Below are 163,060 nucleotides of genomic sequence, written 5' to 3'. Positions count from 1 at the left end.
TTTCCCTGTCACCTCCTCCCGGCGATTTAGCGCTTTTTTCCCTGTTTTGTGCGTTCTTTCTGGATTGCATTGTCTAAATCTTCCTGGTAAGAACGAGTGGATTCCTGCACTTCCTTCTTGATAAATTTTCGTTTATTCGCATTGGCTTTTAAATGAGTGGAGTCAGTAAATAAGACACGACCTCCGACCATGCGATGTTTCAGTGCCTGTTCTACAATTTCATCAAAGATTTCCTGAAAAATATCTGTGCCATTGAATCGATTACAACGATTCCAGCTAATTGTGGAGTGATGAGGGACGGGATCAGTCAGTTTCAGACCTAAGAACCAACGATAAGCAATGTTAGTCTGGATTTCTTTTTCTAGCTGTCTTTCGGAACGGATACCGAAAAGGTATCCGATAAAGATCATTTTAAAAAGAACAAGAGGGTCTAAGGAAGGACGTCCATTGTCTTCTGAATAGTAAGGACGAACTTTTTCACGAATAAAGGAGAAATCTATGTAGGTATCTATCTTACGCAATAAATGGTTCTCGGGCACAAGTTCTTCTATAGTTACGATTTCAAGAGCTGTCTGGTCGTTCTCTCTAGAATTTAACATCTCAGCACCGCCTTTTAGTCGTTTATTCTATTATAAAAAAGTTAGAAAAAGAAATGAACCCAAAATAAAAAGGCTGTCGAGACTATCTCGACAGCCTGAAGACCAGGAGATAATCACCTGGTCCTTTTTTTCAAGCAATTCTCTCTTAAATCAAAGCATACTCATAGCAACTAGAGAGATAATCCAAAAGATTACACTAGGTTCTACTGATACTACTACTCCATCTAATCCTTTTTTATAATACACATTTATACCCCCTTTATCTTTATACACCTAATTTACAATAAAAAATCCGAGCTAACGGTCACATTCTTATCAAGAAGAAAAAAACTTTTAATTTTTCTACATTATTAGTAAGATAAAGAAGTAAACTCTTTATTTTTCATTTCATTGCGACCATTCCATGGTTAGCTGTATCACAAAACAAACTCAAAGCGATCTTTGGATCGATGTTTAAGCTTTTTTGCTTATGCATCCTCCTAGATCGCTTTTTTTGTTTTGCAGAAAGGAGGGGGCTTAAATGATCAAATTAGTACTAATGGCAGGAATTATAGGAGGTGTAACGGTGTTATATCTCATCTATTGAGAAACGGTAGAGTCCTAATTTATCCAAAAAGAAAACAGAGACCGAAAGGATTATATCTCGGATTTATTGCTGATTTTCTGTTTGGATCCGCGGCAGCTATCTTTGCTGTAACATACCTGGTTTCTGACTCATTTGATGTAAAAACTATAGTAGGCATTTCTATCTTAGCTGGACTTAGTGCAGAGAATGTCCTTTTACAAAAGGAATTGAACACCGAGCGGACAAAGATAGAGAGTATGGACAGGATTAACGATCGATTAAGTAAATAAAGGGAGAGTTGAACATTGGTGAATAAAGATCTTAATCGAAGCGATAAGCAGAAGTTAAGAGAGTTAATGGACAAACTTCGGAACGCAAGTACTGTAAGGGAAATTGATCAGTATGAGAATCAAATAAACAGTCTGCTGGACCAATCAAATATGAGGAAATTCAGAGTTAGAAAGGCGTACTTTGAAACTCCTACATACAGTGAGGAAAATAACAATCTTGAAAGAGTATAAAAAGGCAGCCCACTCGTGGCTGCTTTTTTATAAAGAGAGAGATATTGTGAAAGACATATTTTAGTCTTTATTAAATAAAAGAAAAAGAAAGTTAAACTCTAACGCCAACTTAAAAAAGACATTTTACTTATAAGAATTCATTAAATTGTAATTATAAAAAACCGATATTAATTATATAAATGAAGTTGAGAGGTGTAAGTATGAATGATAATAGTAAAGAAAAGTATAAAACGCTTTTTAGTAGTCGGTTTGTAGAGAGTACATCAATTATAGCGGTAATAACAGTATTTTTTTACTTATTTTCCTACGCATTTAAATTGGGTTATTATTCTTATTTTAATATACCTAGTTATTACGTTAAATTTGATATGAATAACATCGCACCGTTTGGGTCGTTCTTTATAGCTTTAGCTTTGATGATATTATTTTTGTTGGTAACGACAATAGTATCGATAATTCTATCAGACAATGTGCTAAAACTTGATGCAACTATTGAAAAAAACTATCAAAAATAGGAGTTAATGAATTAATATATTATCTAATAAAGCATTTAGTTATGTTGTTAATAGTTCTGGCTTGCTTGGGGATAATTATTTGGGGATTTTATACAGAAGAGATACGATTAAGTCATATAGTTTGGACAGTAGTACTTTTATCAGTGGCAGGTTTATATCTTTTATTAATAAAGATGGACAAAAAATTAATTTGGTTAAAAATATCCACTATCCTCTCAGGGGGATTAGTACTAGTCTTTTTGACTTCTCTATACCTAGGTGATTATTATGCAAGAAGCACTGAAGATTTCCCTACAACTACCATAGACTCAATAGAGTATTCAATCATAGACTTATACGATAAAGGATACTATCTTGTTAAGAATTTAGAAGATAGTGAAAAAGATAATGAATTTGAGATTGTTGAATTGAAGGAAGTTAAAGAGATAACATATTAAATTCAAAAGCGATTATCTTAAACAGCACTTTTAGTGCTGTTTATTCTTTCTAAACCCATCTAATTAAATTCTCAGATTTAGTTTACCATTTGCAGTAAGGCGTGGTAGTTCGGTAACTAGAGTAAGCGCTCTCTAAGTACCATAGGAATTACGATTGCATTTATTTCTCATCCCTCCATAACATCAACATCCTTTGGAACTTTTATTGATTTACTTCGATAGTTATTTTTTTATATTAATTGCATACAATACCAAATCAAGATATAGTATAATCCTAGTAAATACATATGTTAGGGAAAAGCCCGATTATTGCATTTTAATTAATGCATTAATCGGGCTTTTTTCTATCTTTTAGGAGAGAAATAATGAAAAAGCTGAAAGTTATAGTTATGATTCTGATGGCAAGTGTTCTATGCGTAGCGTGTTCTTCTAAAGAGAAGGAGGAACAAACTGCAGAAGCGGCAGCCGGCCAAGCGGAGGTTGAATACGGAAAACACCTTGGACAAGTATTTACAAGCTCAGAGAAGCTGTTATCTTCTCTAAATAGTGCTTTGGATGGTCTTTATAAGGGAACGACTTCAGAAGCGCAGCTAAAGAAGATATTATCAGATAATGTAATTGATGAATCTAGGGAACTTGTAAAAACCGTTGAGTCTTTCGATGTCGATCCAAGTTTCTACGCGGTTGATCAGCTTGTAAGTGAATATATCAATATGCAGCATTATTTATTCCAGGATGCGATGGAAATGGTCAATCAAGAGAAACTGGATAAGGATAAAATACGTAAGAGTGTAGAGGAACTTAAAGCGATGCAATCAGAAATCAATAACCAGTGGCAACAATTATAATCCATAAATCACCCATAACTGGGTGATTTTTCATTGCTACAATCTTACAAATAAGAGTTAATATTTAGTAATATTAAGCTAGCGTTAGAGAGGGGAACATTAGTGAATAGGGACACAATAGAGATATGTATAATTGATCCGCAGCCATTATATAGAGAGGGAATAAAATTAATCTTATCCAATTGTAAGAACATAGTCATTAAAGCTGAGGGAGGGAGTATAAGGGACGTAGAAGAGATACTAGATTATAGGGGCTCTCCTATACTCTTATTCGCTAATAACCACCCACGTGATCTTCAGGATATTGAAGTTATCAAAAAATATAATCATCACTTTCGGATAGTATCTCTGTCGGAGTATATTGATGAGAGTATAGTTACAGAAGCAATTAAGAGGGGAGCGGATGCATTTATCGTTAAGGATAAAGCTGGTTCAGAGGACCTTATTAATGCTATATATTCCTTACATAATGAAGGATGTTATTTGCATCCTTGTATCACCAAATTTGTTATAGATGAGTATAGAAAGCTTGTATTTAAGACTGAGCAGCATCGCTATGTTAATAGTGGTTTGTAGTCCCATCCTAACTTGACTAAAAGAGAGGAAGAGACACTCGAACTTATAGCAGAAGGGCTATCTAACAAAGATATTGGCAAGAAACTGCATATTAGCGAAAAGACAGTAAAAAACCATGTAAGCAAATTGATGAGAAAATTGAATGTAAATGATCGTACTCAAGCAATTATTCTTGCATTCAAGAATGGCTGGTTATAATAGGTGGGGTTGGTAATTAATCCTACCAAGGTAATATTAATCGTGATAAAATTAACGATAATAAATAATGAACTTAAGAGGTGACATTATATGAGTGAGCCTATCATCATAGCTATTATAGGGGCAGTTGCTACCGTGACCGCAGCTTTAATAACAAAATCAGCTGTAACCAGAAAGAAAAACAAGATTAATAAAAACACAGGAACTTTTATTGATCAGTCCGGAAGTAATAATGTTGCTCACTCATGTACTACTATCAATTACCATGGTACTGAAGGCAAGAATCGTGAATAAGAATACTATCAAACAACCTGGTAATGGAAATGTTGCTTTTCAAAATACAACAGTAAATATTTATCAATCACCAACAAAAAGACAACAACTCGAGGCAGCAAAAAGGAAAGGGGATCAAAAGGAAGTTTACGAAATTGCTAAAGAAATGTACAAAGAAGTTGATGACGCTCATCCTTTTTATCCGCATTACAGATATAGATATGATGGGGAAAAACTTAGACATGAAGCGACTAGTAGGGAAGCGGCACTAAAACACCCATTAACTTATCGGGGTAACTTCAACATCTCAAGGGATCAAATGAGAGGATTTACAAATCTGGATGACTTGTTCAATGATGCATCATATAAGGAGTACGGTATTAAAATATCTGTATCTGAACTCAACGCCTTCATTGACGGTACAGAAGTAATAAACGACAGAGAAATTGATGAACAGTGGGAATTAAAAGTTATATCTAATTTGCCCAAAGTTAAAACTAAATTATATTTCCTCAATGAAGATATTGAAAAATCAATACTAGACTATCTTGAAATTACTGTTGAGCATTACAATCGTAAATCCAACGTTTTAACACTCAGTAACAGAAAACAGAAAACGATTCCAATCACTCTAACTATTACGATTTATTTAGATAATCAAATAGTACAAGGAGAACTTGTCGCAATACAAAAATGCAATCTAAAAGTAGACTTAAGAAAAGAAAATCAAGGGAATATAGCTGATACACTTCAATTTCTCAGGGTTCTTGAGAGTCTCAAAACTCAAAAGGAGATTATTTTCAAAAACTTAGAAACTAATAGCATATTTTATAAATGTGACGTACATTTTCATGGACCGTTAGAAGAGTTAAGAGAACGAATTACAGCGTTGAATAGGCTACTTGAGATCGAGAGATATTACAATGTGAGCTTTGATTTACCTGATAAGGTAAGCGAATCAGAGGAAGAAGCTATTGAAATCTTAGAAAAAAGCATGCGGAAGAAATCTATATACAAAACCATTAAAACTGTTCGATGGAAAGGTATCAATAGAGAGACAGTAAGCAATCTGATAAATGAGTGTACGAATAAGAAAGTTTATTCTGTAGCAGAAGTTTATACAGGCCCTGAAGGAAGAATAGAACTATTCGGTGCTACAATAAAGATAAAAGAACGTATTATTTTTTATGAAAGTCTGAAGATTAAAGATTATGATAGAGTATCAAAAAAGCTAGAGTTAATGGATGAAGAAGATACACTAACTGTGAACTTTTTGCCAGGTGATAGCAATGTCTGTAAAGACACATTCACTTTTGATGTATAATAAATTTTTGTTTGGTAGAGGAATAGACCAGAAAAATATCTGGTCTATTCCACCTTAAAAATAATCTAGTTTACATAAGATATATTATAGGGAGTTATAGATTTATTTCTAAAAGCATATGCCTTTTTTGATCCAACTTTTTATTGCCTCATTATTCTTATAGCGCATTTACACTATCATCAATATGATAGAATCTCAATTATAGCGACAAGTAATTATGCTAACCAATATAAAAAGCTGTTTGGAATGGAGAGTAGCTATGGAAACCAAGGAACTCACAAAAATCGGCTCATTTAAAGAAGAACTTGCTAGTTTATTTCAAATAATAGTCGCCGATGGTGCTTCCATGAATTATTTGCACCCAATGAGCAAGGAAACAGCATTATCGTATTGGGATTCTTTACTCTCAGAACATGTTCGGCTCTTTGTTGGTCTTATTGATGGCCAAATTGCAGGGACTGTACAGCTGCAGTTCAGTGACAAAGAAAACGGCCAGCATCGTGCTGAAGTAGCGAAGTTGATGACACATCCGGAGCATCGAAAGAAAGGGGTAGCCCGAAAGCTGTTACAGCACGTAGAACAAGTGGCTAAAGATGAAGGTAAGACCTTATTGCTGCTTGATACAGAAAGAAATGGACCAGCCAATTTGCTTTATCAGTCTGAAGGGTATGTGCTGTTTGGAGAAGTGCCGGATTTTGCGCAGGACGCATTTGGTACGCTTTTAGCTGGTAATTTTTATTACAAATTATTGAAATAAAATAAGGAAGTGCGCTGCTGCAGCGCACTTCCTTATTTTTTCGCCAAACGTTTTACAAACTGCTCATCTGGTGTGACATACAACGTCTTTTGCTGATCATATGTCACAAAACCAGGCTTCGCGCCATTCGGTTTCTTCACGTGACGAATCTTTGTATAGTCGACAGGTACAGAGGAAGAAAGTCTGGATTTACTGAACCACGCAGCCAGTTTAGCTGCTTCCTCCAATGTTTCCTCTGACGGTTCTGCAGAGCGGATCACCACGTGGGAACCTGGGATATCCTTCGTATGAAGCCAAGTATCCTGTTTGTTCGCAAGCTTCATCGTCAAGTATTCATTCTGCTTGTTATTATGTCCGACGAGAATCGTTGTACCGTCGGTTGCGGTGTATGTTTCCGGTTCGGGAAGATTCGTTTTTTTGTTCTTCTTTTGCTGCGTTTTAGCCTTCAGATAGCCCTGTTCCCGCAATTCTTCTCGGATTTCCTCTACATCCTGTTCGCGGGCGCCTTCGACTTGCTGGATGAGCTGATCCAGGTAGTCGATTTCCGCATTGGTTTTCTCCAGCTCCAACTCAACCATCGTTCGCGATTTCTTCAGCTTATTGTACTGTTTGAAGTAGCTTTGGGCATTTTCGCTCGGTGTTTTATGCGGATTGAGTGTAATGGTGAGCTGCTGTTGTTCTGGATCATAGTAATTAATGACGACAGCTTCGGTGTCCCCTTGCTTTATTTGATGCATATGAGCAGTCAGCAGCTCGCCGCGTCGCTGGTAGTTGTCAGCTTTCTCTGCTTTTTTCAGTGTGTTTTCATGGATAGACAGCTTCCGGATATTCTTTTCCCGTTCATTTTTCAAGAAACGAATCAAGTCGCCAGCCTGCTGTTTGACACGATCACGTTCGGCTTTTCCGGAGTAAAAAGCATCTATTAGTTCACTCATCGAATTGTACTGTTCCCGCACACCTTCGATAGAAGCAAGGTCCATGACGTAGAAGTCTTCTTTCTTTCCTTTAAAATAAGTGGGCTGATAGTCATCGCACTTCAGCTTGTCGATGAAATATGTGAAAACCTCAGCGTATTTCTCTTTATCACCCATATAAGCCTGCTCAGCCATTTCGTTGGCCAAGACAGGGGATACGCCTTGCAGTAGATTCAAAATTTGTTTGTTGATCTTTCCTGCGTTGAAGTCCAGCTTGCGTGCAAACTCGGCTGGATCCAGATTAAAAGGATTCAGCTTTTCCTGGCTCGGCGGCAGTTTATATGTTTGTCCCGGCAGGATGGTACGGTGCCGGTTCACACTGGATGAGATATGTTTGATGCTGTCGATGATCATGTCCGTTTCATTATCGACCAGCATGATGTTGCTGTGTTTGCCCATCACTTCCATGATGATGCGTTTTGATGTCGTATCACCGAGCTCATCTTTACTGATGAAACTGAGCTGAATGATCCTTTCGTTTTCGAATTGTTCCACTTTTTCCAGGAATCCGCCTGCCAGATGCTTGCGCAGAAGCATACAGAACATCGGAGGGTTTTGCGGATTTTGGTAGGTATCGTTTGTAATATGCACACGTGCATAGCTTGGGTGCGCCGATAAGACAAGTGCGTGATTCTTCCCTTGACTGCGGAAGGTGAGCACGATTTCTGTATCAGTCGGCTGGTATATTTTTGATAAGCGGCCGGTCGCCAATGTGTCATGGAGCTCCTTGGCCATTGCTCTGGTTACGATTCCGTCAAATGCCATATGTTTCACCTCATTCTCTGCTAGTATAGCATTTTATCGGACAAGCACGCATACATTTACTTTAGAAATAAGGGTGGAGGTATGCAATGTGCGATGGTATCAGATTTCAGCAGATGAAACAGCTAAACAAACAAATTCCGATCCTCACAAAGGACTTAGCACAAAAGAAGTGCAGCAGCGACTGAAGCGGGACGGAAGGAATGAATGGAAAGAGGAAAAAGGTGTTTCCCAGCTTGCACTGTTCTTTGGCCAATTCAAGGACTTCATGGTTCTGGTGCTCCTCGTTGCAACAGTCATCTCGGGATTGCTGGGCGAGTATATCGATAGTATCGCCATCCTGCTGATCGTCGTGCTGAATGCACTTATCGGCTTTTTCCAGGAAAGGAATGCCGAAAAATCACTCAGCAAGCTGAAGGAATTGAATGCTCCGATGGCCAAGGTGCTGCGGGATGGACAATGGTCAAAAATTTCGTCGGCCGAACTGGTCGTAGGCGATGTTGTGTCATTGTCAGCGGGTGATCGTGTACCTGCCGATTTGCGGTTGGTTTCTGTCACGAGTTTGGAAACAGAAGAATCGGCCCTTACCGGAGAATCGCTGCCGGTGGCCAAAGTGACAGAGAAACTTGAATCAGATCAGCTGGGACCACAGGATCAGCTTAATATCGCCTTCATGAGTTCACTTGTCACGAGGGGGAGCGGTACCGGCATTGTCATTGGCACAGGTTCCGATACGGCAGTCGGGCAAATCGCCGAGCTGCTTGTGGATACGAAAAGAAAAGAAACGCCGCTCGAGAGAAGGCTGGAGAAGCTCGGGAAGGTCTTGATCGTCATCGCCTTGCTTCTTACTGCTTTGACCGTTTTGGCAGGTGTGTATCGAGGCAATCCTGTATATGAGATGCTGATTGCCGGTGTATCGCTTGCTGTGGCAGTCATTCCGGAAGGCCTGCCGGCGATCGTGACCGTGGCTCTGTCGCTCGGCGTACAACGCATGATTAAACAAAAAGCGATTGTCAGACGTTTGTCAGCCGTGGAAACACTCGGCTCCGCAACGGTTATCTGTTCGGATAAAACAGGAACACTCACAGAAAACCAAATGACCGTGAAAGAAATTTATCTGGATGGAAACACCTACACGGTCACAGGAGATGGCTACGATCCATCCGGCGGATTTTACCGCGACGATAAAGAATCGAAGGAAGAAGCACTGCAGCAATTCCTACGCTATGGTGTGCTTTCAAGTCATGCGAAGGTATTCCGGAAAAAGAAGCGTTGGATGATTGATGGCGATCCAACAGAAGGCGCATTGGTTGTCGCAGCCAAAAAGGCAGGAATAGATGAAGAGAAGCTCTCTGACTATGATATTTTGCACGAGATTCCTTTTGACTCGAAGCGTAAACGGATGACAGTGCTGGTAAGGACGCCAGATGGCAAACAAATAGCCATCACCAAAGGTGCACCAGATGTTTTAATAGAAAAAGCTGCGTATCTCGGAGCAGATAAAAAGCTGCTTGCTGATAAGGATAAGCGGAAATTATATGAAGCCGTCGATCAAATGGCGGCCAAAGCGCTTCGTACGATTGCAGTCTGTATTCGTCAGTTCCCGGCAGGTTACGAACCGAAAGAAGAAGAACTGGAGAAAGAAATGAGCTTCATCGGGCTGAATGGATTAATCGACCCGCCGCGCAAGGAAGCAAGGGATGCTATCATCGACTGTCGCAAAGCCGGCATCAAAACGATCATGATAACAGGCGACCATGTCAAGACGGCCACGGCAATTGCCAATATGCTGCATATCCTGCCGCCAGCAGGAAAGGTAGTGGAAGGTAAAGATTTGGATCATATGTCAGACGAAGAACTGCAGGCAGATGTAGATAAAATGTATGTGTTTGCGCGGGTTACACCGGAGCATAAGCTCAGGATAGTCCAAGCTCTGCAGAAGGTCGGTCATATCGTTGCCATGACCGGTGATGGTGTCAACGATGCCCCGGCTATCAAAGCTAGTGATATCGGGATAAGCATGGGTGTGACTGGTACAGACGTTGCCAAAGAAGCATGTGCACTTGTCTTGATGGATGATAATTTTGCCACGATCAAAGCAGCCATCAAGGAAGGGCGCACCATCTATTCGAATATAAGAAAGTTTGTACGCTATTTGCTCGCCTCCAATGTAGGGGAAATCTTGGTGATGCTGTTTGCCATGATCCTGGCATTGCCGATGCCGCTTGTGCCTATTCAAATATTATGGGTGAATCTAGTGACAGACGGTCTGCCGGCCATTGCCCTCGGTATGGACAAGGCAGAGGATGAGGTGATGAAACAGAAACCGCGTCATCCCAATGAAGGAATCTTTGCCAGAGGTCTTGGCACAAAAATCGTCACCCGCGGTATCTTGATCGGATCCGTGACGATCATTGCGTTCATGCTGATGTACCAAGGAGATCCGGAAAGGCTGGTTTATGCCCAGACAGCAGCATTTACTACATTGGTAATGGCACAGCTGATCCACGTATTCGACTGCCGCAGTGAGAAATCGGTATTTGCTCGTAATCCTTTGGGGAATGTCTGGCTTATCGGAGCCGTTCTTTCGTCCATCATTCTATTACTCGCTGTCATCTATGTCGGCCCGTTGCAGCCAATCTTCCATACGACAGACTTGATCATGCGGGATTGGATGCTGATTTTGGCATTGAGCGCAATGCCGACCGTACTTTTCGGTTTTATTAAAAAATAAGTTGAGAAGCATGCTGTTCACTCGAATAGCATGCTTTTATGTTTTTCCTCCGTTGCTCAAGCAGGACAAACAGTTGCGATTTTGATACACTGTGACTACCAAAAAGCCGGAGGGATCAGCTTGACTAGGAGTATGACAGGGTATGGAAGAGGTACGGCATCCGGAAGCGGTTTGAATGTCACAGCGGAATTAAAAAGCGTCAATTACAGGTACTTGGATATAAAATGCAAGCTGCCAAAAGCTGCCGCCGTTTTAGAAGCGACTGTGAAGGATCAGCTGCAGCAAGCTGTCAGCAGGGGGAAGCTTGAGCTGACAGTGGATGTGGAAGGCGGGGCATTGCGAAAACGAGAAATATCCATTGACTGGGAATTAGCGGAAGCTTATATGGTTAAGCTGAAAGCTATAAAGTCAGCATTCGATCTGCGTGGCGATATTACGATCGACACATTGCTGACGCAATCGGCAGATATTCTTGTGGAAGAAGCACAGCCTGAGCTGACGGAACTGCCTGGATTGGTGGATAAGGCATTGCAAGAAGCACTTGGAGAATTCCTCTTGATGCGGATGACAGAAGGAACTGCTTTGGCAAGTGACATCCAGAACAGGATGACGGCCATTCAAGCGATGCTGAAACAGCTGACAGAGCTACGGCCCCAAGTGATGGAAGCATACAAACAACGCATCGAGGACAGGGTTGCAAGCTATGTTGACGACGGATTACCGGAAAGCAGCCGCTTGCATCAGGAAATAGCGCTGCTGGCTGAAAAAGGGGATATAACAGAGGAACTCATTCGGTTGGAAAGTCATTTGGACCAGCTTGCTGTGAACCTGGAGAAAAAAGGGCCAGTCGGCAGGACATGTGATTTCATCCTGCAGGAAATGCAGCGGGAAGTGAATACAATCGGATCCAAGTCGACAGCTTCCTCCATCAGTATAATCGTTGTCAGCCTCAAATCGGAGCTGGAGAAAATAAAAGAACAAGTGCAAAATATAGAATAGTATTGAGTTTATCAATCAGTATAATTATAATGTAAGATAGTCTCATTAAGTAAAATAAATATATTTAATGATAAAGGTAAAATAATTATCATCATCCCTTTACTTGAAAGAGAGATCAATATAATTATTTTGCAGCGCCAGTCAAGAAGAGCAGTACAGCAGGAAGGGAGAAGCAAGATGAGTCTGAAATTAATCAATATCGGTTTCGGAAATGTCGTTTCTGCAACCAGGATTATCTCGATAGTTTCTCCTGAATCGGCTCCCATCAAGCGTATCATCACGGTTGCCCGTGATGCGAATAAGCTGGTGGATGCTACATATGGTCGGCGAACAAGAGCTGTCATCATCACAGATAGTGATCACGTCATCCTCTCGGCTGTACAGCCAGAGACGGTGGGCCAGCGTGTCCTGCGTGACGATGAACTATCTGAGGAATAGCTAGGAGGAAGCACATGATTGAACAGAAAGGGATCCTTTTCATCCTGTCCGGACCTTCCGGTGTCGGAAAAGGGACAGTAAGGAAGGCATTATTCGAACAGGACACACATCTTCGCTACTCGATCAGCATGACAACAAGGAACATGCGGCCAGGTGAACAAGATGGCGTGGACTATTTCTATAAATCGAAGGAAGAATTCGAACATTTGATTGGCCAGAATAAGCTCCTTGAATATGCGAGCTATGTAGACAATTATTATGGCACTCCTCGTGATTATGTAGAAGAGACTTTGGAAGCAGGTCATGATGTCTTTCTCGAAATTGAAGTACAAGGTGCACTTCAGGTGAAAGAGAACTTCCCGCAAGGCGTTTTCATTTTCCTCATTCCGCCAAGTCTGGAGGAATTGAAGAATCGTATCGTCGGACGTGGAACCGAAACACCAGATCTTGTCAAGAACCGTTTGAACGCTGCCCGGGACGAAATCGAGATGATGGATGCTTATGACTATGTCGTGGTCAATGATCAGCTAGATCATGCTGTGTCGAAAATCCAATCCATCGTCCAGAGTGAACATTGCAAGCGCGAGCGTGTCGCAAAAGAATACAAGAAAGCATTGGAGGTAAATTGATATGATGCTAGAACCGTCTATTGATAAACTACAGGAAAAAATCAATTCGAAATACACTTTGGTCTCATTGTCATCCCAGCGTGCTCGTCAGCTGCAGGAGACAAAGACAACGAAGATTGCCAATCCGAAATCTCATAAATACGTTGGTATTGCGCTGGAAGAAATCCAAGCTGATCAATTGGAATATACAGAAGAATAAACGGTGAGGATGCCAGGTGCATCCGATGGAGATGCCCTCGCGATGGTGAACACCTAGCGGGGGTTTCTTTCTTATTGTCCATCAGGAGGGGGAAGTGAAATGAATTTAGCTGGAAAGACGATTTGTCTCGGAGTTTCCGGAGGAATTGCAGCGTATAAAGCATGTGCACTGACAAGCAAACTGACTCAAAAGGGTGCAGATGTGCACGTCATCATGACAAAGCATGCCGCAGAATTCGTGACACCGCTTACGTTCCAAGCTTTATCCCGTAACCCGGTATACATTGATACATTTGATGAGAAGCATCCGGAGAAAATCGCCCATATCGACCTGGCAGATAAAGCAGATATATTCCTGTTGGCACCAGCAACAGCCAACCTGATCGGAAAGCTTGCCAATGGTATCGCAGACGATATGCTTACGACGACATTGCTTGCGACCGAGGCACCTGTCTATATAGCGCCTGCGATGAATGTCCATATGTATGCGCATCCTGCCGTCATTCGCAATATGCAGCAGTTGGATGATTGGGGCTATCATTTTATCGAACCGGAAGCAGGTTATCTTGCTTGTGGATATGTCGGCAAAGGCAGACTGGAAGAACCGGAATCCATCATCCGAATCCTGGAAGAAAGAAATGAACCTATACGTGATTTGGCGGGTAAACGTGTGTTAGTCACGGCCGGCCCGACTCAGGAAACGATCGATCCGGTCCGTTTCTTTACGAATCATTCCTCGGGCAAGATGGGTTATGCTCTTGCCGAAGCGGCCGCTAGACGCGGAGCAGATGTTACCTTAGTGAGCGGACCGACCCAGCTGATTGCACCTCGGAGTGTAAAGCGAGTGGATATTACGAGTGCCCAGGATATGCTCGATCAAGTACTGGCTCGGTATGAGGAGCAGGACATCGTCATTAAGGCAGCAGCTGTAGCTGACTATCGGCCAGTGCAGACTTTTGATTCCAAAATGAAGAAAAAGGATGGCAATTTGTCAATCGAGTTGGAACGTACGACCGATATCCTCCAAACGCTCGGACAGCGGAAACAGCACCAGTTCCTAGTCGGCTTTGCGGCAGAGACAGACAATGCAATAGAATATGGCAAAGGGAAGCTTGAGCGTAAGCGTCTGGATGCCATTTGCGTGAATACAGTCGGAAAAGCAGACAGCGGTTTTCAATCCGACACCAATGAAGTGATTTATTTGAATAAAGAAGGCAAGGAACAGCATCTTCCTACTGAAACGAAGAAACAAATCGCTCACCGGATTTTGGATGAAATCCTGGAAGATATGGAGGCTGACAGAAAATGAACATCGCGAAGGTTGTTGTTGACGTCCCGGCTAGTCAGACCGACCGCGTGTATGATTATCTGATACCAGAGAATATGATTGGCGTCCTGCAGCCGGGGATGCGTGTCGTCGTGCCATTCGGAAATCGCCGCATCATGGGTTTTGTCCTGGAGATCGGCAGCTCAGCTGAAGTGGACAAGCTGAAGGAAATACAGGAAACGATGGATTTGCTTCCGGCACTGACACCTGAATTGCTTGATTTGGGAGTGTGGATGGGAGAGCAGACATTGAGTTTCCACATCACAGCTCTCCAGGCAATGCTGCCCCAAGCGATGAAGGCGAAATATCAGAAACTGCTTATCCGGACAGGAGATATACCGGAAGCTTTGCAGCCGCTGTTTCTGGAAGGAGACACTGCTGGTTATGAACAATTTGAGCATAGCGGCGTACCATTAGCAACGCTCCAGCAAGCGATCAAAGCCGGGCAGATTGAACTGCATTATCAAGTCAACTCCAAGGAAACGAAGAAAACAATCCGGATGGTGGATGCCAGCAAGAACGTGGAAGAACTTCAAAAGGCTCTTGAATCCGTGAATGCTCGTGCCATGAAACAAAGAGCGCTGCTTGAGCATTTTATCGAAGAGCCAGGACCGATCGTACAAAAGCACTTGCTCGACATGTATGAGACGACAGCATCCACTCTCAAGCCATTGCTGGAAACAGGCTTGCTCCACTCATATGACAAAGAAGTGCTCCGGGACCCATATGAAGATAGGCAAATTGAACGTACAAGGCCGCTGCAGCTTTCAGATTCACAGGCAAAAGCACTTGAACCGATCCTGGGGAGCATCCAGTCGGAATCACATGAAGTATTCCTATTGCATGGTGTCACGGGAAGCGGGAAAACGGAAGTATACTTGCAGGCAATCCAGCAAGTACTTGAAAAAGGACAGGAAGCCATTGTGCTCGTTCCCGAAATTGCACTTACCCCACAGACAGTCAACCGATTCAAAGGTAGATTCGGCTCTGACGTTGCCGTGCTCCACAGTGCTTTATCAGCAGGTGAAAAATATGATGAGTGGCGGAAAATTCAGCGAAATCAAGTCAAGGTAGCTGTCGGAGCAAGATCCGCCATTTTCGCACCTTTTGAGAATTTGGGGATCATCATCATTGATGAAGAGCATGAAACAAGCTACAAGCAGGAAGATCATCCGAAATACCATGCCAGGGACATAGCCGTTTTTCGAGGGGAGTATCATCAGGCTCCTGTTGTCCTTGGCAGTGCGACACCTTCGCTCGAATCATTTGCCAGAGCGGAAAAAGGTGTCTACCACATGTTGGAGCTGCCCGAACGCGTGAATCAAGCAGCGATGCCCGATTATCAAATCGTCGATATGAGGGATGAATTGCATGCGGGAAATCGTTCGATCTTCTCCCGGGATTTACTGGAACAAATGAAGGAGCGCTTGCGCAGAAAGGAACAGACCGTTTTGTTCTTGAATCGCCGGGGTTACAGTACCTTTGTCATGTGCCGTGACTGCGGTCATACGGTTGAGTGCCCGCATTGCGATATTACATTGACTTATCATAGGAGCAGTGAACAGCTAAAATGTCATTATTGCGGCTATGAAGAACCGATTCCTTCGATTTGTCCGGCTTGTGAAAGTGATACGATCCGCTACTTCGGAACTGGTACTCAAAAAGTCGAAGAAGCGCTCACGCAGCTCCTCCCGGAAGCACGTGTCATCCGGATGGATGTCGATACGACGAGAAGAAAAGGTGCACATGAAAAGCTGCTAGGTGCATTTGGCAGAGGCGAAGCCGATATCTTGCTCGGTACCCAGATGATCGCAAAAGGTCTGGATTTTGAAAAAGTGACGCTTGTTGGTGTCCTGGCAGCAGACTCGATGCTGCATCTGCCGGATTTCCGAGCTGCAGAGAAAACATTCCAGCTGCTGACACAGGTAAGCGGACGTGCGGGACGGCACAGCTTGCCTGGTGAAGTCATCATCCAGACTTATTCGCCGGAACATTATAGTGTCGAACTGGCTGCAGCAGGCGATTACCGCCCATTTTTCCAAACAGAAATGCAAACACGCCGGGCCTTTCAATATCCGCCGTACTATTATCTGGCGCTCATGACCATCAGCCACCAGAACCAAGTGAAGGCGATGCAGACGACACAGACAATCGTACAGCTGCTGCAGAAGCATTTGTCCGACCAAGTCCGGATTCTTGGACCGACTCCATCACCACTGGCGCGGATCAAAGATAGATATCGCTTCCAGTGCATGGTAAAATACAAAAACGAACCGAACCTTCGGGATGTGATCAGGAGAATCCTCCATCATTACGAAGACGCACGGAAAAAAGAAGATTTGCAAATACATGTTGATTTACAGCCGTATTCGCTCATGTAGGAAAGGAGCTTATTTGAATGAAACGTATCGTATTCATGGGTACACCCGATTTTGCGGTGCCCGTACTGAAACAGCTGACAGAGGAAGACTGCGAGGTGGTGCTCGTCGTCACCCAGCCCGATCGCCCGAAAGGACGCAAACGCATCCTCACCAGCTCACCTGTGAAGGAGGAAGCTCTGAAGCACGGGATTCCGGTTTATCAGCCGGAAAAAATCAAGGAAAGTTTTGAAGAGATCTTTTCCTATGAGCCTGATTTGATCGTAACGGCTGCGTTTGGCCAGATATTGCCCAAAGCACTGCTTGATTACCCGCAATATGGCTGTATCAATGTACATGCTTCCCTGCTGCCGGAACTCCGCGGCGGAGCACCGATTCATTATGCCATCCAGCAAGGAAAAGCCGAGACAGGCGTCACCATCATGTATATGGTAGAGAAACTGGACGCAGGCGATATGCTGCTGCAGCGTTCTGTTCCGATTACATTGGAAGATCATGTTGGAACGATGCATGATAAATTGGCAGTGCTTGGGGCGGAAATGATCCATGATATCCTTCCTGATATCTTTGCTCGAAACGTGACACCGATCAAGCAGGATGAAGACAAGGTGACCTTTGCCCCGACAATCAAACGGGAACAGGAAGTGATTGATTGGAGCCGTTCGAACTGGGAAGTATTCAATCATATCCGTGGGATGCACCCATGGCCGGTCGCCTTCACGACATACAAAGATAAGCCTTTCAAAATATGGGGCAGTGAACTGCTGGATCAAAAGTACGACGGAGAACCAGGGGTCATTGCTGCAATCGAGTCCGACGGTATCGTTGTTGTTTGCGGTAACAACAAAGCTGTCAAATTGACACAGGTTCAGCCGGCAGGCAAGAAACAAATGACTGCAGCAGATTATCTGCGCGGTGTCGGTAAAGATATGCAAGCTGGAGAAAGGTTGGGCCAGCATGAAGAAGTATGAACTGCGTGACACAGCGGTCACATTATTGACACGGATCGGGGATCAGGGCGGTTACAGTCACCTGCTCCTTGATCAGGCAATACGGAAAAAAGACTTTGACAGCCGGGATACGGCACTCCTGACAGAAATCGTCTATGGAACGTTGTCTTATAAACTGACATTGGAGCATTTTCTCGGTCGGTTTGTGTCCAAGAAATTGGAAACATGGGCCAAATGGCTCCTGCTGTCTGCTTTTTATCAGATGTACGCGCTCGATCGGGTGCCTGATCATGCTGTCATCCATGAATCTGTCGAAATCGCCAAGCAGCGGGGACATAAAGGTATTGCATCACTTGTGAATGCTGTACTGCGCAACGTGCAGCGAAAAGGCTTTCCGAATCTGGATGAAATCAAGGACCCGGCAGAGCGTATTGCATTGGAAACGAGCCATCCCCGCTGGTTGGTTGAGCGCTGGATTTCACAATATGGAGAGAAAACAGCCCGGGAAATGTGTGCTGTCAATCAGGTGGAAAAGCCCATAAGTGTCCGCGTACAGCCACTGCTTACAACACGTGAGAAAGCGATGGAGGAACTGGAGGCCCAAGGCTTCACTGTCCGTCCTTCTGTCATCGATACGCAAGGAATCATCATTGAAAAAGGCAATGTCCTGAAAAGCGATCTATTCCTCTCCAATCAAGTGACCGTCCAGGATCAGACGAGTATGCTTGCAGGTCGGATGGTGGATGCAAAAGCAGGGATGACAGTGCTCGATGCTTGCAGCGCGCCAGGTGGCAAGACGACGCATATTGCGGAAACGATGGACAATCAAGGCAAGCTCTATGCGTATGACCTGCATGCCAAAAAAGCGAAACAGGTCCAGCAGAAAGCCGAAAAGCTCAAACTGACCATCATCGATGCCAACCAGGCAGATGCCCGGAAGCTGCAGGAGAAACACGAACGAGAGAGCTTCGATCGGATTCTGCTTGATGCACCTTGTTCCGGACTAGGTGTGCTAAGAGGTAAACCTGATATCAAATACCATAAGTCGGCACAGGATGTCTTATCACTTGCTTCCATTCAAGCCGACCTGCTGGAAGAGGTGGCGCCGCTTCTGAAAATAGGCGGGAAGCTTGTCTACAGTACTTGTACTGTCGATCAAACAGAAAATGAACAAGTTGTCCGCGCTTTTCTAAAACAGCACCCTGAATTCGAAGTCGATCCGGATTTCCGCAGTGATTTGCCGCCAGCCATTCACGATGCACCTGGACTGACTGATGCGGGTTTGCAGATTTTCCCGCAGGATTTCAATACGGATGGCTTTTTCCTTGTTCGACTTGTTAGAAAAGGGTAAGAAATGTGGTAGGATAAACTTGGAGCAGCAAACAGACTGCATATAGATGAGGTGAAAAGCGTGAGAGGTTTTTTCATTACCGACCGTGGCCAGATCAGAAGTCATAATGAGGATGCAGGCGGGGTGTTCTCTAATTCCCATGAACAATATCTAGCAGTCATTGCAGATGGCATGGGCGGACACAAGGCGGGGGATGTCGCCAGTCAGCTTGCCATTTCCCATTTACGTAGCTGGTGGGAATCCGCAAGTGTCTTCGATTCTCCGCAACAGACGGAAGAAGCAGTCAAGCAAGCAATCAAAGAAGTCAATCTGCGTGTTTATGAAGCGTCACGTCAGAGCGAGGAATTGTCAGGTATGGGGACGACGATCGTTGCAGCTGTTTGTACAGATGATTTTGTGACAATTGCCCATATTGGCGACAGCCGCTGCTATCTGCTGAATGACGAGGGATTCAAGCAAGTGACGGAAGATCACTCCCTTGTAAATGAATTGGTCCGATCGGGTCAGATCACGGAACAGGATGCCGAGCACCATCCGCGAAAGAATGTTCTGCTGCGCGCACTCGGGACAGATCAGGAAGTGGAGATGGACTTGGTATCCATCACCTGGGAAGCCGGTGATCGTCTGCTGTTATGCTCGGATGGACTATCAAATAAAATTGACAAGCAAGAGCTTTTGCAATATCTCACATCGGGGGAAGAGATTGAACATATCGCTGCCCAGCTCGTGACGGTTGCCAACGAGCGAGGCGGGGAAGATAATATTTCTTTGATCATAGCCGATTTGGCTGATACACCTGTCCGGGAGGGTGCTTAGCATGCTCGAAGGACGTACGCTGAATGAACGGTACGAAATTCACCGTCCGATCGGCGGAGGCGGTATGGCAAATGTCTATCTGGCTCAGGATGTCATTCTCGATCGTGAAGTTGCCGTCAAAGTCCTGAAATTGGAATATGCCAATGATGAAGAATTCATCGCCAGATTCCACCGGGAAGCCCATGCGGCTACCAGTCTTTCACATCCGAATATCGTCACGATATATGACGTCGGCGATGAAGAGGGCATCTACTATATGGTCATGGAATACGTCAGCGGAATGACATTGAAGCAATACATACAGACGCATGGTTCCATCGTGGTACCTGATACGGTGGATATCATGAAACAGGTCACCTCAGCGATTTCTCACGCACATGCCAATGGAATCGTTCATCGCGACATCAAACCGCAGAATATCCTGATCGATGATTATGGCAAGGTGAAGGTGACGGATTTTGGTATTGCCACAGCCCTGAGTGCAACCTCTTTGACCCAGACAAATGCCATGCTGGGCTCTGTCCATTATTTGTCTCCCGAACAAGCAAGGGGAGGCATTGCAACCAAGAAGTCGGATGTTTATTCCCTTGGTATCGTCATGTTCGAATTGCTTACCGGCCGTCTGCCATTTTCCGGCGAATCAGCAGTGAGCATCGCTTTGAAGCATTTGCAGACGGAAACCCCATCGGTCAGACGCTGGACTGGCGATATCCCACAAAGTGTGGAGAATATCGTGCTGAAAGCCACAACAAAAGATCCTTTTTACCGTTATATGAGCACCTACGATATGGAAGCTGATCTGGAAACATGTCTGGATCCGTCCAGAGCGGATGAACCGCGCTTCACGCCGCCTAAGGACGATGGCGAAACGACCAAGGCGATTCCGATCATATCCGAGAAAGACCTTAATCAAGCGTCATTAGCCGATACGATCGTACATAACGGTCATACGAATCCGCCGAAACAAGAAGAAAAGCCAAAAAAGAAGAAAAAACGCTGGAAAGTCCTTTTATGGATTGCTGTCATCATTTTGGTGCTGGCGGGTACGGGAATAGGTCTGGTGCTTGCGACGACGCCGAAGGAAGTTACGATGATCGATGTGACTGGAGACTCTTATGCAGATGCAGTTGATAAGCTATCCGATCTGGATTTGCATGTAAAACGCGAAGCTACGGCATCTGATACAGTGGAGGAAGGGAATGTCGTCAAGACGGATCCTTCAGCCGGCAGTAAAATCAAGGAAGGCACCAGTGTCACGGTTTACACAAGCATTGGGAAGGAAAAAGAAGAGTTCGATGATTATGAGGGCAAATCATTCTCCCAAGTGGAAAAACTGTTGGATGATAAGGGATATAAAAATGTACGCTCTTATGAAGAGTTCTCGGATGAACCGGTTGGTACGATCATCTCCCAGATCCAGCCTCAAGCTGGATCCAAAGTGGTTCCGGAAGACACGACTGTCATCTTTGAAGTGAGCAAGGGACCGGAAGCGGTGACATTGACGGATCTTACGGGTATGACGGAAGAAGAGGCTCAATCTTACTTGGATAAGAATAATCTTGATGGCAGTTTCATCGAACAGCCATCTAATGAAGTCGAAGAAGGCGTCGTGATCCGTCATGAACCAAGAGCGGGACAGTCGATTGAAGAAAATGGCAGTGTCGATCTGTATGTCTCGACTGGTCCGGAGAATCTTCCGCCCGCAACACATACCGTGACTTTTACTGTTCCATATGAACCAGAGGATGCTCAAACGGGGGATGCGGAAGGAACAGGGGAGGGACAGGATGAACCTGTCCCGCAACTTGTTCAGATATACGTCGGTGATGCCGATCATGATGTGACGGAACTTTATGATGAACGTTTGATCACAGAGGATGAAGAAATTTCGCTCACACTCAGCATACCGGCAGGCGGGGAAGCTGAATATCGCGTACTTCGAAATGACGAAGTGTTCTTGGAAAAAACTGTTCCGTATGAAGACAGGGAAGGTGAATAAATGCCATCAGGTAAGATTATGAAAGCATTGAGCGGGTTTTATTATGTCCTGACAGATGACGGAGAAACCTATCAATGCCGTGGCAGAGGTGTGTTTCGCAAACAAAAGATAACGCCGCTTGTCGGTGATGAAGTGGAATTCGAGGCAAAGACAAAAAAGGAAGGTTATGTGCTGGATGTCCTGCCGCGAAAAAATGAGCTCATCAGGCCGCCGATTGCAAATATCGATCAGGCCATCATCGTAACGTCGGCAGCACAGCCGGATTTCAGTACGGCTTTACTCGACCGATTCCTAGTTTTAGTGGAATCAAAGCATATCGAGCCGGTTATTTTCATTACGAAAATGGACATGCTGTCGACAGATGAACTAGCTAGGATGGAAGCATTTAAAGAAGATTATCAGCGCTTCGGATATCCCGTGGAGATGTTTTCTTCCAAGGAAGAAACTAATTTGGATCGAGTCAAGCTCCATATGAAAGACAAAATCTCGGTTATAGCGGGGCAGTCAGGTGTCGGCAAATCATCGATGCTGAACGCCATCGATCCGCGGCTGGAGCTGGAAACAAAGGAAATATCCGAAAGTCTTGGACGTGGCCGCCATACGACCAGACATGTAGAGCTGATTCCGATTGGCGGCGGTCTTGTCGCCGATACCCCGGGATTCAGTTCGCTGGAATTTACTGAATTAGAAGCCGAAGAGCTGCCATCATGCTTCCCGGAATTCAGGGAGCGGGAAGACAGCTGTAAATTCAGGGGCTGTATGCATCACAAGGAACCTAAATGTGCAGTGAAGCAAGCGGTGGACGCAGGGGAGATTCCGGAATACCGCTACACGCATTATTTGCAGTTCCTTGAGGAAATCAAATCGAGAAAGCCGAGGTATTAATGATGACAAAAATCGCACCATCTATTCTTTCAGCTGACTTTGCCAACCTGGCTGCGGAAATCCGTGATGTGGAAAAAGGCGGAGCCGATTACATCCACGTGGATGTAATGGATGGACATTTTGTTCCGAATATTACGATCGGACCGCTGATCGTCGAGGCGATTCGTCCTGTGACGGAGCTTCCGCTCGATGTTCATCTCATGATTGAAAAACCCGAACAATATATCAAAGCATTCGTAAAGGCTGGTGCCGATATCATCACTGTACATCAGGAGACGTGCATCCACCTGCACCGCACCATCACGATGATCAAGGAACTGGGAGTCAAGGCAGGGGTCGTGTTGAATCCGGCCACACCTGTCAGTTTGATCGAAGAAATTTTGCCGGAGGTTGATATGGTACTTTTGATGACGGTCAACCCTGGTTTTGGCGGTCAGCGCTTCATTCCATCTGTATTGAAGAAGGTGGAAGAATTAGCAAGCCTTCGCACAGCGCTGGGAATCGACTTCGAAATCGAAATCGATGGCGGTGTGAATGCCGATACAGCTAAATTATGTACGGATGCCGGTGCGGATGTACTGGTCGCCGGCAGTGCGGTCTATGGCCAGGAAGACCGGGCAGCGGCAATTGCAGCAATTCGGGAAGCGGCTGAATGACAAATGGCAGCAAAATTTAGTATCGGGGTGGTCGGAGGTGCTGGCAGACTGCCGGATTTACACGCTGAAAACCATCAGATATGGATCGGAGCCGATGCTGGTGCAAAAGCACTGGCGTCTGCCGGTATCCGGATGAAGCTGGCGATAGGAGACTTTGATTCGGTGTCAGATGCGGATTTGGTGTTGATCCATCAATATGCTGATCAAGTACTCATGTACCCGCCGGAAAAAGATGAAACGGATTTTGAACTGGCAATTCGTCATGCGGAAGAAATCGGTGCAAGTGATGTGGCCCTGTATGGAGTGACTGGCGGAAGGCTTGACCATGAACTGATCAATATCCAGATGCTTTTCAGGCTGCTTGATGCATTTGATCAGGCCGTCATCATCGACAAGCAGAACATGATCCGCATGCACAGACCAGGTACATACCGAACAATACAAGATGATACATACCGTTATGTATCATTTCTTTCCTTCTCTGAGCAAGTTACTGGTCTAACCTTGACCGGCTTTAAATATCCTTTAACAGATGCTTCAATCCATTGGGGCGAGACGCTGTCCATCTCCAATGAGCTTGTTGCACAAACTGGTACTTATTCATTCACCTCAGGCATAGTAATAATGATAAAGAGCAAGGATGTTTAAAAGCTACAGCGTTAGGCTGCTCAGGAAAAAGGAGGAAGGGGAACTTATGAAATTCTATACCTTTAAACTCCCGAGGTTCATCGGTGGCTTCGTCCGTGTCATTATCGGAACGTTTAAAAAAGATTAGCACAAAAAAAGCACTCCTTTTGAAAAAGGGTGCTTTTTTTGTCGCATGCGAATGCTACCATAAAAGTATTTTAGAAATGCTATTTATACGCGTTCGATGTTACCTTTTTTAAGCGCACGAGCTGAAACGTAAACTTTTTTAGGTTTACCATCAACAAGGATGCGAACTTTTTGAACGTTTGCTTTCCAAGTACGTTTATTAGCGTTCATGGCATGAGAACGAGCATTACCAGAACGAGTTGTGCGTCCTGTGATTACACATTTGCGTCCCATGTTATCCCTCCTAATATGACGAGTAGTTTGTAACACTAAACAAATTTATCACAACTTGGCGCGTAATGCAATAATCTAACAAAAATATATCAAGAAAAATTACTTGACAGTATTCTGTTTAGCTGGCATTGTAGAAAGGGCTATTTTTAATCCGCTTTCAAATAAAGCTTCCATATAGTATAGTAGGAATAGATTTGATAAGCGTTAGGAGGAGCCGCATGAGCCTTCATCTGACTACAGAAGATGGAAGAATCACGATTGCAACGGATGTAATCGCAACATTGGCTGGGAGTGCCGCCGTAAAATGCTATGGCATCGTCGGTATGGCTTCCAGACATCAATTACGTGACGGCATTGCAGAAATTCTCCGCAGGGAGAACTATTCAAAAGGAATAGTCGTAACCCAGGCGGACAACAAAGTCCAGATCGACTTGCATATTATCGTAAGTTATGGAACGAAAATATCCGAGGTTGCACATAATGTGCAATCACAAGTGAAATATACATTGGATCGGGCATTGGGCGTGCTGACGAGCTCTGTGAACATTTATATTCAAGGCGTCAGCGTTTCTGCAGACTAGAATAGCCGGCAGATTTAAGGAGGAAACAGTTTGAGTGTTGGAAATGTGGATGGGAAGACATTTGCGGGGATGCTGCTGACCGGTGCACATCATCTGGCGGATAACGCCAAGACGATTGATGCATTGAATGTATTTCCTGTGCCGGACGGCGATACAGGTACGAACATGAACTTAACGATTACGTCTGGGGCAAAGGCTGTCCAAGAATCGGACAGCGAAGAAGTCGGCGTGCTTGCTGCAGCCTTTGCCAAAGGTTTGCTGATGGGGGCAAGAGGAAACTCAGGAGTCATACTTTCTCAGCTTTTCCGCGGTTTTGCCAAAGCGCTGGAAGGAAACAAGGAACTGACTGCAGGCAAGCTTGCCAATGCATTGGATGCTGGTGTTAAAACTGCATATAAAGCAGTCATGAAACCTGTCGAAGGGACAATTCTGACTGTAGCGAAGGATGCTGCGGCTGCGGCTGTCGAAAAATCAAAGACTGAAGCCGACCCGGTGGCGTTATTCAGATTTGTGGTGGAAGCTGCAAGAAACAGTCTGAGCCGAACTCCTGATTTACTTCCTGTTCTCAAGGAAGTCGGCGTTGTGGATAGCGGTGGCCAGGGACTGGTCACAGTTTATGAAGGTTTCCTTGCCGCTTTGACAGGGGAAGAGCTTCCTGCTGAGGTTCAGCATGGCAAGATGGAGAATCTTGTGAGTGCAGAGCACCACAAGCAGGCGCAGGATTTTTTGGATACAGCTGATATCACGTATGGCTATTGCACGGAATTCATGGTCAAATTCGAAGCGGACAAACTGAAGGAAAATCCATTCGATGAACAAGCTTATCGTGAGAATTTGAACGGTAGAGGGGATTCCTTGCTGGTGGTCGCCGATGAGGATGTCGTGAAGGTGCATATCCATACGGAATATCCAGGGGAAGTCATGACATACAGCCAACGCTATGGCAGTTTAATCAATATGAAAATCGAAAATATGCGGGAACAGCATGCAGCTATCGTCGGTAAAAAAGAAAAGCAGGAACGAAACCAACACGCTATTGTCACAGTGGCGATGGGTGATGGTGTGAAAGCTTTGTTTGAAAGCCTTGGTGCAAATACTGTCATTTCAGGCGGACAGACGATGAATCCGAGCACGCAGGACATTGCTGATGCCATCAAAGCAGCGAATGCGGAATCTGTTTATATACTGCCTAATAATAAGAATATCATAATGGCCGCTGAGCAAGCTGCTTCCATGGCTGAGGTACAAGCTTTTGTGGTTCCGACCAAAACGATTCCGCAGGGTATGCGATCCTTGCTTGCTTTTGAGGCATCTCAGTCGGCAGATGCTAATAGAGAGGCCATGACGGAAGCATTGACACAAGTGAAATCCGGTCAGGTGACGCATGCTGTTCGCGATACGACAATCGAAGGCGTCACAATCAAGGAAGGCCAGCACATTGCTATTTTGGAAGGCAAGATCATCTCAGCTGCTTCCGATGCAGAAGCAGCGCTGGAGCTATTGCTTGAGAAAATGGTAAGTGATGAAGATGAATTGATTACAGTCATCCGCGGAGAAGATGCGACCGGAGCGGACGACCGCTTGGAGGATTTCGTCGAAGCGAAATTCCCTGAAGCGGAGATTGAGGTCCATGAAGGCAATCAGCCGGTTTACACGTACTTGGTTGCAGTTGAATAAGAGTGGGGAAAGCTCCTTGACGGGAGCTTTTTTCATTGGTTGCAGTAGGAACATATGTGTGATGCATGATAAAATAGAAGCAAGAGGAGTGAGCCTATGAAATATCAATCCGTATTCGATATTATCGGGCCGGTCATGGTCGGCCCATCCAGTTCTCATACTGCCGGTGCAGCCCGAATCGGTCGTGCCGCCAGGCTGATTTTCGGGAAAGAGCCGACTTGGGCGACGATCCATTTATATGGTTCATTTGCAAAAACGTATCGCGGGCATGGTACCGATTTGGCAATTGTCGGCGGTTTGCTTGGTTATGACACTGATGATGATCGAATCAGGTTCGCACTGGAAACAGCAGATAAACAAAATATGAAAATAGAATTCATAGAAGATACTGCTGCGACAGATCATCCGAACACGGCCAGAGTAAAGCTTGGTACCGAAGACAGCAGCATGGAGCTGGTCGGTATCTCAATCGGCGGTGGGAAAGTGGAAATTACCGAACTGAACGGTTTTGAACTGCGAATGTCAGGTAATAAACCAGCTATTTTGATCATGCATAACGATCGATTTGGTGCAATTGCATCCGTAACGCAAATATTGGCACAGCACGAGATAAATATAGCGCATATGGAAGTTTCCCGGAAGGATGTCGGGAAGGATGCGCTGATGGTGATCGAGACGGATCAGAATGTGGAGGATGATGTGATGCGTATTCTGGAGAAAGCTTCACACATCAACCGGGTATCCCGATTGATCAATTAACAGGAGGAATGAAATATGTTTCGCAATGTAGCGGAATTGCTTGAACAAGCGAATGCGGACAGCATTTCTATCTCAGAAGTGATGATCCGCCAGGAAATGGATGTCCATCAGCGTTCCCGCGAGGAAGTCATGGGGCAGATGGAACGCAACCTGGAAATCATGGAAGAAGCAGTGGAACGCGGTTTGAAGGGGGTTACCTCCCATTCTGGATTGACTGGAAATGATGCCGTCTTGCTTCAGCAATACATGGAAAAAGGCAATACACTGTCAGGGCATCTGTTATTGGATGCAGTCAGTAAAGCTGTTGCAACGAATGAAGTGAATGCAGCAATGGGAATGATTTGTGCAACTCCGACTGCAGGAAGCGCAGGATGTGTACCTGGTGCTTTATTTGCTGTTAAAGAAAGGTTGAATCCGACTCGTGAGCAAATGGTTCGTTTCTTGTTCACAGCAGGAGCTTTCGGATTCGTTGTGGCCAACAATGCATCCATCAGCGGTGCTGAAGGTGGTTGCCAGGCTGAAGTAGGCTCTGCTGCTGCGATGGCCAGTGCAGCTGTGGTGGAAATGGCTGGCGGTACACCAGAACAAAGTGCCGAAGCATTTGCGATAACATTAAAAAACATGCTTGGCCTTGTATGTGATCCTGTAGCTGGTCTAGTAGAAGTGCCGTGTATCAAGCGAAACGCTGCTGGTGCTTCTAACGCCATCGTATCTGCTGATATGGCGCTGGCGGGTATCACAAGCAGAATACCTTGTGATGAAGTGATTGGAGCCATGTACCGGATCGGCCGTTCCATGCCGTCAGCACTTCGGGAAACAGCGGAAGGCGGATTGGCTGCCACGCCGACTGGGCGCAGACTGGCAGATATGATTTATGGGATAACAAAAGGGAAAGAGTGAGGAATGTGTTGAAGCAACCGGTTGATCAAGTCAAGGGAATCGGTGCAAAGCTTGCGGAAGGATTAGCGAATATGGGGATCTTCACAGTCGAAGATCTCCTTTTTCATCTGCCATATCGCTATGATATTTTCGATGTGCAGCCGCTCGCAGAACTGATTCATGATGATAAAGTGACGATTGAAGGTGAAATCGCTTCCCCTGCCCATGTGCAATACTATGGACGGAAGAAAAATAAATTGACTGTGACACTTTTGGTGGAAAATGTTGCAGTGAAGGCGATCATGTTCAATCGTGCATTTGCGCAGAAACAGCTGCTGCCGGGCCGGAAAGTGACGATGACGGGAAAATGGGATCAGCATCGCCTGCAGCTTACGGCTAGTAATTTCAAGGTTGGCGGAGCAGATGAACTGACTCCTGTACAGCCTGTTTACGGTGTGAAAGGATCGGTGACGGTTAGACAGCTGCAAAAAAGTGTGAAACAAGCACTGGAACAATATGACGACGAAATCGAAGAGATTCTACCTTCTTCTTATTTGGCATCCTATAAAATGCCTGACCGGAAAACAGCACTGCAGCATATGCATTTTCCGCCTGATAGAAAAGCTTTGGCTCATGCGAGGAGGCGATTCACTTACGAAGAATTCCTCCTTTTCCAGCTGAAGATGCAATTTATCCGAAAACAAAAACGGGAAGCTTCCAGCGGGGGGAGCTTAAGCTTCGATAACGAGAGGGTACAAGCATTCGTTGCTACCTTGCCATTTACGTTGACGAACGCCCAGCAGCGTGTATTGACAGAGATCATGCGCGATCTTAAATCGTCATATCGGATGAATCGTCTGCTGCAGGGGGACGTGGGTTCAGGTAAAACAGCAGTTGCCGCAGTTGCACTTTATGCAGCTGTGACAGCTGGCAAGCAGGGTGCCATCATGGTTCCGACAGAGATATTGGCAGAACAGCATGCCCAATCTCTTAGCGGGATGCTGGATGGCTTTGCCACTGTAGCGCTTCTGACTGGAAGCGTTAAAGGCAAGCGCCGGAAAGCCGTTCTTGAACAAGTTGCAAATGGTGAAGTGGATATCCTGGTCGGGACGCATGCGCTGATCCAGGATGAAGTCCATTTCCGTGATCTTGCATTGGCCATCGTTGATGAACAGCATCGTTTCGGTGTTGCGCAGAGGCGGACACTTCGTGATAAAGGCTTGCACCCGGATGTCCTGTTCATGACAGCCACCCCGATTCCGCGTACCCTGGCGATCACTGCTTTTGGGGACATGGATGTATCAGCAATCGATGAGATGCCGGCCGGCCGCAAAGAAATAGAAACCTACTGGGTGAAGGAAAATACGATTGACAGGGTGCTGGATTTCATCCGCAAGGAAGTTTCAGCAGGTCATCAGGCATATGTGATCAGCCCGCTGATCGAGGAATCGGACAAGCTGGACATCCAGAATGCCGTCGATTTGCATGAAATGCTGTCTGCTGTTTTCGAACCGGATATCCATGTCGGGCTCATGCATGGGCGGCTTCCCGCCGATGAGAAGGAAGAAGTGATGAAGGAGTTCGCGGCCAATGATACACAAGTGCTTGTATCCACTACGGTAGTTGAAGTAGGGGTGAACGTACCCAATGCCACTTTGATGATCATCTACGATGCGGAACGTTTTGGCTTGTCACAGCTGCATCAGCTTCGTGGGCGAGTGGGCCGGGGAGATGCGCAAAGCTATTGTATCCTGATTGCGGAACCGAAAGGGGAAATCGGCAAGGAGCGAATGCGTATCATGACCGAAACAAATAATGGTTTCGAGCTTTCCGAACAAGATTTGCAGCTTCGCGGACCAGGTGATTTCTTCGGGAAAAAGCAGAGCGGTATACCGGAATTCAAGGTGGGGGATATGGTGCATGATTATCGTGCTCTGGAAACGGCGCGTAAGGATGCAGAGCAAATCATAGCAGAGGAAAGGCTTGAAAACGACCCGGCTTATCGTAATTTATTGCAAGCACTGGACGCTGAGTTTGCCTTGAATGGAAACGTATTGGACTAAAAACGGCGGTTGCAAATTCTGGGCTGCTATTATATATTACTTTTAGTACCTAGTCTTAATTTTGGCGGTGGAGAAATGAGAAGAAGCAAAAAAGACAGACAGGACTTACTGCGGGAAACGATTGAAAAAACACCGTTTATCACAGACGAGGAATTGGCAAAAAAATTCGGCGTCAGCATCCAGACAATCCGACTGGACAGAATGGAGCTAACGATACCGGAATTACGGGAACGAATCAAGCACGTCGCCAATTCGCAATGGAATGAAACCGTGAAATCCATCAATATTGATGAAGTCATCGGGGAAATCATTGATTTGGAACTGGATGAACGGGCAATCAGCATATTGGATATCAAGCCAGAGCATGTTTTCTCACGAAACCAGATCGCCAGGGGGCATCACCTGTTTGCGCAGGCCAACTCGCTCGCTGTGGCGCTGATCGATGATCCGTTTGCCCTTACTTTCCACTCCGAAATCACCTTCACAAGACAAGTGAAACTCCACGAGCGGGTAGTAGCGAAAGCGAAGGTCATTCGGCAGGACAGGAAGCGGACGGTCATCCAAGTGGATAGTGCTGTGGATCAGGAACAAGTATTCAAAGGTACGTTTGAGATGTTCCGCTCGAGCGTCAAAGAAGGGAAATAAGTTATGCGAATCGCAATCGATGCAATGGGCGGCGACCACGCACCAGAGGAAATAGTCAAAGGTGCCGTGCTTGCAGCAACAAAGGATGCTTCTTTGGAACTGACACTTGTTGGGGATCAAAGCAAGATCGAACCGCATCTCGGCGAGGTCCGTCCGGCTAATATCCGGATTATACATACCGAGGAGTTTATTACAGCAGATGACGAGCCTGTAAGGGCAATCCGTCGCAAAAAGCAGTCATCACTCGTATTGACCGCACAGGAAGTAAAAGAAGGGCGTGCCGATGCTTGTATTTCAGCAGGGAATACTGGTGCACTTATGACAGCAGGGCTGATGATTGTCGGACGCATCAAAGGCATTGAACGGCCGGCGCTGGCTCCTACGCTTCCGACGGTGGATGGAAAGGGCTTTGTTTTGCTGGATGTCGGTGCCAATATTGACGCCAAAGCGAACCATTTATTACAATACGGCGTCATGGGCTCCATCTATGCGGAGAAGGTCCGGGGAATAGAAAGACCGCGTGTTGGATTGCTGAATGTCGGAACGGAAGACGGTAAAGGAAATGACCTGACAAAAAAAGCATTCGAGCTTCTCGGCAAAGCACCGATCAATTTCGTCGGCAATGTCGAAGGACGGGACTTCCTTTCCGGGGATTATGATGTGGTAGTGACAGACGGCTTCAGTGGTAATATCGCATTGAAGACGACGGAAGGTACAGCGATGATGTTCTTCTCGATGATCAAGAAGGCCTTTTTGAAGAATATGAAGACAAAGCTTGCTGCCGGAATGATGAAACCGGAGCTGAAGGAACTCAAAGCAAGCACGGAATATGCCGAATACGGCGGTGCTGCTTTGTTTGGCCTTGCTGCGCCAGTAGTAAAAGCGCATGGATCCTCCAATGCACGCGCCATCCAGGTCGCTATCCAGCAGACCAAGCAAATGGCCGAAAATAATGTTACAAAAGTCATCGAAGAAACAATTCAGGGTATGAAAAAAGATGAGGAGGAAGCTTAAGTGAAACGAGTAGCTTTTGTATTTCCTGGACAAGGCTCACAGGCAGTGGGCATGGGTCAGGAAATGTACAATGAATACGAAGAAGTGAAAAGTCTATTCCAGGCTGCAGATGAACTGTTGCCTCAGCCGATTACACCTTTGATGTTCGAAGGGCCGGCAGAAGAGCTGACAAAGACGGAGAATGCACAGCCAGCATTGCTTCTGACAAGCGCTGCCATCCATCAAGTGCTGTTAAATGAGGGTGTACGACCTGTCGTTACAGCCGGGCATAGCCTGGGTGAATACAGTGCGCTTGTCGCAGCTGGTGTACTTCAGGCTGAAGACGCAGCTGTACTTGTCAACAAGCGCGGGCAGTTGATGGAGAAAGCTTATCCAGCAGGTCAAGGCTCCATGGCTGCAGTATTGGGACTCAGTTTGGAAGATATCGAGACTGCTCTTGAGACGGTTGACAAGGAGCATGGCGAAATCGTCGATGCCGCCAATATCAATTGTCCTGGCCAAGTTGTCATTTCCGGTACGAAAAAAGGGATCGAGCTTGCAGAGCCGCTCTTGAAAGAAGCAGGAGCGAAACGCGTGCTTCCGCTTAACGTAAGCGGTCCTTTCCATTCCAGGTTGATGAAACAAGCTGCGGAAGAATTCGCATCTGTACTTAGGGAAGTTGAAAAAGCGGATGCATCGATCCCGGTATATGCTAACGTAACGGCAGAAAAAGTACTGGACCAGAAAGAAATCGAGCAGCTGCTCGTACAGCAGTTATACTCTCCAGTCCGTTTTGAAGAGACTGTTGTCAACATGCTTCAAAATGATGAATTGGATGCCATCGTGGAAGTCGGAAATGGCAAAGTGCTCAGTGGATTGGTGAAAAAAATCAACCGCCGCACGACTACTTTCAACGTACAAGACCCTGAAACATTGCAAGCATTCTTGGCGTGGTACAAGGAGGAAGAATGATGCTTACAGGTAAGGCAGCACTTGTTACAGGTGCATCCCGTGGAATCGGCAGGGAAATTGCATTGGAACTTGCGCGTAACGGCGTGAACGTAGCGGTGAACTATTCCGGAAGCAAAGAAAAGGCAGAGGCCGTTGCGGAGGAAATCCGTGCCCTTGGGCAGGAATCGATCGTAATACAGGCGAATGTAGCAGAAGAAGAAAGCGTAAAAGATATGGTCAAGCAGACAATTGATGCGTTCGGAAGTTTGGACATACTAGTGAATAATGCTGGTATCACGAGGGATAACCTGCTGATGCGTATGAAAGAAGCAGATTTCGATGCAGTCATCCAGACGAATTTGAAAGGTGTATTCCTTTGCACGAAAGCAGTGACACGTCAAATGATGAAACAAAAAGCTGGCCGCATTATCAATGTGGCAAGCATTGTCGGTGTCAGCGGAAACCCTGGGCAGGCTAACTATGTCGCAGCAAAAGCAGGAGTCATCGGTTTAACGAAAACGGCTGCCAAAGAGCTGGCTGCGCGAAACGTTCTGGTAAATGCCGTTGCTCCGGGATTCATCACGACTGATATGACGGATGAAATGACAGACGAGCAGAAACAGGCAATGCAAAGCATGATTCCGCTCGGTAAACCGGGCAAACCGGAAGACGTTGCCCGTGTCGTTCGCTTCCTTGCATCCGAGGACAGCAATTACATGACTGGCCAGACACTGCACATCGATGGCGGCATGGTTATGTGACTCAAGTGAAAAAATTGTAGTTTTCCGGGACGAAATGTCCTATAATACTGAAGGGAGGTGAATTTCCTATGGCAGATGTATTCGAGCAAGTAAAACAAATCGTTATTGATCGTCTTGATGTAGACGAATCCAAAGTAACACTAGAGGCTTCTTTCAAAGAAGATCTAGAAGCAGATTCCCTTGATGTGGTGGAATTGGTTATGGAATTGGAAGATCAATTCGACATGGAAATTTCTGATGAAGATGCGGAAAAAATCGCTACTGTTGGCGACGCTGTAAACTACATAAACAGCAAACAGTAAGATTTAAATATGATGCATAGGAGAGAGTCCCGCTTGATTTCAAGCGGGACTCTCTCCGCATCATCACAACAAATGGAAAGTGGGGACAGCAGAATGAACTTATCTACACTGCAGGAGAAGCTCGGGATACATTTCCATGATGAAGCTTTGTTGCAGAATGCCTTGACCCATTCATCTTATGTGAATGAACATCGTCACCTGAAAAAGACGGATAATGAGCGCTTGGAATTCCTGGGCGATGCGGTACTGGAGCTTGGCGTGTCCCAATTCTTGTACAAGCATTATCCCGATATGCCGGAGGGGAATATGACGAAGCTCCGTGCTGCCATCGTCAGAGAGGAATCCCTTGTACTGTTCGCCAAAGAAATGGATCTTGGTGCTTATGTGCTGCTCGGAAAAGGGGAAGAGCGCACGGGCGGCAGAACGCGCCCTGCATTGCTGGCCGACGTTTTTGAAGCGTTTGTCGGTGCGTTGTACCTTGATCAGGATTTCGAAGTGGTACTCAGATTCTTTGAAAAGATCGTCTTCCCTAAAATCAGCCAAGGTGCTTTTTCACATGCGATGGATTACAAGAGCAAGCTGCAGGAGGTCATCCAGCAGGACAAGGATAAAGTGATCACATATACGATCATCGATGAGAGAGGTCCTGCTCATAATCGGGAATTCGTGGCAGAGCTGAAGATTATGGGAGAACTTGTCGGCACAGGTATTGGCCGGACGAAGAAAGAAGCGGAACAGCAGGCTGCCCGGATTGCACTGGAAGCCCTTAAAGAATAGATAAACGGCAGAGAACAAAGCTGTTCTCCGCCGTTTTTTTATTTTCGGTAATTCGCCAGCTCCTGGATGAATGCCTCTGTCTCTGAGACACTGAGCTGTCCTTTTGATTCGATATGATCATATAAAAACTTAATATCATGGTATTTCTCCAGCTGGTAGTCCTCCGGCTGCATGATGGAACGGTTGACGACAACGAGCCGGTCGGCTATGCCATTGATGAGGATGGCCAGGTTCTCCTCCGATGCCTGTTCAAGCTTCATGGACGAGCCTCCTTTGACGTAATTGATACCTATTATGTACCTTTAGTTTATGATAAAATAAATAAGTTAAAAACGAAAGAAAAAATCAATCACAATGCAGAAATAAGCGAAAAGCTTTCATATAGGAGAATGAGTATGTTCCTGAAACGATTAGAAACCGTCGGATTCAAATCATTTGCCGAAAAAGTGACATTGGACTTCGTGCCAGGTGTGACGGCAGTGGTAGGTCCGAACGGAAGCGGGAAAAGCAATATTACCGATGCCATCCGCTGGGTATTGGGCGAGCAGTCGGCAAAAAGTCTGCGCGGATCCAAGATGGAAGATATCATCTTCCAGGGAAGTGATACGAGAAAAGCACTGAATGTCGCGGAAGTGACACTCGTATTGGACAATGCTGATCAGACGTTACCGCTGGAGTATCAGGAAGTGAGTGTGACCAGACGGGTATTCCGTTCTGGGGAAAGCCAGTTTTTGATCAATAACCAAAGCTGCCGTCTGAAGGATATCATTGATTTGTTCATGGGTTCCGGATTAGGCAGGGAAGCCTTTTCCATCATAAGTCAGGGGAAGGTAGAGGAAATCCTGAACTCTAAGCCAGAGGAGCGGCGGTCGATTTTCGAGGAAGCAGCCGGTGTATTGAAATACAAGCAGCGCAAGAAGAAAGCTGAATATAAATTAGCCGAAACACAGGAAAACTTGAACCGAGTGGAAGATATCACGTATGAAATCGAGGGGCAGCTTGAACCATTGCGTGAACAGGCTGCCATCGCCAAAGACTTTCTGGAGAAAAAAGCACAGCTGAAAGATATCGAAATCGGATTGCTTGTTGCCGAAATCGAGCAATTACATAAGGAATGGCAAGCCGTTCTTCAGGAGCTTGAGGTAAATAAGCACAAGATGGAAAGTCAGAAACAATCAATCAATGAGAAAGAGCAGCTGCTTGAGTCTGATAAAACGGAATTGCAAGCATTGGACGCCTCCATTGATGAGTTGCAGGCATCCTTACTCATCGTCACGCAGGAATTGGAGAATCTTGAAGGCAAGAAACAACTGCTGAACGAACGATCCAAGCATCTGGCGGAAAACAAGGAGAAGCTAAAGAAGGATACAGGGCAGCTCGAAATTACCCTCCAGCAGCAAAAGAAACAGCTGGAGCAGGAACAAGCTGCACTGACGGCATTGGATACAGAAAATAAAGCGATCAAGTCGGATTTGCGTACCTTGGACAAGCAGCTGTCTCGTACACAGGAAGATTTGAGTGAGCAAATCGAGGAGAAGAAAAGTGACTATATCGATTTGCTGAATGAACAAGCTGCCAAACGGAATGAAACGAATTCACTGAAACAACAGCTCACTGGAATTGATGCGAAAAAAGAACGTCAGCGTACGAAATATAAGGATGTCGTTCAGAATCGTGACGAAATCAGTGAAAAGCGAGACCAGCTGGCTGCAAGTTTAGCAGAAGCAACTGCCAGCAGGGAGCAAGCTGAGGAAAAAGCGGATTCACTTCGTATGGAAGCAGCGAAAAAACGAGAGCAGTATCAGGAAGCACAGAGCAGATTGTACACTGGGTACCAGCATATCGAGAAGTTGCGTTCCAAGCAGGAGATGCTGCAGGAAATGAAAGAAGAGTACCAAGGCTTCTTCCAAGGAGTGAAAGCAGTCCTCAAAGCGCGACAGGAAGAAAAGCTTGGGGGCATCGAAGGAGCTGTCATCGAATTGATCGATGTCCCATCAGCATATGTGACTGCGATGGAAACAGCCCTTGGCGGTCAAGCGCAACACATCGTGGTCGATACAGAAGCGAGTGCACGTCAGGCAATCAACTGGCTGAAGCAGACGTCTAACGGCCGGGCAACATTCTTGCCATTAACATCGATTCAGCCGAAGCAGATTCCGGGGAATGTATTGGCGAATGCTTCCAATCGGGAAGGGTTTGTTGGTATTGCAGCAGATCTAATCCGGGTGGATGCCCCTTACAAGGCGGCAGTGGATTTCCTTTTAGGCAATGTGGTCATTGCAGAAGATCTTCAGCATGCCAACACGATTGCCGCCAGCTTGGGCAGAAGGTATCGGGTCGTTACGCTGTCTGGTGATGTGGTAAACCCGGGGGGATCGATGACCGGAGGTGCGCAAAAGCGCAGCAGTCAGTCTCTGTTCACCAGGGAAAAGGAAATGCAGGAAGTAACGGATAAATTGTCCGATTTTCAAGCAAGAACCGAAGTTTTCGAACGAAAAGTTTCTCAGCTGAAAGAAGAACTCCAGCAATTGGAGGCTTCGGCAGAAGAAACGCGCCACAATTTAAAACAGCTTCAGGAAGCCGAGCAGGAACTTCAGGCTGCACATACCGAAACGAGCATTCGCTTTATGCATGCCAATGACAATCTTACCATGTATGACCAGGATAATGCCCAGTATGATGCAGAACGGGAAGAAGTCGAGAAACGTATGGAGCAGCTTCAGGCTGAACTTTCCGATTTGGATGGGCAGCTTCAGGAAATACAGCAGGAAATCAGCGAGCTGACCAAAGCCCACCAGGCTTGGCAGCAGACGAAGGAGACCAAACGAAAAGAGCAGCAAGCCCTTCAGATACGTTCCGCAGAAAGTCTTGCCAAGCTTGAGAATCAGCAGCAGCGACTGGCTGAACTTACAAATCAGCTGGAACAGACCGAGCTGAAATACGAAGAGCAGCATCAATTATTGCAGCAGATGACCGAAGTGTCCGAAAAAGGCCAGACGGAAGAAGAGATAATTGAGTCGATCAAGGTGAAACAACTGCATAAGCAGCAGACAACGACTTTGATCGAGGAGCGCAAAACCGAGCGGCAGGAGCGTTATGACCGGGTGCAGCAAGAGGAGCTTTCTGTCAAGGAAGCAAATCGTCTCCATCAGAACCTTGTGCAGCAAGTTCAGGATCAGGAGGTCCGTTCAAATCGTTTGGATGTTGAGCTAGAGAATCGTTTGATGAATTTGCAGCAAAGCTATTCCTTGACCTTTGAGAAAGCACTGGCTACATTTGGAAGGGCGGAAGATATCGAAACTGCCCAAACCGAAGTGAAGCTCATCAAACGTGCCATTTCGGAACTCGGTACAGTCAATGTGGGAGCGATTGAAGAGTTTGACCGTATCAACGAGAGGTACAGCTTCCTTACGGAACAAAAGGACGACCTTTATCAAGCGAAAGCGACATTGCTTGCTGTCATCGATGAAATGGATGGAGAGATGAAGCGACTTTTCGAGGATGTCTTCACGAAAATCAAAACAGAATTCACAGAAGTATTCCGTTCCCTCTTCGGCGGTGGGCATGCAGAGCTCAAGCTGACCGATTCTGGTAATCTGCTGGAGACAGGGGTCGATATCATCGCCCAGCCACCCGGCAAAAAGCTGCAGAATCTAGGTCTGCTTTCAGGCGGAGAGCGTGCTTTGACAGCAATTGCTTTACTGTTCTCCATCTTGAGAGTAAGACCTGTACCTTTCTGTATCCTGGATGAGGTGGAAGCAGCACTGGATGATGCAAACGTCAGTCGCTTTGCTCAATATATGAAGCAATTCAGTGAAAAGACCCAGTTCATTGCCATAACCCACAGAAAGGGTACAATGGAGGAAGCAGACGTCCTTTATGGCGTGACGATGCAGGAATCCGGAGTATCAAGACTCGTATCTGTCCGCTTGGAAGATGCACCTGAACTAGTGAAGGTATAAGAAAGGAAGAACAAAATGAGTTTTTTTCAGAAACTGAAAAACAGATTCTCCAGCACCAATAATGAAACAGAAGAAAAAAAACCCGAAAAATACAAGGAAGGTCTCAAGAAGACACGTTCATCCTTCTCCGAGCGGATGAATAATCTGATGGCGCGTTATCGGAAAGTGGATGAGGATTTCTTCGAGGAATTGGAAGAAGTATTGATCGCTTCTGATGTCGGTGTCAACACCGTGATGGATTTGGTGGATGAGCTTCGGATGGAAGCAAAGCGCCGGAATATCAAGGACAGCAGTCAACTGAAGGATGTCATTTCTGAAAAACTGGTTGAAATCTACCAAGGGGATGCAGATGAACAGCCGCAGAGACTGAAAGTCAACGAAGATGGGCTTACGATTTACTTGTTTGTCGGGGTAAATGGTGTCGGAAAAACGACTAGCATCGGTAAGCTGGCATATAAGCTGAAGCAAGAAGGTAAAAAGGTCGTCATGGCAGCTGGAGATACATTCCGGGCCGGTGCGATCGAGCAACTGCAAGTATGGGGAGAACGTACTGGTGTCGAAGTGATCCGACATAATGCCGGCAGTGATCCGGCAGCCGTCATCTATGATGGAATCAAGGCAGCACAGGCACGCGGTGCAGATGTCCTTCTTTGTGACACTGCGGGTCGATTGCAGAATAAAGTGAACCTGATGAATGAGCTGAACAAAGTACACCGTGTCATCGAACGCGAGGTACCAGGTGCGCCGCATGAAGTATTGCTGGTCCTTGATGCGACGACGGGCCAGAATGCACTTGCACAGGCGAAGACATTCCAGGAGACAGCAAAAGTATCTGGAATCGTCCTGTCCAAGCTGGATGGAACGGCCAAGGGCGGTATTGTCCTGGCAATCCGGAACGAGATGCAAATACCTGTCAAGTTCGTCGGACTTGGGGAACAGATGGAAGACCTGCAAGAGTTCGATCCGGACGCTTTCGTATACGGTTTGTTCGCAGATTTGATGCAAGATGAGGAGCAGGCGGAATAGCAGTTTCTTGACAGCTGCGCACTAGGTTGGCTACAATTTTGTAAAGGCATTTCACTTAACAAGGAGTGCAGCGCATGTTAGAGAAAACGACTCGAATGAACTATTTATTTGATTTTTATCAGGCACTGCTTACGCCGAAGCAGCGAAGTTATATGGAAATGTATTATTTAGAGGATTTGTCACTGGGGGAAATTGCCGAATCATTCGAAGTATCCCGCCAGGCAGTCTATGATAATATCAGGCGCACCGAAGCGATGATCGAGAGCTATGAAAAAAAGCTTCATCTATATGATCGTTTCAAGGAGAGGAGTGCACTGCTGGATGCATTGGAAGGAGCATTCGATTCCGATGACCAGACTGGTGCAAAGAATCTGATCCAAAAGATAAAAGAATTAGATTAGGAGGTCGATTCCATGGCATTTGAAGGATTAGCCGACCGACTGCAGAGTACGATACAGAAAATACGCGGGCGCGGTAAAGTTACAGAACAAGATGTAAAAGAAATGACAAGGGAAGTAAGGCTTGCGCTCTTGGAAGCGGACGTCAACTTCAAAGTTGTCAAGCAGCTGATCAATAAAATCAAAGAACGGGCTGTCGGTCAGGAAGTGATGGAGAGCCTTACACCCGGACAGCAGGTCATCAAGGTCGTCCAGGAAGAGCTGACGCAGCTCATGGGCGGCGAGCAAAGCAAGATTGCTGTCGCAGACAGGCCGCCGACTGTCATTATGATGGTCGGATTGCAAGGTGCAGGTAAAACAACGACAACCGGGAAACTGGCTAATCTTTTGCGTAAAAAGCATAACCGGAATCCATTGCTCGTTGCAGCGGACGTCTATCGTCCAGCTGCCATCGATCAGCTTGAGACACTTGGCAAACAGTTGAATCTGCCGGTATTCTCCATGGGGACGGATGCGAATCCGGTTGATATTGCCAACGAGGCAATCAAGAAAGCCAAAGAAGAACACCATGATTACGTCATCATCGATACAGCCGGTCGTCTCCACGTGGATGAGAAACTGATGGATGAACTGACGCAGATCAAGACGGATGTGAAACCAGCGGAAATTTTCCTTGTCGTCGATGCGATGACTGGTCAGGACGCGGTGAACGTTGCCGAAAGCTTTGATAATCAACTCGATATTTCCGGAGTGGTCCTGACAAAGCTAGATGGTGATACACGAGGCGGAGCAGCACTATCCATCCGCGCCGTAACCGGGAAACCGATCAAATTCGTCGGTATGGGAGAGCGCACAGATCAGCTGGAGGCTTTCCATCCAGAGCGGATGGCATCCCGTATCCTCGGTATGGGCGATGTGCTCTCCCTGATCGAAAAAGCGCAAGAAAATGTGGACGAGAAGCAAGCGCGCGATTTGGAAGAAAAAATGCGCAGCATGAGCTTCACCTTTGACGACTTCCTGGAGCAGATGAGCCAGGTTAAGAAAATGGGACCGCTTGATGACTTATTGAGCATGCTTCCGGGTGCAGGCAAGATGAAAAATATGAAGAACGTCCAGCTGGATGAGAAGCAGCTCGTGCATGTGGAGGCCATCATTCAATCAATGACACGCAAGGAGCGCCAGGAGCCGTCCTTGATTAATGCCAGCCGCAAGAAACGGATTGCAAAAGGCTCTGGCCGCAGCGTATCCGAAGTCAATCGTCTGCTGAAACAATTCGAAGATATGAAGAAGATGATGAAGCAAATGACGAACATGCAAAAGGGCAAAAAAGGCCGAGGAATGAAATTTCCTTTTATGTAATGTAAAAACCCTTTACAGTGTTTATTTAATCTGATACAATCATATCTTGTGAGAAACATTATTTTGGAGGTGCAACAACATGGCAGTTAAAATTCGTCTAAAACGTATGGGTTCTAAAAGAAACCCTTTCTATCGTGTGGTAGTTGCTGATTCTCGTTCTCCTCGTGATGGACGTATTATCGAGCAAATCGGAACATATAATCCTACAGTTAACCCAGCTGAGGTTAAAATGGATGAAGTGAAAGCACTCGACTGGATGGCTAAAGGTGCGAAGCCAAGCGACACTGTTCGTAACCTTTTCTCTAACGAAGGAATCATGCAAAAGTTCCACGATTCAAAAAACCAGAAGTAAAGGGCTGATTGATTCTGAAAGCACTCATTGAAGCGATGGTTGCTCCGCTTGTTGATTTTCCCGAGCAGATCGTCGTGCGTCAAAGGGAAGAACAGCATAAGGTCATCTATCAGCTTCAGGTGCACGAATCTGATATTGGCAAAGTGATCGGCAAAGATGGCCGCAATGCTCGTGCCTTTCGCACAGTGCTGCGGGCTGCTTCCGCTGATCATGAAAAACGCATTTATCTGGACATAATGTAAAAGGGAGAGGGAAACCTTTCCCTTTTTTACCATGTCAAAAAAAGCTTTGTCAGCAGAAAGCCAGGTGTCCGATGAAGATAATCAGAAGCTTGCGCGTCGATGAAGTAATCACCGAATCCAGCAAAACAGCCATCAGAGAACGTCTTCAAAGATCGGCGCATCAACTTGACCAAGAGTGTCAACAGCTGTTATTCGAGAAACGGAAACTCGAAAAGAAACAAGGTGTATCCAAACAAGATGTACACAGACGTTTCCAAGCAGAAATCCGGAAGCGGGAGGAAAAGGCGGCTTCGATCGCTTTCCAGCTCACGCAGCTGGACGTGCTGCCAATCGGCAGCGAAATCATGATTCAAGAGGTTGAAGCTCTTGTTGAGGTTGAAGTAGGCATGAAGTGGGACGAGCTTACAACGCAGAAAATCGTCATCCAAGATGGCATTGTCATCCGGATAGAATAATGAAGGTGATATACAATGGAAATGAAAATGTTTAACGTAGGAAAAGTTGTCAATACCCATGGCGTTGCGGGAGAGGTCAGGGTCGTTCGAATCACGGATTTCGATGAACGCTTTGAACCGGGTGAGGAATTGTATTGGTTCCAGGATGAGAACAGTAAGCCGCAAAAGCTGATTGTGAAAACACACAGAAAACATAAAACGTTTGATTTGCTCACTTTCCAAGGGTATGCCTCCATCAATCAAGTGGAAGAATTGAAAGGCGGTATCCTGAAAGTACGCGAAGATCAGCTGGAAGACTTGGAAGAAAATGAGTTCTATTACCATGAAATCATCGGCTGTACGGTGGAGACAGTTGATGGGGAAATGCTAGGGAAAGTAAAGGAAATCCTTTCCCCTGGTGCAAATGACGTATGGGTTGTACAACGTGAGAAACAAAAAGATTTGCTGGTGCCGTATATCGAGCCGGTCGTCAAACAGATTGATGTCGATAGCAAGCGTATCGTGATCGAACCGATGGAAGGATTGCTGGATCTATGAAAATTGATATTCTGACACTATTTCCCGAGATGTTTTCAGGGGTGCTGCAGCATTCCATCCTGAAACGTGCACAAGATCTTGGGGCTTTTCAGCCGAATCTCGTGAACTTCCGGGAATTCACGACCAACAAACATAAAAAAGTCGACGACTATCCATATGGTGGCGGAGCTGGTATGGTTTTGGCGCCTCAGCCGATATTCGATGCAATCGAGCACGTGACCGAAGGATCCGCCAAGCCGCGTGTCATTCTCATGTGCCCGCAAGGCGAGACATTTAACCAGAAGAAGGCAGAGGAACTGGCGAAAGAAGAGCATCTTATCTTCATTTGCGGTCATTATGAAGGTTATGATGAACGTATTCGCGAGAAGCTTGTGACGGATGAAATTTCCATCGGGGACTATGTCCTGACTGGCGGGGAAATCGGCGCCATGGCAGTGATCGACAGTGTTGTCCGACTTTTGCCGGATGTATTGGGCAATGCATCATCTGCTCCGGAAGACTCTTTTTCAACCGGCCTGCTGGAACATCCGCATTATACACGTCCTGCCGACTTCCGCGGCATGCAAGTGCCTGAAGTCCTCACTTCAGGTGATCATGGCAAAATCGAAGCATGGCGCCGGGAACAATCACTTTACCGGACAGCTACGAGAAGGCCCGATCTCCTTGTCGATGCAGAACTTACCGATAAAGAGCAGGAACTAGTGAAAAAGTGGCAAAAAGATTAAATAATACTTTGAATTCATGATGTAAATATGATATATTTAATGCTGTGCTTACAAAGGTAAGTGCCATATTACGATGTTCCGCTGTCGCGTTTGCGAGGATGAGCATTGGTGAGAAGGAGTTGAACAGAATGCAGGAATTAATTCATGACATTACAAAAGAACAGCTTCGCGCTGATCATCCTGAATTCCGTGCTGGAGATACGGTTAAGGTTCACGTTAAAGTAGTAGAGGGTACACGTGAGCGTATCCAGGTATTCGAAGGTGTCGTTATCAAACGTCAAAACGGTGGAATCTCAGAAACTTTCACAGTACGTAAGATTTCTTCAGGCGTTGGTGTGGAACGTACTTTCCCAGTACACAGCCCACGTTTGGATAAAATCGAAGTAAGCCGTCGTGGTAAAGTACGTCGTGCGAAACTTTATTACCTACGTAAACTTCGCGGAAAAGCTGCTCGTATCAAAGAAATCCGCTAAGTACCAGAAAAGAGAGCTTGCTTCGTCAAGCTCTTTTTTTGCTATATAAACTAAATGGATCTACTAAACAATTGGAGGCTTATAGATGGCCAAAAAGAAAAATGAGTGGCTGGACTGGCTGAAGGCTTTGATCATCGCAGTCATCATTGCGGTGGTCGTTCGGATGTTCCTGTTTGCTCCGATTGTAGTCGACGGACCTTCCATGCAGCCGACCTTGCATGACAATGATTTCATGATTGTGAATAAGATCAATTATCGCTTCGGTGAACCAAAACGTAAGGACATCATTGTCTTTCATGCAACTGAATCCAAGGATTATATCAAACGCGTAATCGGTGTGCCGGGAGATCATGTCGAGATGATCGATGATACATTGTATATTAATGGTGAAATCGTGGATGAGCCTTATTTGGATAGTGAGAAAGCCTCACTTACGGATGGAGGCAATTTGACGAATGATTTCACGCTTGAAGATCTGCCAGGCAATTACGAGGAGATCCCAGAAGGTTACGTACTCGTACTCGGGGATAATCGCAGAAATTCAACCGACAGCAGATACATCGGCTTAATACCGGAAGAGCAGATTGTCGGAAAAGTACAGCTGACTTTCTGGCCGCTGGATCGCATCGGTCTGACAAAATAGGAGGAACAAATTCTCGTGACGATTCAATGGTTTCCCGGTCATATGGCCAAAGCTAGAAGAGAAGTGGAAGAAAAACTAAAGCTCGTGGACTTTGTCATCGAGCTGGTGGATGCAAGGGCACCAGAAGCATCACAAAATCCGATGCTCAGGAAAGTGCTTGGCAATAAACCGAAAATGGTTGTACTAATGAAAAAAGACTTGGCGGATATATCGGTTACCGACGCTTGGATCCGCCATTATGAGGAGCAAGGCACACCGGCTCTGGCAGTCAATGCGGATGAAAAAGGGGATATCCAGAGTGTCATCCAGCGCGCACACGATATGCACGCTGCCAAACGGGAAAAATGGAAGCGTAAAGGCGTGCAGAATCCACCGCCAGGCAGGGCGATGATCATCGGAATTCCAAATGTCGGAAAATCGACGCTCATCAACCGTCTTGCAAGTAAAAAAATAGCCAAGACTGGCGATCGCCCTGGTGTAACGACACAGCAGCAATGGATCAAAGTGAAAAAAGATTTCGAACTGCTCGACACACCGGGTATCCTTTGGCCGAAATTCGAAGACCCGCAGGTTGGTCTTGTCCTTGCTGCCATTGGTACAATCAAGGACCAGATCCTGCCGATGGAAGAAGTGGCGACTTTCATCCTTGCTTATTTGAAAGAGCATTATCCGACGCAATTGGCAGAAAGATATGCGATTGAAGATATTTCCATGGATACGGTCGAAATGTTCACGCATATCGGCCGATTAAGAGGTGCACTCGAAGCTGGCGGTGCCATCAATTATGAAAAGACTTACGAAATCATCATTCGTGACCTCCGCAGCAAACGGATAGCGAATGTAACATTCGAAAAGCCAGAAGCAGAATGACGGACATACATATTTCTTTATGTATGTCTTTATTTTTTGCATGTATAACCGATAAATAGAGAAAAGGGAGATTGTTCATGAAAGATGCAATGACGATCCAGCAAATACGCGTCCACCTACAGGACGGTACATATTCGGACGAAATGCTCTCCTCCTGGCAGGAGGATCATCGTGCAGGTGTCCAAAAGCTCATGGAAGCCCATAGACGAAAAGTGGAGAAGGAAAAAGGACTTCGCGAACGTTACAATCAGATGTGCACTTTCGAAAACATCTATTATGACAAAGGAAAGCAGTATATCGCTGGTATAGACGAAGCAGGCAGGGGACCCCTTGCAGGACCAGTCGTTGCAGCTGCGGTGATTTTGCCAAAAGATGCCTACATAGCAGGTTTGAATGATTCCAAACAGCTTAGCGAGTTGAAAAGGGAAGCATTGTATGATCAAATCATTGATACATGTATCGCCTTTGGTGTCGGAATCGTGGACAGCCAAAGAATTGACGAAGTGAATATTTATCAAGCTGCCAAACAAGCAATGCTGGAAGCTGTAGCAGAGATGGAATGCCAGCCGGACCATGTGCTGGTGGATGCCATGCCGCTTGCAGAATTGACTTGTACCCATGAATCGTTGATCAAAGGAGATCAGCGGAGCGTTTCGATTGCAGCAGCAAGTATAATTGCGAAAGTGACACGTGACCGTATGATGAAAGAGGCTGATATACAATATCCAGGCTATGGGTTCAAAGATAATATGGGTTATGGAACAAAGCAGCATCTGGAAGCATTGCGTAAACAAGGTATTACACCTCTGCATCGAATGAGTTTTGCGCCTGTCAAAGAACTTTCCCGCGTTTAAGAAGGAAGGGATATCATGCATCGTTTATCCATTCAAAAGTCAATTGGAATACCGTCTGCAACACACCCGCAGCAGGAGAAAAGATTTCAGCCGGGTGAGATTGTCACCGGCAGGATAAATAAGTTTTTTCCAGATAATAAAGCCCTGCTCCAAATCGGTGCCAAGCAAGTCATAGCAGAATTGCAGACATCATTATCCGCAGGCGGCACTTACTGGTTTGAAGTGAAGGAAGGCGGCGAACACCCCCTTTTACAGGTTCTGCCCCAAACTTCTGGAAAGCATGCAGGCGTCTCTCAGTTGATAGAGCTTACTGGCAATAAGCCGAATAAAACGACTGCCAGCTTTGTGGAAGGCTTGTTGAAACAGCAGACCCCGTTTACAATGCAGCAGCTGAAAGAAGCCCTGAATCTTCTGCAGCAGACAGATTTGCAGCCCTTGGAGGCTAGAAAAGACGCGCTCCAGCTCATCATGAATCGGCAGCTGCCTGTGACAGAGAATGTTTTGCAGGCAATCACGGCTCGTCAGACTCAGGATATGACAGCTGCCCTGCGTCAGCTGACCAATGGCTTGTCTGTCGAACAGGATGAAGCAATGCCACTCAAACAAATACTGGGTAAACTTTCAGCTGATGGACCGGCAGTCAATGAGCATCATCTTCTGCAGCGGATCATCCATGAAGCAAAGATAGGCAAACAGGATTTGTACCAGGCTATCCGTCCGTCTTTTTCATCCAGTGCGCCATCATTTGATTCGTGGCAGAAAGCTTGGCTTGCTTTCGAGAATCAATTGACTGATAGCGAAAATATTCCACGGTCATCCGGGCTGGAGTCAGGAAGGTTGCCGATGCGAACGACAGTGGCGCTCCCGTACGCTCCTGTTCTTGATACTTTCATGTCCGAACTGCAGGGTGTCGGCAACCATACTGCGGCAGCTCGAGACAGCCTGCAGACTACGCTGGCGACTGTTCGACAGCAGCTCAGCATGTTCCCGGACCGCGCGCTTTCGGATGATGTAGCTGTCAATCTCCGTAATTCTTTGGAAGCTTTTCCGTCAGTTTCATTGGTTCAAGACATACACAGTCAGCTGCATAAAGGGAACATGGACAATGAGCAGTTATTGGCGAAGACTACAGAATTGCTGCAATTGCTGCAAGCTTCGAATAGAAATGAGCAGAGTAAAGATGGAGCCTTTTTCAAACAAATGATGCAGGATATCTTCCGGCAAGTAGGGTATTCATTCGAACATGATATAAAAGAAGCAAATACTGCGGATCTGCCACTGAAAGGCTTGCTGCTGCAGCACGCAGCGCATGGTGCTGAAAAGGCGGAGCTGTCTTTTCAACTTCTCCAGCAGATCACCGGAAGCCAGCTGCTTCAAGTGCATGATGAGAAGCAGATGGCCTACATCCAGCTCCAGCTTCCTGGAGCGCCTTTTGGATTCGATAAAGATCTGCTGATGGAACTTGAAGGAAGAAAAGAAGATGATGGAAAAATATCCTCAGATCACTGCAGAATTTTGTTTTACTTGCATTTACCGATTTTGAACGACATGGTAGTCGATATGTATATACAGAAGAAAGCTGTCAATTTGCATATTTATACAGCGGCTGAAAAAACAGAGCAAGTAATGCGCCCGCTTCAGCATAAGCTGAAATCTGCCCTGGAGGCGAGCGGCTATCATCTGTCTTCTGTCAAGTACACTGTCAGCGCTGATGGCAAGGAATCAAATCGCATCAGCACTGGTTTGGTGGCTGATTTGCCTGAACAGAAAGGTGTCGATTATCGTATATGACCGATAAGAAGAATATACGGCAAGCAGCTGCCTTGAAATATGATGCTGCCAAACGCCAGGCACCTGTCCTCACAGCGAGCGGCCATGGCTTGACAGCAGAGGCAATCATAAAACGGGCGACAGATAATGGGGTGCCGATCCAGCAAGATCCGGCCTTGGTCGGCCTATTGTCTGAGCTGCAAGTAAATGAAATGATTCCGGCCGATCTTTATGATGCGGTAGCCGAAGTTTTCGCTTTCATTTATCAGGCAGACAAGCAGGCAGGAAAATAAGCGTCCGCGAAAGGCGGTCGCTTATTCCATAAATTCTCTTATGAAAGCATTTTCATACATTTTCACAGGAAACGGCACCTTCTTCTTGATCCCTTGTTATAAGTTTTATGTAGATTCTGTCTTTTCTATAGTTTTTGGTAGACTTTTGCAGAAGTAATCGTTTACAATGGTCTTGCACGGAATCTGACGGGGAGGGTACAGAATGAATATTCATGAGTATCAAGGCAAAGAGGTTTTGCGTGAATTTGGTGTGTCTGTTCCTGCTGGTAAAGTGGCATTCAGTGTCGAGGAAGCTGTGGAAGCAGCAGAGAGCCTGGGCACAAATGTATGCGTTGTCAAAGCGCAGATCCACGCCGGCGGACGCGGAAAAGCAGGCGGTGTAAAAGTCGCCAAGGGCTTGGATGAAGTTCGTACATATGCGGAGGAAATCTTAGGCAAGACGCTTGTAACGCATCAGACAGGCCCGGAAGGAAAAGAAGTGAAGCGGCTTCTCATCGAAGAGGGCTGTGATATCCAGAAAGAATATTATATCGGTCTTGTTCTCGACCGCAGCACGTCCCGGGTCGTCATGATGGCGTCTGAAGAAGGCGGTACGGAGATCGAGGAAGTTGCAGCAGAGACACCGGAGAAGATTTTCCGGGAAACGATCGACCCTGTTGTCGGTTTGACTGGCTACCAAGCTAGAAGATTGGCATTTGCCATTAATATTCCGCCAGAATCACTGAACAAAGCTGTCGGGTTCATGATGAGCCTGTATCAGGCTTTCGTGGAGAAGGATTGCTCCATCGCTGAGATCAATCCGCTTGTAACAACTGGCGATGGTCAAGTACTGGCGTTGGATGCAAAACTGAACTTCGATGAAAATGCATTATACAGACATAAAGATATCGTCGCGCTTCGCGACTTGGATGAAGAAGATGAAAAAGAAATCGAAGCCTCCAAGCATGACTTGAGCTATATTTCCCTTGATGGGAATATCGGCTGCATGGTAAACGGTGCCGGCCTAGCAATGGCAACGATGGATATCATCAAGCATTACGGCGGAGATCCCGCTAACTTCCTCGATGTTGGGGGCGGTGCTACGACAGAGAAAGTAACCGAAGCCTTCAAGATCATTCTGGCTGATCAGAATGTAAAAGGTATTTTGGTCAATATTTTCGGAGGCATCATGAAATGTGACGTCATTGCTGAAGGTGTCATCGAAGCGTCCCGACAAGTCGGATTGGACATTCCGCTTGTGGTGCGTTTGGAAGGGACGAATGTGGAGCAGGGCAAGAAGCTTCTTGATGAGTCTGGACTGAACATCACTTCAGCAGCGTCCATGGCAGATGCAGCAGAGAAAATCGTCGCACTTGTAAACTAACGGGGAGGTATGAATCATGAGTGTATTTATTAATAAGGATACAAGAGTACTCGTACAAGGTATTACTGGATCTACTGCACTATTCCATACAAAGCAGATGATTGAATACGGCACCCGTATCGTTGCTGGTGTCACGCCGAAAAAAGGCGGTACCGAAGTGGAAGGTGTACCTGTTTATAATACAGTCAAGGAGGCCGTACACGAAACCGGTGCCACTGCATCTGTCATCTATGTGCCGGCAGCTTTTGCGGCTGATGCCATTTTGGAGGCAGTAGATGCCGAGCTTGACTTGGTTATCTGTATCACAGAGCACATTCCGGTCATGGATATGGTCCGCGTGAAACGGGCGATGGAAGGCAAGAACACAAGATTGATTGGACCGAACTGCCCGGGTGTCATCACGCCCGAGGAATGCAAGATTGGTATCATGCCTGGATATATCCATAAGAAAGGGCATATCGGGGTCGTATCACGCTCCGGTACCTTGACGTATGAGGCGGTGCATCAGCTCACACAGGCTGGTATCGGCCAGTCCACGGCTGTCGGAATCGGCGGAGACCCGGTCAACGGTACGGATTTCATCGATGTATTGAAGGCGTTCAATGAAGACCGGGAAACGAAGGCGGTCATCATGATCGGGGAGATTGGCGGAACAGCGGAAGAAGAGGCAGCAGAATGGATCCGTCAAAATATGAATAAACCAGTCGTCGGCTTCATCGGCGGGGCGACAGCACCTCCAGGAAAGCGCATGGGTCATGCAGGTGCGATCATCTCTGGAGGGAAAGGCACAGCGGACGAAAAAATCAAGGTCCTGGAAGAATGCGGTGTAAAAGTAGCGGACACACCGGCAGTAATGGGAGAGACTTTGATCGAGGTATTGAAAGAAAAAGGACTATACGAAATCTGTCAAACGCACTAAGATGAAAGTGGGTCGAAACTCGACCCGCTTTCTTATTCTTTTCAAAAGACAGGAGTGTAAATTTGGAAAAACGCAAAAGATTATTGCTGCTGCACAGAGTGCTGCGTGGGCGCCGTAAAACAATGCAGCGGATCCTCAGACTCGACCCTCAATTGGACAACCTTCTACATTCATCCTTCCATGAACTGATGATTCATTATCAGCTTCCTGAAACCTTTGCAGTCACTTTGTTCCACGAACTGCAGAAGGAAAGCCACATGAATGCGTTGGAACGCGACATGCAGAGCTTCCATACGTTGACTTGCTTTGATGAAGCTTATCCTGTTATCCTAAAGCACATTCCGGACCCTCCACTTGTCCTTTACGCAGCTGGCAGACTTGAACTCCTTGTAAAGCAGCCGGCAATCAGTGTAGTCGGAACTCGTCAGCCAACAAAAGCGGCAGCAGCTAAAATCGCTTATCTGCTCGCCCCCTTGGCAGCTGCCGGATGGACAATTGTGAGCGGAATGGCGAAAGGGATCGACAGTATGGCACATCATGCAGCGATTCGCAACGAAGGCAATACGATAGCAGTATTGGGAAGCGGTTTGCGCCAAATCTACCCGCGTTCTAATCAGCGGTTATTTGACTGCCTGGCGGCTGGGCAGCTTGTCCTCAGTGAGTATTATCCGGATCAGTACCCCAAACAACATCATTTCCCGGAAAGAAACCGTATCATCAGCGGGCTTGGCTTCTGTACGCTTGTAATCGAAGCAAAAAAACAGAGTGGTTCGATGCATACGGTCATGCATGCATTGGAGCAAGGAAAGGATGTATTCGCCATACCTGGAAATCCTTATGAAGACCAGACGGCGGGCTGTCATCAGATGGTCTCAGATGGAGCCGGGATTATTTTCGAGCCGGGCCAGCTGCTTGACGAATGGGAACATAATAAGTCGAAATGGATGCAATTTATATAGTAGAAACTAGCTTTTTTATGTATGTTACATTACAAGAAATAACAAATTATGTTTGACAAACGGAATATAAGTATTCAATAATAGGGAAGATTTATCGAACAGCATCATATAAAAGACAAACAGAAAAAGAAACCTCTTGGGAGGAAACAATATGGCAGATTATCTTGTAATCGTGGAATCTCCAGCAAAAGCGAAAACAATCGAACGCTATCTAGGAAAAAAATATAAAGTGAAAGCAAGTATGGGACATATCCGTGACTTACCGAAAAGTCAGATGGGTATCAATGTCGAGGAATCTTTTGAACCTCGTTACATTACGATCCGCGGCAAGGGACCTGTGCTCAAAGAATTGAAAAGCGCAGCAAAGAAAGTGAAGAAAGTATATCTTGCAGCCGACCCCGACCGTGAGGGAGAAGCAATAGCTTGGCACTTGGCGCATAGCTTGAATATCGATGAAACATCTGAGTGCCGGGTGGTTTTCAATGAAATCACGAAAGATGCAATCAAAGAATCATTCAAGCATCCTCGCAGTATCGACATGGATTTGGTTGATGCACAGCAGGCGCGCCGGATATTGGACCGGCTGGTAGGTTATAACATCAGTCCGCTCCTTTGGAAGAAAGTTAAGAAGGGCTTGAGTGCAGGGCGTGTCCAGTCTGTAGCCGTCAAAATGATCATGGACCGGGAAAATGAAATCAAAGAATTCATCCCAGAAGAATACTGGTCGATCGATGCTGCTTTCCAATCAGGCAAAAATAATTTTGAAGGTGCATTTTACGGAGTGGACGGGGAAAAGGTCAATCTTGCTTCAGAAGAAGAAGTCAATGAAATCCTTGGAAAACTAAAAGGAAAAGACTTCCAAGTCGACAAAGTGAATAAACGGGAACGTAAACGTAACCCAGCAGCACCATTCACGACATCTTCCCTCCAGCAGGAAGCAGCCCGGAAACTGAACTTCCGGGCCCGCAAAACGATGATGGTTGCCCAGCAGCTCTATGAGGGAATTGACTTGGGCCGCAAAGAAGGCGGTATCACAGGTCTGATCACATATATGCGTACCGACTCCACTCGTATCTCCAATACGGCAAAAGAAGAATCGACTAAATATATCAAAGAGACGTATGGGGAAGAGTTCCTCGGAGCTGGCGGTACGAAAACGAAACAAGCGGAAGGCGCGCAGGACGCCCACGAAGGTATCCGTCCGACATCCGCTTACCGTCACCCTGATAGTGTCAAGGCGATCTTGTCACGTGATCAGTTCAGACTGTATAAGCTTATCTGGGAACGTTTCATTGCTAGTCAGATGGCGCAGGCGGTGCTTGATACGATGACTGTGCATCTTGTCAATGAAGGCGTGGAGTTCCGTGCCACAGGATCCAAGGTCAAATTCAAAGGTTTCATGAAGGTATACGTGGAAGGTAATGATGATAACAAGAGTGAAAAGGATCGTATACTTCCGAATCTGGAAGAAGGAATGACAGTGAAAGCGGATGAGATTACACCTAATCAGCATTTCACACAGCCGCCTCCACGCTATACAGAAGCCCGGCTTGTCCGTACGATGGAAGAGCAAGGGATCGGCCGACCATCCACATATGCTCCGACATTGGACACCATCCAGCGTCGCGGCTATGTAACATTGGACAACAAACGCTTCGTTCCGACAGAATTAGGAGAAATCGTCATTAATATCTTGGAAGAATTCTTCCCTGAAATAATTGATCTTGAATTCACGGTGAAAATGGAAGAAGACCTTGACCACGTGGAGGAAGGCAAAACAGAGTGGGTTACGATCATCGATGATTTCTATAAAGGATTCGATATACGCTTGGAAAAAGCCGAGCAGGAAATGGAAAAAATCGAGATACGCGATGAACCGGCCGGGATCGATTGCGAGGAATGCGGTCATGAGATGGTATACAAAATGGGACGCTACGGAAAGTTCCTTGCATGTTCCAATTTCCCGGATTGCCGCAATACAAAACCGATTTTGAAAAAAATCGGCGTAACTTGCCCGAAATGTAAGGAAGGTGAAGTCGTCGAACGCAAGTCGAAGAAAAATCGTGTGTTCTACGGCTGCGACCGTTACCCGGATTGTGATTTCCTCAGCTGGGATAAACCGATTTCCAGACCATGCCCTAAATGTGCTTCCATGCTGGTCGAGAAAAAAGCGAAAAAAGGAACCCAGATTACATGTTCCAGCTGTGATTATAAAGAAGAAGTGCAGCAGTGATACAAAGGACCCCAGCTTGTAATAAGCTGGGGTTTTTTGTTTAAATTGTTAAGAGTCTGTGAAAATAGGAGTATAAAGCGAAAATGATTTGACACAGTTTTGTACGAGGTCTATAATAACGGATTGGAAAGGGATTTTGCTTGACACACTTGAGGGGGAGAATGCTGGAAGACTCAGGTAATATTTCAAAGGTTTCCTGTTGCAAAGAAGCACCGATCATCCTGTTGCAGGAGAGCCCCTTCGAAGTCTTGCATTTACGTATACAACAGTTAGGACTTCCATCCACTTAGCGACCTAATCAAGCAACGGACAAGCCAATGAAGTATAAGCACGGCATACTAAAGCCAATGCTGACCCCGATTCAGAATTTTTCCACAATTTGATTTCTAATGTTTGCTTCTCTGCTTGAAGTTATGTTAAGCTTTATACGCTTGAAGTGAGGCGATCAATTTGAAAAGAGCAGAACAGTACGTCCAAGAGTTCAAATCTTATTTGCAAGTAGAGAAGCATGCTTCTCCGCACACCGTATATTATTATCTGAATGATGTGAATTTTTTCCTGGAATTCCTTCTTTCAGAATCTATATCATTTGAACAAGCAGATCCTGCCGTGGTTCGCGTATTCCTCACTAAGCTATATGAGAAAAAGCTGTCAAGAAGGACTGTTTCGCGCAAGATATCCAGTCTGCGTTCTTTTTATAAGTTTCTGGAGCGGGAAGATGTTGTGGCGGCAAATCCGTTCTTGCGGCTCGTCCAGCCGAAGGCACCTGCTTATGTTCCGAGTTTCCTTTACGAACAGGAGTTAGAGAAACTGTTCGAGGCTTCGGATTTGGAAGCTCCTTTAGGACAGAGGGATCAAGCCATCCTCGAGTGCCTTTACGGAACAGGTATGCGTGTCAGTGAGTGTGCAGGTATTACGATTGATGACGTGGACTTATCTATCGGTACCGTCCTTGTACGAGGGAAGGGACGCAAGGAGAGGTATGTTCCGTTTGGCAGTTTCATGGAGAAAGCGTTTCGTAGATACTTACAGGACGGACGCGAGCGCCTTTTGGAGAAATCAAAGGAAGAAACCGGCAAACTGTTCCTGAACAGCCGGGGAAAACCGATTACGGAACGGGGGATACGTCTCATCCTGAATAAACTGGTTGAGCAGTCCGCTGTACATATGCACCTGCATCCGCACAAGCTGCGCCACACATTTGCCACGCACATGCTGAATGAAGGTGCTGATTTGCGTGCTGTGCAGGAACTGCTTGGTCACGAACATCTGTCATCCACGCAAATTTATACGCATGTGACGAAAGACCGACTGCGTACGATATATATGAATACCCATCCGAGAGCGAATCGGGAATAAAGGAGATGGATAGCCATGAGTTCCGAATTTCATGCAACCACTATTTTCGCTGTACGCCATAAAGGCGAGTGCGCGATGTCTGGAGATGGACAGGTGACACTTGGCAATCAAGTTGTCATGAAACATAAAGCGAAGAAAGTGAGAAGACTTTTCAAGGGACAGGTGCTGGCAGGTTTTGCAGGCTCTGTTGCGGATGCCTTCACATTATTCGAAAAGTTTGAGGGCAAGCTGGAAGCGTATAATGGAAATCTTGCCCGGGCTGCGGTGGAATTGGCGAAGGAATGGCGCAGTGATCAAGTCCTTCGCAAATTGGAAGCGATGTTGATCGTGATGAATAAAGAGCAGATGTTCCTCGTATCAGGAACCGGCGAGGTCATCGAACCGGATGATGACATTTTGGCCATCGGTTCAGGCGGCAATTTTGCTCTCAGCGCAGGACGGGCATTGAAGCGATATTCCGAAGAAAAAAGTGCAGCTGAAATTGCACAGGCTGCACTCGAGATAGCTGGGGAAATCTGTGTATTCACGAACGATCAAATCACGTTGGAAACATTGGAGGCGTAATGATGGAGGCAAATTTGACCCCGAAACAAATCGTAGCACAGCTGGATCGTTATATCATCGGACAGCAAAATGCAAAAAGATCGGTAGCGGTGGCATTGAGGAACAGATATCGCCGTATGCAGCTGGAAAGTGATTTGCGCGATGAAATAACGCCGAAGAATATTCTGATGATCGGGCCGACTGGCGTTGGTAAGACAGAGATAGCCCGAAGGCTTGCGAAGCTGGTTGGTGCACCATTTGTCAAAGTAGAAGCAACGAAATTCACGGAAGTGGGTTATGTCGGACGTGATGTCGAATCGATGGTCCGGGATTTAGTCGAGGCTTCCGTTCGCCTCGTACGGGAAAAGAAAATGGAAGCTGTCCAGGATAAAGCCAAAGAGCAAGCGGAGAAACGCTTAATCAAACTCCTTGTACCGGAAACGAAGAAGCAGTCGAGTAATTTCAAAAATCCATTTGAGATGCTTTTCAACCAGCAGCAAAATGAAGAACAGGATGAAAAGCCTTCTGATGAGATCCAATCCAAACGCGCCCGTACGGAGCGGATGCTTGCGATGGGGGAATTGGAAGATACGATGGTGACAATTGAAATCGAGGAGCAGCAAGCTTCCATGTTCGATATGCTGCAAGGTTCAGGTATGGAGCAGATGGGTATGAATATGCAGGATGCATTGGGTCAATTCATGCCGAAGAAGAAGAAAAAGCGCCGTCTGCCTGTATCCGAGGCCCGTCCGCTGCTTGTGCAGCAGGAGGCGCAGAAGCTGATCGACATGGATGAAGTATCCCAGGAAGCTGTGCAGCTTGTGGAACAAGCTGGTATCATCTTCATCGATGAGATAGATAAAGTCGCTTCAAAGGGCGATCAAGGAGCCAATGTATCCCGTGAAGGTGTCCAGCGTGATATTCTGCCGATCGTGGAAGGATCCACTGTGACGACGAAATATGGACCTGTTAAAACAGATCATATTCTTTTCGTTGCAGCTGGTGCTTTTCATATGGCAAAGCCGTCGGATTTGATACCTGAGCTGCAAGGGCGCTTCCCGATACGTGTGGAACTGGAGAAATTATCCGTCGATGATTTCAAGAAGATCCTGATTGAACCTTCCAATGCATTACTGAAACAATACCGTGCTTTATTGGAAACAGAAGGTATAAATGTGGAGTTTACGGACGAAGCTGTTACCAGACTGGCGGAAGTGGCTTTTGAAGTGAATCAGGAAACAGACAATATAGGAGCACGTCGACTTCATACCATTTTGGAGAAGCTGCTGGAGGACTTAAGTTTCGAAGCGGCAGATATCAACATGGGTACGATTCAGATCACACCTAGTTATGTAGATGACAAGCTGGCATCAATTGCGAAAAATAAAGATCTGAGCCAGTATATTTTATAAAATCACAGGAGGAAATCATGAAATTATTAGATAAGGCAAGAGATATAAACTTCATGCTGCAAAAAGCAGCAGGAAAGGCTGTTAACTTCAACAATATGTCCGAGACCTTGCAGCGGGTCATCGAGAGTAATATCTTCATCGTAAGCCGCCGCGGCAAACTGCTCGGTTTCTCGATCAACCAGGCAATCGAGAATGACAGAATGAAACAAATGCTCGAGGAAAGACAGTTCCCCAAGGAGTATACGGAAGGTCTTTTCCAAGTACAGCAAACGACTGCAAACATCGGTATCGACAGCCCTCATACAGCATTCCCTGTCGAAAATAAAGATCTTTTCCAAGGCGGATTGACAACGATCGTACCAATCATCGGCGGTGGTGAACGTCTTGGAACATTGATTCTCAGCCGGGTTGCAGAGAACTTCAGTGATGATGACCTATTGCTTGCTGAATACGGTGCAACGGTTGTTGGTATGGAGATCCTTCATCAGAAATCAGCAGAGATCGAGACAGAAGCACGCAGCAAAGCTGTCGTACAAATGGCAATCAGTTCTCTTTCCTATAGTGAATTGGAAGCGATCGAGCACATCTTTGAGGAACTGGACGGTAGCGAAGGTTTGTTGGTGGCAAGTAAAGTGGCAGACCGCGTAGGCATTACACGTTCTGTTATCGTCAACGCTTTGCGTAAGCTTGAAAGCGCAGGGGTAATCGAATCTCGATCCTTAGGGATGAAAGGAACATACATCAAGGTCCTTAATAATAAATTCCTAGTTGAATTACAAAAGCATACAAGCTAATCAAAAGGGAAGCAGGTCTAAAAGCCTGCTTCCTTTTTTTTTATGGTTGTTTGTGACTCTTATACTATAACTTATTCATTTTATAGAAAGCCCTTTCAAAAATCAGATATTTCTAATCAAACAGTAGTAAAATGTGTTCAGATTTTCTGGTTCAGAAAGGAAAAAACTCGGGATGGGAATTGTGGATAATAGACTTTATTCATACCATTAAAAAGTTAACACCAAAAATCACGCGAAAAATGTAATTAAATGGATGTTAAGTAGATTAAAAGACTTAGTATGCTTAGACCATTTTTTTAAATATAAGAAAATTATCATAGAACGTATAGACATGACTTCCTGCATTCAATACAATAATCGTGTACATTAGAGCTAATTCGACGGCATACATAGCACTCTGGGAGGAGTTACAATGGACCTATATGGTAAAACGATACAATCATTGGATCGTTCACTGGATTACGCTAATCTCAAAAATCAGACCATTGCTAATAATATAGCGAATGCTGATACACCTGGATATAAGGCAGAAGCAGTTTCGTTCAAGGATACCTTGCAGGAGACAATGGATGCCTCCTTCACTGCCAAGCGTACAAATCCGAAACACCTCGCTTTTGGAAGTACAACGGATCATTCTGAATTCCAAGTGACGAAAAAGGAAGATACATCTTATACCAATAGCGGAAACAATGTTGATGTCGATAAGGAAATGTCCGAACTGGCAGATAACCAGTTATACTACCAGGCACTTGTCGATAGGATGAGTGGCAAATTCAACAGCTTATCCAAAGTGATCAAAGGAGGCAACTAATCTTGACAATTTTTTCTTCCTTGAATACAAGCGCTAGTGCATTGACTGCACAGCGGCTGCGGATGGATGTGGTATCATCCAATATTGCGAATGCAGAGACGACACGGGCAACGATTGATGAAGATGGCGATTATGTTCCGTACAGACGGAAAATGGTTTCGCTGGAATCGCAAAATACGAACAGTTTCTCTTCCTTTTTAGAGCGAGCGCAAGGCAGTTCGACAGGCTCTAAGGGTGTGAGGGTTTCTGAAATCACCGAGGACGAATCGGAATTTCAAATGGTATATAACCCTACTTCGCCTGATGCGAATGAAGAAGGATATGTAGCAATGCCGAATGTCGATCCTTTAAAGGAAATGACCGATCTTATTAGCGCTACTAGATCATATGAAGCTAACGTTACGGCAATGAATGCAACAAAAGGTATGCTCCAGAAAGCATTGGAAATCGGAAAATAAAGGAGGGTGACAAATGGCAGTTGAAGGAATCAGCGGACTTAGTGGAACAAACAGTCTTACTGCAGTCAAGCAGTCTACACCAGCCCAAGCACAAGCTAGCTTCACTGATAGCTTGAAATCTGCAATCGAGAGTTTGAATGAAACGCAGCAGGAATCCGATAAAATGACAGAAGCCCTTGCTGCTGGAAAAGTGGATAATCTGCACGATGTTATGATTGCGTCTCAAAAAGCAAGTGTAGCTATGGATGCGGCTGTTCAAGTGCAAAAGAAAGCGATCGATGCTTATACTGAAATGATGCGCATGTCTATGTAGAAAAGGATGGTAAATCTATCCTCAGTCAAAGTAGATATGCTTTTATTATGAATTTGACCTATGCTTTGGGGGAACCAGATGAATCAGCGAATTGCAAGTTACAAAGAAAAGATAACTAGTTTCTGGCAGGCAAGACCAGTATGGCAAAAGGCACTGTTGATATGTACCCCGATCGTTCTTGTTTTAATCATCGGTATCAGTTCTTACTTTGCTACAAAAGAGACGATGGTGCCGCTGTATAAAGATCTTTCTGCCCAGGAAGCCGGCAAGATAAAAGAAGAGCTGGAAGCACAAGGTGTTAAATATGAACTTGAAGGAAATGGAACCACCGTACTTGTTCCGGATACACAAGCTGAAGGGCTGCTCGTTGATTTAGCAGCAGCGGGCTTGCCGGAGACAGGCAGTATCGATTATTCATTCTTCAGCAACAATGCTTCATGGGGAATGACAGACAACGAATTCGATGTGATCAAACTTGATGCCCTTCAAACGGAATTGTCAACATTGCTGACCAACATAGATGGTATCAAGAGTGCGGAAGTTTTGATAAATAAACCTTCTGACCCTGTTTTTGTCACGGATGAGCAAGAAGAGGCATCCGCTTCCATTGTACTTAACACAGAGACGGGGTATGATTTTCAGCCGGATCAAGTAGAAGCGATGTATCGTCTGGTATCGAAGACGGTTCCAAATCTTCCGGAAGAAAATATCGTTATTACCAACCAGGATTTTGAGTACATCAACATGGATACAGCACAAGCTGGCGGAGATGTTTATACAAATCAGATGGGCATCAAACAGGAAGTGGAACAAGGGATTCAGCAGCGTGTGCAGCAAATGCTTGCAGCCATGGTCGGAGCTGAAAATGTCCGTGTATCCGTGACAACAGATATCGATTTTGATCAGGAGACACGGACGGAGGAACTTGTGGAGCCTGTTGATGAGGAAAATAACGAGGGCTTGCCGGTAAGCGTGGAGACTATCACAGAAACATATGAGGGTGAACCGACTGGTGATGGCGGGGTTGCCGGAACCGGTGAAGAAGAAGTGCCGAATGTAGCGGCGGAAGATGAAACAACTGGTGATGGCGCCTACAACAATGTGAAAGAATCCGTTAATTACGAGTTCAATAAAATCAAGAAAGAAATTACAGAGAGCCCATACAGCATCCGCGACATCGGAATTCAAGTCGCAGTTGATAGCAATAAGAACACTACAGGAGACAATGGAGAGGCTGAACAACTGACACAGCAGGAGCAAACCCAAGTAGAAGATAGCATCTCCTCCATTCTGAATTCGATCGTGTCGACATCCGTGGATGCGGAAGCGGCACAGACAATAAATCCGGAAAACAGTGTCTCGGTCGTTTTCCAGCCATTTGCTGCAAATCAAAACACACAAGCCGATGATGATGCCGGTGCAGGCATTCCGATATGGGCATACGTTGTTGGCGGTATTCTCTTGGCTGCAGTGGCAGTTCTCGTATTTATGCTCATCCGCTCCAGAAGGAATCAAGTGGAAGAAGACGATGAATTGCTGGAAGAGGAAGTGGCAGTACAACCAGTCGTCGTAGAAGAGATAGATGATAAACCAGAAACGGAAGCAACATTGAAACAAAAGCAATTGGAAAAATTAGCACAAGAGTCTCCAGAGGACTTCGCCAAACTATTGCGAAGCTGGATGGCTGAAGATTAAAGGAGCAATGAAGGAATGGCAGCTGTGAAAGGACGTTTGACAGGTAAACAAAAAGCGGCGGTCTTGATGATCTCCCTTGGAGCTGATACGGCTGCAAATGTATATAAGCATCTGACTGAAGAAGAGATTGAACGAATGTCATTGGAAATATCTTCCGTCAAGAAAGTGGACAGCGAAGAGAAGGAATCCATAATAGATCAATTTCACCAAATAGCCATTGCTCAGGATTATATATCCCAAGGCGGGATTGCCTATGCGAAGTCGATTCTGGAAAAAGCCTTAGGAGCAGAAGAAGCCGCTGCAATCATGAACAGGCTGACTTCCACGCTGCAAGTAAGACCTTTCGACTTTGCACGAAAGGCAGATCCGACACAAGTACTGAACTTCATCCAAAATGAGCATCCACAGACAATAGCATTGGTGCTTTCCTATCTGGATCCAGGTCAATCCGGCCAGATCTTGTCTGAATTGCCGCAGGACATGCAGGCCGATGTGGCAAAGCGCATTGCAACTATGAACAGTACATCTCCTGAAATCATCAATCAGGTTGAACAGATCCTGGAAAAGAATTTATCGACGACCGCAACACAGGATTTCACACAAACTGGCGGTATCCAGGCAGTGGTGGAAGTGCTTAATGGTGTAGATCGCAGCACGGAAAGGACGATCTTGGAAGAGTTGGAAGTTCAGGATCCCGAACTTGCTGAGGAGATCAAGAAACGTATGTTCATCTTTGAAGATATCGTTACATTGGACAACCGTGCCATTCAGCGTGTCATACGTGAAGTTGAAAATGATGATTTGAAACTAGCCCTGAAAGTGGCCAGCGACGAAGTGAAGGACATTGTATTCCAGAATATGTCTGACAGGATGGCGCAGACATTCAAAGAGGAGATGGAATTCATGGGTCCTGTACGTCTGAAGGATGTAGAAGAAGCGCAAAGCCGTATCGTTTCCGTTATTCGACGATTGGAGGAAGTGGGCGAGATAATCATATCCCGTGGCGGAGGAGATGACATCATTGTCTAATATTTGGCAATCAGTTGCAGTGAAAGAATCGAAAATCATTGGTATCAGGCCGATCAAGCTGACGCTTGATACCGATGAAGATGCCGAACATGAAGCAGCACGCCAAGCAGAGACAGAGCACTATCAGTATATCCAGGATGCGAAAGCGGAAGCAGAACAAATTCTGCTAGCAGCCCGACAGGCAGTGGATGAACAGAAAAGTCAATGGGAGTCAAAAAAGCAGGAACTGATGGAACAAGCACAGCTTGAAGGGTATCAAAAAGGCTTCGACGCCGGCCAGAACGAAGGTTTGCAATCGTATCAATCACGAATTGACGAAGCAAAGCACCTTATTGAGCTGGCGCAGCAAGACTATAAAGAAACCGTCGAAACAAGTGAGGACGCCTTACTGGATCTTGGTTTGAAGCTAGCAGAAAAGATCTTGCATCAGCAATTGGAAGCTGAACCGGAAAGTTATTTGGCACTTGTAAAAGGTGCAATAGCTGACTGGAAGGAACGCAGCGATTTGCGTCTTTATGTTCATCCCGACAGCTATGAGCTAGTTTTGCAGCAAAAAGAGGAATTGGCTTTATTGACTGGCAAAGATTTCGATCTCATGATCATGCCGCAGCATGATTTGCCAGCAGGCGGCTGCATTTTGGAAACCAAGCATGGAAGGATCGATGCAAGCATCGATTCCCAGCTGGCTGTTCTCCGAGAGAAGCTGTTTGAGCTCAGGCGAGAGGAATCGAAGTGATGCTAAGTCGATACATCGATGAATTGGATAACTTAGATACCTACAAACGATACGGGAGAATTCATAGAGTCGTCGGATTGCTGATTGAGTCACATGGTCCGGTGACGAGTGTCGGGGAAATCTGCTATATACATCCATCTTCTGCGTCAGAGGAAAAGTTCCTGGCAGAGGTTGTTGGGTTCGATGACGAGAAAGTATTGCTCATGCCATTTGCACCGCTGAAAGATGTTGGACCTGGCTGTCTGGTCGAAGCGACCGGTGCCCCGCTGTCAGTCAAAATCGGTCATGGGTTGATTGGCAGCATCATTGATCCATTAGGTCAGCCGCTAAATGGCAGCATGCTCCCGAAAGGATTGAAATCTTTTACGACGGACCGCAATCCCCCGAATCCGATGACCAGACCAAGGATATTGGAACCACTTGAAACAGGTGTCCGTGTGATAGATAGCCTTTTGACGGTCGGTCAAGGGCAGCGAGTCGGTATTTTCGCCGGAAGTGGCGTGGGGAAGAGTACACTTCTTGGAATGATAGCTCGTAAATCGAGTGCCGATGTCAATGTGATCGCGTTAATCGGCGAGCGCGGAAGAGAAGTACGTGAGTTCATTGAAAAAGATTTAGGGGAGGAAGGAATCAAAAGGTCGATTATCGTTGTTGCTACATCCGATCAGCCTGCCCTCATGCGAATCAAAGGTGCGTACACGGCGACAGCTATCTGTGAATATTTCCGTGATCAGGGAATGCATGTGAACTTGATGATGGATTCGGTCACCCGGGTGGCGATGGCACAGCGGGAAATCGGCCTGGCTTCAGGTGAGCCGCCAACAACGAAAGGGTATACGCCATCAGTATTTGCTGCTCTCCCTAAGCTCTTGGAGCGGACTGGAACGAATGAATCGGGTGCCATTACTGCGTTTTATACCGTGCTTGTGGATGGGGACGATATGAATGAACCGATTGCAGATACAGTACGAGGGATTTTGGATGGGCATTTTGTCCTGGATCGGAAATTAGCTGAACAAGGCCAGTTTCCTGCGCTTAATGTACTGAAATCGATCAGTCGGGTGATGCCGCAGATTACCGATGAAGAAGTGTATCAGCTGGCACAGCGGCTTCGGACGATGCTGGCACTTTATGAAGAAAACCGGGAATTGATCCAAATCGGCGCTTATAAAAAAGGGACGAGTAAGGATATCGATGAAGCAATCAGCTATCAAAAACCGATACTCGATTTTCTGAAGCAAGGGATGCATGAGTTTACCAGTCGTCCAGAAGCAATCCAGCTGATGAGGCAGCTGATAGGAAAGGGATGATCCGATGGCCGACATGAAGGTGTTCGAAAAGATATTGCGCATGAAAGAGCGTGAGCGGAAAACAGCACAGCAAGCCTTTGCTGAGAAACAGCAGCAGTTCGAAGCAGCAGCAACAACTTTATATGAATTGCTCAAGAAAAAAGAAGATGCTGAAGAGCAGCTTTCCAAAGGTTTGGCAGCTTCCGTTCCTATCCAGCGGTTATCCGAACATCACGCTTTTTTGGAATCGATCAACCGACAGATAGACCGGGCCCAGCTAGCGGTACAATTTGCTCGTCAGGCCATGATGGAAAAGCAGGAATTGCTTTCGGAAGCTTATATCGAAGTGAAGAAAATCGAAAAGCTTTTGGAGAAGAAGCGCCAGGAAGCATGGAGGAAGCTGCAGGATGAAGAAAATAAGCAGATGGATGACATATCCATCCGCCAATTCTTAGCAAATGGAGCACGATAGTATATGGCAAAACAAAAAAACGATCAACCAAAGAAAAAAGGTAAAGGAAAAGGATTCATCCTCTACTTTTTATTGCCAGTCGTACTGGCAGCAGTACTTGTTATCGCGATATTGGAATTTTCGGGTGTGTCGGTCGCAAAGCTCGCATCTGGCATTCCAGTCATTGGCAACATGGTCAATGATGAATCGACCTCTGCTTCAAGCAGCACCGCAGATGCAGAAAAACTGAAAAAACAGCTGAAAGACCAGCAAGCAACAATCGACATGATGAAAGACACCGAGGATGCTAAAAATGCAGAAATAGATGATCTCAATCAACAGATCATCAAACTGGAGAATCAGCTCAATGGTACCGAACCAGCCAGTGATACTGCCGGGACACAATCGACTTCTGGTGGAGGGACAGCAGAAGGGGAAGAAGCGGCGACACCATATAAGGAAGCTGCATCGTCTTTTAGTAAGATGGATGACGCAAAAGCAGCGGCCATCATCAGCAAGATGGATAACGAAAAAGCCTTGGGAGTTCTGCAGGAGCTTTCTGGTAAAAAACGGGGAACGATCCTTGCTGCCATGGATGCGGAGGCAGCGGCAACCTACACGAGTGCGATGGTTGATGAGGCCGAGAAGGGGGAGGAGAAGAATGAATAATATGATCTTATCTTTACCTTCAGCCCAGGCTGTTCCTACTTTACAGGCACAGAAGAAAACAACCGTTGGAAGTGATGTATTTCAAAGTCTGTTTCAGCAAGCTACGGCAAAAACAAATAACGAGATATTGAATTATCCCGAAGGCTCCGTACCTGAGATGGAAGATTTACAGGATAAGCAAGATATGCAGGTCGTTTTAAAGGCATTCTTCGATAAGTCTCCTTCAGAGGATTCCCTTGACCTTAAAGAGCAACCTGAAGATGCTTGGGAACTTGTGGAACAAGTGCTAGGGGAAGATATTTTAGCAGCTTTCCTGCCAACCCAGTTGAAGAACAAGGCGGAAGAAGTACTGAGAAACATCAAACCGTCGGAGCAGGAGTCAGGGGTTCAGGATATTTTAGCGCAGCTTGCGGAATTACAGATTAAGTTGGCGAACAGCGATGCTGCTGCAAACAGTAATGGAATCGGGGCATTCTTGCAACAAACATTACCAGCCAAGACGAATTCAGCGGCTCTATCTACATTGATACAAGCAGGTAATCAATCGTCTGAAACTCAAGCGGAAAATACGGACGTTCAGAAGCATGCTCCGAAAGATTTGTCGATGGCTACCACGTCACCTTCTAACAAACGAGATGCACTATCCTTGTTCCAGCCGGCAAAGGCAATGACCGCCACCAATACAATGGATAGCCAGACAGTGAGAAATCAAACAGCATTGCAAGAACTTAAGCAGACGCCTAAGTTGACCGAAGCTGCTAATGCAATCCGCCAAGTAGTAGAGGCTGCTAAGGATGAAACAGCTCAAACCAGCAAGGCAGGATCAACACAGCCAAAACAAGAACTTCAGAATTTTGATGCAAAACAAGTCAGCACACTGCAAGTATCGAAACAGGAGCAGCTTGTTTTCCACCTGAAGCAAGCTGAACAAGCTCCAGAGCAAGCTGGCAAAGAGTTGGTTCAAAAAATAGAACAAGCTGTAAAGTTCAGCGGTATGTTATCTGACAGGAATGGTTTGAAAGAACTATCGATCCAACTCCGACCTGGTAATCTTGGTGATTTACAAGTGAAATTGGTCCGTGAGAATGGGGATATAACTGTTCAGATCGTTGCAGCTTCCAAACAAGCAAAAGAGATGCTGGATTCCAATATATCGAGCCTCAAGCATATGTTTTCTCCTCATCAAGTGAGTATTACAGAGCGTGTGGATCAAATTCAAACCGCATCATCTGAGCGGAGCAGTCAGCAACAGTTTCAAGATGCCAATGAAGAACAGCAGAACCGGGAACGAGGCCAGCAAGAACAGCACAGCCAAGATAGTTTTGATGCAGCTTTTGCAGAAATTCTCTCTGAACAGGAGGAGCTGAAGGTATGACAACAACAAGCAGTATTGATTCCAGCTATTATTTAGACTCGCAGAAAACGAGAACGCCAAGTGCCACACTGGACAAAGATGATTTTCTTCAGATCCTGATGGTCCAATTGCAAAACCAAGATCCAACTAGCCCGATGGATGATTCGAAGTTTGTTGATCAAATGACTTCCTTTACCAACTTGGAGCAAGTGATGAATATATCGGAAGCCGTTGAATCCATTGCCACTAATCAGACAGTCATGTCTCCTGTTCTCCAGTATAGTCATATGATCGATAAGCAAGTGACTTATAACGAATATGACTTGGATTCAGGCGAAATCACTGACACTATCACCAGTAAGGTGACAGCTGTGACGCAAAATGGTGGCTACGCTGTTTTGGAACTTGAGAATGGAAAGTCGATTTACGCAGACGCTGTTATTAAAGTAAGCAACGAATAAAAAAGAAAAGGATGATGAAGCATGTTACGCTCACTTTACTCTGGTATCTCGGGAATGAAAGGTTTTCAAAATAACTTGGATGTTGTCGGAAATAATATCGCCAATGTCAATACAGCAGGCTACAAAAAAAGCAGAATAACGTTCCAAGATATGATGAGTCAGCAAATTAAAGCCTCCACTGACCCTGTTGCCAATGGCACTGGAGGAACAAATGCCAGCCAAGTAGGTACTGGATCCCAAATAGGTGCAATTGATAATGTACATACTCAAGGTAACCGTCAAAATACAGATCGTAATCTGGATTTGCAATTGGAAGGTGATGGAATGTTCATACTTTCATCAAATCCGGAAGTAGATAGTATAAATGATGCGGGCATCAGTTTTACTAGAGCGGGCAACTTCTACCTGGACGGCGAGAGCAGACTCGTCAATAGTGATGGTCTATTTGTTCTCAATGCTCTAGGTGAAGCCATTACAGTTCCAGAAGGTGCTACACAAATCAGTATAGATGGAACCGGGAAGATTTCGTTCACTGGCGGGGAAATCCCGGAGGGCGCAACTGATAACTCCTACCAAATTGCACTTGCTAAATTCTCCAATCCAGGTGGCCTTGTGAAGAATGGTGGCAGCACATACAGCTTAACTGCAAATGCAGGATTAATGATTGAAGATAACTATCAGGGTGGAGCGGATGTGCCGTTGAATGGTTTTAAAATACCAAACAGCGAGGCTGACGGTACTGCGAAAGTGGTTGCTGGTGCCTTGGAAATGTCCAACGTCGACCTTTCCGAAGAATTCACCAATATGATCATCGCGCAGCGTGGTTTCCAGGCAAATACTAGAATCATCACTACTTCCGATCAAATTTTGGAAGAGCTTGTTAACCTGAAACGTTAAAAGGAGGTGAAGGGGGTTCCTGGCTCCCTTTAGATATGATTCAGTTAACAAGATTGAATGGAGAATCATTTTCATTGAATGCATTGTTCATTGAGCAAATCCAATCCTTTCCTGATACGACGATCACACTCACTTCCAGTAAAAAAATCATCGTTCAGGAGTCAGAGATAGAAGTTGTGAGGAAAATCCGCGAATTCTATCAATCTATCGGCTTGATCGGTACAAAGGAGAAACAAGAGAAGAATGAACGCTAAAGTAATTATAATCATTTTATCGGTTGTCATCATCTTGGGTGCTGGCGGTTACGCGGCTTGGAATTTCTTCACGAGCCCTACATCGGAAGCGAAGGAACCTTCTGCAGCAGAGCTTGCTGAGAATTCCGTGACAACGGATGAGATCACGACGGACTTGGAAGATGGCAGTATTGTCCGGATTCAATTCCAGCTCATCACAGACGGTGAAAAAGCGAAGGAAGAACTGACTGCAAGACAGTTTCAGCTGAAGAATCTGGTGATCAAGGAAATGACCACGATGAATAAAGAGGATTTCCAAGCTGGATTGACAGACTTGGAAGCAAATCTGAAGAAGAAATTGAATGAAGAAATGCAAGAAGGCTCGATCAAGGATGTCTATACGATCAGCAAAGTACTACAATAAACCACTGAAAAGCAGGAACGGAGGTGACGTGCATGGCAGAAGAGGTCTTATCACAGCATGAGATCGATGCACTGTTATCCGCTATATCTTCCGGTGAAATGGATGCAGATGAGCTGAAACAGGACGATAAAGCCAAAAAGGTGAAAACATATGACTTTAAACGGGCACTCCGTTTCTCGAAAGATCAAATACGCAGCATCACGCGTGTTCATGAGAATTTCGCAAGATTACTGACGACTTTCTACTCAGCCAGGTTGCGGACGTTTGTTCAGATATCGGTCGCGTCTGTCGATCAAGTGCCTTATGAGGAGTTCATCCGTTCGATTCCGACGATGACCATTCTGAATACATATAGTCTATCACCGCTCGAGGGCAAGATTATGATGGAGTATGATCCGAACATAGCGTTTGCAATGCTGGATAGGACACTTGGCGGGCGCGGCAGCAGTGTCAATAAGATCAACAATTTGACTGAAATTGAAACGATACTCATGACACAGTTGTTTGAATCCGGAATGGAGAACTTGAAAGCGGCATGGCAATCGATAGAGGAAGTAGAGCCATTATTGGAAGAGTTTGAGGTCAACCCACAGTTCCTTCAAATGGTCTCTCCGAATGAGACGGTCGTCGTGGTAACACTGAATTCAACAATCGGGGAAACGTCCGGTATGATCAATATCTGTATTCCGCATGTTGTCTTGGAGCCGATTATATCGAAGCTTTCCATTCATTACTGGATGCAGGCTCCTGTAGACAAGCAAGGTAACGAAACGGAATGGCGGGATTTATCGGCCAGTATACAGAAAGCTTCCATCGACTTGAAGGCGATTCTCGGAGAGACGACGATTCAGGTAGAGGAATTGATGAAACTCCAGGAAGGTGATGTGCTGATGCTGAATCAGCCGATTGATCGTCCAATGGATGTAAAAGTGGACAACCAAGTAAAATTCAAGGCGCAGCCAGGCAAACAGAAAAATAGAATGGCGATACAAATAATGGAAGAGATTGAAACAGGGGGGGAAGAAAATGACTGACAATATGTTATCCCAAGAAGAGATAGATGCATTATTGAATGGATCAGATGATGATTCGACCAGCACAGATGATGAGCAGATCCTCCCTAAAGAAGATTTGGATTCGATGGAAGTAGATGCACTTGGTGAAATAGGCAATATCTCGTTCGGTAGTTCAGCAACAACATTATCGACACTTTTGAATCAGAAGGTGGACATCACAACACCTAAAACTTCAATTGTCAAACGGTCCGATTTATATGAGAAATTCCCACAGCCCAATGTGGCTATCGAAGTAAGCTATACGGAAGGGTTTTCGGGTACGAACTTGTTCGTCATCAAGCAGAGTGATGCTGCCATCATTGCTGATTTAATGCTTGGCGGTGATGGAAATGCACCAGCTGAGGAGTTCAATGAAATCCATCAAAGTGCTGTACAGGAAGCAATGAACCAGATGATGGGTGCAGCGGCTACGAGCATGAGCACCGTATTCAGTAAAAAGGTGGATATTTCTCCTCCGTCCATTGCATTGATGAATCTATCGGATGGTACTGGAGCCGATAAATTGCCTGACGAAGATCAGGTAGTGAGTGTGTCATTCGATTTGAAAATCGGTGAATTGATCGACTCTTCCATCATGCAGCTATTATCAACCGATTTTGCCAAGGACATGGTCAATGAGCTGTTGCAGCCTGCTCCGGCAGAACCGGAAGTAACGGCACAGCCAGTACAGGAAGCTCCAAGTCAAGCACAGCCGTCTGTTAAGGAAACAACTGCACAAACAATGCAGCAAACAGCACCGCAGCCGACAAGCCCTGCCCCGAATGTGCAGCAAGCAGCTTTCACGAGTTTTGATACACCAGCTGCTGCCCCGGCCGAGCAGCCGCGCAATTTGGATTTGCTTATGGACATCCCTTTGAAAGTTTCGGTTGAGCTAGGCCGTACAAAACGCACCATCAAGGAGATCCTTGAGCTATCGGTCGGTTCTGTCGTGGAATTGGACAAGCTTGCAGGTGAACCGGTGGACATCCATGTCAATGATAAATTGATTGCTAAAGGGGAAGTTGTCGTCATCGAAGAGAATTTCGGTGTACGTGTAACGGATATCCTCAGCCAATCCGATAGATTAAAATCAATCAACTAATTTGACCATTGAAAGGAAGAGAAAAATATGGGAAACAGAATTCTAATCGTAGACGACGCTGCATTCATGCGCATGATGATCAAGGATATCTTGACAAAGAACGGCTTTGAAGTTGTAGGGGAAGCACAAGATGGCCAGCAGGCAGTTGAAAAATATAAGGAATTGACTCCTGATTTGGTGACGATGGATATTACAATGCCGGAAATGGATGGTATTGCAGCAATGAAGGAAATTACAAGCCAATATCCAGATGCAAAAGTGATTATGTGCTCTGCCATGGGGCAGCAAGCGATGGTCATCGATGCCATTCAAGCTGGTGCCAAGGACTTCATCGTCAAACCATTCCAGGCAGATCGTGTTGTAGAAGCAATCCAAAAAGCATTGAGCTAAAAAAGGTGAGTAGGAAATGATGAAAAGAACAGTCTGGGCATGCATGCTCCTTGTGTTGGTGCATCTAGCCATTTCTCCGATTCCTGTCGAAGCGGCAGCGAGTGTGGAGGATTGCTTAAAGACAGATGCTGCGCAATCGGATGACTGCAAAGATATGAATGAAGCCGGAAATCAACAAGAGAATACACCTGCAGCGGATTCGGCTGATGCAAAAGCTGGAGGCACATCGACCTTTTTGAATCTAGTAAAGCTTGCATTGGCACTGGCAGTCGTGCTTGGACTGATCTATGTCCTACTCAAGTTTTTGAATAAGCGGAATCGACTATTCCAGCAAGTCCGGGCTATGGAGAATATTGGTGGTATCGCACTTGGTAACAATAAGTCAGTCCAAATTGTCCGGGTTGGTGAAAAAGTGTATATGCTTGGAGTCGGGGACAATGTCGATTTACTGACTGAAATCGATGATGAGCGGACAATCAAGGAATTAACGGAACAAGATCAGCAGGAAATGAAGGCATCAGCCTTATTGGCGAATATAATGCCGGGCAAGAAACAGCAAGAGGAAAAGCACCAGCAAGCGGCAATACAGGAAGGTGAGGCTGCATCCAGCTTCCAGGAACAATTCAAAGAGGAAATAAGGAAGCTGAAACAGTCACGAAACAAATTGAAACAGCAGCAAAGGAAGGATACGGACGATGAATGATTTTATCAATATATTTTCTGGAACCGACCCCGAGAGTGTATCGACCTCGGTAAAATTGCTGCTATTATTGACTGTTTTTTCCTTGGCACCAGGAATTTTGATCCTGATGACATGCTTTACGAGGATTGTTGTCGTGCTTTCGTTTGTAAGGATGAGCTTAGGGACACAGCAGACACCACCGACACAAGTTTTAATCGGGATTGCATTATTCATGACCTTCTTCATCATGGCACCGACCTTCAATGAAATAAATGATCAGGCTATCACACCATTGATGAATGATGAAATATCGCTTGATGACGCCTATACAGAAGCAAGCGGTCCGATCAAGACGTTTATGGCGGAAGAAACAAGACAAAAGGATTTATCTCTATTCATGAATTATGCCGGATTGGAAAAACCGGAATCAGTCGAGGATATTCCGTTGTCAACGCTTGTGCCGGCCTTTGCCATCAGTGAGCTGAAGACGGCTTTCCAAATGGGGTTCATGATTTTCATCCCATTCCTGGTCATTGATATGGCCGTGGCCAGCATCCTTATGTCAATGGGGATGATGATGCTGCCGCCGGTAATCATTTCATTGCCATTCAAGATTCTGTTATTCGTTCTGGTGGATGGCTGGTATTTGGTCACATCCTCGTTGCTGCGAGGGTTTTAGCGAATGAAGGAGCGTAACGTTTATGAGTAGTGAATTTGTTATTTCCATCGCAGAACGCGGTATCTATACAGTGCTGATCGTCAGCGGACCTTTGCTTATCCTGGCACTTGCTGTTGGTCTGATCGTCAGTATATTCCAAGCGACAACGCAAATACAGGAACAGACGCTTGCGTTCATTCCAAAAATTGTCGCAGTATTGGTGGGTTTGGTATTCTTCGGACCGTGGATGCTGACAAGAATGGTCGAGTTCACTGCAGGTATACTGCAGAATTTGGATCAATTTGTGGGCTGAGTAGATGCTGGAGCAGATTGATTATACCGTTGTACCAGCATTTGCATTGATTTTGGTTCGTCTGGTCGCTTTTTTTGTGACAGTCCCGCTATTTTCTTACCGGAATGTGCCGACAACATTCAAGATTGGATTCAGCTTTTTCCTTGCTTTGATCATTTTCTTTACGATCGATCGGCCGACGATACCGGTCGACCATACGTATTTCCTTTTACTTTTCAAGGAAGCGATGGTTGGCCTGACAATCGGCCTGCTCGCATTCATCGTCATTCAGGCAATCAATGTTGCCGGAGGTTTGATCGATTTTCAAATGGGATTTGCGATTGCCAATGTCATCGATCCGGTTACGAGGGCTCAAAGTCCTTTGACAGGTCAATTCCTTTATACGATTGCAACGTTGTTCCTGCTGTCCGTCAACGGGCATCTGCTCTTGATCGATGGTATTTTCTACAGTTATCAGCTGATTCCTTTGGATGAAATGGTGCCATTTGGCGATCAATCATTTATAGAATTGGTGCTCCGATCCTTCGGGCAGATGTTTCTAATCGCATTCCAGATGAGTATACCGCTTGTCGGCTGTCTGTTTCTGGTTGACGTAGCCATCGGAATAGTAGCAAGAACAGTGCCGCAGTTGAACGTTTTTGTCGTTGGCTTGCCGATTAAGATACTTGTGGCATTCGTGCTGCTATTTCTTTCGATCGGCGTTTATATGACAGTGGTTCGGCACTTGTTCGACTATATGCTTGTGGCGATGCGTGATTTGATGGTTCTGTTTGGAGGGGCTTAAATGAAATACCGTTTGGATCTGCAATTTTTCGCTGGTGAGAAAACAGAGAAAGCGACGCCGAAAAAACGGCAGGATACTAGGAAAAAAGGACAGGTTGCCAAGAGCCAGGATGTCAATACCGCAATATTGCTTTTAATCTCCTTAGGGGTCCTGGCTTTGATGGGCGGATATTTCAAAGGACAGTTCCTCCAGTTATTCACAAGTGTATTTGATGTATATCTCACACAGGAAGTCACCGCAAATACAGTGCAGACGCTGCTAGTCGAGATGAGCATAGCCCTGGCTAAAATCGTCGGCCCGATAATGGGCTTTGCCATCGTTGCAGGTCTGGTTTCTAATTTTGGGCAGTTCGGATTGCTTTTCAGCGGGGAAGCAATAAAGTTTGACTTGAAAAAGATTGACCCAATCCAAGGGGCAAAACGTATTTTTTCTGTCCGAGCTTTGGTCGAGCTGCTGAAATCTTTGCTGAAGATCGGGTTGGTAGGTGCGGTGACTTTCTATGTGCTTTGGCAGAACATGGATACGGTTATGACCATGTTCATGAAGGCTCCGGAGAATGCCATGCAGTTTTTCGGCAAGATAACGTTATATATGGGTTTTGCAGCTACTTTGGCTTTGCTGTTCATTGCAGTACTGGATTATGCGTATCAGCGGTTTGACTTTGAGAAGAATATCCGCATGTCCAAACAGGATATCAAGGATGAGCATAAAAACATGGAAGGTAATCCATTGATTCGTTCCAAAATTAAAGAAAAGCAGCGTCAGATGTCCATGATGAGGATGATGAGTGAGGTTCCAAAAGCCGATGTCGTCATTACCAACCCGACTCACTTCGCGATTGCCATACAGTATGACGACAAAAAGTCTGATACACCGATTGTCATTGCGAAAGGAATGGACCATGTAGCGCTTAAAATCAAGGAAATTGCAAAGGCGAATGATGTAATGATGGTGGAAAACAAACCGCTGGCACGCGGATTATATAAAAAAGTGGAGCTTAATCAGCCGATCCAGGAAGAGTTTTTCCAAGCAGTTGCAGAAGTGCTCGCCTTCGTTTACCGCACGGAGCGTAAATTGTAAGAGAAGAGGAAATTCAACATGAAACTTAAGGATATGTCAGTACTTATAGCAGTAATTTTAGTGATCGTCATGCTCGTCATCCCGATGCCGGGCTGGCTTTTGAGCATTTTGATCCTGACGAATATCTCGCTTGCTTTGATAGTTATTCTCGTGTCGATGAATACCGAGGAAGCGCTGCAATTTTCGATCTTTCCTTCTCTCTTACTTTTGCTGACGCTGTTCCGCTTGGCATTGAATATCTCCACCACTAGAGCCATCCTCTCTGAAGGACACGCCGGTGGGGTAGTAGAGACGTTCGGCAGCTTCGTGATCGGGGATAACCCGCTTGTCGGCTTTGTCGTTTTCATCATTTTGGTCATCATCCAATTCCTGGTTATCACAAAAGGATCGGAGCGAGTTTCTGAAGTGGCTGCCCGTTTCACCCTTGATGCGATGCCAGGAAAGCAGATGAGTATCGATGCTGACTTGAATGCAGGCATGATATCTGATGTGGAGGCAAAAAAACGCCGAGAAAAAGTAGAGAATGAAGCCGATTTCTACGGTGCAATGGATGGTGCGAGCAAGTTCGTAAAAGGTGATGCCATTGCTGGGATCATCATCGTGTTGATCAATATTGTTTTCGGTTTGATCATCGGAATGATGCAATTGGGGATGAGCTTCCAGGAAGCAATCAATACGTATATGCGTCTTACGGTAGGTGATGGATTGGTAACACAGATCCCGGCAATCCTGATTTCTACTGCAACAGGTATCGTTGTGACAAGGGTAGCTTCAGAAGGGAACCTCGGCAGTGATGTAACCAAACAGCTATTCCGTTTTCCTAGCTTGCTGTACATTGCGGCAGGTACGATCTTCCTGCTTGGTTTGACACCGATCAACTTCTTCCTGACAACTTCCATCGCTGCCATACTTGCTGGTGCTGCCTTCTTCCTATCCCGGGCACAAAAGCAAGAAGAGACAATAAGCGTCGAGTCGGAAGATGTACAGGAGGAGACTTCGATGAAGTCTTCCGACAATGTAGTGAATCTGCTCAGTATGGATCCGATCGAATTCGAATTCGGTTATGCACTCATACCGCTGGCTGATACGAATCAAGGCGGAGACTTGCTTGATCGGATTGTCATGATCCGCAAGCAGTTGGCAATCGAGCTCGGTATTGTCATCCCGGTAGTTCGTATACGCGATAATATCCAGCTTGGACCAAATGAATATCGTTTGAAGATCAAAGGAAATGATGTGGCAGCCGGCGAGGTGCTGCTTGACCATTACTTAGCGATGAGTCCGGGAGTCGAAGATGACGGCTTGGATGGTATCGATACGCTGGAACCAGCTTTTGGTTTGCCTGCCAAATGGATCAGTGAGGAAACGAAGGATGAGGCAGAGCTCTCCGGCTACACAGTCGTCGACCCTCCATCGGTTGTATCGACTCATCTTACGGAAATGATCAAACGCCATGCCCATGAACTGCTCGGCAGACAGGAAACGAAGCAGCTTATCGATCATTTGAAGGAATCGTATCCGATTCTTGCAGAGGAAGTGACACCAGAGCCGCTTTCCGTCGGGGATGTGCAAAAGGTGCTGGCAAAATTGCTGCGTGAGCATGTATCTGTCAGGAACTTGCCGGTCATTTTCGAGACTTTGGCTGATTTTGGCCGGATGACGACGGATACTGATTTGCTTGCGGAATACGCTCGCCAAGCACTAGCACCGCAAATCACCAAGCAATATGTCCAAAATAGACAGCCATTGCAAGTCATCACCGTTTCTGGGGGTGTCGAGAAAATGATAGCGGACCATATCCAGCAAACGGAACATGGGAACTATTTGTCCTTGGATCCAGAATCTCAGCAAAAAATCGTAGAGTCAGTCATGGAACAGGCAGAACGTTTGTCATTGCGGGAAGAGACAGTCATCGTTTTGTGTTCACCTACGATACGCATGTACGTACGCCAGCTGCTTGATCGCAGCCTGCCTCATGCAGTCGTTCTATCCTACAATGAATTGGACAATACAACAGAAATCAGAAGTGTCGGGATGGTGAATGTCGCATGAAAATGAAGAAATATACAGCTGCTACGATGCCTGAAGCGATGATTCAAATCAGACGGGACCTTGGCAAGGATGCAGTCATCCTGCGCACGAAAGAACTGACAAGCGGCGGAATCCTCGGTCTTTTTAAAAAGAAGCGGATCGAAGTCATCGCAGCACTCGATCCTGATGTCACCAACGGAAGTCAAACAGTGCAAAAAACTGTGATTTCAAGGGATGAGCCTCTGCCAAAAGCGGAGAAGGTTTCGGCTGATAAGGATTTATCAGCTGAAATCACGGCTCTTAAACAGGAATTGAAGACTGCCATTTCCAATCAGACTAGACATTATGCCCTGCCGCTGCAAGGATTGTATGACCGACTCCTGCATAATGAGGTTCATCCGCAGATTGCTTCCGGGCTGATGGAACATCTCCTTGGGAACGACTCCAATGAGGATGCCGAACAGATACTTTATGGGAATCTGGTAAAACGATTTGAAAAGGTTCAGCAGCCTGTACAGTTCGAGAAAAAGTTCATCCATCTTGTAGGTCCGACCGGAGTAGGAAAGACAACGACCATCGCTAAACTGGCTGCAAAAAGCGCTTTGGTCGATCAGAAGAGAGTTGCATTCATCACGACAGACACATATAGGATTGCGGCCATCGATCAACTCAGGACGTACGCCAAAATATTGGAAGTACCGCTGGAAGTTGCTTATTCGCTCGAAGACTATAAGGCTGCAAGGGAGAAGCTTGCCGATTATGATCTGGTTTTCATTGATACTGCAGGCAGGAATTTCACCGACTCAGCTTATGTGAAAGAGCTGGAGCGCACACTCGATTTGTATCAGGAGGCAGAAACTTATCTGGCATTGTCCCTCACAACGAGGGCCAGTGATTTGTCCAAAGTTTACGAACAGTTTGCGCATTTGCCGATCAAGCAATTCATATTCACGAAGATGGATGAAGCAAGCCGGTATGGCGGAATATTGAATTTGGTTCAGCAGGCCCATATAGGAGTTGCTTATCTGACACATGGTCAGGATGTACCCGATGATATCCTCGTCCCATCTGCATCTTATCTGGCGAAAAGTGTGATGGAGGCGACTGCTCGTGTATGATCAAGCTGCTAAACTCCGGGCAAGCATCCAGCGGAAGTCACTGGCACGCACTGTAGCTATAGCCAGCGGGAAAGGCGGAGTTGGCAAATCGAATGTTGCGCTGAACTTTTCTTTAGCACTGGGTAAGCTTGGAAAATCGGTGCTGCTTATCGATCTGGATCTTGGTATGGGGAATATTGAAATACTGCTGGGCACTTCGGCTAAACGATCTTTTGTGGAAATGATCGAGAACAGATTAAGGATAGAAGAGATCGCAGAAACCGGACCAGATGGTCTCCACTTCATTGCCGCTGGTGCAGCCATGGATGAATTTTTCCGGATGGATCGAGCGGGTGTTGCCCATTTCCAGCAGGAATTTGAAAGGGCCCAGCGGCTATACGACTTTGTGATCCTGGATATGGGGGCCGGTTTAACTGAAGAAAGTGCAGGTTTCATTTTGGCAGCGGATGAAAGCATCATCATCACGACTACCGAACCGACGAGTATGATGGATGCTTATGCGCTGATCAAACATATCAAGAACCGGAATGCGGATCTACCTATGTATCTCCTAGTCAATCGGGCAATGGATAAGCGAGAAGGACGGGATACCGCTGCCCGCATGAAGGAAGTTGTGCAGACTTTCCTCCAAGCAGAAATCGTTCTTTTGGGAATTCTTCCGGAAGATAAACAGATTCCTAAATCAGTAAAGATGCAGGAGCCGTTTATAAATCAGAAGGAGTCAAAAGCAGGAGCCATCATCAAGCAGCTCGCAGCCAGTTATCTGAAACCCGAGCAAGAAACGACAGCTAAAGTAAAAACATCATTCATTGGCAGATTAAAAGATATCTGGATGGGGGGAGGAGGAGCCAATGGGAAAAATACGCGTTTTGGTCGTTGATGATTCCGCTTTTATGCGAAAAATCATTTCGGACCTCCTGAATAGTGATGATCGGCTTGAAGTCATCGGAACAGCTCGGAACGGCAAGGACGGATTGGGACAAATCAGTCAGTTGAAGCCTGATGTAGTGACAATGGATGTCGAAATGCCGATCATGAATGGGATTGATGCACTGAAGGAAATCATGCAGAAGCATCCGCTGCCGGTGGTCATGCTCTCAAGCCTCACAAAACAAGGTGCGGATATGACCATTCATGCCATGTCAATTGGTGCAGTAGATTTCATTGCAAAGCCTTCTGGCTCGATTTCCTTGGATTTGGACAAGGTCCGGGATGAGCTGGTTGTCAAAGTTGTAGCAGCGTCAGCTTCCCGGCTCTCAGTTAAACAGCAAGTCAAAGCGGCTGATGTGAAGATGATCGCGAAAACGCCTGGAAGGAAACGAGCTGATCGGAGTCTTATAGCAATCGGAACATCTACCGGAGGCCCGCGCGCTTTGCAGGAAGTAGTAGGAAAACTTCCATCTGCTCTGGGGGCGCCAGTTGTCGTTGTGCAGCATATGCCGGTAGGATTCACAAAATCCCTGGCAGAACGCCTGGACGGCTTAAGTGCGATAAAAGTCAAAGAAGCCCAGCAAAATGAAACGTTGAAAAATGGCGTGGTTTACATTGCACCCGGGGGCCAGCATCTGACGATCGAGCAGGCAGACAGCCGGCTTATTGCCAAACTGACGATGGAGGATCCCGTGAAAGGGCATCGTCCTTCTGTGGATCGTATGTTCGAATCGATCAGCAGTTTAGAGAATGTGGATATTTGTACCGTTATCATGACAGGCATGGGGGCGGATGGAACGGAGGGCTTGCGCAAAATCAGGGAGAGACAGCCATCTGTATTCAGTATCGGTGAATCGGCGGAATCCTGTGTTGTGTATGGTATGCCAAGGGCTGCTGCAGAGGCAGGATTGCTCCATCATGTTTGTCCGGTACAGTCCATCGCTGCAGCTATACAACAGAGGGTCAATCTTTTAGAGGGGGTCAACCAATGGAAATAGATCAGTATTTAGGTGTATTCATTGAAGAAAGCAAAGAGCATCTGCAAAGCTTGAATCAGCATTTGCTGGAACTGGAAAAACAGCCTGAGGATATCGGATTGGTCAATGAAATCTTCCGCTCCGCGCATACGCTGAAAGGTATGTCCGCCACGATGGGGTACCAGGACTTGGCTAATTTGACGCATCAGATGGAGAACGTACTCGATGCAATCCGGAATCATCAGATTACAATCAATCCAGATATACTTGATATCGTATTTGAAGCTGTTGATAATCTGGAGGAAATGGTGCTGGATATCGAATCTGGAGGAGCAGGGACAAAAGAGGTAACAGCATTGGTTCGTCAGCTGGAAGCGATTGAGTCTGGCGAAGCACTTCATCAAAGCGAAGCAGCAGCTGAAGACAAAACACCTGAAGGTCAATCCAATCTTTTATTGGATGAGTTCGAACTGGCTGTATTGCGTGAGAGTGAGGAAAAAGGATTCCAGAACTTCTACACGAAAGTCACTTTGCGTGAAGACTGCATGCTGAAAGCTGCCCGGGTCTACATGGTATTCGAGGTGCTTGAAGCATTGGGCGAAGTGGTTAAATCCAATCCAGATGTTTCACAGCTTGAGGATGAGGCATTCGATCAAACCTTTGAATTATTGCTCGTGACGAAAGAGTCGAAAGAACTTATCGAGGAAAAAATATTAAAAGTATCCGAGATAGATGCAGTCACGATCCAGGATTTCTTCATCGATACATATAAGCATATCCAAGATGCAGCAAATGGAGAAACTGCAGCTGCCGTGATGGAAGAAAAAACAGAAGCGATAACAACCGAGAAAAAAGCTCAGCAAAGCAATAAGACGATCCGTGTGAATATCGAACGTCTTGATATCTTGATGAACCTGTTCGAGGAACTGGTAATTGATCGAGGCAGACTTGAACAAATCGCTGAAGAAGTAAAGCATCCAGAACTGCATGAGACTGTAGAGCGAATGGCCAGGATTTCCGGCGACCTTCAAAGCATCGTATTGACAATGCGCATGGTTTCCATTGACCAAGTATTCAATCGATTCCCGCGTATGGTGCGCCAGCTTGCCAAAGATTTGGGTAAGAAAATCGACTTGCAGATTGAAGGTGCCGAAACAGAGCTCGATCGTACAGTCATCGATGAAATTGGTGATCCACTAGTGCATCTGATTCGAAACAGCTTGGATCATGGTATCGAAACCCCGGAAGTAAGACGGGGACTAGGAAAGCCGGAAACGGGAACTATCAAGCTGAAAGCCTACCATTCTGGCAACCACGTCTTTATCGACATCAGTGATGATGGCGCCGGGATCAATCGGAAGAAAATTACGGATAAAGCAATCAATAATGGTCTTATCACAAAAGAACAAGCAGCAATCATGAATGACAACCAAATATTCGGCTTGATCATGGAAAGCGGCTTTTCCACGGCTGAAACCATTTCGGATATTTCCGGTCGCGGTGTAGGGTTGGATGTCGTCCGGAATACAATCGAATCACTTGGCGGTACGATTACGATAAGTTCCGAAGAAGGAAAAGGATCAATGTTCAGCATCGAGCTGCCGCTGACTTTGTCCATCATCAGTGTGTTGCTAGTGGAAATCCAAAAAGAGAAATACGCTGTTCCGCTTTCCTCTATCATCGAAACAGCCATCATTCCAAAATCGGACATCATGCATGTGCATAATCAGGCTGTAATCGATTTTCGCGGAAGAGTCGTTCCCCTTGTTTCGTTGAAAGATGTATTCCAAGTACCAAATGTGTATGAGGAGACGGATTATTACTCTGTCGTCATCATCAAAAAAGGTGATAAGTCGGCTGGCTTGATCGTGGATGGGTTTATCGGCCAGCAAGAGATCGTACTTAAATCTCTCGGAAACTACTTGACTGAGATATTTGCTATTTCCGGTGCCACTATTTTAGGAGATGGTCAAGTGGCGCTTATCATTGACAGCAATGCGCTAATCAAATAAGGAGGGTTTATCATGGCAGAAGAAATCGTACAAGATGTAAAAGTGATCGTTTTTCAATTGAAAAACGAAGAATATGCAGTACCAGTTACACAAGTAGGTTCAATCGAGAAGATGGAACACATTACCAGGGTCCCGAATACGGAAGATTTCATCAAAGGTGTCATCAACATGCGCGGGGTCGTTACGCCGATAGTTGATTTGAGAAGCCGTCTTGGGCTGGAGGAAACCCCAGTCGATGAAAACACGAGAATCATCATCGTGGACTTGGAAGAGACCTCGATCGGTTTGATTGTTGATGCAGCCAATGATGTCGTCGATATTCCAGTCAATAAAATTGAAAAAGCACCGCAAGTGATCGGAGCGATCGATATCGATTACATTGACGGAGTAGTGAATTTGGAGGATAGACTTGTCATCTTGCTTGATCTTAGAAAAGTACTGAAATTCCATGAGATCGAAGCAATCAAGTCTATCGAAAGCTGATGTATGATCTTCAGCATATAACGGAAGATCAGCTGGATGCATTGAAGGAAGCTGGTAACATCGGGGCAGGTAATGCTGCTACTGCTCTTTCCTCCTTGCTTCAGCAGGATATTGACATGAAGGTTCCTGCGGTCAGAATTTGTCACTTCAATGAATTGATCGAATCGATCGGCGGAGCCGAACAGCCGCTGGCGGCTATATATCTCAGGGTTCAGGGGGATGCGCCTGGAAATATGTTTTTCCTCCTGGAGCCAAAAGAAGCGGAGCTATTCGTCCATTATATAACTGGTGATGCGAGTTTCTCATGGTCCAATACATCCAAAGATGACATTAACCTTTCTGCTTTGAATGAGATGGGAAATATACTGGCAGGAAGTTATTTGTCCGCAATAAGCGATTTCTCGAAAGTGAATATGCAGCCATCGGTTCCGCAAATCAGCGTCGATATGGGTGGAGCCATCCTGGCTAATGGTTTGATTGAAATCGCTCAAGAGAGTGATTATACAGTTGTCATTGATACTGTCATTTCACTCAGCCACACAAATCAGCAGCAGCATATGGTCGAAGGTAAATTCCTGCTCCTGCTCGACCCTGATGCATTCGGCTATTTATTCCGAGCCTTAGGAGTCGAGGAAGATGACTGAAACGGAAATATTGCATGTTGGGATCGCTGATGCCAAAATCGCCGTCCATCCACAGCATCTCCGAACCGCCGGGCTTGGATCATGTGTCGGGGTTGTCATTTATGATAAGCAAAAAAGGGTGGCGGGTATGGCGCATGTCATGCTCCCGGATTCGAATCTTGCCAAGCAAGCACAGATGAACCGCAATAAATATGCAGATACTTCCATAGATGATTTAATCGCGAACCTTGTGAGACTGGGGGCGAGCAACAGTCGCTTCAAAGCCAAGCTGGCAGGCGGAGCACAGATGTTTTCGTTTATGTCGACTGATGAAAAGATGCGGATCGGACCGCGTAATATCGAAGCAGTGGAACAGAAGCTTCGGGAATATCGGATACCTATCGAAAGCAAGGATGTCGGGGGTACCAATGGACGTACGATTGAATTTGATACCGAAACATGTGGATTGAAGATAAAAACAGTAAGTAAAGAGGAAGCGATCATATAATGGAGCAGCTTCAAGCTTGGGACAGAGCAGCAAACAAAGGAGGGAGTTTCATGATCAGTTATGGATCAGAAACAGAACAGCAGTATTGGAACAGCTGGTTTTATAAGAAAGATAGCGAAGCTGCCAATGAATTGATGCGGATGTATATGCATGTTGTCGAATACCATACGCAGCGCATCGCTGCTCACCTCCCCTCCAGTGTGAGCAGGGATGATGTCAGAAGCTTCGGTTATACGGGATTGTATGATGCTTTACAAAAGTTCGAACCAAGCAGGGATCTCAAATTTGAAACCTATGCTTCCTTCCGTGTCAGAGGAGCCATAATGGACGGTCTGCGGAAGGAGGACTGGCTTCCCCGGACGGTGCGGGATAAAGTGAAAAAAATAGAAGCAGCAGCAGCAGCGCTTGAACAATCCCTGGAAAGGAAACCGACCAGCATGGAGATTGCCAAGTCCACTGGATTAAGCCGGGATGAAGTCGAAGAAGCTGTGCGTGATGCGTTATTTTCCAATGTCCTCTCCATGGATGACAAACCAGCTCTGCCAAAGCAGGACAAACAGGATACAAGCTATGTACTACCAGATCTCAAGACACCCCAACCGGAAGAAGCAATGCTGCAGAAAGAACTCATAAACCAGCTGACAGATAGCATCAAGCAGCTGAATGATCATGAACAGCTTGTGATCAGCCTTTTTTACAAGGAAGAATTGACGTTTACAGAAATCGGACACATACTGGAATTGACGACATCGCGAATTTCGCAGATTCACAAACGTGCCGTTTTTAAATTACGGGAATCCCTAGCCAAGCTTTCAGCAATCAGCTGAAAGCTATTTCCACTTTATATAGAAAGAAGGTTTTCCATGCTCACACTATTAGTCTATGCCAGCCTTCTGCTTCATGTATTGACTTTCATCGCTATCCGTACATTGCAATCGAAGGTGACGCACCAGGAAAGCCAGCATCAAGAGGAGAAAAAAGCATACGAAGCGATGCTTGGTACCATCCTTGAAGAACTCAGGGAGGAGAATGAGCGACTTCTGAAGGGAAAGCCACCGAAGGCCCCTGTAAATGCCATTGCAAAAGAAAAAAACAGTCAGTCCGATTCTATTCCGGAAACAGCGGAGGACACAGTGCCTGAATCAGACTATCCACCTCCGCAGCCGGCAGAAGCGGAAGATGATATATCCATGTCCAATGTAGGGCGTGTTCTGCAGCTGAATGACCAAGGTCTGTCAGCTGCAGAGATTGCAAAACAGCTTGGAATGGGCAAAACGGAAGTAGAATTGATACTTCTCATGAAGAAAAATGGGGAAAAGCACAGAAATAGCTGAGAAACATGTCTAAGATGCTTGATTGACGGAAATAGCTGTGCTATATTTATTTTTGGTGTTAATACACACGTCTGCCGATTTTTACGGGAGGTGCTGACAAACTGTCAGTTCCCGATAAAAGATGAAGCAGTCGGAGGAGAAAAAACCATTAGGAGGAAAACACTATGTCAGTCATTTCAATGAAACAATTGCTTGAAGCTGGTGTTCATTTCGGTCACCAGACTCGCCGTTGGAACCCGAAGATGAAGAAATATATCTTCACTGAGCGTAACGGCATCTACATCATCGACCTTCAGAAAACAGTCAAGAAAGTCGACGAAGCGTACAACTACGTGAAAGAACTTGCTGCTGATGGCGGTACTATCCTATTCGTAGGTACGAAGAAACAAGCACAGGAATCTGTGAAAGAAGAAGCTATCCGTTCTGGACAGTACTTTGTCAACCAACGCTGGTTGGGCGGTACACTTACTAACTTCCAGACTATCCGCAAACGTATCAACCGTTTGAAATCCATCGAGCGCATGGAAGAAGACGGTACTTTCGAAGTACTTCCTAAGAAAGAAGTAGTAGGTTTGCTTAAAGAAAAAGAACGTCTTGTGAAATTCCTTGGCGGTATCAAAGACATGGAAAGAATTCCAGACGCTCTATTCGTTATCGACCCACGTAAAGAAAGAATCGCAATTGCAGAAGCTCACAAATTGAACATCCCAATCATCGGTATCGTTGATACGAACTGTGATCCGGACGAAATCGATTACGTGATCCCTGCGAATGACGACGCAATCCGCGCTGTCAAATTGCTTACTTCCAAAATGGCGGATGCCATCCTGGAATCCAAGCAAGGTGAAGAATTGGAAGACCAAGAAGCTCCAGCTGCTGAAGAAGAAGCTACAGAAGCTGTAAGCGAGTAATGGATGAAGGGTGATAAGGGGGGACCTTTTATCACCCTTTTTTAAAGACTAATTGTCCAAACCCCTAAGGAGGCATTTACGATGGCAATCACGGCACAAATGGTAAAAGAATTGCGCGAAAAAACTGGCGCTGGTATGATGGACTGTAAAAAAGCATTGACACAAACAGATGGAGATATGGAAAAAGCGATCGATTACCTTCGCGAGAACGGTATTGCGAAAGCAGCCAAGAAAGCGGACCGCGTCGCTGCGGAAGGTTCCACTTTCATCGCTACAGAAGGCGATTCTGCAGTATTGCTTGAAGTGAACTGTGAAACTGACTTCGTTACAAAAAACGATCAGTTCCAATCTTTGCTCAACGAACTTGCACAGCACATCCTTGCTGACAAACCAGCAAGCGTGGAAGAAGCTCTTGACCAAAAAATCAATGAAGAGCAAACTGTTGGTGAGTACATCAACGCTGCGATCGCTAAAATCGGAGAAAAAATCTCCCTTCGCCGTTTCGCTTTAGTGAACAAAACGGAAAACCAAGCATTTGGTGCTTACATCCATGGTGGCGGACGTATCGGTGTATTGGCATTGCTTGACGGTACAACTGATGCTGAGCTTGGTAAAGATGTTGCAATGCACGTTGCAGCGGTAAACCCTCGCTACGTTTCCCGTGATGCAGTGGCTGCTGACGAAGTGGAACGCGAGCGTGAAGTATTGAAAACACAAGCTCTAAACGAAGGCAAGCCAGAAAACATCGTTGAAAAGATGGTAGAAGGCCGCCTAGGCAAATTCTTCGAAGAGATCTGCTTGCTTGAACAAAGCTTCATCAAAGATCCAGATCAAAAAGTGAAGAAATACGTAACCGACAAAGGTGCTTCCGTTGTTAGCTTTGTTCGTTATGAAGTTGGCGAAGGTATGGAAAAACGCGAAGATAACTTCGTTGATGAAGTAATGAGCCAAGTTAAAAAATAAGGACGACAAAAGAGAGGGGACACTTGGTGTTCCCTTTTTTACAAAATACATACCTTTGGAGGATCCGATGACTACAGCACGCTATAAAAGAATCGTATTGAAACTAAGTGGAGAAGCATTGAGCGGCCAGGTTGGCTATGGTATCGAACCTTCAGTCATCCGCTCGATTGCGGAACAAGTGAAAGAAGTAGCTGAAATGGGAGTGGAAGTTGCGGTTGTTGTCGGCGGCGGTAACATCTGGCGCGGAAAAGTCGGCAGCGAAATGGGAATGGATCGTGCGAATGCTGACTATATGGGCATGCTTGCTACTGTGATGAATTCACTTGCGCTGCAGGATAGCCTGGAGAACCTTGGCATCCCGACGAGAGTACAGACTTCCATTGAGATGCGTCAGGTAGCCGAGCCTTATATCCGCCGCAAGGCAATTCGTCATCTCGAGAAAAAACGTGTTGTCATCTTTGCAGCAGGTACAGGTAATCCATATTTCTCAACAGACACAACTGCGGCTTTGCGTGCAGCTGAAATCGAAGCAGAAGTCATCCTGATGGCTAAGAATAACGTCGATGGTGTATACAATGCAGATCCTAAACTAGTAGCAGATGCAGTGAAGTATGATTCATTGACATATTTGGATGTCCTGAATGAAGGACTTGGCGTCATGGATTCAACTGCTTCTTCACTATGTATGGATAATGATATTCCATTGCTTGTCTTCTCTATCAGCGAAAAAGGAAATATCAAAAAAGCGGTTTCCGGTGAGAGCATCGGAACGATTATCAGGGGGAATAACTAATGTCAACAGCAATCATTTCGGATGCGCAAAGCAAAATGACACAAGCAGTACAGGCTTTCTCGAGACAGCTGGCGACTGTACGTGCAGGACGCGCGAATCCATCTCTTTTGGATAGTGTATATGTAGATTATTATGGTGCTTCCACGCCATTGAATCAGCTTGCAGGTGTAACTGCACCGGAAGCACGCATGCTTGTGATCACACCTTACGACAAATCAGCTATTTCTGACATCGAAAAAGCGATTCAAAAAGCAGACTTAGGCCTTTCTCCTTCCAGTGACGGTAATTTGATCCGCCTTAGCATCCCTGCATTGACAGAGGAGCGCCGGAAAGAATTGGTCAAGGTTGTGTCCAAGTATTTGGAAGAAGCAAAAGTACAGATTCGTAATGTTCGTCGTGACAGCAACGAGCAACTGAAGAAATCCGAAAAGAATAAAGAAATCACGGAAGATGATTTGAAGGGCTTCCAGGATGATGTGCAAACGGAAACGGATAAGCATATCAGTCAGCTTGAAGGTCTTGCGAAAGACAAAGAAAAAGAAATAATGGAAGTTTGACCCTTAACCATGTAAAATAAGTAGTACAAGACCCTCTTGCCAAAGGGGGTTTTTGCTCTTTTTGTGAGAAGCAAAGAGCAGTACTGCACAGGGCACCTATGGCTATCTAGTCATCAGAGAATAAAGCCCAATGGAGGATTCAAGATGATTAAACTTCCTTTTTTCAACAGGAAAAGAAGAATAGAATTACAGCCGTCGACACTGAAGCTTGAGAATATCCCCGAACATGTGGCCATAATCATGGACGGAAACGGACGCTGGGCGAAAAAACGCGGACTTCCGAGGATTGCTGGGCATAAAGAAGGGATGACGACAGTTCGGCGCATTGTAAAAGCTGCCAACCGGATTGATGTGAAAGTACTTACCTTATATGCCTTTTCCAAGGAAAATTGGAAACGTCCACAAACAGAAGTGGATTTCTTGATGAAGCTGCCGAAGGAGTTTTTGACGACATACTTGCCGGAGCTTATCGAAGAGAATGTCAAGGTACAGACAATCGGAGATCTGGAAGGGCTGCCGTCCTTCACCAGGGAAGCTGTTAAAGAAGCGATGGAAAAGACCAAACATAATGATGGTCTCATCCTCAACTTTGCCTTGAATTATGGCGGACGGTATGAGCTTGTACATGCTGTACAAAATATGATGCAGGACATCCACGACAATAAGCTGCAAATGGCAGATATTGATGAAACGTGTATTTCCCGCTATTTATATACGGAAAAAATGGCAGACCCTGATTTGATAATCCGTACGAGCGGTGAGCATCGTTTAAGCAACTTCCTCCTTTGGCAGAGTGCTTATGCAGAGCTCTGGTTTACGGAAGTACTGTGGCCTGATTTCGACGAGCTGCTGTTCGAGCAGGCAGTCAGTGATTTCCAGAACAGAAAAAGGCGCTATGGCGGTATTTGAGGTGAATAATTAATAATGAAGCAACGATTGATTACAGCGATTATTGCAGGAATATTTTTCATGGTATTCGTACTGCTTGGTAAGGTGTGGTTCGAGGCGTTCATTTATTTGATAGCGACCATTGCCTTCATCGAGCTTCTGCGTATGCGCAAAATAGCAAAATACAAAGTGCCATCCGTTGTGAGTGTCTTGCTGTTATGGGGACTGCTCTCCCCGGAATTGGGCATGATCAATACAATATTCGATATACATACCAATAAAACGGACATCCTGTTATTCTCCGTCATTCTTCTATTGAGCTACACGGTACTCGCAAAGAATCGGTTCACGTTTGAAGATGCTGGATTCCTGCTGATCACGGTTGTGTATATAGGATTCGGCTTCCTTTATTTCATCATTACAAGGAACGCCCCGAATGAAGTGATCGAAGGACATGTCGTAACCGGGTTATCCAAGTTCATTTTTGTACTGGTTGTTATATGGGCTACTGATTCAGGAGCTTATTTCTTCGGAAGAGCGTTTGGAAAACGTAAGCTATGGCCGACAATCAGCCCGAATAAAACGGTTGAAGGCGGTATCGGCGGACTTATTCTAGGCTGTATCGCTGGGGTTGTGTTCCATCTGATTTCGCCTGTGAGCGGATCCGTTTGGATCGTCGCGGGTGTTTGTATCCTGATTGCTGTCTTCGGGCAGCTTGGAGATATGGTCGAATCTGCTTTTAAACGACATTATCTTGTAAAGGATTCCGGAAAAATCCTGCCGGGGCATGGCGGAATATTGGATCGCTTCGACAGTATGATTTTTGTTTTCCCAATCCTGCATTTAATTCAATTCATTTAATAGAGTATTAAGAGGAGCGTGTCCGATGAAAACAATCGCGTTATTAGGTGCAACTGGTTCGATCGGCTTGCAGACATTGGATGTCATCCGCAACCATCCGGAGGCGTTCCGGCTGCATAGCATGGCGTTTGGCCGTAATATTGAAAAAGCGATGCCGCTTATCAAGGAATTCGAACCGGCTGTTGTCGTCGTACAAGATGAACCGACAAAAGAGAAGCTTCATCAGGCACTTCCACATGTAGAAATCCTGGTCGGTTCCAAGGGGATGGTAGCGATCAGTTCTGCCGGGGAAGTAGACGTCGTTGTAAATGCCGTTCTTGGAAGTATTGGTCTGGAAGCAACATTGGAAGCAATCCGGTCCAAAAAGCAAGTGGCATTTGCGAATAAAGAAACATTGGTTTCGGCTGGACACTTAGTCATGGCAGAAGCGAAAAAGCATGGTGTCAATCTGCTTCCGGTAGATAGTGAGCACGCAGCGATTTTCCAATGTCTGAACGGGGAGAAGCTCGAAGATGTAAACAAGCTGATCATCACTGCTTCCGGCGGAAGTTTCCGTGATAAGACAAGGGAAGAACTTAAGACTGTAACTTTGGAGGACGCACTGCGCCACCCGAACTGGAGCATGGGCCAGAAAATTACGATCGATTCGGCAACGATGATGAACAAAGGCTTGGAAGTCATCGAAGCTCATTGGCTCTTTGGAATCGATTATGAGGACATAGAAGTTGTCCAGCATCGGGAGAGCATCATCCATTCCATGGTCGAGTACAAGGATTACAGTGTCATCGCCCAGCTTGGCACACCTGATATGCGGGTGCCGATCCAGTACGCCCTCACCTACCCTGAAAGACTTGATTTAGCCGTTTCAAAAAGGTTAAACTTAGTGGAAATAGGCAAACTCCACTTTGAAGAAATGAGTATGGAACGATTCCCTTGTTTGCGCATGGCATATGAAGCGGGTAAGGCAGGAGGCACTGCCACGACCGTACTGAATGCGGCGAATGAGGAGGCGGTAGCCCTGTTTCTTGCAGGGAAAATCGATTTCCTGACGATAGAGGATTATGTAGCGCGGGCACTTGATGCACATGCTTATGAATCTTTCCCTTCTTTGGAAACAATCATGGAAACAGATCGTCTCACGCGGAGCCAAGTGAGGTCCTATATCCAATAAAGGCAGGTGCCCATTGTGACAACTATCATTGCGTTTATCCTAGTGTTCGGGCTGCTCGTTTTCGTGCATGAACTCGGACATTTGATTTTTGCGAAGCGAGCTGGCATGTTAGCACGTGAATTCGCCATCGGTTTTGGACCGAAGATTTTTACTTGGACGAAAAATGAAACTCTCTATACAATCAGACTGCTCCCGATCGGGGGATATGTCCGTGTTGCCGGTGAGGATCCTGAAATCGTGGAATTGAAGCCAGGTCATCATATCGGACTGGAGTTCAATGGAAAACAGGAAGTAACGAAAATCATCGTCAACAATAAGTCCAAGCATCCGAACGCTCGTGTCATCGAAGTCGAGAGTGCGGATCTGGATCACAGCCTGATGATTCATGGTTATGAGATAGGCGAGGAAGAACGCCTGTCTTTCCCTGTCCATGAGAAGGCAATGTATGTGATGGATGAGACGGAGACGCAAATCGCTCCCTATAATCGGCAATTCGCTTCCAAGAACAAGCGGCAGCGCGCAATGCAATTATTTGCCGGACCGTTGATGAATTTCCTGCTTGCGCTTGTGCTGTTTTTCATCCTTGCCCTTATACAGGGAGTACCAGCGGATAATGCAGCCGTGGGTACTGTACAAGATGGATCTGCTGCCCAAGAAGCCGGGATCCAATCAGGGGATGAGATAACGGCAATCGACGGTACGTCGGTACAGACATGGGAAGAGTTTACGGCCATCGTCCGTGAAAATCCGGAAAAAGAGCTTGAAGCGACGATTGTCCGGGATGGTCAAGAACGGCAGCTGCAGATCACTCCTGCACTTGTGGAAAGCGGCGACCAGAAAATCGGTCAAATCGGTGTAACGCTCGCGATGCAGAAAGATTTCCTTGGTGCGATTCCTTACAGCTTCCAGCAAACATATGAATTCGGAACGATGATCATTACCAATTTGGGACAGCTCATAACCGGTCAGCTCAGTATCGATGCGCTATCCGGACCAGTTGGTATTTATGATGCGACAGATCAGGTAGTGAAGACAGGTCTGATCAATCTTATCCAGTGGACAGCATTGCTCAGTGTCAATCTTGGAATCGTCAATCTTGTCCCGCTTCCCGCACTTGACGGCGGACGTCTGTTGTTCATCGGTGTGGAAGCATTGAGAGGTAAGCCGGTTGAGCCACAGAAAGAAGCGGTGGTCCACTTCATCGGATTCGCTTTGCTGATGCTTTTGATGATCGTGGTCACCTGGAATGATATACAGCGGCTATTTTTATGATGCAGAGGTGGAAGTATGCGACAAAGTAAAACATTTATCCCAACATTAAGAGAAGTGCCTGCAGATGCAGAAGCAATCAGCCATCAGCTGCTTGTCAAAGGCGGATATATCCGTCAGACTGCTTCTGGAATATACAGCTACCTGCCACTCGGTACGAAGGTGCTGCGAAAAGTGGAAGCGATCATCCGTGAGGAATTGGATCGCATCGGTGCGAGCGAGATGCTCATGCCGGCACTCCAGCCTGCAGAGCTTTGGAAAGAGACAGGCCGCTGGAAGGTATACGGACCTGAACTGATGCGACTGCATGACCGGAACAATCGAGAATTCGCCCTTGGTCCCACTCATGAGGAAGTCACGACTAGCTTAGTACGTGATGAATTGAACAGCTATAAGAAATTACCGCTTACAGTGTATCAGATTCAAACGAAGTATCGGGATGAACAGCGTCCTCGCTTTGGCCTTTTGCGAGGGCGTGAATTCATCATGAAGGATGCGTATAGTTTCCATGCGGATTATGAAAGTCTGGATGAAGCCTATGAGACTATCTCTGACGCTTATCATCGCATCTTTAAACGAGTAGGATTGAATTTCCGTGCCGTTGTCGCCGATTCAGGTGCAATGGGCGGAAAGGATACCCACGAATTCATGGCACTTGCTTCGATCGGGGAGGACACGATTGCCTTCAGTGATCAATCCGATTATGCGGCCAATATCGAGATGGCCCAAGTACTCGATCAAGGTCAAAAGCCTGAAGTGGATTCCATGCCTCTTGAAAAAATTGAAACACCGAACGTAAAGACGATGCAGCAAGTGGCGGATTATCTTGGTCACTCACTTGAAGAAGGTCTGAAAGCAGTTGTTTTCAAAGTGGATGATCGTCTTGTGATGGTCATTTCACGTGGTGATCATGAAATCAATGACATCAAAGTGAAGAATCTGTATCAAGCGCAGCTAGTCGAACTGGCAGCTGAAGCTGAAGTGAAGGAAATGATTGGTGCAGGGTTCGGCTCTCTTGGACCAATCAATGTTCCAAAAGAGATGGATGTCATTGCGGACAACGCTGTAAAGTATGCAGTGAATGTTACTTGCGGCGCCAATGAAGATGGTTTCCATTATAAGAATGTCAATCCGGAACGGGATTTCCAAGTGAAGCAATATGCTGATCTAAGATTCATCCAAGCTGGTGACCCATCACCGGACGGTCACGGAACTATCCAGTTTGCTGAAGGTATCGAAATTGGCCAGGTATTCAAACTAGGTGAATTTTATGCTGACAAAATGCAAGCAACTTTCCTGGATGAACAAGGAAAGGCTAAAAACTTGATTATGGGCTGCTATGGTATCGGCGTATCGCGTACACTTGCAGCTGCCGTCGAGCAGCACAGCAAGGAAGGCGCGATTGTATGGCCAAAATCCATCAGTCCATTCCAGGTGCATCTGATCAGCTTGAATCCTAAAAAAGACGTGCAGCGTGAACTGGCTGATCGTCTATATGAAAGATTACTTGAAGCGGGCGTCGATGTATTGTACGATGATAGAAAGGAACGTGCCGGTGTCAAATTTGCTGATAGTGATTTGATCGGTATCCCTGTTCGCGTCACAGTCGGTAAACTTGCTGCTGACGGCGAAGTGGAAGTGAAGTTCCGCGATATTGAACAAGAAGCAGTTTCACATGAGAATGATCTGTTGGATCGGATAGCTGCTTATCTATAAACATGTACAAGCCCTTGTCAAATCTTTGACAGGGGCTTTCGCAAGACCGCAGTACACTAGCGGGGGAGGAGAAGTCAATGAGTCTAAGCCAAAATGAAAAAATGGACATGCTCCTTGAGCAGATCCAGCTAGATGAAGAAACCATTGCAGCTCATTTCAAGGAGAGTCAGCTGGAGAAATTGGAAGTGGACCCAAAAGCGAAGTCCTGGCATTTTCATTTTCAACTGGAGAATCTGCTGCCGCCAACTATATATAAAATCTTCACTGCCAAGCTGACAGAAGCATTTGCACATATCGCTGCTGTGAACTGGTCGATCCGTTGTGTCACGAATACGGTCGAAAGTGACCATATCAAGGATTATTGGAAGGATTTCGTTCTTACTTATCCCAAATTATCACCTGCCTACAAGGATTTGGTACAAACACAGGTTCCAGTAGTTAACGGTAATAAGATTATGTTAACTGCAAGGAATGAAGCGGAAGCAAGCGCTTTGAAAAAAAGGCTGGAACCTGCTTTCCAAACTTATTGTGAGAAAATCGGTGCTGGTCTTTACATGCTCACGGTCACTGTCCAGGAACAAAACATGGAGGAATTGACCAAATTCCGTGAGCAAAAAGCGATGGAAGACAGCTTGCTCGTCCAAAAAGCAATCAAGGATTCCGAAGAACGGGCGAAGAAACAGGAGGAAGCTCCGCAAGGTCCTGTTATGATCGGTTATGGTATCAATGACGAGATTACACCGATGCAGGATATCCAAGACGAGGAACGCCGCATGGCAGTCCAGGGTTATGTATTTGATGTGGATATAAGAGAATTGCGCTCTGGCCGCCACTTGCTTATTGCAAAAGTGACGGATTATACAGACAGCTTCCAAATCAAAATGTTTTCCAAAGGCAATGAAGATGCAGATAAATTCAAACAGCTCAAAAAGGGTATGTGGATAAAGGCGCGCGGAAGTATTCAGACAGACAACTTCACCAATGAGCTGACCATGATGGCAAATGACATCAATGAAATAACTGTCACTCTACGTAAGGATGAGGCTGAAGAAGGGGAAAAACGTGTCGAGCTGCATGCTCATACGCTCATGAGTCAAATGGATGCTGTGACATCAGCCAGCCGTTTGATCGAGACAGCAGCAAGGTTCGGTCATGATAGTATTGCAATCACCGATCATGCTGTCGTGCAGAGTTACCCGGAAGCATTCGCTGCTGGTAAGAAGAACAATATCAAAGTCATTTATGGTTTGGAAGCCAACCTCGTCGATGATGGTGTACCTATCGCTTACAATAGTAAGGATATCGATTTGGAAAAGGCGACGTATATCGTATTTGACGTAGAAACGACAGGTTTATCCGCCTCCTACGATAAAATCATCGAATTGGCTGCCGTCAAATTCCATGATGGGGAGATCGTCGACCGCTTCGAGCGATTTGCCAATCCGCATCAAAAACTTAGCCAGACAATCATCGACCTTACTGGTATCACTGATGATATGCTTGTGGATGCGCCTGAAATCGAGGAGGTCTTAAACGATTTCCATGCTTGGATGGGTGACGATGTACTTGTTGCACATAACGCAAGCTTCGATATGGGCTTTTTGAATCAAGGCTTCAAGCGAATCGGTTTGGAGAAGGCGCCGAATGCTGTCATTGACACATTGGAGCTTGCCAGATTTTTGTTTCCGCAGCTGAAGAACCACCGGCTGAATACGCTTTGTAAGTTCCTTGATATTGAACTGACGCAGCATCACCGGGCGATTTATGATACGGAAGCAACCAGCTATTTATTATGGCGATTGCTGAAGGAAGCGTTCAAGAAAGAGATAATGAACCATGACCAGCTCAATAATTACATGGGGGAAGGGAATGCCTATCAACGCTCCCGCCCATACCACTGTACGATTTATGTACAGAATGAAGTCGGCTTGAAAAATATGTACAAGCTCGTCAGCATGTCCCATGTGGATTACTTCTACCGTGTTCCGAGAATTCCTCGTTCCAAGCTTGAGCAGCATCGGGAGGGCTTGATCATCAGCTCCGGCTGTGACAAAGGTGAAGTGTTCGAAGCAATGATGCAAAAATCAAAGGAAGATGCAGCAGAAGCCGCAGCCTTTTATGATGTAATCGAGATACAGCCGCCATCCAATTATTATCATTTGATTGAAAAAGAACTTGTGCAGAATGAGGCACATCTGTTTGATATCCTGCGTAATCTTGTCGAGCTTGGCGAAGATTTGGCGAAGCCGGTGGTGGCAACCGGCAATGTGCATTACATCGAAGAACACGAAAAGCAGTACCGCAACATTTTGATCAAGACACAGAATGGTAATCCGCTTAGCAGGCAGTCATTGCCGGATGTACATTTCCGCACAACGAGCGAGATGATTGCTTGTTTTGATTTCCTGCCTGCAGAAAAGGCAAAAGAAGTAGTTGTAACCAACACACAGAAAGTGTCGAACATGATAGAAGATGTGAAGCCGGTCAAAGAAGATTTATACACGCCCAACATCGATGGTGCTGAGGATGAAATGCGCCAGATGAGCTATGACCGCGCACGCAGCATTTATGGCGACCCTTTGCCGGAAATAGTTGAGAAACGGATTGAAAAAGAATTGAAAAGCATCATCGGCCACGGTTTTGCCGTTATCTATCTTATTTCGCATAAACTGGTGAAAAAATCACTGGACGACGGATATTTAGTCGGGTCCCGGGGGTCGGTCGGTTCGTCACTGATAGCAACACTTACCGATATCACCGAAGTAAACCCGCTGCCGCCGCATTATGTGTGCCCAAGCTGTAAATACAACGAATTCTTCAATGATGGTTCGGTTGCCAGCGGCTATGACCTGCCAGAAAAAGCATGTCCGACATGCGGCGAAACATTGAAGCGGGATGGTCAGGATATCCCGTTCGAAACATTCCTTGGATTCAAAGGAGACAAAGTTCCCGATATCGACTTGAACTTCTCCGGTGCTTACCAGCCGCAAGCCCATAACTACACGAAGGTGCTTTTCGGGGAAGATAAAGTTTACCGTGCCGGTACGATTGGCACCGTCGCTGAGAAAACTGCTTATGGCTATGTGAAGGGCTATGCCAGTGATAATCAGCTCCATATCCGCAATGCGGAAGTGGATCGGCTGGTCCAAGGGTGTACGGGTGTGAAAAGAACGACCGGTCAGCACCCTGGTGGTATAATTGTTGTACCGGATGACCAAGATATATATGACTTCACACCGATCCAATATCCTGCGGATGATCGCAATTCGGAATGGCGGACGACCCACTTCGACTTCCATTCCATTCACGATAATCTGCTGAAACTGGATATACTCGGACACGATGATCCGACCGTCATCCGCATGCTTCAGGATTTGTCCGGTATCGATCCGAAGACGATTCCGACAAATGATCCGGAAGTGATGAAGATTTTTTCCGGAACGGAATCATTAGGTGTGACACCAGAACAAATCATGTGTAAAACGGGTACACTTGGTGTACCGGAGTTCGGTACACGTTTCGTCCGTCAAATGCTGGAAGACACTAATCCGTCGACATTTGCCGAACTGGTCCAGATATCCGGACTTTCCCACGGTACCGATGTGTGGCTTGGCAACGCCCAGGAACTGATCAACAGCGGCATTTGCACCTTGCCTGAAGTAATCGGCTGTCGAGATGACATCATGGTTTATTTGATGCACCGTGGTCTAGACTCATCACTCGCCTTTAAGATCATGGAGTCTGTCCGTAAAGGGAAAGGGCTGCAGGATGAATGGGTCGAAGAGATGAAGAAGAACAATGTACCTGATTGGTATATCGACTCATGTCTGAAGATCAAGTACATGTTCCCGAAAGCACACGCAGCTGCATATGTCCTTATGGCCGTACGGATTGCTTACTTTAAAGTGCATCATCCGATTCTTTTCTATGCAGCGTATTTCAGTGTACGCGCAAGTGATTTCGAGCTGGATACGATGATCAAAGGACCGGAAGCAATCCGCCAGCGTATCAACGAGATCAATCAAAAAGGACACGATGCTTCTCCAAAAGAGAAGAACCTTGTTACTGTATTGGAGCTTTCACTGGAAATGTGCGAGCGTGGATTCCACTTCCAGCGAGTAGACTTGTACAAGTCCAGTGCGACAGATTTCCTGGTGGACGGGGACAGTTTGATTCCGCCATTCAACGCCATTGACGGACTGGGGACCAACGCGGCGCTCAATATCGTGAAAGTACGGGAAGATGGGGAATTCCTTTCGAAGGAAGATCTTCGTGAGCGGAGCAGGATCAGTAAGACGGTATTGGAGTATATGGATCAGCATGGCTGTCTGGAAGGAATGGCCGACCAGAACCAGCTTTCGCTATTCTAACGGGATTCTTGCCTAAACAAGAAACTTGTGGTATATTATCCAATAGCGGTATTGATACGAACCAGATCAAGAGTGGGATTACCCACTCTTTTTCATACCCATGGATTCGGCATCAAATTTGTAAGGGGAGCGCCTCTTCGTTGTTTTGTAGCAAAAAGCACATGATAAACATTGTTCCCTTGCTTCCATTTCGGGCAAGGGTTTTCTATTGAGAGGCACACCCTACCCGATAAAAAGTAATATTCGCCTGAAAGCGTGCAGTAAAGGAGGAAGCATTTTGGCAGCCAATATAACGGAAGTTACGGAAAGCTATCTACAACCAATCATGGAGGAGCTGCAGCTGGAGCTGGTCGATGTGGAATTCGTCAAGGAAGGCAAGAACTGGTTCCTGCGTGTCTACGTTGATAAAGCTGGAGGCATCGATATCGAGGAATGTGCCATCGTTTCAGAGAAATTGAGTGCAGTCCTCGATGAGAATGATCCGGTTGATTTCCCGTACTTCCTGGAGGTTTCTTCGCCAGGAGCGGAAAGACCGCTGAAAACAAAACAAGCAATCACAAACAGTATCGGCAAGACAGTCTATGTGAAACTGTACGAGCCGATCGATAATGAGAAAGAGTACCAAGGTACATTGAAGGCGTTCGAAGACGATGTATTGACATTGGAAGTCATGATCAAAGCGAGGAAGAAGGAAGTGTCCCTTCCATATGAGAAAATCGCGAAGGCACGTCTGGCTGTAACGTTTAACTAAAGGGGGATATACGAGTGAGCAGCGAGCTTTTTGATGCCATTACTTATTTGGAGAAAGAGAAAGGGATTAATAAGGATGTCCTGATCGAAGCGCTGGAAGCAGCCTTGATCTCCGCTTATAAAAAGAACTTCAAGTCCGCGACCAATGTACGCGTCGATTTGAATGAAACAACTGGATCCATGAAAGTGTTCGCCCGCAAGGATGTTGTCGAGGAAGTCGAGGACAGCCAGCAGCAAATGACGCTCGATGAGGCTCGTGCCATTTCTGGTACGTACGATATCGGCGATGTCGTTGAAATCGAAGTGACACCAAAAGACTTCGGCCGTATTGCAGCGCAGGCTGCGAAACAAGTGGTCACACAGCGCGTGCGTGAAGCAGAGCGCGGCGTCATCTTCAGTGAATATGCTGATCGGGAAGAAGATGTCATGACTGGTATCGTTTCCCGCAATGATCCAAGATTCATCTATGTGGATCTTGGCAAAATCGAGGCAAAGCTGCCGGAAAGCGAGCAGATGCCGACAGAAAAATATGAGATTCATGATCGCCTGAAGGTGTACGTGACAAAAGTGGAGAACACAAACAAAGGACCGAGCATCTTCGTTTCCCGGACCCATCCAGGTCTATTGAAGCGATTATTTGAAATGGAAGTGCCGGAAATCTATGATGGTACTGTAGAAATCCGCTCGGTCGCTCGTGAGGCAGGGGACCGTTCGAAGATTTCCGTCTACGCTTCCCAAGCGGAAGTCGACCCGGTCGGCTCTTGTGTTGGTCAGCGCGGTCAGCGTGTCCAAGCAATCGTGAATGAACTCAAAGGTGAAAAAATCGATATCGTTGAGTGGTCTGAAGATCCTGTCGAGTATGTATCCAATGCCCTCAGTCCTTCCAAAGTCATCTCTGTATTGGTTGATGAAGAAGAAAAAGCGACAACGGTCATCGTGCCTGACTACCAGCTTAGCCTTGCCATTGGTAAGCGCGGTCAAAATGCACGCCTGGCAGCGAAATTGACAGGCTGGAAAATCGATATCAAATCCGAGACAGAAGCACGTGAACTCGGGTTATTGACTGATCAGGATACAGAAGCTATGGACTTCGACGATTTTGACGAAGACACATATTGATAAGGGGCGCTGTATATGAAACAAAAGAAGGTTCCGCTTCGAAAATGTGTGGTTTCCAATGAAATGAAGCCGAAACAGGAATTGATCCGGGTCGTCCGCAACAAAGAAGGCGAAGTTTTCGTGGATGAGACCGGCAAGAAGAATGGCCGCGGTGCGTATGTCTCCAAGGATGCGGCTGTCATTGCAAAAGCGAAGAAACAAGATACGCTGGCGCGTCACTTGAATGCACAGATCGATGATTCTATTTATGAAGAACTTGAGCGATTAGCAAAGGTCAGCACTCATGAGTAAAAATTATTTGAATTTGTTAGGGCTTGCTGTGCGTGCCGGACAATGCACCTTCGGGGAAGAAGCGATTGTCCGGGATGTCCAACGGCAAAAAGCAAAGCTAGTAATAGCTGCCAGTGATATCGGTCCCCAAACCTTGAAGAAACTTCGCAACAAGACCGATTTCTACAACATCGCCTTTTGGCAGGTGGAGGAGGACCGGGAGCAATTATCACAAGCGATTGGTAAATCCGGCAGAGTCGCAATTGCCATTTTGGATAAAGGCTTTGCAGACAAATTGAAATCTTTGCTCACTGAATCCACTCGGAGGTGAACGTATGTCAAAGATTCGTGTTTACGAATACGCAAAAGAGAAAAACGTTTCCAGTAAGGAAATCATCAATAAACTTAAAAGTATGAATATCGAAGTGTCCAATCATATGTCCATGATCAATGAATCGGCAAAGGACAGATTGGATAAAAGCTTCACAGGAAAAAGCGCGGGTAGCGAGAAAGTAGCGATTAAAACGGGGAACTCAGCAAACACATCCAACTCAGCAAATAACAATGGTCAGAACAACAAGCCGAAAAGTAAAGCCGGCGGCGGACAAAACCGCAACCAGCAGCGCAATGGCAATAAAAAACCTGGCAAGGGCGGACAGAACAATAACAGACGCGGCGGCCGGAACAACAATCGTAACCAAAAAGCTCCGCAGCAGAAACGTCCGGAAATGCCGACTCCAGATAAAATTACCTTCAAAGGGTCTTTGACTGTCAGTGAATTGGCAGCCAAGCTTCACAGGGAGTCCACGGAAATCATCAAGAAACTCTTCCTCCAAGGCGTCATGGCAACGAAAAACCAGGACTTGGATAAAGATGCAATTGAAATGATTTGCTTAGAGTACAATGTCGAAGTGGAAGAAGAAGTAGACGTTGATGTAACAGATCTGGATAACTATAAAATCGAAGATAAAGCAGAAGACCTTCAGGAACGTCCTGCTGTCGTTACGATCATGGGACACGTTGACCACGGTAAAACAACTTTGCTTGATTCCATCCGTGACACGAAAGTGACCGAAGGCGAAGCAGGCGGAATCACGCAGCATATCGGTGCGTATCAAGTTGAAGAGAATGGCAAGAAAATCACTTTCCTTGATACTCCTGGTCACGCAGCTTTCACAAGCATGCGTTCCCGCGGTGCGCAAGTAACGGATATCGCGATTCTAGTCGTAGCTGCCGATGATGGTGTTATGCCGCAGACAGTCGAAGCGATCAACCATGCCAAAGCTGCAGGAGTACCGATCATCGTAGCGGTAAACAAAATCGACTTGGAAGGTGCTAACCCGGATCGAGTCATGCAAGAGCTTACGGAACATAGCCTGATCCCTGAGGATTGGGGCGGAGATACGATTTTCGTCCAGCTTTCTGCGAAAAAACGCGAAGGTATCGATGATCTGCTTGAAATGATCCTGCTCGTAACCGAGGTTGAAGAATTGAAAGCGAACCCGAACCGCTCGGCAGAGGGAACAGTAATTGAAGCACAATTGGATAAAGGACGCGGTCCGGTAGCAACATTGCTTGTTCAGAACGGTACACTTAATGTCGGTGACAGCATTGTTGTCGGTAATGCATACGGCCGTGTACGTGCGATGGTCAATGACTTGGGCCGCCGTGTGAAAATAGCGCCGCCTTCCACACCAGTCGAGATCACTGGCTTGAACGTTGTGCCTAATGCGGGTGATCAGTTCATGGTATTCAAAGACGAGAAGCAAGCTCGTCAAGTCGGTGAAGCAAGACAGCAAAAGCAAGTGGAAGAAAATCGTTCCACTGGTGCACGTGTCAGCCTTGATGACCTGTTTAACCAGATCAAGCAAGGGGAAGTGAAAGATATCAACCTAATCGTGAAAGCGGACGTGCATGGTTCTGTGGAAGCGATGGCTGCATCTTTGGAAAAAATCGAAGTCGAAGGCGTTAAAGTCCGCATCATTCACACAGGTGTCGGTGCGATTACAGAATCCGATGTCATCCTGGCATCTGCTTCGAATGCAATCATCATCGGATTTAACGTACGTCCGGATGCCAATGCGAAAAAAGCAGCAGAATCTGAAAACGTCGATATCCGTCAGCATCGCATCATCTACAAAGTAATCGAGGAAATCGAATCCGCAATGAAAGGGATGCTTGATCCTGAGTTCGAAGAGAAAGTCATCGGACAAGCGGAAGTTCGCCAAATCATCAAGGTGTCCCGTATCGGTACGATTGCCGGAAGTTATGTGACAGAAGGTAAAATCACACGTGATTCTTCCATCCGTGTCATCCGTGACGGCATCGTAATCGTCGAGGATGAAATCGATTCCTTGAAACGATTCAAGGATGATGTCCGTGAAGTTGCCACAAACTATGAGTGTGGAATCACATTGAAGAACTTCCACGACCTTAAAGAAGGCGACACATTCGAAGCATACGTGATGGAAGAAATCGAAAGAAAATGATTCTGGCTGCGGTTGTAGAGTGTATGATCTATGACGCGCATTCCCTCAAGGATAAGCGTTCGGTCGTCAAACGGATCACCACAAGGATCGGGGGATCGTTCAATATCGCCATCAGCGAAGCAGACTACCATGATCTATGGCAGCGCACTTGCTTCGAACTGGTGACGACATCCCCCGACCGTGTCAGGGCTGAACGTGTGATGGATCAGGCGCTTGCCTTGATTGATTCTTTTCCGGAGATTGAGAGAACAGCCACTGAAAAGCAGTGGCTTTAGCATCCCTCCGAATGACGATGAGGTGATTATATGAGTGAATTACGAGCAAATCGTGTCGCAGAGCAGATGAAAAAAGAGCTTGGCGATATTATATCCAGAAAGATCAAAGATCCGCGAATCGGCTTTGTGACGGTGACAGATGTGGAAGTGACTGGTGACCTGCAGCAGGCGAAAGTTTATATCTCCGTCCTTGGCGAAGAGAAGCAAAAGCATAATACGCTTCTTGGATTGGCGAAAGCAAAAGGATTCATCCGCTCAGAGATCGGCAGGCGCATACGTTTGCGCAAGACACCAGAGCTGGCATTTGAATTCGACGAAGCTGTAGAACAAGGTAATCGAATCGAACATCTCTTGAAGGAGCTCAACGATTCCGACAGATAAGAGACGATGGAGAATCCCTTTGCCCTTCATGGGAGGAAGGGATTCTTTTTTACATAGTACAAAGGAGTGCTGGCATTGAATGGGATCCTGGCATTATGGAAACCAAAAGGGATGACTTCCCACGATTGCGTGTTCAAGGCGCGCAAAATATTGCAAACGAAAAAGATTGGGCACACAGGTACATTGGATCCGGACGTAGAAGGCGTGTTGCCGCTCTGTATCGGCCAAGCAACAAAGATTGTTCCCTATTTGACGGACACGTCCAAAACCTATGTCGCAGAGGTGACGATCGGTACCGCAACAGAGACAGAGGACAAAAGCGGCACTGTGATCGAGGAAAAGCCGGTCACTGAACCGATTCCTTTGCATGCTATCGAGTCGGTCCTCCAGCAGTTCACCGGAGAAATCGAACAAGTACCGCCTATGTATTCCGCGGTCAAGGTGGCGGGGCGTAAATTGTATGAATATGCTCGGAAAGGGCAGGAAGTAGAGCGTCCCATCCGACAGGTGACGATACATGAAATCGTCCTGGACAAAGCATCTGTAAGCGAAAATGGAAGTGTGTTCCGGTTCACCGTCAGCTGCTCGAAAGGTACTTATGTCCGTACCCTTTGTGTGGATATAGGCAAAGCACTTGGCTATCCTGCCCACATGAGCAGCCTGGAACGGATACAGGCAGGAGCATTTCGTACACAGGATACGGTCACTTTTGCTAAAATGGAAGAGGCAATGGAAGCAGGCAGTATGGAACAATTGCTGCAGCCGATCACGAAGGCGATAGAATTCATGCCTCTGATCGAGGCAGACGCCGTGATTGAACAAAAGGTCAGGTACGGCCAGCGACTCACACGACCGGCAGAAGCGGATCTCTATCGTGTACAAAAGGGTGATCAGCTTCTCGGGATTTATGAGACGCACCCTGCCTATCCACATTTACTGAAGCCAAAACGAGTATTCGTATCAGGGAAAGCAGGAGGCACAGATGCAAACGATTAAACTACATTATTCAGAAACGATGAAACTGGATGACATGCCTGCAGTCAGTGCAGCTATCGGCTTTTTTGATGGCATTCACCGCGGGCATCAGGAGGTCATACACCGGGCAATCGATGCTGCTCGTGAAAAACAGCTGAAAAGCGCGGTCATTACCTTCCATCCGCATCCATCCGTCGTATTGGGAAAAGCGGATACAAGAGAAGATTATCTAACCCCGCTCCGTGAAAAAGAGGCGATTCTAAAGAGTATGGGTATTGATTATCTGTATTTGATCGGCTTTACGAAAGAGCTTGCTGGTCTTAGTCCCGAAAATTTCATCGAGCGCTTTATCAACGGACTGGCAGTGCGCCATCTTGTATCTGGTTTCGATTTCACCTACGGCAAGAAAGGTGCAGGGAATGCGGATACCCTTCAGGAAGCTGCCACGCAGCAAGCTTTCTCTTATGAAGCGGTGGCGAAAGTGGAAAGTGAAAAAGAGAAAATCAGTTCGACGAAAATCCGTCAGCTTGTTTCCGATGGAGAGGTGGAAGCGGCCATCGAGCTGCTCGGTCATCCGCTCACATTGACTGGAGAAGTCATCACTGGTGATCAGCGCGGACGCACTATCGGATATCCGACAGCGAATATCCGCATCGAGGAGGATTATTTCCTGCCTAAAGTGGGCGTTTATGCTGTAGACATAATGATCAAGGGCAAAACCTACGCCGGGATGGCGAACCTCGGTTTCAAACCAACTTTCCAGCAAGATGCCGTCGCTCCGAATCTGGAAGTGCACATACTCGATTTCGATGAACAGATTTATGGCGAGGAAGTTACCGTATCCTGGCGTAAATTCATCCGGGAGGAAGTCAAATTCAACGGAATTGAAGCACTTGTTGCACAGCTGGACCGCGATAAAGAACAGATCAGCGCATATTTTGCATAGAATGTTGTCCAAGAGACTTGCAATCTGTCTGCAAAAAGTGTAATCTGGACTATGGAAAACCTTCGCTTGGCAATTCGCTACTCCGGCGATTGCTCGGGGAATGGGGTTACTATCAGATTTTTTAGGAGGAATAACAAATGGCAATCTCTAAAGAGCGCAAGAATCAACTGATCGCAGAATACAAAACACATGACACTGATACTGGTTCACCAGAAGTGCAAATCGCTGTTTTGACGGAGGAAATCACTACACTTAACGATCACCTTCGTACACACAAAAAAGATCACCATTCACGCCGTGGCCTATTGAAAATGGTTGGTCGTCGCCGTCACTTGTTGAACTATCTTCGCGAAAAAGATGTTACACGTTACCGCGAACTAATCCAAAAACTTGGCCTACGCCGATAAGATTGACTAAAAAGCGGGAATTTTTCCCGCTTTTTCTATAGGAGAAAACCTATTATACATAGTGTAAACGGGACCTGGACTGGTGCATAATACAAAGACAGGGTCCAATGTAAGATTAACGAGAGGGGCTTTAATTAATGGCAGACCAAAAACAAGTGTTCTCCACCGAAATTTCCGGACAGACTTTCACTGTCGAAATTGGAGAACTTGCCAAGCAAGCGAACGGCGCTTGTCTCATCCAGTACGGCGATACTTCCGTACTGTCCACTGTCACAGGTTCGAAGGAACCGAAGGACTTGCCGTTCTTCCCATTGACAGTGAACTACGAAGAAAGACTATATGCAGTAGGTAAGATCCCAGGCGGTTTCATCAAAAGGGAAGGGCGTCCGAGTGAGAAAGCAGTACTCGCATCACGTCTGATCGATCGTCCGATTCGTCCTTTATTCCCGGATGGATTCAGAAACGATGTGCAAGTGATCAGCATGGTCATGAGTGTGGATCAGGATTATTCTTCTGAAATCGCAGCAATGATCGGTTCTTCCATTGCAATCAGCATCTCTGATATCCCATTCCATGGTCCGATAGCGGGTGTCGTAGTAGGTCGTGTCGACGGAGAATTCGTTATCAACCCGACGAAGGAACAGCAAGAGAAAAGTGATATCGATCTGTCTGTAGCTGGAACAAAAGATGCAATCAACATGGTGGAAGCAGGCGCGCAGGAAGTGCCTGAGGATATCATGCTGGAAGCTATCATGTTCGGTCACGAAGAGATCAAGCGGCTTGTCGCTTTCCAGGAAGAGATTGTCGCTGCTGTCGGCAAAGAAAAAATGGAAGTCCAGCTCTTCGATTTGGACAAGGAATTGACGGAAGATGTCAAGAACCGCTGCTACGATCAACTGAAAGCGGCAATCGAAGTGCACGAGAAGAAAGCGCGTGAAGCGGCGATCAGTGACGTCAAGAACGAGATGGTCGCATTCTATGAAGAGCAGGAAGCAGACGAGGATACAATCAAGCAAGTCAAGGGCATCCTGGACAAGCTTGTGAAGGAAGAAGTCCGCCGTGCCATCACGAAAGACAAAATCCGTCCTGATGGTCGTGGCGTCGATGAGATTCGTCCATTGTCTTCCCGCATTGGTGTACTACCTCGTACACATGGATCTGCATTATTCACACGGGGTCAGACTCAGGCACTTAGTGTTTGTACATTGGGCGCACTTGGCGATGTGCAGATTCTTGATGGGTTGGACACAGAAGAAACGAAGCGTTTCATGCATCATTATAACTTCCCTCATTTCAGTGTTGGGGAGACAGGACCGATCAGAGGACCAGGCCGTCGTGAAATCGGACATGGTGCCCTTGGTGAGCGTGCTTTGGAGAAGGTCATTCCTTCCGAGAAGGATTTCCCGTATACAATCCGTCTTGTATCCGAAATCCTTGAATCGAACGGTTCCACGTCCCAGGCTAGCATTTGTGCCAGCACAATGGCGATGATGGATGCCGGTGTTCCGATCAAGGCGCCGGTAGCAGGTATCGCAATGGGACTGGTTAAATCTGGTGATGATTATACGATCCTTACTGATATCCAAGGCATGGAAGATGCACTGGGCGATATGGACTTCAAAGTTGCCGGTACCGAAAAAGGCGTTACAGCTCTGCAGATGGATATCAAGATCGAAGGCTTGAGCCGGGAAATCCTTGAAGAGGCACTTACACAAGCGCGTAAAGGCCGTTTGGAAATCCTCGGTCATATGATGTCTACTATCAGTGAGCCGAAAGAGGAGCTGTCTGCATATGCTCCGAAAATCCTGACCATGACAATCAATCCGGATAAAATCCGCGATGTCATCGGGCCAAGCGGTAAACAAATCAATAAAATCATCGAAGAAACTGGTGTCAAAATCGATATCGAACAAGATGGTACAGTATTCATCTCTTCCACTGATTCTGCGAAGAACGAACTAGCGAAACAGATCATCTCAGACATCGTACGTGAAGTCGAAGTCGGTGAAGTGTATGAAGGAACAGTCAAACGAATCGAGAAATTCGGTGCCTTCGTTGAATTATTCAAAGGGAAAGATGGCTTGGTTCACATCTCCGAACTTGCGGAAGAACGCGTAGGCAAAGTGGAAGATGTCGTGAAAATCGGCGATAAGCTGAAAGTGAAAGTAAAAGAAATCGACCGTCAAGGACGAGTGAACCTTTCACATAAGCAATTATTGATCGAAGCCAAAAAGGAAAAAGAACAGCAGGAATCTGCTGAATGATAAGCAAAAGGGAAGAAACTGGTTCAGCCAGTTTCTTTTTTTACGGATAAAGATATTATGCTTGTTCTTCCTTGTCCCAGCCCTTCATAAGCTAGATTAGGGAGGGATGGGAATGCACCGGATTATCATTCACCTAATCGTATTCATCACACTGATATTTCTGCTTATCGACAGCGGTCACGCGCCGTTCCAGACAGCATCTGTCGCTCATCATCCGGTTTTTTCTGAGGTAGCAGTACGAACAGATGAAGAAGAATTGCGGCAGGAAATAGAAGCAGTTCGCAAAGAAGTCGAACGGCCGGCTGAAAATGCACGAATCGATAAGATATGGAAGAAGGTGCCCGGAAAGGCAGGTACCAAGGTAGACATCGATGCTTCCTTGGAGAAAATGAAGAAAGCTGGTATGTTTGATCGAGAGCTGCTTGTAATCGAAGAAGTAAAGCCGGAAATCACGCTTGATGAGCTGCCAGCATCCCCAATATACCGTGCCAGGGAAGACCAGGAGCAAGTCGCCTTATTGATCAATGTATCATGGGGAGAAGACCATATTCCATCAATCTTGCAAACGTTGAAAGATGCAAATGTGAAGGCTAATTTCTTCATCGAAGGAAAATGGGCAAAGGAACATAATCAGCTTGTCGAGATGATCAAAGAAGAAGGACATGTCATCGGGAACCACGCATACAACCATCCTGATATGAAAAAAATGAGCAAAACGGACTCGGCAGAGCAAATAAGTCAGACGAACGAAATAATCCATGCCATAACAGGTGACAAGCCAGTCTATTTTGCCCCGCCGAGCGGCAGCTTCAATGACGGGGTCATCCAAGCTGCCAATGACCAGCAGATGGAAACGATTCTTTGGTCAGTCGATACCATTGATTGGCAAAAGCCGACAGTTCCTGTTATGATGAAACGCGTGACCGAAAAACTGCATCCTGGAGCTTTCATCCTCATGCATCCTACCCCTGTCGTGGAGGCAGGGCTGGCAGATATGCTAAAGGTGATTGAGGAGAAGGGGTACAGTGTGTCTACTTTGGATACGATATTGAATGAAGGAAGATAATGGTACAGTATGATGTACTGTTGATTGGGAGGATTTGATTTTGCTGCAGAAGCATACATGCAAAAATGGTCTAAGAGTGGTAGTGGAAAACATGCCATCAGTACGGTCTGTTACGATTGGCATTTGGATTTTGACAGGTTCAAGGAACGAAGAAGAGAAAAACAATGGTTTGTCTCACTTTTTGGAGCATATGTTCTTCAAAGGGACGAAGAATCGTTCTGCCAAAGAGATAGCCGAGGCTTTCGATGCCATCGGAGGCATGGTTAATGCATTTACTTCCAAGGAATTTACATGCTATTACGCCAAAGTGCTGGACACGCATAAAGATTTTGCACTGGAAGTATTAGCTGACATGTTCTTTGAATCGCAGTTCGCGCAGGAAGAAATCGAGAAGGAGCAGAAAGTCGTTTTGGAAGAAATCAAGATGGCAGAAGATACGCCAGATGATATCATCCATGATTGGCTTGCTGAAGCTGCTTATGGCAAGCATCCGCTTGGATTGCCGATTCTCGGTACAGAAGACACACTGATGAGTTTTACCGGTGAATCGGTAAGGAATTACAAAGAATCGCATTATGTACCGGAGAAAATGGTCGTGTCTGTTGCCGGGAATGTTGATGAATCTTTCATCAAGACCGTGGAGGGGCATTTTGGAGCCTTTCAGGCTGATTCAGCTCACCGGACACTTGAAGAGCCTCCATTCAATCCGAATATGATTAGCCGATCCAAGGAAACGGAACAAGCTCATTTGGCAATCGGTTATCAAGGGTTGAAATTGGATGATCCATCAAGCTATAGCCTGATGGTAGTGAACAATGTCTTGGGCGGCAGCATGAGCTCGAGATTGTTCCAGGATGTCAGGGAAGAAAAGGGCTTAGCTTATTCTGTGTATTCCTATCACAGTACGTACATGGATAGCGGCATGCTCACTATTTATGCCGGAACGGGCAAAGAACAGCTGGATGAGCTCCAGAAAACGATTTTCGAGACGCTTTCGAAGCTGAAAGCAGACGGCATCACCGAAAAAGAATTCAACAATACGAAAGAACAGCTGAAAGGGAACTACATGCTTGGCTTGGAGAGTACAAACAGCAGAATGAGCCGGAATGGCCGAAATGAACTCTTGCTTGGCAAGCACCCATCTTTGAATGAATTGATTGAAAGAATCGACAATGTAACGATGGATGATGTGGACGCTGTCATTCAGGAGATCTTCGGCAAAGAACAGGCAACGGCGATTGTCGCACCAAAATAAAAGGAGCTGATCTGCTTTGCGTTTCAAGGACATAGGGGATAAAGAGATCATTGATGTGAACAATGGCGAACGTTTAGGTGTTCTTGGTCAGACCGATATCGAGTTCAACCCAGTCACTGGAAAAATCGATGCATTTCTCATACCGAATTATAAATGGTTCGGGTTGCGCAAGGAAGGCAGTGATAATCGCATCGCCTGGGAGGAAATCCAGACAGTCGGGAAACATATGATACTTATAAAGACGTAAATCTTGCCAGTGCATGATGCACTGGCTTTTTTGTGTTCGCATCATGCTCCAATTCAATCACTCCTTACGGTATTCCTCATATGATAACTGGAAAGCAACTATCTCAATGAAAAGATGTATGAAAATATGTTCTAGAGCGAGGTGAGAGTTTGACCACTGAATTGACTATCGCTGTTCTTGGCGGTGATGCCCGCTACTTGGAGATGATTCGCAGCTTGCAATGCAGTGCGAATGCATCTGTATTTGCGGTGGGCTTCGAACAAATCAGTCAAAGCTTCACCGGCGGTATCCAGCGAGAACTGGATGACCTGGATCCACAGAGTCTGAATGCGATCATCCTTCCGATTCCCGGAGTTGGTCCTGATGGGCAGATTGCAACAGTATTTTCTGATAAAAGTATTCAATTGTCGGAAAGCTGGATGGATCGATTGCCCAAGGATTGTGTCATTTTTACAGGTATCACAAACGACTATCTGACAGATTTGTGCAAAAAGCGGAATTTGCGTCTGGTGTCCCTTTTCGACAGGGATGATGTCGCGATCTATAATTCGATTCCAACAGCCGAAGGTGCCATTATGACAGCCATCAAACATACGGATTTCACCATCCATGGCTCGAAAGTCGTCGTGCTTGGTTTCGGGCGCGTCGGTACGAGCGTGGCAAGTAAATTCGATGCACTCGGTGCCGATGTCCATGTCGGTTCCATCCACGATGCTGATATTGCCCGGATAAGCGAAATGGGAATGCATGCCTTTTTCCTCGAAAGTCTTCCGGAAGTGATCAAAGATAGTGATATCCTGATCAATACCATTCCAGCGCTTGTCGTGAAGAAAGCCATCCTTGAGCAGCTGCCTACACAGACGCTGATCATCGACCTTGCTTCCAAACCAGGCGGAGTAGACTTCGACTATGCGAAAAAACGAGGCATCCAGGCCATCCACGCCTTGAGCCTGCCGGGCATTGTCGCCCCGAAAACTGCCGGCAATATTTTGTCTGTCGTCATCAAACAGATTTTAACAAACAGCTAAAAGGAGGAGTATTATATGAGTTTGGCAGGAAAACGGATCGGATTCGGTATTACGGGCTCCCACTGTACGTACAGCGAAATTTTTCCGCAAATCGAACAGCTCGTGAAGCTGGGAGCGGAAGTAGTGCCCGTCGTCAGCAACACGGTTCAATTCACTGACACATATTTCGGGGATGCCAAGGATCATATGCAAAAAATCAGTGATTTGACGAAAACGACCATCATCCGCACGATCCCGGAAGCAGAGCCGTTAGGTCCTCGTGAACCGCTGGATTGTATGGTGGTGGCGCCGCTCACCGGAAACAGCATGTCGAAGCTTGCCAATGCACTGACGGATAGCCCGGTGCTGATGGCGGTGAAAGCAACAGTACGGAATGGGAAACCGATCGTGCTCGGAATCAGCACGAATGATGCCCTCGGCCTCAACGGTGTCAACTTGATGCGGCTCATGGCAGCGAAATATATGTACTTCATCCCGTTCGGACAAGACGATCCATTCAATAAGCCTAACTCCCTTGTTGCTGATATGACAAAGCTTCCGGAGACGATTGAAGCTGCCTTGGAATATAAGCAGCTGCAGCCCGTATTAGTCCAACGTTTTTCCTAAACTCCTCAAACGATAACCTATGACAGAAAAATTATGATAGAATAGTGCTAGCGTTAAATAAAGCTAGTGTAGCAACTATATAATACGTATCCATTCAGATAGACAGAGGAGAGGGTTTTTCATGACACAGCAAGGTTATCATATCGCAGTAGTAGGCGCGACAGGCGCTGTAGGGCAAAAGATGCTGGAGACTCTTGCAGAACGCGATTTTCCAATCGGTGAGCTATCCTTATTATCTTCCAGCAGATCCGCTGGACAGCAAATAGATTTCAAAGGCAAGAGCTATACTGTGAAGGAAGCCAAACCGGAGAGCTTTGAAGGTGTCGATATCGCACTGTTTTCTGCAGGCGGTTCCGTTTCCAAGGCATTGGCCCCCGAAGCAGTGAAGCGCGGCGCAGTAGTTGTCGATAATACGAGTGCATTCCGTATGGATCCGGAAGTACCGCTTGTTGTACCGGAAGTGAACGAGGATGATCTGAAGCTTCATAAAGGTATCATCGCAAACCCGAACTGTTCCACAATCCAGATGGTTGCAGCGCTGGAGCCACTGAAAGAAGCATACGGGCTTTCCCGTATCATCGTCTCTACTTATCAAGCTGTGTCCGGAGCTGGAGCTGTCGCAATCGACGAATTGAAAAACCAAGCGCAGCAATTCCTTGATGGAGAAGACATGGAGGCAAGCGTCCTTCCAGTAAAAGGCGATAAACGCCACTTCCCGGTAGCATTTAATGCGCTCCCGCAAATCGATGTGTTCCAGGAAAATGGTTACACATATGAAGAAATGAAAATGATCAATGAAACGAAAAAAATCATGCATGCAGAGGATCTTCACGTTTCGGCTACTTGTGTACGATTGCCAGTCTTCACATCCCATGCCGAGAGTGTCTATGTCGAGCTCGGCCAAAGCGGCCTGACTGTCAAGGACATTCAAGAGAAATTGGCGGCCGGAGAAGGAATTGTGCTGGAAGATGATCCAAGCACACAGACTTATCCGACTCCGCTTTCTGCCGCTGGCAAAAAAGAAGTATTCGTAGGAAGAGTGCGCAAGGATCTGGATCATGACAACGGATTCCACATGTGGATCGTATCAGATAACTTGTTGAAAGGTGCAGCGTGGAACAGTGTCCAAATCGCGGAACGCTTGATCCAACATAACTTGCTTACAGTCTGAGGTGTAAAAATGAAAGTGTTAGTCCAGAAATTCGGCGGAACGTCTGTAAGAGATAATCAGACGGAAGCCATTCAGCATATAGAGGCAGCCCTGAAGCTCGGGAATAAGGTAGTGGTCGTCGTATCGGCAATCGGGCGATATCCTGATCCATATGCAACCGACTCCTTGCTTGGACTGATCGGTGTGCCCGGTGAGACGCATATTTCCAAACGGGAGAAGGACTTGCTGCTTTCCTGCGGCGAGGTCATCTCCTCCGTCGTCTTTTCCAATGCGCTTAATGCAAAAGGAATCAAAGCCGCCGCATTGACCGGAGCCCAGGCTGGTTTCATCACAAATGAAGAATTCACAGCTGCGAAAATCAAGGAAATGCGGGTCGATAGGATTTGGGAAGAGCTCAAGACACATGATGTCGTCGTTGTAGCCGGCTTCCAAGGTATGACAGAAGATGGGGAGATCACGACCATCGGCCGGGGCGGCAGCGATACATCCGCAGCTGCTCTCGGTGCTGCTTTACAAGCGGAATATGTCGACATCTTCACGGATGTGGAAGGCATCATGACTGCCGATCCTCGCGTTGTCGAAGAAGCTCGTATGCTGGATGTCGTCACATATACGGAAATTTGCAACCTGGCATATCAAGGTGCGAAAGTGGTGCATCCGCGCGCTGTGGAGATCGCGATGCAGGCTAAAGTCCCGATGCGTGTGCGTTCAACCGGTTCTCTCTCAGAGGGAACGCTCGTCACATCATCCAGGGAGAGCTTTGCTGGTAAGGATATCCCAGACCGCTTGATTACCGGGATTGCACATCTGGCCGGCATCTCCCAAATCAAAATCGAAACCGATACGGATGCGTATAAAACACAGTCCAGTGTTTTCAAAGCGATGGCTGAGGCAAATATTTCGGTCGATTTTATCAATATTTCGCCAAATGGTGTCGTATACACGATTGCCGCCGAGCAGGTCATGCTTGCAGAGGGTATCCTTCAGGATCTTGGCCTGAAACCAAAGGTGATCAACAACTGTGCGAAGGTTTCCCTTGTCGGTGCCGGTATGACAGGCATTCCCGGCGTGACAGCAAAAATTGTCCAAACATTGACGGATAAGGAAATCGACATCCTGCAATCAGCTGACAGCCACACGACCATTTGGGTATTGATTAATGAAAAAGATCTTGTAGCAGCAGTGAACGCGCTTCATACGACATTCGAGCTGAGTCTATAAGATCTGATAATTGTTGAAGACAGAGGAGTTTTACGATGAAATTCGGTAAAATTATTACAGCGATGGTAACGCCATTCGATAACGATGGGAAAATTGATTTTGATGCCACTACCCGTTTGCTCGATTATTTGATCGAAAACGGGACAGACGCTGTCGTCGTAGCTGGCACGACCGGTGAATCGCCGACACTTTCCCACGGAGAAAAGCTTGAGCTGTTCCGACATGTGGTAAAAACAGCGGGCGGTCGGATTCCGATTATCGCTGGGACAGGAAGCAATAACACGCAGGACAGTATCGAACTGACAAAGGAAGCAGAAGACATCGGAGTCGATGCTGCCCTGATCGTTGCGCCTTACTACAACAAGCCCAATCAGCGCGGATTATATGCGCATTTCGAAGCAGTGGCCAATAGCACGAAGCTGCCGATCATGCTTTATAATATTCCGGGGCGATCCGTTGTGAAAATCGAAGCGGAGACAGTGATTGAGCTTTCAAAGATAGCAAACATTGTTTCTGTGAAGGATTCCACTGGAGATTTGAGCAGCATGACGAAGGTCATTGCAAGTACGCCTGATGATTTCAGCCTGTACAGTGGTGATGATGATTTGTCCCTTCCGGTAGCTGCCATCGGCGGTGATGGCATCGTGTCCGTCTCTTCCCATGTTGTCGGCAATGAAATGCAGGCTATGCTGCAGGCATTTGAAGCAGGTAATGTCGTAGAAGCTGCCCGTATCCACCAGCAAATTCTGCCGGTGATGCAAGGCATGTTCCAAGCACCGAGTCCGACCCCGGTGAAAGAAGCATTGAATCAAAAAGGCGTCACAGTAGGCGGTGTCCGTTTGCCACTTGTCGAACTGACAGAAAAAGAGAAAGAAAACATCAGCAAGCTCTTGAAATAATCGACGATAGAAGCAGGAGGATACTCTCCTGCTTTTTGTATATGTATGCCGCTCGGCTCGCTGTCCATACTAAAAACAAGTATGGAAAGGAGCTAGGAAAATGGCAAAGGAACGTAATGATAATCAAGAGAATGAAAACGAAGAATCCGGCGGGAAATCCATCCTTGAAAAAATTCAGCAGCTCGGACAGACATCGGTTGCCCAGGCACCTGACTCCCATGTTCATGTGCTGTCCATCATCGGTCAGATTGAAGGGCATATGCAGCTGCCTCCGCAAAATAAAACGACGAAATATGAGCATGTCATCCCTCAATTGATTGCAATCGAACAGAATCCGAAGATAGAGGGATTGATAGTACTGATGAATACAGTCGGAGGAGATGTGGAAGCAGGGCTTGCCATATCGGAGATGATTGCTTCACTTTCCAAGCCTTCTGTCTCCATCGTCCTTGGAGGCGGGCATTCGATCGGGGCACCGATTGCTGTGAGTACGGATTACAGTTTCATCGTACCGACCGCGACGATGACGATCCATCCGATCCGACTGACCGGACTCGTCATCGGTGTACCGCAAACCTTTGAATACTTGGATAAGATGCAGGATCGGGTCATCAGCTTCGTCACCTCCCATTCTTCGATTACAGAGGATAAATTCAAAGAGCTCATGTTTGCCAAAGGTAATCTGACACGTGATATTGGTACAAACGTGGTCGGAACCGATGCAGTTTCTTTTGGGCTGATCCATGAAGTCGGCGGTGTGGAGCATGCGATGAAGAAGCTGAATGAATTGATGGATCAGCGAAAAGCAGCCCTGAATGGGGAATTGCAATGATTTTATATACACCCCTTGCAGCCGAGGATATCTTCCCTGCCGAGACGACACAATTTGATTCTCATCAAGTTATGCAATACAGGGGGAGGACGGTTCAGGCTGAGCATCTGGGTAACGGCATGTATCGTGTCCATCAGTTACTATCGACCGATCCAGCTGATTTCCTGGATGAAAACTGTGCCCCCGGGAAGTTATTCTCTTTATAAATGAATACGTATGTTCGTCTTTTTGTATCCTGTGTTATACTGATTAGGATGGCAAATTGATGCATGAAATAGAAAACCCTTGTCGTTGGCAGGGGTTTTCTTTACATCTAAAGAAGTACATAAGCAATGTAAAACAAGGAGATTAAGCTACAATGGCTAAACGAAAAACAAAAAAACGTCAAACCAAGTTCAAGCAAGTGATGAGCTATGAAGTAATCGGACTGTTATTGGTATTTCTGGCAGTGTTCGGCAGTGGAGCGGGAGCCATCAGTGATGGGGCCATACCTAATGCGCTTGAGCATATATTCCGCTTCTTCTTCGGAAGCTGGTATTTCCTGCTTGCTGTTTTTATGGGCGGAGTGGGCATCTATTTGATGGCACGATGCAAAAAACCGAATCTGCTTCATAAGAAGCTGATCGGGCTGTATCTTATCACTGCTGGTATCCTGCTGTTTACCCATATCCAAGCATTTGAGGACAAGCTGAGTCAAGTGGAACAGCCCTCCATCATCAAAACGACTTGGAACTACTTTTTAGCATATATACAAGATACGATCGATCCTGCCGCTTTAGGAGGTGGGATGATAGGAGCTATCCTTTTCGCGTTGAGTTATTATCTGCTTTCAGCGACAGGTGCCAAGATCATCGCCTTCTTCCTTGTAGTCATCGGGATACTGATTTTAAGCAATACATCCCTTTCTTCTGTCGTCCAAAAAATGGTCGATGCCGTGAAAAAAGGGGCAAGTGCATCTTCGGCTAAGATGAAAGACAAGCTTTCGGAGAACAAGGAGCGTAAAAGGACAGAACGCCCGCGAGTAAAGCCAAAACGCAAGCCAGTGTTGGCTGAGAAAGAAGAAGCAGCGGAAGCAGAACCGGTTCACGAAGAACCGATCATCCAGGACTTCACGAATATTGCATATGCAGATCCGGAACCGGAAATCATCGAGCCTAAACAAGAGGCACCGCCTAAAGAGGTGGAAGAAGAGCCAGCTGATGAGAAAGAGGCGCTGCCAGCCTCCGAGCTGGAAAACAGAGATTATCAGCTGCCTAGCATCTCATTGCTGAAACAGCCGAAGAAAAACAGTCAGAAACAGGAACGCTCCCAAATACAGGCTGTCGCACGCAAGCTCGAACAGACATTCCAGAGCTTTGGCGTCAAAGCAAAGGTAAGCAAGGTTCATGTCGGTCCGGCCGTGACGAAGTATGAAGTGTATCCGGATACCGGGGTGAAGGTGAGCAAGATTGTAAATCTCCACGATGACCTGGCCCTGGCACTTGCAGCCAAGGATATCCGGATCGAAGCACCGATACCAGGCAAATCGGCAGTCGGTATCGAGGTGCCGAATAAGGAAGTCGCAAGCGTATCTTTGCGGGAAGTGCTCGATAATAATCAGATGAAGGCTGGTTCCAAGTTAAGCTTCGCGCTTGGTCGTGACATTTCCGGAGAGTCGGTCGTGGCCGAATTGAACAAAATGCCCCACCTTCTTGTGGCAGGTGCTACCGGAAGCGGTAAAAGTGTGTGCATCAACGGCATCATCACAAGCATCCTCATGCAGGCGAAACCACATGAAGTCAAGATGATGATGATCGATCCGAAAAAAGTGGAGCTGAATGTGTATAACGGTATTCCGCATCTGCTGACGCCTGTTGTGACAGATCCAAAAAAAGCATCAAGAGCCTTGAAAAAAGTTGTAGCGGAAATGGAGCGACGATACGATCTGTTCTCCGATTCCGGTACGAGAAATATCGAAGGTTACAATGCCTATATCAAAAAGCAAAATGAACAGAGTGAGGAAGAACAGCCTTTCCTGCCATTCATTGTCGTATTAGTAGATGAGCTTGCCGACTTGATGATGGTTGCTTCCAGTGAAGTGGAGGATGCCATCACAAGACTGGCACAGATGGCACGTGCTGCAGGAATCCATTTGATCATCGCCACGCAGCGTCCATCTGTCGATGTCATTACCGGTGTCATCAAGGCAAACATTCCATCCCGGATTGCCTTTAGCGTAAGTTCCCAGATCGATTCCCGGACGATCCTTGACAGCGGGGGTGCCGAGAAGCTGCTCGGACGGGGGGATATGCTTTTCGTTCCAGTCGGCACTTCCAAGCCAACTCGAATCCAAGGTGCCTTTCTATCGGATGAAGAAGTGGAGAAAGTTGTCAATCATTGTATCCAGCAGCAGAAAGCACAATATCAGACCGATATGATCCCGGAGGAAGAACAGGATGTACAATCTGAAGTCGAGGATGAATTATATCATGATGCCGTCTTTCTCGTGACGGATATGCAGAGTGCCAGCGTATCCATGCTGCAGCGCAGGTTCCGCATCGGCTATACAAGGGCAGCCCGTTTGATAGATGCGATGGAAGAACGCGGTGTCGTAGGACCTTATGAAGGAAGCAAGCCGCGGCAAGTGCTAGTATCGAAGTCGACAGAGGACAAACTTTCGTAGGGCATAGTTTTTATGAAAAGCATCAAAATCTAGTTGAATCACCCCAAATAAATCGAAAATATTCGTGTTTTTTGTAAAATAAGTATTTATTTTCTGTAAAAAAGATGTTATATTATGTTCGAGTGAAGCAAATGTAGTAATTATGACCTAATAATCTACTAATTATGTATCATGCTTCAACTTAGCTATCAATCTATATTTGGGGGTTTCTATCTTGAAAATGCGTCGTTATGCAGTACTTTTAGGTTTGATCCTTGTTGTTGGCGTCGTGCTTAGTGCATGCGGATCAGGCAGCAGCTCAGGGCAAGGCGGAAGCGATGACAGCTTCAAAACAGCAATGGTTACCGATACTGGCGGTATCGATGATAAATCATTCAACCAATCCGCTTGGGAAGGTCTTACAAAGTTCGGAGAAGACAATGACCTAAAAGAGAAAGAAGGCTATGATTACCTTCAATCAAACAGTGCATCTGATTATGCAGCAAACTTGAATCGCCTTGTGCAATCCAACACGGATCTGATTTTTGGTGTCGGGTTCAAGCTTGCAGAGGATATCGGTAAGGTTGCTGATCAGAACAAAGAAACGCATTTTGCCATCATTGACTCCGTCGTAGAAAAAGATAATGTAGCGAGCATCGTGTTCGAAGAGCAGCAAGGCTCTTTCCTTGCAGGTGTAGCTGCCGCGACAAAGTCCGAATCCGGTAAAATCGGCTTCGTTGGTGGAGAAGAAAGTGAATTGATCAAGAAGTTTGAAGCAGGATACGTAGCTGGTGCGAAATCAGTCAATAAAGATATCGAAGTGGATGTACAGTATGCTGGATCCTTCGGTGCACCTGATAAAGGTAAATTGATTGCATCCAACATGTACAACTCCGGCGTAGATGTCATCTATCATTCTGCCGGCGGTACTGGTAATGGTGTTTTCGCCCAAGCAAAAGACTTGAAAAACAATGATCCAGAAGGAAACTACTGGGTAATCGGTGTTGACCGTGACCAGTATGATGAAGGCCAAATCGGAGACAACAACGTGACATTGACAAGCATGCTGAAAGCTGTTGATGTTGCAGTGGCTAGAGTAGCCCAGGACTCCAAAGATGGCGAATTCCCTGGTGGAGAAATCGTATCATTCGGTTTGAAAGATGATGGAATCGGTATTGCAGAAACAAACACAGAAGCATACACAGACGATATCAAATCAGCTGTAGATGAATGGAAGCAAAAGATCATCGATGGTGATGTAACTGCTCCGGGTACGGCTGACGAACTGAAAGCATATGTAGATTCTCTATAAGAAAACAGGAAGGCTAGAGTACGCACTCTAGCCTTTTATAAAAAATCATCAACTGAAGCGTCTTTTAACCAGACAATTCCCCGCTTCAATTGACGATTTTTTTTTGAACAGAATCAAAGAAAGTTCGTAATTCCGAGAAGGAGTGTAAAATATGGAGAATTATGTAATCGAAATGCTGAACATTCGCAAAGAATTTCCCGGAATTGTCGCCAATGACAACATCACGCTTCAAGTGAAAAAAGGAGAAATCCATGCGCTGCTGGGAGAAAATGGCGCTGGTAAATCCACTTTGATGAACGTTTTATTCGGTCTTTATCAGCCGGAAAAGGGAGAAATCCGCGTAGACGGAAAGAAAGTCGAAATCAATGATCCGAATGTTGCCAATAGATTAGGTATCGGAATGGTGCATCAGCACTTCATGCTGATTGACACCTTCACAGTTGCGCAAAACATCGTTCTCGGCAGTGAGCCGAAAAAAGGCCTTAAAATCGACATGAAAAAAGCGGTTCGCGAAGTGCAGGAACTGTCAGACCGCTACGGTTTGCAAGTGGATGCCACAGCGAAAATCAGCGATATTTCCGTTGGTATGCAGCAGCGGGTGGAAATCCTGAAAACCTTGTACCGTGGAGCGAATGTTGTCATCTTGGATGAACCGACGGCTGTATTGACGCCGCAGGAAATCAAGGAATTGATCGTCATATTGCGGACATTGATCAAAGAAGGTAAATCCATCATTTTGATCACCCATAAACTAAAAGAAATCATGGAAGTTTGTGACCGCTGTACAGTAATCAGAAAAGGGCAGGGTATCGGTACTGTTGAAGTATCTGAAACCAATCCGAATGAGCTCGCTTCCTTGATGGTAGGCCGTGAGATTCGCTTTTCCACGGAAAAACAACCTGCCGAGCCAAAAGAAACGATTCTCTCCATCAAAGGCCTGACTGTTCAGGATTCCCGTCATGTGGACATGGTGAAGGATCTGGATCTAGATATCCGTGCAGGTGAAATTGTCGGAATTGCCGGAGTAGATGGAAATGGGCAAACAGAATTAATTGAGGCAATTACCGGACTTCGCAAGAAATCGGCTGGAAAAGTGATGCTGAAAAACCGGGATATCACCAGTATGCCTGTCCGCGCCATAACGGAAAGCGGTGTGGGACATATACCGCAGGATCGCCACAAGCTCGGTTTGGTGCTTGATTTCTCCGTCGGGGAAAACATCGTCCTGCAGACGTATTACCAAAAGCCTTACGCAAAAGGCGGTATTCTTTCTTTCAAACGGATTTATGACAAGGCGAAAGCATTGATCGAAGAGTATGATGTGCGCACACCAAGTCACCTGACGAAAGCTCGCGCTTTATCCGGTGGAAATCAGCAAAAGGCCATCATCGGTCGGGAGATTGATCGTAATCCGGATTTATTGATCGCAGCTCAGCCGACACGCGGGCTTGACGTGGGTGCAATCGAATTCATTCATAAGCGATTGATCGAGCAACGTGACCAAGGAAAAGCTGTGCTGCTTGTCTCCTTTGAATTGGATGAGATTCTGAATGTAAGTGATCGTATTGCTGTCATGTTCGATGGGAAAATCATTGCAACGGTAAATCCGAAAGAAACGAATGAACAGGAGCTTGGATTATTGATGGCAGGTTCGAAGCTTGAGAAAGAAGGGGCGCAAAACTAATGTTTTCCAGCACAAAGTTTAATTTCATCATACCAATCATCTCGGTCTTGCTTGGTTTGGCTGCCGGCGCAATCATCATGCTTATTTTCGGTTATAATCCGATTCTCGGCTATCAGGCATTATGGAATGGAGTCTTTGACAGCCCATTCTTCATGTCTGAAACAGTCAACCGAATCACGCCTTATATCTTGACTGGTTTGGCAATCGCTTTTGCTTTCCGTACCGGATTGTTCAATATCGGCGCGGAAGGACAGGTACTAGTCGGCTGGATTGCAGCTGCCTGGGTAGGCACCGCTGTTGAGGCACCTGCTTTCATCCACTTACCGCTCGCCCTTCTTGCAGCAGCAGCAGCAGGAGCGCTTTGGGCGTTCGTACCAGGGATCCTGAAGGCAAAACTTGGTGTGCATGAAGTTATCGTCAGCATCATGATGAACTATATTGCACTTCATGTAACGAATTATCTGATCCGTTCTGTGCTCACAGACAATCAGGAAACGACGGAGCCAGTCAAACAGAGCGCTTCACTGACCAATGATTTTCTGATTGGTTTAACCGGATCACGTCTGCATCTTGGCTTCATCGTTGCTTTATTGATGGTGCTTGTCATGTGGATCATCCTGGAGCGCACGAAACTGGGTTATGAACTCAAAGCTGTAGGGTATAACCAGCATGCGTCCAATTATGCGGGGATGAAAGTAGGAAGAAACATCGTCGTTTCCATGCTGATTTCAGGGGTTTTCGCAGGTCTTGCCGGTGCGATGCAAGGTCTTGGAAGCTTTGGTAATGCCTTCACGAATACAGCATTCTCCAACCTTGGTTTTGATGGTATCGCTGTAGCGCTTCTGGGCGGAAACAATCCGTTCGGTGTTGTGCTGTCGGCTAGCTTGTTCGGATTCCTGAAAGTGGGCTCGCTCAATATGTCCACAGCTGGTGTGCCGAATGAAATCATCGAAATCGTCATTGCACTGATCATTCTTTTTGTTGCTTCCGGTTTCATTATCCGCTGGGCGCTGCTGCAATTGAAAAAAGGGGAGAAAAAATAAAATGCTGGATATCCTATATTCCATTATTCCGCAAACGCTGTTCTTTGCCGCTCCTCTTATTTTCACCGCATTAGGCGGTGTATATAGTGAGCGTTCGGGTGTCATCAATATCGGTCTTGAGGGGCTCATGGTCATCGGGGCTTTTTCATCGGTTACGTTCAACCTGCTTTATGCCGATGCTTTAGGTGGTGCCACTCCATGGTACTCCTTGCTGGTAGCCATCATCGCCGGTATGCTGTTCTCGTTGATTCACGCTGTCGCTACGATCACTTTCCGTGCCGACCAGACGGTGACAGGGGTAGCAATCAACATGCTGGCACTTGGATTTGGTGTTTTCATGATCAAACAGATCTTTGGAAAAGGTCAAACAGATTTCATCTCACAGCCGATTTATACGACAGATGTGCCATTCTTGGTTGATATTCCAGTCATCGGTAATATGTTCTTCAACAATATGTACATCACGTCCTATATTGCAATCGTCTTATCGTTTGTTGCCTGGTACGTACTTTATAAGACACCTTTCGGATTGCGTATCCGTGCAGTCGGGGAACATCCGATGGCTGCCGATACAAATGGTATCAAAGTATATACGACAAGATATATCGGCGTTATCATCTCTGGGGCTCTTGCCGGCCTCGGCGGTGCTGTATTCGCCATGACAATCTCCTTGAACTTCTCTGTCTCCACAATTGCTGGTCAGGGATTCATGGCAATTGCGGCGGTCATTTTCGGCAAGTGGAATCCGCTTGGTGCAATGGGGGCAGCTTTGTTCTTCGGCTTTGCACAATCATTGAGCGTAGTCGGATCATCCATTCCATTGCTTGAAAATGTACCTCAAGTATACTTGCTGATTGCACCTTATGTGCTGACCATCCTTGCTTTGGCGGGATTCATCGGCCGTTCCGTTGCACCGAAGGCAAGCGGCGTTCCATACGTTAAAGGAAGCCGATAAGACGAAAGACCCGACGCGTAACATAGTGTCGGGTCTTTTTGTGCAATCTGATTCTTTTACTTCTAGTCGATTTTTCATTAATATGGTAATCATAGCGAGGATTGTCGGATATATATAAGCAAAACTAGAGAAGCTATACATAACAGAAGTCAGGGAGGTTCCTTATGAAAATCGCAGATGAACAAATCATCACAGGAAAAGGTGCTACGCTGCATCTTATACCAACGAAGAAATACAAGACAATCAGCATTGCTGTGAAGCTCCAGGCACCCCTGGAGCGAAAGACGATAACGGCAAGGGCTTTGCTTCCGTATGTGCTGCAGCAGGGTACTGCCAATCTTCCGGATGCACGCGCATTACGCATCAAACTCGACGATTTATATGGAGCCGTCTTGTCCATATCAGGAACGAAGAAAGGCGAAAAGCATATCATTACGCTCCGCCTCGACGTGGCGAATGAGAATTATCTGAGCGACCGGACTCCATTATTCGAAAAAGCAGTTGATTTGCTGCGCGAAATTTTATTCGAGCCCAAAGTGGAGGATGGCGCCTTTACACAATCAATCGCAACACGTGAAATGCAAACATTGAGACAGAAGATGACAGCGTTGAAAGACGATAAGATGAGCTATGCAAATATGCGGCTTATCGATGAGATGTGCAAAGGCGAATCATACAGCCTGCATGTACACGGATATGAAGAAGATTTGGAAGCAATGGACGGTCAAAAGCTGTTTGACTATTATAAACAGCTGCTGAAGCAGGATAAGATGGATATTTACATTTTAGGGGATGTGGAAAAAGAGCTTGCCGAAAAGGCAGTCCGACCATTCCTGGAACGGGATGTAACGCCATTGGAAGAAAAAGCAGCAGCTGTTCATCCATTGGCTGAAGATGTCAAGGAAGTAGTGGAGACTCAGGATGTGCAGCAAGCGAAGCTTCATTTAGGTTATCGCACGAATATTCGATATGATGACTCTGATTACGCAGCGCTCCAAGTATTCAATGGTCTATTCGGCGGCTTCCCGAGTTCAAAACTGTTCCGGAATGTCAGGGAAAAACACAGCCTTGCTTATTATGCAGCTTCACGTTTTGAAAGCCACAAAGGTCTATTATTCGTCTTTTCGGGAATCGACCCGAAAGACTACCATAAGGCGAAGGAAATCATCGATGCTCAGCTTGCCGCCATGCAGGCAGGGGAATTCGTGGGAAATGAGGTCGAGGAAGTGAAGGATCTCATCGTCAGCCAGATCCTGGAGACGATCGACAACCCGGCTGGGCATATCGAAACACTGTACCAGCAAGTGGTGGGCCACAAAAACATACCGATCGAGAAAATGCTGGAAGCGATCAAGCAGGTTACGAAAGAAGACGTCCTGCAAGTGGCAGAAAAAGTCCAGCTGGATACCGTATACCTGCTGACGAATAAGGAGGCCGAAAAGGATGCATAAGAAGCACTATGAACAATTACAGGAATCAGTATATGCAGAAACATTGCCGAACGGTCTGAAGGTATTCTTGCAGCCAAAATCAGAGATGGCAAAAACGTATGCGATATTTTCCACTAATTATGGGTCGATCGATCAAACTTTTGTCCCGCTGGACGGAAAGGAAAAGATCACTGTACCAGAAGGTATTGCACATTTTCTGGAACATAAGCTTTTTGAAAAAGAAGATCGGGATGTGTTCCAGGATTTCACGAAACAAGGTGCATCAGCAAATGCATTCACATCCTTCACCCAAACGGCTTATTTGTTTTCCGCCACTTCCAACATCGAAGAAAATGTGAGGACATTGCTTGATTTCGTCCAAGATCCTTACTTCTCGGATAAATCGGTGGAAAAGGAAAAAGGAATCATCGCCCAGGAAATCCGTATGTATGATGATCAGCCGGACTGGCGCTCCTTCTTTGGCACAATCCAAAGCCTGTTCCAGTCGCATCCAGTAAGAATCGATATCGCTGGAACAGTGGAATCGATTCAGGAAATCACGAAGGAAGATCTTTATACTTGCTATAACACGTTCTACCACCCTTCGAATATGACGTTATTCGTTACCGGAAACATCGATCAGGAGAAGATGATGGAACTCATCCGGACCAACCAAAATGGAAAGACATTTGCTCCGCCTGCCGAGATAGAACGCTTCTTCCCGGAAGAACCTCAAACCGTAGCGGAAAAGGAAAAGATAGTCCGTATGCCGGTAAGTGTGGCGAAATGCATGATTGGCATCAAAGAAAAAACGGATTATGCATCGCCGGAAGCTTATCTCAAACAAGAATTGCTGACTGATATGATGTTGGATTATTATTTCTCCAAGAGCGGGGTCTATTATGAGGAATTATATAAAGAAGACCTGATTGATGACAGTTTCAGTTTTGAGACTAGTCTGGAGAAGAATTTTGGTTTCTCCATCATCGGCGGCAATACGAAAGAACCGGATCGATTCGCCGATACCGTCAAAGGAATGCTGCATCGGATGAAAGATCATACTGTCACGGAAGCAGAAATGGAACGAATGAAGAAAAAAACGATCGGTCAGATACTGAGGGCGATGAACAGCTTGGAGTTCGTCTCCAATCGCTTCATTCAGTATCATCTTGCCGGGGTTGATTTATTCGAAATCGTACCAGCGATCGAGAAATTGACGGCTGGAGATGCGAATGATTTTCTGAAAGAATGGTTCAGCGAAGATCGACTGTCCGTTTGCCAGATTCTGCCGCAGGAGGCATGACCATGAGCAAAGTCAGTTTCATCACGGGCGCAAGCGGGGCTATCGGCTCTGCTTGCGCCCGTCAGCTTGCCAGTGAGGGGCATCAGCTATTGCTTCATTACAATCAGAATGAACAGGCGATGGGGGCACTGTGCCGCGAGATACCGGAGAGTGTGCTTGGGACGATCCAGGCGGATTTGACAACAGATCAAGGCCTATCGAAGCTTTTAGATTTTTTGTCCTTCCCGATCGATCACCTGGTTTATGCTGGCGGTATGGCACATTACGGCATGTTCCAGGATATGACGAATCAAGAGATGGACGATTTGCTCAGCGTCCATGTAAAAGCTCCCTGGCGAATCAGCCAGCACGTCCTGCCGTCGATGCTTTCCCGCCGAAATGGAGCGATTGTCATCATTTCCTCCATTTGGGGTGAAAGGGGGGCGAGTTTCGAGGTTGTTTATTCCAGTGTCAAGGCCGCTCAAATCGGTTTCGTCAAAGGATTGGCCAAGGAAGTCGGAACTAGTGGCGTACGTGTCAATGCAGTGACTCCCGGCGCGATTGATACTGTCATGAACAGCCAGCTTTCCCTGGAGGAGAAGCGCCAGATTACAGATGAAATTCCGATGCACCGATTTGGAAAAGCAGGCGAGGTAGCGGATGCTGTCAGCTACTTGCTTAGTGAAAAAGCTTCTTATGTGAATGGGCATGCACTGGCAGTGAATGGCGGCTGGTAAAATTAAGTTATATTTTTGTGTATAAGGAACCTCCTTCTGTCAAAAGCTAAACTGCAAGCTAATGAAGGAGGAAGATACCATGTCAGTTCTTGATAATTTTGATTCTTGGAAAGATTTCCTGGGTGATCGTCTGCATCAAGCGCAAGACAAAGGGATGGAGAATGATACTGTCTCTGGAATTGCATATGAGATCGGTGATTATCTGGCGACGAAAGTGGATGCAAAGAACACGGAAGAAAAAATCCTTCGTGATCTATGGACAGTCGCTTCCAAGGATGAGAAGCAAGCTATTGCCAACATAATGGTAAAGCTTGTCCAAGACAATGGCCATACTCGCTAAAAGGTCAGCCAACTTCATTGAAACCTGCTTCTAAACAGAAGCAGGTTTTCTTTATAGTTATTCTACAGCCTGTTATGGCTTTTCTAATCTACTATTTTCCTTTATAGTAAGAATAGGTTTCGTTATCAGACGCTATTTTCCTGTAAAGGGGCTTTTCTATGGAAACGTTGGAATGGTATTTGGAATATGAGATCCAGCATGACCGGCCTGGTTTGCTTGGAGACATCTCTTCCCTGCTCGGTATGTTATCCATCAACATCAAGACGATAAATGGGGTGGAGAACCAACGGCGCGGGATGCTGCTTTCAGCTGAAAAAGAGCTGCAGATCATCCGTCTACATTCCATTTTGCGGACAATGGAACATGTACATATCACAAAGTCCAGGGAACCGAAGCTTCGCGACCGGCTTGCTGTGCGGCACGGCAGATATATACACCGGGATGTGGACGATAAGAAGACATTCCGATTTGTCCGCAGTGAAATCGGCCTTCTTGTCGATTTCATGGCAGAATTGTTTAAACAGGAAGGCTCAAAGGTAATAGGAATACGTGGGATGCCCCGTGTCGGGAAGACAGAATCGATTGTCGCTGCCAGTGTCAGTGCTAATAAACGCTGGCTATTCGTCTCCAGCACCCTTTTAAAGCAAACTGCAAGGAACCAGTTGCTGCAGGATGAATACAATGAGGACAACCTCTTCATCATCGATGGCATCGTATCGACCAGCCGTTCGAGTGAGCGTCATTGGGAACTTGTACGCGAAGTGATGCGACTCCCTGTAGCAAAAGTAATCGAGCATCCAGATATATTCGTCCGGGAAACGGAGTTTACATTGGATGATTTCGATTATATTATTGAACTTCGGAATCATGATGATGAACAAATCATCTATGAACCGGAATTCAGACAGATATAAGCAATTTTAAAGATGGATGGTGGTATTAATGGACATTGGTGCAAAGCTCCGGGAAGCAAGAGAATCCAAGGGAATGACTTTGGAAGATGTACAACAGCGCACCAAAATTCAAAAGCGTTATCTGAAAGCGATCGAAGAGAATAATCACAGTGTGATGCCTGGAGAATTTTACACACGTGCATTTATCAAAGAATATGCGCAAACAGTGGGACTTGATCCGGATGAGGTGCTCGAACCCAAGACTCAGCAGCCGCAGGAAACAGCTGCTGCTCCTGTACAAGAAGAGAGTGATGCTCCTTCCCGTCAGGAACGCAGTCGTGCCCAGGAAAATGACAAACCTCCCCGCCGGGATCGCAAAGGCATTCCTTATTTATCTTCGATCATCATCGGATTGCTTGTATTGGCGGCCATTGTTGTTGTCATTTTCATCTATGCGGGTGGTTCCGATGATAATACGGACAACAATTCTGCCCAAAATCAGCAGAATGAAGATCAAGTGACATCACCTGAAAGTGATCAATCGACAGAGCAGGGATCTGATGCTGGTCAGTCTGCTGATTCCGAGGAGCAAGCTGATGATGCGGCAGAAGAAGAGCAAGCACAAGAGGAAGAAGAAAAGGCAGAACCTAAGCTTTCTGTGGACGAAGAAGGCACTGCCAGCAACCCGGTTACAACATATACACTGGAGAATGCCGGTGATGAAGTGACATTGAAGCTTGCTGCTGAAGATGGGGATGCGTGGCTGCAAGTCGGTGATGGCAATAATGCCGGGAATGTATACACTGGCACGATTTCTGCCGGCAGCGAACCTGTAGAGCAGGACGTAAGCGATTTGGAAACAGTGTCGATCAAGACAGGGTTTGCAAGAGCGACTAAATTGGAAATCAACGGTCAGGAATTGACTTTCCCGATCGATAATGATGTGCAGACCATCACGGTCAATATTCAGAAATAATGATATGAGTTAAACCCTTTACGTCTATGGAAAGGGTTTAACTTTTGTTTGACCATACATACACAGGAGGCAGACATGAATATACCTAATAGAATTACTTTATCCCGAATTTTCCTGATTCCGATCTTCATCATCCTGCTGGCAGTCCCATTTGATTGGGGAACACTCGATATTGGTGACACAACACTCCCAGTGAACCATTTGGCTGGGGCGATTTTGTTCATCATTGCGTCATGTACGGACTGGGTGGATGGTTACTACGCCCGCAAATATAATCTTGTAACAAACCTTGGTAAATTCCTGGATCCGCTCGCGGATAAGCTACTTGTTTCAGCTGCGCTCATTTTATTGGTACAATTAGATTTAGCACCGGCTTGGATCACGATCATCATTATCAGTCGTGAATTTGCTGTTACAGGATTGCGCCTGGTTGCAGCAGGAGAAGGTCTCGTCATGGCAGCAGGTAAAATGGGTAAGCAGAAAACGGCGGTTCAGATTGTTGCTATCAGCGCATTGCTGCTGCATAATTGGCCGTTTTCTTATCTTGGTTTCCCATTCGCCACGATTTGCCTTTATCTTGCACTGATCCTGACAATCGTGTCCGGAGTCGACTACTTTGTTAGAAACTGGAGTGTCATGAAGGAGTCGAAATAATATGAAGCAAATCAATGCAGAAGTGATAGCTGTAGGAACCGAGATCCTCATCGGACAAATCAATAATACGAACGCCCAATGGATTTCCAAGCAGCTGGCTGATCACGGAATCAACGTATTCTACCATCATGTGGTAGGTGATAATCTTGCTCGTGTACAATCGTCCTTCGCAAAAGCGCAGCGCGATGCAGACTTGGTCCTTGTGACCGGCGGCCTTGGCCCGACAGAGGATGATCTGACAAGGGAAGCCTTCCAGCTTGTGTCTGGTCTGGAAATGCATGAAGACAAAGTTTCCATGGATCGTATCAAGGAATTCTTCATCAAGCGGGGCCGCACAATGTCTCAGAACAACCACAAACAAGCCCGAGTGTTTGAAGGAGCAAAAGTGCTGGAAAATACAGTAGGGATGGCACCAGGCATGCTTGTAGAGCATGATGGTGTGGTGTGGGCGTTTATGCCAGGTGTCCCACGTGAAATGAAGCAGATCATGTCTGATCATGTTCTGCCTTATGTGCGGGAGAAATATCAGCTTCAATCTGTTTTGCAGTCCCGCCTGCTTCATTTCATCGGTATCGGGGAATCACAGCTGGAAACAGACTTGCTTGATTTGATTCAGGTACAGGAAAATCCAACCATTGCAACATATGCCTCTGAAGGGGAAGTTGCTGTGCGGCTTACAGCCCGTGCAGAAACGAGAGAAGAAGCAGACCGTTTGATCGATGTTGTTGAAAAAGAAGTAATGGAGCGCGTCGGCCAATACTTTTATGGCTACGATGAAACTTCTGTACAGCAGCAAGTTTTTGAGCTGCTTAAAGAACGGCAGTTCACATTGGCCAGTGCAGAAAGCCTGACAGGCGGACTGTTTGCAGATGCCCTCGTTTCTTTGAGCGGCGCTTCCGAGGTCTTTCTTGGCAGCTTCGTCACGTATGCACCTAGTATGAAACAGCACGTGCTTGGCGTGAAGGAAGAAACGATCCAGAAAGAAGGCACTGTGAGCGAGCAATGTGCCGTTGAGATGGCCGAGAATGCAGCGCGCTTATCCGGTGCCGATATCGGCATCAGTTTCACCGGTGTTGCCGGTCCGGATGGTTCGGAGGGGAAAGAGCCTGGCACTGTCTTCATCAGCCTTCACGAAAAAGGTAAACAAACACGTACAACCGAGCTGTCGATCCGGAGTTCGCGTCAAGGTGTGCGGGCGCAGGCGGTGAAGAAGGGCTTTGATTTGCTCTTCCACTACTTGAAATGATATTTTAAGCATCGTTAAAAGCGGATAAATGTTCTTTTTGCCTTGGGGGACTGTCATTTTGACATGTTTTGTAGAAACAAAAAAAGGGAACATTTATTCGCTTTTTTGCTTGTTATATCCCAAAAAACAAGTTAAAATAGATATAGATAATCCAAAGGAGGAAACACATTTGAGTGAACGTAAACAAGCCCTTGATATGGCTTTGAGACAAATAGAGAAGCAATTCGGTAAAGGTTCGATCATGAAACTGGGCGAAAGAGCGGAACAAAAGGTCTCTACCGTATCCAGCGGCTCCCTTGCCCTTGACATCGCGCTTGGTGTCGGCGGATACCCGAAGGGCCGTGTCATCGAGATCTATGGTCCGGAATCTTCGGGTAAGACGACTGTTGCACTTCATGCGATTGCAGAAGCGCAGCGCAATGGCGGACAAGCGGCCTTCATCGATGCAGAGCACGCATTGGATCCCGTTTATGCAGAGAAGCTAGGTGTCAACATTGACGAGCTTTTGCTGTCCCAGCCGGATACAGGGGAACAAGCATTGGAAATCGCCGAGGCGCTAGTGCGCAGCGGAGCAGTTGATATCGTGGTTGTCGACTCTGTTGCTGCCCTTGTACCAAAAGCAGAGATTGAAGGGGAAATGGGTGATTCCCACGTCGGTTTGCAGGCACGTTTGATGTCCCAGGCACTCCGTAAACTATCAGGTGCAATCAACAAGTCCAAGACGACTGCCATCTTCATCAACCAGATCCGTGAAAAAGTCGGTGTCATGTTCGGTAATCCGGAAACGACACCAGGCGGACGCGCGTTGAAATTCTATTCCTCTGTCCGTTTGGAAGTACGCCGTGCCGAAACATTGAAGCAAGGAAATGACATGGTCGGTAACAAAACGAGAATCAAAGTGGTGAAAAACAAAGTGGCGCCGCCTTTCAAACAAGCGGAAGTCGATATCATGTACGGAGAAGGGATCTCCAGGGAAGGGGAACTAATCGATATCGCGAGCGACTTGGATATCATTCAGAAAAGCGGAGCTTGGTATTCCTATAATGAGGAGCGTCTCGGTCAAGGCCGTGAAAATGCGAAGCAATTCCTGAAAGAGAATCCTGAACTATCCACTACAATCCAGATGTCTGTACGTGAACATTATAATCTGGATGCAGATAAGAAGCTTCCGGAAGAATCGCAGGCAGAAGAACAAGAAACACTGGATATGTAAGATAGAGCATGAACAAAAGTGATGTAGTTTATTGAAAAACCGAACTTCAGGGCAAATCAGATTAGATTTCACCCTGAAGTTCGGTTTATTTAATTAGAAGTATTCATTCGATATTCAGCAGTATTTTTTCACGATGACCGCAGTATTCTGCCGGAGCGAATCCTTCTATCTCTTGGAATTCTAAATTGTTCGTACTTAGAAAGTGAAATCAGGTTTTGTCTAGATGGCAATCTGCTAGTACTTTCCATGTTTCCTTGACAACATGCGAACACAGGATTAAAATTAACTTGTATAATTTTATTTCTTATTATACTTCTCTAAGGTTACCATAGTTTTTTTATGAAAAACATTGTGCATGCCGACAGACATGTTTGTACAATTTCATAGCAGGGGAGGTGAAATCATGGATCTAATTTACCTGATCATCTCCATTTTGCTTGCTCTAATCGTCGGTGGTGTTGTTGGTTATCTTGTTCGCAAATCTATTGCTGAGAAAAAGATCTCCAGTGCGGAGGAATTGGCGAAGCAAATAGTAGAAGAAGGCCATCGCAATGCGGAAACGGCTAAGAAAGAAGCGCTTCTCGAAGCGAAGGATGAGAACTTCCAGCTGCGTCAGCAGACGGAGCAGGAATTACGTGAGCGACGTCTCGAACTGCAGAAGCAGGATAATCGTCTGATGCAGAAAGAAGAAAATCTGGACCGTAAAAGCGATACGCTTGATAAGCGTGAAATTACGTTAGAGAAAAAGGAACAATCATTAGCTGAAAAACAACAACAAATTGAAGAATTGGAAAGCAAAGTGGAAGTCTTGGTGAAAGAACAGCAGCTCGAATTGGAGCGGATTTCCGGCTATACGTCCGATGAAGCGCGTCAAATCGTGCTGGACAAAGTCGAGCAGGAAGTTGCCTTCGATGCAGCTGTCATGATCAAAGATGCGGAACATCGTGCCAAAGAAGAGGCCGATAAGAAAGCGAAGAGCATTCTTTCCCTTGCACTTCAACGCTGTGCAGCCGATCATGTTGCGGAAACGACAGTTTCAGTCGTGAACTTGCCGAATGACGAGATGAAAGGACGCATTATCGGACGGGAAGGCCGTAACATTCGTACGTTAGAGACGCTTACGGGAATTGATCTAATAATTGATGATACACCTGAAGCGGTCATCTTGTCCGGTTTTGATCCTGTCCGTCGTGAAATCGCACGAATCGCTCTTGAAAAACTTGTCCAGGATGGACGCATCCACCCAGCCCGAATCGAGGAAATGGTGGAGAAATCCAGACGGGAAGTCGATGAGTACATTCGTGAGACAGGTGAAGAAACGACTTTCGAAGTCGGCGTACATGGCTTGCACCCGGATCTTGTGAAGATACTTGGAAGATTGAAGTATCGCACAAGTTACGGTCAAAACGTCCTGAAGCACTCCACGGAGGTCGCTTACTTATCAGGATTGCTGGCAGCCGAGCTTGGCGAAGATGTTACCTTGGCCAAACGTGCGGGTCTTTTGCATGATATCGGTAAAGCGATTGACCACGAAGTCGAAGGCAGCCACGTTGAAATCGGGAAAGAACTCGCAATCAAATATAAAGAGCATCCAGTTGTCATCAATAGCATCGCTTCCCACCATGGGGATGAGGAAGCGACATCGATTATCGCAGTGCTTGTCGCTGCAGCCGATGCACTTTCCGCTGCCCGTCCGGGAGCAAGAAGCGAGACACTGGAGAACTATATCAAGCGTCTGGAGAAACTGGAGGAGATTTCAGAATCCTTCCAGGGCGTGGAGAAATCCTTCGCAATTCAGGCTGGACGTGAGATCCGTATCATGGTCAAACCGGATGAAATCGACGACTTGGAATCCGTCAAGGTTGCTCGTGATATCCGGAAACGCATTGAAAGCGAGCTGGATTACCCTGGCCACATCAAAGTCACGGTCATCCGGGAAACACGCGCAGTTGAATATGCTAAATAAGAAAGCGGCCTTGTGCCGCTTTTTTTCATGATACTAGTAGGTAAGCAGAAAGGAATGGATTATGAAGCTATTATTTATCGGGGACGTCGTTGGTGAACCAGGACGTCAAATGGTACAGGAATATTTGCCGCGCCTGAAACAGCGCTATCAGCCGCAGCTGACAATCATCAATGGAGAGAACAGCGCCGAGGGTAAAGGAATCAATGAACGTATTTATAAACAATTCCTGGAATGGGGAGCGCAAGCAATCACGATGGGCAACCATACATGGGATAAGCGGGATATTTTCGAATTCATCGATGATGCAAAATACCTAGTCCGGCCGGCAAATCTGCCGCCGCAAACTCCTGGTTCAGGGATCATTTATGTGAAGGTGAACAAGCACGAAGTGGCAATCATCAATTTGCTGGCACGCACGTTCATGATGCCGGCAGATGATCCGTTCCGGGAAGCCGATCGACTGATCGAGGAAGCGCGAAAACGGACGAATCTTATTTTCATCGATTTCCACGGGGAAGCAACAAGTGAAAAGCAGGCATTCGGCTGGTATGTCGATGGTCGAGTCAGTGCTGTCGTCGGTACCCATACACACACCCAGACAGCGGATGAACGCATTTTGCCTTCCGGTACAGCATATATTTCGGACGCAGGAATGACTGGTCCATATGATGCAATCCTTGGAATGGATCGCGAGGCAGTCATCAAGAGATTTTTAACTAATCTTCCAGTACGTTTTGAAGTACCGAAAAAGGGTAAAACACAATTAAATGGAGTAGTAATCGATTTGGATCCGCAAACGGGGAAAGCTTCCTCCATCAAACGCATCCTGATCAATGATGACCACCCGTACATGGATTGATCTTTGCTGCTCCTCCACTAGGTCTTTTGTTTACAGATATAAACCAGGACAGACCGCAGCACTTTTTTCTGACATCGCCTGAAATGGGCATATCCATCATCTCGCAGAAATATAGTTAAAAGGAAAGTAGTCCAGTAAACGAAGGAGGTACCAGTGTTGGATATACTAAAAGTTTCAGCGAAATCCAATCCAAACTCAGTAGCAGGCGCACTCGCGAACGTATTAAGGGAACGCGGCTCAGCGGAAATCCAAGCAATCGGAGCAGGAGCACTCAATCAATCAGTGAAAGCTGTCGCCATCGCGCGAGGCTTTGTTGCCCCGAGCGGTGTAGATTTGGTCTGTATCCCGGCATTTACGGATATCATGATCGATAATGAAGAACGGACTGCCATCAAATTGATTGTGGAACCACGATAAATCCCGCTTATAGCGGGATTTTTTATTTCCAATACTTGGACCTTGATGAGAGCATTGGTATAATGGACAAAACGATCAATGGATGGGGGAGCAGGGAACAGTGAATGAAGAACAGCGTAAATCCGTTAGTTTGATGAATGCAGAACAGACAAATCAGGTCGAGAAGCCGCTCCATGAAAAGACAACTGCTGATTTCGCAAAATATTTCCAGACGACGTACCAGCCGCCGAACTTGAAGCAGGCAAAAAAACGGCGCAGGGAAGATGTCAAGTTTCATTATGATTTCACGATCCCCCCGGAGATGCAGGACGCGGGACGGAACAAAAAATTCCTCATCCGTACATACGGCTGCCAAATGAACGAACATGATACCGAAGTGATGGCAGGGCTGTTTCTGGAAATGGGTTATGAACCTACTACGGATACAAATGATGCGGATGTCATACTCCTTAATACTTGTGCTATCCGTGAAAATGCCGAGAATAAAGTATTTGGAGAAATCGGTCATCTTAAAGCCTTGAAGCTTGAGAAGCCGGATTTGATTCTCGGTGTTTGCGGCTGTATGTCCCAGGAGGAAGCGGTCGTCAATCGGATTTTGAAAAAGCATAGCCATATCGATCTGATTTTCGGGACACATAATATCCATCGGCTTCCGCAGTTATTGAAAGAGGCACAATTCAGCAAGGAAATGGTATTGGAGGTATGGTCTAAAGAAGGCGATGTCATCGAGAACCTTCCCAAAGCAAGAAAAGGAAAAATCAAAGCATGGGTCAATATCATGTACGGCTGCGATAAATTCTGCACGTATTGCATCGTCCCATATACGCGTGGCAAAGAACGGAGCCGACGGCCGGAGGATATCATCCAGGAAGTAAGGCAGCTTGCGGCGCAGGGTTATCAAGAGATTACGCTGCTTGGTCAGAATGTGAACGCGTATGGCAAAGATTTACCGGATATCGATTACGGACTCGGTGATTTGATGGATGCAATCAGAAAGATTGATATTCCGCGTGTGCGCTTCACCACTTCCCATCCGCGTGACTTTGATGATAAACTAATAGAAGTACTAGCAAAAGGTGAAAATCTCCTTGATCATATCCATTTGCCTGTCCAATCGGGCAGCAGTGAGATACTACGGGTAATGGCCCGGCGTTATACAAGGGAAGAATACCTGACCCTAGTAGATAAGATCAGACAGAAGATACCGAATGTGACGCTGACAACTGATATCATCGTCGGGTTTCCGAATGAGACCGAGGAGCAGTTCCAGGAAACGTTATCACTTGTCAAAGAAGTTGGTTTCGAGGCTGCCTACACATATATTTATTCCCCGCGCGAAGGAACACCTGCGGCCAAATGGGAGGATAACATCCCGATTGAGGTAAAACGGGAGCGCCTGCAGCGTTTGAATCGAGTGGTGGACGAGTATGCCGCCAAGTCCATGCGTGCATATGAAGGGGAAACAGTGCTCGTGCTGGTCGACGGAGAAAGTAAGCGAAACCCGGACGTTCTGGCTGGTTATACAGAAAAGAATAAGCTGGTCAATTTCAGGGGGCCGAAGTCAGTGATCGGTAAAATCGTCCCGGTCCGCATCATAAAAGCAAAAACGTGGTCACTCGATGGCGAGTTAATAGAAACAACAGCGGAGGTACAGATCAAATGAGTTATTCCACCGACGAGATTCTCAAGCAGGCTGAAAGTTTGGCAGAGGAAATGGGCAATCTGGACGAGGTTGAACACTTTCACCAGCTGGAAGCAAAGCTTAACGAGAATAAGAAGGTGCAGACGTATATAAACCAGATTAAGATGAAACAGAAGCAGGCTGTCAATCTGCAAGCTTATGGCAAACGGGAAGCGCAGCAGCAAATGGAAAAGGAAATAGATGAGCTGCAGGCGAAAATCGATAGTATCCCTGTCGTTCAGGAATTCAAGGAATCCCAGGTCATCACGAATCATATCCTTCAGAGCATCAGCCAGAATATCGAGCATGCTGTCTTCAATGATGAAGAAACGGACAAATAAGTCCGTTTCTTTTTCTTTGTTCTATACTGTCATCTAGAATTCACTTTAAACATACCTGTCATATTGGGTGAATTGTCTTTGAGATTATATTTTTCATAAAACTTAACTTTTCCATTTGAAGCAAATAAACCTATAAAAGCTTTATCCGGAGCATTGCTTTCGAGAAATTTCATCAGGGCATTCAAGATTTCTTTCCCTATGCCCTTTCCTTGATGATCGGGGTGAACTACTATGTCCTGAATATAGAAATAAAAAGCACCATCGCCGACAATCCTTCCCATTCCTATAATGCTTTCTTTTTCCTTAACGATTACGGAAAAAACGGAATTACGTATCGAAGTTTTCTGCAACTCAAAATTGATGACATCTTCCCAGCCAACGCTTGAACACAAAGAGATATATTCATCCAAGGTAGGCGATGCATGTAATATAACTTCATAATCAGCCATTGCCATTCACCTCTTCTTAATGTATTGTGACCCAGTTTGGCTTTTGCCGATTTGATTGGTATTCGTTTAGGGAATCTTTACAATTTAAAAGTATCATAGCATTCATTAATTGCATACAAGCAACTGGATAACGTTCCTGAGCCCAGCCGGCAAGTTTTCGATAACCTCTTTTTAGGCATCTGCATAGTATGGAGAAGCGTCCAGTTGTGGTGAACAGAAGATTTATTTTCTGACACCATAGGTGAACACCCTGCATAACATGACTATGTAAAAAGAGGAGGTTTTGGCAAGATGGGTTTTCAAGATAAAACATACCGTGAAATAATCACGAAAGCGGTCATCGGCCGTGGTCGTAAATTCAGCAAGCATATCGACCATATCCGTCCGGACAACAAACCGTCCAGCATCCTTGGCTGCTGGATCATCAATCACCGCTATCACGCAAAAAAGAAAGGCGACGTAGGGGTGGAAGTAGTCGGTAAGTACGATATCAACGTTTGGTATTCCTACAATGATAATTCAAAAACCGATGTTGTCTCAGAAACGGTCGAATACAAGGAATTGGTCAAATTGAGCATCAAAGACGAAAATTGCCTGGATGATGAGGTTGAGGTTTATGCGAAAGCAATCCAACAGCCGAATTGCCTGGAATGCAAGATTGTGCAGCATGGCCAGAAGATTTTCGTCGAAGTCGAGAAGGAATTCCTTGTGGAAGTTGTGGGAGAAACCAAGCTTTGCGTAAAAGTGAATCCTGATGGATGCGAAGTTGAGGAAGTAGAAGAAGAATGGGATTATGAGCTTTCTGAAGATGATTTCAAAGATCTGGATCCTGACTTTTTGGATAAAAAGGACAACGAAGATTAAAACGAGGGCACCTGCTCTCGTTTTTTGTATTATTCAGAATGACGTAACAGAAGAAACAAGGAAAATACCTGTGTTATAATAGGAATAATTGCAATGAAACAGGGGAGTAGGAAAATGGCAGGGTACACACCGATGATGCAGCAATATTTAAGAATAAAAGCCGACTATAAGGATGCATTCCTCTTCTTTAGGCTTGGTGACTTTTATGAAATGTTCTTTGAGGACGCGCTGAAAGCGACGAAGGAACTGGAAATCACCTTGACGAGCAAGAATGCTGGGGTTGAAGAGAAGGTGCCGATGTGCGGCGTTCCGTACCATTCGGCTGATAATTATATAAAGACACTTGTATCGCGTGGCTACAAAGTCGCCATCTGTGAACAAGTGGAGGATCCGAAGACGGCTAAAGGTGTCGTAAAACGCGAAGTGGTCCAGCTGATCACACCAGGTACAGTCATGGAAAACGGCATGCTTGATGAAAAAGAGAACAATTACCTGGCAGCTGTAACAGAAAATGAGGACAGTACATACAGTCTTGTATATCATGACCTTTCTACAGGAGAAAACCGGGCAGCATTGCTGGAAGGCGGCTTTGATGCTTTATTGAGTGAGCTTTATAATCAGCCAGTACGGGAAATCGTCATTTCCGAAGGGGTGAGTGCAGAGCTGCAGGAAGCTTTGCGAGTTCGTCTAGGTGTCACGTTATCCTATCAGGAAATGAACGGCACCAGCATGTCACAGGAAAAGTTGACTGGTGATGTGACCGATACTAGGCTGTTAGAATGTTTTGCTATGCTATTAAGCTATGTGGAACGGACGCAAAAGCGTGGGTTGGATCATCTGAAGCCACTTCAAGTGATGGAGCTCAAACATTTCATGACATTGGATATGTATTCAAAACGCAATCTTGAGCTGACTGAAACAATTTTGAAGAAGGGTAAACACGGAAGCCTTCTATGGGTGCTTGATGACACCGTTACGGCAATGGGGGCGCGTATGCTCAAAAAATGGCTGGAGCGCCCGCTGCTGCAAAAAGAAGCAATCACAAGACGCCAGGATTTGGTCCAAGCCTTTCTTGATCATTTCTTCGAACGGGATACAATCCGGCAGCATTTGCAATCCGTGTATGATATCGAAAGACTTTCCGGCCGGGTCGCTTTCGGAAACGTCAATGCGAGGGATCTGTTGCAGTTGAAACGCACATTGGAAAAGCTCCCTGAATTGAAGCAAGTTCTTTCAAGCTTCGAGGAAGAGGAAGTCCAGCGCATTGGCCGGGAGCTTAATCCGCTGCCGGAGTTGTGTGCGTATTTGGAAAGCAGCTTGCATGAAGATGCGCCGATCAGTGTCCGGGAAGGCGGCATCCTGAAAGACGGTTTCCACGACCAGCTTGATACGTACCGGGATGCTTCAAGAAACGGGAAGCAATGGATTGCGGCACTTGAGCAGCGGGAACGTGAAGAAACGGGCATCAAATCGCTTAAAGTCGGCTACAACAAAGTGTTTGGCTACTATATCGAGATAACGCGTGCGAATCTGCATCTGTTGCCGGAAGGGAAATATGAACGCAAACAGACACTCAGTAACGCAGAACGTTTCATCACGCCGGAATTGAAGGAAAAAGAAGCACTCATTCTGGAAGCACAGGAGAAAAGTGTGGATCTCGAGTATTCGCTATTCATGGAAATACGGGATCATGTCAAGACGTATATTCCTGCGCTGCAGCAGCTCGCCGATCAAATCAGTCAATTGGACGTTTTGCAAAGCTTTGCCGAAGTAAGTGAAAAACAGCGTTATGCTCGTCCGACATTCAATCTTGACCGATCCGTATCGATTACGGAAGGCCGTCATCCTGTCATTGAAAAAGTGATGAAATCCGGAGAGTTTGTACCAAATGATGTGCAGATGAAAAATGACGCAGATATTTTGCTGATCACTGGGCCGAACATGAGTGGTAAAAGCACGTATATGCGCCAAGTAGCTCTGACGAGTATCATGGCACAAATCGGTTGTTTTGTTCCATGTGAAGCCGCTGATCTGCCGCTTTTCGATCAAATCTTTACGCGCATCGGCGCAGCGGACGATCTGGTCTCCGGCCAGAGCACCTTCATGGTCGAAATGCTGGAGTCGAGACATGCACTGGAGCATGCAACCGACAAGAGTCTGATTTTGCTGGATGAGATTGGAAGGGGGACAAGCACATATGATGGCATGGCACTGGCGCAAGCGATCATCGAATATGTCCATGATAATATCCACGCAAAGACATTATTCTCGACGCATTATCACGAGCTAACTACTTTGGAGGATAATTTAGGCAAGCTGCGTAATGTCCATGTCCGTGCGGAAGAGCATGATGGCAATGTCGTTTTCCTTCACCAAATTCGTGAAGGAGCGGCAGATGAAAGCTACGGCATCCATGTTGCGAAACTTGCTAAACTCCCGGACAGCCTTATTGAGCGGGCCTCACATATCCTCAAGGATCTGGAAGGGCAGGGTGAAAAGGCAATTGTTCCCAATCCTGGACAAGAGCAGGAGGATGTTCAGCTGTCATTTTTCGCAGAGCCTGCACCGGAAACAGAAATTCGAAAACAAGACAGTCGAGCGGATAAAGTAATGGCAGAGCTCACATCGATCAATTTGATGGAGCAAACACCGCTTGAAGCGATGAATCTATTATATAAATTGCAGCAAATGGCAGTGAAGAAGTAAGGAGGTTCCCATATGGCGATTCAATTGATGCCGGATGATTTAGCGAATAAGATTGCAGCGGGTGAAGTGGTCGAGCGGCCGGCTTCGGTCGTCAAGGAACTGGTGGAAAACAGTATCGATGCAAACAGTACGGTGATCAAGGTTTCTGTGCAGGAAGCAGGTCTGACCGAAATTAGCATTGTCGACAATGGAGACGGCATGGATCCAGACGATGTGGAGCGGGCCTTCTTCCGTCATGCTACAAGTAAAATCCGGAATGAACATGACCTTTTCCATGTCCGTACACTTGGATTCCGCGGGGAAGCTTTGGCTAGTATCGCCGCGGTGAGCCAGCTTGAGATCAAGACAAGTACAGGCGAAAATGCCGGTGTGAAACTTGTCATGGAAGGCGGGGCGATTAAAGAAAGAGGCAAATGCGATGCGCGGAAAGGCACGGAGATTACGGTAAAGCATTTGTTCTTCAATACACCGGCCCGTCTGAAGTATATGAAAACGATTCATACGGAGCTTGGACACGTGTCCGAGGTGATCAACCGCCTTGCGCTTGCACACCCAGAAATACGATTCGAACTGACGCATAATGGTAAACCTTTGTTCCAATCCAGCGGGCGAGGGGATATGCTGCAGATCGTCGCTCAAATCTATGGTAATTCCGTAGCGAAGAAAATAGTCGAAGCATCACATGAAACATTGGATTATAAGCTGGCGGTTTTAGCTGCCAAACCAGAAATCAATCGGGCTTCCCGTCAATATGTATCTTTCATCGTAAATGGCAGGTACATTCGGAATCATGTCTTGGCCAAAGCTGTGATGCAGGCGTATCATACTTTACTGCCGATCGGCAGATTCCCGCTTGCCGTCATTTCAATCGAGATGGACCCAATTCTTGTGGATGTAAACGTGCATCCGGCTAAGCTCGAAGTTCGTTTCAGCAAGGAAAAAGAGCTGTTTGAAGCTGTCGAGCAGTTAGTTGGCAAAGCACTGCGACAGCAGCGGCTCATTCCTGAAGCTGTCGCGCCGAAGCAGAAAAAAATCCAGGAACGAAGCGAACAGCAAAGCTTCACTTTCTTTGACAATCAACCTGTCAAAGAACCACAGCCAGAACCGGATCGATGGTTCTTTGACGAAGTGAAAGAAACAACCCCTCCGATTATTGAGGAAGAAAGGCAAGTACAATCAGAACCTGAAATCTTTATTGACTCTGCTGATGATAAAGCAGATGAACCGGAGTACAGCATCGAATCAGAAAACGAGCCGGAATATGCTGTGCCGCCCATGTATCCAATCGGGCAGCATCATGGAACGTATATTTTGGCGGAAAATGAAGAGGGTCTCTTCTTGGTCGATCAGCATGCTGCACAGGAACGGATCAAATATGAATATTTCCGGGAAAAAATCGGGGAAGTGGAGAAGGAACTGCAGGAGCTGCTCATTCCGCTTACATTCGATTTCACCAGACAGGAATCACTGATTGTCGAGCAGTATCGGACCGAGCTTGAGGCAGTTGGATTATTCTTTGAATCCTTTGGCGGTCATACGTATATCGTTCGTTCCCATCCGCAATGGTTCCCGAAAGGCTTTGAAGAGGAAATCATCCGCGAAATTGTGGAACAGGTGATGCAGGAAAGCAAAGTTGATATTCACAAATTACGCGAAGAAGCGGCTATCATGATGTCTTGTAAACGTTCCATCAAAGCAAATCATCATTTGAATCATGACGATATGTTCCATCTATTGGAAGAGCTTCGTACATCGCAAGATCCTTTCACCTGTCCGCATGGTCGGCCGATTATCATCCGCTTCACTTCATATGAGCTGGAAAAACTATTCAAACGGGTACAATAGGCGCAGGCAACTGCGCCTTTTTTGCTTGTCTAGGTGTTCACCGCCCCGGAGGATGGGAATCGTGCTTATACTATCCTGTAACCTGAATACTGACAGGAAGGAGATTACAGTATGGCACTATTCATCAAACCTACGGCAGGCAGGCTGACAAACGGTTTTCGGGGTGCTGGATCGTCCCATAATGGTGTAGACTGGGCACAATCCGGAACTGTAAGAATTGCCGCAGCTGCTGCAGGTACTGTCAGCAGATCGTATGTGTCTTCCTCATACGGGGAAGTCGTCTTCATTGTCCATCAGCTAAACGGTCAGACGTATGAAACAGTGTATGCGCATATGCGGTCGGGATCACGTCAAGTCAGCGTGGGAGATACGGTCAGGCAGGGACAGTTTATCGGATATATGGGCAGTACGGGGGATTCAACTGGTCAGCATCTGCATTTTGAATTGCACCGGGGCAGATGGAATGCGGAAAAATCGAATGCAGTCAACCCACTCGATTACATCGGGTCATCAGCAAGCAGGACACAGCAGTCTGCCAGTGTCCCATATCCAGGAAGTTATATTCGGACGGGATCTCGCGGAGAAAATGTCCGACGGATCCAGCGGGCATTAGGTGTAACAGCCGACGGGATTTTTGGCCCGATCACAAGACAGGCCGTCATCAACTTCCAACGCAACAATGGACTTGGTGTAGATGGCATTGTCGGACCGCAAACATGGAATAGATTGTTCTGATTTTGGGCATGCTGATTAGCCAGAGGAGGCGTTAGCCATGCAGAATCAGCATCTTGTGGATTTTCTGAACCAGCAAATAGCCAATATCAGTGTACTGCACGTGAAACTTCAGCGTTATCATTGGTATGCCAAAGGTCCATATGGTTATGTGATTGAGCAATATACCGAGGATCTGCACAAGCAATTGGATGAAATGAAGAAATCATTGGGCAAACGTGTGCTTGCCATCGGCGGCAGACCGATAGCAGTCATGAGCAAATTCCTCCAGGAAACTACCATAAAGGAAGCACAAGCCGATGATGAAGATTATGAGGTAGTCAGGACTTTGCGTCATGATTACAGTCAGCTCGCACAGGAGATAAAAATCACCGGCATACCGCTTGCGAAAAGGCAGGAAGACGATGCCACGGCTGGCGTGCTTGTGAGTATCCTCGGCAGATTGGAATATGAAGCCATCCGCCTGACGAAGTATCTTATCGATTCCGACCAAAAATAAGCTGTGCGAGGCGCGCACGGCTTTTCGTTTATCTTTCTTTGCAGTGTTATGCTAAACTAATGACATGTTAAAGAAGGAGAATGACATGGAGAAACAGAAAATAATCGTCGTTGTCGGACCTACGGGTGTCGGCAAGACCCAGCTGAGTATCGAAATCGCAAAAAAATTCGGCGGTGAGGTGATCAGCGGCGATTCCATGCAGATATACAGAGGCATGGATATTGGAACAGCAAAAATCACCAAAGAAGAACAGCAAGGAATTCCGCATCATCTTATTGATATCCGCGATCCTGATGAGAATTATTCTGCAGCTGATTTCCAAGCCGACGTGGAAGCTTGTGTCAAGGACATTGCAAGTCGCGGGAAACTACCGGTCATTGCAGGTGGAACCGGCTTATACATACAGGCCGCGCTTTACGGCTACGATTTTTCTGAGGCAAAACGGGATGATAGCTATCAGCAGCAGCTGGAGCAGGAAGCCAAAGAATTTGGAGCGCAGCACTTGCACAGCCGGCTTCAGGAAGTAGATCCAGTACAAGCGGAGCGAATTCATCCCAATAATATCCGCCGGGTCATCCGGGCGCTGGAAATCTACCACCGAACCGGTAAAAGAATGAGTGAGCACGAAGAAATCGAACCTGATGCTTGTTATGATGCTGCGGTGATCGGGTTGGAGATGGATCGGGATTTGCTTTATGAACAGATAAATCTCCGAGTTGATAAGATGCTTGCTGACGGTTTGCTGGAAGAAGTAAAGCAACTGGTCGATCGTGGCATCAAGGATACACAATCCATGCGGGCAATCGGCTATAAGGAGTTTATCCCTTATCTGGAAGGGAAAATGGACTGGGAAGATACGGTGTCCCAGCTGAAGCAGAACAGCCGGCGTTACGCCAAAAGGCAATATACGTGGTTCCGCAATAAGATGGATGTGAACTGGTATACGATAACGCCTGCGACAAAAAAACAAAAATTTAGAATTATTTTAGAAGAACTTGCAGGAAAGCTGGAACAAAGGTAGAAATAGGAACCGTATAGAAATTAGGAGGGGAATAGATGTCTCAATCTGTTAATATTCAAGACCAATATCTGAATCAATTGCGCAAAGAACGTATGCAAGTCACTGTTTTCCTGACGAATGGCTTCCAAATCCGCGGAACAGTGAAGGCGTTTGACAATTTCACTGTATTGTTCGAAACGGAAGGAAGACAGCAATTAATCTTCAAACATGCGATTTCCACATTCTCCCCAGTGAAGAATGTATCGCTGGATTATAAAGAACAGAGCTAAACCAAAGCGGACGCCTCAGGCGTTCGTTTTTTATTTTTGTTTTAAAGCGCGGTGCGTCTGAATAAAGTAGAAAAAGACCATTGGGCATTTGTCACGGCCTTCCCGTCTTGAGCGTAAACTGCAGTGAGGGGTGATCATATGGAAGCTCAAGTTACGAATGCGAAAGGAAAAATCAATATCGTCTTGAAAAACAGGCAGCAGGAGACGGAACCTCTGCAAAGTGGTGCTGCCAAGCGCGATATCGATCCGTTCCGTCATATCGACCAGGAATTCGCCTCCTTCATCGGAATGGAGAAGCTCAAGAAAACAATCAAAGAAATTTATGCTAATGTCCATATCAGCCAGAAACGAGAGGCAGCGGGGTTAAAACAAGAGAAGCAAGTGCTGCATATGCTGTTCGAAGGCAACCCCGGCACAGGAAAGACGACGGTTGCACGTAAGCTTGCTACTGTTTTTCGCGATATGGATGTCTTGGATAAAGGTCATTTCATCGAAGCGGAAAGAGCAGACCTGGTCGGCGAATATATCGGACACACGGCTCAAAAAACAAGAGCTCTCATTCAGCGTGCCATGGGTGGTATCCTATTCATAGATGAAGCCTATTCGCTTGCACGCGGAGGAGAAAAAGACTTCGGGAAAGAAGCGATCGATACGCTTGTCAAACATATGGAAGATGCGTCCAATCGATTCATCCTTATCCTGGCCGGTTACCCCCGGGAGATGAGACATTTCATGAGTTTGAACCCTGGTCTGCGTTCACGGTTTCCCATACAGCTCGAGTTCCCCGATTATAAGTCTGAACAACTAATGGATATAGCCAAAGGTATGCTTTTAGAGAAAGAGTATCAGCTGACGAAGGAAGCGGAATGGAAGCTGAAAGAAATCATCGTCCAGCAGAAAGCGAAACGGACAGCTGATTTTTCCAACGCTCGCTTTGTACGTAATATCATCGAGAAAGCGATACGGATGCAAGCAGTCCGGCTTGTGCGCCATGATCATCATTTGTCGACAGAGGAACTGATGAAAATGACAGTTGCCGATTTGAATCACGAAGAATGACCCGGAACGTGAAAAAAAGCTCATTGCGTGGCTGCGCAATGAGCTTTTTTTGCTTAAAAAGAGTGTTCATATGGTGCATAGCCGGATATTGCTGGGGCAGTATATACATAACAAGGAGTGCACATGATGGAAAATATATTTGAATTTCTTCTGCGGTTGGATGTGTGGATCGGCACGATCGTTGTTGTCCTCGTACCAGTCTTGTCTACGGTACTGGTCAATAAATTAATAGCGCTCCGTAAAAAAGTCCACAAACGAAAAGAGCAGACCTTCATTCCGAATCAATTTGTTCTGTCTTCAAAATTAGCACAGAACGTGGAACATATCAAAGCCATTGTCGGTGATAGCTCCGATATCATTTTCCGTCAATTCAAATTGGGACTGGATAATCGCAGCTGTACAATTATCCATATTGATGGATTGGTTGATCAGCAGCTATTGCATCAATCCATCCTTCACCCGCTGATGCATGGCAAGCAGTCTAAATCCGGCTTCCATCTGTTCAAGAGTGAAAGCATAAAGGATTACTTGCTTTATCATGCGCTTGAAGTCAGTGATATAAAGGCACTGAAAGATACGGATAAAATGATACGGCAGCTTCTGTCCGGATCTGTGCTGCTGTTAGTCGCGGGACTGGATGAAGCATTTGTGCTTAGTGTGAAAAAATGGCTTTCGCGTAGTTTGGACGAACCGATCACCGAAGCGCTGGTCAGAGGACCTCGTGTGAGTTTCATTGAAAATATTCGTGATAATACAGCGATATTGCGCAGAATGACAACGGATCCCAATTTGACATTCACAGACTTTAATGTAGGGGAAAGAACGAGCAAACAGCTGACGGTTGTGTATGTTAAAGATATCGCCAATGAAGAGCTGGTTATGGAAGTGAAAGATCGAATAAAAAAACTGGATATCGATCATGCAGCAGATACTGGCTATATCGAACAGCTGATAGAGGATGACTATATGTCCATTTTTCCGCAAGTGCAGGCAACGGAGCGGCCCGACCGCGTAATGGGAGCGATTTTGGAGGGGCGGGTGGGGATCCTGCTTGATGGCTCTTCGTATGCTCTGATTGTACCGGCAACCTTCTCCATGATGGTGCAGTCACCGGAGGATTATTATGAGCGCTGGATCCCGATGTCCCTGATTCGGCTGCTTCGGTATGTGGCGGCCTTTCTGAGTATATTCCTGCCGTCTTTTTATATTGCATTCGTATCTTTCCATCAAGGGCTGATTCCTACTGATTTGGCGCTTGCCATAGCCGGAACGAGGATTGGTGTCCCATTTCCGACGATCATCGAGGCGCTGCTGATGGAAGTATCGATCGAATTGCTAAGGGAAGCGGGACTCAGGCTGCCGCGGCCGGTGGGACAAACTGTCGGATTGGTTGGTGCCCTGATCATCGGGGAAGCAGCGGTGCAGGCTGGGTTGGTCAGTCCGATCATGGTCATTGTTGTTGCCGCCACAGCCATCGCATCCTTTGTCTCTCCTCACTACGGAGCAGGTATCGCACTGAGGGTACTCCGATTCTTTGCTATGTTTTCAGCTGCTTTCCTCGGTTTGTACGGAATCAGTTTATTCTTTTTGGCACTATGTGTCCATGCGGTCAAGCTGCGCAGCTTTGGTGTGCCATATATCACTCCGGGCACATTATACAGCAAAGAAGACTGGAAAGACTTTCTTCTCCGCATGCCTTTGTTTACGATAAGAAATCGTCCTGCAGAGTACTTCCCGAAGGACCAAGTCAGAAGAAAGAAATATTAGGAGATAGGGCATATGAAAATGGGAACAACTCGGATTACGACAGTACAAATGGTTTCGTTGCTTGCAACAACACTGATTGCGGTAGGTATCTTTACCTTGCCGCGGAATCTGGCCATGAAAGTCGAAACGCCGGATTTATGGATTTGTGTACTGTTGGGCGGATTATGTGCTTATCTATCCTGTCTTATCATTGTGGCTTTGAGCCTTCGCTTTGACCGCCTCACCTTTTTCGAATTCAATAAGCTGATCGTCGGCAAATGGCTGGGGTCGATATTAAGCATTGGTTTCATCGGATACGCGCTTTTGATCGGCGCGTTTGAAATACGATCCATGGGGGAATTGACACAGTTTTATTTGTTGGAAGAAACGCCGATTCCTGTCATTCTGATCAGCATGTACTGGGTGGCCATTTACCTGCTGGTAGGCGGCATCAATCCGATTGCTCGGCTGATCGAGCTATTGACGCCTGTATGTCTATTCATTTTCATACTGGTATTTTGTCTTGGTTTCAAAGTATTTGAAATAAATAACCTGCGGCCGGTATTCGGACTTGGAGTTGCTCCTATATTAAAGGGAGTCACTCCGACATTCCTCACTTTCAGCGGATTGGAATTCATGCTCGTATTCGTTGCCATGATGCAGAAACCTAAAGACGCGAAGAAGGTCGCGTTGCTTGGGATTGTCATACCCGTTTCCATTTACTTATTGGCTGTTGTCATCATTACTGGCGGATTGTCGGTAGACAGGATGAAGCATCAGAAGTGGCCGACTTTTGCCCTCATCCAAGAATACGAATACGAAGGTATTCTCTTTGAACGTTTTGATTCGCTATTCTTGGTTGTTTGGCTGATCCAGATGTTCACGACATATGTGGTCTGCCAATATGTGGCGGCAAAAGGCATCTCCCAGCTGACACGTCTATCATATAAAAAGGCAAATTATTTCCTTTTGGCCGCAGTGTATATCATTTGTTTGATTCCTCAGGATTTGAATCAATTGGAAAAGATGGGGACGATGATCGGCTGGACAAGCTTTGCTTTTTCATTCCTCGTGCCATCGCTGCTTTTGATTATTGCGGTTTTGAGGAGGCTGAGATACAGTGAAGAGACACAAAAGGGTACGTAATCTCTGTCTATGTGCAATTGCTTCGCTGCTATTCATTTCCGGTTGCTGGGACAGTGCGGATATCGAGGAAATGTCTTTTGTGATCGGCTTTGGCATCGATAGCAGTGAGAATGAACAGACCCCGATCAAGCATACCACCCAGATTGCCAGTACCAAGAAAAAAGGAGAACAGGGGACGATGCCGCAAGGGAAAATGTACCAAGATATTACCCTTGAAGGAGATTCGGTTCAGGATATTCTGCGTTCCATCTCCCTTCAGCTGCCTTATCCTGTGTACACGGATCATCTGGAATCCATCATCATCAATCAAGAAATAGCGCGCAAATACGATCTTTCGATTATGCTCGATCAGATCATGCGTGATAATGTGACACGTCTTAGCCCGTATGTTGTCCTAAGCGAGCAGAAAACATTTGATGTATTGGACACGAACATCGAAGGGGAGATACCCAGCAGCTATATCAGCAGCATTTTCGAGAATAAAACAAGCACGCTGAAAATCCTGCCCCCAGTACGCTTAGGTGAGTTGGCTGCCAATCTGGCTTCCCGGATCAGCTTTACCTTGCCGAATGTCGTGAAGGAAAATAATACGATCAAAGTGGACGGGGCCGGCATAATAAAAGGGAAGGACAGGAAGCTCGCTGGTTTCTTGACGACTGAAGAGGTGGAGGGGGTAAACTGGCTGAGCGGCGAAGGGAAGGCTGGGTTACTGGAATTCCAGGATGAAAAAGGGCATACGATTGTATACGAAGTGCAGAATTATAAGACAAAAGTTAAACCAAAATTACAAGGCGGGCGTCTTTCCTTCCTGGTGCAGAGTGAAGCGGATGGATGGATAACAGAAGATTGGTCCCAGTCTGCCCATAATTTGTCTGAACGTTACATACAAGAGTTGAGAAGTTTGGCAGAAAAAGAAGTCAAGAGATTGATGAAGGAAACGATGAAAAAGCTTCAGGATGAATATAAAACGGAAGTCGTCGGGTTCTCCGACAGTTTTCGAATCGCTTATCCAAGGGAATATCAAAAGATGAAAAAGGATTGGGATAATCACTTTGCAAATGCAGAAGTGGACTACGAAGTAAAGATTAGAATTGTCAATACAGGGGACGTAGTGAAATAGATCAGCTTCACTACAGGAAGCACAGATTGTCATTCCTTCATTCATTTCCAAGCTTTCGCATAAAGCGAAGGCTTTTTCCTTGTCTGATAGGGTATAATGACATATGGAAAGGGTGACAGTATGGAACGTGTATTATTGATGGCAGTCCATCACCAAAATCAAACTTTGGAGCGATTTCAATCCTCGCTCGATGAATTGCAAGCTCTAACGAAGACAGCAGGCGGGGTCGTTGCAGGAATTGTGACGCAGAAACGGGAACGCCTGCATCCTGGTACATATTTCGGAGCCGGCAAGCTGGATGAGCTTGCCGAACTGGTCGAGCAAGAAGAGCCGCTCCTCGTCATATCCAATGATGAATTATCTCCGGGACAATTGAAGAATATCAGCAACCATATCGGGGTCCGTGTCATTGACCGGAGTCAGCTGATCCTTGATATATTTGCAACACGCGCGCATACCCGTGAAGGGAAACTGCAGGTGGAGCTGGCGCAGATGCAGTATTTGCTGCCAAGACTTTATGGACAAGGCACGGAAATGAGCCGTCTTGGTGCCGGAATCGGAACAAGGGGCCCTGGAGAAACGAAACTCGAAACCGACAGACGGCATATTCGTCGCCGGATTGATGAAATCAAGCATCAGCTAAAAGCAGTCGTCTCGCACCGATCTCGCTACCGGGAAAGACGCAAAGCGAATCAGGCATTCCAGATTGCTTTGGTCGGCTATACGAACGCTGGTAAATCGACGATATTCAACCGGCTGACCGGGAATGACAGCCTCGAGCAGGATCAGTTGTTTGCGACGCTCGATCCGATGACACGCAGAATGCGGCTTCCATCGGGTTTCCAGGCATTACTGACTGATACCGTCGGCTTCATCCAAGATTTGCCGACAGCACTTATCGCAGCTTTCCGTTCGACACTTGAAGAAGTGACCGAGGCGGATTTCATCATTCATATGGTCAATAGTGCACATCCGGATCATGAACAGCAGCAAGCGACTGTACTGAAATTGCTCAAAGATCTTGGAGCAGATCATTTGCCGATTCTGACAGTCTATAACAAAGCAGATCTACTGACGGAGGATTTCATTGCCAGCGCGCATCCATATATGCAGATATCGGCGTTTAAAGAAGAAGATCGCCGATATGTAATGGAAAAAGTGCAGGAAATGATCCAGGAAACAAGTGAATTCTATGATACAATCGTACCTGCGACAGGCGGTCGTCTATTGGACAAGCTCACCCAGGAAACGATTATGACAAAAAGGGCATACAATGAGGCACTGGATGCCTATGAAGTGAGCGGGTATGTATTGCCTGATCATCCGCTTGTTCATCAATTGAAAGGAAAGAATGAAGCATGATAAAAGAAACAGCAAGAAGAACAGAAGAAGAAACCGGCGCCCAGCGCGCTGAGATAGATCGTATCGCAGAAGAAAACCAGAAACGAGTGATGGATGCATTTCGTCACCAGCGCGTGAGTGACAGTCATTTCAACCCGACAACAGGTTATGGGTACGATGATTTCGGTCGCGAGACCCTCGAGCGAGTATATGCAGAAGTATTCGGCGCAGAAGATGCACTTGTGCGGCCTCAGATTGTTTCCGGGACGCATGCGATCACTACATCGTTATTCGGTGTCCTTCGTCCGGGAGATGAGCTTCTATATATCACTGGCAAACCTTACGATACACTGGAAGGTGTCATCGGGAACCAGCAGGAAGATACAGGGTCGTTGAAAGATTTCGGAGTAACATATGATGCAGTTGATTTAACCGATGCAGGCGCAATCGACTATACGGCTATAGCAGCGAAGATTTCCGAAAAGACGAAGGTGGTGGCAATCCAGCGTTCCAAAGGATATGCCGACCGACCTTCGTTTTCTGTTGCCGAGATCGGTGACATGATAGCTTTCGTCAAAGAGAAGTATCCGGAAGTCATCGTATTTGTCGATAACTGCTACGGGGAATTTGCGGAAACAAAAGAACCGCTTCACGTCGGGGCGGATTTGATTGCCGGATCTTTGATCAAAAACCCAGGCGGTGGTATTGTCCGCGCGGGCGGCTATATTGCCGGGCGAGCCGATTTGATCGAGTTATGTGCCAACCGTTTGACTGCGCCAGGTCTTGGAAAAGAGACAGGCGCGACATTGGGTATGCTGCAAGAGCTGTTCCAGGGCTTCTTCCTGGCGCCCCATGTCGTCGGTGAGGCACTGAAGGGGGCGATCTTCACTTCCAGATTCCTGGAGTTACTTGGCTTTTCGACTTCACCGAAATTCGATGCCAAACGTGTTGATTTGATCCAATCGGTGAACTTCCATACCGCAGATCAAATGGTTGCCTTCTGCCAGGCCATCCAGCATGCGTCGCCAGTCAATGCGCATGTGACGCCGCATCCAGCACCAATGCCAGGGTATGAAAATGATGTCATCATGGCAGCCGGTACCTTCATCCAAGGAGCCAGCCTCGAGCTGACAGCGGATGGACCGATTCGTCCGCCATATACGGCTTTTGTCCAGGGTGGTTTGACTTATGCTCATGTGAAGCTCGCCATTATCGATGCAGCTCATAATCTATTAGAAAAAGGCTTGATATCAACGAATCAAGCATACTAAAAATTTTCGTGTCAACTAAGCTAACACGTGTTGACATTTAAAATTACCTACGTTTATAATAGACGTAGAGTACATAAGGAAAGGGGATGGACGATAAATGAGTGACATGAATCGCCGATCTATGCCCTTGTTCTCTATTGGTATTGTAAAATCACTTACTGCATTAACAGCAAGACAAATCCGTTACTATGAAGACAACGGACTGATTTTCCCAGCAAGAACAGAAGGCAATCAGCGTCTTTTCTCATTTAATGATGTAGATCGACTGCTGGAGATCAAGGAATTGATCGACAAAGGAATCAATCTTGCCGGTATCAAGCAAATGCTGCCATATAAAGAAAAACCGTCAGCTGATATGCTTGAGACCCCGATCGCACCGGAGATCTCCGACAAGGCACTAAGACAGATGCTGCGTCAGGAATTGATGGACACCGGCCGTTTGGGTAAAGCTTCGTTACGCCAGGGAGAGTTATCACGATTCTTCCATTAATAGAGGAGGAGAAAGAATGGCGAAATTTACTAGAGAAGATGTAATCAAGATTATCAAGGAGGAGAACGTAAAGTTCATTCGCTTGCAGTTCACCGACTTGCTTGGCACAATCAAAAACGTGGAAATCCCGCTCAGCCAGCTGGACAAAGCATTGGATAATGAAATGATGTTTGACGGATCTTCCATCGAAGGTTTCGTACGCATCGAAGAGTCCGACATGAAGCTTTACCCGGACCTGGATACATTCGTTGTATTCCCGTGGACAAGCGAAAAAGGCAAAGTGGCACGTTTCATCTGTGATATCTATACTCCAGAAGGAGAGCCATTCGAAGGCTGCCCGCGTTACAACCTGAAGCGTAACCTGAAAAAGATGGAAGAGCTTGGATTCAGCGCATTCAACATCGGTACAGAGCCGGAATTCTTCTTGTTCAAACTCGATGAAAAAGGCGATCCAACTTTGGAATTGAACGATAAAGGCGGATACTTTGACCTTGCACCTACTGACTTGGGTGAAACGACTCGTCGTGATATCGTATTGGAACTGGAAGAGATGGGCTTTGAAATTGAAGCTTCCCACCACGAAGTGGCACCAGGCCAGCACGAAATCGATTTCAAATATGCTGATGCACTGAAGCATGCGGATGATATCCAAACATTCAAACTAGTAGTTAAAACAATCGCCAGAAAACATGGTCTGCATGCAACATTCATGCCGAAACCACTATACGGTGTGAACGGTTCGGGTATGCACTGCAACATGTCTCTATTCAAAGACGGCAAAAACGCATTCTACGATGAAAGCGGCGAGCTGAAGCTTTCTGAAACAGCTTACCAATTCATCGCAGGTACGTTGAAGCATGCGGTTAATTTCACAGCGGTTACTAACCCGACAGTTAACTCTTACAAGCGACTTGTACCAGGTTATGAAGCTCCATGCTACGTTGCATGGTCCGGTAAGAACCGCAGCCCATTGATCCGCGTACCATCCGCTCGCGGAGCAAGCACGCGTGTCGAAGTGCGCAGCGTTGACCCATCAGCGAACCCATATCTAGCAATGAGCGTATTGCTGGCTGCAGGACTTGATGGAATCAAAAACAGCCTGGAAGCACCAGCATCCATCGACCGCAACATCTATGTCATGGATAAAGCAGAAAGAGAAAAGAACGGCGTAGCAGATCTTCCAGCTACATTATTCGACGCTCTTGAACAGCTTAAATCCGACGACATCATCGTCGAAGCACTAGGAGATCACCTATTCGAACACTTCATCGAAGCAAAAGAAATCGAATGGGATATGTTCCGCACGCAAGTCCACCCATGGGAACGCGATCAGTATATGGAAGACTTTTAATATGTAATAGGCAAACCCCTGATACAATGGTATCAGGGGTTTTTCTAATTATTTAATCATGAAATTTGATTTTTCGTTTTGACCATCTAGGAAACCTATAGAATCCTCTCCATAAAACTTCCCAGATCCTTAGCTATTGACTGTGAAGATGAAGTTATTCCTTTCTTTATCCATGATTCCCTACATATGCATTTGCAGCAGATCCTCCCGGTAAATTAGGATGGACAAAAATTCTATTGCTCCCTGGAATGAACATAAGTCAGAGGAAATATAATAGAAATCCTTATACAGCAGGTTTCTGATGCTTACTTAGCTCATTTGCAAAATATAGACATCTCTTATATTTTTGGCGGTAAGGACAGTTTGAATTTTTACTTCAGTAGTACAAAAACTAAAAAATTATTCTCGATCGATAAATTAATGTTAGGAGGTGGAGGAGTTTTAAATGGCTCCTTTTTGACTGAAGGTTTAGTAGATGAATTGAGTATACTTTTCATTCCAATTGCTGACGGTGCCACTAACTCTGTCACACTATTTGATACGAACGCTTCACTGACCAATCAGCACCATTTGCATATGTACCAGTGTTAGGTATTAGCAAGTCTGATACCGATGAGACACGCGGACATTTCATGGTGAAAGGCAACAGTACCAGTAGACTTGTTCTACTTGATGGATTAGCAGCTCCTAAGGGAGTAGCTTTTTTTCTAAGAAGGGAAGAGGTTTTAAAGTAATCCACCTTCAAGGAAAAAGATTAAGGAAGTATATAAATACATCCCATTACATCAGCTAAAATAAGGTGATATAATGGAATGTACTAGTGCCATTTTTGCGGACTCATGACGCGATCGGTACATGTTAAGAAACGCTTGATACGACTGGTGCCAGTTTTTTTGATAACACATTTTACTTAAAATTGATGATAAAAGATAGTGAGGTAAAAAAATGATTGCAAAAACAGAAGCAGACTTTAAGGCTTTAAAGGAAATTGGCAGGATCGTTGCCTCCATCAGGGATGAATTGGTACAAAAAACAGTGCCTGGCGTAACGACGAAAGAACTTGATGATATAGCTGGGGAAATGTTTGAGAAAGAAGGGGCCGTTTCTGCTCCAAAAAGCGAATACGATTTTCCGGGGTTTACTTGTATCAGTGTCAATGATGAAGTGGCACATGGTATTCCGGGGCAGCGCGTCATTCAAGAAGGTGATCTGGTGAATGTAGATGTTTCCGGATCAAAGAATGGTTATTTCGCAGATACTGGTATCTCGTTTGTAGTAGGGGAAGGTGACGAAGTGCTGACGAAGATTTGCGATGTTGCTAAAAAGGCATTTGAAGCAGGCCTGAAGAAAGCAAAACCTGGTTCCAAAAAAAGCGGAATCGGAAGAGCAGTATTCCAAACAGCAAAACAGCATGACTTAACTGTTATCACAAACCTTACAGGACATGGTATTGGACGTACCATACACGAAGCACCTGATCATATTTATAATTATCGGGATACAACGGATGATGAATTATTGAAAGATGGCATGGTTATCGCGTTCGAACCATTTATCTCCACTTCTGAAGAAGAAGTATTCCAAAAAAACGACGGCTGGACCTATGCTACAGAAGAAAGCTTTGTAGCTCAATTGGAACATACGATTATCCTGACTAAAAATGGTCCGGTCATTGTCACACTATAATGTGTTCATGAGAATTTTTTAAGGTCGATTCCCTTTCTTAGGAATCGGCTTTTTTTATTTGGCTTAACAAATTGTGTCATAAAATTAAGTAAAATACGGTAATGTTATGGAAGGAAGGACTTCAAAGATTTTTCTGATGATTGATTTTAAACAGAACCATAACACTAAACTAAATCCATAATTTTTCTTTGTATTCTCTGATCCTAAAGAATTGTTTTATGATCATGTGACTTGGGACATCTGAATGATTGAAGGGAAACCACGTACTACATCTAGAATCTATTAAGGCAATACAAAAATCGGAGGAGATGAGGAATCATGGAAGAGGTAATGACCTTTGCTTCGATTATCAGCCCCGTTGTAGTTGCTTTGGTGCAGCTGCTCAAAAAGACAGTTGCCGTAAATAACAGGTATCTACCCTTGATCAGCTTGCTGATAGGTCTATTAGTAGGGTCACTTGCTTGGCCGTTCACTGAAATGGATCTTGTATTGCGATTATGGTCAGGAGGTTTTGCTGGGCTGGCGGCATCGGGATTGTATTCTTTGGGGAAGCGAACAATTCCAAATAAAAATAATGATAACGATAATGCTGCCTAAGGAAGCTCTTTTGAGGATGTTCACCAACAGGACATTGCTCATGCCACTGCTTTAACTACTATAAAGATGACTGTGTCATTCAAAACTCAAGAAAACTTTATAAGTGTTATATACCACTCCGATTTCGGAGTGGCTTATTAATTGGAATAATACTCTTAAATTACTTCGTCTTAATTAATCCTTCTTTTTGAAGTACTTCTTTCTGTTTCTGGCCTTTAGCAGTAATATAGTTATTTTTAAACCATGTTACACCTGCAGCGACTATAGTAAATGTTGAAGATAGTACTTTGCCCCAAGTATCTTCCGTGCCGGGAATAGGAGTAAGATCATATGCTATCAAAAATTGGTTGATTAGTGCAATGATTAACACGGCAGTACGAATAATGGTGCCATGATCCATAAAAAACCCCTCCTCAAACTTTAATTTAAGGGGCAAAGGTAGTTTAACCTAGGCCTCTTATTTACCAATCCATACGCCAAACAGTGCTAGAAGAATACCACTGATCAATGAAGTTACTACAGTTAGAACGATTTTCTTCCAATCTTTAAGATTCTCTTCACCATCATCTTCAAGTTCTGTGGTTCTTTCATCTAACTGCCCAATCTCATCCTTCAAATATGTCATGTCCTTTTTAATCTCGACTACATCAGTCCTAGTGGAATACATTAATTCATTCGTTTTTTCAAGCTGCTCTTTCATATCTTTATTGAGTTCGATTTGTAACTCAGAGAGTTGGGAGAGCTTATTCAATATTGCTGTACTTTCCTCTTGCTTATTAAGACGTTTGTCATGTCCTTCTACAATGATTTCAAGTTTAGCCAGTCGTTCCGGTATTTCTTTTATCATAAATATAGTCTCCTTAACTTTTGATAGGGAAGTGTCCAAAGTTTAGGAATTTTTATAAATATCCTTTAGAAAGGTCCGGTAGAATGGGGAGAGGGAGCCATTCTACCGGGCACTTGTAAAAGATATTTTGGGTTGTATGCGGGGGCTGATGTTAAAGCGTTGGATGCAAGAAGAGAGTGCTGTATCCCAATATCAAAAGACGGTGCAGGATAAACGGCACCATCTTAATGATCATCGCTGTGCCATTTACACAACCGGACATATCCGATTGAAACGTGCATATCAGAATCCCATATACAATAGACAGCATATGAACCTGTGCAATTTTGCAGTTGTGATTGAGCGGCCTTGACCACTGGAACCATAACTAGCCATGATGGCGCGCCTTTTAGAGTTTGGAAATGCCAAACCAGTCGCAGTTCCCGCACCAGTGCATGACCACCTTGTGTCAAACCTTCCATGTAACAGATTGCCTTTGAACCGGATAGTGCAATCAATTCGTTACCTGCATTTTCTGCACCTGATAGCCCCCTGAATTTAGAACCCCATGCAATCGTAATGCCATCTATATATAATTCAGGTTTATTCTCGTAGCCAAATAACATGTTAATATCCAATACAGGCAAGACAGCACCATTTACACCTGCTATTACAGATAATCGTGAATTTATCGTATTCCTGCTAGATTAGCATGATCTATAGGTACCTTTTTATCCTCGCTGGATATAGTGACCCAACCAAAATCAAAATTATCGATCCATATCTGTTCGGTTATTTCATATCTGGATTTAAGTAGAATGGTTACATCCACTCCAGATTCTCTGAATACCTTTGTATCTTGATAAATAGGCGAGGGTGACATGATACTATCGCCAGGGTTTAAGTTGATAGTTAGATCATCTTGAATTAAAGATAACTTTTGATCAAGCTCATTTGTTAAAAGTTCGATAGCAGATTGGATCGAGTTACTTTTGTTTTCATTTTCTGCAGCTGCCCTGCTAATATTGGATAAAGTTTCACTCTTATTATGAAAGATTTCCGATGACAATCTGAGTTCCTCCTAAATACATAACTAACTTTATTTTTGTTACGTCTCAAAAATAGGGAAGAAGAGCAATTAGAAATAGGTATATATGCCGCATTATTGTCTTCATTTATTTTATGAATAGGCTGAAATTCTCTATTGTTCTTTTACACACGATTCCAGTATTGACATACGCTACCAATGTGTTATTTTGTAAAAGAAAGGAAGGTAGAGTCGAATGCTCAAATCAAAAAGAGTCGTTTACTGTAATATCGCTTTACTGTTGCTCGTTCTATTGCTTGTAGGATGTTCAGGTGGTTCGAATGAAGAAACTCAAACAAATGCAACTGACAATGACACTGCTACAAAATCTGAAGAAAAAGCTAGTGATCCGGAAGATGATAGCCAGGTAGACGAAACTGATGAGGAAACAGGTTCCTCTGGAGATAATACGGAAACATCAGGTACAGATGAGTCTGCTGGATCCGCTAATAGCTCTACTGAATCTGGAACAGACGATTCTAATGGAACTTCTTCAAATGATTCTGCAGCAAAAGATAATACTGGAGAAGGTTCTTCCGATGAAACTGGAACATCCAATGATGACGGTGATTCATCAGAAGGAACATTGAAAGATGGCTCCAAAGAAACATCTGAAGATAGCGTATTATCCGCTTATTCTTCCAAAGAAATCGAATATGCTCGAGTTTGGCTGCAACTAGGTCCAAATCAGCAAATTGATGAATTGAATGTCCAACACATACCAGCTGGTCAACCAGTAAATCCTGACGACGCTACAAGTGCTACATATCCTGAAGATGTCATTCAATTAGCAGGTGGACGCCTAGTGGATGGTTCAGTGACTTATAGTGGTAATGGCGATGGTACAATCAATGTTTATAATGTTCCATTGCGCTGGGACTCCCGCGATGATTTAGAAGATGGCGCAATGCTAAAAGAAACAGAGAACATCGTTAAAAATACAGAGAAGGTTTACATAGACCCAGGCAGTGAACAAGAAGTGAAAAAAGTTATCGATTTGATTCAATAAGGGATTCAGCTTGCAAGATTCACTGATGGAAAAAGTGGGGGCGGTTATATAAACCGCCCCTTTTTATTGATTAAAATACATTGATACATCTGTTGTAATACATTCTGCGATCTTCAAGACCTCTGTATCCGCCATTCACTCGTCGGGTAACAGCTTCAACTGATGGATTCGTATCACATAGAGCATTCATATTGTTTGAATGCCACCAAAAACCAGCGCTTGTCCATGGATAATTTGCAGCGACGTAATTGACACCTTGCGCTACAACTTGAGGATCACCGATTGCATTTCCAAAGCGTGTATAATTGTAGCGACCTGTCAATTGAATATAACCTGCGCCTTTGAATTTAGGACCATCACCAGGTTGGGTATTACCTAAATCAGTACGTCCTTCATATGCAGTACCATCTGCCAATTCGGTTTTCCATCTACCAGCTCCTGATTCATGACTGCACTGGCTGATAAAATGACTTAGTCTGGATTTAGTAGTGATATTATATCTCTCCAAGCAACTATTCAAATCGTCCAGCATAGTCTGAGAGATATAAGTGCTTGACCAACCAATCTGATTCAATTGAGCTTCGGTAACACGAGAAGTTGGTGCTCCGCCATCTCCAATACCTCCGCCATTGTCATTTCCATCATCATTTCCACTACCGTTATCATAAACTTTCAGTTTTTGACCGATTTGAAGCTTATCTGGGTTAGTAATATTATTCAGTGAGATAATTTCGCTCAGCGTCATACCGAAGCGTTGTGCAATGCTGCTTAAATTGTCACCGGATTTGACAGTATAAGTGGTAGTTGGGCGCGTAGATCCACCGTCAGAGCCACCATCTCCACCGGAAGAATAAACCTTCAATTTTTGGCCAATCTGAAGCTTGTCCGGGTTGGTGATGTTATTCAGTGAGATAATTTCAGCAAGCGTCATACCGAAACGTTGAGCGATACTGCTCAAATTGTCACCGGATTTGACAGTGTAAGTTGTAGT

Annotated in this window: 168 protein-coding genes and 2 pseudogenes; 160 read left to right on the top strand and 10 right to left on the bottom strand. The window is 45.9% G+C overall.

Translation table 11 applies throughout. The features are described from left to right. Positions 1-32: 32 nt before the first annotated feature. Positions 33-599: pseudogene (locus tag AB1K91_RS11080) on the bottom strand (transposase); the annotation flags it as partial. A gap of 498 nt (positions 600-1,097) precedes the next feature. On the opposite strand from AB1K91_RS11080, the gene AB1K91_RS11075 reads away from it, so the two are divergent. The 9 genes from AB1K91_RS11075 (at position 1,098) to AB1K91_RS11040 (ending at position 6,613) form a co-directional block, all read left to right on the top strand. Next, positions 1,098-1,454, top strand: coding sequence for a DUF4257 domain-containing protein (locus tag AB1K91_RS11075; RefSeq protein ID WP_413089895.1), 357 nt, complete (start codon positions 1,098-1,100; stop codon positions 1,452-1,454). Between the two features lie 410 nt (positions 1,455-1,864). Next, positions 1,865-2,200 (top strand): hypothetical protein, encoded by a 336-nt coding sequence (locus AB1K91_RS20010; protein WP_489686333.1) that lies wholly within the window; start codon positions 1,865-1,867, stop codon positions 2,198-2,200. Between the two features lie 41 nt (positions 2,201-2,241). Further along, entirely contained in the window at positions 2,242-2,637 is a 396-nt protein-coding gene (locus AB1K91_RS11070) for a hypothetical protein (RefSeq protein ID WP_413089894.1), read from the top strand. Positions 2,638-3,002: 365 nt separating this feature from the next. Further along, complete coding sequence (locus AB1K91_RS11065; protein ID WP_413089893.1) at positions 3,003-3,485, top strand: hypothetical protein; 483 nt, start codon at positions 3,003-3,005, stop codon at positions 3,483-3,485. Positions 3,486-3,587: 102 nt separating this feature from the next. Beyond that, entirely contained in the window at positions 3,588-4,061 is a 474-nt protein-coding gene (locus AB1K91_RS11060) for a response regulator (protein ID WP_413089892.1), read from the top strand. 12 nt (positions 4,062-4,073) lie between these two features. After that, positions 4,074-4,259 carry a response regulator transcription factor gene (locus tag AB1K91_RS11055; RefSeq protein ID WP_413089891.1) on the top strand — a complete coding sequence of 62 codons (186 nt, stop codon included), beginning with the start codon at positions 4,074-4,076 and terminating at the stop codon, positions 4,257-4,259. 90 nt (positions 4,260-4,349) lie between these two features. Next, on the top strand, positions 4,350-4,553 hold the full coding sequence (locus AB1K91_RS11050) for a hypothetical protein (RefSeq protein WP_413089890.1): 204 nt from the start codon (positions 4,350-4,352) through the stop codon (positions 4,551-4,553). Further along, positions 4,546-5,856, top strand: a complete 1,311-nt coding sequence (locus tag AB1K91_RS11045) for a hypothetical protein (protein ID WP_413089889.1) — start codon at positions 4,546-4,548, stop codon at positions 5,854-5,856. The genes AB1K91_RS11050 and AB1K91_RS11045 overlap by 8 nt, the downstream gene beginning before the upstream one ends. Positions 5,857-6,115: 259 nt before the next feature. Then, the gene (locus AB1K91_RS11040; RefSeq protein WP_413089888.1) at positions 6,116-6,613 is read left to right on the top strand and encodes a GNAT family N-acetyltransferase; all 498 of its coding nucleotides are present in this window, start codon (positions 6,116-6,118) and stop codon (positions 6,611-6,613) included. Between the two features lie 32 nt (positions 6,614-6,645). Here the strand turns inward: AB1K91_RS11040 and AB1K91_RS11035 are convergent, their stop codons facing one another. Next, entirely contained in the window at positions 6,646-8,352 is a 1,707-nt protein-coding gene (locus AB1K91_RS11035; RefSeq protein WP_413089887.1) for an Rqc2 family fibronectin-binding protein, read from the bottom strand. An 88-nt stretch (positions 8,353-8,440) separates the two neighbouring features. On the opposite strand from AB1K91_RS11035, the gene AB1K91_RS11030 reads away from it, so the two are divergent. The 15 genes from AB1K91_RS11030 to spoVM all read left to right on the top strand — a co-directional run bounded on the left by AB1K91_RS11030 (position 8,441) and on the right by spoVM (position 24,484). Beyond that, entirely contained in the window at positions 8,441-11,083 is a 2,643-nt protein-coding gene (locus AB1K91_RS11030; RefSeq protein ID WP_413089886.1) for a cation-translocating P-type ATPase, read from the top strand. A 120-nt stretch (positions 11,084-11,203) separates the two neighbouring features. Then, positions 11,204-12,082 carry a YicC/YloC family endoribonuclease gene (locus tag AB1K91_RS11025; RefSeq protein WP_413089885.1) on the top strand — a complete coding sequence of 293 codons (879 nt, stop codon included), beginning with the start codon at positions 11,204-11,206 and terminating at the stop codon, positions 12,080-12,082. Positions 12,083-12,259: 177 nt separating this feature from the next. Then, positions 12,260-12,520, top strand: a complete 261-nt coding sequence (remA, locus tag AB1K91_RS11020; protein ID WP_093726648.1) for an extracellular matrix/biofilm regulator RemA — start codon at positions 12,260-12,262, stop codon at positions 12,518-12,520. A 14-nt stretch (positions 12,521-12,534) separates the two neighbouring features. Next, positions 12,535-13,149: a guanylate kinase gene (gene gmk, locus AB1K91_RS11015; RefSeq protein WP_093726647.1), complete on the top strand. Its 615-nt coding sequence runs from the start codon at positions 12,535-12,537 to the stop codon at positions 13,147-13,149. A gap of 1 nt (position 13,150) precedes the next feature. Beyond that, on the top strand, positions 13,151-13,348 hold the full coding sequence (gene rpoZ, locus AB1K91_RS11010; RefSeq protein ID WP_093726646.1) for a DNA-directed RNA polymerase subunit omega: 198 nt from the start codon (positions 13,151-13,153) through the stop codon (positions 13,346-13,348). A 99-nt stretch (positions 13,349-13,447) separates the two neighbouring features. Then, the gene (gene coaBC / locus AB1K91_RS11005) at positions 13,448-14,656 is read left to right on the top strand and encodes a bifunctional phosphopantothenoylcysteine decarboxylase/phosphopantothenate--cysteine ligase CoaBC (RefSeq protein ID WP_413089884.1); all 1,209 of its coding nucleotides are present in this window, start codon (positions 13,448-13,450) and stop codon (positions 14,654-14,656) included. After that, complete coding sequence (priA, locus tag AB1K91_RS11000) at positions 14,653-17,055, top strand: primosomal protein N' (RefSeq protein WP_413089883.1); 2,403 nt, start codon at positions 14,653-14,655, stop codon at positions 17,053-17,055. Before coaBC ends, priA begins: the two co-directional genes overlap by 4 nt. A gap of 17 nt (positions 17,056-17,072) precedes the next feature. Then, entirely contained in the window at positions 17,073-18,023 is a 951-nt protein-coding gene (fmt, locus tag AB1K91_RS10995; protein ID WP_413089882.1) for a methionyl-tRNA formyltransferase, read from the top strand. Beyond that, on the top strand, positions 18,010-19,353 hold the full coding sequence (rsmB, locus tag AB1K91_RS10990) for a 16S rRNA (cytosine(967)-C(5))-methyltransferase RsmB (protein WP_413089881.1): 1,344 nt from the start codon (positions 18,010-18,012) through the stop codon (positions 19,351-19,353). The genes fmt and rsmB overlap by 14 nt, the downstream gene beginning before the upstream one ends. 60 nt (positions 19,354-19,413) lie before the next feature. After that, positions 19,414-20,169: a Stp1/IreP family PP2C-type Ser/Thr phosphatase gene (locus AB1K91_RS10985; RefSeq protein ID WP_413089880.1), complete on the top strand. Its 756-nt coding sequence runs from the start codon at positions 19,414-19,416 to the stop codon at positions 20,167-20,169. A 1-nt stretch (position 20,170) separates the two neighbouring features. Further along, positions 20,171-22,168: a Stk1 family PASTA domain-containing Ser/Thr kinase gene (pknB, locus tag AB1K91_RS10980; RefSeq protein WP_413089879.1), complete on the top strand. Its 1,998-nt coding sequence runs from the start codon at positions 20,171-20,173 to the stop codon at positions 22,166-22,168. Further along, the gene (rsgA, locus tag AB1K91_RS10975; RefSeq protein ID WP_413089878.1) at positions 22,169-23,053 is read left to right on the top strand and encodes a ribosome small subunit-dependent GTPase A; all 885 of its coding nucleotides are present in this window, start codon (positions 22,169-22,171) and stop codon (positions 23,051-23,053) included. Between the two features lie 2 nt (positions 23,054-23,055). Next, the gene (gene rpe / locus AB1K91_RS10970; protein WP_413089899.1) at positions 23,056-23,709 is read left to right on the top strand and encodes a ribulose-phosphate 3-epimerase; all 654 of its coding nucleotides are present in this window, start codon (positions 23,056-23,058) and stop codon (positions 23,707-23,709) included. 3 nt (positions 23,710-23,712) lie between these two features. Next, positions 23,713-24,357, top strand: coding sequence for a thiamine diphosphokinase (locus AB1K91_RS10965; RefSeq protein WP_413089877.1), 645 nt, complete (start codon positions 23,713-23,715; stop codon positions 24,355-24,357). Next, positions 24,350-24,484: a stage V sporulation protein SpoVM gene (gene spoVM, locus AB1K91_RS10960; RefSeq protein WP_340082140.1), complete on the top strand. Its 135-nt coding sequence runs from the start codon at positions 24,350-24,352 to the stop codon at positions 24,482-24,484. Before AB1K91_RS10965 ends, spoVM begins: the two co-directional genes overlap by 8 nt. Before the next feature lie 83 nt (positions 24,485-24,567). Here spoVM and rpmB read toward each other — a convergent pair whose 3' ends face one another. Continuing rightward, complete coding sequence (gene rpmB, locus AB1K91_RS10955) at positions 24,568-24,756, bottom strand: 50S ribosomal protein L28 (protein ID WP_038560076.1); 189 nt, start codon at positions 24,754-24,756, stop codon at positions 24,568-24,570. 218 nt (positions 24,757-24,974) lie between these two features. On the opposite strand from rpmB, the gene AB1K91_RS10950 reads away from it, so the two are divergent. From AB1K91_RS10950 to rnc, 11 genes are all read left to right on the top strand, one after another. Continuing rightward, entirely contained in the window at positions 24,975-25,337 is a 363-nt protein-coding gene (locus AB1K91_RS10950; protein ID WP_095214661.1) for an Asp23/Gls24 family envelope stress response protein, read from the top strand. Positions 25,338-25,367: 30 nt separating this feature from the next. Then, entirely contained in the window at positions 25,368-27,014 is a 1,647-nt protein-coding gene (locus tag AB1K91_RS10945) for a DAK2 domain-containing protein (protein ID WP_413089876.1), read from the top strand. 96 nt (positions 27,015-27,110) lie between these two features. After that, positions 27,111-27,773 (top strand): L-serine ammonia-lyase, iron-sulfur-dependent subunit beta, encoded by a 663-nt coding sequence (gene sdaAB, locus AB1K91_RS10940; RefSeq protein WP_413089875.1) that lies wholly within the window; start codon positions 27,111-27,113, stop codon positions 27,771-27,773. A gap of 15 nt (positions 27,774-27,788) precedes the next feature. Further along, entirely contained in the window at positions 27,789-28,673 is an 885-nt protein-coding gene (sdaAA, locus tag AB1K91_RS10935) for an L-serine ammonia-lyase, iron-sulfur-dependent, subunit alpha (RefSeq protein WP_413089874.1), read from the top strand. 5 nt (positions 28,674-28,678) lie between these two features. After that, positions 28,679-30,715 (top strand): ATP-dependent DNA helicase RecG, encoded by a 2,037-nt coding sequence (gene recG, locus AB1K91_RS10930; RefSeq protein WP_413089873.1) that lies wholly within the window; start codon positions 28,679-28,681, stop codon positions 30,713-30,715. 75 nt (positions 30,716-30,790) lie between these two features. After that, a complete protein-coding gene (fapR, locus tag AB1K91_RS10925) occupies positions 30,791-31,360 on the top strand; it encodes a transcription factor FapR (RefSeq protein ID WP_413089872.1) in 570 nt (189 codons plus the stop codon). Between the two features lie 3 nt (positions 31,361-31,363). Continuing rightward, complete coding sequence (gene plsX, locus AB1K91_RS10920) at positions 31,364-32,374, top strand: phosphate acyltransferase PlsX (RefSeq protein WP_413089871.1); 1,011 nt, start codon at positions 31,364-31,366, stop codon at positions 32,372-32,374. Beyond that, positions 32,375-33,325: an ACP S-malonyltransferase gene (gene fabD, locus AB1K91_RS10915; protein WP_413089870.1), complete on the top strand. Its 951-nt coding sequence runs from the start codon at positions 32,375-32,377 to the stop codon at positions 33,323-33,325. Beyond that, complete coding sequence (fabG, locus tag AB1K91_RS10910; RefSeq protein WP_413089869.1) at positions 33,322-34,065, top strand: 3-oxoacyl-[acyl-carrier-protein] reductase; 744 nt, start codon at positions 33,322-33,324, stop codon at positions 34,063-34,065. The genes fabD and fabG overlap by 4 nt, the downstream gene beginning before the upstream one ends. A gap of 68 nt (positions 34,066-34,133) precedes the next feature. Next, on the top strand, positions 34,134-34,367 hold the full coding sequence (gene acpP / locus AB1K91_RS10905) for an acyl carrier protein (RefSeq protein ID WP_093726628.1): 234 nt from the start codon (positions 34,134-34,136) through the stop codon (positions 34,365-34,367). 93 nt (positions 34,368-34,460) lie between these two features. Continuing rightward, a complete protein-coding gene (gene rnc, locus AB1K91_RS10900) occupies positions 34,461-35,144 on the top strand; it encodes a ribonuclease III (RefSeq protein ID WP_413089868.1) in 684 nt (227 codons plus the stop codon). A gap of 38 nt (positions 35,145-35,182) precedes the next feature. Here rnc and AB1K91_RS10895 read toward each other — a convergent pair whose 3' ends face one another. After that, positions 35,183-35,404, bottom strand: coding sequence for a DUF1128 domain-containing protein (locus AB1K91_RS10895; RefSeq protein WP_413089867.1), 222 nt, complete (start codon positions 35,402-35,404; stop codon positions 35,183-35,185). A gap of 135 nt (positions 35,405-35,539) precedes the next feature. Between AB1K91_RS10895 and smc the strand changes: the two genes are divergently transcribed. The 105 genes from smc (at position 35,540) to AB1K91_RS10370 (ending at position 138,955) form a co-directional block, all read left to right on the top strand. Continuing rightward, positions 35,540-39,106 (top strand): chromosome segregation protein SMC, encoded by a 3,567-nt coding sequence (gene smc, locus AB1K91_RS10890; protein ID WP_413089866.1) that lies wholly within the window; start codon positions 35,540-35,542, stop codon positions 39,104-39,106. A 15-nt stretch (positions 39,107-39,121) separates the two neighbouring features. Beyond that, on the top strand, positions 39,122-40,132 hold the full coding sequence (gene ftsY / locus AB1K91_RS10885) for a signal recognition particle-docking protein FtsY (RefSeq protein WP_413089865.1): 1,011 nt from the start codon (positions 39,122-39,124) through the stop codon (positions 40,130-40,132). A gap of 74 nt (positions 40,133-40,206) precedes the next feature. Next, a complete protein-coding gene (locus tag AB1K91_RS10880) occupies positions 40,207-40,533 on the top strand; it encodes a putative DNA-binding protein (RefSeq protein WP_413089864.1) in 327 nt (108 codons plus the stop codon). Between the two features lie 12 nt (positions 40,534-40,545). Then, the gene (gene ffh, locus AB1K91_RS10875; RefSeq protein ID WP_413089863.1) at positions 40,546-41,889 is read left to right on the top strand and encodes a signal recognition particle protein; all 1,344 of its coding nucleotides are present in this window, start codon (positions 40,546-40,548) and stop codon (positions 41,887-41,889) included. Positions 41,890-41,968: 79 nt separating this feature from the next. Next, positions 41,969-42,241: a 30S ribosomal protein S16 gene (rpsP, locus tag AB1K91_RS10870; protein WP_093726621.1), complete on the top strand. Its 273-nt coding sequence runs from the start codon at positions 41,969-41,971 to the stop codon at positions 42,239-42,241. Positions 42,242-42,255: 14 nt separating this feature from the next. After that, positions 42,256-42,483: a KH domain-containing protein gene (locus AB1K91_RS10865; RefSeq protein ID WP_413089898.1), complete on the top strand. Its 228-nt coding sequence runs from the start codon at positions 42,256-42,258 to the stop codon at positions 42,481-42,483. A 71-nt stretch (positions 42,484-42,554) separates the two neighbouring features. After that, the gene (locus tag AB1K91_RS10860) at positions 42,555-42,938 is read left to right on the top strand and encodes a YlqD family protein (RefSeq protein ID WP_093726619.1); all 384 of its coding nucleotides are present in this window, start codon (positions 42,555-42,557) and stop codon (positions 42,936-42,938) included. Between the two features lie 15 nt (positions 42,939-42,953). Further along, complete coding sequence (rimM, locus tag AB1K91_RS10855; protein ID WP_413089862.1) at positions 42,954-43,475, top strand: ribosome maturation factor RimM; 522 nt, start codon at positions 42,954-42,956, stop codon at positions 43,473-43,475. Then, entirely contained in the window at positions 43,472-44,200 is a 729-nt protein-coding gene (trmD, locus tag AB1K91_RS10850) for a tRNA (guanosine(37)-N1)-methyltransferase TrmD (protein WP_413089861.1), read from the top strand. Before rimM ends, trmD begins: the two co-directional genes overlap by 4 nt. Before the next feature lie 128 nt (positions 44,201-44,328). Then, positions 44,329-44,673: a 50S ribosomal protein L19 gene (rplS, locus tag AB1K91_RS10845; protein ID WP_093726616.1), complete on the top strand. Its 345-nt coding sequence runs from the start codon at positions 44,329-44,331 to the stop codon at positions 44,671-44,673. Between the two features lie 85 nt (positions 44,674-44,758). Continuing rightward, complete coding sequence (lepB, locus tag AB1K91_RS10840) at positions 44,759-45,316, top strand: signal peptidase I (RefSeq protein WP_413089860.1); 558 nt, start codon at positions 44,759-44,761, stop codon at positions 45,314-45,316. A gap of 15 nt (positions 45,317-45,331) precedes the next feature. Beyond that, positions 45,332-46,186, top strand: coding sequence for a ribosome biogenesis GTPase YlqF (ylqF, locus tag AB1K91_RS10835; protein ID WP_413089859.1), 855 nt, complete (start codon positions 45,332-45,334; stop codon positions 46,184-46,186). A gap of 77 nt (positions 46,187-46,263) precedes the next feature. Further along, positions 46,264-47,040 (top strand): ribonuclease HII, encoded by a 777-nt coding sequence (rnhB, locus tag AB1K91_RS10830; protein WP_413089858.1) that lies wholly within the window; start codon positions 46,264-46,266, stop codon positions 47,038-47,040. Positions 47,041-47,055: 15 nt separating this feature from the next. Beyond that, positions 47,056-48,831 carry a hypothetical protein gene (locus AB1K91_RS10825; RefSeq protein WP_413089857.1) on the top strand — a complete coding sequence of 592 codons (1,776 nt, stop codon included), beginning with the start codon at positions 47,056-47,058 and terminating at the stop codon, positions 48,829-48,831. Beyond that, positions 48,828-49,103: an EscU/YscU/HrcU family type III secretion system export apparatus switch protein gene (locus tag AB1K91_RS10820; protein WP_413089856.1), complete on the top strand. Its 276-nt coding sequence runs from the start codon at positions 48,828-48,830 to the stop codon at positions 49,101-49,103. Before AB1K91_RS10825 ends, AB1K91_RS10820 begins: the two co-directional genes overlap by 4 nt. Positions 49,104-49,305: 202 nt before the next feature. Further along, the gene (gene sucC, locus AB1K91_RS10815; protein WP_413089855.1) at positions 49,306-50,466 is read left to right on the top strand and encodes an ADP-forming succinate--CoA ligase subunit beta; all 1,161 of its coding nucleotides are present in this window, start codon (positions 49,306-49,308) and stop codon (positions 50,464-50,466) included. A 16-nt stretch (positions 50,467-50,482) separates the two neighbouring features. After that, on the top strand, positions 50,483-51,385 hold the full coding sequence (gene sucD, locus AB1K91_RS10810) for a succinate--CoA ligase subunit alpha (RefSeq protein WP_413089854.1): 903 nt from the start codon (positions 50,483-50,485) through the stop codon (positions 51,383-51,385). Positions 51,386-51,447: 62 nt separating this feature from the next. Beyond that, positions 51,448-52,344: a DNA-processing protein DprA gene (gene dprA, locus AB1K91_RS10805; RefSeq protein ID WP_413089853.1), complete on the top strand. Its 897-nt coding sequence runs from the start codon at positions 51,448-51,450 to the stop codon at positions 52,342-52,344. A 151-nt stretch (positions 52,345-52,495) separates the two neighbouring features. Next, complete coding sequence (gene topA / locus AB1K91_RS10800; RefSeq protein WP_413089852.1) at positions 52,496-54,577, top strand: type I DNA topoisomerase; 2,082 nt, start codon at positions 52,496-52,498, stop codon at positions 54,575-54,577. Positions 54,578-55,027: 450 nt separating this feature from the next. Further along, complete coding sequence (gene xerC / locus AB1K91_RS10795) at positions 55,028-55,936, top strand: tyrosine recombinase XerC (RefSeq protein ID WP_093726607.1); 909 nt, start codon at positions 55,028-55,030, stop codon at positions 55,934-55,936. 15 nt (positions 55,937-55,951) lie between these two features. Further along, positions 55,952-56,500 carry an ATP-dependent protease subunit HslV gene (hslV, locus tag AB1K91_RS10790; RefSeq protein ID WP_093726606.1) on the top strand — a complete coding sequence of 183 codons (549 nt, stop codon included), beginning with the start codon at positions 55,952-55,954 and terminating at the stop codon, positions 56,498-56,500. Between the two features lie 2 nt (positions 56,501-56,502). Then, positions 56,503-57,891 carry an ATP-dependent protease ATPase subunit HslU gene (gene hslU / locus AB1K91_RS10785; protein ID WP_093726605.1) on the top strand — a complete coding sequence of 463 codons (1,389 nt, stop codon included), beginning with the start codon at positions 56,503-56,505 and terminating at the stop codon, positions 57,889-57,891. A gap of 17 nt (positions 57,892-57,908) precedes the next feature. Continuing rightward, positions 57,909-58,685 (top strand): GTP-sensing pleiotropic transcriptional regulator CodY, encoded by a 777-nt coding sequence (codY, locus tag AB1K91_RS10780; protein ID WP_093726604.1) that lies wholly within the window; start codon positions 57,909-57,911, stop codon positions 58,683-58,685. Positions 58,686-59,097: 412 nt separating this feature from the next. Then, entirely contained in the window at positions 59,098-59,496 is a 399-nt protein-coding gene (gene flgB, locus AB1K91_RS10775; protein WP_093726603.1) for a flagellar basal body rod protein FlgB, read from the top strand. Between the two features lie 2 nt (positions 59,497-59,498). Continuing rightward, complete coding sequence (flgC, locus tag AB1K91_RS10770; protein WP_413089851.1) at positions 59,499-59,954, top strand: flagellar basal body rod protein FlgC; 456 nt, start codon at positions 59,499-59,501, stop codon at positions 59,952-59,954. 13 nt (positions 59,955-59,967) lie between these two features. Next, positions 59,968-60,267, top strand: coding sequence for a flagellar hook-basal body complex protein FliE (gene fliE, locus AB1K91_RS10765; protein WP_413089850.1), 300 nt, complete (start codon positions 59,968-59,970; stop codon positions 60,265-60,267). Between the two features lie 78 nt (positions 60,268-60,345). Next, positions 60,346-61,962, top strand: coding sequence for a flagellar basal-body MS-ring/collar protein FliF (gene fliF / locus AB1K91_RS10760; RefSeq protein ID WP_413089849.1), 1,617 nt, complete (start codon positions 60,346-60,348; stop codon positions 61,960-61,962). A 15-nt stretch (positions 61,963-61,977) separates the two neighbouring features. After that, on the top strand, positions 61,978-62,991 hold the full coding sequence (fliG, locus tag AB1K91_RS10755) for a flagellar motor switch protein FliG (protein ID WP_413089848.1): 1,014 nt from the start codon (positions 61,978-61,980) through the stop codon (positions 62,989-62,991). Then, complete coding sequence (gene fliH, locus AB1K91_RS10750; RefSeq protein ID WP_413089847.1) at positions 62,984-63,727, top strand: flagellar assembly protein FliH; 744 nt, start codon at positions 62,984-62,986, stop codon at positions 63,725-63,727. Before fliG ends, fliH begins: the two co-directional genes overlap by 8 nt. Further along, on the top strand, positions 63,727-65,037 hold the full coding sequence (gene fliI, locus AB1K91_RS10745; protein ID WP_093726597.1) for a flagellar protein export ATPase FliI: 1,311 nt from the start codon (positions 63,727-63,729) through the stop codon (positions 65,035-65,037). The genes fliH and fliI overlap by 1 nt, the downstream gene beginning before the upstream one ends. Positions 65,038-65,041: 4 nt before the next feature. After that, complete coding sequence (fliJ, locus tag AB1K91_RS10740; protein ID WP_093726596.1) at positions 65,042-65,488, top strand: flagellar export protein FliJ; 447 nt, start codon at positions 65,042-65,044, stop codon at positions 65,486-65,488. Positions 65,489-65,491: 3 nt separating this feature from the next. Beyond that, the gene (locus AB1K91_RS10735) at positions 65,492-66,136 is read left to right on the top strand and encodes a magnesium transporter MgtE N-terminal domain-containing protein (protein ID WP_093726595.1); all 645 of its coding nucleotides are present in this window, start codon (positions 65,492-65,494) and stop codon (positions 66,134-66,136) included. After that, positions 66,129-67,511, top strand: a complete 1,383-nt coding sequence (locus AB1K91_RS10730; RefSeq protein ID WP_413089846.1) for a flagellar hook-length control protein FliK — start codon at positions 66,129-66,131, stop codon at positions 67,509-67,511. The genes AB1K91_RS10735 and AB1K91_RS10730 overlap by 8 nt, the downstream gene beginning before the upstream one ends. After that, entirely contained in the window at positions 67,508-67,951 is a 444-nt protein-coding gene (locus AB1K91_RS10725) for a flagellar hook capping FlgD N-terminal domain-containing protein (protein ID WP_093726593.1), read from the top strand. The genes AB1K91_RS10730 and AB1K91_RS10725 overlap by 4 nt, the downstream gene beginning before the upstream one ends. A 21-nt stretch (positions 67,952-67,972) precedes the next feature. Beyond that, positions 67,973-68,848, top strand: a complete 876-nt coding sequence (locus AB1K91_RS10720) for a flagellar hook-basal body complex protein (RefSeq protein ID WP_093726592.1) — start codon at positions 67,973-67,975, stop codon at positions 68,846-68,848. Between the two features lie 35 nt (positions 68,849-68,883). After that, positions 68,884-69,102 carry a flagellar FlbD family protein gene (locus tag AB1K91_RS10715; protein WP_093726591.1) on the top strand — a complete coding sequence of 73 codons (219 nt, stop codon included), beginning with the start codon at positions 68,884-68,886 and terminating at the stop codon, positions 69,100-69,102. Further along, entirely contained in the window at positions 69,092-69,505 is a 414-nt protein-coding gene (locus tag AB1K91_RS10710; protein ID WP_413089845.1) for a flagellar basal body-associated FliL family protein, read from the top strand. The genes AB1K91_RS10715 and AB1K91_RS10710 overlap by 11 nt, the downstream gene beginning before the upstream one ends. A gap of 32 nt (positions 69,506-69,537) precedes the next feature. Continuing rightward, positions 69,538-70,539 carry a flagellar motor switch protein FliM gene (gene fliM, locus AB1K91_RS10705; RefSeq protein ID WP_413089844.1) on the top strand — a complete coding sequence of 334 codons (1,002 nt, stop codon included), beginning with the start codon at positions 69,538-69,540 and terminating at the stop codon, positions 70,537-70,539. After that, positions 70,532-71,662 carry a flagellar motor switch phosphatase FliY gene (gene fliY, locus AB1K91_RS10700; protein ID WP_413089843.1) on the top strand — a complete coding sequence of 377 codons (1,131 nt, stop codon included), beginning with the start codon at positions 70,532-70,534 and terminating at the stop codon, positions 71,660-71,662. The genes fliM and fliY overlap by 8 nt, the downstream gene beginning before the upstream one ends. 27 nt (positions 71,663-71,689) lie before the next feature. After that, complete coding sequence (locus tag AB1K91_RS10695) at positions 71,690-72,052, top strand: response regulator (protein ID WP_413089842.1); 363 nt, start codon at positions 71,690-71,692, stop codon at positions 72,050-72,052. Between the two features lie 16 nt (positions 72,053-72,068). After that, positions 72,069-72,755, top strand: a complete 687-nt coding sequence (gene fliO / locus AB1K91_RS10690) for a flagellar biosynthetic protein FliO (protein ID WP_413089841.1) — start codon at positions 72,069-72,071, stop codon at positions 72,753-72,755. Further along, positions 72,748-73,413 (top strand): flagellar type III secretion system pore protein FliP, encoded by a 666-nt coding sequence (fliP, locus tag AB1K91_RS10685; RefSeq protein ID WP_413089840.1) that lies wholly within the window; start codon positions 72,748-72,750, stop codon positions 73,411-73,413. The genes fliO and fliP overlap by 8 nt, the downstream gene beginning before the upstream one ends. A 22-nt stretch (positions 73,414-73,435) precedes the next feature. After that, on the top strand, positions 73,436-73,705 hold the full coding sequence (gene fliQ / locus AB1K91_RS10680; protein ID WP_413089839.1) for a flagellar biosynthesis protein FliQ: 270 nt from the start codon (positions 73,436-73,438) through the stop codon (positions 73,703-73,705). 4 nt (positions 73,706-73,709) lie between these two features. Next, a complete protein-coding gene (gene fliR / locus AB1K91_RS10675) occupies positions 73,710-74,489 on the top strand; it encodes a flagellar biosynthetic protein FliR (RefSeq protein WP_413089838.1) in 780 nt (259 codons plus the stop codon). Further along, a complete protein-coding gene (gene flhB / locus AB1K91_RS10670) occupies positions 74,490-75,569 on the top strand; it encodes a flagellar biosynthesis protein FlhB (RefSeq protein ID WP_413089837.1) in 1,080 nt (359 codons plus the stop codon). Between the two features lie 18 nt (positions 75,570-75,587). Further along, a complete protein-coding gene (gene flhA, locus AB1K91_RS10665; RefSeq protein WP_413089836.1) occupies positions 75,588-77,621 on the top strand; it encodes a flagellar biosynthesis protein FlhA in 2,034 nt (677 codons plus the stop codon). Continuing rightward, positions 77,618-78,718, top strand: a complete 1,101-nt coding sequence (flhF, locus tag AB1K91_RS10660; protein WP_413089835.1) for a flagellar biosynthesis GTPase FlhF — start codon at positions 77,618-77,620, stop codon at positions 78,716-78,718. Before flhA ends, flhF begins: the two co-directional genes overlap by 4 nt. Next, entirely contained in the window at positions 78,711-79,598 is an 888-nt protein-coding gene (locus AB1K91_RS10655) for a MinD/ParA family protein (RefSeq protein ID WP_413089834.1), read from the top strand. The genes flhF and AB1K91_RS10655 overlap by 8 nt, the downstream gene beginning before the upstream one ends. Next, a complete protein-coding gene (locus AB1K91_RS10650) occupies positions 79,570-80,646 on the top strand; it encodes a protein-glutamate methylesterase/protein-glutamine glutaminase (RefSeq protein ID WP_413089833.1) in 1,077 nt (358 codons plus the stop codon). Before AB1K91_RS10655 ends, AB1K91_RS10650 begins: the two co-directional genes overlap by 29 nt. Further along, complete coding sequence (locus AB1K91_RS10645; RefSeq protein WP_413089832.1) at positions 80,637-82,637, top strand: chemotaxis protein CheW; 2,001 nt, start codon at positions 80,637-80,639, stop codon at positions 82,635-82,637. Before AB1K91_RS10650 ends, AB1K91_RS10645 begins: the two co-directional genes overlap by 10 nt. Positions 82,638-82,649: 12 nt before the next feature. Then, a complete protein-coding gene (locus AB1K91_RS10640) occupies positions 82,650-83,120 on the top strand; it encodes a chemotaxis protein CheW (RefSeq protein ID WP_413089831.1) in 471 nt (156 codons plus the stop codon). Beyond that, positions 83,120-83,764 (top strand): chemotaxis protein CheC, encoded by a 645-nt coding sequence (locus tag AB1K91_RS10635; protein WP_413089830.1) that lies wholly within the window; start codon positions 83,120-83,122, stop codon positions 83,762-83,764. Before AB1K91_RS10640 ends, AB1K91_RS10635 begins: the two co-directional genes overlap by 1 nt. Next, a complete protein-coding gene (locus AB1K91_RS10630; protein ID WP_413089829.1) occupies positions 83,757-84,251 on the top strand; it encodes a chemotaxis protein CheD in 495 nt (164 codons plus the stop codon). The genes AB1K91_RS10635 and AB1K91_RS10630 overlap by 8 nt, the downstream gene beginning before the upstream one ends. Positions 84,252-84,301: 50 nt before the next feature. Beyond that, a complete protein-coding gene (locus AB1K91_RS10625; protein WP_413089828.1) occupies positions 84,302-85,078 on the top strand; it encodes a FliA/WhiG family RNA polymerase sigma factor in 777 nt (258 codons plus the stop codon). A gap of 36 nt (positions 85,079-85,114) precedes the next feature. Further along, a complete protein-coding gene (locus AB1K91_RS10620; RefSeq protein WP_413089827.1) occupies positions 85,115-85,585 on the top strand; it encodes a DUF6115 domain-containing protein in 471 nt (156 codons plus the stop codon). 164 nt (positions 85,586-85,749) lie between these two features. Beyond that, positions 85,750-86,496 carry a 30S ribosomal protein S2 gene (rpsB, locus tag AB1K91_RS10615; protein WP_093726572.1) on the top strand — a complete coding sequence of 249 codons (747 nt, stop codon included), beginning with the start codon at positions 85,750-85,752 and terminating at the stop codon, positions 86,494-86,496. Positions 86,497-86,577: 81 nt separating this feature from the next. Continuing rightward, on the top strand, positions 86,578-87,459 hold the full coding sequence (gene tsf / locus AB1K91_RS10610; RefSeq protein WP_413089826.1) for a translation elongation factor Ts: 882 nt from the start codon (positions 86,578-86,580) through the stop codon (positions 87,457-87,459). A gap of 67 nt (positions 87,460-87,526) precedes the next feature. Further along, positions 87,527-88,252: a UMP kinase gene (gene pyrH, locus AB1K91_RS10605; protein WP_093726570.1), complete on the top strand. Its 726-nt coding sequence runs from the start codon at positions 87,527-87,529 to the stop codon at positions 88,250-88,252. Next, positions 88,252-88,809, top strand: a complete 558-nt coding sequence (gene frr / locus AB1K91_RS10600) for a ribosome recycling factor (protein WP_413089825.1) — start codon at positions 88,252-88,254, stop codon at positions 88,807-88,809. Before pyrH ends, frr begins: the two co-directional genes overlap by 1 nt. 144 nt (positions 88,810-88,953) lie before the next feature. Further along, positions 88,954-89,718, top strand: coding sequence for an undecaprenyl pyrophosphate synthase (uppS, locus tag AB1K91_RS10595; RefSeq protein WP_413089824.1), 765 nt, complete (start codon positions 88,954-88,956; stop codon positions 89,716-89,718). Positions 89,719-89,733: 15 nt separating this feature from the next. Beyond that, positions 89,734-90,558, top strand: coding sequence for a phosphatidate cytidylyltransferase (locus tag AB1K91_RS10590; protein ID WP_413089823.1), 825 nt, complete (start codon positions 89,734-89,736; stop codon positions 90,556-90,558). A gap of 25 nt (positions 90,559-90,583) precedes the next feature. After that, positions 90,584-91,729 carry a 1-deoxy-D-xylulose-5-phosphate reductoisomerase gene (dxr, locus tag AB1K91_RS10585; RefSeq protein WP_413089822.1) on the top strand — a complete coding sequence of 382 codons (1,146 nt, stop codon included), beginning with the start codon at positions 90,584-90,586 and terminating at the stop codon, positions 91,727-91,729. A 15-nt stretch (positions 91,730-91,744) separates the two neighbouring features. Next, on the top strand, positions 91,745-93,001 hold the full coding sequence (rseP, locus tag AB1K91_RS10580; protein ID WP_413089821.1) for an RIP metalloprotease RseP: 1,257 nt from the start codon (positions 91,745-91,747) through the stop codon (positions 92,999-93,001). A gap of 15 nt (positions 93,002-93,016) precedes the next feature. Continuing rightward, positions 93,017-94,714 carry a proline--tRNA ligase gene (locus AB1K91_RS10575; protein ID WP_413089820.1) on the top strand — a complete coding sequence of 566 codons (1,698 nt, stop codon included), beginning with the start codon at positions 93,017-93,019 and terminating at the stop codon, positions 94,712-94,714. A gap of 77 nt (positions 94,715-94,791) precedes the next feature. Beyond that, a complete protein-coding gene (locus AB1K91_RS10570; RefSeq protein WP_413089819.1) occupies positions 94,792-99,084 on the top strand; it encodes a PolC-type DNA polymerase III in 4,293 nt (1,430 codons plus the stop codon). 277 nt (positions 99,085-99,361) lie between these two features. Further along, positions 99,362-99,835, top strand: coding sequence for a ribosome maturation factor RimP (gene rimP / locus AB1K91_RS10565; protein WP_413089818.1), 474 nt, complete (start codon positions 99,362-99,364; stop codon positions 99,833-99,835). A gap of 14 nt (positions 99,836-99,849) precedes the next feature. Further along, positions 99,850-100,953, top strand: a complete 1,104-nt coding sequence (gene nusA / locus AB1K91_RS10560; RefSeq protein ID WP_413089817.1) for a transcription termination factor NusA — start codon at positions 99,850-99,852, stop codon at positions 100,951-100,953. 15 nt (positions 100,954-100,968) lie between these two features. Beyond that, on the top strand, positions 100,969-101,244 hold the full coding sequence (gene rnpM, locus AB1K91_RS10555; protein WP_413089816.1) for an RNase P modulator RnpM: 276 nt from the start codon (positions 100,969-100,971) through the stop codon (positions 101,242-101,244). Then, complete coding sequence (locus AB1K91_RS10550; RefSeq protein WP_093726559.1) at positions 101,237-101,554, top strand: L7Ae/L30e/S12e/Gadd45 family ribosomal protein; 318 nt, start codon at positions 101,237-101,239, stop codon at positions 101,552-101,554. Before rnpM ends, AB1K91_RS10550 begins: the two co-directional genes overlap by 8 nt. Positions 101,555-101,558: 4 nt before the next feature. Continuing rightward, positions 101,559-103,712 (top strand): translation initiation factor IF-2, encoded by a 2,154-nt coding sequence (gene infB, locus AB1K91_RS10545; RefSeq protein WP_413089815.1) that lies wholly within the window; start codon positions 101,559-101,561, stop codon positions 103,710-103,712. Next, the gene (locus AB1K91_RS10540; protein WP_413089814.1) at positions 103,709-103,987 is read left to right on the top strand and encodes a DUF503 domain-containing protein; all 279 of its coding nucleotides are present in this window, start codon (positions 103,709-103,711) and stop codon (positions 103,985-103,987) included. Before infB ends, AB1K91_RS10540 begins: the two co-directional genes overlap by 4 nt. Positions 103,988-104,017: 30 nt before the next feature. Beyond that, on the top strand, positions 104,018-104,368 hold the full coding sequence (gene rbfA, locus AB1K91_RS10535) for a 30S ribosome-binding factor RbfA (RefSeq protein ID WP_095214740.1): 351 nt from the start codon (positions 104,018-104,020) through the stop codon (positions 104,366-104,368). 75 nt (positions 104,369-104,443) lie between these two features. Beyond that, positions 104,444-105,364 (top strand): tRNA pseudouridine(55) synthase TruB, encoded by a 921-nt coding sequence (gene truB, locus AB1K91_RS10530; RefSeq protein ID WP_413089813.1) that lies wholly within the window; start codon positions 104,444-104,446, stop codon positions 105,362-105,364. Then, entirely contained in the window at positions 105,351-106,289 is a 939-nt protein-coding gene (locus AB1K91_RS10525) for a bifunctional riboflavin kinase/FAD synthetase (protein WP_413089812.1), read from the top strand. The genes truB and AB1K91_RS10525 overlap by 14 nt, the downstream gene beginning before the upstream one ends. 137 nt (positions 106,290-106,426) lie before the next feature. Continuing rightward, positions 106,427-106,696 (top strand): 30S ribosomal protein S15, encoded by a 270-nt coding sequence (rpsO, locus tag AB1K91_RS10520; RefSeq protein WP_093726553.1) that lies wholly within the window; start codon positions 106,427-106,429, stop codon positions 106,694-106,696. Positions 106,697-106,833: 137 nt separating this feature from the next. Continuing rightward, positions 106,834-108,960: a polyribonucleotide nucleotidyltransferase gene (pnp, locus tag AB1K91_RS10515; RefSeq protein ID WP_413089811.1), complete on the top strand. Its 2,127-nt coding sequence runs from the start codon at positions 106,834-106,836 to the stop codon at positions 108,958-108,960. Between the two features lie 112 nt (positions 108,961-109,072). Then, positions 109,073-110,026 (top strand): polysaccharide deacetylase family protein, encoded by a 954-nt coding sequence (locus AB1K91_RS10510; RefSeq protein ID WP_413089810.1) that lies wholly within the window; start codon positions 109,073-109,075, stop codon positions 110,024-110,026. A 40-nt stretch (positions 110,027-110,066) separates the two neighbouring features. Next, complete coding sequence (locus AB1K91_RS10505; RefSeq protein WP_413089809.1) at positions 110,067-111,281, top strand: M16 family metallopeptidase; 1,215 nt, start codon at positions 110,067-110,069, stop codon at positions 111,279-111,281. A gap of 16 nt (positions 111,282-111,297) precedes the next feature. Next, positions 111,298-111,528, top strand: a complete 231-nt coding sequence (locus AB1K91_RS10500) for a YlmC/YmxH family sporulation protein (protein WP_093726550.1) — start codon at positions 111,298-111,300, stop codon at positions 111,526-111,528. 149 nt (positions 111,529-111,677) lie between these two features. Further along, positions 111,678-112,556 carry a dipicolinic acid synthetase subunit A gene (dpaA, locus tag AB1K91_RS10495; RefSeq protein ID WP_413089808.1) on the top strand — a complete coding sequence of 293 codons (879 nt, stop codon included), beginning with the start codon at positions 111,678-111,680 and terminating at the stop codon, positions 112,554-112,556. 15 nt (positions 112,557-112,571) lie between these two features. Further along, positions 112,572-113,162 (top strand): dipicolinate synthase subunit B, encoded by a 591-nt coding sequence (gene dpaB / locus AB1K91_RS10490; protein ID WP_413089807.1) that lies wholly within the window; start codon positions 112,572-112,574, stop codon positions 113,160-113,162. 121 nt (positions 113,163-113,283) lie between these two features. After that, positions 113,284-114,333, top strand: a complete 1,050-nt coding sequence (locus tag AB1K91_RS10485) for an aspartate-semialdehyde dehydrogenase (protein ID WP_413089806.1) — start codon at positions 113,284-113,286, stop codon at positions 114,331-114,333. A gap of 9 nt (positions 114,334-114,342) precedes the next feature. Then, a complete protein-coding gene (gene dapG / locus AB1K91_RS10480; RefSeq protein ID WP_413089805.1) occupies positions 114,343-115,554 on the top strand; it encodes an aspartate kinase in 1,212 nt (403 codons plus the stop codon). Between the two features lie 35 nt (positions 115,555-115,589). Continuing rightward, entirely contained in the window at positions 115,590-116,453 is an 864-nt protein-coding gene (dapA, locus tag AB1K91_RS10475; protein ID WP_413089804.1) for a 4-hydroxy-tetrahydrodipicolinate synthase, read from the top strand. 100 nt (positions 116,454-116,553) lie between these two features. Continuing rightward, complete coding sequence (locus AB1K91_RS10470; protein WP_413089803.1) at positions 116,554-117,285, top strand: ClpP family protease; 732 nt, start codon at positions 116,554-116,556, stop codon at positions 117,283-117,285. Continuing rightward, on the top strand, positions 117,282-117,491 hold the full coding sequence (locus tag AB1K91_RS10465; protein ID WP_093726543.1) for a YlzJ-like family protein: 210 nt from the start codon (positions 117,282-117,284) through the stop codon (positions 117,489-117,491). The genes AB1K91_RS10470 and AB1K91_RS10465 overlap by 4 nt, the downstream gene beginning before the upstream one ends. A 152-nt stretch (positions 117,492-117,643) precedes the next feature. Continuing rightward, positions 117,644-119,947: an FtsK/SpoIIIE family DNA translocase gene (locus AB1K91_RS10460; RefSeq protein WP_413089802.1), complete on the top strand. Its 2,304-nt coding sequence runs from the start codon at positions 117,644-117,646 to the stop codon at positions 119,945-119,947. Positions 119,948-120,167: 220 nt separating this feature from the next. Continuing rightward, entirely contained in the window at positions 120,168-121,238 is a 1,071-nt protein-coding gene (locus AB1K91_RS10455) for a BMP family lipoprotein (protein ID WP_413089897.1), read from the top strand. Positions 121,239-121,389: 151 nt separating this feature from the next. After that, positions 121,390-122,922: an ABC transporter ATP-binding protein gene (locus AB1K91_RS10450; RefSeq protein WP_413089801.1), complete on the top strand. Its 1,533-nt coding sequence runs from the start codon at positions 121,390-121,392 to the stop codon at positions 122,920-122,922. Next, positions 122,922-123,965, top strand: a complete 1,044-nt coding sequence (locus tag AB1K91_RS10445; protein ID WP_413089800.1) for an ABC transporter permease — start codon at positions 122,922-122,924, stop codon at positions 123,963-123,965. The genes AB1K91_RS10450 and AB1K91_RS10445 overlap by 1 nt, the downstream gene beginning before the upstream one ends. A gap of 1 nt (position 123,966) precedes the next feature. Further along, a complete protein-coding gene (locus AB1K91_RS10440) occupies positions 123,967-124,920 on the top strand; it encodes an ABC transporter permease (RefSeq protein ID WP_413089799.1) in 954 nt (317 codons plus the stop codon). 164 nt (positions 124,921-125,084) lie between these two features. Next, on the top strand, positions 125,085-126,371 hold the full coding sequence (gene yfmF / locus AB1K91_RS10435) for an EF-P 5-aminopentanol modification-associated protein YfmF (protein WP_413089798.1): 1,287 nt from the start codon (positions 125,085-125,087) through the stop codon (positions 126,369-126,371). Next, a complete protein-coding gene (gene yfmH, locus AB1K91_RS10430; RefSeq protein WP_413089797.1) occupies positions 126,364-127,653 on the top strand; it encodes an EF-P 5-aminopentanol modification-associated protein YfmH in 1,290 nt (429 codons plus the stop codon). Before yfmF ends, yfmH begins: the two co-directional genes overlap by 8 nt. Positions 127,654-127,655: 2 nt before the next feature. Next, positions 127,656-128,369: an elongation factor P 5-aminopentanone reductase gene (ymfI, locus tag AB1K91_RS10425; protein WP_413089796.1), complete on the top strand. Its 714-nt coding sequence runs from the start codon at positions 127,656-127,658 to the stop codon at positions 128,367-128,369. Between the two features lie 79 nt (positions 128,370-128,448). After that, positions 128,449-128,709, top strand: a complete 261-nt coding sequence (locus tag AB1K91_RS10420) for a DUF3243 domain-containing protein (RefSeq protein WP_413089795.1) — start codon at positions 128,449-128,451, stop codon at positions 128,707-128,709. 158 nt (positions 128,710-128,867) lie between these two features. Beyond that, the gene (locus tag AB1K91_RS10415; protein WP_413089794.1) at positions 128,868-129,623 is read left to right on the top strand and encodes a DUF3388 domain-containing protein; all 756 of its coding nucleotides are present in this window, start codon (positions 128,868-128,870) and stop codon (positions 129,621-129,623) included. Between the two features lie 28 nt (positions 129,624-129,651). Further along, positions 129,652-130,578 carry a RodZ domain-containing protein gene (locus AB1K91_RS10410; protein ID WP_413089793.1) on the top strand — a complete coding sequence of 309 codons (927 nt, stop codon included), beginning with the start codon at positions 129,652-129,654 and terminating at the stop codon, positions 130,576-130,578. A gap of 75 nt (positions 130,579-130,653) precedes the next feature. Continuing rightward, positions 130,654-131,232, top strand: coding sequence for a CDP-diacylglycerol--glycerol-3-phosphate 3-phosphatidyltransferase (gene pgsA, locus AB1K91_RS10405; protein WP_413089792.1), 579 nt, complete (start codon positions 130,654-130,656; stop codon positions 131,230-131,232). Between the two features lies 1 nt (position 131,233). After that, the gene (locus tag AB1K91_RS10400) at positions 131,234-132,478 is read left to right on the top strand and encodes a competence/damage-inducible protein A (RefSeq protein ID WP_413089791.1); all 1,245 of its coding nucleotides are present in this window, start codon (positions 131,234-131,236) and stop codon (positions 132,476-132,478) included. 169 nt (positions 132,479-132,647) lie between these two features. Further along, the gene (recA, locus tag AB1K91_RS10395; protein ID WP_413089790.1) at positions 132,648-133,691 is read left to right on the top strand and encodes a recombinase RecA; all 1,044 of its coding nucleotides are present in this window, start codon (positions 132,648-132,650) and stop codon (positions 133,689-133,691) included. Between the two features lie 403 nt (positions 133,692-134,094). Continuing rightward, entirely contained in the window at positions 134,095-135,657 is a 1,563-nt protein-coding gene (rny, locus tag AB1K91_RS10390) for a ribonuclease Y (RefSeq protein WP_413089789.1), read from the top strand. A gap of 61 nt (positions 135,658-135,718) precedes the next feature. Beyond that, positions 135,719-136,516, top strand: a complete 798-nt coding sequence (locus tag AB1K91_RS10385) for a TIGR00282 family metallophosphoesterase (RefSeq protein ID WP_413089788.1) — start codon at positions 135,719-135,721, stop codon at positions 136,514-136,516. Positions 136,517-136,672: 156 nt separating this feature from the next. After that, on the top strand, positions 136,673-136,933 hold the full coding sequence (locus tag AB1K91_RS10380; RefSeq protein WP_093726526.1) for a stage V sporulation protein S: 261 nt from the start codon (positions 136,673-136,675) through the stop codon (positions 136,931-136,933). Between the two features lie 100 nt (positions 136,934-137,033). Beyond that, positions 137,034-138,596, top strand: coding sequence for a tRNA (N6-isopentenyl adenosine(37)-C2)-methylthiotransferase MiaB (miaB, locus tag AB1K91_RS10375; RefSeq protein ID WP_413089787.1), 1,563 nt, complete (start codon positions 137,034-137,036; stop codon positions 138,594-138,596). Next, on the top strand, positions 138,593-138,955 hold the full coding sequence (locus tag AB1K91_RS10370; RefSeq protein ID WP_413089786.1) for a YlbF/YmcA family competence regulator: 363 nt from the start codon (positions 138,593-138,595) through the stop codon (positions 138,953-138,955). Before miaB ends, AB1K91_RS10370 begins: the two co-directional genes overlap by 4 nt. 29 nt (positions 138,956-138,984) lie before the next feature. Here AB1K91_RS10370 and AB1K91_RS10365 read toward each other — a convergent pair whose 3' ends face one another. Continuing rightward, on the bottom strand, positions 138,985-139,404 hold the full coding sequence (locus tag AB1K91_RS10365) for a GNAT family N-acetyltransferase (protein ID WP_413089785.1): 420 nt from the start codon (positions 139,402-139,404) through the stop codon (positions 138,985-138,987). A 291-nt stretch (positions 139,405-139,695) separates the two neighbouring features. Here AB1K91_RS10365 and cotE point away from each other — a divergent pair, with 291 nt between their 5' ends. From cotE to AB1K91_RS10270, 19 genes and pseudogenes are all read left to right on the top strand, one after another. Further along, positions 139,696-140,268 (top strand): outer spore coat protein CotE, encoded by a 573-nt coding sequence (gene cotE, locus AB1K91_RS10360; protein WP_413089784.1) that lies wholly within the window; start codon positions 139,696-139,698, stop codon positions 140,266-140,268. Between the two features lie 114 nt (positions 140,269-140,382). After that, positions 140,383-142,974 carry a DNA mismatch repair protein MutS gene (mutS, locus tag AB1K91_RS10355; RefSeq protein ID WP_413089783.1) on the top strand — a complete coding sequence of 864 codons (2,592 nt, stop codon included), beginning with the start codon at positions 140,383-140,385 and terminating at the stop codon, positions 142,972-142,974. A gap of 12 nt (positions 142,975-142,986) precedes the next feature. Further along, entirely contained in the window at positions 142,987-144,819 is a 1,833-nt protein-coding gene (mutL, locus tag AB1K91_RS10350; protein WP_413089782.1) for a DNA mismatch repair endonuclease MutL, read from the top strand. A 111-nt stretch (positions 144,820-144,930) separates the two neighbouring features. Further along, positions 144,931-145,326 (top strand): annotated as a pseudogene (locus AB1K91_RS10345) (M23 family metallopeptidase); the annotation flags it as partial. Beyond that, on the top strand, positions 145,321-145,554 hold the full coding sequence (locus tag AB1K91_RS10340; protein WP_413089896.1) for a peptidoglycan-binding domain-containing protein: 234 nt from the start codon (positions 145,321-145,323) through the stop codon (positions 145,552-145,554). The pseudogene AB1K91_RS10345 and the gene AB1K91_RS10340, both read left to right, overlap by 6 nt. A gap of 37 nt (positions 145,555-145,591) precedes the next feature. Then, positions 145,592-146,050 carry a Dps family protein gene (locus AB1K91_RS10335; protein WP_413089781.1) on the top strand — a complete coding sequence of 153 codons (459 nt, stop codon included), beginning with the start codon at positions 145,592-145,594 and terminating at the stop codon, positions 146,048-146,050. A gap of 64 nt (positions 146,051-146,114) precedes the next feature. Further along, positions 146,115-147,071: a tRNA (adenosine(37)-N6)-dimethylallyltransferase MiaA gene (gene miaA / locus AB1K91_RS10330; protein ID WP_413089780.1), complete on the top strand. Its 957-nt coding sequence runs from the start codon at positions 146,115-146,117 to the stop codon at positions 147,069-147,071. 35 nt (positions 147,072-147,106) lie between these two features. After that, positions 147,107-147,340 (top strand): RNA chaperone Hfq, encoded by a 234-nt coding sequence (gene hfq / locus AB1K91_RS10325; protein ID WP_038560416.1) that lies wholly within the window; start codon positions 147,107-147,109, stop codon positions 147,338-147,340. A gap of 138 nt (positions 147,341-147,478) precedes the next feature. Further along, complete coding sequence (locus AB1K91_RS10320) at positions 147,479-148,399, top strand: AAA family ATPase (protein ID WP_413089779.1); 921 nt, start codon at positions 147,479-147,481, stop codon at positions 148,397-148,399. 123 nt (positions 148,400-148,522) lie between these two features. Then, positions 148,523-150,166: a spore germination protein gene (locus tag AB1K91_RS10315; protein WP_413089778.1), complete on the top strand. Its 1,644-nt coding sequence runs from the start codon at positions 148,523-148,525 to the stop codon at positions 150,164-150,166. A gap of 12 nt (positions 150,167-150,178) precedes the next feature. Then, positions 150,179-151,291 (top strand): GerAB/ArcD/ProY family transporter, encoded by a 1,113-nt coding sequence (locus AB1K91_RS10310; RefSeq protein WP_413089777.1) that lies wholly within the window; start codon positions 150,179-150,181, stop codon positions 151,289-151,291. Continuing rightward, positions 151,266-152,411: a Ger(x)C family spore germination protein gene (locus AB1K91_RS10305; RefSeq protein ID WP_413089776.1), complete on the top strand. Its 1,146-nt coding sequence runs from the start codon at positions 151,266-151,268 to the stop codon at positions 152,409-152,411. Before AB1K91_RS10310 ends, AB1K91_RS10305 begins: the two co-directional genes overlap by 26 nt. 120 nt (positions 152,412-152,531) lie before the next feature. Beyond that, a complete protein-coding gene (hflX, locus tag AB1K91_RS10300; protein ID WP_413089775.1) occupies positions 152,532-153,773 on the top strand; it encodes a GTPase HflX in 1,242 nt (413 codons plus the stop codon). Then, positions 153,770-155,023, top strand: a complete 1,254-nt coding sequence (locus tag AB1K91_RS10295) for a methionine gamma-lyase family protein (RefSeq protein WP_413089774.1) — start codon at positions 153,770-153,772, stop codon at positions 155,021-155,023. Before hflX ends, AB1K91_RS10295 begins: the two co-directional genes overlap by 4 nt. Positions 155,024-155,120: 97 nt before the next feature. Continuing rightward, complete coding sequence (locus tag AB1K91_RS10290; protein ID WP_093726512.1) at positions 155,121-155,513, top strand: MerR family transcriptional regulator; 393 nt, start codon at positions 155,121-155,123, stop codon at positions 155,511-155,513. Positions 155,514-155,529: 16 nt separating this feature from the next. After that, entirely contained in the window at positions 155,530-156,864 is a 1,335-nt protein-coding gene (gene glnA / locus AB1K91_RS10285) for a type I glutamate--ammonia ligase (protein ID WP_413089773.1), read from the top strand. Between the two features lie 318 nt (positions 156,865-157,182). After that, the gene (locus AB1K91_RS10280; protein WP_413089772.1) at positions 157,183-157,455 is read left to right on the top strand and encodes a dihydrofolate reductase family protein; all 273 of its coding nucleotides are present in this window, start codon (positions 157,183-157,185) and stop codon (positions 157,453-157,455) included. Between the two features lie 354 nt (positions 157,456-157,809). Continuing rightward, a complete protein-coding gene (gene map / locus AB1K91_RS10275; RefSeq protein ID WP_413089771.1) occupies positions 157,810-158,550 on the top strand; it encodes a type I methionyl aminopeptidase in 741 nt (246 codons plus the stop codon). A gap of 318 nt (positions 158,551-158,868) precedes the next feature. Further along, positions 158,869-159,147: a holin gene (locus tag AB1K91_RS10270; RefSeq protein WP_413089770.1), complete on the top strand. Its 279-nt coding sequence runs from the start codon at positions 158,869-158,871 to the stop codon at positions 159,145-159,147. A gap of 160 nt (positions 159,148-159,307) precedes the next feature. On the opposite strand, the gene AB1K91_RS10265 is transcribed toward AB1K91_RS10270, so the two are convergent. The 4 genes from AB1K91_RS10265 to AB1K91_RS10250 form a co-directional block, all read right to left on the bottom strand. Next, positions 159,308-159,547: a phage holin gene (locus AB1K91_RS10265; RefSeq protein WP_413089768.1), complete on the bottom strand. Its 240-nt coding sequence runs from the start codon at positions 159,545-159,547 to the stop codon at positions 159,308-159,310. A 57-nt stretch (positions 159,548-159,604) separates the two neighbouring features. Then, a complete protein-coding gene (locus AB1K91_RS10260; RefSeq protein ID WP_413089767.1) occupies positions 159,605-159,994 on the bottom strand; it encodes a hypothetical protein in 390 nt (129 codons plus the stop codon). A 224-nt stretch (positions 159,995-160,218) separates the two neighbouring features. Then, entirely contained in the window at positions 160,219-160,620 is a 402-nt protein-coding gene (locus AB1K91_RS10255) for a hypothetical protein (protein WP_413089765.1), read from the bottom strand. 41 nt (positions 160,621-160,661) lie between these two features. Further along, positions 160,662-161,042 (bottom strand): hypothetical protein, encoded by a 381-nt coding sequence (locus AB1K91_RS10250; RefSeq protein ID WP_413089763.1) that lies wholly within the window; start codon positions 161,040-161,042, stop codon positions 160,662-160,664. A gap of 214 nt (positions 161,043-161,256) precedes the next feature. On the opposite strand from AB1K91_RS10250, the gene AB1K91_RS10245 reads away from it, so the two are divergent. After that, complete coding sequence (locus tag AB1K91_RS10245) at positions 161,257-162,069, top strand: hypothetical protein (RefSeq protein ID WP_413089761.1); 813 nt, start codon at positions 161,257-161,259, stop codon at positions 162,067-162,069. Between the two features lie 70 nt (positions 162,070-162,139). On the opposite strand, the gene AB1K91_RS10240 is transcribed toward AB1K91_RS10245, so the two are convergent. Further along, positions 162,140-163,060: LysM peptidoglycan-binding domain-containing protein (locus AB1K91_RS10240; RefSeq protein WP_413089759.1), on the bottom strand; the 921-nt coding region annotated here is incomplete at its 5' end.

Origin of the sequence: Terribacillus jepli (assembly GCF_047228925.1) — a bacterium.
Taxonomy (GTDB): domain Bacteria; phylum Bacillota; class Bacilli; order Bacillales; family Amphibacillaceae; genus Terribacillus.
This window is presented reverse-complemented; position numbering and strand designations above follow the sequence as displayed.

Excerpts from the sequence above, each read along its gene's own strand:
- AB1K91_RS20010 (WP_489686333.1), top strand. The coding sequence starts at position 1,865 with ATGAAGTTGAGAGGTGTAAGTATGAATGATAATAGTAAAGAAAAGTAT.
- AB1K91_RS11070 (WP_413089894.1), top strand. The coding sequence starts at position 2,242 with ATGTTGTTAATAGTTCTGGCTTGCTTGGGGATAATTATTTGGGGATTT.
- AB1K91_RS11065 (WP_413089893.1), top strand. The coding sequence starts at position 3,003 with ATGAAAAAGCTGAAAGTTATAGTTATGATTCTGATGGCAAGTGTTCTA.
- AB1K91_RS11050 (WP_413089890.1), top strand. The coding sequence starts at position 4,350 with ATGAGTGAGCCTATCATCATAGCTATTATAGGGGCAGTTGCTACCGTG.
- AB1K91_RS11040 (WP_413089888.1), top strand. The coding sequence starts at position 6,116 with ATGGAAACCAAGGAACTCACAAAAATCGGCTCATTTAAAGAAGAACTT.
- AB1K91_RS11035 (WP_413089887.1), bottom strand. The coding sequence starts at position 8,352 with ATGGCATTTGACGGAATCGTAACCAGAGCAATGGCCAAGGAGCTCCAT.
- remA (WP_093726648.1), top strand. The coding sequence starts at position 12,260 with ATGAGTCTGAAATTAATCAATATCGGTTTCGGAAATGTCGTTTCTGCA.
- gmk (WP_093726647.1), top strand. The coding sequence starts at position 12,535 with ATGATTGAACAGAAAGGGATCCTTTTCATCCTGTCCGGACCTTCCGGT.
- rpoZ (WP_093726646.1), top strand. The coding sequence starts at position 13,151 with ATGATGCTAGAACCGTCTATTGATAAACTACAGGAAAAAATCAATTCG.
- coaBC (WP_413089884.1), top strand. The coding sequence starts at position 13,448 with ATGAATTTAGCTGGAAAGACGATTTGTCTCGGAGTTTCCGGAGGAATT.
- priA (WP_413089883.1), top strand. The coding sequence starts at position 14,653 with ATGAACATCGCGAAGGTTGTTGTTGACGTCCCGGCTAGTCAGACCGAC.
- fmt (WP_413089882.1), top strand. The coding sequence starts at position 17,073 with ATGAAACGTATCGTATTCATGGGTACACCCGATTTTGCGGTGCCCGTA.
- rsmB (WP_413089881.1), top strand. The coding sequence starts at position 18,010 with ATGAAGAAGTATGAACTGCGTGACACAGCGGTCACATTATTGACACGG.
- pknB (WP_413089879.1), top strand. The coding sequence starts at position 20,171 with ATGCTCGAAGGACGTACGCTGAATGAACGGTACGAAATTCACCGTCCG.
- rsgA (WP_413089878.1), top strand. The coding sequence starts at position 22,169 with ATGCCATCAGGTAAGATTATGAAAGCATTGAGCGGGTTTTATTATGTC.
- rpe (WP_413089899.1), top strand. The coding sequence starts at position 23,056 with ATGACAAAAATCGCACCATCTATTCTTTCAGCTGACTTTGCCAACCTG.
- AB1K91_RS10965 (WP_413089877.1), top strand. The coding sequence starts at position 23,713 with ATGGCAGCAAAATTTAGTATCGGGGTGGTCGGAGGTGCTGGCAGACTG.
- spoVM (WP_340082140.1), top strand. The coding sequence starts at position 24,350 with ATGTTTAAAAGCTACAGCGTTAGGCTGCTCAGGAAAAAGGAGGAAGGG.
- rpmB (WP_038560076.1), bottom strand. The coding sequence starts at position 24,756 with ATGGGACGCAAATGTGTAATCACAGGACGCACAACTCGTTCTGGTAAT.
- AB1K91_RS10950 (WP_095214661.1), top strand. The coding sequence starts at position 24,975 with ATGAGCCTTCATCTGACTACAGAAGATGGAAGAATCACGATTGCAACG.
- sdaAB (WP_413089875.1), top strand. The coding sequence starts at position 27,111 with ATGAAATATCAATCCGTATTCGATATTATCGGGCCGGTCATGGTCGGC.
- sdaAA (WP_413089874.1), top strand. The coding sequence starts at position 27,789 with ATGTTTCGCAATGTAGCGGAATTGCTTGAACAAGCGAATGCGGACAGC.
- fapR (WP_413089872.1), top strand. The coding sequence starts at position 30,791 with ATGAGAAGAAGCAAAAAAGACAGACAGGACTTACTGCGGGAAACGATT.
- plsX (WP_413089871.1), top strand. The coding sequence starts at position 31,364 with ATGCGAATCGCAATCGATGCAATGGGCGGCGACCACGCACCAGAGGAA.
- fabG (WP_413089869.1), top strand. The coding sequence starts at position 33,322 with ATGATGCTTACAGGTAAGGCAGCACTTGTTACAGGTGCATCCCGTGGA.
- acpP (WP_093726628.1), top strand. The coding sequence starts at position 34,134 with ATGGCAGATGTATTCGAGCAAGTAAAACAAATCGTTATTGATCGTCTT.
- rnc (WP_413089868.1), top strand. The coding sequence starts at position 34,461 with ATGAACTTATCTACACTGCAGGAGAAGCTCGGGATACATTTCCATGAT.
- AB1K91_RS10895 (WP_413089867.1), bottom strand. The coding sequence starts at position 35,404 with ATGAAGCTTGAACAGGCATCGGAGGAGAACCTGGCCATCCTCATCAAT.
- smc (WP_413089866.1), top strand. The coding sequence starts at position 35,540 with ATGTTCCTGAAACGATTAGAAACCGTCGGATTCAAATCATTTGCCGAA.
- ftsY (WP_413089865.1), top strand. The coding sequence starts at position 39,122 with ATGAGTTTTTTTCAGAAACTGAAAAACAGATTCTCCAGCACCAATAAT.
- AB1K91_RS10880 (WP_413089864.1), top strand. The coding sequence starts at position 40,207 with ATGTTAGAGAAAACGACTCGAATGAACTATTTATTTGATTTTTATCAG.
- ffh (WP_413089863.1), top strand. The coding sequence starts at position 40,546 with ATGGCATTTGAAGGATTAGCCGACCGACTGCAGAGTACGATACAGAAA.
- rpsP (WP_093726621.1), top strand. The coding sequence starts at position 41,969 with ATGGCAGTTAAAATTCGTCTAAAACGTATGGGTTCTAAAAGAAACCCT.
- AB1K91_RS10860 (WP_093726619.1), top strand. The coding sequence starts at position 42,555 with ATGAAGATAATCAGAAGCTTGCGCGTCGATGAAGTAATCACCGAATCC.
- rimM (WP_413089862.1), top strand. The coding sequence starts at position 42,954 with ATGGAAATGAAAATGTTTAACGTAGGAAAAGTTGTCAATACCCATGGC.
- trmD (WP_413089861.1), top strand. The coding sequence starts at position 43,472 with ATGAAAATTGATATTCTGACACTATTTCCCGAGATGTTTTCAGGGGTG.
- rplS (WP_093726616.1), top strand. The coding sequence starts at position 44,329 with ATGCAGGAATTAATTCATGACATTACAAAAGAACAGCTTCGCGCTGAT.
- lepB (WP_413089860.1), top strand. The coding sequence starts at position 44,759 with ATGGCCAAAAAGAAAAATGAGTGGCTGGACTGGCTGAAGGCTTTGATC.
- rnhB (WP_413089858.1), top strand. The coding sequence starts at position 46,264 with ATGAAAGATGCAATGACGATCCAGCAAATACGCGTCCACCTACAGGAC.
- AB1K91_RS10825 (WP_413089857.1), top strand. The coding sequence starts at position 47,056 with ATGCATCGTTTATCCATTCAAAAGTCAATTGGAATACCGTCTGCAACA.
- AB1K91_RS10820 (WP_413089856.1), top strand. The coding sequence starts at position 48,828 with ATGACCGATAAGAAGAATATACGGCAAGCAGCTGCCTTGAAATATGAT.
- sucC (WP_413089855.1), top strand. The coding sequence starts at position 49,306 with ATGAATATTCATGAGTATCAAGGCAAAGAGGTTTTGCGTGAATTTGGT.
- sucD (WP_413089854.1), top strand. The coding sequence starts at position 50,483 with ATGAGTGTATTTATTAATAAGGATACAAGAGTACTCGTACAAGGTATT.
- topA (WP_413089852.1), top strand. The coding sequence starts at position 52,496 with ATGGCAGATTATCTTGTAATCGTGGAATCTCCAGCAAAAGCGAAAACA.
- hslV (WP_093726606.1), top strand. The coding sequence starts at position 55,952 with ATGAGTTCCGAATTTCATGCAACCACTATTTTCGCTGTACGCCATAAA.
- hslU (WP_093726605.1), top strand. The coding sequence starts at position 56,503 with ATGGAGGCAAATTTGACCCCGAAACAAATCGTAGCACAGCTGGATCGT.
- codY (WP_093726604.1), top strand. The coding sequence starts at position 57,909 with ATGAAATTATTAGATAAGGCAAGAGATATAAACTTCATGCTGCAAAAA.
- flgB (WP_093726603.1), top strand. The coding sequence starts at position 59,098 with ATGGACCTATATGGTAAAACGATACAATCATTGGATCGTTCACTGGAT.
- fliE (WP_413089850.1), top strand. The coding sequence starts at position 59,968 with ATGGCAGTTGAAGGAATCAGCGGACTTAGTGGAACAAACAGTCTTACT.
- fliF (WP_413089849.1), top strand. The coding sequence starts at position 60,346 with ATGAATCAGCGAATTGCAAGTTACAAAGAAAAGATAACTAGTTTCTGG.
- fliG (WP_413089848.1), top strand. The coding sequence starts at position 61,978 with ATGGCAGCTGTGAAAGGACGTTTGACAGGTAAACAAAAAGCGGCGGTC.
- fliI (WP_093726597.1), top strand. The coding sequence starts at position 63,727 with ATGCTAAGTCGATACATCGATGAATTGGATAACTTAGATACCTACAAA.
- fliJ (WP_093726596.1), top strand. The coding sequence starts at position 65,042 with ATGGCCGACATGAAGGTGTTCGAAAAGATATTGCGCATGAAAGAGCGT.
- AB1K91_RS10735 (WP_093726595.1), top strand. The coding sequence starts at position 65,492 with ATGGCAAAACAAAAAAACGATCAACCAAAGAAAAAAGGTAAAGGAAAA.
- AB1K91_RS10730 (WP_413089846.1), top strand. The coding sequence starts at position 66,129 with ATGAATAATATGATCTTATCTTTACCTTCAGCCCAGGCTGTTCCTACT.
- AB1K91_RS10725 (WP_093726593.1), top strand. The coding sequence starts at position 67,508 with ATGACAACAACAAGCAGTATTGATTCCAGCTATTATTTAGACTCGCAG.
- AB1K91_RS10720 (WP_093726592.1), top strand. The coding sequence starts at position 67,973 with ATGTTACGCTCACTTTACTCTGGTATCTCGGGAATGAAAGGTTTTCAA.
- AB1K91_RS10715 (WP_093726591.1), top strand. The coding sequence starts at position 68,884 with ATGATTCAGTTAACAAGATTGAATGGAGAATCATTTTCATTGAATGCA.
- AB1K91_RS10710 (WP_413089845.1), top strand. The coding sequence starts at position 69,092 with ATGAACGCTAAAGTAATTATAATCATTTTATCGGTTGTCATCATCTTG.
- fliM (WP_413089844.1), top strand. The coding sequence starts at position 69,538 with ATGGCAGAAGAGGTCTTATCACAGCATGAGATCGATGCACTGTTATCC.
- fliY (WP_413089843.1), top strand. The coding sequence starts at position 70,532 with ATGACTGACAATATGTTATCCCAAGAAGAGATAGATGCATTATTGAAT.
- AB1K91_RS10695 (WP_413089842.1), top strand. The coding sequence starts at position 71,690 with ATGGGAAACAGAATTCTAATCGTAGACGACGCTGCATTCATGCGCATG.
- fliO (WP_413089841.1), top strand. The coding sequence starts at position 72,069 with ATGATGAAAAGAACAGTCTGGGCATGCATGCTCCTTGTGTTGGTGCAT.
- fliP (WP_413089840.1), top strand. The coding sequence starts at position 72,748 with ATGAATGATTTTATCAATATATTTTCTGGAACCGACCCCGAGAGTGTA.
- fliQ (WP_413089839.1), top strand. The coding sequence starts at position 73,436 with ATGAGTAGTGAATTTGTTATTTCCATCGCAGAACGCGGTATCTATACA.
- fliR (WP_413089838.1), top strand. The coding sequence starts at position 73,710 with ATGCTGGAGCAGATTGATTATACCGTTGTACCAGCATTTGCATTGATT.
- flhB (WP_413089837.1), top strand. The coding sequence starts at position 74,490 with ATGAAATACCGTTTGGATCTGCAATTTTTCGCTGGTGAGAAAACAGAG.
- flhA (WP_413089836.1), top strand. The coding sequence starts at position 75,588 with ATGAAACTTAAGGATATGTCAGTACTTATAGCAGTAATTTTAGTGATC.
- flhF (WP_413089835.1), top strand. The coding sequence starts at position 77,618 with ATGAAAATGAAGAAATATACAGCTGCTACGATGCCTGAAGCGATGATT.
- AB1K91_RS10650 (WP_413089833.1), top strand. The coding sequence starts at position 79,570 with ATGGGAAAAATACGCGTTTTGGTCGTTGATGATTCCGCTTTTATGCGA.
- AB1K91_RS10645 (WP_413089832.1), top strand. The coding sequence starts at position 80,637 with ATGGAAATAGATCAGTATTTAGGTGTATTCATTGAAGAAAGCAAAGAG.
- AB1K91_RS10640 (WP_413089831.1), top strand. The coding sequence starts at position 82,650 with ATGGCAGAAGAAATCGTACAAGATGTAAAAGTGATCGTTTTTCAATTG.
- AB1K91_RS10635 (WP_413089830.1), top strand. The coding sequence starts at position 83,120 with ATGTATGATCTTCAGCATATAACGGAAGATCAGCTGGATGCATTGAAG.
- AB1K91_RS10630 (WP_413089829.1), top strand. The coding sequence starts at position 83,757 with ATGACTGAAACGGAAATATTGCATGTTGGGATCGCTGATGCCAAAATC.
- AB1K91_RS10625 (WP_413089828.1), top strand. The coding sequence starts at position 84,302 with ATGATCAGTTATGGATCAGAAACAGAACAGCAGTATTGGAACAGCTGG.
- AB1K91_RS10620 (WP_413089827.1), top strand. The coding sequence starts at position 85,115 with ATGCTCACACTATTAGTCTATGCCAGCCTTCTGCTTCATGTATTGACT.
- rpsB (WP_093726572.1), top strand. The coding sequence starts at position 85,750 with ATGTCAGTCATTTCAATGAAACAATTGCTTGAAGCTGGTGTTCATTTC.
- tsf (WP_413089826.1), top strand. The coding sequence starts at position 86,578 with ATGGCAATCACGGCACAAATGGTAAAAGAATTGCGCGAAAAAACTGGC.
- pyrH (WP_093726570.1), top strand. The coding sequence starts at position 87,527 with ATGACTACAGCACGCTATAAAAGAATCGTATTGAAACTAAGTGGAGAA.
- frr (WP_413089825.1), top strand. The coding sequence starts at position 88,252 with ATGTCAACAGCAATCATTTCGGATGCGCAAAGCAAAATGACACAAGCA.
- uppS (WP_413089824.1), top strand. The coding sequence starts at position 88,954 with ATGATTAAACTTCCTTTTTTCAACAGGAAAAGAAGAATAGAATTACAG.
- AB1K91_RS10590 (WP_413089823.1), top strand. The coding sequence starts at position 89,734 with ATGAAGCAACGATTGATTACAGCGATTATTGCAGGAATATTTTTCATG.
- dxr (WP_413089822.1), top strand. The coding sequence starts at position 90,584 with ATGAAAACAATCGCGTTATTAGGTGCAACTGGTTCGATCGGCTTGCAG.
- AB1K91_RS10575 (WP_413089820.1), top strand. The coding sequence starts at position 93,017 with ATGCGACAAAGTAAAACATTTATCCCAACATTAAGAGAAGTGCCTGCA.
- AB1K91_RS10570 (WP_413089819.1), top strand. The coding sequence starts at position 94,792 with ATGAGTCTAAGCCAAAATGAAAAAATGGACATGCTCCTTGAGCAGATC.
- rnpM (WP_413089816.1), top strand. The coding sequence starts at position 100,969 with ATGAAACAAAAGAAGGTTCCGCTTCGAAAATGTGTGGTTTCCAATGAA.
- AB1K91_RS10550 (WP_093726559.1), top strand. The coding sequence starts at position 101,237 with ATGAGTAAAAATTATTTGAATTTGTTAGGGCTTGCTGTGCGTGCCGGA.
- infB (WP_413089815.1), top strand. The coding sequence starts at position 101,559 with ATGTCAAAGATTCGTGTTTACGAATACGCAAAAGAGAAAAACGTTTCC.
- AB1K91_RS10540 (WP_413089814.1), top strand. The coding sequence starts at position 103,709 with ATGATTCTGGCTGCGGTTGTAGAGTGTATGATCTATGACGCGCATTCC.
- rbfA (WP_095214740.1), top strand. The coding sequence starts at position 104,018 with ATGAGTGAATTACGAGCAAATCGTGTCGCAGAGCAGATGAAAAAAGAG.
- AB1K91_RS10525 (WP_413089812.1), top strand. The coding sequence starts at position 105,351 with ATGCAAACGATTAAACTACATTATTCAGAAACGATGAAACTGGATGAC.
- rpsO (WP_093726553.1), top strand. The coding sequence starts at position 106,427 with ATGGCAATCTCTAAAGAGCGCAAGAATCAACTGATCGCAGAATACAAA.
- pnp (WP_413089811.1), top strand. The coding sequence starts at position 106,834 with ATGGCAGACCAAAAACAAGTGTTCTCCACCGAAATTTCCGGACAGACT.
- AB1K91_RS10510 (WP_413089810.1), top strand. The coding sequence starts at position 109,073 with ATGCACCGGATTATCATTCACCTAATCGTATTCATCACACTGATATTT.
- dpaB (WP_413089807.1), top strand. The coding sequence starts at position 112,572 with ATGAGTTTGGCAGGAAAACGGATCGGATTCGGTATTACGGGCTCCCAC.
- AB1K91_RS10485 (WP_413089806.1), top strand. The coding sequence starts at position 113,284 with ATGACACAGCAAGGTTATCATATCGCAGTAGTAGGCGCGACAGGCGCT.
- dapG (WP_413089805.1), top strand. The coding sequence starts at position 114,343 with ATGAAAGTGTTAGTCCAGAAATTCGGCGGAACGTCTGTAAGAGATAAT.
- dapA (WP_413089804.1), top strand. The coding sequence starts at position 115,590 with ATGAAATTCGGTAAAATTATTACAGCGATGGTAACGCCATTCGATAAC.
- AB1K91_RS10470 (WP_413089803.1), top strand. The coding sequence starts at position 116,554 with ATGGCAAAGGAACGTAATGATAATCAAGAGAATGAAAACGAAGAATCC.
- AB1K91_RS10465 (WP_093726543.1), top strand. The coding sequence starts at position 117,282 with ATGATTTTATATACACCCCTTGCAGCCGAGGATATCTTCCCTGCCGAG.
- AB1K91_RS10460 (WP_413089802.1), top strand. The coding sequence starts at position 117,644 with ATGGCTAAACGAAAAACAAAAAAACGTCAAACCAAGTTCAAGCAAGTG.
- AB1K91_RS10455 (WP_413089897.1), top strand. The coding sequence starts at position 120,168 with ATGCGTCGTTATGCAGTACTTTTAGGTTTGATCCTTGTTGTTGGCGTC.
- AB1K91_RS10450 (WP_413089801.1), top strand. The coding sequence starts at position 121,390 with ATGGAGAATTATGTAATCGAAATGCTGAACATTCGCAAAGAATTTCCC.
- AB1K91_RS10445 (WP_413089800.1), top strand. The coding sequence starts at position 122,922 with ATGTTTTCCAGCACAAAGTTTAATTTCATCATACCAATCATCTCGGTC.
- AB1K91_RS10440 (WP_413089799.1), top strand. The coding sequence starts at position 123,967 with ATGCTGGATATCCTATATTCCATTATTCCGCAAACGCTGTTCTTTGCC.
- yfmF (WP_413089798.1), top strand. The coding sequence starts at position 125,085 with ATGAAAATCGCAGATGAACAAATCATCACAGGAAAAGGTGCTACGCTG.
- yfmH (WP_413089797.1), top strand. The coding sequence starts at position 126,364 with ATGCATAAGAAGCACTATGAACAATTACAGGAATCAGTATATGCAGAA.
- ymfI (WP_413089796.1), top strand. The coding sequence starts at position 127,656 with ATGAGCAAAGTCAGTTTCATCACGGGCGCAAGCGGGGCTATCGGCTCT.
- AB1K91_RS10420 (WP_413089795.1), top strand. The coding sequence starts at position 128,449 with ATGTCAGTTCTTGATAATTTTGATTCTTGGAAAGATTTCCTGGGTGAT.
- AB1K91_RS10415 (WP_413089794.1), top strand. The coding sequence starts at position 128,868 with ATGGAAACGTTGGAATGGTATTTGGAATATGAGATCCAGCATGACCGG.
- AB1K91_RS10410 (WP_413089793.1), top strand. The coding sequence starts at position 129,652 with ATGGACATTGGTGCAAAGCTCCGGGAAGCAAGAGAATCCAAGGGAATG.
- pgsA (WP_413089792.1), top strand. The coding sequence starts at position 130,654 with ATGAATATACCTAATAGAATTACTTTATCCCGAATTTTCCTGATTCCG.
- AB1K91_RS10400 (WP_413089791.1), top strand. The coding sequence starts at position 131,234 with ATGAAGCAAATCAATGCAGAAGTGATAGCTGTAGGAACCGAGATCCTC.
- rny (WP_413089789.1), top strand. The coding sequence starts at position 134,095 with ATGGATCTAATTTACCTGATCATCTCCATTTTGCTTGCTCTAATCGTC.
- AB1K91_RS10385 (WP_413089788.1), top strand. The coding sequence starts at position 135,719 with ATGAAGCTATTATTTATCGGGGACGTCGTTGGTGAACCAGGACGTCAA.
- AB1K91_RS10370 (WP_413089786.1), top strand. The coding sequence starts at position 138,593 with ATGAGTTATTCCACCGACGAGATTCTCAAGCAGGCTGAAAGTTTGGCA.
- AB1K91_RS10365 (WP_413089785.1), bottom strand. The coding sequence starts at position 139,404 with ATGGCTGATTATGAAGTTATATTACATGCATCGCCTACCTTGGATGAA.
- cotE (WP_413089784.1), top strand. The coding sequence starts at position 139,696 with ATGGGTTTTCAAGATAAAACATACCGTGAAATAATCACGAAAGCGGTC.
- mutS (WP_413089783.1), top strand. The coding sequence starts at position 140,383 with ATGGCAGGGTACACACCGATGATGCAGCAATATTTAAGAATAAAAGCC.
- mutL (WP_413089782.1), top strand. The coding sequence starts at position 142,987 with ATGGCGATTCAATTGATGCCGGATGATTTAGCGAATAAGATTGCAGCG.
- AB1K91_RS10335 (WP_413089781.1), top strand. The coding sequence starts at position 145,592 with ATGCAGAATCAGCATCTTGTGGATTTTCTGAACCAGCAAATAGCCAAT.
- miaA (WP_413089780.1), top strand. The coding sequence starts at position 146,115 with ATGTTAAAGAAGGAGAATGACATGGAGAAACAGAAAATAATCGTCGTT.
- hfq (WP_038560416.1), top strand. The coding sequence starts at position 147,107 with ATGTCTCAATCTGTTAATATTCAAGACCAATATCTGAATCAATTGCGC.
- AB1K91_RS10320 (WP_413089779.1), top strand. The coding sequence starts at position 147,479 with ATGGAAGCTCAAGTTACGAATGCGAAAGGAAAAATCAATATCGTCTTG.
- AB1K91_RS10315 (WP_413089778.1), top strand. The coding sequence starts at position 148,523 with ATGATGGAAAATATATTTGAATTTCTTCTGCGGTTGGATGTGTGGATC.
- AB1K91_RS10310 (WP_413089777.1), top strand. The coding sequence starts at position 150,179 with ATGAAAATGGGAACAACTCGGATTACGACAGTACAAATGGTTTCGTTG.
- hflX (WP_413089775.1), top strand. The coding sequence starts at position 152,532 with ATGGAACGTGTATTATTGATGGCAGTCCATCACCAAAATCAAACTTTG.
- AB1K91_RS10295 (WP_413089774.1), top strand. The coding sequence starts at position 153,770 with ATGATAAAAGAAACAGCAAGAAGAACAGAAGAAGAAACCGGCGCCCAG.
- AB1K91_RS10290 (WP_093726512.1), top strand. The coding sequence starts at position 155,121 with ATGAGTGACATGAATCGCCGATCTATGCCCTTGTTCTCTATTGGTATT.
- glnA (WP_413089773.1), top strand. The coding sequence starts at position 155,530 with ATGGCGAAATTTACTAGAGAAGATGTAATCAAGATTATCAAGGAGGAG.
- map (WP_413089771.1), top strand. The coding sequence starts at position 157,810 with ATGATTGCAAAAACAGAAGCAGACTTTAAGGCTTTAAAGGAAATTGGC.
- AB1K91_RS10270 (WP_413089770.1), top strand. The coding sequence starts at position 158,869 with ATGGAAGAGGTAATGACCTTTGCTTCGATTATCAGCCCCGTTGTAGTT.
- AB1K91_RS10265 (WP_413089768.1), bottom strand. The coding sequence starts at position 159,547 with ATGGATCATGGCACCATTATTCGTACTGCCGTGTTAATCATTGCACTA.
- AB1K91_RS10260 (WP_413089767.1), bottom strand. The coding sequence starts at position 159,994 with ATGATAAAAGAAATACCGGAACGACTGGCTAAACTTGAAATCATTGTA.
- AB1K91_RS10245 (WP_413089761.1), top strand. The coding sequence starts at position 161,257 with ATGCTCAAATCAAAAAGAGTCGTTTACTGTAATATCGCTTTACTGTTG.